Annotated in this window: 212 protein-coding genes, 1 tRNA gene, 1 pseudogene and 1 riboswitch (2 of these 215 only partly in view); of the genes and pseudogenes, 98 read left to right on the top strand and 116 right to left on the bottom strand. The window is 52.7% G+C overall.

Annotation, left to right across the window (positions count from 1 at the left end):
- Together RIC29_08030 and RIC29_08025 are read left to right on the top strand one after the other, a co-directional pair.
- A protein-coding gene (locus RIC29_08030; GenBank protein MEQ8734858.1) for an acyl-CoA dehydrogenase C-terminal domain-containing protein crosses the window boundary here: on the top strand, positions 1-409 show its 3' end. Its footprint begins 1,394 nt before the window's first position; 409 of the gene's 1,803 nt are visible here — the last part of the coding sequence; the start codon falls outside the window, past its left edge; the stop codon is at positions 407-409.
- Positions 410-454: 45 nt separating this feature from the next.
- Entirely contained in the window at positions 455-979 is a 525-nt protein-coding gene (locus RIC29_08025; GenBank protein ID MEQ8734857.1) for an acyl-CoA thioesterase, read from the top strand.
- Positions 980-994: 15 nt separating this feature from the next.
- Here RIC29_08025 and RIC29_08020 read toward each other — a convergent pair whose 3' ends face one another.
- Entirely contained in the window at positions 995-2,962 is a 1,968-nt protein-coding gene (locus RIC29_08020; GenBank protein MEQ8734856.1) for a hypothetical protein, read from the bottom strand.
- Between the two features lie 75 nt (positions 2,963-3,037).
- Positions 3,038-4,636, bottom strand: a complete 1,599-nt coding sequence (locus RIC29_08015; GenBank protein MEQ8734855.1) for a lysine--tRNA ligase — start codon at positions 4,634-4,636, stop codon at positions 3,038-3,040.
- A gap of 203 nt (positions 4,637-4,839) precedes the next feature.
- On the opposite strand from RIC29_08015, the gene RIC29_08010 reads away from it, so the two are divergent.
- Positions 4,840-7,584, top strand: a complete 2,745-nt coding sequence (locus tag RIC29_08010; GenBank protein MEQ8734854.1) for an ATP-dependent DNA helicase — start codon at positions 4,840-4,842, stop codon at positions 7,582-7,584.
- Here RIC29_08010 and RIC29_08005 read toward each other — a convergent pair whose 3' ends face one another.
- The 3 genes from RIC29_08005 to RIC29_07995 all read right to left on the bottom strand — a co-directional run bounded on the left by RIC29_08005 (position 7,585) and on the right by RIC29_07995 (position 10,228).
- Positions 7,585-8,130: a hypothetical protein gene (locus tag RIC29_08005; protein ID MEQ8734853.1), complete on the bottom strand. Its 546-nt coding sequence runs from the start codon at positions 8,128-8,130 to the stop codon at positions 7,585-7,587. It abuts the gene before it with no gap.
- A 106-nt stretch (positions 8,131-8,236) separates the two neighbouring features.
- Positions 8,237-9,895 carry a chaperonin GroEL gene (gene groL, locus RIC29_08000; protein ID MEQ8734852.1) on the bottom strand — a complete coding sequence of 553 codons (1,659 nt, stop codon included), beginning with the start codon at positions 9,893-9,895 and terminating at the stop codon, positions 8,237-8,239.
- A gap of 45 nt (positions 9,896-9,940) precedes the next feature.
- Positions 9,941-10,228, bottom strand: a complete 288-nt coding sequence (locus tag RIC29_07995) for a co-chaperone GroES (protein ID MEQ8734851.1) — start codon at positions 10,226-10,228, stop codon at positions 9,941-9,943.
- A gap of 354 nt (positions 10,229-10,582) precedes the next feature.
- On the opposite strand from RIC29_07995, the gene RIC29_07990 reads away from it, so the two are divergent.
- Positions 10,583-11,932 carry a DUF2254 domain-containing protein gene (locus RIC29_07990; protein ID MEQ8734850.1) on the top strand — a complete coding sequence of 450 codons (1,350 nt, stop codon included), beginning with the start codon at positions 10,583-10,585 and terminating at the stop codon, positions 11,930-11,932.
- A 12-nt stretch (positions 11,933-11,944) separates the two neighbouring features.
- On the opposite strand, the gene RIC29_07985 is transcribed toward RIC29_07990, so the two are convergent.
- Together RIC29_07985 and RIC29_07980 are read right to left on the bottom strand one after the other, a co-directional pair.
- Complete coding sequence (locus RIC29_07985; protein ID MEQ8734849.1) at positions 11,945-12,265, bottom strand: lipid-A-disaccharide synthase N-terminal domain-containing protein; 321 nt, start codon at positions 12,263-12,265, stop codon at positions 11,945-11,947.
- Complete coding sequence (locus tag RIC29_07980; GenBank protein MEQ8734848.1) at positions 12,262-13,044, bottom strand: glycosyltransferase family 2 protein; 783 nt, start codon at positions 13,042-13,044, stop codon at positions 12,262-12,264. Before RIC29_07980 ends, RIC29_07985 begins: the two co-directional genes overlap by 4 nt.
- 167 nt (positions 13,045-13,211) lie before the next feature.
- Here RIC29_07980 and RIC29_07975 point away from each other — a divergent pair, with 167 nt between their 5' ends.
- A complete protein-coding gene (locus RIC29_07975; GenBank protein ID MEQ8734847.1) occupies positions 13,212-14,309 on the top strand; it encodes a COX15/CtaA family protein in 1,098 nt (365 codons plus the stop codon).
- A gap of 42 nt (positions 14,310-14,351) precedes the next feature.
- Complete coding sequence (gene tldD / locus RIC29_07970; GenBank protein MEQ8734846.1) at positions 14,352-15,785, top strand: metalloprotease TldD; 1,434 nt, start codon at positions 14,352-14,354, stop codon at positions 15,783-15,785.
- 5 nt (positions 15,786-15,790) lie between these two features.
- Here tldD and RIC29_07965 read toward each other — a convergent pair whose 3' ends face one another.
- The 5 genes from RIC29_07965 to RIC29_07945 form a co-directional block, all read right to left on the bottom strand.
- Entirely contained in the window at positions 15,791-16,825 is a 1,035-nt protein-coding gene (locus RIC29_07965; GenBank protein ID MEQ8734845.1) for a CpcT/CpeT family chromophore lyase, read from the bottom strand.
- 72 nt (positions 16,826-16,897) lie between these two features.
- On the bottom strand, positions 16,898-18,721 hold the full coding sequence (locus RIC29_07960; GenBank protein ID MEQ8734844.1) for a hypothetical protein: 1,824 nt from the start codon (positions 18,719-18,721) through the stop codon (positions 16,898-16,900).
- A gap of 112 nt (positions 18,722-18,833) precedes the next feature.
- Positions 18,834-19,400 carry a VOC family protein gene (locus RIC29_07955; GenBank protein ID MEQ8734843.1) on the bottom strand — a complete coding sequence of 189 codons (567 nt, stop codon included), beginning with the start codon at positions 19,398-19,400 and terminating at the stop codon, positions 18,834-18,836.
- Between the two features lie 16 nt (positions 19,401-19,416).
- On the bottom strand, positions 19,417-20,244 hold the full coding sequence (locus tag RIC29_07950) for an SDR family NAD(P)-dependent oxidoreductase (protein MEQ8734842.1): 828 nt from the start codon (positions 20,242-20,244) through the stop codon (positions 19,417-19,419).
- A complete protein-coding gene (locus RIC29_07945) occupies positions 20,241-20,918 on the bottom strand; it encodes an SDR family oxidoreductase (GenBank protein ID MEQ8734841.1) in 678 nt (225 codons plus the stop codon). Before RIC29_07945 ends, RIC29_07950 begins: the two co-directional genes overlap by 4 nt.
- Positions 20,919-21,047: 129 nt before the next feature.
- Between RIC29_07945 and RIC29_07940 the strand changes: the two genes are divergently transcribed.
- Genes RIC29_07940 through RIC29_07930 form a run of 3 tightly spaced genes read left to right on the top strand, consistent with a single transcriptional unit; the run spans position 21,048 to position 24,720 of the window.
- Complete coding sequence (locus RIC29_07940) at positions 21,048-21,935, top strand: DUF1838 family protein (GenBank protein ID MEQ8734840.1); 888 nt, start codon at positions 21,048-21,050, stop codon at positions 21,933-21,935.
- Positions 21,932-23,251, top strand: a complete 1,320-nt coding sequence (locus RIC29_07935) for a serine hydrolase domain-containing protein (protein ID MEQ8734839.1) — start codon at positions 21,932-21,934, stop codon at positions 23,249-23,251. Before RIC29_07940 ends, RIC29_07935 begins: the two co-directional genes overlap by 4 nt.
- A 35-nt stretch (positions 23,252-23,286) precedes the next feature.
- Positions 23,287-24,720, top strand: coding sequence for an FAD-dependent oxidoreductase (locus RIC29_07930; GenBank protein MEQ8734838.1), 1,434 nt, complete (start codon positions 23,287-23,289; stop codon positions 24,718-24,720).
- A gap of 24 nt (positions 24,721-24,744) precedes the next feature.
- Here RIC29_07930 and RIC29_07925 read toward each other — a convergent pair whose 3' ends face one another.
- From RIC29_07925 to RIC29_07900, 6 genes are read right to left on the bottom strand one after another with little or no spacing between them, the layout of a single operon-like run.
- Positions 24,745-25,614, bottom strand: coding sequence for a hypothetical protein (locus tag RIC29_07925; GenBank protein MEQ8734837.1), 870 nt, complete (start codon positions 25,612-25,614; stop codon positions 24,745-24,747).
- Positions 25,604-26,809, bottom strand: coding sequence for a serine hydrolase (locus RIC29_07920; GenBank protein ID MEQ8734836.1), 1,206 nt, complete (start codon positions 26,807-26,809; stop codon positions 25,604-25,606). The genes RIC29_07925 and RIC29_07920 overlap by 11 nt, the downstream gene beginning before the upstream one ends.
- Positions 26,806-28,041, bottom strand: coding sequence for a serine hydrolase (locus RIC29_07915; protein ID MEQ8734835.1), 1,236 nt, complete (start codon positions 28,039-28,041; stop codon positions 26,806-26,808). Before RIC29_07915 ends, RIC29_07920 begins: the two co-directional genes overlap by 4 nt.
- A 22-nt stretch (positions 28,042-28,063) precedes the next feature.
- Positions 28,064-29,302, bottom strand: a complete 1,239-nt coding sequence (locus RIC29_07910) for an MFS transporter (GenBank protein MEQ8734834.1) — start codon at positions 29,300-29,302, stop codon at positions 28,064-28,066.
- Positions 29,303-29,308: 6 nt separating this feature from the next.
- On the bottom strand, positions 29,309-30,136 hold the full coding sequence (locus RIC29_07905; protein ID MEQ8734833.1) for an alpha/beta fold hydrolase: 828 nt from the start codon (positions 30,134-30,136) through the stop codon (positions 29,309-29,311).
- Entirely contained in the window at positions 30,136-30,972 is an 837-nt protein-coding gene (locus RIC29_07900; protein MEQ8734832.1) for an alpha/beta fold hydrolase, read from the bottom strand. Before RIC29_07900 ends, RIC29_07905 begins: the two co-directional genes overlap by 1 nt.
- 111 nt (positions 30,973-31,083) lie before the next feature.
- Between RIC29_07900 and RIC29_07895 the strand changes: the two genes are divergently transcribed.
- The 3 genes from RIC29_07895 to RIC29_07885 all read left to right on the top strand — a co-directional run bounded on the left by RIC29_07895 (position 31,084) and on the right by RIC29_07885 (position 35,861).
- Positions 31,084-33,033 (top strand): tetratricopeptide repeat protein, encoded by a 1,950-nt coding sequence (locus RIC29_07895; GenBank protein ID MEQ8734831.1) that lies wholly within the window; start codon positions 31,084-31,086, stop codon positions 33,031-33,033.
- A gap of 24 nt (positions 33,034-33,057) precedes the next feature.
- The gene (locus RIC29_07890; GenBank protein ID MEQ8734830.1) at positions 33,058-34,566 is read left to right on the top strand and encodes an ABC transporter substrate-binding protein; all 1,509 of its coding nucleotides are present in this window, start codon (positions 33,058-33,060) and stop codon (positions 34,564-34,566) included.
- 164 nt (positions 34,567-34,730) lie between these two features.
- On the top strand, positions 34,731-35,861 hold the full coding sequence (locus RIC29_07885) for an aromatic ring-hydroxylating dioxygenase subunit alpha (protein ID MEQ8734829.1): 1,131 nt from the start codon (positions 34,731-34,733) through the stop codon (positions 35,859-35,861).
- Between the two features lie 82 nt (positions 35,862-35,943).
- On the opposite strand, the gene RIC29_07880 is transcribed toward RIC29_07885, so the two are convergent.
- A complete protein-coding gene (locus tag RIC29_07880; protein ID MEQ8734828.1) occupies positions 35,944-36,429 on the bottom strand; it encodes an SgcJ/EcaC family oxidoreductase in 486 nt (161 codons plus the stop codon).
- A gap of 39 nt (positions 36,430-36,468) precedes the next feature.
- Positions 36,469-37,470, bottom strand: a complete 1,002-nt coding sequence (locus tag RIC29_07875) for a LytTR family DNA-binding domain-containing protein (protein MEQ8734827.1) — start codon at positions 37,468-37,470, stop codon at positions 36,469-36,471.
- A gap of 59 nt (positions 37,471-37,529) precedes the next feature.
- On the opposite strand from RIC29_07875, the gene RIC29_07870 reads away from it, so the two are divergent.
- Positions 37,530-38,516 (top strand): DUF1838 family protein, encoded by a 987-nt coding sequence (locus RIC29_07870; protein ID MEQ8734826.1) that lies wholly within the window; start codon positions 37,530-37,532, stop codon positions 38,514-38,516.
- A gap of 24 nt (positions 38,517-38,540) precedes the next feature.
- Here the strand turns inward: RIC29_07870 and RIC29_07865 are convergent, their stop codons facing one another.
- Both RIC29_07865 and RIC29_07860 read right to left on the bottom strand, forming a co-directional pair.
- Positions 38,541-39,272 (bottom strand): SDR family oxidoreductase, encoded by a 732-nt coding sequence (locus tag RIC29_07865; protein ID MEQ8734825.1) that lies wholly within the window; start codon positions 39,270-39,272, stop codon positions 38,541-38,543.
- A 76-nt stretch (positions 39,273-39,348) separates the two neighbouring features.
- The gene (locus RIC29_07860; protein MEQ8734824.1) at positions 39,349-40,164 is read right to left on the bottom strand and encodes an SDR family NAD(P)-dependent oxidoreductase; all 816 of its coding nucleotides are present in this window, start codon (positions 40,162-40,164) and stop codon (positions 39,349-39,351) included.
- A 483-nt stretch (positions 40,165-40,647) separates the two neighbouring features.
- Between RIC29_07860 and rsgA the strand changes: the two genes are divergently transcribed.
- Together rsgA and RIC29_07850 are read left to right on the top strand one after the other, a co-directional pair.
- Complete coding sequence (gene rsgA, locus RIC29_07855) at positions 40,648-41,709, top strand: ribosome small subunit-dependent GTPase A (protein MEQ8734823.1); 1,062 nt, start codon at positions 40,648-40,650, stop codon at positions 41,707-41,709.
- A 194-nt stretch (positions 41,710-41,903) separates the two neighbouring features.
- On the top strand, positions 41,904-43,118 hold the full coding sequence (locus RIC29_07850) for a DnaJ domain-containing protein (GenBank protein MEQ8734822.1): 1,215 nt from the start codon (positions 41,904-41,906) through the stop codon (positions 43,116-43,118).
- Here the strand turns inward: RIC29_07850 and fliJ are convergent.
- The gene (gene fliJ, locus RIC29_07845; protein MEQ8734821.1) at positions 43,115-43,552 is read right to left on the bottom strand and encodes a flagellar export protein FliJ; all 438 of its coding nucleotides are present in this window, start codon (positions 43,550-43,552) and stop codon (positions 43,115-43,117) included. The genes RIC29_07850 and fliJ overlap by 4 nt on opposite strands.
- A gap of 10 nt (positions 43,553-43,562) precedes the next feature.
- Positions 43,563-45,032, bottom strand: a complete 1,470-nt coding sequence (fliI, locus tag RIC29_07840; protein ID MEQ8734820.1) for a flagellar protein export ATPase FliI — start codon at positions 45,030-45,032, stop codon at positions 43,563-43,565.
- A gap of 282 nt (positions 45,033-45,314) precedes the next feature.
- On the opposite strand from fliI, the gene RIC29_07835 reads away from it, so the two are divergent.
- The 4 genes from RIC29_07835 (at position 45,315) to RIC29_07820 (ending at position 48,562) form a co-directional block, all read left to right on the top strand.
- Complete coding sequence (locus RIC29_07835; GenBank protein ID MEQ8734819.1) at positions 45,315-46,031, top strand: response regulator transcription factor; 717 nt, start codon at positions 45,315-45,317, stop codon at positions 46,029-46,031.
- An 86-nt stretch (positions 46,032-46,117) separates the two neighbouring features.
- On the top strand, positions 46,118-46,546 hold the full coding sequence (locus RIC29_07830; GenBank protein MEQ8734818.1) for an SxtJ family membrane protein: 429 nt from the start codon (positions 46,118-46,120) through the stop codon (positions 46,544-46,546).
- Between the two features lie 9 nt (positions 46,547-46,555).
- Complete coding sequence (locus tag RIC29_07825) at positions 46,556-46,705, top strand: DUF5989 family protein (protein ID MEQ8734817.1); 150 nt, start codon at positions 46,556-46,558, stop codon at positions 46,703-46,705.
- Between the two features lie 21 nt (positions 46,706-46,726).
- The gene (locus tag RIC29_07820; GenBank protein ID MEQ8734816.1) at positions 46,727-48,562 is read left to right on the top strand and encodes a carbamoyltransferase; all 1,836 of its coding nucleotides are present in this window, start codon (positions 46,727-46,729) and stop codon (positions 48,560-48,562) included.
- Positions 48,563-48,573: 11 nt separating this feature from the next.
- Here the strand turns inward: RIC29_07820 and RIC29_07815 are convergent, their stop codons facing one another.
- The 3 genes from RIC29_07815 to RIC29_07805 form a co-directional block, all read right to left on the bottom strand.
- Complete coding sequence (locus RIC29_07815) at positions 48,574-49,428, bottom strand: protein-glutamate O-methyltransferase CheR (protein MEQ8734815.1); 855 nt, start codon at positions 49,426-49,428, stop codon at positions 48,574-48,576.
- Positions 49,425-49,793, bottom strand: coding sequence for a response regulator (locus RIC29_07810; protein ID MEQ8734814.1), 369 nt, complete (start codon positions 49,791-49,793; stop codon positions 49,425-49,427). The genes RIC29_07815 and RIC29_07810 overlap by 4 nt, the downstream gene beginning before the upstream one ends.
- A gap of 192 nt (positions 49,794-49,985) precedes the next feature.
- Entirely contained in the window at positions 49,986-50,645 is a 660-nt protein-coding gene (locus RIC29_07805; GenBank protein ID MEQ8734813.1) for a histidine phosphotransferase family protein, read from the bottom strand.
- A 122-nt stretch (positions 50,646-50,767) separates the two neighbouring features.
- On the opposite strand from RIC29_07805, the gene RIC29_07800 reads away from it, so the two are divergent.
- The 4 genes from RIC29_07800 to RIC29_07785 all read left to right on the top strand — a co-directional run bounded on the left by RIC29_07800 (position 50,768) and on the right by RIC29_07785 (position 53,972).
- Positions 50,768-50,956 carry a DUF3553 domain-containing protein gene (locus RIC29_07800; GenBank protein ID MEQ8734812.1) on the top strand — a complete coding sequence of 63 codons (189 nt, stop codon included), beginning with the start codon at positions 50,768-50,770 and terminating at the stop codon, positions 50,954-50,956.
- Positions 50,957-51,065: 109 nt separating this feature from the next.
- Positions 51,066-52,055 carry a GTP 3',8-cyclase MoaA gene (gene moaA, locus RIC29_07795; protein ID MEQ8734811.1) on the top strand — a complete coding sequence of 330 codons (990 nt, stop codon included), beginning with the start codon at positions 51,066-51,068 and terminating at the stop codon, positions 52,053-52,055.
- 70 nt (positions 52,056-52,125) lie between these two features.
- Positions 52,126-52,893, top strand: a complete 768-nt coding sequence (locus tag RIC29_07790) for an NAD kinase (GenBank protein ID MEQ8734810.1) — start codon at positions 52,126-52,128, stop codon at positions 52,891-52,893.
- Positions 52,890-53,972: an AbrB family transcriptional regulator gene (locus RIC29_07785; protein ID MEQ8734809.1), complete on the top strand. Its 1,083-nt coding sequence runs from the start codon at positions 52,890-52,892 to the stop codon at positions 53,970-53,972. Before RIC29_07790 ends, RIC29_07785 begins: the two co-directional genes overlap by 4 nt.
- A gap of 5 nt (positions 53,973-53,977) precedes the next feature.
- On the opposite strand, the gene RIC29_07780 is transcribed toward RIC29_07785, so the two are convergent.
- Entirely contained in the window at positions 53,978-54,844 is an 867-nt protein-coding gene (locus RIC29_07780) for a TIGR01459 family HAD-type hydrolase (protein MEQ8734808.1), read from the bottom strand.
- A complete protein-coding gene (locus tag RIC29_07775) occupies positions 54,841-55,938 on the bottom strand; it encodes a quinone-dependent dihydroorotate dehydrogenase (protein ID MEQ8734807.1) in 1,098 nt (365 codons plus the stop codon). The genes RIC29_07780 and RIC29_07775 overlap by 4 nt, the downstream gene beginning before the upstream one ends.
- A 170-nt stretch (positions 55,939-56,108) precedes the next feature.
- Between RIC29_07775 and RIC29_07770 the strand changes: the two genes are divergently transcribed.
- Complete coding sequence (locus tag RIC29_07770; protein MEQ8734806.1) at positions 56,109-56,534, top strand: MarR family transcriptional regulator; 426 nt, start codon at positions 56,109-56,111, stop codon at positions 56,532-56,534.
- 15 nt (positions 56,535-56,549) lie between these two features.
- Here RIC29_07770 and RIC29_07765 read toward each other — a convergent pair whose 3' ends face one another.
- From RIC29_07765 to RIC29_07750, 4 genes and pseudogenes are all read right to left on the bottom strand, one after another.
- On the bottom strand, positions 56,550-56,945 hold the full coding sequence (locus RIC29_07765; GenBank protein ID MEQ8734805.1) for a response regulator: 396 nt from the start codon (positions 56,943-56,945) through the stop codon (positions 56,550-56,552).
- Positions 56,942-58,840 (bottom strand): PAS domain S-box protein, encoded by a 1,899-nt coding sequence (locus RIC29_07760; GenBank protein MEQ8734804.1) that lies wholly within the window; start codon positions 58,838-58,840, stop codon positions 56,942-56,944. Before RIC29_07760 ends, RIC29_07765 begins: the two co-directional genes overlap by 4 nt.
- Before the next feature lie 57 nt (positions 58,841-58,897).
- On the bottom strand, positions 58,898-59,143 hold the full coding sequence (locus RIC29_07755) for a hypothetical protein (protein ID MEQ8734803.1): 246 nt from the start codon (positions 59,141-59,143) through the stop codon (positions 58,898-58,900).
- Between the two features lie 154 nt (positions 59,144-59,297).
- Positions 59,298-59,866, bottom strand: a pseudogene (locus RIC29_07750) (glycerate-2-kinase family protein).
- Positions 59,867-60,043: 177 nt separating this feature from the next.
- On the opposite strand from RIC29_07750, the gene RIC29_07745 reads away from it, so the two are divergent.
- Together RIC29_07745 and RIC29_07740 are read left to right on the top strand one after the other, a co-directional pair.
- On the top strand, positions 60,044-60,988 hold the full coding sequence (locus RIC29_07745; protein ID MEQ8734802.1) for a radical SAM protein: 945 nt from the start codon (positions 60,044-60,046) through the stop codon (positions 60,986-60,988).
- Positions 60,989-60,992: 4 nt separating this feature from the next.
- Entirely contained in the window at positions 60,993-61,673 is a 681-nt protein-coding gene (locus RIC29_07740; GenBank protein MEQ8734801.1) for a helix-turn-helix domain-containing protein, read from the top strand.
- A gap of 51 nt (positions 61,674-61,724) precedes the next feature.
- On the opposite strand, the gene RIC29_07735 is transcribed toward RIC29_07740, so the two are convergent.
- Genes RIC29_07735 through RIC29_07725 form a run of 3 tightly spaced genes read right to left on the bottom strand, consistent with a single transcriptional unit; the run spans position 61,725 to position 64,317 of the window.
- Positions 61,725-62,084: an STAS/SEC14 domain-containing protein gene (locus RIC29_07735; protein MEQ8734800.1), complete on the bottom strand. Its 360-nt coding sequence runs from the start codon at positions 62,082-62,084 to the stop codon at positions 61,725-61,727.
- Positions 62,085-62,086: 2 nt separating this feature from the next.
- On the bottom strand, positions 62,087-62,887 hold the full coding sequence (locus RIC29_07730; protein ID MEQ8734799.1) for a hypothetical protein: 801 nt from the start codon (positions 62,885-62,887) through the stop codon (positions 62,087-62,089).
- Between the two features lie 53 nt (positions 62,888-62,940).
- Positions 62,941-64,317: a cytosine permease gene (locus RIC29_07725; protein ID MEQ8734798.1), complete on the bottom strand. Its 1,377-nt coding sequence runs from the start codon at positions 64,315-64,317 to the stop codon at positions 62,941-62,943.
- Between the two features lie 126 nt (positions 64,318-64,443).
- On the opposite strand from RIC29_07725, the gene RIC29_07720 reads away from it, so the two are divergent.
- The 3 genes from RIC29_07720 to RIC29_07710 are packed head-to-tail and all read left to right on the top strand — an operon-like array spanning position 64,444 to position 67,199.
- Entirely contained in the window at positions 64,444-65,154 is a 711-nt protein-coding gene (locus RIC29_07720; GenBank protein MEQ8734797.1) for a class I SAM-dependent methyltransferase, read from the top strand.
- A 30-nt stretch (positions 65,155-65,184) separates the two neighbouring features.
- A complete protein-coding gene (locus tag RIC29_07715) occupies positions 65,185-66,027 on the top strand; it encodes a cupin domain-containing protein (protein MEQ8734796.1) in 843 nt (280 codons plus the stop codon).
- A 26-nt stretch (positions 66,028-66,053) separates the two neighbouring features.
- Positions 66,054-67,199, top strand: a complete 1,146-nt coding sequence (locus RIC29_07710; protein MEQ8734795.1) for a methyltransferase domain-containing protein — start codon at positions 66,054-66,056, stop codon at positions 67,197-67,199.
- Positions 67,200-67,204: 5 nt separating this feature from the next.
- Here the strand turns inward: RIC29_07710 and RIC29_07705 are convergent, their stop codons facing one another.
- A complete protein-coding gene (locus RIC29_07705; GenBank protein MEQ8734794.1) occupies positions 67,205-69,679 on the bottom strand; it encodes an ATP-binding protein in 2,475 nt (824 codons plus the stop codon).
- Positions 69,680-69,983: 304 nt separating this feature from the next.
- Here RIC29_07705 and RIC29_07700 point away from each other — a divergent pair, with 304 nt between their 5' ends.
- Complete coding sequence (locus RIC29_07700; GenBank protein MEQ8734793.1) at positions 69,984-71,351, top strand: MFS transporter; 1,368 nt, start codon at positions 69,984-69,986, stop codon at positions 71,349-71,351.
- 6 nt (positions 71,352-71,357) lie between these two features.
- Here the strand turns inward: RIC29_07700 and RIC29_07695 are convergent, their stop codons facing one another.
- Both RIC29_07695 and RIC29_07690 read right to left on the bottom strand, forming a co-directional pair.
- Positions 71,358-71,708: a hypothetical protein gene (locus RIC29_07695; GenBank protein MEQ8734792.1), complete on the bottom strand. Its 351-nt coding sequence runs from the start codon at positions 71,706-71,708 to the stop codon at positions 71,358-71,360.
- Positions 71,709-71,716: 8 nt separating this feature from the next.
- Complete coding sequence (locus tag RIC29_07690) at positions 71,717-72,811, bottom strand: class I SAM-dependent methyltransferase (GenBank protein ID MEQ8734791.1); 1,095 nt, start codon at positions 72,809-72,811, stop codon at positions 71,717-71,719.
- A 153-nt stretch (positions 72,812-72,964) separates the two neighbouring features.
- Here RIC29_07690 and hspQ point away from each other — a divergent pair, with 153 nt between their 5' ends.
- From hspQ to RIC29_07670, 4 genes are all read left to right on the top strand, one after another.
- Complete coding sequence (gene hspQ / locus RIC29_07685; GenBank protein MEQ8734790.1) at positions 72,965-73,315, top strand: heat shock protein HspQ; 351 nt, start codon at positions 72,965-72,967, stop codon at positions 73,313-73,315.
- 197 nt (positions 73,316-73,512) lie between these two features.
- Positions 73,513-73,989 carry a peroxiredoxin gene (locus RIC29_07680; protein MEQ8734789.1) on the top strand — a complete coding sequence of 159 codons (477 nt, stop codon included), beginning with the start codon at positions 73,513-73,515 and terminating at the stop codon, positions 73,987-73,989.
- A 297-nt stretch (positions 73,990-74,286) separates the two neighbouring features.
- The gene (locus RIC29_07675; protein MEQ8734788.1) at positions 74,287-75,447 is read left to right on the top strand and encodes a hypothetical protein; all 1,161 of its coding nucleotides are present in this window, start codon (positions 74,287-74,289) and stop codon (positions 75,445-75,447) included.
- Positions 75,448-75,525: 78 nt separating this feature from the next.
- Entirely contained in the window at positions 75,526-76,440 is a 915-nt protein-coding gene (locus RIC29_07670; protein ID MEQ8734787.1) for a glycosyltransferase, read from the top strand.
- On the opposite strand, the gene RIC29_07665 is transcribed toward RIC29_07670, so the two are convergent.
- From RIC29_07665 to RIC29_07645, 5 genes are read right to left on the bottom strand one after another with little or no spacing between them, the layout of a single operon-like run.
- Positions 76,419-78,917, bottom strand: coding sequence for a hypothetical protein (locus RIC29_07665; protein MEQ8734786.1), 2,499 nt, complete (start codon positions 78,915-78,917; stop codon positions 76,419-76,421). The two genes, RIC29_07670 and RIC29_07665, sit on opposite strands and share 22 nt — an antisense overlap.
- Complete coding sequence (locus RIC29_07660) at positions 78,914-79,900, bottom strand: 2-dehydropantoate 2-reductase (protein MEQ8734785.1); 987 nt, start codon at positions 79,898-79,900, stop codon at positions 78,914-78,916. The genes RIC29_07665 and RIC29_07660 overlap by 4 nt, the downstream gene beginning before the upstream one ends.
- Positions 79,897-81,297 carry an FAD-linked oxidase C-terminal domain-containing protein gene (locus tag RIC29_07655; GenBank protein MEQ8734784.1) on the bottom strand — a complete coding sequence of 467 codons (1,401 nt, stop codon included), beginning with the start codon at positions 81,295-81,297 and terminating at the stop codon, positions 79,897-79,899. Before RIC29_07655 ends, RIC29_07660 begins: the two co-directional genes overlap by 4 nt.
- An 18-nt stretch (positions 81,298-81,315) precedes the next feature.
- Positions 81,316-82,317, bottom strand: coding sequence for a CpcT/CpeT family chromophore lyase (locus RIC29_07650; protein ID MEQ8734783.1), 1,002 nt, complete (start codon positions 82,315-82,317; stop codon positions 81,316-81,318).
- Positions 82,318-82,346: 29 nt separating this feature from the next.
- Positions 82,347-82,838 carry a VOC family protein gene (locus RIC29_07645; GenBank protein MEQ8734782.1) on the bottom strand — a complete coding sequence of 164 codons (492 nt, stop codon included), beginning with the start codon at positions 82,836-82,838 and terminating at the stop codon, positions 82,347-82,349.
- A gap of 89 nt (positions 82,839-82,927) precedes the next feature.
- Here RIC29_07645 and RIC29_07640 point away from each other — a divergent pair, with 89 nt between their 5' ends.
- On the top strand, positions 82,928-83,326 hold the full coding sequence (locus tag RIC29_07640) for an MAPEG family protein (GenBank protein MEQ8734781.1): 399 nt from the start codon (positions 82,928-82,930) through the stop codon (positions 83,324-83,326).
- Between the two features lie 30 nt (positions 83,327-83,356).
- Positions 83,357-84,205: a DUF1838 family protein gene (locus RIC29_07635; GenBank protein ID MEQ8734780.1), complete on the top strand. Its 849-nt coding sequence runs from the start codon at positions 83,357-83,359 to the stop codon at positions 84,203-84,205.
- 3 nt (positions 84,206-84,208) lie between these two features.
- Here the strand turns inward: RIC29_07635 and RIC29_07630 are convergent, their stop codons facing one another.
- The 4 genes from RIC29_07630 to RIC29_07615 all read right to left on the bottom strand — a co-directional run bounded on the left by RIC29_07630 (position 84,209) and on the right by RIC29_07615 (position 88,587).
- Positions 84,209-84,736: a hypothetical protein gene (locus RIC29_07630; GenBank protein ID MEQ8734779.1), complete on the bottom strand. Its 528-nt coding sequence runs from the start codon at positions 84,734-84,736 to the stop codon at positions 84,209-84,211.
- 101 nt (positions 84,737-84,837) lie between these two features.
- Positions 84,838-85,710, bottom strand: coding sequence for a hypothetical protein (locus RIC29_07625; protein ID MEQ8734778.1), 873 nt, complete (start codon positions 85,708-85,710; stop codon positions 84,838-84,840).
- 135 nt (positions 85,711-85,845) lie between these two features.
- The gene (locus RIC29_07620) at positions 85,846-86,991 is read right to left on the bottom strand and encodes a Rieske 2Fe-2S domain-containing protein (GenBank protein ID MEQ8734777.1); all 1,146 of its coding nucleotides are present in this window, start codon (positions 86,989-86,991) and stop codon (positions 85,846-85,848) included.
- Between the two features lie 342 nt (positions 86,992-87,333).
- Entirely contained in the window at positions 87,334-88,587 is a 1,254-nt protein-coding gene (locus RIC29_07615; protein ID MEQ8734776.1) for an MFS transporter, read from the bottom strand.
- A gap of 433 nt (positions 88,588-89,020) precedes the next feature.
- On the opposite strand from RIC29_07615, the gene RIC29_07610 reads away from it, so the two are divergent.
- From RIC29_07610 to RIC29_07595, 4 genes are read left to right on the top strand one after another with little or no spacing between them, the layout of a single operon-like run.
- Complete coding sequence (locus RIC29_07610) at positions 89,021-89,686, top strand: TetR/AcrR family transcriptional regulator (protein MEQ8734775.1); 666 nt, start codon at positions 89,021-89,023, stop codon at positions 89,684-89,686.
- Positions 89,670-90,635 carry an HlyD family efflux transporter periplasmic adaptor subunit gene (locus RIC29_07605; GenBank protein ID MEQ8734774.1) on the top strand — a complete coding sequence of 322 codons (966 nt, stop codon included), beginning with the start codon at positions 89,670-89,672 and terminating at the stop codon, positions 90,633-90,635. The genes RIC29_07610 and RIC29_07605 overlap by 17 nt, the downstream gene beginning before the upstream one ends.
- 10 nt (positions 90,636-90,645) lie before the next feature.
- A complete protein-coding gene (locus RIC29_07600) occupies positions 90,646-91,575 on the top strand; it encodes an ABC transporter ATP-binding protein (protein MEQ8734773.1) in 930 nt (309 codons plus the stop codon).
- A complete protein-coding gene (locus tag RIC29_07595) occupies positions 91,575-92,711 on the top strand; it encodes an ABC transporter permease (GenBank protein MEQ8734772.1) in 1,137 nt (378 codons plus the stop codon). The genes RIC29_07600 and RIC29_07595 overlap by 1 nt, the downstream gene beginning before the upstream one ends.
- A gap of 62 nt (positions 92,712-92,773) precedes the next feature.
- Here RIC29_07595 and RIC29_07590 read toward each other — a convergent pair whose 3' ends face one another.
- Both RIC29_07590 and RIC29_07585 read right to left on the bottom strand, forming a co-directional pair.
- Positions 92,774-93,940, bottom strand: coding sequence for a phytase (locus tag RIC29_07590; GenBank protein ID MEQ8734771.1), 1,167 nt, complete (start codon positions 93,938-93,940; stop codon positions 92,774-92,776).
- Positions 93,941-93,956: 16 nt separating this feature from the next.
- Positions 93,957-94,112: a hypothetical protein gene (locus RIC29_07585; GenBank protein ID MEQ8734770.1), complete on the bottom strand. Its 156-nt coding sequence runs from the start codon at positions 94,110-94,112 to the stop codon at positions 93,957-93,959.
- A gap of 98 nt (positions 94,113-94,210) precedes the next feature.
- On the opposite strand from RIC29_07585, the gene RIC29_07580 reads away from it, so the two are divergent.
- Entirely contained in the window at positions 94,211-97,027 is a 2,817-nt protein-coding gene (locus tag RIC29_07580) for a TonB-dependent receptor (GenBank protein MEQ8734769.1), read from the top strand.
- Positions 97,028-97,372: 345 nt separating this feature from the next.
- Here RIC29_07580 and RIC29_07575 read toward each other — a convergent pair whose 3' ends face one another.
- From RIC29_07575 to RIC29_07545, 7 genes are all read right to left on the bottom strand, one after another.
- Positions 97,373-98,380, bottom strand: a complete 1,008-nt coding sequence (locus RIC29_07575) for a formylglycine-generating enzyme family protein (GenBank protein ID MEQ8734768.1) — start codon at positions 98,378-98,380, stop codon at positions 97,373-97,375.
- Positions 98,381-98,505: 125 nt separating this feature from the next.
- Positions 98,506-99,519 carry a DUF1838 family protein gene (locus RIC29_07570; GenBank protein ID MEQ8734767.1) on the bottom strand — a complete coding sequence of 338 codons (1,014 nt, stop codon included), beginning with the start codon at positions 99,517-99,519 and terminating at the stop codon, positions 98,506-98,508.
- A 51-nt stretch (positions 99,520-99,570) separates the two neighbouring features.
- Positions 99,571-100,593 carry a DUF1838 family protein gene (locus RIC29_07565; GenBank protein ID MEQ8734766.1) on the bottom strand — a complete coding sequence of 341 codons (1,023 nt, stop codon included), beginning with the start codon at positions 100,591-100,593 and terminating at the stop codon, positions 99,571-99,573.
- A 124-nt stretch (positions 100,594-100,717) separates the two neighbouring features.
- Positions 100,718-101,818: a DUF1838 family protein gene (locus RIC29_07560; protein MEQ8734765.1), complete on the bottom strand. Its 1,101-nt coding sequence runs from the start codon at positions 101,816-101,818 to the stop codon at positions 100,718-100,720.
- Between the two features lie 307 nt (positions 101,819-102,125).
- A complete protein-coding gene (locus RIC29_07555) occupies positions 102,126-102,581 on the bottom strand; it encodes a YeeE/YedE family protein (GenBank protein ID MEQ8734764.1) in 456 nt (151 codons plus the stop codon).
- A 1-nt stretch (position 102,582) separates the two neighbouring features.
- Positions 102,583-103,023, bottom strand: coding sequence for a YeeE/YedE family protein (locus tag RIC29_07550; protein ID MEQ8734763.1), 441 nt, complete (start codon positions 103,021-103,023; stop codon positions 102,583-102,585).
- Positions 103,024-103,114: 91 nt separating this feature from the next.
- The gene (locus RIC29_07545; protein ID MEQ8734762.1) at positions 103,115-104,017 is read right to left on the bottom strand and encodes an MBL fold metallo-hydrolase; all 903 of its coding nucleotides are present in this window, start codon (positions 104,015-104,017) and stop codon (positions 103,115-103,117) included.
- A 111-nt stretch (positions 104,018-104,128) separates the two neighbouring features.
- On the opposite strand from RIC29_07545, the gene RIC29_07540 reads away from it, so the two are divergent.
- The 3 genes from RIC29_07540 (at position 104,129) to RIC29_07530 (ending at position 108,147) form a co-directional block, all read left to right on the top strand.
- Positions 104,129-104,515, top strand: a complete 387-nt coding sequence (locus tag RIC29_07540; protein ID MEQ8734761.1) for a DUF1761 domain-containing protein — start codon at positions 104,129-104,131, stop codon at positions 104,513-104,515.
- Between the two features lie 554 nt (positions 104,516-105,069).
- Positions 105,070-106,599 (top strand): ABC transporter substrate-binding protein, encoded by a 1,530-nt coding sequence (locus RIC29_07535; GenBank protein MEQ8734760.1) that lies wholly within the window; start codon positions 105,070-105,072, stop codon positions 106,597-106,599.
- Between the two features lie 27 nt (positions 106,600-106,626).
- Positions 106,627-108,147, top strand: a complete 1,521-nt coding sequence (locus RIC29_07530) for an ABC transporter substrate-binding protein (GenBank protein ID MEQ8734759.1) — start codon at positions 106,627-106,629, stop codon at positions 108,145-108,147.
- Positions 108,148-108,164: 17 nt separating this feature from the next.
- Here the strand turns inward: RIC29_07530 and RIC29_07525 are convergent, their stop codons facing one another.
- The gene (locus tag RIC29_07525) at positions 108,165-108,608 is read right to left on the bottom strand and encodes a GNAT family N-acetyltransferase (GenBank protein MEQ8734758.1); all 444 of its coding nucleotides are present in this window, start codon (positions 108,606-108,608) and stop codon (positions 108,165-108,167) included.
- A 107-nt stretch (positions 108,609-108,715) separates the two neighbouring features.
- Here RIC29_07525 and RIC29_07520 point away from each other — a divergent pair, with 107 nt between their 5' ends.
- Both RIC29_07520 and RIC29_07515 read left to right on the top strand, forming a co-directional pair.
- On the top strand, positions 108,716-109,609 hold the full coding sequence (locus RIC29_07520; GenBank protein MEQ8734757.1) for an MBL fold metallo-hydrolase: 894 nt from the start codon (positions 108,716-108,718) through the stop codon (positions 109,607-109,609).
- 6 nt (positions 109,610-109,615) lie between these two features.
- Positions 109,616-110,047, top strand: coding sequence for a VOC family protein (locus RIC29_07515; protein ID MEQ8734756.1), 432 nt, complete (start codon positions 109,616-109,618; stop codon positions 110,045-110,047).
- On the opposite strand, the gene RIC29_07510 is transcribed toward RIC29_07515, so the two are convergent.
- From RIC29_07510 to RIC29_07500, 3 genes are all read right to left on the bottom strand, one after another.
- Positions 110,044-114,153: a translocation/assembly module TamB domain-containing protein gene (locus RIC29_07510; protein MEQ8734755.1), complete on the bottom strand. Its 4,110-nt coding sequence runs from the start codon at positions 114,151-114,153 to the stop codon at positions 110,044-110,046. The two genes, RIC29_07515 and RIC29_07510, sit on opposite strands and share 4 nt — an antisense overlap.
- 1 nt (position 114,154) lies before the next feature.
- On the bottom strand, positions 114,155-116,050 hold the full coding sequence (locus RIC29_07505; protein MEQ8734754.1) for an autotransporter assembly complex family protein: 1,896 nt from the start codon (positions 116,048-116,050) through the stop codon (positions 114,155-114,157).
- 209 nt (positions 116,051-116,259) lie between these two features.
- Entirely contained in the window at positions 116,260-117,273 is a 1,014-nt protein-coding gene (locus RIC29_07500; protein ID MEQ8734753.1) for a DUF1838 family protein, read from the bottom strand.
- A 183-nt stretch (positions 117,274-117,456) separates the two neighbouring features.
- Between RIC29_07500 and RIC29_07495 the strand changes: the two genes are divergently transcribed.
- Positions 117,457-118,359, top strand: a complete 903-nt coding sequence (locus tag RIC29_07495) for a DUF1838 family protein (GenBank protein ID MEQ8734752.1) — start codon at positions 117,457-117,459, stop codon at positions 118,357-118,359.
- Here RIC29_07495 and RIC29_07490 read toward each other — a convergent pair.
- Genes RIC29_07490 through RIC29_07475 form a run of 4 tightly spaced genes read right to left on the bottom strand, consistent with a single transcriptional unit; the run spans position 118,356 to position 121,459 of the window.
- Positions 118,356-118,937 carry a GNAT family protein gene (locus RIC29_07490; GenBank protein MEQ8734751.1) on the bottom strand — a complete coding sequence of 194 codons (582 nt, stop codon included), beginning with the start codon at positions 118,935-118,937 and terminating at the stop codon, positions 118,356-118,358. The genes RIC29_07495 and RIC29_07490 overlap by 4 nt on opposite strands.
- 2 nt (positions 118,938-118,939) lie before the next feature.
- Positions 118,940-119,278 (bottom strand): chorismate mutase, encoded by a 339-nt coding sequence (locus RIC29_07485; GenBank protein MEQ8734750.1) that lies wholly within the window; start codon positions 119,276-119,278, stop codon positions 118,940-118,942.
- 10 nt (positions 119,279-119,288) lie between these two features.
- Positions 119,289-120,653: a glutamate--cysteine ligase gene (locus RIC29_07480; protein ID MEQ8734749.1), complete on the bottom strand. Its 1,365-nt coding sequence runs from the start codon at positions 120,651-120,653 to the stop codon at positions 119,289-119,291.
- Complete coding sequence (locus RIC29_07475) at positions 120,650-121,459, bottom strand: 16S rRNA (uracil(1498)-N(3))-methyltransferase (GenBank protein ID MEQ8734748.1); 810 nt, start codon at positions 121,457-121,459, stop codon at positions 120,650-120,652. Before RIC29_07475 ends, RIC29_07480 begins: the two co-directional genes overlap by 4 nt.
- An 80-nt stretch (positions 121,460-121,539) precedes the next feature.
- On the opposite strand from RIC29_07475, the gene ubiA reads away from it, so the two are divergent.
- Positions 121,540-122,478, top strand: a complete 939-nt coding sequence (ubiA, locus tag RIC29_07470; GenBank protein ID MEQ8734747.1) for a 4-hydroxybenzoate octaprenyltransferase — start codon at positions 121,540-121,542, stop codon at positions 122,476-122,478.
- Between the two features lie 24 nt (positions 122,479-122,502).
- On the opposite strand, the gene RIC29_07465 is transcribed toward ubiA, so the two are convergent.
- Positions 122,503-124,221, bottom strand: coding sequence for an HD domain-containing phosphohydrolase (locus RIC29_07465; protein MEQ8734746.1), 1,719 nt, complete (start codon positions 124,219-124,221; stop codon positions 122,503-122,505).
- 407 nt (positions 124,222-124,628) lie between these two features.
- Here RIC29_07465 and RIC29_07460 point away from each other — a divergent pair, with 407 nt between their 5' ends.
- Positions 124,629-126,146 (top strand): UbiD family decarboxylase, encoded by a 1,518-nt coding sequence (locus RIC29_07460; protein ID MEQ8734745.1) that lies wholly within the window; start codon positions 124,629-124,631, stop codon positions 126,144-126,146.
- Between the two features lie 14 nt (positions 126,147-126,160).
- Positions 126,161-127,501: a TldD/PmbA family protein gene (locus RIC29_07455; GenBank protein ID MEQ8734744.1), complete on the top strand. Its 1,341-nt coding sequence runs from the start codon at positions 126,161-126,163 to the stop codon at positions 127,499-127,501.
- On the opposite strand, the gene RIC29_07450 is transcribed toward RIC29_07455, so the two are convergent.
- Positions 127,502-130,105: a glycosyltransferase gene (locus tag RIC29_07450; GenBank protein ID MEQ8734743.1), complete on the bottom strand. Its 2,604-nt coding sequence runs from the start codon at positions 130,103-130,105 to the stop codon at positions 127,502-127,504.
- Between the two features lie 259 nt (positions 130,106-130,364).
- On the bottom strand, positions 130,365-131,255 hold the full coding sequence (locus RIC29_07445; protein MEQ8734742.1) for a diacylglycerol kinase family lipid kinase: 891 nt from the start codon (positions 131,253-131,255) through the stop codon (positions 130,365-130,367).
- Positions 131,256-131,441: 186 nt separating this feature from the next.
- Here RIC29_07445 and RIC29_07440 point away from each other — a divergent pair, with 186 nt between their 5' ends.
- A complete protein-coding gene (locus RIC29_07440; protein MEQ8734741.1) occupies positions 131,442-132,296 on the top strand; it encodes a UDP-2,3-diacylglucosamine diphosphatase in 855 nt (284 codons plus the stop codon).
- Positions 132,233-133,297, top strand: a complete 1,065-nt coding sequence (locus tag RIC29_07435) for a glycosyltransferase family 1 protein (GenBank protein MEQ8734740.1) — start codon at positions 132,233-132,235, stop codon at positions 133,295-133,297. Before RIC29_07440 ends, RIC29_07435 begins: the two co-directional genes overlap by 64 nt.
- Before the next feature lie 10 nt (positions 133,298-133,307).
- On the opposite strand, the gene RIC29_07430 is transcribed toward RIC29_07435, so the two are convergent.
- The gene (locus tag RIC29_07430; protein MEQ8734739.1) at positions 133,308-133,685 is read right to left on the bottom strand and encodes a hypothetical protein; all 378 of its coding nucleotides are present in this window, start codon (positions 133,683-133,685) and stop codon (positions 133,308-133,310) included.
- Between the two features lie 121 nt (positions 133,686-133,806).
- Between RIC29_07430 and RIC29_07425 the strand changes: the two genes are divergently transcribed.
- Both RIC29_07425 and lpxK read left to right on the top strand, forming a co-directional pair.
- Positions 133,807-134,544 carry a lysophospholipid acyltransferase family protein gene (locus tag RIC29_07425; GenBank protein MEQ8734738.1) on the top strand — a complete coding sequence of 246 codons (738 nt, stop codon included), beginning with the start codon at positions 133,807-133,809 and terminating at the stop codon, positions 134,542-134,544.
- The gene (lpxK, locus tag RIC29_07420; GenBank protein ID MEQ8734737.1) at positions 134,531-135,505 is read left to right on the top strand and encodes a tetraacyldisaccharide 4'-kinase; all 975 of its coding nucleotides are present in this window, start codon (positions 134,531-134,533) and stop codon (positions 135,503-135,505) included. The genes RIC29_07425 and lpxK overlap by 14 nt, the downstream gene beginning before the upstream one ends.
- On the opposite strand, the gene RIC29_07415 is transcribed toward lpxK, so the two are convergent.
- The 5 genes from RIC29_07415 to RIC29_07395 all read right to left on the bottom strand — a co-directional run bounded on the left by RIC29_07415 (position 135,476) and on the right by RIC29_07395 (position 141,615).
- Positions 135,476-136,309 carry a M23 family metallopeptidase gene (locus RIC29_07415; GenBank protein ID MEQ8734736.1) on the bottom strand — a complete coding sequence of 278 codons (834 nt, stop codon included), beginning with the start codon at positions 136,307-136,309 and terminating at the stop codon, positions 135,476-135,478. The genes lpxK and RIC29_07415 overlap by 30 nt on opposite strands.
- Complete coding sequence (gene xseA, locus RIC29_07410) at positions 136,310-137,827, bottom strand: exodeoxyribonuclease VII large subunit (protein MEQ8734735.1); 1,518 nt, start codon at positions 137,825-137,827, stop codon at positions 136,310-136,312.
- 23 nt (positions 137,828-137,850) lie between these two features.
- The gene (locus RIC29_07405; GenBank protein ID MEQ8734734.1) at positions 137,851-138,300 is read right to left on the bottom strand and encodes a hypothetical protein; all 450 of its coding nucleotides are present in this window, start codon (positions 138,298-138,300) and stop codon (positions 137,851-137,853) included.
- 14 nt (positions 138,301-138,314) lie between these two features.
- Entirely contained in the window at positions 138,315-139,844 is a 1,530-nt protein-coding gene (locus tag RIC29_07400) for an ABC transporter substrate-binding protein (GenBank protein ID MEQ8734733.1), read from the bottom strand.
- 133 nt (positions 139,845-139,977) lie between these two features.
- The gene (locus RIC29_07395) at positions 139,978-141,615 is read right to left on the bottom strand and encodes a class I SAM-dependent methyltransferase (GenBank protein MEQ8734732.1); all 1,638 of its coding nucleotides are present in this window, start codon (positions 141,613-141,615) and stop codon (positions 139,978-139,980) included.
- 166 nt (positions 141,616-141,781) lie between these two features.
- Here RIC29_07395 and purD point away from each other — a divergent pair, with 166 nt between their 5' ends.
- Genes purD through RIC29_07380 form a run of 3 tightly spaced genes read left to right on the top strand, consistent with a single transcriptional unit; the run spans position 141,782 to position 144,160 of the window.
- Positions 141,782-143,071 (top strand): phosphoribosylamine--glycine ligase, encoded by a 1,290-nt coding sequence (gene purD / locus RIC29_07390; protein MEQ8734731.1) that lies wholly within the window; start codon positions 141,782-141,784, stop codon positions 143,069-143,071.
- Positions 143,068-143,436, top strand: a complete 369-nt coding sequence (locus RIC29_07385; GenBank protein ID MEQ8734730.1) for a DUF2817 domain-containing protein — start codon at positions 143,068-143,070, stop codon at positions 143,434-143,436. The genes purD and RIC29_07385 overlap by 4 nt, the downstream gene beginning before the upstream one ends.
- Positions 143,411-144,160 (top strand): DUF2817 domain-containing protein, encoded by a 750-nt coding sequence (locus RIC29_07380; GenBank protein ID MEQ8734729.1) that lies wholly within the window; start codon positions 143,411-143,413, stop codon positions 144,158-144,160. Before RIC29_07385 ends, RIC29_07380 begins: the two co-directional genes overlap by 26 nt.
- Before the next feature lie 4 nt (positions 144,161-144,164).
- Here the strand turns inward: RIC29_07380 and RIC29_07375 are convergent, their stop codons facing one another.
- Together RIC29_07375 and RIC29_07370 are read right to left on the bottom strand one after the other, a co-directional pair.
- A complete protein-coding gene (locus tag RIC29_07375) occupies positions 144,165-144,608 on the bottom strand; it encodes a hypothetical protein (protein ID MEQ8734728.1) in 444 nt (147 codons plus the stop codon).
- A 61-nt stretch (positions 144,609-144,669) separates the two neighbouring features.
- Entirely contained in the window at positions 144,670-145,125 is a 456-nt protein-coding gene (locus tag RIC29_07370) for a nucleoside deaminase (GenBank protein MEQ8734727.1), read from the bottom strand.
- A 136-nt stretch (positions 145,126-145,261) separates the two neighbouring features.
- On the opposite strand from RIC29_07370, the gene RIC29_07365 reads away from it, so the two are divergent.
- The 4 genes from RIC29_07365 to rsmD all read left to right on the top strand — a co-directional run bounded on the left by RIC29_07365 (position 145,262) and on the right by rsmD (position 148,455).
- A complete protein-coding gene (locus RIC29_07365; protein ID MEQ8734726.1) occupies positions 145,262-146,281 on the top strand; it encodes a hypothetical protein in 1,020 nt (339 codons plus the stop codon).
- 64 nt (positions 146,282-146,345) lie between these two features.
- The gene (locus tag RIC29_07360; GenBank protein ID MEQ8734725.1) at positions 146,346-147,056 is read left to right on the top strand and encodes a gamma-glutamyl-gamma-aminobutyrate hydrolase family protein; all 711 of its coding nucleotides are present in this window, start codon (positions 146,346-146,348) and stop codon (positions 147,054-147,056) included.
- Positions 147,053-147,850, top strand: a complete 798-nt coding sequence (locus RIC29_07355; protein MEQ8734724.1) for a pseudouridine synthase — start codon at positions 147,053-147,055, stop codon at positions 147,848-147,850. Before RIC29_07360 ends, RIC29_07355 begins: the two co-directional genes overlap by 4 nt.
- Positions 147,847-148,455, top strand: coding sequence for a 16S rRNA (guanine(966)-N(2))-methyltransferase RsmD (rsmD, locus tag RIC29_07350; protein ID MEQ8734723.1), 609 nt, complete (start codon positions 147,847-147,849; stop codon positions 148,453-148,455). Before RIC29_07355 ends, rsmD begins: the two co-directional genes overlap by 4 nt.
- Positions 148,456-148,656: 201 nt before the next feature.
- Here the strand turns inward: rsmD and RIC29_07345 are convergent, their stop codons facing one another.
- On the bottom strand, positions 148,657-149,148 hold the full coding sequence (locus tag RIC29_07345; GenBank protein ID MEQ8734722.1) for a 6,7-dimethyl-8-ribityllumazine synthase: 492 nt from the start codon (positions 149,146-149,148) through the stop codon (positions 148,657-148,659).
- A 102-nt stretch (positions 149,149-149,250) separates the two neighbouring features.
- Positions 149,251-149,427: riboswitch (FMN riboswitch) on the bottom strand.
- Positions 149,428-149,535: 108 nt separating this feature from the next.
- Positions 149,536-150,138: a VOC family protein gene (locus RIC29_07340; GenBank protein ID MEQ8734721.1), complete on the bottom strand. Its 603-nt coding sequence runs from the start codon at positions 150,136-150,138 to the stop codon at positions 149,536-149,538.
- A 107-nt stretch (positions 150,139-150,245) separates the two neighbouring features.
- Between RIC29_07340 and RIC29_07335 the strand changes: the two genes are divergently transcribed.
- Both RIC29_07335 and RIC29_07330 read left to right on the top strand, forming a co-directional pair.
- Positions 150,246-151,010 (top strand): hypothetical protein, encoded by a 765-nt coding sequence (locus tag RIC29_07335; GenBank protein ID MEQ8734720.1) that lies wholly within the window; start codon positions 150,246-150,248, stop codon positions 151,008-151,010.
- An 8-nt stretch (positions 151,011-151,018) separates the two neighbouring features.
- Positions 151,019-153,163 (top strand): nitrilase-related carbon-nitrogen hydrolase, encoded by a 2,145-nt coding sequence (locus RIC29_07330; GenBank protein ID MEQ8734719.1) that lies wholly within the window; start codon positions 151,019-151,021, stop codon positions 153,161-153,163.
- Positions 153,164-153,366: 203 nt separating this feature from the next.
- Here RIC29_07330 and RIC29_07325 read toward each other — a convergent pair whose 3' ends face one another.
- Positions 153,367-154,635 (bottom strand): class I SAM-dependent methyltransferase, encoded by a 1,269-nt coding sequence (locus RIC29_07325; GenBank protein MEQ8734718.1) that lies wholly within the window; start codon positions 154,633-154,635, stop codon positions 153,367-153,369.
- A 267-nt stretch (positions 154,636-154,902) separates the two neighbouring features.
- Between RIC29_07325 and RIC29_07320 the strand changes: the two genes are divergently transcribed.
- Complete coding sequence (locus tag RIC29_07320; GenBank protein ID MEQ8734717.1) at positions 154,903-155,688, top strand: SDR family oxidoreductase; 786 nt, start codon at positions 154,903-154,905, stop codon at positions 155,686-155,688.
- 72 nt (positions 155,689-155,760) lie between these two features.
- Here RIC29_07320 and RIC29_07315 read toward each other — a convergent pair whose 3' ends face one another.
- The 7 genes from RIC29_07315 to RIC29_07285 form a co-directional block, all read right to left on the bottom strand.
- The gene (locus RIC29_07315) at positions 155,761-156,069 is read right to left on the bottom strand and encodes a DUF1330 domain-containing protein (GenBank protein ID MEQ8734716.1); all 309 of its coding nucleotides are present in this window, start codon (positions 156,067-156,069) and stop codon (positions 155,761-155,763) included.
- 40 nt (positions 156,070-156,109) lie between these two features.
- On the bottom strand, positions 156,110-156,760 hold the full coding sequence (locus RIC29_07310) for a DNA-3-methyladenine glycosylase I (GenBank protein MEQ8734715.1): 651 nt from the start codon (positions 156,758-156,760) through the stop codon (positions 156,110-156,112).
- A 12-nt stretch (positions 156,761-156,772) separates the two neighbouring features.
- Positions 156,773-157,693: a hypothetical protein gene (locus RIC29_07305; protein MEQ8734714.1), complete on the bottom strand. Its 921-nt coding sequence runs from the start codon at positions 157,691-157,693 to the stop codon at positions 156,773-156,775.
- A gap of 72 nt (positions 157,694-157,765) precedes the next feature.
- The gene (mutL, locus tag RIC29_07300) at positions 157,766-159,589 is read right to left on the bottom strand and encodes a DNA mismatch repair endonuclease MutL (protein MEQ8734713.1); all 1,824 of its coding nucleotides are present in this window, start codon (positions 159,587-159,589) and stop codon (positions 157,766-157,768) included.
- A gap of 56 nt (positions 159,590-159,645) precedes the next feature.
- Positions 159,646-161,280, bottom strand: coding sequence for a glucose-6-phosphate isomerase (gene pgi, locus RIC29_07295; protein ID MEQ8734712.1), 1,635 nt, complete (start codon positions 161,278-161,280; stop codon positions 159,646-159,648).
- 112 nt (positions 161,281-161,392) lie between these two features.
- Complete coding sequence (locus RIC29_07290) at positions 161,393-162,754, bottom strand: pitrilysin family protein (GenBank protein ID MEQ8734711.1); 1,362 nt, start codon at positions 162,752-162,754, stop codon at positions 161,393-161,395.
- Positions 162,754-164,133, bottom strand: coding sequence for a pitrilysin family protein (locus RIC29_07285; protein ID MEQ8734710.1), 1,380 nt, complete (start codon positions 164,131-164,133; stop codon positions 162,754-162,756). The genes RIC29_07290 and RIC29_07285 overlap by 1 nt, the downstream gene beginning before the upstream one ends.
- Before the next feature lie 176 nt (positions 164,134-164,309).
- On the opposite strand from RIC29_07285, the gene RIC29_07280 reads away from it, so the two are divergent.
- Both RIC29_07280 and RIC29_07275 read left to right on the top strand, forming a co-directional pair.
- Positions 164,310-166,154: an alpha/beta hydrolase gene (locus RIC29_07280; GenBank protein MEQ8734709.1), complete on the top strand. Its 1,845-nt coding sequence runs from the start codon at positions 164,310-164,312 to the stop codon at positions 166,152-166,154.
- Positions 166,155-166,193: 39 nt separating this feature from the next.
- Positions 166,194-167,201, top strand: coding sequence for a hypothetical protein (locus tag RIC29_07275; protein ID MEQ8734708.1), 1,008 nt, complete (start codon positions 166,194-166,196; stop codon positions 167,199-167,201).
- A gap of 328 nt (positions 167,202-167,529) precedes the next feature.
- Here the strand turns inward: RIC29_07275 and RIC29_07270 are convergent, their stop codons facing one another.
- The 6 genes from RIC29_07270 to RIC29_07245 all read right to left on the bottom strand — a co-directional run bounded on the left by RIC29_07270 (position 167,530) and on the right by RIC29_07245 (position 174,334).
- Complete coding sequence (locus tag RIC29_07270; GenBank protein MEQ8734707.1) at positions 167,530-168,516, bottom strand: hypothetical protein; 987 nt, start codon at positions 168,514-168,516, stop codon at positions 167,530-167,532.
- Between the two features lie 161 nt (positions 168,517-168,677).
- Positions 168,678-169,232 (bottom strand): DUF3035 domain-containing protein, encoded by a 555-nt coding sequence (locus tag RIC29_07265; GenBank protein MEQ8734706.1) that lies wholly within the window; start codon positions 169,230-169,232, stop codon positions 168,678-168,680.
- Between the two features lie 7 nt (positions 169,233-169,239).
- Positions 169,240-169,788, bottom strand: a complete 549-nt coding sequence (lspA, locus tag RIC29_07260) for a signal peptidase II (protein ID MEQ8734705.1) — start codon at positions 169,786-169,788, stop codon at positions 169,240-169,242.
- 20 nt (positions 169,789-169,808) lie between these two features.
- Entirely contained in the window at positions 169,809-172,673 is a 2,865-nt protein-coding gene (ileS, locus tag RIC29_07255; GenBank protein MEQ8734704.1) for an isoleucine--tRNA ligase, read from the bottom strand.
- Positions 172,674-172,872: 199 nt separating this feature from the next.
- On the bottom strand, positions 172,873-173,856 hold the full coding sequence (locus RIC29_07250; GenBank protein ID MEQ8734703.1) for a bifunctional riboflavin kinase/FAD synthetase: 984 nt from the start codon (positions 173,854-173,856) through the stop codon (positions 172,873-172,875).
- 40 nt (positions 173,857-173,896) lie between these two features.
- Entirely contained in the window at positions 173,897-174,334 is a 438-nt protein-coding gene (locus RIC29_07245) for a MaoC family dehydratase (GenBank protein ID MEQ8734702.1), read from the bottom strand.
- A 49-nt stretch (positions 174,335-174,383) separates the two neighbouring features.
- Here RIC29_07245 and RIC29_07240 point away from each other — a divergent pair, with 49 nt between their 5' ends.
- On the top strand, positions 174,384-174,794 hold the full coding sequence (locus RIC29_07240) for a hypothetical protein (protein ID MEQ8734701.1): 411 nt from the start codon (positions 174,384-174,386) through the stop codon (positions 174,792-174,794).
- A 198-nt stretch (positions 174,795-174,992) separates the two neighbouring features.
- Positions 174,993-175,436: a MarR family transcriptional regulator gene (locus tag RIC29_07235; GenBank protein ID MEQ8734700.1), complete on the top strand. Its 444-nt coding sequence runs from the start codon at positions 174,993-174,995 to the stop codon at positions 175,434-175,436.
- Between the two features lie 21 nt (positions 175,437-175,457).
- Here RIC29_07235 and RIC29_07230 read toward each other — a convergent pair whose 3' ends face one another.
- Positions 175,458-176,009, bottom strand: a complete 552-nt coding sequence (locus RIC29_07230; protein ID MEQ8734699.1) for a thermonuclease family protein — start codon at positions 176,007-176,009, stop codon at positions 175,458-175,460.
- A 387-nt stretch (positions 176,010-176,396) separates the two neighbouring features.
- Between RIC29_07230 and RIC29_07225 the strand changes: the two genes are divergently transcribed.
- The 7 genes from RIC29_07225 (at position 176,397) to RIC29_07195 (ending at position 182,003) form a co-directional block, all read left to right on the top strand.
- Positions 176,397-177,209: a DUF3450 domain-containing protein gene (locus tag RIC29_07225; protein MEQ8734698.1), complete on the top strand. Its 813-nt coding sequence runs from the start codon at positions 176,397-176,399 to the stop codon at positions 177,207-177,209.
- Positions 177,206-178,573: a MotA/TolQ/ExbB proton channel family protein gene (locus RIC29_07220; GenBank protein MEQ8734697.1), complete on the top strand. Its 1,368-nt coding sequence runs from the start codon at positions 177,206-177,208 to the stop codon at positions 178,571-178,573. Before RIC29_07225 ends, RIC29_07220 begins: the two co-directional genes overlap by 4 nt.
- Positions 178,574-179,098 (top strand): MotA/TolQ/ExbB proton channel family protein, encoded by a 525-nt coding sequence (locus tag RIC29_07215; GenBank protein MEQ8734696.1) that lies wholly within the window; start codon positions 178,574-178,576, stop codon positions 179,096-179,098.
- A gap of 11 nt (positions 179,099-179,109) precedes the next feature.
- A complete protein-coding gene (locus RIC29_07210) occupies positions 179,110-179,511 on the top strand; it encodes a biopolymer transporter ExbD (GenBank protein MEQ8734695.1) in 402 nt (133 codons plus the stop codon).
- Positions 179,512-179,527: 16 nt separating this feature from the next.
- Entirely contained in the window at positions 179,528-179,932 is a 405-nt protein-coding gene (locus RIC29_07205; GenBank protein MEQ8734694.1) for a biopolymer transporter ExbD, read from the top strand.
- An 85-nt stretch (positions 179,933-180,017) separates the two neighbouring features.
- The gene (locus RIC29_07200; protein MEQ8734693.1) at positions 180,018-180,638 is read left to right on the top strand and encodes an energy transducer TonB; all 621 of its coding nucleotides are present in this window, start codon (positions 180,018-180,020) and stop codon (positions 180,636-180,638) included.
- Positions 180,639-180,692: 54 nt separating this feature from the next.
- A complete protein-coding gene (locus RIC29_07195) occupies positions 180,693-182,003 on the top strand; it encodes a tetratricopeptide repeat protein (protein ID MEQ8734692.1) in 1,311 nt (436 codons plus the stop codon).
- A 71-nt stretch (positions 182,004-182,074) separates the two neighbouring features.
- On the opposite strand, the gene RIC29_07190 is transcribed toward RIC29_07195, so the two are convergent.
- The 6 genes from RIC29_07190 to RIC29_07165 form a co-directional block, all read right to left on the bottom strand.
- The gene (locus tag RIC29_07190; protein ID MEQ8734691.1) at positions 182,075-182,386 is read right to left on the bottom strand and encodes a hypothetical protein; all 312 of its coding nucleotides are present in this window, start codon (positions 182,384-182,386) and stop codon (positions 182,075-182,077) included.
- The gene (locus RIC29_07185) at positions 182,383-184,755 is read right to left on the bottom strand and encodes an FdhF/YdeP family oxidoreductase (protein MEQ8734690.1); all 2,373 of its coding nucleotides are present in this window, start codon (positions 184,753-184,755) and stop codon (positions 182,383-182,385) included. Before RIC29_07185 ends, RIC29_07190 begins: the two co-directional genes overlap by 4 nt.
- 50 nt (positions 184,756-184,805) lie before the next feature.
- On the bottom strand, positions 184,806-186,041 hold the full coding sequence (locus tag RIC29_07180) for an MFS transporter (GenBank protein ID MEQ8734689.1): 1,236 nt from the start codon (positions 186,039-186,041) through the stop codon (positions 184,806-184,808).
- Between the two features lie 79 nt (positions 186,042-186,120).
- Positions 186,121-187,383, bottom strand: coding sequence for an MFS transporter (locus tag RIC29_07175; GenBank protein MEQ8734688.1), 1,263 nt, complete (start codon positions 187,381-187,383; stop codon positions 186,121-186,123).
- A gap of 48 nt (positions 187,384-187,431) precedes the next feature.
- The gene (fghA, locus tag RIC29_07170) at positions 187,432-188,289 is read right to left on the bottom strand and encodes an S-formylglutathione hydrolase (protein MEQ8734687.1); all 858 of its coding nucleotides are present in this window, start codon (positions 188,287-188,289) and stop codon (positions 187,432-187,434) included.
- Between the two features lie 8 nt (positions 188,290-188,297).
- Positions 188,298-189,407, bottom strand: a complete 1,110-nt coding sequence (locus RIC29_07165; protein MEQ8734686.1) for an S-(hydroxymethyl)glutathione dehydrogenase/class III alcohol dehydrogenase — start codon at positions 189,405-189,407, stop codon at positions 188,298-188,300.
- A gap of 190 nt (positions 189,408-189,597) precedes the next feature.
- Here RIC29_07165 and RIC29_07160 point away from each other — a divergent pair, with 190 nt between their 5' ends.
- Positions 189,598-191,283, top strand: a complete 1,686-nt coding sequence (locus tag RIC29_07160; protein ID MEQ8734685.1) for an EAL domain-containing protein — start codon at positions 189,598-189,600, stop codon at positions 191,281-191,283.
- 27 nt (positions 191,284-191,310) lie between these two features.
- The gene (locus RIC29_07155) at positions 191,311-192,150 is read left to right on the top strand and encodes a hypothetical protein (protein ID MEQ8734684.1); all 840 of its coding nucleotides are present in this window, start codon (positions 191,311-191,313) and stop codon (positions 192,148-192,150) included.
- Positions 192,151-192,221: 71 nt separating this feature from the next.
- Here the strand turns inward: RIC29_07155 and phoU are convergent, their stop codons facing one another.
- From phoU to RIC29_07140, 3 genes are all read right to left on the bottom strand, one after another.
- Positions 192,222-192,929: a phosphate signaling complex protein PhoU gene (gene phoU / locus RIC29_07150; GenBank protein MEQ8734683.1), complete on the bottom strand. Its 708-nt coding sequence runs from the start codon at positions 192,927-192,929 to the stop codon at positions 192,222-192,224.
- Positions 192,930-193,048: 119 nt separating this feature from the next.
- The gene (locus tag RIC29_07145; GenBank protein MEQ8734682.1) at positions 193,049-195,277 is read right to left on the bottom strand and encodes a molybdopterin-dependent oxidoreductase; all 2,229 of its coding nucleotides are present in this window, start codon (positions 195,275-195,277) and stop codon (positions 193,049-193,051) included.
- A gap of 19 nt (positions 195,278-195,296) precedes the next feature.
- Complete coding sequence (locus tag RIC29_07140; GenBank protein MEQ8734681.1) at positions 195,297-196,196, bottom strand: alpha/beta hydrolase; 900 nt, start codon at positions 196,194-196,196, stop codon at positions 195,297-195,299.
- Between the two features lie 576 nt (positions 196,197-196,772).
- Between RIC29_07140 and RIC29_07135 the strand changes: the two genes are divergently transcribed.
- The gene (locus RIC29_07135; protein ID MEQ8734680.1) at positions 196,773-197,528 is read left to right on the top strand and encodes a LuxR family transcriptional regulator; all 756 of its coding nucleotides are present in this window, start codon (positions 196,773-196,775) and stop codon (positions 197,526-197,528) included.
- Between the two features lie 60 nt (positions 197,529-197,588).
- On the opposite strand, the gene RIC29_07130 is transcribed toward RIC29_07135, so the two are convergent.
- Positions 197,589-198,947 (bottom strand): cytochrome P450, encoded by a 1,359-nt coding sequence (locus tag RIC29_07130; protein ID MEQ8734679.1) that lies wholly within the window; start codon positions 198,945-198,947, stop codon positions 197,589-197,591.
- Between the two features lie 73 nt (positions 198,948-199,020).
- Positions 199,021-199,665, bottom strand: a complete 645-nt coding sequence (locus RIC29_07125; protein MEQ8734678.1) for an acyl-homoserine-lactone synthase — start codon at positions 199,663-199,665, stop codon at positions 199,021-199,023.
- 272 nt (positions 199,666-199,937) lie between these two features.
- On the opposite strand from RIC29_07125, the gene RIC29_07120 reads away from it, so the two are divergent.
- Together RIC29_07120 and RIC29_07115 are read left to right on the top strand one after the other, a co-directional pair.
- Positions 199,938-200,270, top strand: coding sequence for a hypothetical protein (locus RIC29_07120; protein ID MEQ8734677.1), 333 nt, complete (start codon positions 199,938-199,940; stop codon positions 200,268-200,270).
- A 267-nt stretch (positions 200,271-200,537) separates the two neighbouring features.
- The gene (locus RIC29_07115; protein ID MEQ8734676.1) at positions 200,538-201,797 is read left to right on the top strand and encodes an aminotransferase class III-fold pyridoxal phosphate-dependent enzyme; all 1,260 of its coding nucleotides are present in this window, start codon (positions 200,538-200,540) and stop codon (positions 201,795-201,797) included.
- Between the two features lie 27 nt (positions 201,798-201,824).
- On the opposite strand, the gene RIC29_07110 is transcribed toward RIC29_07115, so the two are convergent.
- Both RIC29_07110 and RIC29_07105 read right to left on the bottom strand, forming a co-directional pair.
- Positions 201,825-202,205, bottom strand: a complete 381-nt coding sequence (locus tag RIC29_07110) for a hypothetical protein (protein MEQ8734675.1) — start codon at positions 202,203-202,205, stop codon at positions 201,825-201,827.
- A 74-nt stretch (positions 202,206-202,279) separates the two neighbouring features.
- Positions 202,280-202,366 (bottom strand) — tRNA-Leu (locus tag RIC29_07105).
- A gap of 136 nt (positions 202,367-202,502) precedes the next feature.
- Here RIC29_07105 and RIC29_07100 point away from each other — a divergent pair.
- From RIC29_07100 to RIC29_07090, 3 genes are read left to right on the top strand one after another with little or no spacing between them, the layout of a single operon-like run.
- Positions 202,503-203,084, top strand: a complete 582-nt coding sequence (locus tag RIC29_07100) for a YqaA family protein (GenBank protein ID MEQ8734674.1) — start codon at positions 202,503-202,505, stop codon at positions 203,082-203,084.
- 8 nt (positions 203,085-203,092) lie between these two features.
- Positions 203,093-203,596 carry a disulfide bond formation protein B gene (locus RIC29_07095; protein ID MEQ8734673.1) on the top strand — a complete coding sequence of 168 codons (504 nt, stop codon included), beginning with the start codon at positions 203,093-203,095 and terminating at the stop codon, positions 203,594-203,596.
- 4 nt (positions 203,597-203,600) lie between these two features.
- Positions 203,601-204,170 carry a demethoxyubiquinone hydroxylase family protein gene (locus tag RIC29_07090; protein ID MEQ8734672.1) on the top strand — a complete coding sequence of 190 codons (570 nt, stop codon included), beginning with the start codon at positions 203,601-203,603 and terminating at the stop codon, positions 204,168-204,170.
- 44 nt (positions 204,171-204,214) lie between these two features.
- Here the strand turns inward: RIC29_07090 and RIC29_07085 are convergent, their stop codons facing one another.
- The 3 genes from RIC29_07085 to RIC29_07075 form a co-directional block, all read right to left on the bottom strand.
- Complete coding sequence (locus tag RIC29_07085; protein MEQ8734671.1) at positions 204,215-204,775, bottom strand: HNH endonuclease; 561 nt, start codon at positions 204,773-204,775, stop codon at positions 204,215-204,217.
- A gap of 166 nt (positions 204,776-204,941) precedes the next feature.
- Positions 204,942-205,847 (bottom strand): site-specific tyrosine recombinase XerD, encoded by a 906-nt coding sequence (locus tag RIC29_07080; GenBank protein ID MEQ8734670.1) that lies wholly within the window; start codon positions 205,845-205,847, stop codon positions 204,942-204,944.
- 37 nt (positions 205,848-205,884) lie between these two features.
- Positions 205,885-207,945 (bottom strand): hypothetical protein, encoded by a 2,061-nt coding sequence (locus RIC29_07075; GenBank protein ID MEQ8734669.1) that lies wholly within the window; start codon positions 207,943-207,945, stop codon positions 205,885-205,887.
- A 397-nt stretch (positions 207,946-208,342) separates the two neighbouring features.
- Here RIC29_07075 and RIC29_07070 point away from each other — a divergent pair, with 397 nt between their 5' ends.
- From RIC29_07070 to RIC29_07050, 5 genes are all read left to right on the top strand, one after another.
- Positions 208,343-208,921, top strand: a complete 579-nt coding sequence (locus RIC29_07070; protein ID MEQ8734668.1) for a shikimate kinase — start codon at positions 208,343-208,345, stop codon at positions 208,919-208,921.
- Positions 208,921-210,033: a 3-dehydroquinate synthase gene (gene aroB, locus RIC29_07065; protein MEQ8734667.1), complete on the top strand. Its 1,113-nt coding sequence runs from the start codon at positions 208,921-208,923 to the stop codon at positions 210,031-210,033. The genes RIC29_07070 and aroB overlap by 1 nt, the downstream gene beginning before the upstream one ends.
- A 33-nt stretch (positions 210,034-210,066) precedes the next feature.
- Positions 210,067-211,398, top strand: coding sequence for an HlyC/CorC family transporter (locus RIC29_07060; protein ID MEQ8734666.1), 1,332 nt, complete (start codon positions 210,067-210,069; stop codon positions 211,396-211,398).
- An 82-nt stretch (positions 211,399-211,480) separates the two neighbouring features.
- Entirely contained in the window at positions 211,481-211,927 is a 447-nt protein-coding gene (locus tag RIC29_07055; GenBank protein MEQ8734665.1) for a CBS domain-containing protein, read from the top strand.
- A gap of 140 nt (positions 211,928-212,067) precedes the next feature.
- Positions 212,068-212,628, top strand: coding sequence for a DUF2889 domain-containing protein (locus RIC29_07050; protein ID MEQ8734664.1), 561 nt, complete (start codon positions 212,068-212,070; stop codon positions 212,626-212,628).
- Between the two features lie 8 nt (positions 212,629-212,636).
- Here RIC29_07050 and RIC29_07045 read toward each other — a convergent pair whose 3' ends face one another.
- Positions 212,637-212,885, bottom strand: coding sequence for a BolA family protein (locus RIC29_07045; GenBank protein ID MEQ8734663.1), 249 nt, complete (start codon positions 212,883-212,885; stop codon positions 212,637-212,639).
- Positions 212,886-213,027: 142 nt separating this feature from the next.
- Between RIC29_07045 and RIC29_07040 the strand changes: the two genes are divergently transcribed.
- From RIC29_07040 to RIC29_07025, 4 genes are all read left to right on the top strand, one after another.
- On the top strand, positions 213,028-213,603 hold the full coding sequence (locus tag RIC29_07040) for a J domain-containing protein (protein MEQ8734662.1): 576 nt from the start codon (positions 213,028-213,030) through the stop codon (positions 213,601-213,603).
- 30 nt (positions 213,604-213,633) lie between these two features.
- Positions 213,634-214,425: an SDR family oxidoreductase gene (locus RIC29_07035; GenBank protein MEQ8734661.1), complete on the top strand. Its 792-nt coding sequence runs from the start codon at positions 213,634-213,636 to the stop codon at positions 214,423-214,425.
- 82 nt (positions 214,426-214,507) lie between these two features.
- Positions 214,508-215,491, top strand: coding sequence for a cobaltochelatase subunit CobS (gene cobS / locus RIC29_07030; protein ID MEQ8734660.1), 984 nt, complete (start codon positions 214,508-214,510; stop codon positions 215,489-215,491).
- A gap of 14 nt (positions 215,492-215,505) precedes the next feature.
- Complete coding sequence (locus RIC29_07025) at positions 215,506-217,482, top strand: cobaltochelatase subunit CobT (GenBank protein ID MEQ8734659.1); 1,977 nt, start codon at positions 215,506-215,508, stop codon at positions 217,480-217,482.
- Between the two features lie 82 nt (positions 217,483-217,564).
- Here RIC29_07025 and rpmB read toward each other — a convergent pair whose 3' ends face one another.
- The 3 genes from rpmB to RIC29_07010 all read right to left on the bottom strand — a co-directional run bounded on the left by rpmB (position 217,565) and on the right by RIC29_07010 (position 219,247).
- Positions 217,565-217,855 carry a 50S ribosomal protein L28 gene (rpmB, locus tag RIC29_07020; protein MEQ8734658.1) on the bottom strand — a complete coding sequence of 97 codons (291 nt, stop codon included), beginning with the start codon at positions 217,853-217,855 and terminating at the stop codon, positions 217,565-217,567.
- Positions 217,856-218,009: 154 nt separating this feature from the next.
- Positions 218,010-218,423 (bottom strand): hypothetical protein, encoded by a 414-nt coding sequence (locus tag RIC29_07015; GenBank protein MEQ8734657.1) that lies wholly within the window; start codon positions 218,421-218,423, stop codon positions 218,010-218,012.
- Between the two features lie 11 nt (positions 218,424-218,434).
- On the bottom strand, positions 218,435-219,247 hold the full coding sequence (locus RIC29_07010; protein MEQ8734656.1) for a hypothetical protein: 813 nt from the start codon (positions 219,245-219,247) through the stop codon (positions 218,435-218,437).
- A 112-nt stretch (positions 219,248-219,359) separates the two neighbouring features.
- Here RIC29_07010 and RIC29_07005 point away from each other — a divergent pair, with 112 nt between their 5' ends.
- Together RIC29_07005 and RIC29_07000 are read left to right on the top strand one after the other, a co-directional pair.
- Positions 219,360-220,232 carry a DUF4743 domain-containing protein gene (locus RIC29_07005; GenBank protein ID MEQ8734655.1) on the top strand — a complete coding sequence of 291 codons (873 nt, stop codon included), beginning with the start codon at positions 219,360-219,362 and terminating at the stop codon, positions 220,230-220,232.
- A gap of 77 nt (positions 220,233-220,309) precedes the next feature.
- Positions 220,310-221,263, top strand: a complete 954-nt coding sequence (locus tag RIC29_07000; GenBank protein MEQ8734654.1) for an acetyl-CoA carboxylase carboxyltransferase subunit alpha — start codon at positions 220,310-220,312, stop codon at positions 221,261-221,263.
- Between the two features lie 24 nt (positions 221,264-221,287).
- Here the strand turns inward: RIC29_07000 and RIC29_06995 are convergent, their stop codons facing one another.
- From RIC29_06995 to gap, 3 genes are read right to left on the bottom strand one after another with little or no spacing between them, the layout of a single operon-like run.
- On the bottom strand, positions 221,288-222,982 hold the full coding sequence (locus RIC29_06995; protein ID MEQ8734653.1) for a tetratricopeptide repeat protein: 1,695 nt from the start codon (positions 222,980-222,982) through the stop codon (positions 221,288-221,290).
- Positions 222,983-223,027: 45 nt separating this feature from the next.
- On the bottom strand, positions 223,028-224,218 hold the full coding sequence (locus RIC29_06990) for a phosphoglycerate kinase (protein MEQ8734652.1): 1,191 nt from the start codon (positions 224,216-224,218) through the stop codon (positions 223,028-223,030).
- Between the two features lie 9 nt (positions 224,219-224,227).
- On the bottom strand, positions 224,228-225,235 hold the full coding sequence (gene gap, locus RIC29_06985) for a type I glyceraldehyde-3-phosphate dehydrogenase (protein MEQ8734651.1): 1,008 nt from the start codon (positions 225,233-225,235) through the stop codon (positions 224,228-224,230).
- A 288-nt stretch (positions 225,236-225,523) separates the two neighbouring features.
- Here gap and RIC29_06980 point away from each other — a divergent pair, with 288 nt between their 5' ends.
- The 4 genes from RIC29_06980 to RIC29_06965 all read left to right on the top strand — a co-directional run.
- Positions 225,524-226,573, top strand: coding sequence for an ABC transporter permease (locus RIC29_06980; GenBank protein ID MEQ8734650.1), 1,050 nt, complete (start codon positions 225,524-225,526; stop codon positions 226,571-226,573).
- A 4-nt stretch (positions 226,574-226,577) separates the two neighbouring features.
- Positions 226,578-227,480 carry an ABC transporter permease gene (locus RIC29_06975; GenBank protein ID MEQ8734649.1) on the top strand — a complete coding sequence of 301 codons (903 nt, stop codon included), beginning with the start codon at positions 226,578-226,580 and terminating at the stop codon, positions 227,478-227,480.
- A gap of 38 nt (positions 227,481-227,518) precedes the next feature.
- Positions 227,519-229,207 carry an ABC transporter ATP-binding protein gene (locus RIC29_06970; GenBank protein ID MEQ8734648.1) on the top strand — a complete coding sequence of 563 codons (1,689 nt, stop codon included), beginning with the start codon at positions 227,519-227,521 and terminating at the stop codon, positions 229,205-229,207.
- A 346-nt stretch (positions 229,208-229,553) separates the two neighbouring features.
- Positions 229,554-230,686, top strand: the 5' end (the start) of a protein-coding gene (locus RIC29_06965) for a TonB-dependent receptor (protein ID MEQ8734647.1). 1,309 nt of this gene lie beyond the right edge of the window; 1,133 of the gene's 2,442 nt are visible here — the first part of the coding sequence; the start codon lies at positions 229,554-229,556; its stop codon lies off the right edge, out of view.

The following is a 230,686-nucleotide window of genomic DNA, read 5'->3' as shown; positions in this document are numbered from 1 at the left end:
GTTTTTCCATCCGGTGCAAGAGTTCATTGAAGAAAATGCCGACGATGCTGACCTGCAACCTCTCATACTTGGACTGGCCAAAGCCTTTGGGCGTTTGCAACAAGCGACCGGTTTGATTGCTCAGAAAGGCTTAAGCAACCCGAATGAAGCGGCGGCAGCGGCGACAGATTATCTAAACCTGTTTGGTCATGTTGCTGTGGCGTTTATGTGGGCGAAATCTGCCAAGCTGGCCTTCAGCAAAAAAGACGATGATCCGACGGGTTTCTATGCAGGAAAGCTCAAGACGGCCCGTTTTTATTACGAACGTGTCCTGCCGGAAACCAGCGGTCTGTTTGCCATGATTATGGCGGGCGGAGAGTCCATCATGGATGTGGAAGAGGATTTGTTTGGGGCGGGTGTTGCAGCCTAAGCCTATTTAAAAATGAATCTTATTTTTCGCCTGTTTTGGATGAGGGTGACAGCACGTTGGCGCAGCACCTGCGCCATGCTTGAGGAGTCTCACTTAAGCTTCCGTGTGCTGCCGACAGACCTCGACGTCAATATGCATCTCACCAATTCCAGATACTTTAGTTTTATGGACCTGAGCCGCGTTGACCACATGATCCGCAATGGGGCCTGGAAACATATTCGCGCGCGCAAACTTATGCCCGTGCTGGCCTCCGGGTCCGTCAGATTCCGGCGACCGGTTCCGCCCTTTACCCTCATTGATGTCACCACCCGTGTGGTCGGCGGTGACGAGAAATGGGTCTACTTGGAACATAAGATTCAAGCCGGTAAAACCGTCTATGCGGTCGCGATTCTCAAAGCGGCGTTTCTAGACGACAAAGGCCGAATCCCCATGCCACACCTGATGGATATATTTGGGCATAGCGGTGAGCTTCCGCCGATGACAGAAGCCCTGACGCACATTCGTGATGCTGACGAGGCCGTGATGGAGATTGCGGCACCGAAAAATTCGCTCACCCACAAAAATGGTTAAAAGTCTCTCGCTCCTTTAGCGCGCTTTGATCGCACAGTTCTTTAGGCTCTCCTCCATCCGTGCTGCAAATCCGGCGTAATCACAAAGACTTGAGTTTTTCAATTTCTCACGCAGACCCGACCGATAAATTTGGAGTCGCCCTTTATCCTTAGACAATTGGACAGCCGACTCAATGTACTCATTCGTCGTTCGCCCAATTAACTCTGGCGTGCCAATGGTCGTCATCAGGCTTGCCCCAACACGCGCTGCATGCCGGTCACCCAATTTTGTAATGAGGGGTACCCCCATCCATAAGGCCTCGCAAGTTGTCGTGGTTCCATTGTAAGGAAAAGGATCCAGTGCGATATCAATTTGATTGTAATGAAGGAGGTGGTCGACCTGGGCATCAACGTAAGGAAGGTATATTATCCGCTCCGTTTTCACTCCCAGATTCTCAAACTTCTGGCTAATCATTGATTGTGTCTCTTCACACATCAGAAGCCGATTTTTGAGAGCCAAGATCGAATGTGGGCTATCCCTTAAAATAGACGACCAAGCTCCAAAAACTTCATCATTCAACTTTGCAGGATGATTAAAGCACCCGAACGTGCAGTAACCGTTGCTTAGTATAGGGGGCTCGATCTCAGGTTTTTGATCGTCAAGAGGCTTAAAAATTAGAAAGCTAGTAGGAAGTCGAACCAAGCTCTCGGGCGCCGCGGGATCGGACGTCGCTATCGGATCTGTAATGTAATCAACAAGTCGATAGTCAACTGCCTTTAACCCCGTTGTATTTGGATAGCCGAGCCAATTTACAATCACCGGAGCCGGTTTCTCACATATCACTCCTATGCGATTCCCACCGGCATGGCCGTCTATATCAACTAGAATATCAAGATCGTCTTCTAAGATAATTTGAGCTGCTTCAGCATCACTTAACAGCGCAATATCTCGCCAGTACTCAGCCAAAGACTTCACGGACTCAGTTATACTGTCTCGTTTCGCGCTAGCGTTATAGCAGTATACTTCAACTTCACTGCTTGAGTGACTTTCAAGAAGCGGTAGGAAAAAGTCCATACAAACATGGTGCCTAAAAGCTGCAGACAGATAGCCAACCCGGATACGTGACGTTTCGTCTCTGCTGCCGCTGCCTGCTAATGACTCTGATGGACGATAGAACCTCTCACCAAATGCGAGATGTTCAGCGGTGACTTCTTCCTGGCTGGCCGTGGGGTGAGCAGTCATGAGCCATAGCAACATAGACCAGTATGCTTTGTTCTCGGGTTCTAGTTCCGTTGCGAACCGAACGCTAGGTAGTCCCTCATCCCATGTCCCTTGTAGGCAATTGATGTACCCAATATTAAAATGAGCCACAGCACAATTTTCATCAATCTCGATGGCTCGCAAGAAGACCGTTTTTGCTGCAGCTAGATGTCCCTGCGATAGCTCTAGAGCTGCCAATCCACACAACGGCTCTGGATCAGAGTCGTCAACTTCAGCTGCCGCTTTGTAGTGTGAATAGGCAAGGTCAAATTCGTAAAGCTGCTGATAAGCATCGCCCAGTCTAAAATGCGCTTGCATATGGTTTTGATCAAGAGCTAGTACCTTCTGTAGCCATCTTACACCCTCTTGCGCGCAGCCGAGCTCGAGGTGAATATTGCCGAGGTTAAATAGGGCGGGAATATAATGTGGGGACGTGGCAACCGCCTTCTCCAAAGCCACCATAGCCCCATCAAAATTCTTCAAGTGACCCCGCACAACCCCCAGATTGCACCATAACTGCGCTGAGTGGGGTAACGTTTGCACCGCCAATTCAAGTAATGGACTAGCGGCCTCAAAGTCTTGCATAGCAAGATGACAGTATCCCATAGGTAAGCTTACAGTTTGCATTCCCACGACATCCGCCACATGCTCATACAACTGTAACGCTGAGATAAAATCTTGCTCAGCCATAAGCTGGCCGGCTTGGGTTAATTTGCTGGCGAGTTGCGGTTTTAAGTCTGTCAAAACAAACCTAGCAAATTAGGGGCACCCATAATCTCCCAGTATTTGAGATTTGTTGCCGTATTGTCGAGTAAAGATTTAATTTGAGCTCAAGTCTTCACCCGCGAGGACACGGTCGATCAAGATCAATGTTTCTTCAACACCATACAATGCGATGAACGAACCCATGCGCGGGCCTTCGTCTTGTCCAAGCAGTATCTGGTACAAGGCTTTGAACCAATCCCGCAGACTTGGGAAAGCCGCTTCGTTGGTTTTGCCAACCTGATAGACCATGTTTTGCAAATCTTCTTGTGACGCCCCTTGCCCCAACTCTTGCAGACCCGTTTTCAAAGCATCCAGCGCACCGCGTTCCACCACAGTTGGCGCGCGGTAGGTTTTTTGGGGCAAGACAAGATCGCGATAATAGGCGATGGCATAAGTTACCAGTTTATCAAGCAGCGGATCTGTTTGTGGGCTGGCATCCGGAGCATACCGGCTGATGTAGTGCCACAGAACAGCAGCATCTTCAGAATGGCAGACGCTGGCTAAGTTTAAGAGAATACCAAAGCTCAAACGGCCTTTTTCCTCAGGGGGGGTACCATTGTGGATATGCCATACCGGGTTGTTGAGTTGATCTTTCAACTCTTGATCCGGGAATGCCTTGAGATGTGAGAGATATTCGTCGACGGATTTTGGAATGGTATCGAAGTAGAGTCTCTTCGCCGTTGTGGGCTTCTGGTACATGAAGTTGGCAAGACTTTCGACGGGGGCGTACTTAAGCCACTCCTCGACCGACAGGCCATTGCCCTTGGACTTCGAAATCTTTTGGCCTTGGTCATCGAGAAACAACTCATAGGTCAAATTTTGTGGCGGCGGGCTGCCCAGGACGCGGCAAATCTTTCCAGACAAACGAACCGAGTCAATCAGGTCTTTGCCTGACATTTCATAGTCAACATCAAGGGCATACCAACGCATGGCCCAATCGCACTTCCATTGCAGCTTGCAGTGGCCGCCCGTTACGGGCACTTCCACTTTGGAGCCATCTTCGTCTTGATAAACGATGGTGCCGGCATCCACATTGCGCTCGATCACCGGCACCTGAAGAACCCGCCCTGTCTTTTTGCACACTGGCAGGAAGGGCGAATAGGTGGCGCGGCGATCAGGACCAAGCGTTGGCAAAACGACGTTGATGACTTTATCGTATTCTTGCAGAACACGAAGAAGCGCGGCATCGAACTCGCCGGACGTATAACTCTCTGTTGCGCTTTTGAACTCGTAGTCAAACCCGAAGGAATCCAGAAAACCTTTGAGGCGATCATTGTTATGATGACCAAAGCTTTCGTGCGTGCCAAAGGGGTCAGGAATACTTGTCAGGGGCTTGCCAAGATGTTCCTCGACCATCTCCTTGTTAGGAATGTTGTCGGGCACTTTACGCAAACCATCCATATCATCAGAGAAGGCGAACAATCGGGTTGGCGTATCAGGCGACAGCACCTGAAAGGCATGTCGCACCATGGTGGTGCGCACGACTTCGGCGAATGTTCCGATATGCGGCAATCCAGACGGGCCATAGCCGGTTTCAAACAGCACGTACCCCTTATCGCCCGCGCCATTCTTCAGCCGTCCTTCAAGAAGGGCTTTGGCTTCTGAGAAGGGCCAGGCTTTGCTGTCGCGGGCTGTGGGAATGACGTTGCTCATGATCTTCGTCCAGGGTTTGAAAGCGGCGCACCCTATGGGCGCGGGATTAGAGGGTCAAGCCCTTGGCATCTCAGCCATCACTGGCTAGTTATATCACTGGATTGACCCGTACACCTGACGGTATACCAGATGATCATCCATAATTCCCGTTCTTGATTGGCTTATGCCCCACCCCTCACTCTTGACCTTTGCCAGACAAAGCCTTGACCGTCGACCGTAAAGTTCTTTTACCTGACGCGCCAGTTCTCGTAACCAGAGCGCGCGACGGCGCGTTGATCTATCCAGATGGCGAGATAAAAGCGTTTTCGGCGGCTAACGCGAAAACCCTTGTGGAACCGCCGGTTATTCAATGCCACAGCCGCGCAACAGCTGCCCGGCTGGGACTCAAACCCGTCCCCGGATTTGATGTGCTGGAGTTGTTTGCGTTTGTGAGACCAGCCGTCACATGCTTACCCACCGTGCGCGGCATCGCAGAAGCAACCGGTGTGACGGTGCCACGGTCCATCGATGAAGATGGCGTTGCCATTATAGAGGCGACCAAAGTTCTCCTGTCGGAGATCACGGCGTGGTCAGATGGTGGCCTGCGTCACGCCAGAGCCATTGCCCATGTGCTTGAGCGCGCGGGCTGGTCCTGGGGCGCGAGTGTGCTGGCGGCAATTGGAGCCGATCCAGAGGGGGGTGGAATTGGCTTATCTTCGCTGCGGGTTTGGACACGGCTGACCCCATTTGAAGACCTCGCCCCACCACCGCCACCCGGCAACGATCCCGTCTCCCGCGAAGAAAGCCTTGAGCGACTGGCTGACGTGCTCGGCGATGATGCTGAGAAAAGAGAGTCTCAAGCCACTTATGCGGACATCATCACGCATGCTTTTAAAGCTAAACCGGCGCCAGATGAGCCAAATCTGGTTTTGGCTGAAGCGGGAACAGGGGTTGGCAAGACCCTTGGGTACCTGGCTCCGGCAAGTGTTTGGGCCGCCAAGAACGATGGGCCGGTTTGGGTCTCGACCTTTACCCGCAATCTGCAACGCCAACTCGATCAAGAACTGGACCGTGTTTACCCTGACCCAGAGACCAAAGCAGCACGGGTCGTCGTTCGTAAAGGGCGGGAAAACTATTTTTGTCTGTTGAATTTTGAAGAAGCTCTGAACCGCTCTGGCACCGATCCAAGCGCTGCAATTCCCCTCGCCCTGATTGCACGCTGGGTTATCGCAACAAAATCAGGTGATATGGTGGGGGGAGACTTCCCCTCCTGGCTGGCGGATCTGTTTGGTACGGGTCGCGTTCTCTCACTCGCAGACCGTCGCGGGGAATGCATTTTTACGGCTTGCCCTCATTACAAAACTTGCTTCGTCGAAAAAACCGTTCGCAAAGCCCGCACCGCAGACATTGTTGTCGCCAATCATGCTTTGGTCATGGTCCAGGCCGCGATGGGAGGGCTGGATGATGGCACGCAACCCACACGTTACGTGTTTGATGAAGGGCATCACTTGTTTGGGGCCGCAGATAGTGCATTTTCTGCACACTTGAGTGCGGCTGAAACGGCAGATTTGCGACGCTGGCTTATTGGCGCAGAAGCCGGTGGACGTCCGACACGGTCTCGCGGTCTGAAACGTCGTATTGATGACTTGCTGTCTGAGTTGGAAACAGAAGGTGATGCCCTGCCAACGGCACTCGACGGTATTTTGCAGGGTGCGCGGTCCCTCCCTGCCCCCGGTTGGCTGACGCGCATAGAGGATGGCGCGCCGCGCGGACCCGCAGAAGAGTTTCTCAGTCTTGTCCGCACCCAGGTTTACACCCGTGACAATCCAGAGTCTCCTTACAGCCTTCAAACAGATGCGGTGGAACCTGTTGATGGTTTACTGGACGCCTCTGCCAAATTGGATGCGGCGCTGTACCGATTGCTAGACCCGCTCAAGCTGATGGTTAAAACGCTAATCGCTCAACTTGACCGGCCAGCGGAAGAACTGGAGACGGCGACCCGGCTTAGAATTGAAGGTCTCTGCCGCAGCTTGGAGCGTCGGGCCGTAATTCCGCTCACAGCCTGGCGTGATATGATCAAAGCGCTCTCAAATGACACGCCAGACGAATTTGTTGACTGGCTGGGTGTCGACCGTATTGATGGTCGCGACATCGACATCGGGCTGCATCGTCACTGGGTCGACCCAACTTTGCCTTTTGCTAGAACGGTGTTGGACCCGGCGCAAGGCGTGGCGATTACCTCAGCCACCCTGCGGGATGGCACCGGAGATGACACGGCGGATTGGGAAAGTGCCGATCAGCAGGTTGGGGCCTTTCATCTGGCAAGCACGCCCGTACGTTCTGCGCTGCCCTCACCGTTTGATTATGAAAACGCGACCCGCGTGTTCATTGTGACTGACGTTCGCAAAGACGCCCTTGTGCAAGTGGCGAACGCTTATCGTGACTTATTTCTGGCTGCAGGCGGCGGCGGCCTTGGGTTATTCACGGCCATTTCCCGACTGCGCGCAACCTTTGACCAGATTGCGCCCGCCTTGGAAGCTGAGGGGCTGCCGCTCTATGCACAACATATCGATGCTTTGCCAGCAGCAACCCTGGTGGATATTTTTCGCGCAGAGGAGCACGCCTGCCTTTTAGGAACCGATGCCATGCGTGACGGCGTTGATGTTCCGGGCAATGCGCTGCGCCTGATGGTGTTTGATCGGGTGCCGTGGCCACGCCCTGATATTCTTCATCGGGCACGACGCAATGCATTTGGCGGACGTGTTTACGATGACAGGATCACACGCCTGCGATTGAAACAAGCCTTTGGACGTCTCATTCGCCGGGAGGGTGATCGCGGTGTCTTCGTGTTGCTCGATTCCATGATGCCATCACGGCTGTTGGGCGCGTTTCCTGAGGGGACACCGGTGCATCGTATTGGCTTGGCCGAAGCCGTTGCTGAAACCAAATTGTTTTTGGCGAACAGCTGATCAGTCGTCTACGCGCGCCGTCATATCGATAAGTTGAGCAACCACGGGCGTTTTACCTAGCGGCGCTTCGTGACGCTCGAGTGCAAGACGTGCGCCTTGTTTATCCGCACAACTGCCGGTCTGACCTTCTGGGGTTTTAAACCCTGAAATATCATCAATGGGAATGCGAATTGGCATAACGGGCCGGTGCTCACCCCAATTGGTTTCCCGCACAGAGTCTATAAATAAAAGGGTCCAGTGGTCGTCAAGGTCACGCCAGGTCAGCTGACCAAAATTATCATAAGAAAACCCAACAAGCGCGTCGACTTCAGCCTGTTTTAACCCGCTGCCAAAAGCGCAGACACGCTCCCACGACCAGGGAGTCAGCAGGCTAGGATCTACGGTTTCAGTGCCCGCCATAAACAGAAAGCGCAAGTTACGATGAAAGGCCAATTCATCACGGGATTCCAAGCCACCGGTGCGCTTGTATAGAAAATAGATGGAGGCTGGCCCCAGCGAGAGCAACAGAATCAACCCAACAACTTTGACAAAAGACTTAGATGGCATAAGCACGCTCCATTTCTACGCTTTGATATAGCTGCTGAACCAACATAGAAAAAGGGCCACGTCGTAAAACGCGGCCCTTTTCCGAAAGTAACTGACGGTGGTGGGATTACATTCCCATTCCCATGCCGCCCATGCCACCCATGTCGCCCATGCCGCCGCCTGGACCCATCGGAGGACCCGACTTCTCAGGAATCTCAGCAACCATGGCTTCCGTGGTGATCAGGAGACCTGCGATGGACGCAGCGTCTTGCAGAGCAATACGCACGACCTTAGTCGGATCGATAATGCCGGCCTTAACCATGTCCACATACTTGCCCGACTGAGCATCAAAGCCCATCGTTGGGGTTTTTGCTTCTTCGACCTTACCGGCAACAACCGCACCATCTTCACCAGCATTTTGTGCAATCTGCTTCAACGGCACACGCAAGGCACGACGAATGATTTCAACACCGACTTTTTGATCATCGTTGTCGACAGAAAGTTTAATGAGTGCACTCGCCGAGCGGAGAAGCGCAACACCGCCACCTGGGACGATACCTTCTTCAACAGCTGCACGCGTAGCATGCAAAGCATCGTCAACGCGGTCTTTCTTCTCTTTCACTTCGACTTCGGTTGCACCGCCAACACGGATAACCGCAACACCACCAGCCAACTTGGCAAGACGCTCTTCGAGCTTCTCACGGTCGTAATCGGATGTTGTGTCTTGGATCTGACGACGGATTTGCTCGCAACGACCGTTGATATCGGCCTTCTTGCCTGCGCCATCGATGATGGTGGTTTCTTCTTTGGTGATTTCGATGTTCTTGGCTTGGCCGAGCATATCGAGTGTGACGTTCTCGAGCTTAATGCCAACATCTTCAGAAATGACCTGACCTTTGGTGAGTACGGCGATGTCTTCCAACATGGCCTTACGGCGATCACCAAAACCAGGTGCCTTAACAGCAGCAACCTTGAGGCCGCCACGCAGGCGGTTAACCACCAGAGTTGCTAAAGCTTCGCCTTCGATGTCTTCGGCAATGATAACCAACGGACGTGAAGACTGAACCACAGCTTCGAGAACTGGCAGAAGAGGCTGCAGGGAAGAGAGCTTTTTCTCGTGGATCAGGACGTATGGGTTTTCATACTCACAGATCATCTTCTCAGAGTTGGTAATGAAGTACGGTGACAAGTAGCCACGATCGAACTGCATGCCTTCAACAACATCGAGTTCCGTGTCCAAGCCTTTGGCTTCTTCAACGGTGATCACACCTTCTTTGCCAACTTTATCCATGGCTTCGGAAATGATTTGGCCGATGTCACTGTCGCCGTTTGAGGAGATCGTGCCGACCTGGGCGATCTCTTGGCTGGTCTTCACTTTCTTGGATTGCTTAGTCAGGTTTTCGGTCACAGCTGCGACAGCTGCGTCGATACCACGCTTCAGATCCATTGGGTTCATGCCTGCTGCAACGGCTTTTACGCCTTCGCGAACGATGGCTTGAGCCAGAACAGTGGCTGTTGTTGTACCGTCACCGGCGAGGTCGTTGGTTTTGGAAGCAACTTCCTTAACCATCTGCGCGCCCATGTTTTCGAACTTATCTTCAAGCTCGATGTCTTTTGCAACGGTTACACCGTCTTTGGTGATGCGAGGTGCACCAAAAGCTTTGTCGAGTACGACATTGCGGCCTTTCGGGCCAAGTGTCACCTTGACCGCGTTGGCCAAGATATCGACACCGCGCAACATACGGTCGCGGGCATCGGTGGAAAATTTGACGTCTTTCGCCATGATAATGCGTTTCCCTTAAATCTGGTGTTGAATCGCCGAGCGATGGACCTATTCGATAATGCCCATGATATCGGATTCTTTCATGATCAACAGGTCATCCCCATCAACCTTGACTTCCGTTCCGGACCATTTTCCGAAAAGAATGCGGTCGCCCTTCTTAACGTCGAGCTTAACCACTTTTCCGTCTTCCCCACGTGCGCCTGCACCAACGGCAATGACTTTGCCTTCCATTGGTTTTTCTTGCGCAGTGTCAGGAATAATAATGCCCCCGGCAGATTTGGTATCTGAGTCGAGGCGCTTGACCAGCACTCGGTCGTGCAGCGGCCGAAATTTCATCTAAAACCTCCTTTTAGGTCTGTGGATTACGTCTTAACTATTTAAAAACAGGGGGTTAGACGATCCACTAGCACTCCCCCCTGATGAGTGCCAAGTAGATAAGATGCTATATGGCACGCGTCAAGGAGAAGCGCGTGAAAAATTTGTTGCTAAAGCAGGTCTCAAGTTAAAAACCCAACACATAGATAGCCCATTTTGCCCGCCAAGCATGGAAATCGCCGGATGATCTGGCACTTAACAACGGGAACCAAGCACCTGGACTCTCGTTTGCGGGAAAAGACAAAAAACAAGGAAGCCCCTGCCAGACTCGCGAGAGGTGACAGTGAGCCCTGTGTCCGGCAACATACAGTTAGAATGATCTCATATTTCAAATACTATTGGTTCCTGCTTCTCTCCAGCTTCTGGTTTAGGCCGAGCCTCATTGCCCTTTCCGCCCTGCCAGCCTCGGTGGCGGCGCTGGCCATAGACCAATCGATGATTATCCCGTGGCTAACAGACAGTGAGTTTCTGTTCAGATCAGGGATTGAGGGGGCCCGCCAGATTCTGACGGCAGTTATTGGGGCTTTAATTACTGTTACCAGCTTGGTGTTCTCGATGACTGTGGTTGCCGTATCAATTACAGCGAGCCAGCTCGGACCACGGATTATTCAGCTTTTCACGAAGGGGCATATTACTCAGATTACGCTGGGGACACTGGTCGGAAACTTGATTTTTGCTTTTGTTGTTTTGCGGGCGATTAGCGGGCCAGTGACGGGTGAAGATTTAGCGCCGGCCTTATCGCTGACGTTGGCAATTCTGGGCACCCTTTTTAACCTGGGCCTCCTCATTTACTTCCTGCACCACATGGCTCAAAAAATTGACGCCGACGCCGTGATCAGCACCGTGAGCGGAGAGCTCTCAGATACCATTCGCAACGCAGTCGAGTCTGGCGTCTCAAAAACCCCAGCGCAAGATTTTGATCAGGCCAGAGAAGAACTTGATCATCTCCCGCATGCCCATATCACACCTCTTTATGCCTCAACCACTGGATACATGGAAATCATTGAAACTGGCGAGCTGTTATCCCTGGCAAAAGACCACAACATTGTTGTTCATGTGACCGAGAAGCCCGGGCGGTTCGTTATTAAAGGAACTCCGGTTGGTAAAATTTATGGGCAAACACCTCTTGAAGACGATTTGGCATCAGACATTTTAAACACCGTTGTTATTGGACAGCAAAGGACCATGGCTCAGGACATCGAATTTTCTATTGCGGCCATGGTCGAGATTGCGCTTCGCGCCCTCTCGCCCGGTTTGAATGATCCATTCACAGCAATAACCTGTATAGACAGGTTGGCTGCAGGAATGGCTGAGCTGATGAGTCACGGTCTACCAAAAGCCGTCGTCAGAGGTGGGGGAGATGAGCTGCGCCTCATCATTGCACCCGCTACATTTCAGGGCGTGTTTGATACCGCATTTAACGGCATACGACAGGACTGCGCTGGCAAGATCTCGATTGTGACCCGAATTCTTGAAGTCCTTACCAATCTCGCCTACCTGGTCGAAAACAACGAGCAACAAGAAGCCGTTTTGTCGCACGCGGACAGAATAATGAACGCTGCAAAAGCGATCTCCTGCGATAACGCGGATCGCGTTGACTTGGATACGCGGATCGCGGCTCTGACCGCTCAGTTAAATGAAAGCGGACGCAAGACAGCTACGTAAATTAGAACCAGATTAACCCTCGCGGTCAGGTCCCATAAGGCCGTGAGCCGCGCGATGATCCCGGTAAATGAAATACAAATTTCGAGAATAAATAATAATGCCGCCGAATTGGGCGATGATAAAAACCGGTTCTTGAATATAGATGGCATAAAAGAATGTGATAATGCCGCCCAACAGACTGAGATACCAAAAGGCTAGCGGTATAACACTCTTGCCCAGTTTCTCGCTGGCCAACCACTGCACCAGGAACCGTGAGCCAAAAATGGCCTGCCCGAAAAGGCCAAGAGCTTTAAAAATATTCATTGTGGCAAACCACGTTACAAACCAGCTCATGACGAGTCCTTTTGTTCGATAATCGTTGGGCGTGTGTGGCGGGCAATAAGCCATGTCACGCCTATCAAGTCGACGATACCAATCGCCAATCGCCGCCATAAACCATACTTTGAAATGCCGTTGAGACGGGAGCGGTGTGTGACAGGCACAGAGATCGCCCGGCCCCCAGCCCGAATGACAAGGGCTGGCAAGAACCGGTGCAATGCATCAAAGCGCGGCAGTGACAAAAACAGCTCGCGGCTAAACAACTTCAAGCCGCATCCACTATCGGGCGTATGGTCTCCTAAAATCCAGCCACGAATATCGTTCGCCAGCCAAGATTGATAGCGACGCGCCAGACTATCGCGCCGCAAGCGCCGATGACCCACATAGATGAATTCGCTAGCAATGTGCGGCTCTGTGGCAATTGTGGATTCACGTGCAGAAATTAATTTTTGAAAATCTACCGGATCGTTCTGGCCATCCCCATCAAGGGTTATGATCCAGTCAGCCTGCGCCCGCAGGATGCCTGTGATGAGAGATTGGCTTTGCCCGGTGGTTTTTATGTGATGGAAGACCCTTAGTGTTGGAACCGATGCTTTCACAGCATCAAGTTCTTCTGCTGTTCCATCGGTAGATCCATCGTCTACGTAGATGATCTCGAACGAAGGCTTGTCACTCAAAGCCGACATCGCCGCGACGATCTCCGATACCAGTGGTTTTATGTTGCCGGCTTCATTCAGAACCGGAACAACGACAGCATAGTCGGGTCGCTTGTGAGATGTTAGTGAGACTGACATGATATCCGTCGGTACAAGTGGGCCACATTATATCGCACTGATACACAGCCCTGATAAACCGTTAAACCCCCTTGCCACAGAAGGTCTTAGCAAACATGACCTTGTTGCCGGGCCTTGGATCGCCTAAATCAACACTTATACCGCCTCTAACTTACTCTGGACCGTAAATGACTGCTTTCTGCCCGACCGACCGAGACGCGCGCCACATTCGGCTTTGGCTGTTGATCTGCGCAGGGATGGTGTTTTTTATGGTTGTGTTGGGTGGGGCCACCCGGCTGACCGAGTCGGGCCTGTCGATGGTCGAATGGAAACCGCTGCATATTTTGCCGCCCCTGAACGAGCAAGAGTGGGCGGAAGAGTTTGAAGCCTATATGCAGTATCCAGAATACCAGAAGGTCAATTCTTGGATGACGGTCGACGACTTTAAAGAGATCTTCTGGCTGGAGTATTCCCACCGTCTCTGGGGCCGTTTGATCGGCTTGGTGTTTGCCCTGCCCTTCTTCTGGTTCGTATTTAAGAAGAAAGCCCGTGGCCACCTCACCCTCAAGTTGACTGGGTTATTGGTCTTAGGCGGTGCGCAAGGTGTGCTTGGCTGGTTTATGGTCGCAAGTGGCCTCGTCGATCGACCCGACGTCAGCCAGTATCGTTTGGCAGCGCATCTTGGGCTCGCGTTCGTGGTTTATGGATTGCTGATCTGGGTGGCGCTTGGAATTAAAAGCGAAGACGAAGCGAAAAAGTTAACACCGCGTATTGTGACAGATGCTGCCACCGCGCGGTTGTCACTTGGTGCAGCTTTAGCGGTTCTCCTTGTTGTCATGTCGGGAGCATTCGTCGCAGGGCTTAATGCCGGACTAATTTACAATACATTTCCGCTTATGGATGGCCAGCTTGTGCCAGACGGCCTTTACGAGATGACGCCGTGGTACGCCAATTGGTTCGAGAACATCATGACGGTTCAGTTTAACCATCGCGTTCTTGCAATTGCGCTTGTCATACTTATCGCCTTTACGTGGTGGCGCCTGATCCGTGACGGGGCACAGGGCTTACAGCGAAAACTGGCCAACGCCTTTCTTGGCATGGCTGTGATCCAAGCCATACTTGGGATTAGCACGCTATTGCTCGTGGTGCCATTGTGGCTGGCATTACTGCATCAAACAGGGGCCTTGATCCTGTTTACATTGGGTGTGACCATTGCCCGCCTCACGCACCCCTCTACTGTGACTTCCGGAACCGTTACTTCCTCGCCAGTATTAGATGCCTCTTAACGCTATACTGACTCAAAGCGAAATAAGGATACCAAATCTCTCATGAGTGATCTTTCCGTTACTGACGATTTGTTTTTTACGCGCACAGGTATTGATAAAAATTCTGTCGAAAAAACTGTGAGCGGCACGCTAAGCGGCTGTGATGATGGCGAGCTTTTCTTCGAGTACAGCCAATCGGAAAGCATGAGCTTTGACGATGGACGTATTCGCTCGGCTGCGTTTGATACTGCGCAAGGTTTTGGATTGCGGGCGCTTGTGGGTGAAACCACAGGCTTTGCCCATTCGACGACCATGACCGAAGCCGCCATTGCGCGGGCCGCTGAAACAGTCGCTGCCGTAAAAGCTGGACATGGCGGCACATTGGCTGACCCGCCAATAGGCACCAATCGCGCGCTCTATACGGATGAAAACCCGCTGCCGCTGATTCCTTATGAAACCAAGGTCAAAACCCTTGAAGCTATTGATACCTACGCGCGCAGCAAGAACACTAAAATCAAACAAGTGTCTGCCTCGTTGTCCGCCTCCTGGCAGGCGGTACAAATTATGCGGGCTGGCGGATTGTCTGTCGGCGATATTCGTCCGCTCGTACGCCTTAATGTCTCCATTGTGGTTGGGGAAGGCGAACGCATGGAAATGGGCTCCTTCGGCACTGGTGGCCGCGTTGGTTATGATCGTTTCTTAGAAGAAAGCACATGGATGGGCGCCGTCGACGAAGCTCTGCGTCAGGCCCTGGTAAACCTGGAAAGCGTAGACTCCCCCGGCGGGGAAATGCCTGTGGTCCTCGGTCCGGGCTGGCCCGGCGTTCTATTACATGAAGCCGTGGGGCATGGTCTTGAAGGGGACTTTAACCGCAAGAAAACATCTGCCTTTTATGACCTGATCGGCAAGCAAGTGGCCGCTAAAGGCGTAACCGTCATCGACGACGGCACCATGCAAGACCGGCGCGGGTCCTTAACAATTGACGATGAAGGCACGCCGACATCGCAAACGACTCTGATCGAAGATGGTATTCTGGTTGGCTTTTTACAGGACCGCCTGAACGCCCGACTTATGGGGGTTCAACCAACCGGGAATGGACGCAGGCAATCACACGCTCACCATCCTATGCCACGCATGACCAACACCTATATGGCCAACGGCGCGCATGATCCGGAAGAGATTATTAAATCCGTCGATAAAGGTCTCTACGCGGTCAACTTTGGCGGTGGCCAAGTGGATATCACGTCCGGCAAGTTCGTGTTCTCCGCGACAGAAGCCTACATGATTGAGAATGGCAAAATTGGTGCGCCGGTTAAAGGCGCAACCCTGATCGGCAACGGCCCTGACTGTCTGACCAAAGTCTCGATGATTGGCAACGACATGATGCTGGACCCCGGCATTGGCACCTGCGGCAAAGACGGCCAAGGCGTGCCGGTGGGGGTTGGACAACCGACACTGAAACTGGACGTGCTGACGGTTGGTGGTACCGCTGTCTAAACCTGTTACTGGCCTGACATTGCAGCCCTAAATCTTGGGTCATCTGGGTTAGCGAGCTTGCATCGCGCACTGGCCCATTCCGTCGTAAAGCCAACGCGGTTGCTAGTCGGCTCTGCCCAGGCGAATCCCAGGACATCTTCGTCTTTATAATTTCCGGGCGCGCCATCGTGCAATGTCAGCCGCATAAGGTCGACATAATTGCGGCCCGAGTTAGACGGCCACAACGAGGTTAGAAACTCAACATGCAGCTTACGCGGTTCGGGCTCAGTCGTTTCAAACGTGAACACATCCCCACGGTTGTGCATAAAAAACGGGTTGAACACCTGCGACGTGCCGTCGGGATAGCGGACTGAGGTAAAGCATTCATATCGCTGCGCCTTGGACATACGAAGATGCGTGCGATCTTCACGCCCGGCAAACAACGTTCCGTCTGCCAGAGTGCCGTTGTCGTAAATCCAGAGCTGATCCGGATTCAAAATCCACTCGGCGTCCCATGTCATTTCCTGGCCGGATCGCTTTGAAATCATTGTGCATTGACCATGATCACCCAAAAGCCCGCGGAGTTGCTGGCCATGACGCCGCCAATTGAATGTACAGTTTCCGCCAAAATCTGGATCTGGCTCAATGCTCGACCACATCTCAGGATGGAGGTGAGCATCAACATAATTCTCGGGGTCTATGATACGTCGTCCTGATATAGCGACGGTGCGTTTTTCTTCATCAATCGAAATCAAGAAAACCTGCTGCTGGCCCGGAAAAATTGTGCCGTCGTCGCCATCCAAACGAATTTGTGTATAGATCACATGCTCACCAAGATGAGGTGCTTCTATTTCCGCGAAGACACGATGATAAATCTCGTGCTCTCCATCGGGCGGTGCGCCGAGTGCTCGCTCCAGATAGACTTGTGGAATAGAAGTATACTCACCAGGAAGCCAAGCCATCAGATCCTCAAGGACCTTAGCCAACTCTGGTTTTGAATTTGTGGCAAAAGCAGGCGCCGCAAACGCCAGCGCTATAACAGCAATGATTACGTTACGCATAACAACCCTCCCCTAATGCTCAAATAAGCCTAAAACGAAGAGGGAGAAAGAGAAAGTCTCAAGTTGGCAAGCCTAAAGACTGGATTGACGGCGTATGTGGCGCACCACCTGCTCTGCTAAGAAGACTCCCATGCGCGGGTCGCCGCTGATCGGCTGCCACATGGCCCAAGTGCCCGTATATTGTGACTGCACAGGCGCGACATCACGCGGTGGACCTTTGGTCGCATCATACCCCAGATGACCATAAGCCGAGAGATCGTAAACCAAATGCGGGTCAGTATCCTGCATCGCTTGATCTATGGGGGTCTGACGTAACGGCGGATAGGGCTGCCCTGTGCCACACCCCCCCATTTCGAAACAACATGGTTCCGTGCGTTCTGCTGTGATCGGTGCGCCAACCGGACGACACATGGTTTCGGCCTGACGGCCCCAGTAATCAGCAAAGGGATGACCGTGATTAGGGTAGCGCGTGAAATCACCCGCTTCAGCAAACAACCATGTTTGCGTACCGATTTCTTTGCCAATTTGATTTGGCACTTCGACCAGGGTCAAAACGGAGTCAATAACCACCTGGGTAAACACAACAACGATATGCTTAGTTCCGCGATTTTTGAGGTACTCAAGACCTTCCCAATAAAAATATTTTTGGTCGCCCGCGGGCGGCATTTTATCGGTTTCATAGAGCCACCGATGTCCAAGATTTTCGGCCCGCATCTCGCGGGAGCGCTCCAGGTTAGATCGAACCCGTCCACCCAGTTTGATATTAGGATTCTCAACCCGCAAGCCCATCCAGGAAGCAATGATGTTCTCCGGATCAATTTCAGGATGGGCGCGTAAAATAGATTTTTTGAGTTGGGCGTTGAGATTAACCGTGTCATTGACTTTAGGGTCATACACTTCATTGCCATCCCGAATAGAATGATTGAGCAGTAAAACAGCCGTGTCTTTCTCAGAAACATTCGGGTTAAACCGCTGTTCAATGCCTTTGAGGTATAGATTTGCAAAGGCCGGGTCCTCGGTGACCGGCGCGGGGCGCCCCTCTAGAGGAACGACGCTATCTTTCTCAGGCGGACCGAGACTGCGTGTCCAGTTTGCAGGCTCAACCGGATAGGAGTCCCGCATTAGATCAGTTGGGTCATTGACCCAGCTCACATTCACATTTGTGTTGTGCTTAGCATTGTGACGAGCAACCACGCCCCGGGTGACGCGCACGACATCGTAGGTTTTCCAGAACCTAACCCCTGCTGTCGTCATATCGATCATAACGATACTCTCAACCCCTTGCGCCAAAAGACGCTCTGCCGGGCCATCCACATTGTAGCGCTGTGAATCACAATCTTTCCACGGACCTCGGTCAGTTGCGCTGCCGCAGTAGGTTAAGCGGGTGCCGCCCTCGACTTGCGGTTCATACAAGTGCCTAGGGTCAGGCAAGTATTTGGTTTGATGAACAGGACCAATCCACTGCGCCTTATCGACAATGAATGTAACACCCAGTTCAGATTCGCGGCGTTTGAGCGCCGTTGCCAGATCGGACATCTGCTGTGAAGCCTGACGTTCACTGGGATCCTCACCGATCCGCGCATCGCCGAACTCATATTTGTCCAATTGTGAGGCGACATTGCTGTAGCTTTGACCGTCGCCAAAAGACGCCACAGTTGGCCACGCCTGCGCGTTCCAAATGACACGCTGATAAATCGCCGAATGTGGGTCGTAGGCAAAAATCTGCATCGAACTGTCCCACAGGGCTTCGATGTCTGTAGACGTTGTTCCGCCGTGCACCACAAACAGCACACCGACTTTACGACTGTCCGCCTGCACCACAGGGGACAGGCACGTCAAAAACGGAAGCACTGCAAAACAGGTCTGGAGCCACTTCTCCACAGCTTGAATACGCACGACCAAATGCTCCTTAACAGAATAATTGTATACAATAATTTATATTAATCGGCATTTAGGTCAAATAATTAGCGATTATCTGCATATTCTGTATACGACTTAGGTCAGGCGCCTATTTAATAACCGCTGTGTTGATCTGAAACACCTCGACAATGTTTCCGTTGGGATCAAACAGCATCATGTTGCGCGACAAGCCTGTACCAGAGGCTTTGATATCAAAAAGAATTTCATGCCCTGCCGCCTTAGCGCGCTTGGCAATTTGATCAATGTTACTGACCCGGTGCGGCAATATGGTCGAGCCTTGACGGCCACGATGGTTTTCAACCTCACCCGCACAAGCCGGATCACCGACGTCAACGATGCCCATGAAGGCGATATTGCCGCCGACCACTTGACCGCCGGGATACACACCAGAGCCACCCATAATGACAAAGCGGACTTTGCCGCCATCTGCGACATCAATGTATTTCTGAATACCAGATCCCTCGAACGTGACATCTTCGATGATCTCTTGGCCCATAACATCACGGTAAAACGTGATCGACTCTTCGACCTTGCACGTTACAGCCACAGAGCGAAGGAGTAAGCTTTGATGATTCATATCTTCTGCACCGGCACTGCCTGAGATCGCCATGCCAATAACAATCAATGCAGCTTTCGAATTGAAGGGCCTGGTCATTTGAATCCTCCCCGGATTACTTCTGTGACTTGATTCCATGATGTTGGAACTCACCGGCCATGCGGCCACCGTCAACGCAAACAGCCGTACCCGTGACGTGGCGTGAAGCATCTGAAAGCAAAAAGGCAACTGCTGTTCCGATATCGCGCGGGTGCCCCAGACGACCGAGTGGTGTTGTATCGATATTGAATTGCACAAATTTTTGCGCGCCTTCTTCTCCAAAGAGAGAAATCGCGCCGGGTGAAGGCTTATCTCCACCTTCAAAGAGAACACCAGGATGAACCGCGTTCACCCGAATACCATACTTCCGTCCTTCGATCGCAGCCGCCCGCGCCAGATGCGTCGTCCCAGCCTTGGCCATACCATAACCGGTAGAATTCGGTGATCCGCGCAACGCATTCAAAGCCGAGATGTTAACGATGGACCCACCAGTATTTTTCATAACGCGGAAGGCGTGTTGGGTGCCAAGAAACATACCATCCACATTGACCGAAAGCAGAAACTCAAGATCGTTTAAGGAGAGTTGATCCATAGGCTTAAGACGGGACACGCCAGAGTTATTAACGAGACCATCAAGCTTGCCATGTTTCTCCATCACGGTATTTATGACTCTCTGCCAATCTTCTTCACTGGTCACATCGTGTGGAAGATATTGAGCGCTGAGCTCTTCGGCCTCTAAGCGCTGGTCTGTCTCTGCCGCGCCCTCAGCATTACGGCCGGAATAAACGACCGTTGCGCCCTGCGCCGCCATGACAAGCGTCGTCCAACGCCCCAGACCAGAGGTGCCGCCGGTGATTAAAATCACCTTACCTGCCAATTGGCTCGAATGAGTCACAGCATTCATGTGGCCAGAAATCCATCATCGACAGGCAAGTCCATACCACTCATGTAGACCGCACCATCGGTTGAGAAAAACAACACAGCATTAGCGATGGCCTCAGGTGGAATAACCTGTGAGTCTGATTTGTAGTTAAGCGACGGCTGGCCATCGACATCGCCAACCAAGACCGAATTAATAACAATGCCGTCTTTCGCTTTCGCGCATTCCAACGCTGCAGACTTTGCCGAAAACAAAATGCCTGCGCTTGCTGTGCATGCTGCAACAGCGCCTTCCTTGGCCGCGCGCGCCACGGCAGGGAGAATGTGGACGATGGCTCCAGTCGAGCCCGTCGAGCGCATCGCAAGCACGCCCCGGTTTTGTGCAAGGAACGCTGGAATGACCATTTCTCGATGGGCTTTTTTAAAATCAGCGTACACAATAGAGTTTATAGATTCAGAAGGCTGACCAACCGTAGGAATAACCAAAACATCTAACCCGCCGAGTTGGTCTATACAGTCACGAAACGCCTGATCCCAGGAGTCCTGATCCCCCGGCGTCACATTCACAACAAGGGCAGCATCGCAGATGCCCGCCGCACACACCTGAGCACCCGCCTGCATCAGCGCCGCAACACACGCCTTGCCTACGGCAGTTTCCGCATTGGCCACAAAGGCCACTTTGTCAGAGAGATCAGTCATCCGAGAACTTTAAGCAGGTCTGCGCCCGGGGGCAATCCGACCGCATGTTGATCACGTCTCCACTAAGCCCCTGGTCAAATCTCCCAAGCTCCCTAAACCTTGGGGCATCACTTTGAAAAGGAATTAGAAATGTCGATTTTGTCTGGACCTATACTGTCGCGGCGGGGATTTAACCTCGGTTTGGGCGGAGTCGCAGCGGCAGCTCTGACAACTGAAAGCCACCAAAGCCGCGCCGCTAGTGTATCTGCTTTGCATGCGAACCCGGCTGATGAGCTGCGAAATTATATGAGAATCCAAGGTGACCTGAGCGGAAAGCCGGCACCGAATGCCTGGCGCGGTTACTACATTGCTGTGCCACCGGATGAGAATCCAAGAATCGTTTTCGATTGCGAAAGTTGTGAAACCAAAAAAGTGATCCAGCTCGACGATGGACGCTATGAGGTGTGGTCAAAGGTCATGACCATCTTTAAAGACCCGGAGACTGGCGAAATTCTGAATGGGAAAATGTTTCGCAATCCATGGACCGGGGAAGAAAACCTTGTCGCTCCCAATATCATCGGATCGCGCAGTTTATACTATGTTGGTGATGACGGACGCGTCACAAGCGCACAATTTGCGCGCGACACCAATGCCGCCAAAGGTGAAAACTGGAGTGCTGAAATTGACCCAAACATGGTCAGCGCGCTGACATTAGATTGGGCAATTATGGGCGATAACGTTCAAATGGTCGGGCAGCGTAAGTATCCAGATGTGCGCCCAATTCCCCTCGCTGAATATGGAACAACCACCGTTCCACTGAAACAATTGCAAGACCGTTCACTTGAGCGCGTCGATTCTATTTTTGGGATTGTGTTCCTTGCCCCGTGGCAAGGCTTTCTAAAAATGGGTGATCGTCCCGGACATTCAGTATGGCACTGCGTCGGCAGCAAGATGAAAAGCTTCGATGACCTCTCATCTGGATATCTTGACCAAGCAGAGCAGTATATTCCTGATGTCTTGGCATGGGGGGACGCATGAGAAGAATTACCTTCTCACTTTTTCTCGCAGGGGTCTTTTTCATGCATACCGGCATCGTAGATGCTGGGGATTTAGACCGAGAAGTTAGTAACGCCTCCAAGTATGGCTTCAACGAGGACCTCTTGGATGTCTTACATCAAGGTATGACACGGCTCGTTGAAGACCAAAAGCGGGTCGGCTTTGTGTATGCTGTCGCGCGTGACGGCAAACTGATTACCCAGCGTGCCGTTGGCTGGCAGGACCGCGAGAACCAAATTCCTATGGCGGATGACACGATCTTTCGTGTCTTCTCTTTAACCAAACCCATCACAACCGTTGCCGCGCTTCGGCTCATGGAGCAAGGACGTATTGATCTCGCCGACCCCATAGAGAAATATATCCCCGTTTTCGCCAATCCCGTTGTACTGACAGGGTTTGCCGAGGATGGCACACCACTCACGGAGCCCGCACAAGACTCCATCCGCCTGATCCACCTCGTCACACACACGGCCGGGCTTGGATACGCCTTTGATTATCCCAAAGCACTCAAAGTCGATCGTGAACAGGTTATGGGTCTGAACGTTCCCATGGTAGATGGATTAAATTACCTGGCTTCAATCCCGCTCTTGTTTCACCCTGGGACAGATTGGGAATATGGCCTGAACATCGATGTGCTTGGTCATGTGATTGAATTGGTGACTGGAAAACCTTTAGAAGCTGCAGTCAAAGATTTGGTGCTCGATCCGCTGGGAATGACAGACACGGGGTTCTTTGTCCCCCCTGAAAAGCGCTCTCGCTTGGTGGAGGGATACGACCTGGGCACAGCCGGAGAGCTATTACGCGGCACTGATAGGCTGCCTAAGTCCGGTGATTACTTAAACGCAGACGCCACCATGTATTCAGGCGGTGGTGGCCTAACCTCCACCGTCAGCGACATGCTGCGGTTTACACAGATGCTGCTGAACAAGGGCACATTAGAGGGTACCCAACTGCTTTCTCCAGCCACAGTAGACATGATGACCAGCCGTCAGATACCTGCTGAAATCGCCCCGATTCGCGACAAATACCCAACCGGATCGGATATGTGGCGTATTTTTTCAGGCTACACTTATGGCTGGGGTCTAAACGTGTTGGATGACCCGACAGCCGCAATGCGCCCAGCCACTGCGGAATCTTTCATGAAGGACGGCCTGGCAGATATCTATTTCCTCGGTGACCGGGACAATCGACTGGCCATGATTATGTTCACTCAGTACCGTATTAATCTAACAGATCAGGTGCCCGAATCCGTTTGGGACACCTTTCAAGCACTGGTCTATCAAGCGCTAAGCGAGTGAGCGGACCACGCACAAACACAACAGGGAGACACACAATGGCAGACCCGTGGGATATCGTTATCGTGGGCGCAGGTACAACCGGCATCCCTGCAGCCATCAAGGCCTCAGAACGCGGTGCAAAAGTATTGGTCGTCGATGTTGCGGATAAGGTGGGCGGGACGCTTCATATGTCTTCGGGCTCCATGAGTGCAGCCGGTTCAAAGCTGCAGAAATCCAAAGGCATAGATGACTCACCACAGAAACATTTTGATGAATCCATCGACATCAACCACGGCACCGGTGAGTATGACAAGATGCGGCTATGGCAGGACAATTCAGGTGAGACGCTGGATTGGTTGATGTCTATTGGCTTGGAATTCCCGGAAAGCAATCCGGTCATTGGCCAGGGCCATGAGCCTTACAAAACAGCGCGACTAACAACACCAGTCAACGCCGGTCGGGCCTATATCGCTGTTCTAGAACCAGCCTTTCAAAACGTAATCGATAACGGCAACGTCGAGCTGCGCCTCAAAACCAAGATGACGGACCTTATTGTTGACGCAGATGGCTCTGTGGGCGGTATCGTCGTTCAAACTGAAAACGGCGACCGTGAAGAGATTCGCGCCTCAACAACTTTGTTGGCTTGCGGTGGCTACGCTAACAACGATGAACTCTGGAAAGAATTCCATGGGCGGCCAAAACGGGTTTACACCTACGAGCACTCTAAAGGTGACGGCATTCAGCAGGCCCGTAAATTAGGCGCTCAAGTACAGCTGGCTGACAATCTCATTATGACCTTCGGTGGCACGATCGACATCGACAACCCCGACGATTACTGGATTCACACGGCCACGGTCCCAATGATGCGGGCGCCTTGGGAAATCATGGTGAACAATACGGGGCGGAGATTCTTCAATGAAGAATCCACAAGCCAGGATTTCCGCGAACGGACCATCATGAATCAACCAGACTGGAGTTGTTGGGTGATTTATGACCAAGGCATTCGGGAACAAGCTCCTCCGCTCTTCATGAAGTGGGATGCCGAGAAGATCGAACGCGCCTTCTCCACTCACCCCGACTTCTGCCGCGCTGACACCATTGAAGGTTTGGCGAAGGAATGCGGCCTGCCCGCAGACAATCTAAAAACAACTGTTGAGCAATTTAATAAAGGTCGCGCGGTAAACTCTGATGCCTGGCGTCGCCAGCACACACCCGCCCCCATTGAAAAAGCGCCGTTCTACGCCATACGCCACTACGCTCTATCAGTGGTCAGTTTTGGCGGCATAGCCTGCGATAACGAACTACGTATTCTGGATGAAAAAGGCAGACCGATTCCAAATCTCTATGCCGGGGGTGAAATGCTGGGCATGGGCATTTGGGGTAATGCTTACCTGGGTGGATCCAGTGTCGGTGGCTGCCTGACCATGGGTCGCTTGCTTGGCGAGAAATTCCTGTCTTGGGAAACCGCCGCAGCTGCAGCTGCAGAGTAACCACTGTCCACGACAGCCCTTTGATTAGGGCTGCCGGCTCGCGGTAAAACGCTCAAAAAATGAAGGCCCCTCGTCCAACTCTGGTGATTGGTCAAACAAAGGTGTGTAAGTGCGTGCGCGCACTAAATAATCAGCGTCGCAGTCTTCAACGCGATCAAGCTTCACCGCATCGTAATGCCAAATGGCATGACCTGGGAGAATACCAAGTTCTTGGTAAGGTGCCCGCGTACCCGAGAAAATGTTCCAGCCTGCCGAACGATAGTGCGCATCTGTTACATCAGGGCTCAGTACTTCTTTCGCGCTGGCAAAGAAGGATACAGATTCTAGAGAGGGTTGGGGAATCATTGGCGGGAAGTTAGACGACCGTTGTATGCGGATGTCATCGCCATCCAAGGTCCAATTCAACTGCAGTTCCTCATCGGGATACAAATCGGGAAAAGCCGTCTTCATACTGCCGTAATAGTGGCCGGTCGGAGTGAACAGCTCGCCTTCTTTGTGACGAATATAACTCGGCGTGAGTTGAACCTCTTTACCGTTGAACGGACTCACAAACGTATCAATAAATTGATCTGTCTCAAGGTCGGTAAAGAACGACAGCACGGAGGGAAAGCGCACCCAACTATGGTCGTCGATCTGTCGCCACCATGCGGACTCGCTATTCCGGAACCCATAAAGCGGCACGATCGCATCCGGCAATACAGCCATAACGATACCGCGTGTTTTTTTGACGACACGTCCGCCATCGGTACGGCCGAGGATTTTGACATACGCCTCATTTTGCTTAGCGGGATCAGTCGGCAAAGCAGACACAGCAAAAGATGGCCTTGGCGACGCAACGAATGCACAGCCTGCGGCAATGACTCCGCGACGTGAGATTATTACATCAGTTTTCATTTGAAACGCCCTCTGCACCAAAGCCCAAATCCCGCAATATGATATTGGGAACAACACCGTCATCCCAGTCGCGGGCCGGCATGCCAGTACGCACAATCACAAGGTCGGCTGACGGAATGATGTAGACACGTTGACCGCCACCGCCATCAAAAAACACCACATCATCGACAGGAAAAGGCTCAGCCTGCTTCATGCCAAAGGGTGTATTGGAGTTGTACATTCGCTCTCCCACATATGGGCTGCCGATCCACAAGTGGAGTCCATACTTTGGATTATTGGCAGATGGTGTGCGCATTTGCTTAACCCAATCTGAAGGAATGATTTGTTGTCCGTCAAAGCGGCCCTCATCCTTCAGAGCTAATCCGATCCGCAACCAGTCACGTGGTCGCGCCTGAAAAAAAGAATAGGCCTTTGGCATACCACCGGAACGGTCCAGCCAAAGCGTTGCATCTTTCGATCCTAAAGGTTGCCAGAGTTTTTCCGACACATAGTCGGCATAGGGTTTTCCGACAGATCGCTCAAGGATCAGCATGAGCAACTGCGAGTTTACGCTGTTGTAAGTAAACTCTGAACCAGGCGCGGCAGTCACACCAAAACGCAAGATCGCCTCTTCCATACTGGGCCCGATGAACAAACGCAGCGCTTTTCCATAAGGATTTTGCATCAACTTGAAACTAAATCTGTAGTGTTCCAACCCACTTGCCATTTGCATCACGTGGCGGACCGTCAGGGTTTGACGATCTGTGCCATCCCATTCCGGCACGTACTTCGTGACCGGATCGTCTAACGACGCAATAAATCCGTCTTCAACAGCAAACCCGACCATTATGCCCGTGACTGATTTGGCCATGGAGTACGTCTCTGTCACATCATCAGGACCAAAGTCTCTCCAGTAGGTTTCGAACTGAATTTGTCCTTTGTGATGAACAAGGAGCGAAAAAGAATCGTGTTGCTCTGCATAGGTGACCAACTCTGCAATAGCTGAGTCGGACAAGGTGCGATCGTCCGGCTGCGCAAATGGAAGTTCTTGCTCAAACTTGCCTTTAACTTTCGCTGTGGGCGCAATCCACTGTGGGTAACTGAGCGCTGTTTGAGAGCCGATGGAAAGAAACCGTGTCCAAAACGTCCAATCCAGGGCGACGCTAACGGCACCGACTCCAAGCAAAGCGATCACGGCAATCAAAACGGTTCTCATTGCGGCAGCTCCGTCTCATCCCGCAATTCTTGCAGACTACGCAAAATCGTGTTGGGAAGAAACGCATTGTCCCATTCAGGCTGCCCCGCAGGCGGACGAAAGCCCGTGCGCACAATCACCAATTCTTCGGACGGAACGATGTAAACCATGCGTCCTTCTGCCCCATCAAACATGAAAATGTCATCCGCCAAGAAGGGCTCTGAGTTGTAAACACCAGGTTTCGGTACTTGGTTAATGGGTGAGTCAGGACGATGGTATAGGCGGCGCTCTGCATATGGCATCCCAAGCCAAACCATTAAACCAAAGTGCGGGTTGTTCGGCGACGGTTCAAGCATCTCTGACAACCAGCCCGTTGGCAGCAATTGCTGCCCGTTCCACATGCCATTGTTCAGAACCAACACACCAAATCGGAGCCACGTTTCCGGCGGCAGCATTAAGCAACAGCCGCCGTGGGGCATACCGCCCTCACGATTGATCCAAATAAAACCGCCCGCAGCTTCTAAGGGTTTCACGAGCGCCTCGGAGAAATACTCAGCATAACGCTTGCCTGTCGCCCCCTGGATAATGTGGGGCATCACATCAGCGGTCGTATCGCTGTAGTCGTAGTCTGTGCCAGGCTCAAATGACATGGGGATTTCTTCGAGCAAAACCTCGTCCCAGTAGGGATCAAGATACCGCCTCGAACTGAGGCCAAATGGAGCAGAGTCCCGAATCCCAAACCAGCGCAACCCACTGGACATCTGCAAGACATTGCGGACGGTGATTTTGCCCTGCTCTTTATCACGCCAAGCCGTAATGTATTTTCCAACCGGATCATCAACTGAGTCGATATAGCCGTCCGCAATGGCTCGGGCGATCAGCAATCCGCCTGCCATTTTGTGCATGCTGCGAGAATTCACGACATCAGACTCATCAAGACCAAGCCAATACTCGGCATGCTGCAAAGCACCGCGATGCCAGATCAGAAGACTCTCTGAGTGATTGGATTCTGCGTAGTTACTCGCAGACGTGATCGCCGCCTGCGGGATGGTACGTTGGTCTTCCGGCGCCACTTCAAAGAACCCTGTGTGTGCGCCAACAATCCTGTCGGTTGGCTGATACCACGTATAGCCGTTCGCTTGGTTCGGTGCGCTGCTGGTGAAATGCCGATAAATCAACACACCATTTGACCAGACAATAGCTACGCTAGACAAAATGATAACGCCCCCTAGCGCAAGCAGTCCTTTTTTCATCTTTAGGATCTCTTTCTGTTAACTAGTCAGTTCGCACTGGAGGTGAACGCCGACGCGCCAGTTCTGTTGAAACCAGGGCAACACCAACACACACAACGCCGCCCCAACACATAGTTTGTAAGGTCACATTCCGGTCTATCAACCAGCCAGTTAACACCATGACAGCGGAGGCAACTGAGACATTCAGAAAAATGTTAAAGGATCTGATCGCGCCCATGTGCTGCGTTCCGTAAAGCTCTGCCCAAACCGTCACAAACACCACCAGACTTAGCCCGAACGTTACCCCTGTCAACGCCATGAGCAAAGGAATGATAAGCTGAGAGTCTAGAAACGCCAGCAGCATGAGCGCTGGAATCAATGGCCAAAGAAAGAAGCCAATGAGACGTTGAGAACCAATACGATCGATCAACGCGCCGCCGGCGAAACCCGCAAGTAGGGAAGCGACCGAGTATACAGCATAGCCACTGGCAAATGCCGTTAAACTCCAGCTCTTCATCTCAACTAAGTACAATTGATGAAACTGGATAGAGAACACAACCGAGGGCACGGCCAGCATAGCCGGTTGCAGCAACCAAAACCGGCTATCTTTAAAAACTTCTGCGAGAGTCCATTGGTAAACCTTAGAACCTGCAGAGCCATCCGCCAGACTCACCAGCTTTGCTTCATAAGCCCGGTGCCGTTTACCATGCCCCCAAAGTTGCAGCATCGTGATAGGAAAAATCACCAACAGCACAACCCAGCCAGTCAAAGACCAAGCGTCCCGCCAGCCAAACGTCAACAGCAACCAAGCACCGACGAGTGGGAAAATCGCGTAACCCAGTGCATAACCTGTGTTGGCAACCGCAGCGGCTTTACCTCGATCATCATCAAAATAACGCGCCATACTGACTTGTGCGCAGACACCCCATAAGCCTTGGGCAGAGAACCTTACAGCCAGCACAGCGAAGAAAAAGGCTGTGACTGTTGTCGCCGCCGCAAACAACCAACACCCAATCGCCACCAATACCGTTGTCGCCGCTGTAAACCATCTGAGATCAACACGATCAAGCAAGCGTCCTGTGCCAAGTAAACCAACGGAGCCGAGAATAGTTGCCGTGCCGTAAAGGGCGGCCAGTTCGCCATGCGTTAAAGAGAGAGCGTTACGAATTTCTGTGTTGTAGAGGGACACGTAAAACGTTTGCCCTAAGGCCACAAATACATTCAGACCGAACCCAAAACTCAAGAAAAGCGGGTTTGCAGCAAGAAAACGAAAATACCCCATAGCCCCTTACAGTGCAGCGTCAAGAAAGCGCCGCACATCTGCTGCAATTTCATTTGGATGACTATCCCAACCTACCGGACCATGAATGTCCATGCGTTCGTAAATGGTAGCCCGCTGCACGAGCGATGCAGCTGTGCGCGTGTTCTCACTTAAAGTGTCGCGCATGATATAGAGAAGCGTTGGTTGCTCCACGCTTTGAAGTGCGGCCTTTGTATCATGCGTAAAGACGGCCTCCGGGCCATACCAAGACAACATGCCAGGCCGCATCCGTTCAGCGAACAAAGCTAGTCGTCGCTCCGGTGACATACCATCATAGCCGTCAATAACCTGCTGTGCGTAGTACCGGCCAACATAATCAGGGTCTGCAAACAATGGGCGCGCACCGCCAAAGACAGAACGATTTTTCTCTATTTCTTCATCGGTCAAGAGCGCAAGACTGCTCAGCACCTGGCGTCTTACTAGGTCTGGCCGGTTGGCAGCCAGCTCCACACAAATTTGAGCACCTGTATGGAACCCCAAAACATCAACCAACCTTCCCTCTCCAAAACCAAGTTCTTCCAAGCCTTTTGCCAGCGCTATCGCATACCCTTCAATGCCGGGAGCAGCGGGCGGCGCATCTGACCCGCCAAACCCCGGGGTGTCTGGGCAGATAACGCGGCGGTCGGTCGCCATAGCAGCCTGAAACGCCTGATATTGTAGTCCAGACACAGGGCTTTGATGAAAACAGATGAGCGGCGTCTTTAACTGTGAGGTTGGGAAAGGCGGTATGGCATCATACACGTGTATCTGACCATAGGGTCCATCCACATACCGGCGCTCAACCTGCACACTCATTACTTATCGAGGAAGTTGCGCAAGACCTCACCAATCTCCGCAGCATGCATATCCCACGCCAGGGCATGGGGAATGTGAGTCATCTCAACGACTGTTGCATCTGGAAGCAGAGCCCCCGCCTGTCGCGTATTCTCTGCGAGCATATCATCGAGCACCAACAACAGGGTTGGCTGTATGACTTTTTGCAATTGACCGTATGCATCGTAACTCATAACAGCCTCTGGCGCGTACCAAGCCTTCATCCCCGAACGCAAACGCTCGGCAAACAATTCAAGGCGACGCTCAGGGTCGAGTTCAACATGCCCCTCCAGAACCGTCTGTTTATAAGAAAGCGCTACAAAATCTGGGTCTGTGAAATACGCTGGAGGTCCGCCAAAACGCTGCATCATCATGGTTTTCTGTTCATCAGAAAACAAGGCAACCGAGGGGAAAGTAATTTTCCGCACCAAGTCTGGCCGAATCACGGCAAGCTCTGTTCCGATAACACTGCCCGTGTGGCCACCGAATACATCAACCGGACCAGCACCACCTTTTCCGTACCCTAGACTATCAAGAACAACCGCCATGGCCTTTGCATAATCACCGACAGTGACAACCCCGGGCGGCGTATCTGAGCCGCCAAAGCCAGGAGTATCCGGGCAATACACAACACGGTCTGTGGCCATTTCATCCTGAAAAGGCCGGTACTGAATACCCGACATAGGACTTTGATGAAAACAAATCAGGGGCGTGTTGAGAGCCTTGTCGGCCAATGGATTTGCTTGTCTGAGATGAACCTGTCCATACGGACCATCGACATACAGCCGTTTCGCTTCAATTGTCATATTACCAGCCATGTACTGTAATGCATTCCCTTATCTTATCACCGAAAACAAGCAGTGCTACATTGGTGAGATAAGTCCTCACGCGAATCGTTACACCCAAGACTCGGATCAACAAACCCTGACATGCCAGAAACGCAGCCCACCGATCTTAAATCAGCCCTGATGCTCGCAAGTTCGCATTTCAACGATGGGCGCTTTTTAGAAGCTCTGACCTTAACTGATCAGGTCTTGAAAAAAGATCCTCATAACGTTACCGCACTTCACGTTAGCGGACTCAGCAAACTGAGTTTAGGGCGTGCAGAAGAAGCGCTAGATCTGCTTGAGGCAGCTGCGGCTGGAAAAAAATCTGATGGTGTGATTGCTAACAGCTTGGCTCAAGCCCGGATGGCTGCTGGGCAGTTTGACGAAGCCGCGCGGGGTTTAGAGAAACTTGCACGAAAAAACAAACTGTCCGCGATCGGATTGAACACATTGGGGGACTGCCGCTTACGCCAAGACATGCCCAACAAGGCCCTGGCGTGTTTTGAAAAAGCCCTCAAACTTGATCCAATACTTGGCGCGGCACGCGTTAATATCGGAGAAGCTCTGAAAAACAGTGGCAACATAGAGGGCGCAATTGAACACTACAGAACGGTGATTAAAACTCACCCGGAGTTGCTTTCTGCCTGGCGTAACCTGGGTTTAGCACTACAGTCCGAGGACCTTATCGAAGACAGTTTTGAGTCTTTGGAGTACTACACCGCACGAAACCCAGCAGACTTAACGACCAGATTATCATTAGGATCAAGCTACTTTAATACCAGTCAGTTTGAAAAAGCATTGGCCATCTTTGATGGCGTTTTAAAGAGTGCGCCAACACATGCGGAGGCCTTGAACAATCGAGGTCTTGCCCTACGTATGCTAGGACGTGAATCTGAAGCCGAAAATGCATTCGGCACTGCACTGGCTAACGATCACAGCCTAGACCCAGCACGCTTCAACTTGGCTCATATGTTAGCCGAAACCAAAGGGCGGCAAGCTGCGTTAAAGATATTGGATGAAGCTGTTGCCTTAGCAGCGGAGAAACCTTCAGCCCCTACAGCCCATGTAAAACGGAGCCAGCCCTTATTAAGTGACGGGCTGATCGCAGAGGGCTGGGCCGATTACAAGTGGCGGTTTCAAGAGCCACCAACTTATGCTGGAAAACGAGAGTATACCCCCCCGATCTGGGACGGAAGCAACCTCTCTGGAAAATCTATACTGATCTGGGGCGAACAAGGACTCGGAGACGAAATTCTATATGCAAGTATGATCAACGACGTGATCGACATAGCACAGTCTGTCGCGATTGAAGTTGAGCCACGGCTCGTTCCTTTGTTTGTGCGCTCGTTCCCACTTGCAAGCGTTTACGCACGTTCAAATCCAGTAGATTCTGCTTTGGTTAATCTTAAGGTTGATTGGCAAACCTCTATTGGTGACCTTTGCGAATTTCTAAGGCCAAATTTTGACGCATTTGAGAATGAACGTCCTTACCTCAAGTTTAATCAGAATCTGAGAGCAGAACTGAGGAACAAATATCAAGACTTAGATCCGACCAGACCACTCATTGGAATTGCCTGGCGCAGTGGCCGTAAATCAGAAGGCCGGGACAAATCAATACCGCTAGAACAATGGCGCGATATTCTGGGGCAGGACGCTGTTTTTATCTCCTTGCAATACGGAGCGCATGACGCTGAAATACAAAAGGCGGTCAATCAGCACAAATCTAAAATCATCTCTGATAGCACTGTTGATTCTTTAGTCGATTTCGACACCTTCGCAGCACAAGTCGGCGCGATGGATTTGGTCATTTCAAATAGCAACACGGCCGCTCATCTAGCAGGTGCACTTGGAGTTCCGACCTGGACAATTTTACCGCGGCGCGGATCACGCAGCCTGTTATGGTATTGGTTTAACGAAGGCACAAAAAGCCCCTGGTACACTTCGATGACACTCTATCGGCAGACGAAGTGGGGCGACTGGAGTGATATTATTGACAACGTTGCGACGGACCTGAAGTCTTTTATCACCGCGCAGCAACACGATAAGATATAGCCTAATGCCTACGGAGCTCTGACAATGAAAATAGCGCGCCGGACACTTTTGAGTTCACTCGCCGCAACAACGATAGCCCCAGCTCACGCACAAGCTAACAATTCAAAAATTCTCAGAATTGGAATCGGCGGGCTTCCTACCGAGAAAGGCAACGCTTTCTCCAACATACAAACCCCTAGCATACTACTCACTGGCGGTGTGTTTGATGGCCTAACCCGCCTCACCAAAGACGGTGAAGTTGAACCCTGGTTAGCGACACAATGGGAATTGCTCGACCCACTGACATGGCGATTCACCCTTCGAAATGACGTTGTGTTCTCAAACGGCGAACCCTTCAATTCAGATGCGGTCGCCTTCACCTGTAACTATCTCGCAGGTTCGGGGCCACAAACCGAAGGGTTAAGACGGGACTTCCACTTCCTGGACAAAGCAATCGCCATTACTCCGACGATTGTTGAAATCAAAACGCTAACCCCCGTACCGATGCTACCCAGATACGCCTCTGTCCTTTTAATCGTCGATCCAAAAGCCTGGCAAGATATGGGGGTAGAGCAGTTTTCCTTAACACCCGTCGGCACTGGCCCTCTCATTGTTGAGGCTTGGGAACCGGGACGCGCGATCACCCATGCCAATCCGTTAAGCTGGCGGCCCATGAAAATTGATGGCGTAGATTTCATCGTCTTGCCCGATGCCTCATCCCGCATTCAAGCGATTCTATCCGGTGGGCTAGATGCCGCCTATCAAACAACACCCGAAGACTTTTCTGTTCTTAAAAGCATTGGGGGCAGTATTGCATCGGTTAAAGACGGAGCAGCGTTTTCAATTATGTTGCAATTTGAAGAGGGCAAAGAAACGCCCCTCAATGATCTACGGGTGCGACAAGCGTTGAATCATGCTGTCGACAAACAAACGATTGTTGATGTTCTGCTCGGCGGATTAACTGTTGTTTCTAGCCAGCCTGCAGTCAGGTCTGCCTACGGGTTTGATCCAAACATAGAGCCTTACGCATATGACCCCGACTTAGCGCGCAACCTGCTCACCGAAGCCGGTTATCCAAACGGCTTTGATATGACCTTACTGACGTCTGGCGGCGGCACCAATGGGGCTCTTATTGTGCAGCGCGTGGCGGACGATTTAAACCGGATCGGCGTGAACGTTGACATTCAACAGAGTCCCGTCATGCGATTCCTAATGGACTTCGTGCGGGGTCGCATTGAAACAGATTCGTTTACGTTGCAGTGGGGATCTTACCCCATACTGGATGCCATCCAGATGACTAACATTCATTCGTGCCGTAAAGCAGATCCTTGGTTTTGTGACCGAAGTATTCAACCCACCATTGAAGCCGCCTGGACTGAAACAGACCCGGACACGGCCCTAGATCTGCGCCAACAAGTGATGCGCCATTACCACACACAGGCGCCAAGCATTTTTCTCCATGAAAATATTGGGTTTGTTGGTTTAAGCCCGAGAACGTACGGATACGATCAGACCTTCGGTTATATTGCTTTCGAAGACATAATCTTAAATTGACATAAAACCCTATCTGTCGTGAGAGTTAGCCAAAAGGCGGTCAGGCCTTTAATCAGCCTTTTGATTGGTTGGCCAGTTCACTAAGACATAAGCTTAATAACGCTTAGATCAAATTAACGCAGTTCTCGGGCTAGGCTAGCGCAAACAAGCTAAAGGGCATACCTATGTTTATGAATTTCTGGTACGTGGCTGACTTGAGCGAAAACGTCAAAGAAGAACCAGTTCACATAAAAATGCTTGGCTTTGATTTCGTCGTTTTCCGTGACTCCGCAGGCCAAGTGCATTGCCTGTCAAACGTATGTGTTCACCGCGGGGCCTCTCTCGCGCATGGCAAAGTTAAAGGGGATGCTATCGAGTGCCCTTATCACGGCTGGCAATTCAAAGGAGCCGATGGTGTTTGCACTAAAATCCCCTCTCTCGGAGCTGATGGAAAAATTCCTGCTCGAGCGAAAGTCGACAGCTACCCCACACAAGAAAAGTACGGCCTTGTTTTCGCATTTCTTGGCGATCTGCCAGAAGCAGAACGCCCCCCGATTATGGATATTCCAGAATTTGACCAAGAAGGTTGGCGCGTCACCACGCAAGTCTATGAGTGGACAGCAAACTATCAACGTGCTGTCGAGAACACCTTGGACCCTGCACATACGGAATTCGTACACCCTTCAATGGGATATCAAGGAGACCGTGACGACTATTATGTCCCAGACCTAAAGCTTATCGAAGAACAGTGGGGATGCGGCACAATGACAGTTTTTGAGTCACCCGACCTCCCAGACTCTAAGATGAAAGGGCTAAAAGGCGAAGGCCAAATGGAAGCTGGAGCCGGCAACCACGGCCCCTCAAGCGCTTGGACAAAACTACACTTCAGCCCATTTGCTTGGGCCCACCAGTATGGCTTCTCTACTCCCGTTGATGAGAAAACGTTGAAGCGCTTCTTCCTTCAGGCGCGAAATTTCAGGACCGATGCTGAAATGGATGAGACGATTAATGAACGCAATTCAGCCGTGATGATGCAGGATAAGGTTGTGATCGAGCGTATTGAACCGTTCTACACACCACAGTCCTCGACAGAAGAAGTTCTGGTTAAAGCTGATAATGTGGTGAACCGCTACCGCGAATTCATTGCCAAATGGGAAAGCCAAGGATGGCGCATTGATACGGCTAAAGTGGACCAGCTGCGTGAGGAAAAAGCATTTGCAATCCCGAGCCCAGCGCGACGCAAGACCAAGGGTTGGACCATTGAAGCGGTACCGACTGTTGCGCCAAAAGCTTCAGCTAAGGCGGCTGCTGAATAACCAACTTTAAAGCACATCACTTTTTCTATTTTACAGCAAAAATTTAAGCCCCTAGACCCATGGCCTGGGGGCTATTTTTCGCCTACTCAGACACCAAAAATTTATCGATAAACCCCTGATGCGGCACATGATCAAAGTCTCTATAAATCTGCCAGCGCCCCTCGTCATTGCGACGCACGAGGATAAAAGCACGTATTGGGACAAACGTCCTGTTACCCGTCTTCATATCCTTAATGTCATGCCAGGACTGCACCATGAGGTGCCCCCGATCGCCGTAGGTTTCCAGATCCACAATCTCAATCGTTAGATTTTTGGAATACTGCTCAACTGTCGTCCGCATGGCGGCTTCGATCGTATCCCGGCCACGCTGAAGCTCTTGCCCTGGATGCGCCATAATGAGGTCAGGATGGAAGAACTCAACCATGGCATCTGCATCTTGCTCTAAAGAAGCGACTCGCAATCCCTCAATCATGCTGCGCACTTCCTGATCTGAGATAGGATCAGCAACAACAGTCTGAGAAATTGAGAACCCAAACAGTATCGTGAGTAAAAACATCTTTATTCGCATCGTGCAGTCTCCTTACGGTGTCAATAAGACTGGTAGCGATTAGTCAGCCACCATCTCGTTGTTAGAAACCCGACCCAAAAACTTGTCCAGTAGACCTGCATCTTTAAGGGCGTAACGGTACGAGCGACTCACAGGCACAGAAAGACCGCTCGTCATTTTAATCTCATAGGACCGCCCAGCACGTCTTATACTTTCTATGGCTACCGTGCTGACCCAAAATGACCGATGCACTTGCAAACCGGGCAGCCCATGGACTTCGTCTATCGCGTCAGAAAACCGGTAGCGGATCAGTTCATTCTTATCTCCTGCAAAAACACGCAAGTAATGGTCTTCTGCCTGCAAGGCTATTATCTCAGCATCCGTCCCCGCAGTTAAACGCTTCATAAACTCTGGAGGATGCACGTTGAGGGGCAAAGGACGCTGATCAGCATTCGTGTTCCTTTGCGTAAACTCAGTGCCGACGGGAATAGGGTCTGGCATTAGTGTCTTTTTCTGACCATGACAGCCGTATCGAGGTAGGTGGAGGGCCTCGTGGAACACATAATTTACGAGCACCCAAATCATAATGGGCACAGTAATGACACCTAAATACGCAAACACAAACTCTTGCCAAATCAAGTCAGGCGGAAAACCAATGTCAGTTCTGATCCCTGGCGATAAATGGCCTGCCATATCACGTATGAAACTGCGCAACGGACGACTGACCGCAACTCCTGCGAGCCCACCAAGAATCAAGATCAACCAAAGCGGTGGAGTCCATGGCCGCATTAAAAAAGCTGTCAGCCGGGATCCCAAATCAAAGGCGACCCAAAGAGCAAAGAAATTCGCAATCCACTCAAAAAGCGAGACCGCAATTGGATACTCAGCCGTATAACCAGCCCGGTACCAGCCCAGAATTGCGCCAATTGAAACCGGCACGAGAACGTAAAATGTTACGATCTGCCGCCCGGACATAAATGGAAAAGCGACATTCCCAAGCGCTTTAAATCTATCTTTTATAGCTGACTGCGCCACAAGACCGATTCCACTGCCGTTATCCACTGGTTTGATCCAAAATACGTTAGTGAAAAGGATTCTTATGGTGTCACGCCAGTGAGTCAATGCGTAGGAAGGTTAGATACCTCGCGGCTACTGAAGACCCACTCGCGACAATGGCGGCCATTTTGCGACGAGTTCCTGGGACTGACGACATTCGCACCTGCGATGTTACTCTCAGGCGTTATAGTCTGACGGAACTCAGCGTTAAGAAGGTCAAAATGAAAACTCCTTTCTCACGGCGGCAAACACTTACAGGGTTTGGACTCATGGGATTTGCAGGATTAACAGCAAATCTCCCAAACACAGCACAAGCAGCCGATCTGCCGGACGTCACATCGCCTTCAGGTAATCTGTGCAATCTTTTGAGAATGTCAGCCAGTCTCGATCCTGAAGATTGCCCCTGGTACTATAACGGCACAATTTTCGCCGTTATCGGAGAAGAAGCCCCTCGCCCCCTTATGACATTTCAGGGCATGGAGATGTATTGGGCCAAAAAGTTAGAAGAAGGGCGGTACTGGTTCACTGGAAATACCGTTTCTTTCATGACTGATGTCGAAACAGGGGGCTGGCTGCGGACCATGAAGAACCCTTATACCGGAAAAACCTTAGAGGTTCCTGCAGCCGTGCAAGGCGGACGACCTGGACGAGGGTTTCTATATACAGTTGATGGTGTCGAACCATCCTGGGCAGCAGATAAAATTGAAGATAAACCACTGAAGTTATGGTGGACTGCCGCCGGAGATTATGTGTGGCTTCACAACGAGACCGTCTATCCACCGGGCTTACCGCCACCACGTAAACAGCGACAAACCAATTTTGCCCGAAGAGACCATTTCATCGACCCAGAAGTGCGAAAAATACCAGCGACTTTTTCTGCGACGTTTTTCTCGCCCTGGCCTGATTGGATGGAGATGGGTGATCAACCCGGGCACGTCATTTGGCATGCCTCTGGTGCCAAACTAAACACGATCAAGGACCTGCCACCAATGTACAAAGCCAGATTGGAGTCTGAGCATCCGGATCGCATGACTGCCAATCCCGACGCCTAAACGCCTTGATTGTCGCAGATTGCTCTAGAACTGATAGCGCTTGCCGTTGTAACGAATGATGGCGCCTGCATCATCAGGTGTTAGCGCAGCGATCACATCAATCATCCCGCTGATAGAAACTTGTGGCGAGATAAATTCGGGCCCAGGGTTTTCAACCTTCTCGACAGCAACTTCCCCTGGTGTAATAAGTGCAACAGTAACACCGTCTTTAAGGACCTCGCGCGCTAGATTATACATGGCTGCATTCATCGCTGCCTTGCTCACTTTGTACCAATACGCTCCATCAAAGTTTCCATACTTAAAACTATGTACGCCCAGCAGCGCCGTAATGGCGACAACCTTCTTCTGCTGACCCGCCTTAATGTTTTCGTAAAACGCCTCTGTAACACGCAGAGGACCAATCGCGTTGACGCTCATAAAGGTATCAACTGTAGTGTAATCTAAGGTCCCGAAGCTCTGCCCCGGACCTTGAAAGTCGCCAGACACCCCCGCGTTATTAATTAAAACATCAATAGGTTGACCCCTATACTTTTTTGCAAGGGTGGCCAGATGGTCACCGTCGGCCACGTCTAAAAGTTCAATTGCAATATTGCTGTGTGCTTTGGCCAAGCGCTGCAAGTCATCGGCCTGCGCAGGCCGCCTGGTTGTCGCGATGACCTGCCACCCTTTCTCAGCATATTGCCTGACAAATTCCAGACCTATCCCGCGGTTAGAGCCGGTCACGAGCACCGTTGGTTGCTGTGCGGCGGCAGACATGCTTTGCGCACCCGAAGCAGTGATCGCAAGAAATAGCGCTGTGCACGCAACTCTAATGAGCTTTAATCTTGCAAATCTAACCATTGGCATAGTCTCCCGGATCGACTGAAATCGGATTGGTATAAAAGCGCTCAATAACCTGTGCCTCGAAGGCTGTTGGGTCATCGTGTATTTGATCACGAATGTCTGTTGCCATCTTAGCCGCAAAAATGGAGGTCTCACCGGCCTCCATTGCATCCAGCACTTCATGGGCATGTTCCATCGGCGAGGTCTTTGGATAATCCCCCTTACCAGCAGAACGCGTATCAACAGCACCTGTAAAAACACCCGCCACCTGGACCGGGTCGCGATGCAGTTCAGCACGCACCCCCGCCGTCATGGCAGCATACGCCGCCTTGGCTATGGAATAACTCATATATTCGGGCAGACAGAACAAAGCCCCAATGGAAATGATATTGATAATGCCACTTTCTGACCCAGACGATTTAGCATTTTCAATGAGTCGCTTCGCATAAAGTCGGCACATCTCAGCCTGGGACCACATATTTGTATCCATCACGCGTTTAGCGTCGTCTAGCTTACTTGCCGAGAGAATGCGTCGCTCTTCCGGCTCGGCGGGATTGCCAGGAATTCCAGCATTGTTGATCAGCAGTGTGACATCCAACGACTGCGTGCTTACCGCAGCTCTAAGACCTGGATTAGTAATATCAAGCCGGAGCGGTGCCACACGCTTAGGATCCAAAGCCTTTAGTCCGTCAAGCGTTTCTGGCCGCCGCGCTGTTGCATAAACCTTAGCAGCGCCGCGTTCTAAAAGTACTTCGACAAACCCTTTGCCAATTCCCTGGTTGGCGCCTGTGACCAGAGCCACGCTGCCAAATACCTTAAAGGCCATATGTGTTCACCTCAGCCATTCTTTGCTTAATAAGCTTACTCCAGAACCGAGCCAAAACCCTAATTAACAGAGATTTCAACTTATAAAACCGGAGCCTATAATCGACCTCAAAGACCAAATTTATAAGACAAAGGTAATGATTGCTGAGCGACAAAGGCGTGAACACCTGTATGTTCAAACTCTTTCTAGAGCACAAATCATACATTACCAGAGCGACGCAGCTTGATTGCATGTGCGTATAAGCCTAAACAGATAGCTCATTTCAAGCGGAGCATTTTGTGCAAGCCATTGTTTCATCCTCCACTGATCGAAACGTCGCAACCAGATCGTCAGCGACACCCCAAACTTAAGGGGCAAGTCTCGATCAGCGCTGCCGTAGGTATGCCGAATCACCGGATTTCCGGGTGTTGGGTCTGCCTGAAGGATTACGCTGCTGTTACACATTTGAATGTGTATACCGCACAAAAATCGAGACATTGAACAATGATGAATCCGACACTGACTGACCTTGGTTGGTCTACCTTCTTCCAATCTCAACTTTCTATCGAAGATATGGAAACCCTTAAGGCTGCGCGCGTGATCGCTGCGCACCGCGGCGCAGTAGATGTGCTCAGCACGGCGGGTGAACTACGCCTCTCTCTACCCAATACAGATATGACAGACGACAACATCCCGACCGTCGGGGATTGGGTGCTTATTAATCTTAACGCTGACAACACGGGTACGCTCGAAAGGCTTCTGATGCGGACCAGTATTTTCAAACGCAAGGCACCTGGACACGACAGGCGCACCCAGTTGATTGCTGCAAACGTTGACACATTGTTCATCGTGTCCTCTTGCAATCAAGACTTCAACACCGCCCGCCTAGAACGTTACCTTGTGTTGGCTGGAGAGGCTGGCGTCACCCCTGTTATTGTATTAACCAAAGCTGACCTCTGTGAAGACGTCAGACCTTACATTGAAGAAGCCTCCAGACTTGGCAGCGTTTCATTCGTTGAAGTGATCGACGCAAGATCTCAAGAGTCTGTCGAAAAACTGAAACCTTGGTGTGTGACCGGCCAGACCATCGCCGTTGTCGGGTCATCCGGCGTAGGCAAATCAACAATATTAAACACACTGTCTGGCGAAACAGTGCAAGCGACACGCAGTATTCGTGATGATGATGCAAAAGGACGACACACCACAACTGGCCGCTCTCTGCACCACCTCCCCTCGGGAGGGTGGGTGCTGGATACGCCAGGCATGCGCGAACTACAACTCGCAGACGTTGAACAGGGCTTGGGGCAGGTCTTCGGAGATATTTTTGATTTTGCCGAGCAGTGCCGGTTCTCTGATTGCTCACATCTTGCTGAACCAGGTTGTGCCGTTAAAGAAGCTGTTAGTCGTGGTGATCTCGATGAACATCGGCTGTTGCGGTTTCAAAAACTTTCGGCGGAAGATGCTCGAAATACAGAAAGCGTTGCGGAGCGCCGTTCCAAAGACAAAAAATTCAGCAAGCTCATAAAGGGCGTAAAGCAGTATCGCAAATTCACTGGAAAAGAATAACATTAACAAAAATACTTGGAGTCGCGCCAATGTGATGATGGCACTGAGGCGTTCTTAACTCTTTCTTTGCATTGCCAAGGCATTTTCGGCACTAATAAAAGGTATCTGAGAAAGTATCTTCTCTCCAAATCTATGGCGTGACTCAGGTGTACGCACGTCCTCTTTCAGACCACTAGACACAGCGGAGCAATGTGGTGGGTGATCTTAGCCACGACCCTAAAGGTTACTACGCAATGCTTGGTGTCTCCGAAAATGCGGACGCGGATAGCATCAAGAGTGCTTACCGTGGCAAAGCAAAACGGTTACATCCAGATATTAATCCCTCGCCTCTTGCTGCCAAACAGTTTCAGCGCCTGACAGAAGCCTACAATGTGCTGTCTGACATTGATAAGCGCGCGGCCTACGATAAAACTCGGTCAACAAAGACGGGACAAACAGATTCTGGCCCAAATTCTAAATCACACGCAAAAGCACAGGCACAAGCTCAGACAAAAACTGAACCCAAGGCCAAGCAAGACACCAAGTCGAAACCTAATCAAAAAGAAACACAGACTAACAATCAAACATCGCACGCTCAGAATTCAACACGCGCATCGTCTAGTCTCAAACCAGAACTGTGCCAATGTGGGAAAGTGACAGCACAGCCGCGTTATGTAGAGTTTGATATGGTGGCGGGACAGGGTCGCTCTGTAAAAAAGAAAACTGTATCTGGTGTGTTTTGTAGAACCTGCGCCGATCGGGCGGCTTTGAAGGCAAGTATTGTGACCTGGTTAACAGGTTGGTGGGCCATTCCAAATGGGCCAAAAGAAACCATCAAGGCCTTATTGAATAATGTTCGAGGTGGTCGCAAACCTGCTGATCGCAATACGCGTTTACTGGTGCATCAGGCGAAAGCCTTCCAAGAACGCGGAGACTTGCCCCTTGCGCGCGGCACCGCCGAACAAGCGCTGACTTATGCCAGCACACCAACACTACGACGAGAGGTGGATACTCTTCTGCTCTCGCTTTCCGCACATAGGGCAAAACAATTAAAGACCCGTTGGGATAAACCGGGGTGGGCTCCAATTGCCCAACTCATGCCACTGATCGTATTTATTGTTTGGCTTAGTGTAACCGCCACAATGAGTGCACCGACATCTCTAACGAATTGGACAAAGGAGGCTGCCGGGCGAATTGGCACATTCATCAGTGGACCTTCGGTGCGCATTGGTGCGAATGTTTCTGTTACAACGGATGCCTTGAACCTTCGAACCGGCCCGGGACAGGATTATCAGGTTCTGATCATACTTGCGAAAGGCACGAACCTGCTCGTGACCGAGGTGAGTCCAGGCGGGTCTTGGGTGCGCGTCGTCGCACCTGACGGAACTGACGGCTTTGTGCCGTTGCGGGCCGTCTCTACAATGCCTTAGAGCACATGCACATTTAGCTCTCGACGATGCAACTCTAGCCCCATTTCATCAAGCTCGATTTGCTCAAGGCGGTTTTCCTCCAGCGCCTCTGCTTCGTCACGCTGCTCTTGTGTGATTTCAAAAGTTTTAAGGCGACGGTAGGCTTCTGACAATTCATCACGAGCCGCTTCTATTTGTTCACGCACCTGGACTAGAACTTGCAGAAACTGCTCGTGCCGCGTTTCCCAATGCTTGAGATAGGGTGCAAATGTAGATCCTTCGAGAAGGCCTGCGCTTGCCATGAAAGATTTCTCGTTTTCTTTCTCTTGGTGCAGCGCATCGATGCCGCTCAGGACAGCCTCTTCCTGACGCAGCAATAAAGCCATGGCTCTCTGACGCTCATCAACTTCAAATTTTCTCAAGCGAATTAACGTTTCAAGATCACTTTGCGGCATTGTGCGCTACCTACTCCGCCGCCTGGGGTGACGTCTTAGAAGCCCCCTTTGCGTTGGATGGATTGTTCAGATCAGGCCCTGGCCCGGTAACAGATATTGGTTTTGGAGCTGAAGCGGGGGGGGCCGCTTTATCAGTTACAGCACCAAGCTCATCTGGCGGTGTCAAAGCTTCCTCAAGAAGGCGATAACACGTCTCAAGGTCGGAGTGATCGTCTTTCGTCTGTCGCATAAAGTCTTCAATACGTGGATAATAGAACATCGCCTCATCAACTTCAGGGTTTGACCCTCGGCGATACGCACCAAGCCGAATCAATTCGGCCATATCCTCATACGCTGAAATATATTTCCGGGCGCGTTTGAGAAGTTCATTTTGATCATCCGTATTGCACCCTGGCATGGTTCTGGAAATCGATCTAAGAACGTCAATGGCCGGGTACCTGCCACGCTCTGCAATGGCCCGGTTCAGCACAATATGGCCATCTAAAATACCACGCACCGCATCTGAAATGGGCTCGTTATGATCATCACCTTCGACGAGAACCGTAAACAATCCAGTGATGTTACCCGTTTTTTTACGGCCCGGCCCCGCGCGCTCGAGCAGTTTTGGAAGCTCAGCAAAAACACTGGGCGTATACCCCTTGGCCGCGGGGGGCTCCCCGGCCGAAAGACTTATTTCGCGCTGGGCCATTGAAAAACGAGTTACGGAGTCCATGAGACAGAGGACGTTCTTACCCTGATCGCGAAAGTATTCCGCGATAGCTAGCGTTACATAAGCAGCTTGACGGCGCATCAAAGGCGGTTCGTCAGATGTCGCGACAACAACGACAGACCGCGCAAGTCCGTCTGGGCCAAGATCGTCTTCAATAAACTCTCTGGCCTCACGACCACGTTCACCAACCAGACCTACAACAGTCACATCAGCGTTGGTATAGCGGGCCATCATGGACAAAACCGTCGATTTGCCAACACCAGAACCCGCGAAAATACCCATACGCTGTCCATGACAACAGGTTGTAAATGTGTTGAGTGACCGAATCCCCATATCGACTTTTGAGCCAATGCGTTTGCGGGTGTGAGCGGGTGGCGGTGAATTCTTAATCGGATAAGGGTTTGCACCTGATGGCAGTGCGCCTTTCTCATCAACGGGGCGCCCCATTGCGTTGATCACACGCCCAAGCCAGGCATCTTCAGGGAAAATTGCAGGCTGGCTCTCACCAATTTCAGCGCGGCACCCTAGACCAACACCTTCAAGAGCTCCAAAAGGCATCAGTAGGGCGCGGTCATCCCGGAAGCCGACAACCTCACAGACAACACGACGATTATCACGCGTGATGATATTGCACCTGTCGCCAACAGATAAGTTGCCCTGAACACCTGAGACTTCGATCAATAGGCCCTGGACTGCGGAGACGCGCCCGAAAACGCGATGCACCGAAAGACGGCCCAAATCGTTGATTAGTGTTGAGATATCTACCGTCACCGCACTCTAAGTCCCATCGCTACTGGCCGTTTTTCGCCATTATCTACCCGTCATAGCATGTGCGAGTCCCCGTCACACAGGCCAAGGCCGCAACCCAACGCTAAGGTCACTATTCAACATACTAAGGAGAGGCTGTTAACGGCGGGTAAAGGGCGCGATGCGCTCCAATCATTTGATTTCGCTACCATATTGCGACTCGGCAGCACTCCTGGCATTACTTGACGCTTCATGATATCTTAACATCCGTTAAGAAGTGGGTGTGAACGGAAGGGGCTAACTGTCATGCGTATTCTTTTGGTCGAGGATGATCCATCGACGGCACAAACCATCGAAACCATGTTGAAGAAAGAAGAGTGGGTCGTTGACACCACTGACATGGGTGAAGATGGCATCGAGATCGGAAAACTCTACGAATATGATTTGGTGATCCTAGATCTGATGCTGCCAGATATGGATGGCCTTGAAGTGCTCCGTCAGTTGCGAAACTCTAAAGTAAACACGCCGGTTCTGATTCTATCTGGTTTGACGGAGCCCTCTAAGAAAGTTCAAGGGTTTGGCATTGGCGCAGATGATTACCTGACCAAGCCTTTCAACCGAGATGAGTTGATGGCTCGTATTCAAGCCATTGTCCGCCGCTCAAAGGGGCATTCACAACCGAAGGTCGAAGTCGGCAAGCTTGCTGTTCACCTAGAAGACCGGACTGCTGCGGTAGAAGGCGAGCCGTTACATCTGACTGGCAAAGAATATGGCATTTTAGAACTCCTAGCTTTGCGCAAAGGAACCACTTTGACCAAGGAGCAGTTCCTCAACCATCTCTATGGTGGCATGGATGAACCGGAGCTTAAGATTATTGATGTTTTTATCTGTAAATTGCGCAAGAAAATCGCCAATGCCACCGGTGGAGAGCATTACATTGAGACAGTCTGGGGGCGCGGGTATGTGCTGCGCGAAAGCATGACCGCCGCAGATCTTCCTCCGGCCAAAGCAGCGGCAGGCTAACGCGCTGAGACAAACACGCACCAACTCCCGCCTTCTGGATCATTTCCTGCTGCGAATTTAGCCTTGGGATGGTATAGCTCCGTCCCATGAGTGCAGATCATCACGAAAATCGTAGGATTGAGACGGATCAGCCGCGTGCGTCCAACAGATCAGTTGGTATGGTGTTGGCTGTGGTTTTTTCCTTAATCGGTTTTTGGCCTCTGATCAACGACTCAGCGGTGCATATCTGGGCCCTGGCCATTGCCGCTGGATTGCTGGTTTTAGCACTGGTGCTGCCCCGCGCCTTAACGCCAGTTGCTTGGGCTTGGCTAGGGCTGGGACATTTACTTCACCTCATTACCAGCCCAATCGTCTTGAGCGCCCTTTATTTCTTTGCCGTAGTTCCAACTGGTATTTATTTAAAAATTACCGGAAAAGACCCGCTGCGTCTAAAGGCAGACCCAGAAGCTGACACCTATTGGATCGACAGAACCCCACCGGGCCCTGATCCTAAATCTTTACATCAACAGTTTTGAGATTGAGTGATGTCTTTTATTTCTGAGTTCTGGCAGTTCTTGAAAGTCCGCAAGAAGTTCTGGCTGTTGCCGATGATCATTATGCTGGTCTTATTCGGCGGTCTGATTGTGCTGGCCCAGGGCAGTGCGGTCGCACCTTTCATTTATACAATCTTTTAAACGGCTGACTGAAAGATCATCGTGCGTATTTTAGGACTCTCCGCCCTTTATCATGATAGTGCAGCTGCACTTCTGATTGACGGTGAACTTGTAGCCGCAGCACAGGAAGAACGCTTTACCCGCATCAAGCACGATGCTGATCTTCCCACACACTCCATTCAATATTGCCTAGACCACGCAGGACTGGAGGCATCTGACCTCAATGCGGTCGCATTCTACGAAAAGCCATTTCTTAAATTCGAGAGATTACTTGAAACTTATGCGGCCTTTGCGCCACGCGGTCTGACCTCGTTTAGACGCGCCATACCAGTGTGGATGAAAGAAAAACTATTCCAAAAAGACAATCTGATCGGCCACCTAAAGTCGTTCGATAAGGATGTGGACTGGGCAAAGAAACTCGTTTTTTCAGAGCACCACCTTAGTCACGCGGCCTCGGCATTTTTTCCGTCACCGTTTGAAAAAGCTGCCGTTCTAACAATGGATGGCGTAGGTGAATGGGCCACCACATCCCTCGCGCTAGGCGACGGCAACAGCCTTGCCATTCATAAAGAGCTCCATTTTCCGCATTCCCTTGGGTTGCTATATTCAGCCTTCACCTACTACACGGGCTTTAAGGTGAACTCAGGTGAGTACAAGGTCATGGGACTGGCCCCTTATGGTCGGCCGCGCTATGCGCAGAAAATTTTAGACCATCTCATCGACCTTAAAGAAGACGGCACCTTCCGCCTGGACATGTCTTACTTTGATTTCGCCACCGGCTTAACAATGACAAATCATCGCTTTGATGAGCTTTTTGAAGGGCCACCGCGCGATCCAGAAAGCAACATTGGCCAACGTGAGATGGATTTAGCGGCCTCCGTTCAAGCTGTTACTGAGCAAGCCGTACTTCGCTTGGCTAGAGGAATAAAAAGGGACACGGGTGCAAGCAATCTTTGCCTGGCTGGCGGGGTCGCTTTGAACTGCGTGGCAAACGGTAAACTGCTGTCGGAAGGCATATTTGAAAAGCTTTGGGTTCAACCAGCCGCAGGTGACGCCGGTGGTGCGGTGGGCGCAGCGATGGTTGCGCATCACCTTCATAATGAAGGGCCGCGCAAAGTTGTGGCGCACGGTGATGGCATGTCCGGAACCTACTTAGGGCCAAGTTACGATCAGGCTGATATCGAAGAGAGATTAACAAAAGCCGGAGCCGTTTTTGAACGGGTAGATGATCAATCTTTGATCGACCAAACAGCAGCAGCATTGGCTGAAAACCAGGGTGTGGGGTGGTTTCAAGGACGGATGGAGTTTGGACCCCGCGCTCTTGGCGCACGATCAATTCTGGGCAATCCAACGGACCCGGAAACACAGCGTACTTTAAATTTGAAAGTAAAATTCCGGGAAAGCTTCAGGCCATTTGCACCCGCAGTCTTGCGGGAAGACGTTGCGGATTGGTTTGAGCTTGATGCAGACAGCCCCTACATGCTGATCGTAGCACCGGTCAACAACGACCACTGCCTGCCCTTGTCACGGCTGGATATGGAGCGACGGGGAACTGATAGAGTAAATGCGCTCAGGTCGACCATACCGGCCGTCACTCATGTGGATTATTCAGCTCGCGTCCAAACAGTGCATCAAGATACAAATCCCCGCTTTCATGCCCTGATCAGTAAATTTAAAGACATCACCGGTATTCCGGTCATCGTCAACACCAGCTTTAATGTGCGCGGCGAACCCATTGTCTGCACGCCGGAAGACGCCTTTAAGTGTTTCATGGCGACAGGGCTTGATTTGCTGATCATTGAGAATTGCATCTTACGCAAAAACGCGCAGAACCCTGACTTAAAAGAAGACTACGTGAGCAACTTTGAACTGGATTAAATCGGCAAGGATTACAACTTGCTTTCCGCGAGAGACCGCACCTTAGGTCGATCAGTTCTATGAATACCGAAAACACCCAGATCTGGCGCGATGGGTTTGAAGCTCTCTGAAACACCAACCGTAGTTTCATTTAGACCCATATATAGCACGCCATCGTCACCAAGAAGTCGAGACACACGACCCAGCACCTTTGCCTTGGTTTCCTGATCAAAGAACATCAAAACATTGCGGCAGAACACGACATCAAATGCACCAAGAGGATAAAGTTCGTCCAATAAATTCCATGTCTTAAATTCAACACCGGACCGCAAAACATCTTTGATACGCCACTGAAACTCACCAACCTTATCGAACCCACTGAGGAGCATCTTGATCGGTAGGCCGCTCTGCGCCTCAAATTGAGAGTACAAACCTTTCTCAGCACGGCTAATAGAGGTCTGTGACAAATCCAGACCGATGATTTGAGGGTCACAACCTGCAACGACTTTTGCTTCTTGCCGGAGCATCAACGCCAGAGAATAAGCCTCCTGCCCTGTTGATACACCACAGCATAAAATTCGAAACGTCTCTTTGTCTTTACGTGCTTTAGCCAAATTAGGAAGTGTTACAGAGCGAAAGTGCTCAAATGGAGACCAGTCCCGAAAAAAAGATGTTTCTGAAGTCATCATCGCATCGACGACTTCACGAATTAGAGAATTTTCACCCTGCCGAAGATAACTGATCAATTCACCCAAACCATTGATACGCCGTCGCCGGATCAATGGCATGAGTCTATTTTCAATTAAGTAGGATTTATCTCGACTTAAAATCAAGCCTGAGCGATCTCGCAGCAAAGATGACACAAAGTCAAAATCTTCAGCGGTCACAGCACAGCACCAATCATTTTCAACTTGGCATACACAATCTCACCGTCAAACGGCTTCATGATATACTCATCGCCACCAGCATCCAGCGCCTGCTGGATATGCTCGACATCATTCTGTGTAGCGCAGAAAACAACTTTAGGTGTGTCACCGCCCGGCATGCTGCGCAGGGCTCTAATAAACTCAATGCCCGACATATTTGGCATATCCCAATCAAGCAGCACAACATCGGGCATATGACTGCGAGACGTTTCCAAAGCCTTATTACCGTCGGCAGCTTCATCTGCTGTAAATCCAAGATCCTCAACAATGCGAGTGGCAACGCGGCGGATCACACGTGAATCATCGACAACGAGGCAACGTTTCATATTGGTGTTACTGAGAAATCGCAGTCCATAAAAAAGCCACGCGTCCCCGTCCCCACTTCAAAGACTATTGGTCTGGTGATTTACAGTAGAAGGTTAACAGGGTGGGATAAAGCCATAGATGGCAAGGCCTTATCGCCTCGATACAATATTTATTAGAAGGTTAGAGAAATCAAAATTAATTTATCGCGTCAGCTAGCCCCAGTTGGCCTTAACAACAACCCCTGTTTCGTCAGCATCCAACGAGAGATGCCCCCCAAGCCTCTCAACAATAAGACGTGTATGATACGCCTGAACCGTATGGGGCGTAATTTCAGGCACTTCTGGAGCATATAAGATATCGTGAACGACATCACGAACCTTTGATATACGGCCCTCAGCCGTGCGGTTTTTCACGGCAAGCTCGACGGAACCGCCTTGACCTTTGCACTCGACGACCAAGGAACGGCAACTGGGCATACACTCAATACCAAAGAGTATGAGATTCGAAATCACTTGTGTGGCTTCGTCGCCTAATTTGGCGACAAAGGGCTGAAACTGACCCTGGTCAGGCCAGGACAGTGTTGGCCCACCAGAAGGCCCTGATGTTGCAATAAGGTAATCTTCAAAAATCCCAGAGAGATCACCCATAGACGCTGCACCACTCCCTGACCACCCAAATGCGAGCCTAAGAAACTTGAGCTTCCGGCCTGCTGCATCGGCGCTCCCAGACAACAACGACAACGTCTCCTCATCAACCAGGGACAAGTCTGATCCAATGAGTTCGACTCCTGCTGACACAGCACCTACTGGACCGGCCAAATCGTGGCAAAGGCGCGTGCACAGCAGGTGTGCAATCTTAAGGTCTTCAATCATCCCCACCCCGGTTTTCAAAAATGCATAATGATTATAGCAATGGGTTGCGTTGTGACCCAACCACCTAGACTATAATTTATCACACTCCAAAGCTCATGCGTTAGTGTGGGGGAGATAGCTTTATGGAACACGATTTCACACCCGGAATGCTGGTGATAAATCCAGCTCAATCAGACTGGGGTATTGGACAGGTACAGTCTGCTGTGGGTACGAAAGTGACTGTAAATTTTGAAAATACGGGAAAAATAACCTTGAACACGGCGGTTGTTGAGCTTGAAGAAGTGGACCTTGAGAATTTGCCTCCCACTTGAGAGTGCGTCCGCTTCTAGCCATATAAGGGAAACAACAGCCTACTGCGCGTATTTACCCAGTTCAAACCAATGATTAACAAAACCACATGCATCGTGATAAAGACATCTCATGATTGATCCATTCGGCCGAACCATAAACTACCTGCGTGTGTCCGTGACAGACCGGTGTGACCTCAGATGCGTTTACTGCATGTCTGAGGACATGGTTTTTCTACCTAAAAAAGACCTCTTGACCCTTGAGGAACTAGACCGCCTGTGCAGCACCTTTGTTGAGCTAGGCGTTCGTAAACTACGACTTACCGGGGGAGAACCTCTCGTCCGACGCAATGTGATGTCATTGATCCAATCTCTCGGTCGACACTTAAAGAGCGGAGACCTGGAAGAACTTACGCTTACGACCAATGGCACCCGTCTCGCAGAGTTCGCTGACCAGTTGGTTGATGCGGGCATGAAGCGCATCAACGTGTCGCTGGATACACTGGATCCGGACCGCTTTAAGAAGGTTACCCGCTGGGGAGATCTCAGCAAAGTGTTAGCCGGACTTGATGCGGCCAAAAAAGCCGGCTTGGCGGTTAAGATTAACACGGTCGCGATGCGTAACTTTAATGATCAAGATATAGATAGAATGGTCGAGTGGTGTGGAGAGCAAGGGTTTGATCTGACCTTCATTGAGACCATGCCCATGGGTGACATCGATGAGGATCGGACAGCCCAATATATGCCACTTAGTCTGGTTCGCGCCAACTTACTAAAATCTTGGACTCTGGATGAAACCGACTATAAAACTGGCGGTCCTGCTCGGTACACGGTTTGTAGAGAGACTGGGCAGCGCGTTGGCTTCATTACACCGATGACGCATAACTTCTGCGAGTCATGCAATCGGGTTCGGCTTACCTGCACTGGAACCTTGTATATGTGTCTGGGCCAGGATGATGCGGCTGATTTGCGCACGCCACTGCGACAGAGTGAAAGCAACGAACCTTTAATAGCCACCATTCATGAGGCTATTGAGCGAAAACCAAAAGGCCATGATTTCATTATAGATCGGCGCCACAATCGCCCTGCGGTTTCTCGGCACATGAGTGTGACTGGCGGTTAGGTTCCGCTCGTGAATCCTAGTATAGTCAAGCTATACCTCCGGCAGAGACCTCTTTATCTTGGATACTTCCATGGCCATTCCAACCATTGCCTTTGTAGCCACAGACAGCGAACCAGCACAGGTTGCCTTGAGCGACCTTGAGAGTCGATATGGACATGTCAGCCCAGAGGATGCCGACATCATCGTCGCCCTCGGTGGAGACGGGTACATGCTGGAAACGCTACACACCTATATGCCTCTAGACAAACCTGTTTTTGGAATGCATCGCGGCACGGTCGGCTTCCTGATGAACGATTACGCAGAAGAAGGTCTTCCCGCCCGCCTTTCAAAAGCGGACAGCGTAAAAATCCACCCCTTAAAAATGACCACGCGCGATAATAAAGGAAAAGAATCCTGGGCACTGGCGATTAACGAAGTGTCTATGCTTCGCGAATCCAGACAAGCGGCAAAACTTCGTATATCCATTAATGGTCGCTGCCGTATGGAAGAATTGGTTTGCGACGGCGCACTGGTATGCACTCCGGCCGGCAGCACAGCATACAACCTTTCCATACATGGCCCTGTGTTACCTCTCGGTGCGAGCTTACTGGCTGTAACCCCCATCAGTGCTTTTCGTCCGCGACGCTGGCGCGGTGCAATTGTCCCTGATAATGCCGTTATTAAGTTTGAGATTCTTGAAGCTGACAAGCGTCCTGTTAGCGCCGTCGCAGACCGGGCCGAGGTCCGTCATGTTGTGGAAGTTACGGTTGAAGAGGACCACAGCAACGCCATCACGATGCTGTTCGATTCCGAACATAACCTTGAAGAACGGATACTCACCGAACAATTCTCGCCGTGATCGACACGCCGACACAAACGCCCAAAGTAAAATTACCAGTCGCAAGTTTGCATAATATAGCTCTGAGCATCACTCTGGGAATTGCGGGCGGTTGGGTTTTCTACAGCCTATCATTACCATTACCCTGGATGCTGGGCGCAATGGCGACAACATCCGTGGCCGCCGTTCTTGGGCTCCCCATGGCAATGTCGAAATACTTGCGACACATTATGATTGCCGTTATCGGTGTGCTACTCGGTAGCGCTTTCACTCCGGCCCTAACAAGTCAGATTCTGCAATGGACCTTAAGCTTAACTGTACTTGCGATATTCCTGCTCATGTTAGCGATTATTATTCCCTGGTGCCTACAACGCGCAGGCTATGACCGCCCAACTGCTTTCTTTTCTGCACTCCCCGCAGGACTTACAGAAATGACCACGGTAGGTTCCGAAAATGGTGGTAACCCTCACATTATTGCGCTCACGCACACCGTCCGCATCTTAATCGTCGCCTTTACTATTCCATTTCTTATGGTGTTATTCGCTGGCTATGAGCGACCCGAAACTCTTATTGTACCAGCATTTGAGATTTCAACCGTGGACATCGCAATGCTCACAGCATGCGCAGTTGTGGGATTATGGCTCGGCATAAGATTTAGATTTCCAGCCGGATCACTGGCCGGACCACTCGCACTCAGCGCAGTGGTTCATGTATCAGGACTAACAGCCTCTTCACCACCTGACAGTTTGGTGGCGATTGCCCAGGTCGTATTGGGGACATCGGTCGGGTCAAGGTTTGCAGGATTAACCATCGCAACCATGAAAAAGACGCTAACCCTGGCAGTAGCCGTTACACTAGGAATGCTTGCCTTGAGCGGCACGGGCGCGGTTCTTCTTGCGCCGGTTCTTGAGATTCATCCGATGGCTTTAATGTTAGCCTTGGCCCCGGGCGGCGTAACCGAAATGAGTTTGATGGCCCTCGCACTAAATCAAGACATTGCGTTCGTCACAACGCATCATCTTGTCCGTATCGGGCTCATTGTCATGATAGCTCCGGCGACATTTGCCGCATTTCAGCGCTTGCACGGCGATAAAAATTAACCGAATTACCAATGAAAGCCTGGAATGATAGCCCAGGGTTTGCGGTCGTGTTCTTCGGCTAATTTTGTAGCTGCCTGTAGTTCAGCCGCTTGACCATAGGCAACACTTAAAGCTTCACCGTGAATACCACCGGTGCACCAGATTGCCTTTAGGCCGGATGCATTTGCACCTGCGACGTCGGTATCAAGGGCATCGCCGATAACACCCACACGCGCCGGATCAGAAATCTCCAAACGTTCAACCGCGAGATGATAGACGGCAGGATCCGGCTTACCACGGTATACTGCACGCCCACCAATGTCCTCGTATCGCCGCGCAATCGCACCCGCGCAAATCACACGACGGCCTTCACGTATGACAACGTCATCCGGGTTAGCACACACCATAGGAAGGTCGCGAGTCAGAGCCTCCTGTAGCACCGCTTCATAATCAGCTAGAGTTTCATCCAATTCGACTGGGCCGGTGTTTAACAAAAATGTGACATCATCAAGGGACTGAATCCGTTCAATACCCGTTTCTTCTAGCACGCTCACATCACGCTCAGGTCCAATGTGGTAGGCGCGCGAACCCAGAGTCGCGAAAAATGGATCTGAGCGCTTTGTTAGTTCCTGCCACGTTGCCTCTCCAGATGAAAAAACATCGCCGTAGAGATCGCGCGCGATACCCATACTGGTCATACCATCAACGAGAAGCCGGCTACGCCGCGGCGCGTTTGATAACAATATGGTTTTTAAGCCGGTTTTCTTGAGGGCTTGAAAGGTCTCCACAACACCAGGATATGCCGTGACGCCGTCATGGATGAGCCCCCAAAGGTCAAGAATGAAGCCATCAAATTCTGCGGTAACTTCGGACAAACCGTTAACAGCTTTCACGTAGATTCTCCTTGGCAGTGATCAGCCCCTACAGCGTCTGACACACTTGCAAACCCGTCCGCATGAAGCAGCTGCCGAAGTTCAGCCTTGAGCTTCCCAACTAGGGCTGGCCCCTCAAACACTAATGCAGAATATAATTGCACCAGACTGGCGCCAGCTTTGATTTTTTCATACGCCTCGGCACCAGTGGATACACCACCGACACCAACCAAAGGAATTTCTCCGCCAGTGCGAGTATAGACCAAACGCAGCATCTCTGTTGACGCAGAAAACAGCGGCTTGCCACTCAGCCCGCCCATTTCTGATCGTGCCTCTGAAACAAGGTTATCAGGTCGCGCAATTGTTGTATTTGAAATAACCAGTCCGCTTAACTTATGGCGTAACGCCAGGTCACAAAGATCATCAATATCTTTATCTTCAAGATCAGGAGCGATCTTGACCAGGATTGTCGGTTTTCGAGACTGGGGGGATTCCTCACAAGCAAACCGAACAGCGTCTACAATGCCGGTTAATTTTTCAGGGTCCTGCAGCGCACGCAGCCCTGGTGTATTTGGTGAAGAGACGTTGATTGTCAGAATATCGGCGACGGACGCCAACGCCCCTGCAAGTTGCGCATAGTCAGACTCAGGATTTTGCGAATCTTTGTTCAGTCCGAGATTTACGGCGATAGGACCTTTGATAATCTCGCCATCTTTGCTTGCTCTGAGAGATGACAAGCGATCTGCTACAATGGTGGCGCCGACACTATTCAAACCCATCCTGTTGATGACAGCCCGGTCTTGAGTGAGGCGGAACAGCCGCGGCTTAGAATTACCCGCTTGAGGTCTTAACGTGACCCCTCCAACTTCAACGGACCCAAAGCCAAGCCGAAACAACGCTGGAATGGCCTCAGCATGCTTATCAAACCCTGCCGCAAGGCCAATCGGATTTCTAAAATTGCGCCCCCACACACGCGTTGCCAAACCATCATCCGAGCCTGAAGCTGGCAAACACCAGTTCGGAGCAGTTTTTAGCCCATGCAAAGCCGCAGCATGCGCCCGTTCTGCGTCGATTCGCCATAAGATTGGCTTGATCCAGGGGTAGAAGTCCGTCATTAGATTAGATGCTCATTAAGCTAAAATACCACGAAGGCTGACCGTTCTTTAACGGAATTGGCCTAGAATCAACAATCATTAGAAAAAGCATTGGTTTTTTGTTCTTTTGCGTGGTGCCATGAGGTTATAATTGGCACGTCCCGTCATGATTTAGCAAAGCGTTTGTTACTGTGCGATCTGATCCCAAACTATCATCCCGCGGTTTAGCCCGCCTGATCGAGCAAGTCGGTAAGGCATGTTATAATCTTGGCTATACGCCTGGGCTAAATCCGGCTCAATGGGCAGCTTTGCGTTATTTTCAAGAAACCACGGTCGATCGCAGAACAGTCACGGGGTTTGCCAATTTTCAAGGCACGACCAAGGGGACGGCATCTCAAACCGTTGCTGCTATGGTTCGCAAAGGATTTTTGGAAAGAGTCGCAGATAAAAATGACCGACGGGTCCATCGGCTTGTGTTGACTGAGGAAGGCGAGAACTTGCTCGCTCAGGACCCCTTGCAAGCACTCGCCTCCGCCGTTGATCAGCTTGAAGAACAAGAGCGATGGGCCTTGGCTGTCAACATGGAAAAAGTCTTGCGGCAAATCATCAAGGCATAAAGACCTAAGACGCGCTTAAACCTGCTCTCCTGGAGCGACGGTTTCCCCCGCCATCACAGCATCAATCGTCTTAAGCAGTTCTTCTTTCTCGAAAGGTTTGTAAACTACAGCTTTTGCACCAAAGGTTGATGCTAATGGTGCGGTATACGTGAGAGGTGCATTTGGTGCACCACCTGAAATCACAACCACCGGCACATCATTACCAGCGCCACGTATTTCTTTCAGGAGAGAGATACCATCCATTTCTGGCATCCAAATGTCGCTCACAACCATATCATAAGAATGCTCTGCTAACTTCGCTAAGGCTTCCTTGCCATTGGCCACATCATCAACATCATGACCGGCACTTGCCAATATCTCACGTACTGACAGACTAACTTCTGGAGAGTCTTCAACTAATAGAATGTTCACCTGGGCGACTCCATATCATTGGTGCTGTCGATAGCCTCAACATACTCTGGAATGTATACCATCGCCGTTGTTCCCTGATCAACTTCGCTCTCAAGCGATACTGCCCCACCCCACCCTAAAACAATGCTGTACACAACCGATAAGCCTAGCCCTGTGCCCTGACCGACCGGTTTAGTTGTAAAAAAAGGCTCGAAAATTCTATGGCGGCTCTGATTATCGATACCGCATCCGGTATCCGAGACCGACAACAGCAGCCATCCATTATGGCGATGAGGAACAGCCGAGGTTATTATTTGCTCTGGTGAGAGCCTCACCAGAGATAGGTCGACCAAACCCTGGCCAGCCATCGCATCAGCGGCATTGCGCACAAGATTGATTACAACTTGCGAAACCTGAGTTGGATTGACCATGGCGCAAGCTTCTTGAACATCGATATTACATTGCAGATCAATTCCGGGAGGTATGCCGCTTCGGGCTAACTTCACAGCATCCTCGACGATAGGTGCGACGGAATGAGAGGCCACCAAAGGCGCATCCTGTCGGGAAAAGGTCAAAATTTGACGGACGACATCTCGCGCTTTGCGACCGCTCCCGGTAATCACTTCAAAATACTTGCGCAGCTTATCTTGGTCAGGAGCACATGCCTCAAACCCCAGGTCAGATAGGGTAATAATCGGCTGCAGGAGGTTATTAATCTCATGGGCAACCCCCCCTGAGAGCTTACCAAGCGCCTCCATTTTCTGGGCGTCCATCATAGCTTCAGTTCTGCGGCGATCATCTGTGATGTCACGCACGATAAGGGTCAGCCCCACGACTGAGGTTCGATCTTGCGCCGTAACAGGGGCCAGTTCAATCTGGCTCAGGAACGGGGTACCACCTTCACCATGAAGCGTTAGCTCGCACGACAACAACAATCGCGACTGAATAGCATCAAGCAAATCTTGAAAGCCCGAGGCGTCAGTTTCAGGTCCCCGCAACACCTCGACAGAACTACCTATGAGATACCCTTCTGAGAAGCCTGTAATCGTCTCTAGCTCAGGATTTACGTAAAAGAACGTGGGCCGTTCTAAATCTGGTGTCAACACCGCCACACCAACCGGCGAAGCCTGCAATGCCTCGGTTAGAATGGTGTTGCGCGCAACAAGATCGCGCAACCTCTCTTCACGGTTTTTAGATTCGGTTACATCCTGCACGGTCCCAAACGAAGCATATGGCTTTCCGTCAGAATCAAATAAAACCCGCCCCTCAACGCTAAGCCACCGGATATCTCCCTCACCTCGAATAATCCGGTACTCAGCTCCAGAGATCTCTTTCCCGACGATGAGGTCATCCATCATATCGCGAACGACGTTCACATCATCAGGGTGCAGAAATTTAATGTAGCTTGGCGACGAAGGATCAATGGATCCTGGTGCGACGCCGTGAATTTCGTACATCTGGTGAGACCAGATCATTTTCCGGGTATCCCAGTATAGCCTGTAGGTCCCCATGCGCGCTATGCGAGTTGCCTCCTCGAGGCGCGCCTCACTCTCTAGCAACTCAAATTCAGCAGCTTTGCGGTCGGTGATATCGATTGCACGTATGACTCTAAAAACTGCCCCGTCAGCGCTGGTCGAGTCAGACGTTGGAAAGACCTGTGCCTCATACCAATATGGCCCATACTGCAACTGAAAGCCGCGTTCAGCTCGCTCCTCACCAATCGAAGTTACGCGTCCTAAAATAGCTGCAAAGACGTCTGTAGGATGCCCGCCGACTAATACTTCCGCCTTCTGCATGAGAAGACTCTCAGCGCGTTGGTTAACATCGATAATATAATTGTCTTTGTCGATTAAGATGACATGCGCAGGAGAGCGATTGACCATCTCAATAGCCATGTCACGCGTCACATGCGACATTGGGCCTACTCGTTGGGTCTTTTTTTCAGACTCTTTGGGCATGGGAAAGTCTCGTTCTCAGCGCGTCAGCCTGACTTTGAACGGCGTCACCAATTTTTCAATTTCTCTGACTTGGGATTGCTTTGCGACAGTCGACTCTTCATCAATAAAAGGATCATCGCCCAACTCATCCTCAAAGATCATACTCTCTAAATAATCTGCAACGCTTGTGAGCTCGACCCGGCGCGTTTTATCGAGTTCAGCAGCCCGACGAACTTCACCCGCTGCCTTCATTACGAGAATTGATGCTTTTTCCTCAGACATGCCGCCTCCCTATGGCGAAAACCGGCCTATTAATACGACCTTTTATTTTAGACCTCTCGCCGACGAGTCATAGTCGATTCCACCACTATCGACAATCTAACCGCACCGGTTGAGCCATATTGGCCTAAACAACACTATTCGATGTATCGCTGATTCATTTCGGTAGCACCAAAAGTGCTCGAAAATCATTCACATTTGTTCCTGTCGGGCCTGAGCCGATCACCGCTGGATCATCGCCAACCACATCTGAGACGAACAAATTGAGCAAGTGTCTTTGCCCAACAGAAACAGCAAGCCGCCCCCCTTTCACAGAAGACAGGTGTTTGCGCACCGTATTAATTTCTTGGATCCACGCACCTGACTGCAAAAGGGTTCGTGAAATACTTTGTTTCTGGGGAAGCGTGAGTCCCTTTGTAGATTGAACCAGCAGCGACGATGCGCCACCAGATCACAAACCTATAATCTGTGTTTCTTTATCAGTTTTATCGATTATTTCTAACACACGCTTGGTAGCAGCGATCCCTCTATCATCAGGGATGGGATGAGATGCTTCACAGACTTCATGGAATGTGTGGGTCTCGCGTATCCATCCCTAATAATCACCAAACCAGTGATAGGGTCGTTCCAGTGATCTTCAATCGCCCGCGCCATAGCCCCGCAGCCTTTCCCAGTCCCAATCACCACAACTGGCCCTCTAGATAATGACGACAGAACTTCAGGCATAAAAACAGCTGGATCGACAGCGGCCAGAGCTTTCCTAAACAATTCTTGCAATAAGATGTGAGGAATAATGGACACCCGCGTTACAATCCCTAGAAAGGGGAATCACGTTTTCTTTACAAAGATAGGATTCGACAGCACTTAAGGTAGCGATTTCACCCACGGAGCATATAATTTTTTATGAAGACTTTAGCACGACTTATGCCTGAGAAGTTTCAGCATGCGACCACGACGGCTGACGGTGCGCACCGTGCACACGTACCGCTCAAAAAACTTGAGACTTTATGGATAAATACCGGAACGCTTTGCAATCTTACCTGCCGGAACTGCTATATAGAATCATCCCCAAAAAATGACCGGCTTGTGTACATAACTAAGGCCGAAGTACTCACCTACCTAGACGAAATAGAACGCCGGACTCTTGGCACGACTGGAATTGGGTTTACCGGCGGCGAGCCTTTCATGAATCCGGACTTTATCGATATGCTGACAGAAACGCTCACGCGCGGTTTTCAATGCATAGTGCTTAGCAACGCGATGAAGCCAATGATGAAATGCGCGACGCAACTGGAAACTATAGGTCGACAGTTTACGAAACTTCTAACCATGCGCATCTCGCTAGATCATCACACTAAAGAAGGCCACGAAGCCGAGAGAGGTGCCCGCAGTTGGCAGTCTGCCTTAGATGGGTTATCCTGGCTAAATGATAAAGGCTTCCGCCTGAATGTTGCCGGTCGCACTTTTATTGAAGAGTCAGAAGACACAGCACGGGCTGGATATGAGGCTTTGTTTTCTCGGCTAGGTCTTAAGATCAACGCTTACAACCCAGCTGAACTAGTACTATTTCCAGAAATGAACGCAACGCTAGACGTCCCCGAAATAACAACGGCATGTTGGGGTATTTTAAACGTCGACCCAAATTCAATAATGTGTGCGACGTCACGAATGGTCGTAAAACGCAAATCAGCTATACAGCCTGTTGTTCTGGCATGTACCTTATTACCCTACGATAGCGCATTCGAACTTGGGCCTACTTTGCAAGATGCGGAAAAAGATATATTTCTGAATCATCCCCACTGCGCGCAGTTTTGCGTTTTGGGTGGCGCATCTTGTTCACAAGGTTAGAAATATGGCTGGCATCACTTCACCTGCAGCATTACATCCACTTTTTAGAGCGCCGCCATTGCTGCTCGACCTTGTACAACAAGGCGAAGCCATATCGCTTGGAGCTCACGAAACACTCTTCCGTGAGGGAGACCCAGTGCAGTATCTATACTGTGTTGCTGAAGGCACTATGGTCCTCAGTCGCTATAGTGTTGCGGGTGAACGGCAAATCATGGCTTTTCTTTTCCCTGGCGACTTCCTTGGAATCACATTCGAAAAAAAATTCGGCCTTGGTGCTGAAACTCTTACTAAATGCAGTTTGCTGCGATTGGACCACGCTATCCTCGAGGACCTCGCCGCAAAGGATCCCGAAGTCTGGCGCGCCGTTAGCGAAGTCACCTGGAGGTTTCTACGCGGTTCAATGGAGTTAACCTTCACCATTGGCCGCAAAAGCGCGGTGGGTCGCATCGCATCGTTTCTACTATATCTTTCCTTCCGACAAGGGGGGTTTTCTGGCCATGTTCCTGAAATCAGCCTGCCAATGGGACGGCAGGACATTGGTGATTTTCTTGGCTTAACCATTGAAACAGTGAGCCGTAGCTTTACGAAACTTAAAGAACAGGGATGCATTGCCCTGCCAAGTACGGACAAAGTCTTATTGCTAGACGTTAAAGCCTTACGCACACGCGCTGATGTTGTCGACTGAGTGCTAGTGCAAAACACCTGTGGAATATTTATCTACCTAAAAAATCTTTCTCTACTCGCAGATCCATAAAAGTGCATCATCCTGGCGACCATCAACAAAGAACTCGTAGGATTGTTCCGGCAAAGAATCTCTGAGCATTAGCGCTAAGCCAGCCCAAGATGGTCCGCCCACAACAGCTGCCTTTTCACATTTCTCTCTATTGGCAGCCAAGATATCGCCGCTATCCCATTTACTGTTTTCGTCCATGTCTTTGAGCACAGATAAATCAGCATAAAAACGAAACGTTTCGTGCGCCCCAAGAACATAACGCATGGCTGGTTCGAATATTTCTGTATAATCCTGCTCTGTCAGAGTTCCTGAGGCTTTGAAACAAATGAGGTTACCATCGCTCTCTTCTAGTATTTCAAGCATCTCTACACCTGCAAGCTAGCGGCCACATAACTGAGCACCAATGGAACAGCAGAGCGTGTGCGAGTCTGTCTGGCCTCCATCACATCTATCTTCGCTGTCACACCTTGCTGAAAGCCCGGTGCAGCCTGCGTTAAAATCTCACCGTTCAAGGCGTAAATTTTAGCACCCTTGTTATCAAGATCGTGCAGATCGATCTTATACGCCGTTAAAGCGTGATCAACTTCCACCTGGAAGGTGTCGCCCAAATCGCCGTGGCAAACGATAAGATCGGGTAAAATATTCGCGCTAGAATAACGAGCAAACTCAGTTAGTTTTCCGCTGGTCGTTGCGCTAATCACACCGAATTCAGTTTGCCATGACACGAGATCAACTTCGTCTAAATACGGCGCAATGACACCCTGTGCCCCAATCAACGTATTCCATGTAAACGGAGTCGATACTTCAGGCGACTCACTTAACACAAGAACGTAGCTTTGATGCTTTTGTAAAAGATTGGTAGTCTGATCCAACGACCTGTTGAAATGTTTTAATCGTTTCTCATCTGCAATGGAAACAATCACTAAGTCTGCATCAACTGTATAGGCTTCAATCAATTCCAGGATTGGCAGAGAGGACGCTGCTAACCCTGAGCCATCAGCAAACGCCGTGACACGAGGTTGCTGGATCTTTAGATCTTGAACAAACGAAGTATCCGCAGTCGGTTTGCGCATTGGCACGAATGCCAACGCGCCACCTGCCGCAACGGCAGACATCATGACGGAACGCCGTGAGACCTCGCACTGCGATAATGTTGGTGACATCATGCCTGACGCCACCTTCTGCGTATTATCATTACAGGACTTGACCATACGTGTGCCTACTCCGCAGGCATTACCTTAGATACCTCAGACGTCACACCCGCATACCCAACCTTAATATTGAGCGCCGATGCCACCGCATAAATAACAGCATACGCAATCATAGACACAACCAGGCCCAGCAATGACGGGATGAAAATCTCAGGTAGGTCCAACACGCCGTACGTCACGCCATAAGCAAAGAATGCGCCGATTGCGTAGGACAGAACAGCCGCCCAATTCCAGGTGTGCAAGCGTTTGAGGTCGTCCGTGTTGTAATGCTTTTTATGGACAATGTAATAGTCCACAACCAACGGCCCAATGAGCGGTGGCACCAAGGCCGCCAGCAGGTTAATCCAGTCTAAAAAGTATTGGTAAAGCCCAAGGCCAAGGATGGTTCCCAGCACACCCCAGATGACAACCATGACTCGTTTCGGGCGCTTAAACACGGCGGACGTTTGGATGACAGGCAGGTAAAGGTTGGCATCACCCGTCGTCCAGAGCGCCAGACTCATACCGATCAATCCAATGCCGCCGATAATCATGCCCTGTTGAAGCAGATAGGTCGTGAAATCGGCAGAACCAGAAACTACCCCCCCCAACGCGCCAACAATTTGCAAAAACCATTGTGCGATAATCATAACAATGAAGGGAATAGCCAGAGCGACCCACGCCTTTTTTGCGAATCGGGTGTACTCGGCCATAACAACAGCGCCCACGATCCACGAGCCGACAACGAGGTTGACGGCCGTCACAAAGGAGATTGGATTCTGTGCAGCCGTATCTTGAGAGAGTGCCAGAAATGCTGCACCGCCACCCGCCTGATCAACATTCAAATAGATAGCGTATAAACCGACAAGAACGAGAATGGCGACTGATGGAACACTAACCTTCTCGATCCCTTTAACGCCATAATATGTTGTGACCGTAAACAGCAGTCCGCCAAAAATCGCGACAGCGTAGAATGTGGGGCTATCAAAGTCTTGCGCCCATGCAAAACCAAAAGCGCCGACAACGATCGCCTGCCAGCCAGTAGTTAACAGAGCTAGAAAAATAACGGGTAAAAAGACGCCGATCCGGCCATAAACAAACTGATACAAAAGGCCCGAATTACAGGCTGTTTTGTATCCTATATAAGCTACCAATCCACCGATCACAAAATTGATCAGGTTGCCGACAAAAGTGGCCGCGATAAGATCTGGCCAAAAGGGCACGCCCGCTCCCAACTGCCCGCCTGTCAGAAGACCTGTAATCAAGAAGCCCCATCCAAACGCCAGGGTTAGCATAGGCAGGGTATCCTGACGCTGATCTGGTCTCAGAGGCGCAAAAGGATTATCTGCTGTTTGTGCTTCAGCGGCCTCATCAAGCGTCCACCACTCTTTTACTTTATCCATCATAGCTTTTTCCCCCTCTCCTATGCTCATATTAGCATGATCATATTAGGCCCCGTCTTACCCTACGAATGCAACAGTTCCGGAGTAATAGTGTCACAGAATGAGCCATCTTCGATAAGTCCCCCCACCATGCCAGAAGCTACAGACAGAGGTATGGTGCCCACTTTAAATAATAAGGGCTTTATGTCGACCTCGCTCGACCCGGTTTCGGCGGCCTTTACAGTGTATGCCGGGAGGGTTAGCGGCTGGTCTTTAGACGTTGGATGTGCTTATGGGGTTGCCTCCTTGGCGGCAATCGACCACGGCGCCAATATCATTGCGTGCGATATGGAACTTGGACATGTGCAGGTTCTGCTATCAAAAGTTCCTACCGACGATCTGAATCGAGCCAAAGGCATTGTGGCACAAATGCCAGAGATTGCGTTTCGGCCACACAGTTTTTCTGCCATTTTATGCTCACGCGCCCTTCATTTTCTTGATGGTGAAGGGGTTACTAAAACAATTAAGGCGATGGCCGAATGGCTAGAACCCGGCGGCAAGGTCTTCTTGATCGCAGACACACCCTATACTGGCTTCTGGGCGCGGGGCGCGAATAAGTATGAAGAACGCAAAGCAGCCGGAGACCCTTGGCCGGGGTTTATTCCCGATGTCACGGTTTACTTACCAGAACAAGCTCGCACAGGTGCAAAAATGCGGCACCTCAACCCGATGGATCCAGAGACACTCGCCCGCGTCTGTAGCGAGGCTGGCCTGACGATCGAGCAAGCTGCGTTCTCGGGGCGCCCCGACCAACCCAATTCAAAAACACACGCTGGCGTGATCGCTGCGAAAGCGGCCTAACGCGCTGATACAGAAGAAGGACACTTACTCATGGCACGCCCACACATTGAGTTTATTCATGCTCAGAACTTGGATTGGCAAACGGGTCTGTTGCCAGCGCCATTCGCAGACATTGAGTGTAAGATGCTGAGCCAGGACGATGAAACGGGCGCCTGCTCGACCATACTCAGGTATCCGAAAGGATGGTCGGCCTCGGATACTCAACACTTTAATGCTGGCCATGAATTCTTGGTTCTAGAAGGATCAATGGATTTAAATGATCAGCATTACCCGTTTGACAGTTACGGTTATCTTCCTGCCGGACTGACTCACGAAAATTGGAAAACTGACGATGGCGCTGTAGTGCTCACCTTCTTTTCCGCCACACTAGTCTCCGCGCCAGGCCCAGGAAACATGACGGAAGACGCTATTCCCTATCTTTATCTGCACGACATGAAATGGACTTCAGCTGATGTGGACCCTGACCTGGACTTCCTCCGGATCGCCCACAAAATTCTTCGTAAAGACGAAACCCTGGGCGAAACAACCATGATTTTAAACTGTGGCGCACAAAGCCACCCCACTGATTGGGCGGAAGCCGCCCTTGCCCATCCGTGTGTTGAAGAAATGTTTTTGCTGTCGGGTGACATTATTGCCGACCGCGGCATCATGAACGCAGGGTCTTATTTTTGGCGGCCCCCTCACATTTGGCACGGCCCCTTCGGCTCTCGGAACGGCAACCTGTGCCTCATTCGGTTCATGGAAGGTAAGCACGTCAACATCTGGGGCGAAGAGAAACTGCCCTTCAGCCTGACACCTGAGTACAGTCCAGACTTGCCCGAGTCCCTCGCCAACTTGAAGGACAAACCATTTTCTCCACCAACACCTTACTAAGTCGCAGTCGGAACGGGTAAAACCTTATGCTGCCGCTTCCAACATATGATTTTTTGCCGACCGGAACTCATGACGAAGAGGCACGAGAAGATTTCTGCCGGGTTCTCGCGGTTAAACTTGCGGCAGATCTTCGACCACGCCTAAAAAAGCTGTTTGAAACAGAAGTCAGACCAGCTTTTCAAGAAGAGTATGGGCATCCCCCTGACTTCAGGGAAATCGCTAGGGAGATGCGCCGGACAACACCTAGCCAACTGTGGTATCGGCTGCGCACCGACAATCAAGACCGTATGTATGCTGTGACCGGCGACATGATTTCACGCCAAGCGAGAGACATATCTACAAAGGTTTTGAAAGCAGCTGGCACCCATGGATCTTTAACCTTAGACTCGAATTTGGAAATGCCGTCCTACCTGACGGCTATGGATATTCACAGGAAACCCGGTGGCTATCATGCGGAGAACTTCAAAGACGATGTATCTCCAGGGGCTCAATATGACCGGACCATCGCCGTGCATAACATGGGAAGCCAAGGAATCAACAATGATGACCCTGGGCAAAGCATTGCACATTGGATCAATACTACTTATCCAAGTTTAAAGCCGAATCGTATTCTGGATTTGGGCTGCACCATCGGCAACAATACACTTCCTTATGCAGAAGTTTTTCCTGAAGCAGATGTGTATGGATTGGATGTGAGCGCTCCTTGCTTGAAGTATGCCCATGCGAGAGCTTGTGCCCTAGGAATTGACGTTCATTTTTGCCAAGCCAATGCCGAGAACACAAAATTTAACAACGAGAGCTTTGACCTTATCGTCTCTCGCATCTTACTACACGAGACCTCTGCAAAAGCTCTGCCGAACATCATAAAAGAGTGTCATAGGTTGTTGAAACCCGGAGGCATGATGATTCACTCAGACGCACCTCAGTTTGAGTCCCTCTCGCCCTACCAAGCTTCGCTCAGAGATTGGGATGCGACGTGCAATAACGAGCCCTTCATGACGACCGTCTACAGCATGTCCTTACAAGACCTTTATTCGAACTGTGGTTTTGACGAGTCATCTTATATCGAGACAACAGTGCCAGGACGATACATCCAATCTCACTTAATTAACCCAAATGCGACACCCGGTTTTGCAGCGACCTACTACTTTACCGGCGCGGTCAAAACCTAATAATATCATTCAGCCGCTTGCTTTAAAGCGCCAACCAACGGCACAAAAACCGTAAACGTCGTTTTACCCTTAAACGACACAACATCGACAGCCCCACCCCACTCACGCACTAAACCCGCCACGACAGACAACCCTAAGCCAGTCCCAACGCCTCGGGGTTTGGTTGTGAAAAACGGATCAAAGATTTTACTCAGAGTTTGCTCATCCAAACCCGGGCCGTTGTCCGCTACAGAGAAAAAGCCATACCGTCCGGGTAAAACCGTCCAGGGATCAGAATCTTTTGAGTACAGTACAGATGTTCCAGTTTCGATTATGACAGTGCCATTTGGCCCTGCGGCATCGACAGCATTCCGAACCAAGTTGAACAACACTTGATGCACACCACCTGCGTTCGCCGATACATTCACTTCCTCATCAAACCAAAATTGATCTAAAATTAACGTGCTCGGCAAAGTTGGCCTCATGAGATCCAAACCGTCTTTTACTGCACTTGATAGCGAAATGGTCTCAACTTTGGCACGCCCCTCTCGCGCAAATGTTAAAATATCTTGGACAATCCGAATTGCCTGCTGTGATGCCATGTATATTTTTCTAAAATATCCTTGTGTTCTCTCAATCTCGGGGGCTTCTGTTTCTCCCATGGCCGAATAAACAACGACAGGCTGGAGAAGATTGTTGATTTCATGGGCGATACCACCTGCCAAGCGATCTAACGCATCGGATTTTTCACGTTCCGCCTGCTGCAATCGCTGTCGTCGCTGCTCCGTTACGTCTGCGCCAGCCCCACGGTAACCAATAAACGTATTCTTTGAGTCATACATCGGGTTAGCGGATATACGGACCCAGCGCGCTTCATCCTGCTTATCCCGCAACGCAATTATCAGATTTCTGAACGGTTCCTGCTGGGCCATAGCCTGTAACATCATTGAACGATCTGTTAGCCCTTCGGTCAGATCAATGTTCTGATCTTTCGTAACGCCAATCTGAATATTGAGCATGGGATTATGGGACCCACTTTCAAAATAAGTAATCACTCCGTTCTCGTCGACTTCCCATATAAAATCGCTCATACATTCCGTGATATCTCGCAACCTAATCTCGTTTTCTCTAACCTTGCGCTCTGTCCGCCTTAAATCTGTGACGTCTTGGGCCACACCAAACGCCTTGATCGCACGCCCGTCTTGATCACGAATGATTCTCCAATCATATGTCATCGTTCTTACCGCACCGTCACATGGACGGCAGATACGTGCTTCAAAATGACCGTCCGCTGGAGGGTTATCAAAAGCACCAACGTTGCGAACAACATCTTCACGGGATTCTTCAACAACGAGATCTAGAAAAGCTGGCCGGCTGGGCGCGAATTCCTCTGGCTCCACACCATGAATGGCATACATATTCTCGCCCCAGATGATTTCAGACGTCAGGATATCACGCTCAAAATGCCCGATCTCTGCCAAGCGCTGTGACTCTTCAAGGCTGCGTTCTTTTAACAATAATGTTCTGCGGTTTTCATCATCGCGTCGGAATTGCAGTGTGAGCCAGAGCGTCAAAGTAAGGATTACAGTTGCTGCACCTGTGGCGGCCAAACCATAGGCAAAGGCGCTCTTGCGCCAAGGCGCTAATACCTCAGCATTAGAAAGGTCAACGGTAAGAACCAAAGGCCATCCGCCAACAGACCTATAGCTCAAGACACGCATGTCACGGTTGAGTTGTGACTGTGCCTGATAGGTTCCAGCGTTAGACTCCGCCAACCGCACTTTAAATAAATTCAGGTCTTTATACGATTTGCCGATAACCGCATCGACAAAGGGATATGCAAACAAAAGCCTGCCATCATCATGGAACAAAGCCACAGAGTTCATTCCAGGCGGCAAAACTTCCTCGAACAAACTCAAGAATGTTTTAAGGGCTATATCAATATAAACGACACCAACAAGGTCACCATTTGCGTCACGTATGGCCTGCGTTAATGGCAAAATCCATTCGCCTTCGACAAAGAAGCTTCGAATTGGGTCTCCCAGGAAAATCCTATCCTCTCCCTTTTGAAGGTGCATCGTATAAGCTGGCCATTCACTGCCATCGAACAACCGCTTTATCACCTGGACAGATTCAGCATCCATACGCACGGCTGTACTCGGAATGCTTCCGTCAGCTTTGATGTAAGAAATGCCATGGAGAAAGTTTAATTCTCTAAGGGTCTCAACCCAAAAGGCAATCGCCGTATCATCCGGGTCGCCATCAGGTTTAAGGTGACCTGCGGTTACGGTCGCAACATGATCTGCGGCAAGTTCAGCTGACCGTAACCCACCGACAATGCTGGCCTCAAGCGTTAGAGAGAGTTGCTGGGTTACGCGCCCTGACCCTTCAAGCGCAGAAGTACGGTCTTTAGCGACCTGCCATACAACACCGAAAACCAGAGTCGAGATTGAAAACAGTGCAATAGCCCAGAGCTTCGCTTGTCCTTTTGAAAGACCCATGATGGCTTTGCTTCTGTATTGTTCAGACGTGACGTTAAGTAACCTTGATACGCCAAAGCTGGCAGCAGCGTGAATAACAGCAACTTTGTCTCATTCCCGCCGTCACCTCAAGTCAATCAGGCATTTTGTCATTTAATCACCTCTTGAAGACTTGGGTTAAGGAGTCGTGCCTAATAAAATGACGGCATGTTTAGATCTGAAATTGAGGCGCTGGGACTCCTAATAAATTGGGGCACTTGTCATCACCAAACTTTCGGTAAACACTGTTGTGTAAGCACAATGTTGCATATTGGGGAAAGCAGCGATGAGCGACACAGTTAATGAGGCACGGACAACGCAGCCGCCGTATCCAAACTCTAAATATGCATGGTACGTCACGTCTTTGATGCTGCTTGCGTATATTCTTTCGTTCATAGACCGTCAGATTATGAGTCTGTTAATCGAGCCGATCAAAGCAGACCTCGAACTCACCGACTTACAGATCGGGCTCATTCTCGGCCCAGCCTTCGCTATCTTTTACGTCACACTTGGCATTCCAATTGGGTGGCTAGCCGACCGCAAAAGCCGGCGCAATATTATAGGTCTCGGCATTACTGTTTGGTGCCTCATGACGGCAGCTTGCGGCCTAGCCAAAAATTTCCCGCAACTCTTTATGGCCCGCATTGGCGTTGGTGCCGGTGAAGCTGTTTTAACGCCAAGCGCACTGTCTCTCATCAGTGATTACTTCCCGCAGAAAAAACGGGCTCGCGCAGTTAGCCTCTACATGTCTGGCATTTCACTAGGGCAAGGACTTGCGAACCTTCTGGGAGGCCCACTGATTGCTTTTCTACTTTCCATACCTCCTCTCGTTTTCCCCATCGTTGGCGAACTACAAGCCTGGCAGACAGCATTTATGATTGTTGGCCTTCCTGGCCTCCTGCTGGCACTCCTCATGCTGACGGTAAAAGAACCTCTGCGGCGCGGCTTAATTGAAATTAAGTCTTCAAGCGCCAGCACAAGCAGAGAAGTGAGTTTTAAAGATGGCATGGCCTTTTTGTTTGTACGCTGGAAAGCTTATGGCAGCCTTTTCTTCGGCATGTCTGTTGTCACATTGGTTGGCTACACAGGGTTTTGGAATGCGCCTCTTTTCGAACGCACCTGGGGATGGGACATCGCTAGAATTGGCATCACACTTGGAACAGCTAGTCTAATATTTGGTCCAATCGGTGCCAATGCGGGGGGATGGCTTGCGGACAAATTGACCAAGATGGGCGGCAAAGATGGCCCCATGCGTGCCATGTTTTATGGCGTAATTCTTACGGTCATAACCAACATTGCTTACCCCCTCATGCCAACAGGGGTTTGGGCAACCGTTGTGTATATTCCTTCCCTTCTTGGTGGGGCCGCCGCATCAGCTTGTGGCGCAGCCGCTGTGGTACATATTGCACCCAACCAGGTGCGCGCGCAGGCAACTGCCATATATTGGTTGATCATCAACGTTGTCGGTCTGATGTTAGGGCCGACATCCGTTGGGCTTATCACCGACCTGTTGGGCGACCCGAGTATGTTAAAATACTCAATGGCCGTTATACCACTTGTCGTCGGTGTGCCAGCGATCCTGCTGATTGCCTGGGGCTTAAAGTATTATGCCGCTGCGGCTGATGAAGCTCAAGAATGGGCTGAAAAAGCCTGATTCGGATCACTCTGGTTGTTTAAAATAATTAACCGCCCCAGGATCGACTTTGGCGACGGTTGTGCGGTCACGCATGATCTCAGACCAAATACGATTTACGAAGGCGTCAAGATCCTTTTGATCAGATTCGCGCTCTTCAATAGTCGGTTCGTGATCTTCTACCGCACAGTCTGATAAAACATCTCGGCGCACCAGTTCACGCTCCATGGCCCGCATCCGCTCGCGCAGAATATAAACCTCTCCCGACAAGGCCGTGATTGCGCCAACCAGATTGTCCACGGGTAAATCATGCACCCAATCTGGCTCTTCACCGGTCACCGGCCCGGTCTTGACCGCTTTATAATTGTTCTTAGTCACTTAATTTTTTACTTTTCAAATTGGTAGAAACGCCACGATATGACCTCTGATTCCTTTTTTGAAGGTGTGGAAGTGTATGGCTTAAAGGGTTCTATGGTTACCTTTTTATAACCAACATCGCGTGCTGCCTTTTCCATATCAAAATCAATCCAGGCCGCCGTGTAGGTCTCGTTGTTGTTCCAAGCATGAGACAACTGAACAGCTTCAAGCATGGGCGAGTCCGCACCCTTACCAAACTCGGGCCCAACAAAAACACCTCCTGGTTTCAGAACGCGATAGGCTTCTTTGAGCGCATTCTTAAGATTCACTGGTGGAATTTCGTGAAACATAAAAAGATGAAAAATACAGTCGAAGGTATCATCTTCAAAATCGAGATGCTCAACATCCTGCTGTGACAGCTTGAATTGGAAGCCGTGTTCTTGTGCCCTTTTATGCGCCAATTTGAGACACGGAGCCGAAAGATCGACACCATAACACTCGGACTCTGGATGAAGTTTTTGCCATTCTATCAGGCCCGCACCGTGGCCCGTGCCCCAATCCAGTACCTTATCAAAGGCACGATCTGGAAACTGACTATAAGACAAGCGATAGATCAGATTCGGATCCATATGCGCTGGATTGGTTGTACGGCGACCAAACTCATAGACCACCCCATCTGTTGTATCTGAGTAAACCCCACCTGTATGCTGATGAAAATCTACGAAACGATAATACTCAGGTAATTCCAAATCATCATTTAGCCGAAGACTTTCTCCGGCACCTTTGGCCGCTTCTTCTAACACTGCGATGATATGCTGACGGTCTTTGTTTACTACGTCGAATATCCCGAAGTCTGGCCGGTGATACTTAAATCTTTGAAAATGCCTAAAACACCAGGAATAAAGCTGGAACTCCAGCAAGTCGTCTAAAACTTGAAAGGCTTCGTCAGCCGTTTTGGGCGCTATATCGCCCTCAATGGCTGCGTCATAGTTTTTGCTCATCTGCCGCACCAGCGGACCATCCATAAAATTACGGGATGATCGCAAAAAGGCATGATAGGCTCGAAAATCGCGACTTTCCGGGATTTCCAAAACATCTGGATCGTTTCTCAAAGACTCAGGCACCGAGTCCTCCTGTTTTCAATTAACGCGGAATAGTTTAGGAGCTTCCTTCCGGTCAGAAAAGGGTCTGGAGCCTTGTTAACAGCTGCGCCATACCCCATTTGGTATGCTGTTAAAACCTTACCGGGCCGGCCCGCGATAGCGAAAGGAACAGACATGTCGATGGCATGGTCTTCACATCAGTCGAGAGAAGCCAAATTTCGCATTGGGCAGGTGGTGCGCCATCGCCTATTCCCGTTTCGGGGCGTTATTTTTGATGTAGACCCGGAGTTTAACAACACCGAGGAGTGGTGGCAGTCTATTCCAGAAAAGGCTCGACCCCGCAAAGACCAGCCGTTTTATCACGTCTTTGCTGAGAACGACTCCTCACACTATGTCGCCTATGTGTCTCAGCAGAACTTGTTGGAGGACGAAACGGGAGACCCGGTCATGCATCCAGATATTCCTGATTACTTCAATGAAGTGGATGACGGTATCTATGTTTTACATGAGACCTATAAGAACTAGATGTTCTGGGCCTTAGACTAGGGAAATATGTGCATCTCTTTTCAATTCCGCGATTGGAAAATGCTCAACCAATGCTTAGGTTAGAGTAATGCGATAGCCTACAACCCATTAATCTTTGAACCCAGCGCAAGGGACGCGCAATATTCGAACCCCATTATTCGAACCCCATTATTCGAACCAACGAGGAGAAAATCAAAATGACAATCAGCAACGGTGACAAGATGCCAAGCGGCAGCTTCAAGGTTATGACCAGCGATGGTGTAAAAGACATGAGTACGGACGACTTGTTTAACGGAAAGAAAGTCGCTCTGTTTTCAGTGCCTGGGGCCTTTACTCCAACCTGCTCCAATCAACACCTGCCCAGCTACTTGAAAAACTATGACGCCATTAAAGCCAAGGGCTTCGACACCATAGCCTGTATGGCCGTGAACGATGCCTTCGTGATGAAGGCTTGGGGCGAAGACCGTGGCGTTGGTGATAAAATCGTGATGCTCGCTGACGGTAACGGAGATTACACTAAGGCTCTCGGCCTAGAGCTCGACGCTTCCGGTTTTGGCCTTGGCACACGCGGCAAGCGTTTTTCTGTTGTCGTCAACAACGGCGTAGCAGAGCAAGTCAACATTGATGAGGGCGGCTACGACCTGACCAGCGCGGAAAAAACCTGCGCGGTCTAGTCACAGCGACCTGAGATATTTTGAAACGGCGGCCTTAGTTAGGCCGCCGTTTTTCGTAAGGTGGCGGACACGAAGGGTAGAGCGTTTTATAGACAGTGCACCTTGGAATAGGGATACTGTGGCTAATAGCTGTACAGATTTCTGCTGGGGAGCGGGACCATTAAATTACTGTTTTATGTCGAGCCGCTGACCGAGCTGGAACAGCCGCTTTTCCATGAAGCTTGGATCAAGTTTTCTGCCAATGTCGCTGGGGCACTCTACAATGGCGGGTTTGTCACCAAGGGTCACCGCCTGCGGATGCTCACCAACACATCATTGGGGAAAGTCGCCCCCACCTATGGGTTCGAAGGTGATCTGCTCACTGAGATTCAGGAACAGGATCTTCTGGATGTTTTTGGCGAGAACTACTTAGCAGCAACGATACGTGGCTATCGAGGCGAACTCACTGAGACGGAACTAGAAAAGGCGGCGGCCGTTCTCCTGAAAGCCCTTGATAAGTTTAAACCTGACGTTGTGATTACATACACAACTGCCCCTTGGCTCCGAACAGCATTTCCCGACGCCCTCATCTTTCATATGGAATACGGGCTCTACTCCAGACCCCCTTTCCCAGAAAGTTTTTACCTCGACCCCCTGGGAAAATTTGGCAACAGCACATTGTCACAGTATGTGGATGACCTCAGAAGCTATCAGGCAAAAGGGAGCGAACGGAATCTGGTTAAGAATTTTAGGAAGCGGTATCTGGATGACATCCTAAAGCCAAACTCACCCTTCAAAGATATGTGTGATGGCCTGCGGAGAAAATTCGAGCATCTGATGCTACTACCCCTTCAATTCAGCGGCCATTATGGGTTTGAGGGCACCAGCACGTACACATCGCAAGATGGCCTCCTGCAAGATGTCATTGAGAATGTTCCCGACAGCACGTGTGTTGTCGCCTTGCCGCATTCGACGGCAATTCACATGACCCGGGAATTTCCAGACCCTAAACTTCTGGAATCGCTCATCGCTGAGAATGAAAACCTATTTATGAATGCTGAAATGAGCCGCATTATCTTCCCGTCACAGTTTATGCTGGCGCATATGGATTCTGTTGCAAGTGTATCCTCCAGCGTCGCGCTGCAAGGGTTGCTCTGGGGTCACACGATCTATGCGGTGGGCAACTCGCATATTAATGCCATCGCTGATTATGAAGGTATTGATGCGCTCCAGCAGCAAGGGCCGCAAGTTGATGATGACCAAAAGGTATCCATGCTAGGGTGGCTTCTGAGCCACTATCACATACCGGGACTTTACTTACATGACCCCGATTGGATTATGGCACACTTGCAGAAATCCCTCGATAAGTGGCGGGATGGTGTACGCGGGCTGGAGTTTTTTGAGCGCATAGATCATCCCGCCGTCATCGAACGGGTTATTCACGAGTCGGGACGGCCTGGAATTCCAATTTACAAGTAATCCCCGCCTTGGCGTGTTACTTAGGGTGGCTTATCTTTTATACAATACTAAGATCAACCAGAGAGCTAGAATTCTCATATGCCTGAACGTCCTCCTGCCCGCATGACGATGGTGACCGTAAATTATAATTACGGCAAGTATCTACGAGAGTGCATGCAATCCATTATCTCCCAGCCCGATTTTGATCGCGTGGATTACGTCGTAATGGATGGCGGCTCAACAGACAATTCAGTAGAGATTATTGAGGAACTCAGTCCTCACCTGCATCATTGGCAGAGCGCACCAGACAAAGGCAATTATGATGCCGTTGCTAATGGCTTTGCAAAATCCGACGCGCCCTATATGGGCTGGCTCAACTCAGATGACATGCTGACACCGTGGGCCTTGAGAACGGTCCTAGAAATATTTGACCAACTTCCTGGGGTCAGATGGATCACATCTCGGTTTCCATTGATTGCGCGCGAAGACGGCACCGTCATCAGCACCGAGATCATGCCAGGCGTTGATGCCTGGGGCTTTGCCCATGGCGAACACATCAAGACCCTCGGTCGCCCTCACAACGGGTGGATCACACAGGATGCTACATTTTGGCGGCGTGATCTCTGGGACGAAGTCGGGGGTAAATTTGACGACTCACTAGAACTCGCATGTGACTTTGAACTTTGGTCGCGGTTTCTGCAGCATGCAGAGTTGTACACGGTGCCAACACCGCTCAGCATTTACAGAGCGCATGGAGACAACAAGGCAATTGCTAATCGACAGGACTATAGCGACGAATGTGTTGAGGTGTTGACTAGATACAACTCTGAATTTCCTGAATGGATTAAAGATCCAGACAACGCGACAATTCTAAGAGCGCGGGCTACTGGAAAGAGATTTAAAGTTATACAGCTCAAAAAATTACAACATAGACTCGACGAATCTCACGTGCCACCCCTGAAGACGATACGCTACAATGAGGCAGAAAAACGCTACTTTGTGCGCGACGAATAAACAGGGTCCAAACGTAAGTACTTAAAGCGTAACAGAAGCTCCAAGCTATGAGGCCAGGGCGGAATTGTAGCGTTAAGGTCGAGCATCATTTTTCCCGCGCTCGGGTCTGAAATAGCAACCTGGCCTGCAATCGCCATAGTTTCATTAAGTTTAATGTTGCGTGTTACATCAAGAACCTTCTGCTCGGCCTCGCCGCGATACAGGACAGCGCATTGATCAATCACGATCGCAGCGGCTGACTCCGGAAATTTAATCTCAATTTCTTGATAGGCGGATGGATTGAAGGGCTTGACCGCAGCTTGAATCTCGCCACGCCCATGCGCAGTTAATGTGACAGGTATTTGGATCGCATTTCGATGATCCAATCCGACACCAATATCCGGTGTTAAGGTCAACGCGCCAATTGCGGTTTTTGCTCCCATATGATCAGCAGCCAGAAAGCCTTTGCTTACGGCTGCGTTCACATCTATGAGATCAGGCGCAACCTCAGAAAGCGCGGCCTGAGGCCAATACACTTCTTCCCGCCCCAAGGAAGCCCATAGAGAGGCATCGCTGTATTCAAGGCGTGTCGCATCCACACGTAGGTCGATCAACGTGCGTTGATCTTTGAGGTCAAAATTCGCTTCGTGTAACCATCCCCCGATGGAAGAAACCTCCTCTGGCGAAGGGTACAACATGGCCTGTTGCACAACATCAGTCGCCGTTTCGAGAAATGCATCAGAGGCGACAGCGTCTCGACCGAGCGTTTCAAAAATAGTGGTTACCCCATCAAGAATTCCCTGCTGCACCATTTCCATTTGTGTGATCTGGTCGGGAGACCTTTGACTCGGCAACAACTCCGGTTGACCATCTTCGCCAAACCCATCCAAGCTGCCCTCTGGACACATACACGCATGCTCCAAAATATCCGGTGTACGCTCCAGCAAGCGAGTCAGCGTAGACTGAAAACCACCACGCCCCGCAAGAGCCCTAAGGTCACTCCCCGCCAGAATATTCTCCCGCCCCTTAGCGTTGATGGCAATGTACAAGCCTGACAACACCTGCGGTTTAGACTCTCTGATGAGGATTTTCTGCAGAACGGTTTGGATGGTGCCCGCATACCCTAAATCGAGCAAAATAACTTCATCACCGTTGGCGGACTCAAATTGCTCTGCAGCATACTTTACAAGGGCTTTACGCCGTAGTGCGCTCGCATCGGCTAATTTTTGCTGTAAAGCCGGCGTACGAGACACAGCTGTTAGAAATGCGTTCATCCCTCCTGGAACGTGAAGGTCAAACGCATTCGGATCTTGAAACACGCCGACAAGATCAGAGCGGGATACTCCCAATTGCGACAACACATCATCTGTTGAAGGACCTGGGCAGTAGGAAACCGCCTGACCAAGCAGAGAGAGATCGTCTGGCCACAAGGCAGCGCGCACAACCGCACGCCGGGACAACCAGAGTTCTCCCACCGTCACTTCACTGCTCAGGCATCGAGACACATGAGAGACCAAACGTGCGAGGAACCGTCCTTCACGCATGATACCAAACACTACCGACTTATTTTGTGCCGCCGTATCTACAACCCATTGCGCATAGGCACAAAAAAGTGGCGCCAACGTCACAGCCCCATACACCCAATAAGACTTGTGATGATCTGGCACATCCTCTGGGGCTCGATAGACAAGGCGCGAACGCAAGCCGGTGAGACCGGCATCGCCCTCTGCACTGAACCAAACCGCATCGCGTTTCACGTTTTCAAGCAGTTCTCTGTGTTGCGCCCGCGGTAGCCCACCCCACTTGTCATAAAAGACATGTGCGATGCCACGCGCAGTGCAGGGCTTCACGTCTGCGTCAACATTGTCCCCAACATGGACCAGTAGCTCTGGAGCAATATCCAAGTCTTTAAGAATAATATCGAACAAGTCCCGCCATTTCGGTCGCCCTTGTTCATTAGAAATATAGACGGTCCCGGGCAGTTTTTCGGGGGGCAAACCGGCACGGGCCAGAAAACCCAGAAGTTCATCGCGTGTGAAATAAGTGTCAGACGTAAACACCACACGGACATCAGAGTCTCGTGCCAAGTCCATTAAAGTGACAATTTCCTGATCCAGAATCATCACGTCCGCCTCGGTGGCCGCTTCAATCATCGCTGCCGCGCTTGCAGCGTCTGGCCTAATCCAAGCGTGATCTGGTAAGGCCGCATAGATATCGGCAAGCAAGACTTCGCGAGAACCTGTTGCCGCCTCTGCTTTGGCCCGCGCAGCCTTTTCTGCGGCGGCACGTAACTCCGAAAACTGAACCACAGATATCCAGGGTGCCAATAAATCTCCGTCTCGCAGCAACTCGCCAACAGAAAGAAAAACGTCAACTGGATTCGGCACACGTCGCCACAACAGCGTGTCAAAGATATCGAGCGAGAGAACTTTGTAGCGCCCCGCTTTCAACTCTGCAGCCAGCGGTTTGAGCCGCTGATCAATGATCGCACCGCTCATGAGGACGCTGCCTGCATCGTTTGTTGGCGCACGCGTAATAAACCATAAACCGTTCGCAGCAGCGGCACTGGCACTTTAACCAGCGACGCCACCTCTATGACCGAGCCAAGGATCCCTTCTAATTCTAAGGGCTTCCCAGCTTCTACATCTTGCAGCATAGACGTTTTAGATGCGTTCAACCTCTGCCCTCGCTTCAGGGTTTCGATCGGATCAGGCCCAGGGTCGAGGCCCAAAGCCTTGATGATGGCACGCCCCTCGTTCATCAAACCCGCCAGCGTCTCAGCAACATAATCATCGCCAATGAGCAAATCCGTCGTGCCCATCGATAAAGCGCTCAACGGATTAAAGCTCATGTTGGCCAGCAGCTTGGTCATCACCTGCTGTTGTATATTCGATGTTGCTTCCGCGTTGTACCCAGAAGCGCGAAAAACATCGGCGACGGCTTCAACGCCTCCAAGCGCACCACTTGGGCGGCCTAAAAAGAGCTGGTTGGAATGATCATGGCTGAGTGATCCGTCCTCGCGCCAAGACACGCCGCAATTGATGACGGCCCCAATGTGCCGCTCGACCTCAAAATGCTCGGACACACAACCTTTGGGATCAACGCTTTCTAAACATGTTCCCGAATACGGCCCCTCACGATCCATAAAGAACCACCAGGGAATGCCATTCATCACCTGCACAACTTGCGTTTTTGGCCCACACAAATTCGATATAGCCGGGGCGACATCGCTCAGACCAGTCTCTTTGACCGTGATGATGACCAAGTCTTGGGGGCCAATATCCGCCGCGTTCGCCGCCGCAAGCGGCGTATGATGAAAGGTCTCGCCTTCATCATGGAGCGTAATGCCATCCCGGTTCATGGCGTCAACGCGACTTGTTCTTACCAAGGCCGACACATCGTATCCGGCGGAGATGAGTTTGACGGCCATCATCCCGCCAATCGCACCCGGGCCAACAATACATATTTTCTGGATGGTCATTCCTCTCGTGGTCCTTGGTCGAAAACCTTTCCAGGATTAAAGAGGTTTTGCGGATCCAGCGCCTGCTTGATACGCGCCATAACATCAACACCTGCCCCGGCTTCTTCAATCAAGAGATCTTTTTTTCCAAGCCCGATGCCATGCTCGCCAGTGCAGGTGCCGCCCATCTTGAGGGCGCGCTCGACCATACGGCGATGAAGATGCTCGGCCTCCTCAATCTGCTCCGGCGCATCCTGGTCCAGGATAAAACACACGTGAAAATTTCCATCGCCGACGTGGCCCAGCAACGGTGCTGGAAGTTCGCTGGCGTCCAAGTCGGCCTTGGTTTCCCGAATACAATCGGCGAGTCGGGAAATCGGCACACAAACATCTGTAACCAGCCCAAGTGAGTCCGGCTTGAGCGCCAACCCGGCGTAATAGGCATTGTGTCGCGCCTGCCACAACTTGGTGCGGTCTTCCGGCTTGTCAGACCATTGAAAAGCGTCGCATCCATGATCGCTCGCTATAGCTTCAACAGTGCCTGCTTGTTCTGCAACGCCAGCGTGAGACCCATGGAACTCGAGGAACAGGGTTGGTGCGACCTCCAACGATAAGCCAGCGTAACGGTTTACTGCATCTATACTGACCTCATCCATCAACTCAATGCGGGCGATTGGTGTGCCAAGCTGGATCACCTCAATGACAGTTTCTACGGCGGCATCAATCGAGGGGAAGCTGACAACCGCAGCTGCGGTCGCCTCAGGGATGCCGTGCAAGCGCAGTGTGATCTCGGTGATAATACCGAGCGTACCCTCGGACCCCGTGAACAACCGCGTAAGATCGTATCCCGCCGCAGACTTGCGCGCACGACCGCCGGTTTTAACAATAGAACCATCGGCCAACACAACTGTCAGCCCTAATACGTTCTCACGCATGGTGCCGTACCGCACCGCATTGGTGCCTGAAGCGCGGGTCGCCACCATGCCGCCCAGGGTGCACTCTGCCCCTGGGTCAATGGGGAAAAACAGGCCGGTATCTCTGAGATGCGCATTGAGATCGCTGCGCATCACCCCGGACTGTATGACGCAATCCATATCTTCAGGATGAACATCGACAATCTGGTTCATGTGCGTCAGGTCAACACACACACCACCTTCGACCGCTTGGACCTGGCCTTCTAATGACGTCCCTGCCCCAAATGGAACGATCGGTGTATTCGTCTCTGCGCACAGTTGCACAACCTCGGCCACTTCTGCCGTCGACTTTGGAAACACCACAAGATCGGGGGCAGCCGAGGGATGCCACGACTCCCCGCGCCCATGGCGCTCCAGAACATCTCTATTGATGCTGCATTGCTCCGGGAAACGCTCCTGAAGTGCCGAGATTATGCGCAATAGGGGGTTGCTACCATCATCCATACGTACCTGCGACAGCCCTTATGGCCGCGGCGCTCCCTGGTCTTTGAGACGGCAGAGCGTATAAAACCATCCCAGATTTAGGCCAAAGCGGTCAGCATCATCAACGGCATAACCATAACCGATAGGAACGTAGTTACCTTTTTCATGAATCCGGAACAACGGAAACTCACGTTCGGAGGGCGATGAAAACTCGCGCGTATGCAATTGAAATTCCAAGGTCCGCCCATCGGGCCACGCGATATCGGTCTGGCCACCCTGGTCATGCACTTCGATCTCGGTCAGAAACTCTGTCTTACGCATGTCACCTTCAAGATTGTAATTCACGGTGCAGACAAACCAGCGCGCTTTGCGCATTTGAACCCAGGCATAGTTCGCGCCTTCTGTCTGATCCCAAGTCACCTCACCGGTCTCACGGCTGATCAGTCGGTCACGAGTCCAGTTGTAGTCGGAACCGAGCACGACTTGGTATTCAAACCATTCTTTATCACCGCAGGAGTCCCGCTTCATGCCGCCATTAAACTGCCCGCCCTCATAGCGCATATAAACTGTGCATGGCTCAGAGAACGCCCGCAGTTCATCAAGTTTAATGTCAGACAAACGCTCAGGGTCAAGGCGTGCCCCAACCATGTGATCATGACCCTCTTTGAACGCATAGAGCTGCACTTTTACGGCCTGCTCCGCCTCGTCGACACTGAGATTATAAATCCGGATCCGTGAAATATTTGCCGGGTCGTTGTTCAGATATTCTTCCACATACAGGACGTTATCGCCCAACTCAGGCATATCCAGCGTGACGTAATGGGAATGGATGCGGAACACTGGTTCGTAAACGTGGACAGAAATACCACCACCGGATTGACGCACGATCTGTTCGTGATTGTCATACTCACCGGGCCACCATTGCATGATTAACCGCAGATGGCCTTCAAGCTCGCCCTTACTAAACGTTTGCGCCTGGGCTGAAGCCGCTGCAAACATCGACATCAGCAGCGATATAGTCGCAATCAAAATCATCCGCATGACCTGACCTCCCTATTGAACTTGTATTTTTAGCCAACCTTGGGCTCGTACCCCATGACACTTACTAACACCCCATCTGGATCATAGAAAATCATCTCTGTGTAGGTGCCGGCTTTCATATAATCGCTGTCTTCTTCTTTGACGTACTTGGTCGGCGGCGTGAGGAACGGATATCCCTTGGCCTCCAGATCCGCATATATCTCATCCGGCTGGTCTGTATTTACGACGATCGCGACCTGCCCCAGGTGAATAACGCCCGGCGGTGGCGGAGACGTTTCCGGCACATCATCGGCCGTGATCTCATATAACCCGATCAGGCCATCTTCGCTGTTGTTGGCTCTGAGATGGCAAATATGCATGGAGCAATCGGTCAGACCGATCATCTTGGCCATCGCCGGGCCAGCGACGTTCTTGTCCTCGGCGACAGAAAACCCCAGGATATCCCGGTATAAACTCAAGGATTTCTCGATATCGCGGCAGAAAATCGTTGTCCGTTTCACGGGACTTGTGCGTTCAGTCATTTTGCTTTCCCCATTGCCGGTGACACAGCCTACTCTCATAATGGCTCTATAATGACAGAGCGGCAGACAAATTACACACGAGGTTTATCATGATACTCGAAGATTATACTTTAACGGCCCTGGCGACGATTGGCGCGCTCTTTGTGTATTTCTATTGCATGATCCAGGTAGGGCGCGCCCGCTTTAAGTATGACGTCAAACCGCCGTCCGTTGATGGACCAGAAGAATTTCAGCGGATCAACCGCGTGCACCAAAACATGCTGGAACAACTGATCATGTTTTTCCCGGCGTTGTGGCTGTTTGCCTTTGCCTGGGGAGATTTAGCAGCGGGCGTGCTCGGCGCTATTTTTGCCATCGGCCGCATCCTCTACGCTCAGGGGTATTACAAAGCGCCAGAAAAACGCAGCGGCGGCTTTGCTGTCTCATCACTGACAACAATCGTGCTTATTCTTGGTGCTCTGGTTGGCACCGTGATGGCCCTTCTATAAACAGCTTTTCGACCTAGAAAGAGCATTTCTATGACGCTTCGACCGCTCACACCCCTGACCCGCCGCACGGCTTTGGCTGGTGGACTGACCAGCATGGGACTTTTGGGGCTTTCATCAGCAAAAGCCTTCGCACAAAGCGAAATCAACAAGAACAAACTCTATGTTCAACTGCGTGGCAACCTGGATGGCAGCGATGGCCTCTGGGCCTACAGCGGGGCGTACTGGGGCAAACCAGAGGGCGAGATTGCCCGCCAACTGTTTAGGGTTGATGGTCTTAGCTTCAACACCATGACCCTGCGCGATAACGGCGGCGTTGACCAAAAGATGATCGAGTGCGGATTTTGGCAAGACCCCAAAACCGGTGAACTGGCCGATAGCTGGGTAAACCCCATGAATGGACTAGCCTGCGAACCAACACATTTTAAGTCCTCGCAAGAGTTATCCTTTGATGCGAACGGTCAATGGGACGTCCCGGTCGACCGCATGGCAAAGATGCGCCACATTGAGGGCGAAATCACAGAGCCCATTATCAATGGACCGGTGATTTGGTCGCAGGAGCGTCTGATCACAAAATCCATTCGGCCAGAACCGAACCCGGCTGCTGACCCTCTGACCTATCAGGGTCCTGTGCAGTCCAGCACTTCCCTCGCGACCTATCGCGCCGAGTTGAACGACCTTGATCAAGATTTCGTGCCCACCTCTTTGCATTATCAATCTATTGGCGGATGGTACCCATGGATGCGCATGGGGCAACGGGCTGGCGTTTGCAGCTTTGAACTGGTCGGTCGCAAATTGGCGAGCACGGCTGAAATTCCGGCGCGTGTGAAAGCATTTTTAGATGATCGTCGCCCGGGCTTTATAGACGACCCGTGGGCGTAAAACCTACTGCGTGGCGAGGGCGGTCACTGCCGCAACGTTCGCCTGATCGGCAAGGCCGGAGACTCTCCCGAGAATCCCTCCGGCCTGATCGGTGACCAACACCAGGGGCTGAGTCTTGGTGTCTTCGCTGATGCGCAGCAGTGGAAAAACTTCGTCTTCCTCCACATAGAGAATGATAACCCGATCGCGCAAAGCCTCATCTTTGTAGATGCCGCGAAAGCCACCGTTGATAAATCCGCGCACCAGCGCGCCGGGATTGGGAATAAGCGGCGTATTATAGACTTGTACGCTGTCTGACTGCTCGCGCAGCGGTGTCAGGGCTGCCTCCCAAGCGTCAACCGGCTCCTGCATATCGCGGCCAAAGGAAATCAAAAGCACATTCCGGGCCGCACTGAAATCTTCAGGCACCGTGATGCGGTCCTTATTGAGGGTACGCGCCTCAAGCGTTGGGAATGTGACGTCCTGCGCCAGTGATGGCACAGCCAAACACCAGACAACCGCGGCCATAACGCCAAAAATTGAATTCCGCATAACGCCTCTTCTCACGGTCGGTTCAGCACAGTTAGGTCATAGACTGCTGATGAAAAAGTGCAAGAAAAAGCACGCGACCAACACTAAAGCGCCTGCTTCGACTAAGCCTTTTCCTCACCACGTTCAGGCGTCAGGTAGATGGCGATTCCGGCAACAATGAAGGCCCCAACAACCAGTCCCATTTCCAGCGCATAGTCAGCTGGCATCAACCAGAATTCTGTCAAGATGCCCCAACGGCTCAACACTTCAACACAAAGCCAGGTGATCACAGTCGTCGGAATGGCGTAACGCACGGCGGGTGCCATGCGGGCATATTTAATCAGTCGCGTATTCAGATAAATCGCCCAGATTAGAAACCCGAAGAACACGGCATAGGTCACAGGGTGATCCGCGCCCAGAATGCGCTCATCATACAAGGTGAGATTGATCACGTAGATAAACCAAATCACAAAAATGGTTTCCAGTGCCGTGATGCGGGCATAGTCCCGGTCTTTACCCGAGCTGGCCTTACCCGGGTTCATATGGGCTTTGCGATGCAGCCATTTGAAAGCCGTGCAGCGGGTTTCGCGGTTGAAGTACAAAAGAACGGTGACCGCGAGCATAATAATACCAGACGCTTGGATCACCTGAAGGCCGGGGCTCATCGCCAAGTCACCTGCGCCAGTATACAGCGGTTGAACATTGAGGAGGTGGGCAAACAGCTCCCAGGAATACTCAAACCAGCCCGTCCAGATGAGAATGGCACCGACAAATCCCAGCCAGGTGGCCGCCGTTTCCTGCTTCTTGAGGCCGATCCAAACCATCACAAACCCGATCAGCCCGCAGAGAAAGCTTGCCGGAAAGGAGGCCTCATCCGCTGAGCCAAAAAGTGGCTTCAGCATGACGAACAGCGTGTGCCCCAGTGGCTGTGCCATCAGGACCGTGATGAAGGCAATCATGCCAACAAATGGTGGACGGTAAAACTTCCCCAGCATGATCCGATATCCTCCCTCAACACTGAGAAGATTAAATCACGCTGGTTTCCAGGGAGTCACGCTTGAAAACAGATAAATGCCCAACAATTAACTGACCCGCCGCAGGTTGGATTACGCTAGAATCGAGAAACCCCACTATTCAGCGGCTTCTGACACAGCCTTCTTGCCCGAGAGCATCGGCACGGTCTGGTGGACCCAGCCCTTGGGATCAGCGGCCCGGGCGTAGGACGGCACCACAAACACTTCGCGTTTGCTGTCGCGCGCTAAGGTCTCGCCATCAATATAGCGGCCCATATCGCGCCACTTGGCGACCATATTGCGAAACGCCAATTCCATGCCATCGGACTCGACCAGCATTTCGCGCGCATTCGACGTCACGGTATGCTGAGGCTTGAGGTGCTTGACGATGTCGTGGTCCTCGGCGACGGCCTCATACAGCCCCTCAAGGCGATCGGCGTCGTGCTCTGGCTCCATCAGGAAGTTGCGGGCCTGAAAGCCGTAGGACATGACGGTGTGCTCATCGACCGGCGTGCGCGCCGAAAACAACACCTGTGTGATTTCGGTGGTCATCTCCTGGTAGAGCATTTCCACCAGGGCGATCATGCTCCACTCAACGGTGACCTTGGTGGTTTTGCGATCCTTGGGCAGCAGATCGGCAATCGCGCCGCGCTTCTGACTGGCGGCGGGGGCGGCCCGCACGCGGGTCACTTTAGCGCCGTATTCCGTCGGCTCGATGGGCACAATGGTGGCCTTCGGGGCAATCCGATTGCCGAAGCGTTTGTGCACAAAGGACGGATGCGAGGTATCCAGAGAATTCTCGCACAGACGTTCCCAGTTGCAATCGGTCCATTCGTAGTTGTAGCGCAGCACCCGCCACTCTGGATTGTCCAGATACGGCTGAAACCAATCGGGAATCTCAGGGCGGTCAGCTTCGGCCTGATCGCCAACAAACACCCAGATCAGGCCGAGGCGTTCTTCGACGGCATAGGCATCAATGCGAGCGCGCTTGGGGATGGTGATGTCCCCCTCCATGGCCGGAATTTTAACGCAGGTGCCCTCGCCATTGAATTCCCAGCCGTGATAGGGACAGGCGATACAGCCGTCTTTGACCTGGCCGCGATGCAGCGCCGCGCCACGATGGCAGCAGACATCAGACATACAATACAGCTTGCCGGTCTCATCACGGTACAACACGAAATCAACGCCCAGCATACGGCTGCGGTAGGGCGTATCGGTGACATCTTCGCTGGTGGCTGCGACATACCAGTTGTTCATCAACATGAGACAAGTCCTCCCCGTATCTTAGAGCCGCCGCACGTCAAGGTGCGTGTAAATGCGACCATTAGAACAAACATCATACTCATATAACAACTTTACGAAAAGCGAATTGCTTTGGATCAATGGACGATGTTGGGGGCGAACCTGGAGTGAAGACCCAGGACAACACAAGGCACTGAAAACAGCTGTTATTGGCGGGTCAAAAAAACCATCCCCGCCCCGACCTTGGAACGAGCCCATGCACGCCCGCCTGTATTGAATGAAATCAAGGACTTAAGGGAGATCGAAACGAGCCCATGTATAATATTATTTCGTGGGGGTAGAGGTGATGCATCAGACGATACATCATGACCGTGAAGTTTCTGGCGTGCTTGATTGTTCAGATGCAGGATTGATGGCCGACGTTGTGTTCGCAATCAGCAGCGATTCGTTAAACGTGGCGCGCGCGTCTTCTGGGGGCCGTGCGTGCATTCGCAAACTGTAAACGGTGAAGACTGCCAGGGCCGCGTGAACAAGCACCGTGAAGCCGAACAGCCCGTTCGGCCCCGCGTAGGTCATAAAACCGGAGGCAACGAAGGGTCCAATCACCGCGCCGACAGCGTAGGCGAGGAGAAGACCGCTGCCCACCTCCACGTAATCTTCCGGCGCCGCAAAGTCATTCGTATGGGCGACTGAGATCGCATAGAGGGGCAAGGCAAAGGCACCGAAGAAAAATGAGAATACGAGTATTCCGCTCTCCCAGGTTTGGCCGAATAGAATCATAAAAATCCCAGATAGAACACCCCCCAGACAGACCCCAAGTATGACCGTGCGGCGGTCGTACGTGTCTGACATTCGGCCAAGCGGCCATTGGCTGAGTGCACCAGCAATAACCGTTACACTCATGAAAATGGCGATATCTGAAATACGCATACCGCTTTGCTGAGCAAAGATCGGACCAAGCGCCCAGAAAGAGCCGTTAGCCAGTCCCACCACCAAACACCCACAAAAACCGACAGGCGATAATTTGAATAAGTGCGGAATGCGGATTTTGGTGCTCTCAATCTGGTTAGGGGCTTGCGCCACACTCATCGCAACCGGCACGGCCGCAATGGAAACAAGAATGGACGCAATCGCAAAGAGCGAGAACGTGGCAGGATCGTAGAGGATGATCATCAATTGTCCCAGCGTGATCACTGACAGATTGATAATGGTGTAAATGGAAAAAATGGTGCCGCGCGTCGTGTTCGTTGAGCGCTCATTTAACCAACTCTCGATGATCACGAACAGCGCTGCGAAACAGAACCCGGTTGCAGCTCTGAGCAACCACCATATAAGAGGATTAGAAACCATGGCGTGGACAAGCGCCGCAGCCGAGACGATTGCGACCATCGCCGTGAACGCCCGAATATGACCGACCCGGTGCACCAAGCGTGGACCAAAAATACACCCAGCGGCGAAGCCGAGATAGTACGACGAGCCCAGAATGCCGATTTCTAGAGTTGAGAACATTTCAATACTAGCGCGAATGGGCAATAGCGTACCGAGAAGACCATTGCCCGTAAGAAGAAAGGCGACGCTCAGAAGCAGGGCCGCGATAGGCGCGAGGGAGGCCGTCATTTTATCAGTATATACCTAATCTCTAATGTGAGCTTACGAAGCTTTAATGCTGCCTCCACCTAGGGTGAATGAGAATACAGTTTTGCGTTGAAGACCATCATGAGAAAGTTGTTGGGAACTTATTCTAATCATTGACTGGATATTCCCGCTTAGTTTTGTCGACCTTCAGCTTCAGCCCCACGGCATGAGGTCACTGCCAAACCCAAAAAAAGTAAGCGGTCCCGCGCTGGTGAGGGCCGCTGTATCATTACCAAATGCCTGAACTGGTAGCTCAGACCTTGAAACCAGCCCATGCACAACATTGTTTCGTGGCTTGGCGCATTCAATCTAGCGACCTCTTTCGCTGACTTATGGAAAGCGTAATGACACCGCGTCTTGCCTATTTGTACCAACCCCTTATATAACTGACTGGTCAGTTATATAAGGGGTTGGTATGCGGGCTCGCACCGAAGAAGCAAAAGATCAACGCCGGGCGGCCTTTCTGAACGCCGCTATGGACGAGTTTTTCGACAAAGGCTTTGCCGCTGCCAGAGTCGATGACATCGCAAAACGCGCGGGTTTTTCGAAGGGCACCTTGTACCTCTATTTCGAGTCCAAAGAGGCGATGTTTAAAGGTCTGGTGGACACAATCGCCGTCCCCAAACTTGAGTACATGGAGGGACTGACCACGTCTGCGCCTTCTGCGCGCATGGCCATTGAAGGCCTCCTGAAATTTGCGCCTGAAATGATTCGGCAGTCGATGCTGCCCCGCGTTGTCAAAGTCATGATCGCGGATGGCAACCGATTTCCTGAAGTCGCAACGACTTACAAAGAGGCTGTTATTGATCGCGGCCTTGCGCTGATTGCCGGACTATTGGAACGTGGTCGACGGGAGGGCGATTTCGCCTTTGAGGACTCTGATTTAACAGCCCGCCTGTTTATCGCCCCTCTGGTGTTTTCGATGTTGTGGCACATCCTGTTTGAGAAAAAACCGGAGGACCATATGGATCTGAACGCCCTGTTCGCCTTGCACGGTGCCCACGTGATACGCGCGTTGGCTCCCCGCCATGAGACACAGCCCTCTCAACATCAGGAGGACCACCATGACGCCGCTTCTTAAGTCACTACCGCTCGCGACTGTTGCAATCGTCGTTCTAAGTCTCCTGAGCGCCTGTGATTCACAGGACGTGAGCGGTTCGTACACTGGCTATGTTGAAGCCGATTATATTTATGTCTCTGCTCCCGCGGCTGGGTGGCTGGAAGACAATGACCTCCGCGAAGGAGAAGACGTTGAACAGGGGCGTATCATGTTCACGCTTGAACAGGGTTTAGAAGTCGCAGCCCTGGCGGAAGCAAAAAGCCGCTACGACCAAGCGGCGGCCCTGGAACGTGACTTGGAAACGGGCGCCCGGGACGCGGAACTGGAGGTCCTCAGGTCTGAATTGCAAGAGGCCCAGGCAAGCCTGACCTTGGCACGTGCGGAACGCAAACGTTGGACGCAGTTGGCTGAACAAGGTGTGGCCCCCCTCTCCCGGAGAGACCAGGTCGTCGCGGACGAGGAAAAAGCACAAGCGCGGGTGCAATCCCTAAAACAGAACATTGATGTTGCACGCCTCGCCGGACGGGACGCGGCACGGGACGCCGCCATTGCAGCACGGGAGGCGGCGGCGGCGGCCATGACCCAGGCGGAGTGGCGCCTGTCTCAACGCAGTGTTACAGCGGGTGTTGCCGGACGCGTCGAAGAGATCTTTCATCGCCCTGGCGAATACGTGACATCGGGGGCACCGGTTGTGGCACTCTTGCCCCCAGACGGTCTCAAGCTGCGCTTTTTTGTACCACAGGCAGACTTAAACTTGGTGGCACCGGGTCAGATGATTGAGGTTTCAAGTGATGGCCTGCCGAACAGGGTCACAGCGCACATTCGTTTCATCGCCACAGAAGCTGAATTTACACCGCCTGTCATTTACAGCGTCGGCGTGCGCGAGAAACTAATGTTCCTGGTCGAAGGCACCTTCGATAGCCGAGTTACCCTGCGCCCCGGACAGCCCGTTGACGTGCATCTGCCATGATCCAGTCACCATGACCGAAACCGCAATTGATGTTCATGGACTCGTCAAGCACTTCGGGACAAAGACCGCCGTGGATGGGGTCGATCTCCAGATGCCCAAAGGACAGGTGTGGGGATTTCTTGGCCCCAACGGGTCAGGCAAGACCACTACAATTCGGATGATTTGTGGTCTGTTAAAACCAAGCAGCGGCACTGGGCAGTGCCTGGGATTGGATATCCTGAAAGACGCCCCTTTGATCCGGCGGATGACCGGGTACATGACCCAAAAATTCTCGTTCTGGACGGACTTAACAATCCGCGAGAATTTGGAATTTGTCGCGCGGCTTTATCATCTGCCGCACCTCAAAACGCAGGTCGATGAAACCATCGAAACCCTTGGGCTGACCAAGCGACAAACGCAATTGGCCGGTGAGTTGTCCGGTGGCTGGAAACAACGCCTGGCCTTGGCCGCTGTGACCATGCATCACCCTCAACTGTTGTTACTGGATGAACCAACCGCGGGTGTCGACCCGAAAGCGCGACGAGAATTCTGGGATGAGATTCACCACCTCTCCAACGCGGGCGTCACTGTTCTGGTCTCTACGCACTACATGGATGAAGCTGAACGTTGCGACCGCATTGTCTATCTGGCCAACGGTAAGATCCTGATCCAGGGTCGGGTCGACGCCATTATTGAACGGTCGGGCTTGGTGACACTCCGTTGCGCCAGCGACGGCGCGCGTGAATTGACCGATGCGATGCTCAAACAGCCTGGCGTCGCCCATGCCGCTTATATGGAATCCGCCTTGCACGTCAGTGGAACCGACCGGGCGTTGCTGGACAAAGCCACCGCCACTGTCGGCGACCCTGGTTTGGTTTGGGAGCCGGTGCGGCCAAAGCTCGAAGACGTTTTCATTGAACTCATGACGCAAGCGGGCGCCGACGTCAGGAGCCACGCCTGATGAGAGGAGCAGAAACCTGGTCGCGAATGACCGCGATTTTCCTCAAAGAGCTCATTCAAATGAGACGGGACCGCTTGACGGCGGCAATGATGCTTGGCGTGCCTTTGATTATGCTCATTCTCTTCGGCTTTGCGATTAACACCGATCCGAAAGGCCTGCCGACAGCGGTGATCAGCGAAGAGCAGAGCCCGATTGTGCGCACCCTGCTGACCGGGCTTGAAACGTCGGGGTACTTCAAGATGGTATCGCATCATAGCGACCCCAGAGTCAGCGCGACGTTGCTGGCCGCCGGTGACGTCGCCTTTGTGATTACGATCCCATCTGGGTTTACCGAACGTCTGGTCCGCGGTGACCGGCCGCAGCTTTTGATTGAGGCGGATGCCAGTGACCCAGCTGCGGCCTCGAATGCATTAAACCGCGCGGAGACAATCATCACGCAAGCGCTCAGACATGACCTAAAGGGGCCGTTAGCCTCTCTGGCTCAGCACCCGTCCCCCGTCGAAATCGTGATCCACCCGCGCTATAATCCGGAAGGTATTACGCAGTATAATATTGTTCCGGGACTGCTGGGCGTCATCATCACGATGACTCTGGTTATGATTACGGGGATGTCGATGACTCGCGAAGTCGAGCGAGGCTCCATGGAAAACCTCATGGCCATGCCCGCGCGGCCGTTCGAGGTCATGATCGGAAAAATCACGCCCTATGTTGGACTGGGCATCATTCAAACCCTTGTGGTGTTGCTGGCGGGACACTATCTGTTCGCTGTACCGTTTATCGGTGGGGCGGCGCCCTTTGTCATTGGCTTGACGATTTTCATCATTGCCAACCTCGCCGTTGGGTTTACGTTTTCGACCATCGCCAAGTCCCAAATGCAGGCCATGCAGTTAACATACTTCTTTTTTCTGCCGTCGTTGTTGCTGTCTGGCTTCATGTTTCCCTTCCGAGGCATGCCGGACTGGGCACAAGCCGTCGGGGAAGTTCTGCCCCTCACCCACTTCCTGCGCGTGATCCGCAGTGTCATGTTGAAAGGGGGTGGCTTTGCCGACGTTCAACAGGAGATATACGCCATGCTCGCGTTTACAGTGGTTGCAGGGGCCGTCGCCATGCTGCGCTACCGGCGCACTTTGGACTAAGCGCTTTCATCGCAGGCCCCCTGCCAAAGCCGCCCGCTGCTCGTTGCCGTTTGGGAAAACGGTTATTCCAGTTTCAAGGCGGCGGCGATATCGGCCCAGGAGACATACTTAAAGTTCTGGTTGGCGTCGGAGCCGTCCGGGTTTTTGTTGTAGCCGTCCTGCACCACCAGCATGCCGGCGGGATAATCCGGCCCCAGCGGCGCGGACACCACATCCAGACCATCGGTTTCCTGCACGCCGTCGATCTTCAGGTCCGTGTTATCAACTATTTGAAACGTGCCGCGATAGGCATGTGGCGCAGCACGGTCGTACACCACATAAGTAAAGTTGCCCTGGCTGGAGGCGATCAAATAACCGGTGTTTAGATCTGATCCAGGCGGCGCGTAAATGGCCAGACCTTCCACATCGGCAGACAGACGCCCGCCGCCTGACGTGCCAAGGCCGGTGGTATCCACAGACACGCGCTCGGTCATGGAATCGCCGGGCTCGGCCCCGTAGCGCCAGATGCCGACCGCTTCTTCGCCCATGAAAATTTCACCTGTGGCGTCATCACCGACACAGCCTTCGGGCTGCGTGCCAATATCCCAACTGCGCTGAATGGTGGCGCGCATTTGACCCAGGCCATTGTCGTACAGTTGCCACTGGCTGACGTCGCCATCTTTGTCGTTGGCATAAACATAAAGCTTGCCGGTGTCGGCACTGCGATACAGGCACAGGCCATAGGGGTCTTCAAAATTCGATGGAATGGGATCGACCATCACGTTGCTCAACTCACCGGAGTCAGGGTCCATTTTATAGACAGCGATGGTTTTGTCAGTGCGGTTGGTGGCGGCGACAATGATGGTCGGCGTGGCGGTTGCGGGATCGCCGTTGTTGATGGTGATGGGATAGTCCGCGCGCAGATCGACGTTATTCATGAAGCCGTCACTGTTCTGGTACACGATCGCACCCGAAAGGTCATAGACCATCAGGCCGTTTTTCTTATCGGTGCCGACGATCAAACTTTTCAACGGTTCAACCGGGTTGACCCAAATGGCCGGGTCATCGGCGGCATCGTCACCACTGGCCACGGGAACCGTTTCGGCTTTGGGCATGACATTGACCGTATCCGGCGCGATGGGGGCTGGGCCGTCTTCTGACTCGCAGGCGGCAAGTGTAATCGCCAGAACCGGCGCAACAATTAAAGCACTTAATGGGGAAGCACTGAACGGAGAGACGCATTTAGACATAGTGAGCAACAACCCTTTAATGATCTGCGAGAGCGAAAATAATCTGCGAGAGCGAAGGTCTTGCGGCCAGTGATGGCAGAGGGCACCCGCGGCGTCCAGCCTTATCGTCATCAAAATCTGCGGCTTTGGCCGACGACATGAAACCGTAACGGATATGACTTTGTTCAGTCATAAATTCGACCTCAAACATTAACGGGAACCCTAATGGACGCGCTGGTATCACGCGCACTGTGTCCACCATTGTGGTTTGACTATTAAGGGGTTTCCTACATGTCGTTTAAGACTTCGTTGCGGGCGTCTGCCGCAGCCATCGCATTGTTTGCTGGTGTTCCATTTGCGGCTGAGGCGGCCACCGTCATCGGGCGGGTGAGTGACACGGCGGGCGTTACGTCATTGTCCGGCGCACGGGTTGAAATTGTTGAGCTCAACCGCCGCACATCAACAGCTCAAAACGGCAGCTACCGCTTTGCGGATGTCGAGCCCGGCACTTACACCTTGCGCATTACTTATATTAATGCGGATGTTCTGGAGCAGCAGCTTGTGGTGAGCGGCGACGGCATCACCACGGCAGACGCCAGCTTAGGCACGGCCATTGAAGAAGTGATCGTCGTCGGCCAGATCGCGAATGTTTCTAACTCCCTGTCGCGGCAGCGTGCGGCTGATACGGTTAAGTCAATCCTGACCCGCGATTCCATCGGCCAGTTCCCGGACCAGAACGTGGCGGAATCCGTGCGCCGAGTGACCGGTGTGAACGTGCTGAATGACCAGGGCGAAGGCCGGTTTATTGCCGTGCGCGGGCTTGACCCTAACCTGAACTCCGCGTCCATCAACGGTGCGCGCGTGCCGGCCCCGGAGAGCGACGTGCGCTCGGTGGCGCTGGACGTGATTCCCTCTGAACTGATTGAGTCCATTGAGATTACCAAAACCCTGACCCCGGACATGGATGCCGACACCATCGGTGCGTCCATTGAAATCAACACCACCAGCGCGTTTGATCGCGAGGGCACCTTTTTCGGCGGCACGCTGGAAGGCTCTTACAACGACCTGAATGATAAGCTGTCGCCCAAAGGCGGCGTCGACTTCAGCCATGCGTTCAGTGAAAAGTTCGGCGTGTCCGGCGGTCTGTCATACTACCGCCGCTCGTTCTCGACCGACAACATCGAGCCGGAAGGCTGGGACACCACTGACGACGGCGTGACCTATGCCGATGAAATTCAATATCGTGACTATGACGTGCGCCGCTCGCGCCTTGGGGCTTCGCTGTCGATGGACCTGCGCCCCAGCGAAAACACTGAGTTGTACGCGCGCGGCCTCTACAGCCGTTTCGGCGATCAGGAATTCCGCGGCCGCCTGATCTTTAAGCTGGACGAAGAGCCCTCAAGCGGCACGGCAACCACCGCGACCTTCCTGTCCGACGATGGCGAAATTGAAATCGAGCGGGACATCAAAGACCGCTTTGAAGTGCAGAAAATTTACTCCCTGGTCACCGGCGGTGAGACGTTCAAAGACGCCTGGACGTTTGAATACTCAGGCTCATACTCCAAGGCCAGCGAACTGGAAAACGGCTCGCTTGATCCCACCACCTATGTGGCTGCGTTTGAAGAACCAGGCCAGCTCGGCGTGACCTTCGATTACTCCGATTACAAACTGCCGTCCTTTAATATCATCGCCGGTCAAGCGGCTTTTGCCGACCCCAACACTTATGAGTTCGATCAGATTGAGCGCACAATCCTGTCCGACTCAACCGACGAGGAATGGGGTGCAAAGCTGGACTTAACGCGTCAATTTGTGCTCGACGATGGCGCCGTGATGGACCTCAAATTCGGCGGCAAGGCGCGCCTGCGTCAAAAGCAGTACGACTTTAATGTGGAATTCCTCAGCGATGGTCCGTTGGAAGACACCACCCTGGCCCAATTTGCCACCTCCGGCACTTACGGCCTGGCGAACATTGCGCCGCAAGTTGATCCGCTCGCCCTGCGTGAGCTGATCAACGGCAACCTGTCGGCGTTTGACAATGACGACATTGACGGCGTGTTCGACTCTGCCACGGCGGACTTTAGTGTCGATGAAGACATCTACGCCGGCTACATCATGGGCCGCTACGACAATGGGTCTTTGAAGGCCATCGGCGGTGTGCGCGTTGAACACACCAAAGATGACATCAACGGCAGCCTTGTTGAGCTGGTGGAAGAAGGCGGCACCCGCAACGGTGTTGAGTTGGATGAGGACACCGTGTTCGTCACGCCAAACACCTTTGACAACAGCTACACCAACTGGCTGCCAAGTGTGAACCTGACCTACGAAACCGAGAATGACGTGCTGCTGCGCGCCGGCCTCTATCGCAGTGTGGTGCGCCCGAACATCGGCCAGATCGCGCCGCGGTTTGTGATTGAGGAAAACGATGACGGCGAACGTGAAGGCGAGTTTGGCGACCCCAACTTACGCCCCTACAAAGCCTGGAACGGCGACGTCAGCGTTGAGTGGTACTTTAACAACGCCGGGGTTTTGCAGGGCGGCCTGTTCTACAAAGACATCAAAGACTTCATCGCCATCACCGAAGTGGACAACCTGACCTTTAACGGCATCTTTGCCGATGAAGCCACCATTCCGGTGAACGGCGAGTCCGCTGAAGTGTTTGGTGCAGAGTTCGGTTATCAGCAGGTCATGGACTTCCTGCCCGGGCCATGGGACGGCGTGCTGGTGGGCTTTAACTACACCTTCACCGACAGCGAAGGAACGGTTGACGGCCGCAAGATTGATCTGCCGGCCAGTTCCAAGCATACCTTCAACACCACATTGGGCTATGAGAAAGGCCCGCTGTCGTTGCGCTTGGCCGGAGCCTACCGTTCAAGCTACCTGGACGAGTTGGCCGGCAGCCCGGATGAAGACCGCTTTGTGAAGAGCCATTTCCAACTGGATGCCAGCGCCAAGTACCGCGTGACCGATCAGTTCCAGGTGTTTGCCGAGTTGATCAACATCACCGACGAACCTTATGTGGCCTTCCAGCGCGGCCCGGTCTCCGACCGCTTGCTGCAGTACGAAGAATACTCGTTCACAGCGAAAGCGGGTGTGCGGTTTACCTACTAAGCGCCGGCGCCCAGGGCATCACCACGATTCGCCACACACGGAGCACGTAACCGTGTTACCGCTGTCGTGATGGACCACCCGCCGGATCGACACGGGAAGGGCCGCCCCCACAAAGGGCGGCCCTTTTGCGAACCTGTACAACATTGATATTGCAAGGAATTTATTTGGGTTTGTTCCCACATCCCCCTTTGCTTCCCCCGGCTCCACCGTGTAGAAAACCTGTAGTTCGCGCGGCGTTTCTTAAGCCCGTTAGCGTCCGCACGAATCAAAAGGGCCGCTCTTTGAGTGGCCCTTTTTAGATGCGAATTGTTATTACTGTTGGTGACGCAGCCGGGTCTCGCGCCCTTAGTTAACGCCTCTGGCAATGCGTAAACCCAAATTAAAGTTGTGCCACTCTTTAGGCGCTTTCTCTGCCGCAGGTCCGCGCAGCTCTGTCGTACCCCCGAAGCGCATGGCCGAACGGCTCGCGCTCACAGGTGCACTTAAACTTCCGCCCCGCACGACATGCACACAGGCGTCGTCTGAGCCCCAAACAGAGCCGTCTTTCGGCGCACCGGCAAAACTCTCATAGTAGCAATCTTCCACCCACTCCCACACGTTGCCATGCATATCGTAGAGGCCAAAAGCGTTTGGCTTGTACGTTCCGACAGGCGCTGACCGCAGGCCATAGCCATCGTCACAGTCAACATACAGCCAAGGGGACCAGCCGTCTTTTGTTGCCATCTCCGCTTTTGCCGTCAGGTCTGGAACATTGCCGTAGTCGCAAAGCTCAACTTCATCATTCCCAAAGGAATACCGCGTGCTGGTGCCCGCGCGCGCCGCATACTCCCATTCGGCTTCGCTTAACAGTCGATAGGGCTTGCCGGTTTTTTTGGTCAGCCAGTCGACAAAATCTTGGGAGTCATTCCAACTGATACAGGCAACGGGGTGATCTTCGCCGACCACATAATTTGGGTCTTCCCAGCTTTTACCTTGCACCGGCTCACCGCCGCGCAGGCCGGTCACAACCACACAATTGTTGTTTCTAACGCCGCGATTGGTTTCTTCGCTAAATTGCCGGTATTGACCAATGGTGATTTCATATTTGGAAACCGCGAAGGCCCTTGAAATCGTGACTTCGCGCTGCGGGCCTTCATTGCTCAGCCGCCCGGCCTCTGACTCTGCGGTCCCCATAATGAACTGCCCGGCGGGCACGACGACCATCTCCGGGCAGGTATCGCAGTCTTGGAAAGACTCACCCGGTGCAGCGGCCTCAACACACGCTGGCCCTGAGATCACCCCCAAGACCAGCGCAACCAGTGCCGCGCCAGACTGTGCGGCCAAAGGAGTCATCACGATTGATCTTAGCTTCATGACGCCGCCCTCCATGACTTTATTTTAACACATGCAGCCTTTTGTTTTTGCGCACGCCACGCCCTGAAATTGCAGCCGTGTTAAGCACGCCCACACTTGGCTGCAATTTCACTATGCGTGCGCTGTTAAACACCTCCCGGTGGGGCGGGTTCTTGCTCGCGGGCGTACCATTCCAGGGAGGACAAAGATGGCTCTTCCCATTCTGTCGGCGCATCTAAGAACTTCGGATAGTTCTTGGCGATATGCTCTATGATCTTCTGATCCGGCATTTCTTCAGGGCTCTTCACATCCGCAAAGTTGCAGTTGTAAAGGCAATGACCTGGGGCCTGCCCCATCAACATCCATGGGAGCCATGGCGTGACCCGCCCCCAAACACCCGTGCTGGGAATCGTGGTCAGGTCAGGGTTCTGCAGATCCGCTTGAGAGAACGAATAGTTAAAGGTTTCTGTCACCCGGTTCATCGGGCCAGAGCTCTCGCGTACCCACTTCTGAGGATCAAGAGCGTTGGGGTAATAAAGATGCACGTGGATTTCCATCATCGCGTGCTGGCCGATTTGCTGCCAGTTGAGAATGAACGGACGTGGCTCACGCTTCTCTGTGTTGAGGCCACCGTATGACGGTGGGTCTGGCCAGACATCTTTGAAGATTGCGTTGAAGGGATCGTTGGCGACCGGCACCACGCGCACCTTTTCTCCGGTGAACGGGTTCTCCATTTCCTCCAGAATCTCACCGGTTTCGAGATCGGTGTAAAACACGATTTCACGTAACACACGCCGATATCCGTACTCATCGCCTTCGTAAGGGAGCAAGCGGTTACAGCCGAGTCCCCGGAAGCCGCAAATGTTTCTGACCGCGCCACCTGGTGCGACCCCCATGACGTAGCCTTCGATCCAACCGAAGTGTGTGGATTCCATATCCAGGTTAGACGTGAGCTTGAGGTAGGCATCAACGTTACCGCGTCCCGTCGTCAGGTCATGGGTTGGGCCACGCAACCAAGAACTGTCGGGACCGGCCGTAGCGGCATTTGCGGCACTCGGCGATATAACGGCATTCAGAGCTGGCAGGCCGGTAAAGGCCATTCCCGCGGCGAGTGCGGATCTGCGGTCCAGCACACTTTCGATGAGTTTTTTCTCAGACATTACAATTGGCCTTTCAAGACTGGCTGTGAATCAAATAGTTCAGGTCAGAGCTTAGACACCGCCTGGGGGTGCGGGAGTTTGCTCTCGGGCATACCATTCCAGAGACGACAGGGAAGGCTCTTCCCACTCGGTCGGGGCGTCCAGGAATTTGGTGTAGTTCTTAGCAATATATTCGATGATGCGCTGGTCTGGCGCTTCCTCGAGCGAGTGCATGCTGGCAGCCATCACGTTGTACAAGCAATGACCGGGGGCTTGGCCCATGAGCATCCACGGTAGCCACGGCGTATGGCGGCCCCAGACGGTGGTGCTGTCGACGGTGGTCAGGTCTGGATTCTGAATATCCTTGAGACTCATGTTCATCACATAGGTTTCTGTCACCTGGTTCATCGGCCCGGCACTTTCGCGCACCCATGTTTTGGGATCGAGCGCATTGGGATAATAGAGGTTGATGTGACGCTCCATCATCAGCCGGTCGCCAAAGGCTTTCCAGTTGAGGATGAATGGCTTCGGCTCCAACTTTTCATCGGTGTTGAGGCCACCAAAGGTCGGCCGGCTCAGTTCAGACTCTCTGATGATGCGGTTAAACGGATCGTTGGCGACGGGCACCACACGCACTTTTTCGCCGGTGAACGGATTTTCCATCTCTTCCAGAATCTCGCCGGTTTCCAGATCAGTGTAAAACACAACCTCACGCAGCAAACGACGATAACCGTGCTCGCCTTCCAGCGGGATCAAGCGCGTCACGCCCAAACCGCGAAAGCCACAGAAGGTGCGGATCGGCCCGCCGGGCGCAACGCCCATGACATGCCCGTCAATCCAACCGTAGTGCGTGGATTTCATATCCAGATTTGAGGTCGCCTTGGCGTAGGCTTCGACGTTGCCATAGGCTGTTGTGAGATCATAGGTCGGCCCCGTAAGCGAGGCACCGCCGGTGGCATCGGTCGCGGCCATGGCTGCGGCGGGAAGGAACCCGGCAGCGAGGCCAGTTGCTAATGCTGCTCGGCGGTCGATTGCGACTTCGATGGGCGCACCTTCGATGGCGGCGGCTTCATTCGGCTGATTTGATTTGGTCATAATATTTCCTCTTCTCACTATGTCACCCTCGGGCTTGTTCCGAGGGTCCAGGACAACAACCACGATTTTCGTTAATGACCCTGGATGCTCGGACTAAATCCGAGCATGACAGTTTGAATTTATCCTAAACACCACCCGGCAACGCAGGTTCCTGCTCGCGGGAGTAACGCTCAATGGAGGAGAGTGATGGTTCTTCCCACACATCCGGCGCTTCTAAATATTTCGGATAATTTTTCGCCGTATATTCAACAATGTCCTGAGGAATATCATCCAGCGAATGACGGCTGCCCATAAAGGTTTGATACACCACATGCCCTGGCGCTTGCCCCATCAGCATCCACGGCAACCAGGGCGTAATGCGCGCCCAGGTGCCGGTGCCGTAAACATGGGTCAATTCTTCGTTCTGCACCTGATCCAGCGAATGCACATGATAGAACAATTCTGACACCCGGTTCATGGGACCGGCACTTTCCCGCACCCATTTTTCGGGATCGAGGGCGTTCTTGTAGTAAAGATGAATGTGGCGCTGGAACAGTAACCACTCGTCCTTGATCTGCCAGTCCAACAGGAACGGCTTGGGTTCGCGCTTCTCTGCATTGAGACCGCCGTAAGATGGGCCGGGCGGCACCACATCGCGGATGATGCCGTTAAAGGGATCATTGGCCACATGCACGACACGGACTTTTTCATCGGTGTAGGGGTTGACCATTTCTTCTAAAATCTCACCGGTGGCGAGGTCGTAGTAGAAGCCCACTTCGCGCAGCAATTTGCGATAGCCGGTGCCTTCTTCATAGGGAATCAGACGCTTGCAACTCATGCCTTTAAAGCCGCAGATGTTTTTGACGGGACCGCCCGGGGCAACCCCCATGACCAAGCCGTCGTACCAGCCATAAGTGGTGGTTTTCATGTCGATGTCGGAATCGATTCGCGCCATGGCGATCATATTGCCTTCGGGCGTGGTGAGATCGAGGTAAGGACCGGTTAGCGACGCGTTCTCAATCCGTTTGTTAAGATCAGGCGTGGCCGCGCTTGCGCCACTTGCCATGCCGAGGCCGGCCATTGCGCCGCCCATGCCGGCTCCAGCTAGGCCCGCTCCCGCCATGCCTGCTCCCAAGGCCTGACGGCGGCTGAGGCTGGTGGCCGGACCGCCGAGACTATCGTAATCCTCGACCACCAAACCGGTGCGGACTTCTATATTGCCGTTTGGCCCCGTTGCATCTGTCATTGCGTGTGCTCCCTCTCAAAGACGCGAATACGCTACCATACGTTGGAGGCGGCACTGAGTCCCCTTAAACGGGCCTCAAAAGATGTTCACCTGTTGATCCAAATATACTGCAAACGCCGGGGCTTGACCCCACCTCACAAGCTAGACTGGAATGATTCTAATATTAATAAATCAAACAAACACGCACATCATCAGAAGGATCAGACTCCATGACCGTCAAATAGGCCGTCAAACAGTCCTTCAAAACCGGCCTGTAAAAAATCCGCTGGATCGGTGACGGCGACCTCGCCGGGATGTTGGACGGACTCTAAGGTCGGCTTTTGGAGTGACGATGATGTGGTTTTTGGACCTTTGGGGAGAACAGTTGATCCGCCAAAAACATGCCGACAATCATCGATAAAACAAGATAGACGACAGGCTCACCGCCAATCAGCAAAGCTGTGAGGGCTGGGCCAGGACAAAAGCCGACCAGCCCCCACCCAACACCAAAGAGGATTGCGCCGGTCACAAGGCGGGAGTCAAAATCCTTTGCGGTCGGGAGTTGGAAGGCATCAGAGAAAATCGGTGACGCGCGCTTGAGAACCAATTGATAGCCAATAAAAGTTGTGACAACGGCCCCACCCAAGACCAAAATCAGGCTGGGGTCCCATGTGCCGAAGACGTCCAGAAAATTGAGTACTTTTGCAGGGTTCACCATCTCTGACAGTGTTAACCCAACCCCAAAAACACTGCCGCAGATCAAAGCTATTACAACGCGTTTCATATCACAGCCCTCCGAGGACATGACGCATCACACTGACCGTCGCCACACCGGCGGCTAAAAAAGTGAAGGTCGCTAAAATTGACCGGCGAGACAAACGCGCCATCCCGCAGACCCCATGTCCGCTGGTGCAGCCTGACCCAATGCGGGTGCCCAGACCGACCAGAAGCCCGGCGGCCATCAACAGTGGCGTCGAAGCCTGAACGGTGACGATCGGCTGACTGCCCGTCACAGCCCACACACCAATGGGAGCGATGAGCAGGCCAAAAACAAAGGCAAGCCGCCAAGCCACATCGTTTTGGCTCGGTTTCAAAACGCCCCCAACGATGCCACTTATGCCAGCAATCCGGCCGAGGAAAAGCATCAGCAAAACAGCCGCAGCGCCAATGAGAATCCCGCCCACAAGCGCACTGACGGGGGTAAATGTTGTGATTGAAGTATGCATCGGTTTTCTCCTTTATCTTGGCAGCGGGCACCTTCGGCTGACAAGGATCAACAAACAGTCAGTCTCTGCCCCTCATTGGGGCCTGCCCAGCCTAAACAGCGTTGAGCGGTATTTTAAGATAAGAGATGCCATTATCTTCTGGAGGCGGCATCGCACCAGCGCGCATGTTGACCTGAACCGACGGCAGCAGCAGCACGGGCATGTCCAAAGTGGCATCGCGTTTTTGACGCATGGCAACAAAGGCTGATTCAGTGCTGCCACTCGGAGCCGCCGCGCCAACATGCACATTGGTGGCTTGTTCTTGCGCCACCGTGGTTTCCCACTGGTAGGTCTCTCGGCCCTCGGGCAAATAGTCATGGCACATAAACAGGCGCGTCTCCGGCGGAAGGGCAAACACTTTCTGAATGGACTGATACAAGGTGGCTGCGTCACCTCCGGGAAAATCACACCGGGCTGTGCCGTAGTCGGGCATGAACAGTGTATCGCCAACAAACGCCGCATCGCCAATCACATAGGTGGAGCAGGCGGGCGTATGACCGGGGGTATGTATCACGCGCCCCGTTAGATTGCCGATTTCAAAGGTATCACCCTCCGCCAACAGCACGTCGAATTGTGAGCCATCGGTTTTAAAACTGTCTTCCACATTGAACAGTTTTTTGAACACCTGTTGGACTTTAGTGATCTGTGATCCGATGGCGGTCTGCCCACCAAGCTTACCTTTTAAATAAGGTGCGGCTGTTACGTGATCCGCATGGACATGGGTTTCTAAAATCCACCGCACGTTCAACCCGTGCTCCTGGATATAAGTGATGATTTTGTCCGCCGAGGTGGTCGAAGTCCGCCCCGACTTGGGGTCATAATCCAGAACTGAGTCGATAATTGCGGCTGCCGAACTGGCGGGATCGCGCACCACATAGCTGATGGTGTTGGTCTCAGAGTCAAAGAAGGCTTTGACGTTTGGGGTTTGTTCCGTCGTGCGATGTTCAGCGGCCATCACCATTCTCCTGTATTAAGCATTCAGACAGTCTAGACAGACAGGTTTTTCCAGCCATGATTAGAGTCAAACAAATAGAACATAACATGAGACAACCAGGAGGAGCCGGTCATGGGTGAAATTGTTTGGGTGAGCCTTCCCCTTTGCGTCATTTTGGCCTTCGGTATTGGCGGACTCTGGTACGGCCCGCTGTTTCAAAAAGCCTGGATGGCCGATACTGGCATGACCGATGACAAACGGGGGCCACCGGTCAAAGTATTCGGCGGAGCGGCTGTTCATGCTCTGATTGGCGCTCTGGCGCTCTCCTTGCTGCTGGATCGCGTCAGTGGGCTTGCGGCCCACCTCAGTGGTGGAGTTATCATTGGTGTTGCCGCCGCCGCAGCGCTCGGCATTAATTATATGTTTGCCGCCCGCCCCCGCCGCCTGCTGTATATCGATGGCGGCTATACCATCGTGCTGTACGGCGCGATGGGCTTGGTGATTGGTCTGGTGAAATAGTTTGGTCAAAAATGTGACTCACTTTTCTGGCCAGTGTCACTGCGGCAATATCACTTTCACTTTTGAAACCGCACACTCCCCAGCGTCACTGCCGTTGAGGCAATGTTCCTGTAGTTTCTGCAAGCGCATTGGTGGACTTTACACATCTGATCCAAAGGGCAAACTCACGGTAACGTTTGCTAATGCGGCAGTGTATAGGTTTGGCCACCAGACGGCAGAGTTTCACTTTTGCCCCGTCTGCGGCTGTATGCCAGTGATCACGGCCGTAATTGATAAAAAGATAAGAGCTGTCTTGAACGCACGCATGATTGAGCGACCAACTATTAATCTTGAAAAAGCAGTACCGTTCGACGTCGATTCCGAATCTGAGGTCGACAGGTTGGCCAGACGAACCGCGAGTTGGATTGGAACGGTTAAGGTAAACCAACTCTAAAAGTGTGACTTTACTGATTAAATGCCGATTTCTGTTAAAAGCCAGGCAAAACAAGCTCGATATATGAACACGGGCAACTCCCCCTTCATTTTGCCGTGTGTTCAGGGCTACGATACAGCCCATGAACATCGCACACCTCCGCCAGACCCTTTTTACCGCTGTTGCTGTGGCTATGGCTGTACCGTTACTCCTGATCACGCCGGGAGCCCAGGCTGAGTCCACGTTCCGCCTCGCCTTGAATGCCGCGCCCCCCACAAAGGGCAACCCCTTCTTCACCACCGGCATCACCCCAACCTTATTCTGGACCGCGATTTACGACCGCCTGACCGATATCGATGAGAATGGTGAGGTGGTGCCCGAGATCGCACTCTCCTGGGAACCGGTTTCCGAAACGGAGTGGCACTTCAAGCTGCGGCCCAACGTGGTGTTCTCTAATGGCGAAAAACTAACGGCCCAGGGCATCAAAACGGTCTTCGATATCGCGCGAGATGATCCCGTCAACGCCCTGTATTGGTTTCGCGAGAGAGTGCGCTATCCGCGCGTTGAAGTCGTCGATGAGCTCACCATCGCCATTCATACCTCAGAGCCAAACATTTTGACGCCGGCCTATTTGTCGGCCTTGCCGATTGCCCCACCCGATCACGTAAAAGAGAACGGCATTGCCGGCTTGATTAATGAACCGATCGGCAGTGGACCTTTTGTGGTGGACCGCTGGGATTCTGACAAGGTGACGTTGCGCGCCAACAGGACCTCATGGCGGGCGCCGCGCGTCGACCGCATGGAAGTCTATTTTGTGCCCGATTCCACAGCGCGCTTGCAGGCCCTCGAAACGGGGCAGGTGGATGTTGCCGTAGCCATCAGCACAGATCAAATAGATATGCTGGACTTGAATGGACATCGCGCCGTGATGCGCAATCCAACGCGCGTGCTGGTGTTCGCTCTGAAATCTAACGACCCAAATTCGCCTTTTTCTGATGTGCGCGTGCGACAGGCGTTTAATTATGCCGTCAATAAAGAGGCGATCACCGCCGTGCTGCTGGCGGGCCTGGTCAAACCTGCAAGCCAGCCTGCTTTACCGTTTTCCGTTGGCTACGACCCTGCGCTGGACCCCTATCCCTACGACCCAGACAAAGCCCGCGCCCTGCTGGCCGAAGCCGGATATGCCGATGGTGTGTCGTTCGTCATTGAATCGCCGTCTGGCACATTACCCAATGACACGGCAATCTTGCAGCAAATTGCCGCAGACGTTTCTGTCGCGGGCATGGACATGGACGTGCGGCTGATTACCTATCCCCAATTGTTGCGACGTACGACTCTGGGCGATTTGGGCGGCGATGGATTTTTGATGGACTTCACCAACCGCTTCGCTGACGCCCTCAAGCCAATGCTCATCACCAACCATGCCTGCACTGGCACGGGTCCGTGGTTCTGCGATCCGGAGATTCAAAAGGTGATTGACCGTGCGGAGCGCACGTTTGATCTGGAAGAACGCACACGCCTGACGCAACAGGTGGTGCGCCACTACCGGAATGTTGCACAATCTCTGTTTCTGTTTCCGATTGCCGGACTGGATGGCGTGCACAAGCGCGTCACCACCTGGCAGCCGCGCAATGACAGATTTATGTATCATCTGATTGAAGTCGCAGACTGAACCTGCCTAAGGCTGTATCATCGCGTTATGAAAACTTATCTTACGCTCGCCCTTTCGGGTGTTGTGCTCGCGCTTGGCGCTGGGCTGACCAGTCCGGCCCAGGCTGAAACGACCTTTAGGATCGCTCTATCTGCCGGGCCACCCAGCCAGGGGAATCCCTATCCGGGCGGCGCAACCACGGCGAATTTTGTCTGGCCGACGATCTATGATTCGCTCACCCGCATTGATAACAACGGCACCGTGCAACCTTGGCTGGCGTTAAGCTGGCAACATGTGACCGACACGGAGTGGCATTTCAAACTGCGTCCAGGCGTCACGTTTTCCAATGGCGAGCCGTTTAATGCGGCGGCCGTAAAAGCCACCTTCGATCGCTTACGCACTGATGATGCGCAAGGCTACCTGTGGAACCGCCAAGCGACTTACTACCCCCGTGTGGACCTCGTGGACGACATGACCGTGGCGATCCACACGGACAAACCAAACGCGATGATGGCCGCCTATCTGACAACACTCTACTTTACCGCACCCGCGCACACGGCAGAGGTTGGGTTTCAGGGCCTGTTCAACGATCCTGTCGGCACCGGCCCCTTTGTGATGGACCGCTGGGGCGCTGACCGGGCCACCTTTAGCGCCAACCCGCAGTCGTGGAATCCGCCGAAAGTCGACCAATTTGAGGCCGTGTTCGTGCCGGATGCCTCGGCCCGGTTACAGGCCCTGGAAACCAATCAGGTTGATGTGGCTGCGGTCATCAGCACGGACCAGATTGGCCTGCTGGAGAGGAACGGACATCGCGCGGTAATGCGCAATCCATCGCGGCTGCTGGTGGTGGCGCTGCAAACCCAGGACCCGGCATTGCCGCTGGCCGACGTGCGTGTGCGGCAGGCCCTGAATTATGCCGTCAACCGCGCGGTGATTACGCAAATTCTGCTTGCGGATTTGGTTCAACCCGCGAGTCAACCGGCTGTACCGATGGGCCTGGGGTACGACCCCACCCTGGAGCCCTACGCGTACGACCCCGATAAAGCACGGCAACTGCTGGCGGACGCCGGGTACCCGGACGGCTTTGCGTTCACGCTGGAAACCGTCGCCGGATTCATGCCCAATGACGCGGCAATTCTGCAGCAGATTGCCAGTGATCTGAAGCGTGTCGGCGTAGACTTGGACATACGGCTGATCACCTATCCGCAGTTGGTGCGCTCGACCCTGGGCGGTGAACTGGGTGGACAAGCCTTACTGGCGGACTTCTTCAATAACTCCGGCGATGCGTTGCGCCCGATGCTGCCGACCACCAATCATGCCTGCGGCGGATTGAAACCCTGGTATTGCGATGCAGAAATTCAAGCGGTGATTGGTGAAGCCGAGGTGACACTCGACCTCGACAAAAGGAAAGCCCTGACACAACAGGTGATCCGCCACTACCGGGACCAAGCCTCAAGTTTGTTCCTATTCCCCGTTGTGGGATTAGATGGTGTGCACAAGCGCGTCACCCATTGGGAACCCTGGAACGACATACTGAACCCGCACTTGATTGATGTAGAGCCGCGGTAAGGTTCCAGTTCACACTTTTAACCTTCAGACATGTAAACATCCTTCCGCTTAATCTCCATGAATTTGGCGGGTGTTTCCAAATCCGTAAACCCAAACGGGCGATACAATTCATGGGCGTCCCGAGTGGCCAACAGCCAGCGGCGGAAGCTCTGATAGTTTGAATATTGCATCACAGTTTCAACCAGCCATTTGCCGAGCCCTTGGTCTCGATAATCTGGCAGTACGAATACATCGCAAAGATAGGCGAAAGTTGCGTTATCTGTCACCACACGGGCAAAACCAATTTGCGCGTCTTCTCTGTAGACCCCAAAACAATCAGACCCCGCTATGGACTGCACCACGACCTCCATTGGAATCCCAACGGCCCAATAGGACTCGTTGAGAAAAGCATGGATAACATTGAGGTCGAGTCTCGACTTCTCGTCATCGACTTCAAATTCCTCTCGTTTATCGAGAATCATCGTTCTATCCTCTCAGCCTGCCGATAAATCAAGATGCCTGGCACCCAGCCACATTATTGGCGATACTCCCCCTTTAGGAATAGCATGCCTATTGAGAAGGAGCCGCTATGAAACCGCAACTGTTTGGCGATGTCCGGGTTGAGAAGATCATCGATATGATCGAACCCTTTGATGCGGCACGGGCGTATCCCAATGAAGATCTGAGCGCTGCGGCTCAGCACAAAAGTTGGCTGGCACCGCACTTCTACGACTTCGACGCGCAAGCCATTATTCTCAGCTTCCACAGCTATGTTATTCGCACGCCCTATCACACCATTCTGGTGGACACCTGTGTGGGCAACCACAAGACCTTCAACGGGATGCTCCAGAACTGGGGCAAACGAGACGGCCCGTTTCTCGACAATTTGGCTGCTGCGGGTGTCAGCCCCCAAGAGGTCGACTATGTGATGTGCACACATCTGCACGCTGATCATGTAGGTTGGAACACCCAACTCAAGGATGGGCGCTGGGTGCCAACCTTTCCGCGGGCTAAATATGTGTTCTCGAAAAACGATCTGGATGCGTCGAGAGAGCGGGCGAAGAACACTCAAACAGCATACATTGCGCCCTCGTTTCAAGAGAGCGTGTTGCCGGTGATTGAAGCCCAGCAGGCCGAAATTATTGATACCGAGTTTGCCTTAGATGACGCATTGACCATCTTACCAACCCATGGCCACACGCCTGGGCATTACTGTGTGCAGATTAATTCAGGCGGGCGCAAAGGCATCCTGACGGGCGATGTGCTGCACAGTGCGGTGGGCATTGCTCATCCGGAATGGTCGACCGCCTTCTGCGAAGACAAAGTGAAATCAAACGCCACGCGCGCGGCCTTGGTGGACAGCCTCACGGATCAAGATGTGACGCTATTACCCGCGCATTTTGCCGGCCCAACCGCCGGGCGGATTGTCTCGCAGATGGGCAGCGACCGCCGCAGATTTAAAATCGCGCCGGAGGCTCTGTGAGCCGGTATGGGACTCAACCTTACCCTTGATCATATCAATATCCGTACGGCAAATTTGGCCAAAATGCTGGGTTTTTACAGCCAGGTGCTAGACCTCAAACCAGGGCCGCGTCCTCATTTCGGCGGCGCTGGCGGCGCATGGCTTTATGCGGAAGAGCGCATCGCGGATAGTTTAGAGGATGTGAAAGCAGACTATCGCGCGGCCTGGGTGCATTTCATTGAAGTGCCTAAGACCCATGGTGACCCGGGCACAGTGCAAATCGAACACTTCGCGTTTACGGCGCAGGGGATGAAAGGGTTTTTGGCCCGCCTTGATGATGTTGAGTGCAACTACACCTTGGCTGAAGTGCCAGAGGTTGGTCTGGTACAGGTCAACTTCCGTGACCCGGACGGCAATCACATCCATGTGGATTTTGCACTCAGCGAAAAGACAACTTAGTAATCTCGGCTCCAACGCAGGCCAATATCCGACCCGGTATCTTGCCGCGTTGTCGAGTTTAGTGACAGGTCATCGGTGAGTTGCCATTCCACAATGAACTGGCTCCCCTGCCCTTCCAGACCCTGCTCAACCCCGACGAAAATGTTTTTCGACAAACGTTCGCCCACAACAAAGGTGCTGCCATCCGCGTCTGAGCCAAAGCGGAAGACATCGAGTCCGACCGTGCGGCGCAGCGTGCCCACAACACCACCACGCCCGACAAGACCAGATAACTCTGCTGCCGCGTTGGCCAGTTGCACCGCTTCCAGTGGCCCCAATTGCCCTGCTGACTTTCCGAAGATGATGCGCGAAAGAATTTCATCCTGAGGCAAGGGCGGGTCTGAGGCCAGGGTTATGGTCGGTGCTGACGCGCGACCACCAACTTCAACTCGGGCTGTGACTCCTCCGGCATTGCGGGCGGCCACCACAGACAGGTCGGGATCTATCTGCCCGCCGCCGGTGAAGGTCACTTGTCCTCGGGTGAGCTCAAAGATCTCACCCAGAAAAGCAAACTCGCCCCGCGAGACGGTCAAATCGCCCGTCAACTCAGGGGTGGATAATGTTCCGCCCACCTTCACATCTGCAGCCCATTCAGAGTCCAAGCCGCGGCCAACCACATCGATGCTGTTGGGCGCAGTCAAAGAAATATCCAGGTCGGTTTCTTTGCCGGGGCGCTGCGCCCGGGCCTGAGCAACAGGTGCACTGGGATCAACCACATCAAGCGTCGGCACAGCTTCAACATAGGTGGCTGCCAAACTGACAGAAGCGGAGTCCACCTGAATGTCACCATGCAAGCGGTCACGGTCGGGGCTGAGGTCATAGGTCAACACGCCGGAGCCTTTGATCCGCACATCATCACGCCGCACGAGCCGTGCGCCCTTAAGCGTGACAGACATACCGCCCGCGAGTTCATTGCCAAACGAACGCTGAAGGTTGCCCTCGCCCGTAACACGACCATCATCGCCATCTGTTCCAGAGAGCGCAAACGCAACATTGGAGGCATCGCTGGCCGACAACTCAACATCAAGATTATGGACCAAGGTGCCGAGGTCTAGATTTTCATAAACACTTTCATTCAACCGGACATAACCAGACACGTTTGGCACGTCGAGTGACCCGGTGAGGGTCAGGTCGACATCTGCCTGACCGGTCAGCCTGTGACTCACGGCAGGCAGAACGGCCCACAGCGGATCTATAGCACCGCTCCATTTCATTTTCAGATCAATGGGCTGATCCAACGGCATGCGGATCTGGCCTTCTGGTAAATTTAACGTCAGCGGAAGGGTTCCAGTGATGCGGGCCGGCACGTCCGATATACCATTGATGGAAGCGTCCAGATTCAACGCCTGACCATCAAGGTCGGCGGTGACGTTTGCCTGAATGCCGGAAAGCCCCGTATCCGGTAATGAGATATCTGACGTGCTTAAGTTTATTTGGCCGGTCGGCGCGGCAAGGTCGCCCTTTAAATTGGCGTCCAATGCAAACTGTCCAGAGATCGACAGATCGGGATCAAGGGTTTGCAGCACTTCAAAGGGTAAACCTTCTCCGGTCAGTGCCGCAGATATGGTGCTGGCCTCACGATCAAGGGTGAGTTGGGCCGTGAGGCGACCACCGTTAGCTTCAAACTCTATGGTCTGAACAGACACACCCGTCGGCGACACATCTACACGGGCCGGGTTGACGAGGTTAAGCGCGCCCCAAGCCTCGGCATATTGGAGCGAGTCAATCAGAACAGAGCGTGTTTCTGTGTTGTTGGTGTCTGTTGTGGTGGTGACGCGCGCCTCTGTTGCGACGGTAAAGCCATCGTCTGGCGTCGTTGCAATAAGGCCCAGCTGCAGATCCGACAATGGACCAGAGACATCCGCCTTTACCGAGGCGATAGATTGGGTACCGACAAAGCCATTGCCGCCAGTCACTCTCAGTGACACTTCAGACTGAGAGGCACGGGACTGAGAGGCACGGGACTGAGAAGTGCTAGATTGAGACGCGCTAGATTCGGGGGTGTTCTTCCAGGTGCCTGCAACCTCAAGGGTGTTGAGTCCTGCAACTGACCCTGCATAGCGAAGATCACGAGACGTGGACTGAAGCTGCACCACCTGCGCCCCGGCTTCCTGTGAAAAACGTACGTCAAGATCGCCCACTCCAGAAAGCTGAAGCCCGGCCAGGGCTGCTGGTAAGGCATAAGAGTCCAAAGCGACCGAGAGGGTACCTTCCACCAACATCTCTTGAAGCGATATGGCAAGATCCGCCGACGCTGACACGCCTGCCCCTGATATTTTTAATGGCGCAACCTTTAACGTCTGATCCTCGTTCAATGTCGCCGTTGCAGAGACGTTCAGCGGCCCTTCGGCCACAGTCATGGTGCCATCCACCGCAACACTTTGCGGCGATTGCGCCAGATCGCTGACAACGGTAAAGCCAACATCTCTGAGGGTTTCGCGCCGGATGGAAACGACATCACTGGTCAACTTAAGATCTACGGTCGGCGCAAAAATTGCGCCCGTTGCAGACCCCGCAAAAGACAGTACGCCCTCAATCTCTTGCGAAAGCGATGAGAGGTTTACCCGCCCTGACTCAAACTCAGCGGCAATCACTTGTGTTGGCAAGGACAGAGTTGCCTTGGCCGACGAGGCTATGTTTTGCCCCTCAACCTTGAAGTCTAAAATGTCGATGCGATCAGACGAGGCCGACACATTTGCGGTGTATTGAATAGGTCCAGCGAGCAATTGGGCCAACGCATCTGACGAGGTGTTGAGAGACTCACTGCGGCCACTGAGCCCCGCCACAACCCGCGACATAGAAGCTTCCGAGATATCAAGCTCAAGGATGCTGACCGAGGCATCTTCGCTCCAACCCGCCAAGCGGCCGATGCCTTGGGCCGAAATTATCGCCTGACCGCTGCCCGACACATCTTCCAGATCAACCGTGCCGGAAGCTTTGATGGTCAGGTCGCCACTTTCGAGTGAGACTTCGGCAACATCGACCAGCAGACCCTCGGCGTTTGTATCCAGAGTGGCCGTGAGAGCGTAAAGCGCATCTGGTTTGATGAGCGGCTCCAGCGCCGGAGCTAATGCCGGAATCAAGGCCAACACATTTCTCGCGCCGCCCGCAACGTCAGCCGAGATAAGGCGTCCATCCCACCCAAGTTCAGCGGTGCCTTCAACCCGCTCAAGCTGCTCCGCACCGATTTGGACCGCTTTGATGTCATAGCCCAGTAGAACTTCAGGCGTATCCACTGTGCCAGAGACCAGAACAGTGAATGTTGCGCTTTCGAACGGCGGTTGGTTGACCCGTTGCAAGAACACACGGTCAACCGCGCCTTCCCCGCGGGCAGAAAGGGCATTGGTGCGGACATTCAGGCGCCCTCTGAGATCAAAGGCAGACTCGCCACTGGTCGCAACCCCACCAAACCCAATAGCGTCTTGGTTTTCGAGGGTCAGGTCAATTTCGACCCGGCCTTCTTGATCAAGGTCCGTGAGTTCCAGGCGCAACGCGGGGCGACGTGCCTCATTGGGCGCTAATCTTCCGGCCAAAGAAACAGAAATGGGGAGGCCGACCACCTCGGGGGCTACGTTTATGCGGTCAACCGTCAGTGACTTAAGTTGAACCCGGATCAACTGATCTGCCAAAGCATCTAAATCAATAACGTCAGACTCCGAGGAGTCACTGCTAGGGAACGCCACGTCCTGAACAGACACCTTGCCCAACACCAGTGAATCTATAACCACTTTCCCAGTGAGCAGCGCCCAAGGCTGCCAAGAGAGTGTCAGTTCATTAATGGTGATCCACGGTGCATCTCGCTGGCGGATTAAAATATCTGTGAGAACAATCACGCTTGGTAAATCACCCGTGATGCCGTCGATTTCCACCTGGATGTCGCGACTTTCATTCACGGTGCCAACTATGGCATCAAGCACCAGGGCCTCACCAAAGGGTGATTTTATAAACAGCCAAGCCGTCGCCACGCCAAGACCAATGAGCACGATCACAAAGCCGATGCTGTATAAAATGCGCCTTAGCCAAGTGGGCAGGCTTGAGGCTTCTACAACTTGGTTTTTAGGCGCCATTTTAAAACGCCTGTCCGAAGCTGATGTAGAACTGGAAGCTTGAATCCACGGCTTTTCTGCGGTTAACGGGGATCGCAACATCCAGCCGGAGCGGACCAACCGGTGTTGCATAACGGACGCCCAGACCAGCGCCCACCCGAAACTTTTCTGACAGTGATGGCGTAACAGAGGGCGAAACGAGGCCGCCATCAACAAACGGAACCACAGACAAGGCATCCGTAACCGGCACGCGCGCCTCAAGCCCGGTTTCAATGACCGAGCGTCCGCCAATTGGATCATTGTCGGCATCTAACGCCCCAAGCAGCTGATAGCCAAAACCGCGCACTGATCCACCACCGCCAGAGTAAAACCTTTTGTTGGCTGGCACATTCTGGGATTGCTCGCCAATCACGCTGCCCACTTTCAAGCGCGCAGCGAGAACCACCGGTCGTACATCATCAGACCAGGGGTAGTAGTAGGTGCCAGTGGCAGACGCACGTGTAAACAGTGCTGTACCACCGAACTCACCCGCATAAGGGGTTACCTCAAACCCCAAACGATAGCCCCGTTTGGGGTCCAGAAGGCTATCGGTCTGGTCTCGGGTGAGACTTAGTGGCAGACCGAGCAAGTATGATTGCTGGGTGCCAAACGCATCGGTCAGTTCAGCGGCTTCAACGGAGACACCAACCCCAGCACGCCAAGACGACCACAGGTCACGGGTGACTCCCGCCTGCACAGTGGCTGAGTATTCTTCGAAAGCGTCGCTGTCTTCATGCAACAAAGACAGTCCCGTTTTCAAAACCTGGTCTGGTCGGCGGAAGGCCGGTTTGGTGAGGCTGGCAGAGGCAAGCTGATTCAACTCCGTTACCTCTGTCAGCAGATCGAGAGTCTCGCCCTGACCAAAAATGTTGCGGTGCTGCCATGTCACACTGCCGCCGAACCCCTCATCCCGCGCGTAGCTTAAAGATGTTCCAATGGTGCGCAACGCGCCCTGCTCCACAGTCACCAAAATATCGAGAGGCTTGCCTGACGTATCGACCGATTGACCGCCTGGCACCGCGCTGGCTGTCACGGGCTCAACTTTAACTGAGGTAAAAAGACGCGTGTCAATCAAGCTTTGACGATAGGCAGCCAATTTTGAAAGATCAAAGGGCACACCCTGAACCCACGGTAGCAACCGCGTCAGATAAATTTCCTCGACCGTTTGAAGGCCCGAAAACACGATGCGTCCAAAGCTATGATATAAACCCGGGTCAATATTGACGAAGACCGCGATGGTGCTCCGACCATGATCAACCTCGGCCCGGCGCGGCAAAATTTTAGCAAACGGGTAGCCTGCGTTGGCAAGCATTTGAATTGCTCTGTGCTCAGCGTCGATAACTTCTGATGCCAAAGCTGGTTGCCCGGCCAGAATATCAAGCGGCAATTGATAGCCTGTATTTTCAACAGAAAGCGGCGTGGTGAGAGACACAACCGGTGGTGCAAAGTTGTAACGCGGCCCTGGCAACACCTGAATGGCGACCTGTGTTTTTGTGGTTGAGGCCCTGGCCACATTGTCATTTTGCACAGCCTCTTGAGTGCCAGGGCGGTTCATGTCCATTGTTACACGGCTACCGTAGTACCCTTGGGATTTCATGATCTCAGTAAATCTCTGAACGTCCGCTCTTATGCGGCGGCGTAGCCCTAAGATACTGGCAGGCGGTGAGTCTTTCAGCCGCAATAGTTGAGATGCCTCTTTAATATCGGCCTCCAACTCTGGAGTAGGAAGACCAGAAAAAGAGACGTCATAGGGAATCTCTGCAGGCATGGCGTTCACCGCCTCTTGAGCCACCGCTGGCACAGAAACAAGAATTACAAACACGCTCACACAGGCCAAAGTGGCCAATGCCATCACGCGATATGTGGATATTCCCTTCATAGGATGGCGGCATAGCATATATTTGAAGCGGAGTTGCCCTAGCATTGGTAAAAAAAAGAGGCGCTCAGAGACGCCTCATTCAATGAAAATGCACCTTTAGCGTAAACGCTAACAGCCCAATAAAGTTTCAATCATATCCATATAATCAACAATTTAGACAAAAAAGAGGCGCTTAAAAGCGCCTCTTTTAAGAAACGGCTAGGAGCGCCTTAAACGCCTCCAGGCTGAACTGGCTCTTGCTCGCGCGCGTAATTTTCCAGGCTGGATAAAGAAGGGCCATAGTCTTCCGGTGGCGGTGTCAGGTACTTCGGATAGTTTTTGGCGGTGTACTCAACGATATCACTGGGAATGTCCTCAAGGCTGTCGTAGCCGCCCATGAAGGTTTGATAGACAACATTGCCAGGCGCTTGGCCCATCAGCATCCACGGCAACCACGGCGTAATGCGTGCCCAAGTGCCGGAATATTCAACTGAGGTGAGCTCCGGGTTCTGCATATCTTCCAACGACATGTTAAAGAAGAACATCTCTGACACGCGATTCATCGGGCCAGCACTTTCCCTAACCCATTTTCCGGGTTCAAGCGCCGACGGATAAAACAGGTGAATATGGCGCTCCATCAACAAACGATTATCGCCCGAGACGTTCCATTCCAGAATAATTGGAATTTGCGGCATCGGCTCTGTCTGCTCATTCAATCCACCGTAGTTGGGCGGTGGCGGATAATACGGCTCGATGGTCTGGTTAAACGGATCGTTGGCCACATGAACGACACGCACTTTTTCATCGGTGTATGGGTTGACCATTTCTTCTAAAATTTCACCGGTTTTGAGGTCGTAGTAATAGCCAACTTCGCGCAACACTTTGCGCCATCCGGGCTTGCCCTCATTCGGAATCAGCTTGGCTGAGCTCATACCTTTAAAGCCGCAGATATTTTTAACCGGACCACCGGGCGCAACGCCCATGACATAGCCATCATACCAGCCGAACTTCGGCACACCGGCATCGGTGTTCCCGTAAATACGGCCACTGGCGATCATGTTGCCTTCTTTGGTGCGGAGATCAAGATATGGCCCGTTGATACGCGCATCATTCCCCATGCCGCCAACTGCCTCAACAGGTGTCGATAGAATACCAGAGGCCGCAGTCGCCATTCCAACGCCAGAAGCAAATTGAAGGGCCTGGCGGCGATTGACGAGCGGCATGCTGATTGCCTTGAGTGTCATGAATGTCTCCCTCTATCGGGTTATGAAGTTTAGTAAATTCTGAGACGCACCCTACGCGCGCCAGGCCACCACTCTAGCGCACAATAGGTCGTCTGCTCAAAGGGTGGACAGAACCTCAGAGTTCGCAGACTGTAGCGCCTGCAACTGATTCTGATACACAAGCCATTTTTTAAAGAGGCCCCGATGTTTCCGTCCCTCAATCGCCCGATCAACAAAACGCTCAGCCGTCGTCGCTTTTTGTCTGCCGCAACTGCCGCAACCGCGGGTGCAGGGCTTGGATCTTCAATGTTGACCCCGTATGCGCTGGCACAGAGCCAGGAGACGGAAGCACCACTGACCGGCCCCTACAACTTCACCAACCCTTATGATTGGCTCGCCGCTTACGCAAAGGTGCGTGGACGCTTAGATGGTCAGGTCGGGCTTTATCATTACGTGGCGCATGTTTATGGCGTGCCTGCAGGTGGTGTCGCTCAACTAATGTTCCGTCGCGAAGGAGTCAGCCAGCACCGCATGACCGTGCGTAAAGACCGCACGTTGGATTTGCAATATGTCGAATGTAACTACACACAGCATCCAGAAACCGGCGCGCTGATTGACGACTTCTACGACAACCCATTGACGGGCGAACTTGTCCCGATCCGTCATCAAGCGCCGGTGCCTGGGCCGCTGGTGCGTATTAATCCCACTGGCGGCTTCACACCCGACATTCAAAGAGAACCACCTGCCGCCTTCGTGAATCCTGTTGGACCGCCCTTATTCGGCGAGGGGCGCGTGTTTTTTAACGATGATATCCTGATGTACACGCCAGGCCCGGAAAACACGCCTGGCCGTCACCTCACCGAACTGATCACATTTTCAGCCGACATCCGTGACGTTCAGAACCCTGAATTAATGAGCGCCAAAAGCTTTGCCTATATCGCCGCGACAACGCCGTGGTCCGGTTGGTTAAATATGGAGGACAGACCGGGTCATATGATGATGCGTTATCTGGCCGAGAAAATCGCCACTGTCGACGAAATACCGTCATGGCTGCGCAAACGAATCGACACAGATCATCCGAAATTTTTTACGGAATCTGGAATTTAAACGTTCTCGCTTTGCGCCTTAGCGGCGAATTCATCTTCAAGAATGGAAAACACATGCGAACTCCACCAACCGCGTGAGGTGAGACGGTGCTCTCGGCGAACGCCCTCGTACGTCATGCCGAAGATGTTTTTCATGATGTGGACTGAAGAGTCATTATCGATGGAACAACTGCATTCAACGCGATGCGCGTTGACTGACTCAAAGGCATACGAGATCAGAGCCCATCCAAGAGAGGTTCCAAGTCCCTGGCCCTGGGCATGAGGTGCAAAGGCACATCCGACAGAGTAATTGCGATGTTCAACTTTGCCATTGCGCTTAAGGCTGGCCATCCCGACAAATTTTTGTGTGCTTTGCTCTTCGATGGCCCACCACATGTCGCCGCTATCCTTGCGCATCGACGCCGATACCGCGTCAGAAACAAAGACATGAGCTTGTGCTGGTCCAAGCGCGCCATCGGCCAAGAACTGCCAGTAGCGTTCGTCTTCAGAGAACTCTGAAAGCGTTTTAGCATCACTGAGACGCAATGATCGTAGCGTGTAGCCCGGAATTTGTATGATGGCTTGGTCCGAGGTCTTCACTCTTAACCTTTACCAGTTCTCTTTTTAATTTGCTCTTCTTCGAGCTGAATGTTGATTTCAATCATGGCCCGGTAAATCGTTTCAACAATTTCTGGGTTGCTGCCGCGCTCTTCAGCAACACGACGCACTTTCTTCACAACATCTTCAATGCGGGATGGAACGCGTGCTGCGTCAACATCGCCTTTGAGTTTAGCGGCCTGCATCACAAAGTGATTACGCTCGACCAACAACGGTACGATTGTTTTGTCCAGGCGGTCGATGTTTTCGCGCACTTCGTCCAGAGACTCACACTCTGGGAATTTTGGGCTCACCGTTTCGGTCTGGTCATTCACATCATTCATAGGGCAACTGCTAATAACTATATTCTGAAAAGACTTTGGTAATGTCGCCGTTCCACTTGGTGTGAAACGCCTCGAGCATTTTCTCTGCGGGGGTTATCCCTGAAGCGGCGATCTCTTGCAAGGGGTTGAGGAACCCGGTTTCATCTTCTCCGGCAGAGTCCAACCGTGCCCGGCGACTGAGGCCCGTGCGAGCAATATCAAGCACCTGCAGTGCGATATCCTGCAGAGACCGGCCTGCAATTTCTGATTTCAAACCCGTTGTCGGGACGATGCGATTAAGCGACTCCCGGTCTTCATCGGACCAGCCTTTGACAAGGTCCCAAGCTGCGTCAAGCGCCTGATCGTCATAGAGCAATCCCATCCAGAACGCTGGCAGGGCACACAAACGCGCCCAAGGGCCAGAGTCTGAGCCACGCATTTCCAAGAACTTTTTCAGGCGGACTTCTGGAAAAACAGTGGAAAGGTGATCTTCCCAGTCGGCGATGGTGGGTGCCTCGCCGGGCAGAGCGGGCAGCGTGCCGTTCATGAAATCGCGGAATGACTGCCCCGCCGCATCGACGTACCCCTTGCGATAGACAAAATACATAGGCGCATCGAGCACGAAATCCACATAACGCTCAAATCCCATGCCGCTTTCAAAGGCGAAGGGCATCATGCCCGTGCGGTCTTTGTCGGTATCATGCCAGATGGCGGCACGTTGGCTGAGCTTGCCGTTGGGCTTGCCTTCTGTAAAAGGAGAGTTGGCCCATAACGCCGTTGCCAACGGTTGCAGCGCAAGAGATACGCGCATCTTTTTGACCATATCGGCTTCAGAGGAATAATCGAGATTGACCTGTACTGTGCAGGTGCGGAGCATCATATCGAGGCCAAGTTTGCCAACTTTTGGCATGTAGTCGCGCATGATTTTATAACGCCCCTTGGGCATCCAATGCACGTCTTCGCGCCGCCAGTTTGGTGTCATACCCAGACCAAGCAAACCGATGCCAAGATCCTCGGCGACTTCTTTGACTTGCTTGCGATGTTCCGTAACCTCGCCGCAGGTTTGATGCACCGTCTCAAGAGGTGCCCCAGAAAGTTCTAACTGACCACCGGGCTCAAGCGACACAGACCCTTTTCCGGGGGCGCTGAGAGCGATGACGCTGTCGCCTTCAAAAACGGGCTCCCAGCCAAACCGCTGCAAGCCTTCCAAAAAAGCCCGCACACCGCGGTCGCCGTCATAGGTCAACGCCTTATAGCTTTCCAAGCAGTACATAAACTTTTCGTGCTCGGTGCCAACGCGCCATTGATCAACGGGTTTGTTGCCAGCCTCAGCATAGGCAACCAGATCAGCCTTACTCGTGATCGGAGCAGACTCTTTAGAGGGAAAAGATGTCATGGTTTAGTCTTAACTGTCCCGGCTTCTGTTTCGTCTTGGTCCTGAAGCGACGGGCTTACAAGACACCAGTCTCCACACAACGCTTGCCAGCAGGTCAGTGCCGCAAAAGCCGCAGTTTCCGCACGAAGAATGCGCGGTCCTAAGGAAACAAGGCTACAAAACGGCAGCGAGCGCATTAGGTCAAGCTCTGTCTCTGAGAATCCCCCTTCCGGACCGATCACAAAACCGGCACCGGCCACGTTTTTGGCCGCAAATGGGGCCATAGCGGCGGCCACTGGTTGACCACTTCCGGTTTCGTCGCAGACAAATATAGGGTGTTCCGCAGGCCAATCCGACAACACCTGCTCCAACGATATCGGCTCCTTGATATCAGGCACCGAAACACGGCGGCATTGCTCGGCAGCCTCTATGGCGATGGATGTCAGACGGTCGCCCCGCACCCGCTCGCTGTTGGTGCGCGCTGTTAACACGGTTTGGATCACAGTTACGCCCAGCTCTGTGACCTTCTGCACAATAAGATCGGTTCCAGTGCGTTTAACGGGGGCAAACAGCAACGTCAGAGACTGACCTGCGGCTTGGGGTCGGGTTTGCTGTACCATGGTAATCGTTGCGGTTTTTTTGCCCAACTGACTGACCTGGCCCTGCCATTCGCCATCTCGACCGTTAAAGAGCAGAACAGCATCTCCCACTGCACGCCGCATAACCTGGGCGACATACCGCGCTTGGTCCTGGCTCAGATCAATCTCAGAGCCAGTTGAAAGATCAGTAGTGACGTATAGACGTAAGGCAGAGGATGAGGCTGGCATATCGGGTGTCCAAATAGAGTCGTAAAGGATTCAATACGGGCATTGTTCTAAAGCGCTGTTCTCCTTAGTTTAGCGATAGCATGTCTGACACCAAACCCGCACCTTCTGAAAACACATACGCCTCCGATATTGCGCCGGACAGCTGGGTGAACCGTTTTACCCCCCGATGGAGCCGCGGTTATCTGAAACTCGCGCGTGTGGACCGACCCATCGGCACCTGGCTGCTCTTGTGGCCGTGTCTGTGGGCTATTCTGCTCGCAGAGTCTTTTACCCGTAAGCCGGTTTCAGCGGAACTCTTTATCCTATTCATCATTGGCGCCATCGTGATGCGCGGGGCAGGCTGCACCTACAACGACATTATTGACCGTGACTTTGATGGCAAGGTGGCGCGGACTGCATCGCGGCCTATTCCCGCAGGCGACGTTACGGTGCGGCAGGCCTGGGGCTTTCTGGCAGTACAGTTGGTCATCGGTTTAGGGGTGCTGCTGCAACTCAACATGATGACCATCGGCCTAGGGTTGGCGTCGTTGGTGTTGGTGCTGACGTATCCGTTCATGAAACGCATCACCTACTGGCCGCAAGCCTGGCTGGGGCTGACCTTTAACTGGGGCGCCTTAATGGGTTGGACAGCTGTGACCGGATCGCTGTCGTGGGCGGCTGCCGCGCTATACGCAGCAGGATTTTCCTGGACGCTGGGATACGACACCATTTATGCCCACCAAGACAAAGACGACGACGCCTTGATCGGCGTGAAATCAACAGCCCGGAGACTGGGGCAAAACACTCTGCCCTTTGTAATTGGTATGTATACGTTAACCATTCTGCTGCTGGCTGTCGCTGTCGGCCTCACCGGATTTTCATGGATCAGCTGTGGACTGCTGTTCGTAACCGCCTGCCATTTCACTTGGCAGGCTGCGACCTTGGATACGGAAGATTCTGCAAATTGTCTGGCACGGTTTAAGTCGAACCGGGACGCCGGGTTCTTTATTGCGCTCGCTATGTGGGCCGCCTCTTTTTAAATTGGCTCACTGCATTCACAGCCTTTACTCAGCAGCTTGTTTGGTCTCGATGTACTGAGAAATATCTACATCATCGATTTGTTCAGGGCGCAGGAACTGCTCGGCGTAATCTCGATAGGCGCCTGAGGTCAGGAACAGTTCAAACAGTTCCGCATCGACGTGTTTGTCTTTTTTCATAAACCACAGAATTTTCACTGCCTCGCTGAGTTTTTTCGCTTTTTTATACGGACGGTCCCCTGCGGTCAGCGCCTCGAAGATATCGGCAATGGCCATGATACGTGCGGGTACGGACATCTGATCTGCGGTCAGTCCTTTTGGATAACCGGTGCCATCCATTTTTTCATGGTGGCCCCCAGCGTACTCGGACACATTCTTGAGGTTTTTCGGGAACGGCAGTTCCTCTAGCATTTCAATGGTCAAGACAATGTGATCATTAATTTTACGGCGTTCATCATCGTTCAGTGTGCCGCGTGAAATCACCAAGTTGCGGACCTCGCCAAGGTCGTATTCGGCTTCTCCATGTTCGGGCAAGTCAGCCAACAGGGTTTCCCAACCTTTGCGCGGCGGCGGTGCGTTTTCCAGCAACTGGCTCTCTGTCCAGGACAGGCCAAGTTGGCGGTCGAAATTGCGATACCATTTCTGAGGCGCGATCTTTTTAACGCGGTCTTGTTTCTCCGGCGGCAGAAATTCGCCGCCAATATTGGTGTCGGCAATGAACTCCCATTGCTCTTCCAGCTCTTTGCAGCGAGCCTTGAATTTTTTCTTTTCTGCTTTTTCGTCAGCACCTTTGGCGACAGCTTTGAGCATTTTGATTTCGGCATCACGGCGCAGCACCTCGAAGCGCATGCGGACTTCGTGAACACGATCATAAATCGTCTGTAACTTTGTGGCTTTATCAACCACGTATTCCGGCGTTGTCACCTTACCTATATCATGCAACCAGGCCGCCACATGAAGTTCGTACCATTGCTGCTCATCAAGCTCGAAGTCTTTAAAGGTGCCTTCTTTATCATCGGCGCATTTTTGAGCCAGCATCTTTGTTAGCTCAGGCACGCGCTGACAGTGGCCGCCGGTGTAAGGCGACTTGGCGTCAATGGCGTGGGCCATAACTTTGATCAAGCTGTCCATCAACGCTTTTTGAGCTTCGATAAGTTGCTGGTTGTCGATGGCGACGGCGGCCTGAGAGGCCAGAGCTTCCACCAACCGCTGCACGTTCGCAGAAAACGAAATGACCTCTTTCTTGTTGTCATCCTGCGCGTTGATCAGTTGCAACACGCCAATGACTTCTTCCGAGTAGTTTTTAAGTGGAATGGTCAGGAACGATTTGGAGCGATAGCCCGTGCCTTCATCAAACTTTTTGGTGCCTGAGAAGTCATAGCCTTCTGCCGTATAAGCATCGTCAATGTTAATGGCTTCGCCACCCAGTGCGGCGGCTGTGGCCACATTGTTATAGTTAGGCGCACCCGTTTCCGGATTGTATAATTGTAGGGGAGGGAATGGAATCGGCACGCCCGTTGTGCCGCCCATGGCGATGTTCAAAGTTTCGTTGCGCACAATCTGGAAGGAGAGTGTTCCACCATCACCGCCAAGATAAAGCGTGCCGCCATCGGCATTGGTCAGATCAACGGCCTCGAGCAAGATACGCTCGGTCAAGCGATCATGGTCGCGCTCGGAGGAGAGCGCAATTCCAAGCTCAATGAGCTGTTCGAACCCTCTTGCAGATTCAGATACTGTTTCAGACACGTCTTGTCTCTACCCCACGTTTACCTATAGGCATTCAAAACATCACCCACAGCCCAGGGAGCCCGTAAGCTCAAATTAGTATGGACTAAACACTATGCCAAGTCATTGCGTCTCAAGAGTTTTCAGTTCTTAACACCTGAAGCCTTAAATTCATTCCATGTCTCGTTATTGATAAGTGACCTTACCCAGATCCTCAGACATAAATCACGTAATAAAAGCCCGTTCATTAAGCAGTTTCTACCCTTGATTGTGCAAATGACCATACAACATACCTAATAACCCTAATTACTAATGGGCAGTCTATGATCGGGACTTGGTTGGGAATCTTGACCTTCCCTGACAGTGACCTATAAGCCGGGGACCTCTTCCTCATTGAATTAGTGCAGAGTCGCACGCAGAGACGCACCATGCCATTTGCTTCCCTTCGCGAGTTTATCGATCGTTTAGAGCGCGATGGCCAATTGGCCCGTGTGTCTGCGCCCGTATCGCCAAAGCTGGAAATGACAGAGATCCAAACCCGCGTCCTGGCCGAAGGTGGTCCTGCGCTGCTGTTTGAAAACGTGGTGCGCGAAGACGGCTCCCCCTATGATATGACGGTGCTCGCCAATCTGTTTGGCACGGTCGAGCGCGTCGCCTGGGGTATGGACCGTACACCGGAGCAATTGCGCGAAGTCGGTGAAACCCTTGCTTTTCTCAAGCAACCAGAGCCGCCGGGCGGCTGGCGCGAAGCTATGAACATGCTGCCGTTGCTTAAGACGGTCATGGCCATGAAGCCAAAAACGGTCTCGAAAGCACCCTGCCAAGACGTGGTGCTGACGGGAGACGATATTGATCTGGGACAGTTGCCCATCCAAAGCTGCTGGCCGGGCGAACCTGCGCCGCTCATCACCTGGCCGTTGGTCGTGACGAAAGGCCCTGGTGGCGACAAACGCGACGTTCCCAATCTTGGTATCTATCGCATGCAGATCACCGGCAAAGACACCACGCTCATGCGGTGGCTAAAACATCGCGGTGGCGCAGCTCAATACGATAGATGGAAAGGCCAGAAACAGGAGCCCCTGCCGGCGGCGGCAGTGATTGGCGCAGACCCAGGCACGTTGTTGGCTGCTGTGACACCCGTGCCAGACACATTGTCAGAGTATCAGTTCGCCGGATTGCTGCGCGGCAAAAAAGTGGAATTGGTGGATTGCAAGACGATTCCCCTTCAAGTGCCAGCTGAAGCCGAGATCGTCCTTGAAGGCCACGTTATGCTGGACGCGCACGGCGACGAAGGTCCCTATGGGGATCACACCGGCTACTATAATTCCATCGAACGTTTTCCGGTGTTCAAAATCTCCGCCATCACCATGCGGAAAAAGCCGATCTACCTGACGACCTACACGGGGCGGCCACCGGATGAACCAAGCGTTCTTGGCGAAGCCTTGAATGAAGTGTTTATCCCATTGCTGATTCAGCAGTTTCCGGAAATTGTCGATTTCTGGTTGCCACCGGAAGGCTGCAGCTATCGCATTGCCGTGGTCAGCATCAAGAAAGCCTACGCCGGTCATGCCAAGCGGGTGATGATGGGGGTTTGGAGTTTCCTGCGACAGTTCGTCTATACCAAGTTTGTGATTGTGGTGGACGACGACATCGACGCACGGGACTGGAAAGATGTGATGTGGGCGATCTCAACCCGCATGGACCCGGCGCGCGATATCACGGTGATTGAAAACACGCCGATTGATTATTTGGACTTTGCCTCACCCGAACCTGGTTTGGGCGGCAAACTGGGCATGGATGCCACCAACAAGATGCCCGGGGAAACCCAGCGCGAGTGGGGCGAAAAAATTAATATGACCGATGACATTGTCGATCTGGTCACGAAAAAGTGGAATGACTACGGCCTGCCGGGTAGCGGCAAGCCGATTTGGAAAAATAAAACGTAAGTTTGGAGAAGCACGTGTCTGACGAGTCCTTGAACCTATTGACTGATCTCATCGCCAAAGCCAAAGCGGCGGGGGCGGACTCTGCGGATGCGATGCTGGCGGATGGCGAGTCCACCTCTGTGACCTATCGCCTTGGCGAATTGGAACAACTGGAACATTCTGAAGGCGGCGATATTGGGCTGCGGGTTCTGGTCGGTAAACAACAGGCCATTGTGTCGTCGTCGGACCGCTCCCCTCAGGCATTAACAGAGCTGGTCGAGCGCGCTGTCGCCATGGCAAAAACTGTCCCGGAAGATGAATTTCTGGGCTTGGCCGACCCTGATCAACTGGCCACGACCTTGCCCGAACTAGATATGTGCGATCCCGACGACATGCCAACGGAGGCCCTGATCGAAGCCGCGCGCAGCTGTGAAGACGCCGCCCGCGCCGTCAAGGGCATAACCAACTCAGAGGGCGCGCAAGCCAGCTGGGGGCGGTCCCGTGTGGCCATTGCCGCCAGCAACGGCTTTCAACGCGCCTATGAAAGCACGGGCGGATCTTTCTCGGCTTCAGTCTTGGCGGGTGATGTGGAAACCGGCATGGAGACCGACTACGACTACACCTCTGCCGTCTATGCAAAGGATTTTCGCTCACCCGAAGACGTTGGCCGGACCGCAGGGGAACGAGCCGTGCGCAAGGTCGGCGCACGGAAAATTAACAGCGGTAAGTTTCCAATTGTCTTTGAGGCCCGCGCGGCCCGCGGCCTGTTGAGTCACTTTTTGGGAGCCATCAATGGCAGCGCCGTCGCCCGCGGCACCACGTTTCTGAAAGACAAAATGGACAGCGCTGTGTTTGGTGACAACATTACTATTGTTGAAGACCCACACCGTGCCAGGGGCTTGCGCTCGAAGCCCTGCGATGCGGAAGGTCTGGCGAACCAGAAACGCAATCTCATTGAGGACGGTGTTCTAACAACTTGGGTGCTAGACCTGCGCTCGGCCCGCAAATTGGGCTTGACTCCAACAGGTCATGCCAGCCGAGGACCATCGTCGAGCCCCTCGCCCGCAGTGACCAACGTCAATCTGGTGCCCGGCCCACAAACGCCGGAAGACCTGATGGCTGATATTGCTCAAGGTCTGTACGTCACCGATGCCTTTGGCCAGGGGGTCAATGGCGTCACTGGCGACTACAGCCGTGGGGTTTCGGGGTTTTGGATTGAAGACGGCAAACTGGCCTATCCGGTGAACGAAATCACCATCGCCAGTAATCTGAAAGAGATGTTCATGGCCATGACCGCCGCCAACGACCTAGATCTGCGTTATGGCGTCGACAGCCCAACAGTGCGCATTGAGGCGATGAGCGTCGCGGGCAGTTGATTAAACTTGCTGGGAAAGCCGACTTTCCTGGTCGAACGGCGTTGGCGCTTTATGGTCTGACAGCCCGCTAAGACCGGCCGTTACGACAGCAAGACCATGCGGCAAACATTGTACGGCAAGCGCAGCAACCCAGACCCGGGCAGCGATATCTCCGTCCTGAGATGTCTTGGCCACAGCAACCACAGCCAAAGCCGATAACAAGAACAAGATGGCTTCCGTCGATACGGACGCCAAGGCTTGCACCATAGCGGCAGAACCCTCTCGCTTGGGGGTTCTCAGAAACGGCTGGGAGGATGTGAACAAGCCGACCCAGACGGCCCGACCGACCGTCCATGATAGCCCCATACCCGTAATCGCAGCGGCAAAGGCAGACCCCACGCCGTGGCCTGTTTTAATGGCATGCAAACATAATGTCTTAAGGCTTTTGGTCAGGAACAGCAGGATAACAATGGAGGAAAGGGCAATCATGGGCACATCAAAGTGTTTCGGTGCCAAGACCATAAGCACCGACCAAATGAGTGCGCCAAAGCCAAACACCAAGGCAAACGCATCAGCAAACCACGGCAGCCAGCCAGCAATAAAATGATATCGCTGAACAAGCGTCAGACTGCTCCGAGGTGAAATCAACATCCGGAAATGGCGTTTAAGGATCTGCATAGCGCCGTAAACCCAACGGTGCCGCTGGCCTTTATATGCGGCAAATGTATCCGGCATGAGGCCGCAACCGAGACTGACGGGCATGTAAACACAGCGGTATCCGGCCTCAAGCAGTTTAAGGCCTAGCTCAGTATCTTCTGTGATACACCATTCACTCCAGCCGCCGACTTCCAGCAGCGCAGAGCGCCGGACCGCTGTCATCGTGCCGTGCTGAATGATGGCATTGTCTTCATTGCGTTCCACCATCCCGACCTGGAAGAACGTTGCATATTCTTCATAGGTCATGGCCTTAAAGAGGCTTTCCCCCGCATCTCGATAATCCTGGGGCGCTTGGACCACGGCAACATTAGGATCAGAAAAACCGGGCACAGCAATATTGAGCCATTGGGGCTCGACCCGGTAGTCGCAATCAATCACGGCGATGATGTCTGCCCTGGCGTCTGTGATCTTTAGCGCGCGGTTTAAAGCACCCGCTTTAAAACCAGTGACGCCATCCATATGAAAGAACCGGAACTTGGAGCCCAGTGACGCACAATATCGCTCAACTGGGCGCCAAAGACTCTCATCTGTGGTGTTATTATCAAGGACGATGACCTCGAAGTTCGGATACTCGAGCGCTGCCAGTTGTTTAAGCGTGCGACGCACAACATCTGCAGGTTCATTATGAGTTGGCACATGGATCGATACGAATGGCGCAAAACCTTTGATCGGCTCTGGTAGTATCAGCCGTTGCCGACGCCACAGACTTGAAACCAACTCCGCCGTTTCCGTGAGAATGAATGCCGCCGCAAAACCGCCAGTGGGCAAAATGATAATGGCCGCAATGACGACTTTAATGTCGGCGTAATCAAGGACAGTCGAGTCTATGATCAGCAAAGTCATCAATACGACGATGCCGATAACCAACCCAAATGTGAGATAGCCCATGAACCGGACGGATGGCAGGCGAGCGAGCAATATGCCACCCAGAAGCGCAAGCGCAATGGCCGAGGCAGCGGCAAAGACAGGCCATTCTGCAAAGGATGTGAGAGCGCCGTTCAGGTCGATCTTGCTGTTTCGTTCCGCGTCAAACAGACCCCAGAACGCGCCAACAGCGCCTTCCGTTTCTATTTTCCAGGGCTGATCAAAGGCTTCAATGATATAGTAATCATAACCGCGGCTGTCGGCATGATCGAGAAAGGTCCGCAAAAATGCAGCCTCTGTCGCAGGTGACGGAACAGACCCGCCACGCATCCGTCCCTCGGAGGGCCAGCCCGTTTCGGCAATGACCAAAGGTTTCGTCGGGAAGGCCTCCCTAATCCGATCGGCCCGGTCTTCGATGTAGTTCAAGGCATCACTTAAGGCGACGCCTTCCCAGTAGGGCAGCAAATGGACCCCGACAAATTCGGACGGTTTAGCGATGCTCGGTTCGTTGAGCCAGACACTCCATACGTCCGCTGTGCCAACTTCGATGTATTCAGGAATCGAGCGATTGACGCGGGCGATATAAGCCGCCAACTTCTCGGCTGGCAAGTCGGCACGCAAGACCACTTCGTTGCCAACAAAAACACGGTCGATCACTTTGGGGTATTTGTTAATCACATCTATGGCGAGCGTGACTTCCCGTTCATTGAGCGTTTCATCCGCACCGAGCCAGATGCCAAGAGAAACAGTCAGCCCCAGTCTTTGTGCTTCAGCAGGGACAACATCAAAACCGCGATCAACGGTATATGTGCGAACGCGTTTGGTATAATGCGACAAGTGTTCGAGATCTTCTCGGATTCGCTGCCGCGGCACGGTATCAAGTTGCGCCTCGGTATAAATCTGGCTCGGGCTGTAAGACACCCCGTCCAGCTTGCCAGACCAGTCTGGGGCCGGCAGTGGACGATCCAAAGCCAGCCAAAACCCCGCGCTGGCGAGAATAACGACAACAAGCGCTAGGACTATTCTGGGCCATGATTTGGTCATTTCAGTACCACACACAAACTGTCTGCCAGCCCCAAGACCGACAGATTTTCTTCTATTTAAGTCAGTGTTAGCGCCGCTTGGGACGGGCTGAGGTTTCGTTATCTCGCCAACCATCGACTGGATTGAGTGCCGCTAAGCCATCGGTGTGGCATAAGGGCTGGGTAGCCGCCGGTTTACATAACTTCCGAGGGCGGACAAATATCAGAATTTACTGTTCCGTAATAGAAAATTAGTAGGGCTTTAGCAGATTTCGCGGGCTTTAAACCGGAAACACAAACCTAACCGGCTCTTCATCAACCCTAATGTCGACCGGTAGGCGTGCCAGAATGTCACCATCGGCCTGAACCGGTGCCCCGGCGCCACCGCGAATCGCGACGTGACGACCTGGCACAATGCGGACGTCAGATAGAGTAGGCAAGCGGCCAAAAATCAACGCCACGCCATACCGCAAGACGTTGAACCAACCGCTGCGCTCGAACAACACAACTTGAAAGTCATCTGCTTCCAAATCCGCCTCTGGCGCTGCCATAAACGGACCACCATAAGAGCGGCCATTACAGACAATGGCCGAAACCGCGTGATATGTCCGGCCATCGATCTGCACGTCACACCCAATAAAGCGATACAGAAAGGCTTGGCGAGTCATCTCCCAAACATAAGCCAACGGACCAATAACTTTTTTGAGAGCAAGCCGCACGCCGTCAACAACTTCTGCATCAAAGCCGGCTCCGGCCATCATCACAAAGCGGTGGCCGTTAGCAGTGCCAACCCGGATAGACCGAATAACTCCGTGGGCGATTGTTTGAGCTACGCGGTCCGTCTTTCGACCCAACCCGACTTCATCAGCCAGCACATTCGCCGTGCCCAGGGGGATCACGGCCAGCGCCACCGACTTCCCGTGAAGACCGTTGACGACCTCGTTGACCGTACCGTCACCGCCTGCGGCAGCGATGATGTCAAAGTCCTCATCCTTCAAAGTCCGCGCAATCTCCTCGGCATGACCCGGCGCGGAGGTCTCCAACACGGTTACCTGACATCCGAGGGATTTAAGTTTACCGGTAACCTGGGTGAGCCGATAGCGTCGGGAGCGACCAGCAGCGGGATTAAAAACAACAGCAACGCGGCGATGGACTGCCCCAGAACATGACATAGCAGATCCCGAAAAAAGGGTGAGTCGCGCACCGCGCATACGCCTACTGTTGTAGTAATAAAGATATATGTTTTCATTTCTATGACAGCTACATGAACAATTAGAGTCAATCGATCTGGGCCACTTTACTTCGGGGCCGCAATGACTCATTGAAGCGCTCATGTACAGAAAACGTACTGAGCGGTCATGAAGACCATTGGGGAAAACCTCAGATTTAGGTCTGTGTTTATATCAGACATTCATCTGGGCACCCGTGGCTGTAAAGCTGATTTCCTCCTCGATTTTCTAAAACATACTGAGTCTGAATTTCTCTATCTGGTTGGCGACATCTTTGATGGCTGGCGTTTGCAACGCACCTGGTTCTGGCCGCAATCTCATAACGATGTTATTCAGAAACTACTGCGCAAAGCGCGTAAAGGCACAAAAGTTTTTTTCGTGCCCGGCAACCATGATGAGTTCGCCAGAGAATATGTGGATAACGAGTTTGGCCGGGTTGATGTCCGCCGCGAAATTATTCACACCGCAGCCAATGGTCGACGCTTCTTGGTGATCCACGGCGACGAATGTGATGGCATTATGCTTTATGCGCGCTGGCTGGCCGTTCTTGGTGACTACGCCTATGTGACAGCGCTCGCGCTCAATCACTGGTTTAACATTGCGCGCCGGAAGCTTGGCTTGCCCTATTGGTCTTTGTCCGCCTACCTCAAACATAAAGTGAAAAACGCTGTTCAGTTCATGAGCAATTACGAAGAAGGCATGGTTGAACTGGCCAAGCGCAAAGGCGCAGAAGGCGTGATTTGCGGCCACATCCACCACGCTGCCATGCGTGAAATCGACGGTATTCTCTACTGCAACGATGGCGACTGGGTCGAAAGCTGCACGGCCCTGGTCGAACACTACGACGGCACCATGGAAATCCTGACCTGGACAGACATGCGCGATCTCACCCCCCTTGAAGCGTACAGTAAGGCAAAAGAATGCGAATTCTCCTCGTCACCGATGCCTGGTTCCCCCAAGTCAATGGCGTCGTCCGAACCTTAAACACGCTCAAGACGCATCTTGATCGCGATGGGCACGACATTGTGTTTATCACGCCAGATCAATTCCGGACCATTCCCTGTCCGACCTATCCGGAAATTCCGCTCGCCCTTTTTCCCGGGTATCGGATGGCGAAAATCATTGAACAGTTTCGGCCCTGTGTCGTGCATGTGGCCACCGAAGGCCCATTGGGCATGGCGGCGCGTTCTTATTGTGTGAAGCGGGACATTCCGTTTACGACAGCATTCCATACTAAGTTTCCTGAATATGTGCATGCCCGGTTTGGCATTCCCATAGCCTGGACCTACAAGCTGATGCGTTGGTTCCATGGTGGGTCTCAAGGCATCATGGTCGCCACCCAGACCATTGAGGACGAACTGATCAAATGGGGCCTGACCAACATCAAGCGCTGGACCCGCGGCGTCGATACAGAGTTGTTCAAACCCCGCAGCAAGGATTTTCTTGACCTGCCACGACCGATTTCATTGTACGTCGGGCGCGTTGCCGTTGAGAAAAACATTGAAGCCTTCCTCAAGTTGGATCTGCCGGGCACCAAGCTGGTGGTCGGCGACGGGCCGCAACTGGCTGACTTAAGCAAATCCTATCCGGATGTGTATTTTGCCGGCGGCAAACAAGGGGAAGATCTGGCCAAACATTTTGCGGCGGCAGATGTGTTCGTTTTCCCAAGCCGTACCGATACGTTTGGATTGGTACTGCTGGAAGCCTTGGCATCCGGAATTCCCGTAGCGGCCTTCCCGGTACCGGGACCGCTGGACGTGATTGGCGATGCCCCCGTGGGCTGCTTGAACGAAGACCTGCAATATGCGGTTCATGAAGCACTCAAGGCTGATCCTCAAACCTGCCGGGATTATGCGCTTGGCTTTTCGTGGGAAACCAGCGTCCAGCAATTCCTGGATAATGTTTATCCGTTCGATGCAGACGATAAGTTTCCCACGGATAAAGCCACCAGCGGCACACCGACGGAACAGACCTCAACGGCTTAGATGATGCCCGTTATTGCGGATTCGGCATCATATCTTTCGCGTCGTCTCTCATTTCGTCTGCGGCATCTTTCATGCTGTCGGCAGCGCCCTCCATTGCCTCAGCCGCGTCGTCAGCCATCTTCTCCATGTTGTTCATGGCATCCTCAGCAGCTTTTCGTGTCGCTTCGCTCATGTCGTCATAAGCATCTTCCATTGCGTCAGAGGCGTCATCCATCGCATCAGATGTCTCATCCGCCATATCATCGACCGCATCTTGCGTTTGTTCGACCGCGTCGTTGATTGTGGCCTCCATACCGTTTTCATCTGTGGCACGAAAATCGAACGCCAAAATGACGAGAAAAATGATGGCCGCGATAACGGCGATGATAATACCCTTGTTACTACCCATTTCTGTTCTCCCCTGTTTAAACTCTGCAAGCGTGATGCAATCACCGATGTCACCAGCACTGGCCATGCCATAGGATAGTCTATAATGACCTAATTAGAGACCTAGATTATAATAAGAGGCAATGCTGAAACGCATGAAGCAAATGCGCAAGGCGATATTCCGCAACGCATTGGTACAAGGCCTTCTCGGCGCTTTGGCCGCAGCATACCTATGGCTGGTGCACGTCACCAGCCGCTGGACCGATGAAGGCCGCGACGCCACTGAGGCGGCCTGGAGCGGCGTAGAACCAGTGATTATCGCATTTTGGCATAACCGGTTGCTCATGATGCCCTACTGCTGGTCCTCCCGCGCGCCCTTTCACATGCTGATCTCGGGGCACGCCGACGGGCGGCTGATTTCTAAAACCACATTATGGTTTGGGATCTCGACCATCACAGGATCGAGTTCAAAAGGCGGCAGCAGCGCCACACGCGCCTTGGTTAAATTACTCAAGACGGGTTATTCGGTCGGCATCACACCGGATGGTCCACGCGGACCGCGCATGCACGCTGGGGATGGCCCCCTCGCCCTGGCAAAACTTTCAGGGGTAAAAATTGTTCCGGCTGCGGTATCGGTCAGTCGCCGTAAAGTTTTGTCCTCCTGGGACCGCCTGATCGTTCCCCTGCCGTTTTCGCGTGGGGCACGCATTTGGGGCACGCCCATTGATGTTCCTAAGGATAGCACGCCTGAAGATTTTATACGCATCCGCCAGGGGCTTGAGGACGCCTTAACTGCCGCGAGCAACAGAGCTGACACGCTGGTTGGGCAAGCGTCTATTCCGCAGGCAAAACTTCCTGGGAACGCAGATGAAAGCCCCTGATTTTTGGAACACCAACGGCCCTCTGACTCGTATGTTGATGCCTTTCGGCAAGCTGTACGCTGCGACAACGGCTTGGCGGATTAAACACACAACACCCGTGCGTGTTGATGTGCCGGTGATCTCGGTTGGCAACCTGACCGTGGGCGGCACTGGCAAAACACCGGTGGTACGTGACCTGGTTCAGCGCTGCAAAGAACGAGGTCAAAACCCGGCTGTTGTCTTGCGTGGCTATGGCGGGCGTCTGACGGGCCCCGTGCGCGTCGACCTGGATGCGCACACAGCGTTAGATGTCGGCGATGAAGCTTTGATCCATGCCCGTGATGGAACGACGTGGGTCGCCCGCAAAAGATCAGACGGCGCGCTTCAAGCCGTGGCAGAGGGCGCAACCGTTATTATACTTGATGATGCCCATCAGCATGCCAGCCTGCACAAGAACTGTGCGCTCGTGGTTGTTGATGGCGCAACAGGGTTTGGAAACCATCATACGCTGCCTGCGGGTCCCTTACGTGAAGACGTTCGCGCTGGTTTAGCTCGGGCCGACCGCATCATCCTGATGGGCCCGGACACGACCGGTCTGCTTGACCGCCTGCCACCCCGGCTTGAGGTGATGAAAGGCCATCTCGACCCCACGGCGGATGCTGTTCAATTACGTGGGCGTAAAGTCGTTGCCTTTGCAGGTTTGGGACGACCCGATAAGTTTTTCAACGCTTTGGTCAGCATCGGGGCAAAAGTCATTGCGGCGCACCCCTTTGACGATCACCATCTGTATCAACAGGCCGACATCCAGCCTATTTTAGATGAAGCTTTTGAGTTAGATGCCTTGCCGGTGACCACCGAAAAAGACGCGATGCGGCTGTCCCCTTACCAGCGCCAGCAGGTCAATGTGTTGCGGGTCGCGGTGCGCTGGGAGCACCCGTCCGCAATCGACTCCTTATTGAAAGAGGTTCTGACCCGCTGGTAACGCAGCCATAACTGTTTGAGGGTCAAGCTTGGCCCCATACCAGGAAATACCAAAATGCAGGTGTGGCCCATTGGTCCGACCGGTCATACCGATGGCCCCGATCACCTCACCCTGGCGTACAGCCTGGCCCTGCTCGACCTTGATGTCGCTCATGTGAATGTAAACTGAGTCCAGGCCAAAGCCGTGATCAATCATAATGGTCTTACCGGTCAGGATCATGCCGTCATGCGTCAGACTAACAACCCCATCAGCCGTCGCACGAATGACCGTGCCTGTGGGGGCCGCGATATCCAATCCCGAGTGCGGCGACCGAGGTTGGCCGTTAAGGATGCGCTGACTGCCAAATACGCCTGTAATACGACCCTCTGCAGGTTGCAAAAATCCAGTCACAAAAAACGGCAGCGGTTCGGTGCGATTGCGGGCGGCAACAATCATGCTGCCTTCTGATTGAATCCGCTTCACCGTCTCCGGATCAGGCGTGACCGTATTTTGAGGTAAACCCTCGACGCGCTCGATTTTCCAGTCCCGTGGCGCGATCTGTAAAGTTTGTTGCACGGTTGTGCCATCTGGATATTGAGCCTTTAACTGAGCCGTGCGCTTGGCATCACGGTCAAACCCAAACACAAACACACCCCGCTCAGACACCGAAACGGCTTGTCCATCAACGGTCAAGCGGGTGTCTGGTGCGACTTGCCCAAAAACCAGGCCGCCTTGTTCCAAACGGCCAGACACTGCAATCTCTTGCGCATAACTCGTGGCAGCACCCAGACTGAACACCGTGATCAGCACATACATCAAACGCATTTACAAAAGACTCCCTTGCCGTTCTGGTGACCCTGACGGTGTTATTTTTGATTTCGGTTTTTTCGGTTTTATCAGCGTCGTGGAAGCCGACGGCTCTGCACCACTGCCCACAGTCACCCCCACTGCACCATCGCGAAAAGCAACACTCCAAGTCGCCCCTGACTCTGCATGTGCAGCATCTGTAATGGGATCACCTGCAGCGTCGGTGACAAGCGCATACCCCCGATCCAACACCCGACGCGGCGAGACCGACTCAAGCCGTGCAACCATGCCGTCAAGCCGTTCGCCAGCACGCTCCGCAGAGCGGCCCAAGGCGACACCAAGCCGTGCCGACCAGTCCTCAAGCAGACCATCATAGCGCGTGACATCTCGATCTAATCCGGTCGTGAGTCTGGCCGTTAAGTCCTTGATCATGCTGTCAAACCGCTTCACATCACGGCTCAAATGGGACGGCTTGAGGCCGGCAGAAGCCACGGATAAATCTTGTGCTTTAGACCCTAACAAACGCGTTGGTCCGGTGCTGAGGCGGCCCGACAGACCATCCAGGTCTTGTTGTTTGCGCTCGACCAAGTCTGTCAGGTTGGGCAGGCCACGACCCAGCCCTTTGACGTTCAAGGTGTTTTCCGACAGCAAGCGGTTCATCGCCTGGGCCAGACGCACGCCATGCTCTTGAACCTGGGACACCAACTCCAGGCGCACAGGAACGGCCATCTCTGCGGCCGCGGTTGGCGTGGGCGCACGACGGTCTGAGGCGAAATCAATCAATGTGGTGTCAGTCTCATGCCCCACCGCTGAAATAAGCGGGATGGCAGATGCCGCAACGGCGCGCACAACGACCTCTTCGTTGAACGCCCACAGATCCTCCAGCGAACCACCGCCACGCGCAACGATCAGCACATCTGGCCTGGGGATGTCACCCCCTTCCGGCAGGGCGTTAAAGCCGGCGATCGCAGCGGCGATTTCTTCGGCCGCGCCGTCACCTTGCACGCGCACCGGCCACACCAGAACGTGGCGCGGAAAGCGATCCTTCACGCGGTGCAGTATGTCGCGAATGACAGCGCCGGTGGGCGACGTGACCACACCAATCACCTGTGGAAGACGCGGGATCGGCACTTTGCGCTCCTCCGCAAACAAACCTTCGGTGGCCAGCGCCTTGCGACGGTCTTCCAACAGCTTGAGCAGCGCACCTTCGCCCGCCAGCTCAAAACTATCGATGATAATTTGATAGGATGAGCGGCCTGGATAGGTCGTGAGTCGACCTGAAGCAATCACTTCCATGCCCTCTTCCGGGCGATGCGACAGCTTGCTCATACTGCCACGCCAAATGATCGCATCAATCACTGCGCTCTCGTCTTTGAGGCGCATATAGCAATGCCCAGACCCAGCCACTTTGGGTTGAGAAATCTCGCCGCGAATACGGACATATCCAAACGCATCCTCAACGGTGCGTTTCAGCGCCGACGAGACTTCCGAGACAGTGAACTCAGGAACGTTCAAGGGGGGTGCCGAAGTGCTCATAAATTGGTGCTGATACCGTTCGCTTACGCTTTGTAAACATAGACTTGGAGACTGGCCGACCGGATACGCCCCTCATCATCGCCACCGTCTAACTCGCGAATATAGGCCTCTACTTTATGGTGATGTTTATTGAGTTGCCGGAGCTTTTCGACCGCATCGTTTCTCAGCGTGCCGATCTGTCCATGTTCTGTCAAAACACGAGCGCTGCCCGTACCGCTGACTCCGCCGCTGATATACTCAATCTCGACTGGCATGCCTTCTGCTGACTTGGCTAAGGCTTCTTGCCGCGATGAATGATCATCATTGAGCTGGGTCTCGCCCACAACTGGCCACACGAGCGCCTCCAGCGGTTCACCATGAGGCGGCGGGACGAGATCGGCCAGTTCATCATCGTCGTCTTTACGACTTTGCAGCCAGATCCTGGCAATAAAAAACAACGCGACAAGGGCAATACCCCAAACAAGGAGACTCATGTCAGCTAATCCTTTTAAGGCACTTGACCGGGCACAATACGATCAAATGAAATCACATTGTTCACCACGGTCAAGCCCGTCACACCAGGGGCCGTTCCCGCAAAACGAGGAGCCTGGTACATATACAATGCCGACCAGTCCTCACGGTAGAACTTCATGATATCACGCCGCAAAGACAGATTCAGCACTGGATCTAATTCAGTTTGTGCCGCCGCGATAAGCGGCATAACAGCCTCGTTGCAGTACCACGGGTTGGCCCACAGACAGGAGTGAGTATCCAGCGCCCGCAGGACATCGGACGTTGGCTCAAAATTAAAATGCAGCGCGAAGGCAGACCCCGTCCACGTTCCTTCGACAACATTGCGGATAAGTTGATTGACCGTGATGGTCCGTATTTCCATCTCAACCCCAATGGCATTGAGATACTGGGCAACAGTGAGATTCACCGCGCTGTCATTGGCGCTGGACCCCGAGACCGCCTCCATCTCAAGTTTAAACCCCTCTTCGTATCCGGCTTCGCGCAGCAAGCGGCGGGCACGATCCGGATCGTAAGGGATCACAGGCAAATCGGCGTTATAGCCATACACCTCTGGTGGTGCTGGTTGCGTGGCCGGAATGGTCGCCCCGTCGAGCAAGGCCGCAATAATAGCGTCACGATCTACCGCAATATTCAGGGCTTCACGCACACGAAGGTCCTTCAGGGCAGGTTGTATCTCTGGAAAAAAGTTGTAGGCCCAGACAGCCGCATCCCTCCACGTGACCTGCGTACCGCCCTGAGCCTGAATGGCTTTTGACTCGTCGGGACCAAGTTGGAGCGCGATGTCAAAACGTCCCGCCTGCACGGATAAAGCACGCGTTGCATTGTCAGGCACCGTCATAATTTCCAGCCGATCCGCGACCGGTGGTCGCCAGCCTTTTTTAAAGGCACGAAAATTAACCCGCTCCGGCCTGACCGCTTCGACAATAAAAGGCCCGGTTGCTATAGGCGCTTCTGAAAACGCTTGCAGACCCACAGCTTGAAAATAGTCCGGCTCAACCATGTAAAGCTGCGGAAAAAACCTCGGCAGCAGCGGCGTTGGCACTGAGGTTTTTATTTCAACCGTGAAGTCGTCAATCGCACGCGCGGACTCAAGAAAGAACATCATGCGGGCGACCACTTCCCGCATCGCCTCATCACCCGACAGAAAATTGATCGCATTAACAACGGCATCCGCCGTGAACGGACGTCCGTTTGAGAACGTGACATCATCCCGCAAATAAAAAACCCACGTCAATGGATCGGTGTTTTCCCAGGATGTTGCCAGGGCAGGCTGGACATTGCCCTTATCATCTATGGCTGTTAGGCCATCGAAAACGGCACTCCAGGTGTACACATAGGGCAACCCGGTGTTTCTATAAGGATTAAACTGACTCGGTGGCAGGCCATTGATCGCCACCCGCAGGTTTGTCTCCGCGCAGACAGACATGACGTTGGAGCTGAATATCGCAACCACCAAAAAAAGAGCTGCGGTTTTGATGAAAGTGGTCAACTGAATGCATCTCATGATGCAACCTTTATCGCACACTCTCACTGCGACGTCAGCGCCCCAACCATTAGCAATCGTGAAATTTCATCAACTGACGTGAAACAGAAACGCGCTAAAGCGGTTTCTGAAATACTAAATCCACAGAAACGCGCTAAAGCGGTTTCTGAACCATGAAATCGTACATCGTAACAAAGGTCTGGGGATTCGCCGCCTCAAATTTATCCCAGGAGTCCAAACTCAGCCCCATCGGATCCGCAGGCGCAAACGCCGTGTATTTGGTCATCAGCGCGCCAGTTGGATCGACAAAGCCGCAGAATTTTAGGTTCAGGCGCTTTATGGCGTCTTTAATTTTAGGAATCGTATAGTCCTGCTCGTGCACATGGAATAACAGATCACGGCACATGGATGTGGAATACATGTCCAGCCGTGAAAAAACATGTTGCAGGTTTTCGCTGGCGTTTCCAGAAAGCAACTGTTGAACCAGATCTTCTCGAGCCTCACGAATGTCTGCACCCGAGGTCAACTGAACTTTATCCCCAAGAGTTTCGCGCACATGCTGGACCGCGGCGCGGCCACGGGTACTGTAGATGCCGAGGCGTATGATCCCGCCTGGGCGACATACATCCACAAGCGCCTGCCAACCGGTCAAAGGATCAGCCATATGAGGCAACACACCCATACAGGAAATGTAGTCAAAAGACGGCTCAAGTTGGGCTAACTCAAGAACATCCCCTTGCACAAAGGTAATATGATCTAAGCCCAACTCTTCTGCGCGCCGCTGGCCAAAGGCCAAGCTGGCCGCGGAGAGGTCCATGGCCAAGAGTTCCCCACTCCGCCACAACAGGCTCTCTTCAATGGCAACCCGGCCTGTGCCGCATCCAGCGATCAGCAAAGAACATTTTTCAGGAGCACCGAATGCCGCCATATCAATGCCACTACATGCGCCTATGAATATCTGAGCGGGGGACACAGCGTCATTATCAATGTGTGCCGTCCACCGCGGATATGGATTTTCTTCGTACTGGGCTTGCACAGACAAAGACACTTTATCTGTGATGTCGGTTATAGGTGGCATTTCACCCTGCAACTCCAACTCGATGCGCGGCTCCGCAATCTGAACACGGAACAAGTCTTCCGTAAGGATATTCAAAGCCAAGGCGTGATTTTCGTCTAGGTTGCCTGCAATTGGTAAACTGCTAAGCGACCGGTACGCGCCGATCATGGCAATAGCAAACAAATCGGGTTCACCCGCAACTTGGTTTAACAGCGACTCTTGTGCCCGCTCGACAAGCCGTGACTCTTCTGGCGTCTCCGGAAAAATATACTCCGTCAGGAAGCTATGGATTGACATGGAAACAGCGGCCTCAAGCGCTTCGTCAAACGGCTGCCAGTTTGGATCAATTACGCACTTTAATAGCCGATGGCGTATGTAAATCAGCAGACGCTCAACCGGCACACTGGGGATGGGCGTGGTGCGCAGTAATGCTTTCATTAAAGGTGTGTTCAGAAAGGCAATCAGCGTCCCGTCTTCGAAATTTCTGTCGAGCAACGCTGTATTGCCCGACAACGCACTTTCCACAAACTCAACAATTCGCGGATTTGAACCGAGCAAGGCCAGCGCAGAAGAAGAAATTTTTAGACTGTCAAAATTACGTTGCAACAATCCGTCGGCCAACTGAACATCTGCATCAGTCGGAATTCGTGTTCCTGGCACCAGCAAAGAGTCGCAGAGCGTATTTAACTGTTCAAAACTTGTCGTCGTGCCTGCCGCTGGGACCATTTCAATCATATCGTTATCCTTGCTTAGCGTTAAAAACTCTGGATAAAGAGTGCCATCGCGTTGCCGTATTGCTTTCAAGCTGAGCACGCTCGCTCTATCGTGCTCAGCACGTTCTATCGTGCTAAAAAGCCTTCGGTAGAGAAAAAATGCAACAGCAAATACCGGAGAGTTTGTCATGAAAGTTTTGGTTGTCGGCAGCGGAGGCCGTGAACACGCCTTATGCTGGGCCATCGCGGCATCCCCCCTGTGTGATCATTTATACTGTGCGCCCGGCAACGCAGGCATTACGCAGGATGCCGAATGCGTACCGATTGGCGCAGAGGACCTTGAGGGACTTGTCGCTTTCGCGCAGGAAAAATCCATCGATTTTGTCGTTGTCGGACCCGAAGCGCCGTTGGTGATGGGGCTCGCCGACCGCTTGCGTGCCGCCGGGATCAAGACCTTTGGCCCGAGCGCTGCGGCTGCCGCCTTGGAAGGCTCAAAAGCGCATATGAAAGACCTGCTCGCCAGCGCAGGTGTCCCCACAGCGGCGTATGGGCGTTTCACAGATATCAATGCCGCGAAAGTCTACATCGCTGAACAGGGTGCCCCGATTGTCGTAAAAACCGATGGTTTGGCCGCCGGGAAAGGCGTGATCCTCTGTGACACGGTTGAAGACGCCTACGCGGCCGTCGATTCAATGATGAGTGATAAAACTTTTGGTGACGCCGGCGATGAGATTGTCATTGAGGAATTTCTTGAGGGCGAGGAAGCTAGTTTCTTTGCTCTGGTGGATGGCACCAACGCCCTACCGCTGATTTCTGCGCAAGACCACAAAGCCGTTGGCGATGGCGATACCGGCCCCAATACGGGGGGCATGGGCGCATACTCGCCCGCCCCCGTGATGACTGACGCCCTAACCGAAGAGGTAATGAACACCATTATTATGCCAACTGTGAAGACCATGGCGGACCAGGGTACACCTTATGTGGGTGTTTTATTTGCAGGACTCATGATTGGCAAAAAGGGCACAAAAATTCTGGAATACAACGTCCGTTTTGGAGACCCGGAGTGCCAGGTGCTGATGCGCCGCTTGAAGTCTGATATTCTCCCCGCTCTGGTTGCCGCCGCCGACGGTCAACTGGATCGTTTTAATCTGCGCTGGCATGACGAGGCAGCGATGGTGGTGGTCATGGCGGCCAACGGCTATCCCGGCAGCTATGAAAAAGGTTCTGTCATCAAAGGCGTTGATAAGGCATCAAGCCAGGACGATGTGGTCGTGTTTCATGCGGGCACCAAAATGGACGGCGATGCCCTGACTGCAACGGGCGGTCGCGTGCTGGGCGTGACAGCTATGGGATCAACGGTCACCGAAGCACAATCCAAAGCCTATGCAGCAGTGGACGCTATCGACTGGCCCGGCGGGTTCTGTCGCCGTGATATCGGCTGGCGTGCCGTGGAACGCGAAAAGAAAGCGTCAACGTGACTGATGCGCTTCATGCGTATTTCGCGCCGACGTATGCTTTGGCGCGGGAGAAGTTTTTAGAGGCCGCAACAACCGCCAAGGCCAAAATCCTAACTCACGCCCACCCGCTGAAAGGGCCATCTGGAGAAGCCCTTGCTTTGGACGTCGCGCGCTTTGGCGCCACTGACGCCGAAAAGGTCTTTGTCACCATGTCAGCGACTCACGGGGGTGAAGGCTTCCTGGGGTCCGCGGCACAGGTGGCATGGCTCGCTGAACAGCGCTACCAAGACCTCCCAGAGGACATCGCCGTGCTTCTTTTGCATGCCGTGAACCCCCACGGCTTTGCCTGGTTTGCGCCGAGTGACCGAAGGCAATATCGACCTTAATCGTAACTTCCTGGACTACACCGAACCTGTTCCAGAAAAACCGGAATACGACAAGCTGCACGGCGCGATTTGCCCAAACGACTGGACCGACGACGCACGAGCAGCGGCTGATACAATTTTGTCCGATTATGCAGAAACGCACGGTCAAAAAGCCTTAAACCGTGTTGTGATGGGTGGACAGTTCAGCCGACCCGACGGCGTGTTCTATGGTGGCACAGCCCCAACATGGTCGCGCACGCGCATCTTAGAGGTTCTGAAGACGCATACGGTCAATGCAGATCATGTGGCCTTGATTGACTTCCATACCGGTCTTGGACCTTCTGGTCATGGCGAATGTTACATCGTCGGCAACGCAGGTGATCCAGGCATTGAGCACGCCCATGATGTCTGGGGAAACGACGGCGTCAGTATTATGGCGTCCGGCGCTGGCCGTCAGGCTCATGACGGCTACAACCTTACCGGCATCGCCCGTGAACTAGCGCCGACATCGTTTTATGGCAACACTTTGGAGTTTGGCACCCACCCGTTGGGCGACATTTATCAGGTCCTGCGGGCCGACAACTGGTTGCACCTTCATGGTGACCTGAACTCTGAGTTTGCCGCCACCGTGAAAGCACAGCTAAAAGAAGCCTTCTGCCCGGACTCGCCGTCATGGCGCGAGGCCGTCTACGAGCGGTCTATGGCCGTGTGGCAACGGGGTCTGGAGGGATTGGCTGGGCTTTAAAACGCTATTTGCAGAGATTGGACAGGTTCTGCGAGGCTTCATCCATCTCCTCATAGCCGCCAGCCAGTTCTACCGCTGAGTAATATCGAGGATCCGTTTGCTCGCCAACGTATTTGAGAATATCCGCTGCGAGTCCGGCTTGGCGTTCACCCTCGAAATCTGACGACGACAAAACACGATCCCAGAGAAAAAACATGATTTGCTCGTGCAGCTTCGGCGCGACGAAACACGCATAACGCGCCGTCGCGTTTGCCCCGATGACAAGGCGCACAGTGATAACCTCATATCGGATACCACGCGCCGTTTGGAACGGCACCATCATCGGATCCAACTGAATATAACGGCCCACGTAGGCGCGCGGACGGAGGTCCTCGTCTTGGGCCAGGGTCGGCTGCATCACTGAAATACAACACAAGCTGCTCAGCGCGATAAGGGCACGTTTGATCATACCGCCATCCTAACGACCCGGTGTTCCGGTGCAAGCGCGACAGCATTTTGGATCGCGGAGGTCACCGGCGATCCTGAAAGAACGTTTTCAGCAAGATCGAAGATTCTGCTTCCCGTATGCCGCCAACGACTTCAGGCCGATGGTGACAGGTAGTTTGGGTGAAAATTTTAGGACCGTGTTCAACACCACCGCCTTTCGGATCATACGCCCCAAATTCGACCCGCCGCAGCCTGGCATGAGAAATGGCGGTGGCGCACATCGCGCACGGTTCAAGGGTCACATAAAGATCAAGGTCCGGCAGGCGCGCCTCACCCCGCGCCTTGGCGGCGGCGCGAATCACCAGCATTTCCGCATGGGCCGTGGGGTCACGATCTGTCTCAACCCTATTGCCAGCGGCGGCGATCACCTGGCCCGAGGTCGAATCGACCAAAACTGCACCCACAGGCACCTCACCAATTTTTGAGGCGTTTTTGGCCTGTTTCAAGGCCAGGGCCATATAATCTTTAGGGCGAGTCATCATAAGCGGACAATCCAGACCCCGCCGGGCAACGTCAAGAACTCTCTCAACAACGGGGCCGAATACGCCGGTAAGGTTCTGGTAACCTTCGGCGCATAGAGTTCAGGTGGGACAAAACTATTGGGACAGTTCTGCCATGATCGACCACGCTGGTAACGTGGTGCGGATCGGCGGCCACGAGGTCGAACGGCGCACCTTAAAAGGCATTCAAACGGCGAGCGCGGAAAGCGGCGTCAGTTTCCACTACCTGTTGGCCAAAGCGGCCCAGGAAAGTGGCTTCGATTCGAGTGCCAAGGCGGCCACCTCCTCGGCCACGGGCTTGTTTCAATTCACCCGCGGCACTTGGCTCGACATGATGCGGAAGCATGGCGGTGAAATTGGCTTTGGTGATTTCGCATCCCAAATCAAAGAAAGTGCGACGGGACGGCTGACGGTATTAAATGAGGCCGCAGAGATGGAAATGCTGGCCTTAAGACGCGATCCGGACGTCGCCTCTCAATTCGCCGCCTTCTTTGCCGGGGACAACGCCAAAACACTCGAAACCGCGTTGGGCCGCGAGGCCAGCCCAGCGGAATTGTACTTCGCCCATTTTCTTGGGGCCTGGGGCGCGACGGCACTGGTTACAACCGCCGAACAAAACCCGACCAAACCAGCGGTCGATGTTTTGCCCGCAGCTGCCCATGCGAACAAAACCGTATTTTTTGAAGACAACGGCCTGGCCCGGACAGCCGCAGGTGTCATCGACTGGTTAAAAAATAAATTCAGCGACCGCCTCAGTGAAACGGCCGATGTGGCCGCCCTGTTTGAGCCTGGGAAACTGGCTGGGCCTTCAACCCCGGACCTGAAACCACAATTCGTTGACCGGCCAAACTCACCGTTCGACATGGGGTATGCCGCGCGCTCGGGGGATGCACACCAAATGGGCGTCTCCATGTATCTCTTGCAAATGCTGGCTGAGATGTTCTCGGCACAGCCAATGCAAATGGTCGACGACCCCTTCGCCATGCAGCCCTCAGGCTTTGGCAAGGACGATTGGGGCAGTGTGCTCAGCCAGGTGTTTGAATCCGATATGTCGGCGTCTGCAGCAACCGCAGAGCGGGCCTACCGGGCCGCAGATGGTGTTCCGGTTGCCCCGCCTAAGCGTCGCAGCATTTAGCACGCCCCTCGCTGACGTGCCCCGCACTTGACCCGGCAACCCGCGACAGCGTAAAGCCCGGAGCATGAAACAGCCTCTTATCGGTATCACGGCAGACCGGGAAGACCCCGGCGGCTATTCCAAGTTTCCCTGGTATGCGCTACGCGTGAACTATTGTTCTGCGGTTACGGCAGCCGGGGGCCTACCGCTCATATTGCCTGCAGATGTCAGACTGGTGGATCAGTATGCTGATCTGATTGACGGCCTGATTGTCTCTGGTGGCGCTTTTGACGTGGACCCAGCGCTATTTGGGGAACAGACCAAACACGACACCGTGGTGCTAAAGGCCGACCGTACGGACTTTGAACTGGGGTTGACCAAACGCTTCCTGGAGCAAGACCGCCCGGTGTTCGGCATTTGCGGCGGGCAGCAACTGTTGGCCGTAGCCTTGGGCGGTACCCTGATTCAGCACCTCCCCGATGAAGTGGAGAACGCGCTGGCCCATGAGCAACCGAACCCCCGCGATGAAGCCGGGCATGAGGTGCGCATTGCGGTCGGGTCGCGGCTCCATGACATCGTGAAGGCCGAGAGCCTGGCGGTGAACAGCGCCCATCATCAGGCGGTAAAAACAGTACCGGAGTCCGTGGTGATCAACGCCTTGGCTTCAGACGGCGTGATTGAGGGCATTGAAGACCCCGCCAAGCGCTGGTGCCTTGGGGTCCAATGGCATCCGGAATTTCACATCTCTGAGGGCGATAAGCGCCTGTACGACTCTTTTATTCAGGCCTGCACATGAACGCACCCAAAGCGACAAAAACCGACGATACAATGCCGGGTGACCGGGTCGCTAAGGTCATTGCCCGCGCGGGCATTTGTTCGCGCCGGGAAGCCGAAGCGCTGATTGAGCAAGGCCGGGTGACCGTCAACGGCGAAACCTTGCAACAGCCAGGTGTTAAAGTGACAGCTGACGACGTGGTGCGGGTGGATGGCGAAAAACTGCCGGCCCTTGATCCGCCGCGCCTGTGGCGCTATCACAAACCAACCGGCTTGGTGACCAGCCACAAAGATGAGCGCGGTCGTGAAACGGTATTTGACTCTCTGCCCGCGCATCTGCCGCGTGTCATTTCCATCGGGCGTCTTGATCTGAACTCGGAAGGCCTGCTGCTGTTGACCAACGACGGCACACTGGCCCGCTCGATGGAGCATCCGTCGCGGGGCTGGACCCGGCGCTACCGGGTGCGCGTCCATGGCGAGGTCAAAGACCGGATGTTTGACCCCCTGGCCGAAGGCGTGACAATTGACGGCATTCACTATGGCCCCGTGCAGGTCAAGCTGGATCGCAAACCCGGCACCAACGCGTGGCTGACGGTCTCCCTTAACGAAGGCAAAAACCGCGAAGTGCGGCGGGTGATGGAGCATGTCGGACTTAAAGTGAGCCGCCTGATGCGCACCGCTTACGGGCCGTTTCAACTGGGGTCGCTGAAACCCGGTGAACTGACAGAAATTCCCGGCAAAGTGCTCAAGGAACAACTGGGCGCAGACGTGCCGGAGATCAAACGGAACACCGGCAAAAATAACGCGCGAAAATGACTGGCGCAAAAAAAGTAGGCAAAGCGGCTAATAAGCCGGTTGGCAAGATCCGCATCACGTCAGGCACTTACAAAAATAGAGTGCTGTTTGTGCCCGAGGGCGACAGCGTGCGCCCGACCTCAGACCGCGCCCGTCAAGCCCTGTTCAACCGCCTTGAGCACAGCTTTAGCAACATCGGGTTTCGCCTGCGAGGCGCACGGGTGATTGACCTCTGCGCTGGCACTGGGGCCTTGGGTCTGGAAGCCCTTAGCCGGGGCGCTGCTCATGTGACCTTTGTTGAATTCACTCCTGCCTCACTGGCTATTCTTAAACGCAACATCGCAACGCTGAAAGTGGATGATAAAGTGAACGTGCTGACGATGGATGCCACGGCTCTGCCCCAGGCGTCGCAGCCTTTCGATCTGGCGTTACTCGACCCGCCCTATGAGCAAAACCTGAGCACACCGGTTGTCGCAAGCCTCATGGCAAAAGGCTGGCTAACAGAGCAGGCCGTAGTGGTGGTAGAGACGGCTTCAAGTGAAACACTTACAGCACCTGAAGGGCTCATAATAGAAGATGTGCGCAGCTATGGACGCGGCGCGTTGACGTACTTGGTGCGGCCTTAAAAAAAGCAGCGCAAAAAGTTATTCGGCTCGTTCCCACCAAACGAGCCCATGCACGGCGTTTTTTACGGGCCTATTTTCAATCAAATCAGCCTCTTCGTTTTGTTTCAAACGAGTAGGCATCAACAGTACCCCGCAACTGGTTGAAGTGCAGACGTTTTTCACGATTTTAGAAAGTCTTCTGGAGACTGCTAACTCGCTCATTCAGGCGACAGCTTTTAAATCCTGCTTCAGTTCGTCGTAGGTTTTCAAAACCGCCAGGCAGGCATCAGCGGCTTCACGCCCTTTGATTTTGAAGTGCTCAAGGAAGAACATCTGATGATCGTCTGACGCGCTGAAGTGATGCGGCGTTAGAACCATGGACAGGATCGGCACGCCGGTGTCCAGTTGGGCTTGCATCAAGCCGCCCAGCACTGCCGTGGCGACAAACTCGTGCCGGTAGATGCCGCCGTCGACGACAAACGCGCAACCGACAATGGCAGCGTAGGTGCCAGAGGTGGCCAGCGTTTTTCCCAGCAGTGGAATTTCCAACGCGCCGGGGACCGTGAAGCGCTGCACCTCGATTGATTGTGAAGCGGCCTGAATATGATCGACAAAGGCGTCATAGCCTTTGTTGAGAATATCTGTATGCCAAGCGGCCTGAATGAATGCGATTTTGGCCGCAGTTATGGTTTTGTGCTGGGGAACCTGATTCATGGTTTGCTCCTTAAGCATTAGAGACCAGAACCAGGGCGTACGAAACGACAGTTGCCACACCCTGACGTCCCCACAGGAACCGCTGGAGTGCCGCATCTCTCTCTTCGTTCTCTTCCATCCGGACTCTCACCGTCGGCTTCGGAGTTACACCGAATCTGCTGACCCCTTTGATCATCCAACTCAAGACGACCGAAGGGCGCTCGCGGGCTTAGGTCTGAGCTCGAAACAGCATTAACCCTTACCGCCGGTGGGGAATTACACCCCGCCCTGAGAACACTTCACACTATGCGAAGTTTGGCGACTTTAGCGAGGGATCAGCGGCGTGTCGATACGCACAAAAACACCTGTCCCATATGCGCGCACCACCCGAAAACCGGCAGGCAAGCCCTACTCCACCACCCCAACATATTCGTACACCACAATCAGATGGCCAGCGGGATCAAGCACGCCCATTTCAAGAATCCCGACGCCATCGGAATTGTTTTTGCTGGTGTCGCGATAGTCGGTCACCGTGTAGCCCTCAGCGATAAGATCGTCGCGCAAGGCCATGAAGCGTTTGGTTTCCACCACCATGGCAGTGAGGCTGGGGGTGCGGGTGATCTCCGCCTCCAGGCCCAGCACTTCGGTTAGGGCAAACCCGCGCTCCTCGACCGAGGTGTGCAGCGTCGCCTGGCGGATGGCCTTGGTGGGGTCGAAGTTAAAGGCGTGATAGGCAAAGTTGGTGTCTGGGTTGATGGCGCTGTCTTCGGCATAGGCGAATGTGAAGCCCAGGTGATCGACATAGAACTTTAGCGCAGCGTCTAAATCAGGCACGACCAGATTGGGTCGTTTGAGGCGCACGTAACGCTCGTCGTCTGACTTGATGTCATTATTGCCGGCGGACTCGCCGAGATGATTGCCGGCGGACTCGCCGAGATGATTATCGGCGAACGACGGTGCGGCCGCAAAAACTGTGATGCTCACGAGAAGCGCAAGGGCGAACCTGATCATGCTGTGTCTCCCATTCCCTGTGCGATTGCAATGTCAGTTGCAGCCTATACCCGTTCGGGGCTTTGCGACTATGGTAGAGTTTCCCAGTCCGCCTTGAGGAGAACATCATGTCCTTTTGCCGCCTTTTCTCCACCCTCCTTGTGGCGCTGAGTTTCAGCGCGTTTTCAGACGCACAAGCAGAAACGGCAAAGACCAAAACCAATTCCAACATTTTGCGGATGGTGACCGGCACCCACAGCTTTTATGAGGAAGATGGCACCACGCTGCGCGGTCAGGAGTTCTTCCGCATGATCGCGCACAGCGACGGCAGCCGCACCATGATGGTGTCGAAAAACATGTTCATCGACGACCGTCAGCACAACATTGTGATGCGGGTGGACCCGGTGTTCCGCCCCATCGAGATGTTTGGCAGCTATTGGTATCCGGAGGGCTTTAAGGGTTCGGTGCGCATCGCCGTGGATGGCGACCTGCTGCACGCAACATCGTTTGGCCCTCTGGGCCGTACAGAACATGAACTGCGCATGCCCGAAGCCTTTGCCATTGTCAGCCATGCAGAAGGGCTGAACGCCTGGAACTCATCGGTCATGGACCCGGACGATGAAGACGCAACAGAGGACAGCGTAACCTTGGACCGTACGGCCTATTTTATCAGTCCGGTGCGAGGCGAGGACGGACCGGTGCTGGGCAGCATTTTACAATCAAAACTGACCCGCATCGGCGAGGAAACCATTACCGTGCCCGCTGGCACCTTTGACACCATTCATTATTCCACCGGCGCGTTAGAGGTATGGGCCATTAAAGGCGACCGCATTCTGGCGAAGCAAACCTTTCGGGATGAGAACTATTTGCTGACCGAATACAACGTGGAGTAAGGGTGGCGATGAGGAACAAGCGGCTGATTCTTACACGGCGGAGCCTGTTGAAAAGCGCGCTGGGTGGCGGCGTGCTGGCACCGAGCTTTTTATCCGTGTTGTCTTCGAGTACGGCTGTGGGGATGTCGCGACGGCCAGGGGACGCAACCGACCGTGCGGCCAATGCCTTGACGGCAACGCTGATCCTGTCGCAGGACCGCTGGTCAACGGATGACCCGGAAGATGCGCTGCGCAACAGCCTCGCCTCAGCAACGGCGCTGACGGATACGAAGACGAGGCCGACACTTATTTTGCTGCCGCACGGCGAAATGGAGTGGGACGATCCCGTTGACGAAGATGATGTGTGGGATGATCTGGCAGAATTGGCCGAAGAGTTCGGCGTTTATCTTGCGGGATCTGCGCCGATGGTCGCTGAGGACTCAGGCCAAACGGAAACCATTGGATTCTTATTTAGTCCAACGGGCGATCTGTTAAGCAGAACCCCTAAGATCACACCAGACTTCAGCTCAGGGTTCACAGACAGCACATCACGGATTGCACAACCGGCATCGTTCACTGTGGTCTTAACCCCCTTTGGCAAGCTCGCCCTGCTGCCGGGTGAAGACATCCTGATGCCTGGCCTGGTCCGTGGCGCGATGCTCAGCGGCGCTGAAATTATTCTTAACCCAACGGTCCGCTCCTTTGTTGGTGGTGCGTCCCAAGCCCAAGATGAACTGCCGACAACAATTGCCTATGAAAACTGGCTTATTGTGGCAACGGCGAGCCCCGCCATGCGCCGCGTTAAGGACGTTACGGTTAAGCTGCCGACGCTCACCGGTCTGTTCGATTGGCAAGGCAACACAGCCCATGCGAGCGCCGATGAAAGCTTTGTTCAGACGGACATCGACATTGATGTGCTGCGGCGGGCGCGGGCGCATATCTCCGTTAATCGCTACGACAATTACCCGCTGATTCTCCGGGATAGTGTGTATGGACCCGTCTATCAGAATATCGCCGAATCACGGGGTGACATCACGCCACCCGAAACCAGAACCGGCTGGCTGGCGGAAGCGGAAAACAGAGTCGCTGCCCAAGCTCTGCGTCAGACTGCGGATGATGAGCTGTTGGATGGCTATTACGCGCTGATGGCGCAACCGGCGAACATCAGTCCACTCCCCAAAGAGGGCCGCCGTGCGGCTTTGATGAAAAACATCACGGACGCCCTGGCCTTGGTCGAGGGGCGTGCGCGGCGGCGGGATTCAAAACTGGTTGTTTTTCCCGAGTTCTGTTTCAGTGGTGCTGGCTACCGCACGGTGCCAGATATTCTATCGGTTGCCATGCAACTGCCTGGCCCTGAGATGGACGTGCTGTCGGAGTTTGCCCAACGCCATAGCATTTACATCGCGGCGCAAGCGTTGGAGATCGATGAAAAATTTCCGGACCGCGTGTTTAACACCGCGTTCCTGATCAATGACTCCGGAGATCTCATCAACAAACACCGCAAGGTGCAATGCGTCGATGTGATTGGCGCACTGCGGGATCACACCCCCGGCAGTGTATTTGAAGCCTATGTAAAAGAATTTGGAATTGAGAGCCTGTTCTCGGTCGCCGATACGCCCTTGGGCAAGATCGGTCATATCATTTGCTTTGAAGTGATCTTCCCAGAGATTTTACGCCTGATGACGCTGAACGGGGCGGAGTTGCTGGTGCAATCCACATCCGAGGGCTGGAGCAACGTGAAACCCATGTGGCATGCCTGCCGCCGCAAGCGCGCCTACGAAAACATGGCGTACCTGGTGATGTCGAACACCGGTTATGATGTGACTAAGCCTAAAGCCTGGATTCCGTATGGGGAATCCCAAGTCATCGATTACCGGGGCAACCTCAGAAACGAAGTTAGTCACAATGGTCCGGACGTGCTGATGGCCTACATCGATATGGCGGCCCTGAGGGCGGCGCGGCGTGATCCCAAAGTGAACATTCCGCTGTGGGACGAACCCGCCGCCTATGCAGACGCCTATAATCAAGGGCACGCTGTTCCGAATGAGCTATGGAACGGCGACCCGTTTGTCTTCCCATATCAAGATGGCGTTGTGCATCGTGAGGTACAAGCGCGGTTCTACGAGCGTGGCATTTACATGCCGCCCTCTGGCGAAGCAAACCTTCCGCGATGAGAACGACCTGCTGACCGATTACACCGTGGAGTGAAGTTAGCCCGCCACCATGATCGACACCCGTAACCCTGGGTCCATCCCCGGGATCGCAATATGCGACCCGAGGACAGGCTCCCTAAACCCGAGGACGACGGGGTGAGTGCATACTATGGTTATTGCTAAACAGGCTTTACCCTGCTCCGCTTAATAAAAGCGGAAAGGAGTTACGCTTTGCGACTGCCGTAGATGTACCAGCCGCCGCGACCGTGCAGCGGGGGCTCCATCTTGCCGTCCCACATGGCGATGCAATCGTCTTTTGGAATCACGGCCATTTCCGGCACAACGCGCTCGAAGGTCTCAACTTCCGGGAACCCGGCTTCGATCATCAACTGTGTGGGATCTTGCGAACGGTAGCGGCGATAGTTGGGCTCGTTGTTATGGTTGGTGTCCCAATCAAACATGAAATTCAGGAACGGCTCGCACGACTTGTGCGGCGGCAGTTCAAGGTTGACCATCAGGCCGCCCGGCTTCAGCACACGCAGCGCTTCCTTGAGAATGCGCTTGGAGGCCGGCACGGCAATTTCGTGGAAGAAGAAACTGGTGACGACGAGGTCAAAGGACTCATCTTCAAAGTCGATCTTCTCTGCATTTTGCTGGCTAAGGTGCATCTTGACACCCATCTGCTCGGCTTTGGCATGGCCATAACGCAAGCTGGGGGCGGCAATATCGATGCCATACAATTCGGTGTCCGGGAACACGGTGCTGTAGGCGATGAGGTTGCTGCCGCCCTGAGTGCCCATATCCAACATGCTCGCCGGTTTAAAATCCGGATAAGCATGTTTGATCCATGCGCCGATGGAATAGCCGACGCTGCCGAAGTCGCGCCCACGGTTGACCATGGGGCCGGGCTTGACGCCGGTGAGAAAGCCCTGGGCCACATCGTCTTCCGTAAACTCAGAATGATAACCGCCGGGAATGAGGTGCACATCCTGCGCCGTGATGTAGCGCGGAATTTCCAAATTGGGGTTGGTGCGTAAGGTGCCGCCGGTAGGGTTTTCGTTGGCGATTTTTTTCACCGCCGCGATCATCTCAGGCAGCTTGCGCTGCACCGCAGACTGCTTGGCCTGGCTCAGCATTTCCTGGGCGTTATAGCGGAAGGAGCTATAAGTGCGATAAAACAGGTTCTTCTTGATCGCCTTGGAAATTTCGTGGCCGGTTTCCGGCGGGCGGCCTTTTTCTTGCTCGAACGCCGGGCGCACGGCAGCTTCATACACATCTTTGACGTCGAAGCGCACGCGCATCAGGGCGTGATTGTGCAGCGTCGCAACATAGCGCGAGCGGGCATACTCGTCGTGGGTTTGCTGAAACAGGTTATCGATGTTGTCCACCGCCGGGGGCGCAGATGTCAGGCTTTTGGTAGCAGACCTTTCTGAGGCGGGACTTTCTGAAGTGGAACTGTGTGAGGCGGAGGTGTTTACTGCAGCATTTTCCATGGCGGCGCGCTCTTCGGTAACATTTAAAGTATGGATGTGGGGCGTTTTTTGGCCAATTCAAGCGCCGCTGTAAAGGATTTTCGGACCGTCCGGCCATCCATCTGCTGGTGGGGCGCTGACTCTGGCCTGGAAGCAAGGCTTACTTGGGTTCACATTGGCGTTCACATTTGGGCTCATAGTGGGACACTGGGGGCTCATACTCGGTCACAAAATGAAGGGCTGTGTCGGCCCTGCCTATCCCCCTCTTACGCATAAGGTTTTTCAGTGATGCCTCAACGCTTCTTTTTAACAGTGATGATTCTTCTTGCCTTTGCAAGTCAACCCTCGACCGCCAGTGCCGAGCGCGTGCTGGTGTTTGGCGGCACCGGCATGATTGGCTATGAGATTGTCAAAGCCCTGAAGGCCCAAGGCAGCGACGTGACCGTTTTGGTGCGACCCACGTCTAAGGTGGAGGACCTGGATAAGATCGGCGTGCCTTATGTGGTGGGCGATGTGCTTGAGCCTGACACCCTGCACACCGTGTTCAAAGAAAACTCATATGACACCGTGATCAGTTCGATTGCGCGCTCCGCGTCCTTCGGGTCAGCCCAAACCGGAGTCACAATTCACAAGACAGGCAACAACAACATCACCGCTGCGGCACTGCTGGGCGGCGCATCGCATGTGATTCTTATGGGCACGGTCGGCGCGGGCGACAGCAGCGCAACGTTGGGCGATCGCCAACGTACCTCGTTCAAACAAATCTACGATGACAAAACAGCGGCGGAAGATTTTCTGCGGGCCAGTGGACTGACCTACACCATTGTTAGAACCGGAATCATTTTAACAGACACGCAGACCGGCACCGTTGAGTTTACCGAAGACCGTGGTGTGCGCCACGGCGCAAATATTTTTGATATCGCCACGCTCACGGCAGGGTGCGTCGGCAATGCAGACTGCGTCGACAAAACGTTTCACACCCACGACCCGGCCCTCCCGCCGATGTCCACCGAGGATATGATGAAAGCCTTTGAAGGTTTGCAGGCGTTTGAAAACCTCAGACGGCCAAAGTGACAATAAGCTAAGTCATGGCTGCAACGCGGGTCTGATCCCGCCGTCACGGGGAACACTTTACAGACAGCCGCCTTAAGGCCGGTCGCGCGGTTCCGGCAGGGTTTCAAGGGCCACCAGACGCGAGTCCGCACTTTTCCAGCGGATTTTGCGCAGCTCGATATATTCGGGCGAGTCATAAAAGGCATTGATGGCAGCCATGTCTGGAAACTCCATCACGACCGTGCGCCGGGGGTGCCAATCGCCCTCCAGCACCTGCACTTCGCCGCCGAGCGCGAGATAGCGTCCACCGAACTTGTTGACGATATCCGGATTGGCCTCGCGGTAAGTTTTATAGGTGTCAGGATCGGTGACATCAATATCAGCAATGAGAATGGCAGGCATGTAAGGAGTCCTTTTGTGTGAAAGGGTAATTCTAAGTGGTTTATGAACAAGGCCGCTTAAACTTAGCACGTTCTTTTTCAACAACCTCCCGCAGGACGCAGCCTTCGATGTGATCGTTGACCATGCCCATGGACTGCATGAACGCATACATGGTGGTGGGGCCAACAAAGCGCCAGCCGCGCTTTTTGAGGTCTTTGCTCAGGGCCGTGCTTTCCGGCGTTTGGGTGATCTTGACCAGGTTCTTCTTGGTGAGTTTTTTAGGCCGGGTTTTGGAGCCCGGTTCATAACGCCAGACGAAAGCGGCGATGGAGCCCGCTTCGTCCACCAGTTCTAACGCCCGCTGTGCATTGTTGATGCTGGCCTCGATTTTGCCACGGTGGCGCACAATGCCCGCGTCTTGCAACAGACGCTCGACATCTTTGTCGCCAAAGTGGGCGACCGTTTTAAAATCAAACCCCTTGAAGGCTGTACGGAAATTCTCGCGCTTGCGCAGGATGGTCAGCCACGACAGACCGGCCTGAAACCCCTCCAGGCACAGCTTTTCAAACAGGCGGATATCGTCATCGACCGGGCGGCCCCATTCCTGGTCGTGATAAATCTCGTAATCCTCATGCCCGGCGCACCAGAAACATTTGGGTTTGTCTTTGAGCTTGCCATGCGCGCCGGTGAACAAACCCTCCGCTAGTTTCACAATATAACCGCCTTAAACATCTTCCAGTCCATCATTTGCGCCGCTGCCTTCACTGGGCAGGTCGCCTTCATCGCTGCCGAAGTTTGGCCGGGTGTCTTCCAGGCCATCCTCGCCATCTTCCTCATCGGGAATGAAACGCTCGTACAGCCGGGTGACGACGGTGTGTTCCACATCCTGGGTGGGATGATCTTCGCCCGCCGGGCCATAGAGCCACTGCCACTCCAGGTTATGCGTGAGGGTTGCCGTAGCCGGGAAGGTCAAGCCGGGAATGAGATTTTTGCGGCTGACAACGCGATCCCGGGCAAGAATAAACCGCTCGGTATCAGTAATGATTGCACCAACGGCCGTCGGGGCATTGGCGATCGCCTGCACATGCGCTTCCATGATTTGCAGGGTGAGTTTGTCTTGATCAAATTCCGTCAGATGGCGGGTGTCTTCCAGATACTTGCAGAAGGGCGGTGCCAGGTGAGTCAAACAGTTGGCCGAGACAATGAGATCGGCATTACGCAGGTGGGGGATGCGGGGCTCGGGCGGCGGAATGGAGCCGCCGGGATAATCGCCTTCCTGCATCATGCCAAAGATGCCGGTGATATCGCCATACAAGAGTTTAACGTTGAAATGCTTTTTGACCTCGGCGCGCACTTGCGGCATGTGGAACATATCAACCAGATAAACACGCTCAAACCGGTCGGCCAGGGAGCGCAAAGGCACATCGAGCAGCAGACCTGAGCCTAAGACGACCACGATTTTATGGCGCGGACATTTGTCGGCGGCTTCAACAATGAAGGTGCGGCTGTTCAGAAGATGCTCGGCCCACGCATGTTCGTTGCGCTTATAGCGGAACTCTTGGTTGATCAAACGTTTGACGTAGCCGTGCTTGCGCACGCGCTCGGGCGCAAACGTCGTCCAATAGCGGAGCAGTTCCGCCAGCATACCTACCTCACCTTTTCATCGACCGTTAAATGCCCATCACCGAAAGCGCATTCACGGCCTGCGTGTTCAGCCTTAACGGCGGCCAAACAGCTTTTCAATATCGGTGAGTTTAAGCGTGACATAGGTCGGACGTCCATGGTTGCACTGCCCGGCGTGAGGCGTGCGCTCCATTTCGCGCAGCAGGGCGTTCATTTCGGGACCGCCAAGGCGGCGACCGGCCCGGATTGAGCCATGGCAGGCCATGGTGCCGCAGACATCGGCCAGTTTGTCTTGCAAGGCCAGGGCTTGGCCCATATCGGCCAATTCGTCGGCCAGATCTTTGATCAGTCCTTGAACATTGGTTTCGCCCAGCAGCGCTGGCACTTCGCGCACCACCACCGAGCCATCACCGAAGGATTCGAGCACCAGGCCAAGCTCGGCCAGTTCCTCAGCCCGGTCGATCAGGCGCTGGGCGGAGGCTTCATCGAGATCAACCACTTCCGGCAGCAACAGCAATTGGCGCGCAATGCCGGTATCGGCGAGCATGGCTTTCATACGCTCGTACACAAGCCTTTCATGGGCAGCATGCTGATCGACGATGACCAGACCATCGGCGGTTTGCGCCACGATATAAGTTTCGTGCACCTGGGCCCGCGCGACGCCAAGCGGGTAATCCTGGGCGGGAGATTCGGCACTGGACTCGTCAGCCGGGTCAAAGGTCGATGCGCTTGGCGCGTCATCATAAGCATAGGCGGGTTGGCCTTCTGCAAAACCAGCCTGTCCCGCTGCTGGCAGCAATGGCGCGTAGCCAGCACGAGCGGCGGTGAACAAAGAAGCGCTGGGGCGATAGGGCTGGCCACGGCCTTCAGGACGCATCGCCCCCAAAGCCTGCTGGCTGACCGTGGTGGAGGCGTGATGCCCGGCATCGGCCAGCGCATGTTTCAACGCGCCGACAATCAAGCCACGCACCCGTCCGGCATCCTGGAAGCGCACCTCGGCTTTGGCCGGATGCACATTGACATCCACCAGCTTGGCGGAGCAATCCAAAAACAACGCCAGATACGGATGGCGGTTGGAGGCCAGAAAATCCTGATAGGCCCCGCGCACCGCGCCCTGCAGCACCCGGTCGCGCACCGGGCGTCCGTTGACAAACATATACTGGGCCATGGCGTTGCCACGGTTGTAGGTGGGCACGCCAGCGTACCCTGTAAGCCGCATACCTTCGCGCTCGGCCTCAACTTTGACGGCGTTGGGCACAAAATCTTTCCCCATGATGGCGCCAAGCCGCGCCAACCGTGCCTCAAACAAATCACCGGATTCAGCGTCCAACGACAGACGACTGCGGCCATCAGCCGTGAGCCTGAATGCCACATGAGGATTGGCCATGGCCAAGCGATCGAGGGTGTCGACCGCATGATTGAGTTCGGTCCGCGCGGCTTTGAGAAACTTGAGGCGCGCGGGTGTGGCATAAAACAGATCACGCACCTCAACGCGCGTGCCTTGTGGATGGGGTGTTGGCACGGGGCCTTCGCGCCGTCCGCCTTCAACCCGGATATACCAGGCACTGCTCGCGTTGCGTGGACGGCTGGTCACGGTCAGGCGGGCAACCGCGCCGATGGACGGCAGCGCTTCGCCGCGAAACCCAAAGAAGCCAATTTCTGTCAGGTCATCATCGGGCAGCTTAGATGTGGCGTGGCGTTCAATGGCCAGACCCAACTCGCGCTCATCCATGCCCCGGCCATCATCCGTAACAACAATCAGCGAGCGTCCGCCATCGTTCATGGTGACGTCGATGTGCGTCGCACCGGCATCAAGCGCGTTCTCGACCAGTTCTTTGACCACCGAGGCAGGGCGCTCGACCACTTCACCGGCGGCGATTTGATTGACCAGATTAGGTGGCAGCACCCGGACAGTCACGCTAGGGGCGGTCACGCCAGGAGCGGTCAGTCCAGGGCCAGTCGGGGTAGGGCCCGTCATGACGGAAGAGTCCGGTTCTGCCCCCTCTGAGCGAGATATGCGCTTAGCAGTCCCGCTGTCGATGAGTCGTGCCCAGCGGCGACATGGCCGGTTTCCAGGCTGGTCATCAGCTTCGAGGCCAGAGCCTTGCCGAATTCCACTCCCCACTGGTCGAAAGGGTTGAGTCCCCATAACGTCCCTTCCACGAATGTCCTATGCTCATATAACGCGATCAGAGCACCAAAGGTTTCGGGGATTAGAGACTCAAGCAGGATGGTGGTGCTGGGGCGATTGCCTGGACACACCTTGTAGGGAACGGCACTTTTGGCAGAATCCCGAGGGATTTCATCCTCCAGAAGCCCCCGCATGAGGGCTTCAGATTGAGCGAAAGCATTGGCGACTAAAATATCACGATGGGGATCGCCCTGCCCGTCTAACGCGACAATAAACTCAACCGGCACAACTTTTGGGGATTGGTGAATCTGCTGCATGAACGAGTGCTGAGACTCCGCCCCTGACCCGCCAAAGACAATCGGCGCGGTGCGGGCAGAGACGGGTTTGCCATCGGCGCGAACGCCCTTGCCGTTACTTTCCATGAGAAGCTGCTGAAAGTGGGCCGGGACCAACCGTAAGCGATGATCGTAGGGCAAAACAGAGAGCGCTGAGGCGGTCCAAAAATCCTGATTCCAGACGCTTACCAACCCCATCAGCACGGGAATATTTTCGGCCAGAGGTGCGGTCTCGAAATGGCGGTCCATCGCATGCGCGCCCGCCAGAATACGCTCGAAGACCTCGGGACCGCAGCCCAGGGCAATCGACAAGCCAATCGCTGACCACAACGAATACCGTCCCCCGACCCAATCCCACAGAGGGAAAACATTGGTTTCAGGAATACCAAAGATCCCGGCAGCGCTGTTGGCTGCTGTCAGCGCAATAAAATGATCAGCCACTGCTGTTTCGCCTAAGGCGGCAACAAGCCAGCGCCGCGCTTCCTGCGCATTGGTCATGGTTTCCAAAGTGGAAAAACTTTTTGAGCAAATGAGAAACAAGGTACGATGCGGGTCCGCGTACGCCAGCACATCCTGCAAGGCTGTGCCATCCACGGTCGCAACAAAATCAACTTTGAGCGGCGACGTGGAATGATCAGACAGGGCTGTGACGGCACACCGCGGCCCGAGGTCTGACCCGCCGATGCCGATGTTGACCACCCGGTCAAAAGCCTGACCGGTATGTCCGGTTCGTGCGCCACTGATCACTTGTTTCACGAAGGCGAGCATCCGGCCACGCGCGTATTTGATTTGCAGCGCGACATCCTCGCCGTTGACGAAATACGCACGGTCGGTGGGATCACGCAGTGCAACATGCAGCGCCGCGCGGTTCTCTGTGGTGTTGACCGGCTGGCCGGCAAACATGGCATTCCGCCGATCAGCCACTTGCATGGTCTCTGCCAAATCGAGCAACAGAGGCAACGTCTCATCGGACAGGCGCTGTTTCGACAGATCAACCGTAAGCCCCGCGTGAGACCAGGAGAATTTATTGAAGCGCTTGGAATCCTGATCAAACAGATTGCGCAGCAACACATTTTCCATGGCTTGGTTATGCTGCGTCAGCACAGCCCAAGCCTTTGTTTTTTTAGGATCAGGTACGGTCATGACGTTTTGGCGGGTCCGTGTGGAAAGCGTGATGATAATAAAGTATCAGCTGAAGTGTATCAGCACGCTCCCACAAATGCGAAATGGACAAAAGGAGCCCCTTGAGACGGGGTTAACCGCCCGCTGCTGCCTCGGCACCCGCATCTAACATAACCGCACCTTCCAAACCTTCAGGCTGCCCAACCACAATGACCGAAAGCTGGTCGGGCTGATACAACTCAGCCGATACCCGGCGCACATCCTCTAACGTGACGCTTTCAATGAAGTCATTACGGCGATCCAGGAAATCCTTACCAAGGTCATCGCGCTGTACGGCCACCAGGATGCTGGCAATGCGGTCGGAAGAGGTGAATCGCAGCGGCCAGGAACCGGTGAGATACTTTTTCGCACCATCCAGCTCTTCTGCCGTGGGGCCGCTGGCCTTAAATTTCTGCCATTCATCGCGAATGACCGCGATGCTCTCGGCCACCGCGTCATTGCGGGTGGCGACGGAGGCCATGATCATGGGGGCGGACTCGTAAGGCACGAGGCTGGTGTTCACGCCATAGGCCAAGCCGCGCTTCTCGCGCACCTCATCCATGAGGCGGGAGGCGAAAGATCCGCCGCCAAGAACGTAATCGGCAATCAAGGCGGCATACCAATCCGGGTCAGTGCGGGCGAGACCAGGCTGCGCCATATAAACGGTGCTTTGGGGCACAGCTTTATCAACCACAACCGTGCCTGCAAATGTGAGCTCCGTTTCTGGCACCCGCCAGTCGGTAGGCAGGCTATCGGGTAAATGACCAAACACCTCGTCCAAGCGTTTGCGTAACTGGCGCGGCGAGATGTCACCCGCCACACCAATGATGAGACGGTCTTTGGCAAACCTTTGCGCGGTGTAAGACTTTAAATCGTCCGCTGTGATCGCCTGCACCGTCTCGGGTGTACCATCAGCGGGACGACCATAGGGGTGATTTGGGAATAGGGATTTAAACAGTGTGTCCCGGGCGATTTGCTGTGGCGACTCTGCCTGGCGCGCGAGACCAACCTGAATCTGCCGACGAATACGTTCGACCGGCTCTTCATCAAACCGGGGCTGGGTGAGCGCCAGGATAAGGAGTTCAAACGCTTTATCCGCATTGGCTTTGATCGTGGTCAGCGAACCCGAGAAGGAATCACTACTGGCGCTGAAGCTCAAACGGATTGCCATGTCTTGCAGTTGGGACTGAAACGCGAAGGAGTCGAGATCCCCAGCCCCTTCATCCAGCAAACCCGCAACCATATTGGACAAGCCAAGTTTATCATCCGGGTCGATGCTGGAACCGCCGCGAAACTCGAAGCTGAAGGCGATCAAAGGATTGCTGGAATCTTCTGCCAGATAGGCTGTCATGCCATCGCGCGTTTTGACTTCTTCAACATCGATGGCAAACGCCGCCGGTGTGAAACTGATCAGCGCAGCAGCAAGTGTTGCAGAGAAACGAGTGAGCGCGTTCATCAGACATCTCCCTTTGGCAGCAAGATGCCGGTGCCAGTGGGCGACTCAGACAACAAGTCTCGGATCGCTTCATTCACCTGCGTGAGCGTGATGTCCGCAACACGCTCTGGCCAGGCTTCAATTTCCTCGAGGGTCAAGCCTACTGCGAGAAGCGAACCAACCGTTTGGGCCGCGCCGGTGGGCGAGTCTTTGGCGTAGATCACTTCGGCCTGAAGACGGGTCTTGGCGCGCTCCACTTCATCTTCTGTAAAACCGTTGGTCACAATATCCGCTAACGCAGCATCAATGGCCGCTTCGAGGTCTGTAACTTCGACCCCGGGGCTTGGTGAGATGGACAATACAAAACGTCCCCAACTCACCATGTCGTCCATGTAGAACGCGCCTGCCGACGCAGCGACAGCCTGGCCCACCACCAGCGACTGATACAAGCGGCTGGTTGAGCCGCCACCGAGAATTTCGCTGGCCACTTGCAGGGCATAGGTTTGCTCTCGGTTCCCCACATTCACGCTGGGTGCAACATAGGTGCGTTGCCAACGCGGTTGACGCACACGCTCATCTTCCATGGTGACGCGCACATCCGCTGATTGCGGCAAGAAGGTCGAGCGCTCACGGCTGGTGACGGAGTCGACGGGTTCGATTTTGCCATAGGTGCGTTCTGCCAAGGGGCGAAGCTCTTTGAGTGTGATATCCCCGGCGACAACAAGAATCGCATTCTTAGGGGCATACCAGCGATGGTAAAAATCAAACGCGTCTTCACGATTGAGCGCTTGGATTTCTTCTTCCCAGCCGATGACCGGCGTACCGTAGCGGTTGGTCACCCACAGGGCCGCATCGAGGCGCTCTGACAAGATGGATGCCGGACGGCTATCCACCCGCATGCGGCGCTCTTCGAGAACCACGTCGCGTTCGACCCGCACATCTTCCTCGCTGAGAATCAGATTGCGCATGCGGTCCGCTTCCAGCTCCATCATCATGGGCAGGCGGTCAACGGCGATGTTTTGGTAGTAGGCCGTATAGTCGTAGGACGTGAAGGCGTTTTGCTGCCCCCCGTTGCGCGCGACCAAATCGGTGATCTCACCCGCGGGGTATGTCGGTGTCCCTTTAAACATCAGATGCTCAAGAAAATGGGCGATACCCGCTTTGCCCGGTTCTTCGTCGGCAGAGCCGACTTTGTACCAGACCATATGGCTGACAATGGGCACCCGGTGATTGGGAATCACCACCACCTGCATGCCGTTCCCGAGCATGAAGGTTTCAGCACCAAACACATCCGCCTGAGCGGGCCGATCAAAGGCCGGGAGAACAAACGCAGCGGCAAAAACAACTGCACTCGCAACCGCACTCGCAACCGAATTGCCAAATACACCGAATAAACGCATGGGCTTTCCTCAAAATATCAATGCCAACATCAATGCCAGAGCCCTCATCAGGGCTTTTCATAAGCTTATGTGGACCTCCGAGACCGGAGGGTCAACCACTGCCAAGATTAACACCCGTTCACATTAACGCGGCAGGCTTGTAGTGTCCCCCAAACGACACAGAAAATGGGGCTTCCATGGACTTACCGGTGTTTAAAACCGTTGGCGAAATATTGGAGTATTGCTGGGCGCGGCGGCGTATCGCCTTGACCTATGCCGTTATTCCCATGGGTCTCACCGTAATCGCGAATCTGGCCGTCTGGTTGATGGGGATTGATCTCACGGTGATCGGCAGTCCGGCCTTTTATGCGCTGAACATCTTTGGCGCGTTGGTTTTCATGCCCTTCACCGTGACCTGGTACCGCATGGTGATTTTGGGCGAGCAAACCCTGAGCCAGCGGCAGCTGTTTTCGTTCACCGGCCTTGAGACCAAATTTTTATTCTGGCAGGTCGTTATTGTTTTGATTGTCTTGTCTGTCGGCGGTGGCGGTGGGTTTCTCATTGGTGCGCTGGTGGAAGCTGCCACCGCTGAGGATGCGGCGATGGCCCAGGCCCTGGCCTCATTGCTGATGGCGGCGTGGGCCGTCGCCATAGTCTCTGCCACCTGCCGTTTGTCTTTGGTGCTGGCCATGGCCGCAACAGACAGACCTGTTTCGCTTGGTGAAGCGTGGAACAGAACCACGGGCCTCGGACTGCGTATGGGGGCGATTTTTATCCTCAGTTTTCTCGCGGCCATTCTCTTGATGATGCCGCTGCAATTGATTGCCCTCGTTTTAGCCTCGGTCTTTAGCGTGGTCTCTGAGGGCGTTGCGGAAAGTGCCGGCGTTGTGTTTGGCACCGTGGCCGGAGCCTTTGGTAGCCTGATGGTCCTACTCTTTCCAACCACACTTTTCGCCTTTGTGTACAATCGCATTGCACAAAGCATGACCGGAACAGGGACTGCGACCAGTGGAGAAGCAGGTGGCAGGACAGGTGATACATCGGGCGGCTTCATCAGCAGCTTGATGGGTGCAGAGGACACCTCAACTGCGCGTGGGTTTGAGGGGCCAGGAAGGAATACGCCTGTTCCAGACACCGCCAATGAACAAACAACGGAGGAAGACGTTGCAGCAACACTGACGCGCCTTTACGCCTTTATGGATGATAAACCCTCAGATACAGCCGAAGACATGCGTGCGCTTGTGGATGGGTTTTTCAGCAGATTTGAAATGCCAAGCGACGCCACCATTGAAGATGTTGATGCGGGCGGCGTGCCAGCGCGCTGGGTCACCGTTGCGGGCACGGACGAGGACCGCGTTGTGTTGCTGCTGCACGGTGGCGGCTTCAGCGCTGGCAGTCTGACCTCACACCAACGCCTTGCCGCTGATCTGAGCATGGCCTGCGGCGCGCGCGTGCTGATGGCTGATTATCGGCTGGCACCGGAAAACCCTTTTCCAGATGGACTGGACGATTGCGTTACCGTTTACCGGTGGCTTTTGAAAGAAGGCTTTAAACCGGGCCGCATTGCCATAGCTGGCGATTCCGCTGGCGGCGGCCTCGCGATCTCGACGGCATTGACGCTGAAAGAACGCAACATTGATCAGCCGGCAGCGCTGGTGGCGCTATCGCCCTGGGTCAACTTGTCCTGCGACGGCGAGACCATGGACAGCAAAGCCAAGGATGATCCCATTACCACACAAGAACGTCTGCTGCGCGCGGCGAAGGATTATTTGAACGGCTACGATCCAAGAGACACCATGATCTCGCCGATCTATGGGGACCTGCGGGGCCTGCCGCCGTTGTTGATTCAAGTGGGAAGCCGCGAGGTTTTACTGGATGACAGTCGCAAGCTTGCGGTGCGCGCCAAAGCCGATGATGTAAAGGTGACATTAGAAGAATGGCCGGGCATGTTTCATGTCTGGCACATGATGGCCGATTGGATCACAGATGGTCGGCGCGCCATTGGTGGCATCGGCACTTTTGTGCGTCGGCATATGGGTTAACGCCGCCAACACCACGATCACTTAAATAGGAGAGTCGAGATGGGAGAAATTGTTGCACCAGAGGGAAGTCCCCTCAGCGTTGCCGTGATCGGCGTTGAAGACATGGAGACCTCTCTGCACTTCTATCGTGATTTAATCGGGCTGACCGCTCATGCGCCTGAGACATGGTCCGGTGATGGATTTGAAGCCCTGTGGCATTTGCCGAGCGGTTCCTCTGCGACGGCAGTGTTCTGCGAGCTCCCCGGATGCCCGGTTGGACGGGTTCTATTGCTCGATTTTGGCGATGTGAAAAAGAAACACATTCGCCCGATCAATGCGCCGCGGGCCATTGGGTTGGTCAACCTCAACTTTTACACAGATGATATTCGGGCTGATACCAAGAAGCTGCAAGCACAAGGGTTTCGGTTTTGGTCGGAGCCCACGTTTTACGAAATGACCGGCGCGCAGGGCGCGCCAACGGAAGTCGTATTTGATGGGCCAGATTCTGTGGCCATCAATCTGGTGGAACTCACTGGTGACGACCCCAACACCCGGGTCGGCCAGATGCGGGCTTATGTTAAAGAGCATGGCCGCACACCCACAGGGTTTACGCCTGTGGTGACAACGTCGCACTGCGCAACCGATATTGATAAGGCGGTCGCGTTTTATGAAAAGGTTTTAAAGAGCGGTGTGCTGATTGATGAAATTCTCGACCGGCCCGAGCAAAATAACTTCCTGAACATTCCGGCAGACGGCCGCACCGCTGTGAAGTTTATGCAAGGCAATCACATGTTCGGCAAAATCGCGTTGTCGATGCCGCTGAATTATGAATGCCACGACCTCACACCCGACGCACACGCCCCGAACACGGGGTACATCGCGCAGATGTTCGAAGTCAAAGACGTGGGCTATGCGCAACGCGCCAGCGCTGACTTGGGTGCAGAAGTCTATGCCCCAATCAGCACTTACAACATTCCCGGTTTAGGCGAGGTCAAAGCCTTTACGGTCAGAAACCCTGGCTCGGGTGCGCTGCAGATGATTTTTGAAAACGATATGCTAGTTTGCTGACACCAGCTTACGAGTGTATAATATTAGGAAGCAATATCTAAGTTTGATAGTCGCCTTACCAAATCAGATAAACTACCAACTCTAACGGTAACCGAATTTGATCCAGAGTTTGAGCTAACTCCTATTGAAGCGCGCCAATTATTCCCATCCGGCGATCCAACCACCGTTGTCGAATAAACTTCTCCAGGACCAGTGGTAGCACTAGGATCGGGTCTGCCTGTATTCATATCAACCTCTGCCATGTTTCTCCCCCAAAACAAGTTGTGTGTCATAGTCGCTCATATCAGTCTTTGTCCATACATAATCATCAATTGCTGTCCACCACCGGCTATTCACCTGGCGAACTTTCACCGGCATTTATCTTAGTATTACGCAGTTTCTCTAGCTCATTAGATTGAGAAAAAAGTGTGTAAAGTGCATCAGCATAAGATCCACCCAACTCTGGACAGTAGACGTCATCAAATGCACTAGCGGAAACGCAATCAATGCATAGGAAGCCCAAAATATGAGGAACATCACGATCATCCGGCACTGTAGAATTAGTATGACTTAGTCCCGGTTTTGGGGGAGGCCAATGCTGGTAGTCTGGTATGTACCTTATCGGCCATACAAGAGTACTCTTGTAGGGAAGGTTCCAATGTCGAACAAAAGAAAAGCCAAGCAAGTTAAATTTATCTGGCTTTCCGTAAATCTCAAAGGAGGTATTCTTGTATTGATCGTCACGCCAAAGTGTCGGCAGGTTGTTTCCCAAGAAATACCTGATACGACCACCAACACCATACCAAATATCATGAAAATCTGTATTTTCGTCTAGTTCATGCACCACACTTAAGTTTGAAATATTTGGCGAAAGTTGATCCCTCGAAACAGTAACGATAGTTAGATCTGACTTAACCTCTTTGATAGACGCTCTGCATCGCCGTCCTGTTAATATCGAAAAGCAAGTTGATACTGAATCTAGTATCTCAATTAAATTTACTTTTAGATCGCACTGCCTACCCAACCTTAGATCACTAAGATAATCTCTAATGACGTGATTAATATAGTGGCAGTGGAATGCCGCTTGCGCATACCTATGAAGCTTTTTATGTTCCTTGATTAAAATATACGCGATCAGAAAAACAATTATCGAAAACAAATAACTGATAAAAATTATGTCTTTTGTGGAATTACTCCACTCATCAACATTCAAAAATACAAGAGTTAGAGCTGATACACTTGCTAGGGTGCCAACTATTGAAAATACATCAACAAACGAAATTCTCGCAAAGCGGGGAAGCCGTTGTTTTAGCTGTTGCCTAGTTATAGACGCCATCAGAACCTTAGTTTGTTTACATTCAAGCCAACAACTTAAGGATGAATATTATCAAAATTTCTTTAGACTATCAACCTTAGACACAAAATATAGCATAAATCTATACGTTCTCTAGCAATAAAGCCCATATCTTGTGATTAGGTATTATTGTCCTAATAGCCCTAAAATATCCCGAGCACAGACGATCCGCCTTTGGAGATCACGGGAACAGGACCTTCATTGGCCGGCTTGCCGAGGGATCGGTTTTCGTTCAAGCGTTTTTGCTCAGCCACAGGATCAATAGGCGTGCCCAATTGGCGATTGTCGCTCCAAAAAACAAGACGGTCGGTGAAGCTGTTGGACTCTTTCGCGAAGGCCGAGGTTTCTCGGTCTAAGGTATCACGGATATTGGGAATGATTTGATCCGCGCCGGCCCCGGCCAACAATTCGACCTCGCCAGGGCTAAAGCCACGCACACGATAACCGTCGAGTCTGTTATTACCAATCAAAGCATTGCGGGCCTGCTCGGAGGTTGTGCCTTCCTGTGGCCGTTCCGAACCAGGGGCGGGGGGTTTCAGGTTAAAGTCCGGCGGCATGACCAGAGGTGCCCGGCGAACAACAGCAAACTCATCCGGCACAGATTTATCAATGCCGAGGGCACGCTTGGTATCGTCGCATCCACTGAGGACCAAGAGCGCAACGGCGGCCAGGGCTGTGTGTTTCAAGATGGCAGTCATAGGGGCCTCATTTTGGGTCAACTTTAGAATCAGAGCCTGTGGTAGCATTCGCGTCAATTGTGGCAGCAGCGTGTTTGCGCTCCATGAACGCGTCAAGCAACCAAAATCCGACACCGACTGTAATGGCTGAATCTGCCAAGTTAAAGGTCGGGAAATGATATCCGGCGGCAAAAACATCCAGGAAATCGGCCACGGCACCATAATTCAGACGGTCTACGATGTTGCCAAAGGCCCCGCCGACGATAAAACCGATGCCCAACTTCATCCAGAGCGTTTGAGCCGTGCGCAACCACCATAGCAAGACCCCGACGATACAGAGCTGCAAGGCAACCAATATAGCGATGGTCGTGGCCGTGCCGGAGTTAAAGAGGCTGAAGCTGATCCCGAAGTTCCAGGCCATCCGCAGTTGGAAGAACGGCAAGACCTCGATCAACTTAGACGTATAGAACGGTGTTTCAGTCACGCCCTCGGGCCGGAACACCAACTCGACCATGATGTACTTCGAAACCTGATCGGCTACAAAAATCAGACCGGCAATGAGAAGGCCAAAACGCATGGTCTGCAATCTACCGTTGATCAGGCTGCTGCTGAAGATTGTGATTCAACGGCGTCCGAGCAGCGTCCACAGACATCAGGGTGAGCATGGGTGCCAACATCCGGCAATACTTTCCAACAGCGGGCGCATTTATCGCCCTCGGCGAGATTGACAACAACACCCACGTCGGGAACATCCTCGAATACAAAATCACCCTCCGACGGCGCGCCCTCGACCAAGGTTATGTTAGAAGTAATGCAGACATCAGCCATATCAAGGCCGGCGCACGCGGCGATAATATCCGCTGGCGCTTTGACATGCGGGTGCGCTTGCAAGCTGGAGCCGATGCGCTTTGCCGCACGCTCTTTCTCAATGGCAGCGGTGACGGCACGGCGCAGGCGACGGACCTTGGCCCATTTTTCGGCCAACGCCTCATCCCGCCAAGAGTCCGGCACATCCGGGAACTGGCGCAAGTGTACAGACCCGTCATCGTCTGGATGACGTGCCAGCCAAGCTTCTTCGGCTGTAAAACAGATGAACGGCGCCAGCCATTTGACCAAGCAGTCATAGAGCGTATCCAGCACCGTGCGGGCGGCGCGACGGCGCAGGCTGTCCGGCGCATCACAATAGACAACGTCTTTGCGCATATCGAAGTAGAAGGCGGATAACTCAACCGCGCAGAAGTGATGTAACTCGTTAAACAGGCCATGGAAGTCGTATGTGGTGCAAGCCTCGCGGATCCGCTTGTCCATCTGCCACAGGCGATGCATCACCCAGCGCTCCAACTCGGGCATGTCAGCCACAGCAACGCGCTCTGTCTCGGTAAAACCGTTGAGGTTGCCCAACAGGTAACGAAACGTGTTGCGCAGACGACGATACAAATCGGACATCTGCTTCAAGATGTTTGGTCCGATGGATAAATCCTGACTGTAGTCGGACGCCACCACCCAGAGTCTTAAGATATCGGCGCCGGATTGTTTGATGACGTTTTCCGGCTCGACTGCGTTGCCCAAAGACTTGGACATCTTATGGCCTTTTTCATCAAGAACCATGCCATGAGTCAGCACGGCTTTGTACGGAGCGTGCCCGCGCGTGCCACAGCTCTCCAGCAAAGAGGTATGGAACCAACCGCGATGTTGATCAGAGCCTTCAAGGTAGAGATCAGCCGGGGATTGAAGATCGTCCCGCGCCTCAAGCACGAAGGCGTGTGTGCAGCCAGAATCAAACCAGACTTCGACCACGTCCTGGACCTGTTCCCACTCGTTGGCCTTGTAGTCGTCGCCAAGGAAGCGGGCCGGGTCTGAAGACAGCCACGTATCCGAGCTTTCTTCTTCAACTGCGGTGGCGATGCGTTCAATCACAGCCGCGTCGCGCAATACTTCGCCGGTTTTTTTGCTGACAAACACAGTGATCGGCACACCCCATTGGCGCTGGCGTGAGACGCACCAATCCGGGCGGCTTTCGACCATGGCATGAATGCGGTTGCGGCCGCGCGCCGGCACCCACTGAGTGTCGTCGATGGCTTTCAGGGCCTTTTCGCGCAGGCCGTTGGTGTCCATGGAGATGAACCACTGGGGGGTGTTGCGGAAAATCAATGGCGCTTTGGAGCGCCATGAGTGTGGATAGCTGTGGTCCAGTTTGCCTTCAGCCAACAACCGCCAGCGGTTTTTAAGCGAGTCCACCACAGCTGGGTTAACCTTGAAGACATGCTGTCCACGAAAGATGGGAACCGTATCGTAATACACACCATCGCCGTTGACGGTGTCCGGGATTTCCAACCCGGCCTCCTGACCCAACAGGAAATCGTCTTCGCCATGGCCCGGCGCAATATGCACGAAGCCGGTGCCTTGCTCGATGGTAACGAACGACCCCTCCAGCAAAGGAACGTCGAATTCGTAGCCGTCTTCATGCAGGCAGTGACGACAAATGGTGCCATCGAAATCGCTGCCTTTAACGCGGGTTTGCACTTCGTGGCCGGTGATACCCGCCTTCTCAAGGGTTTGCTCCAGCAGAGCCTCAGCCACGGCAAAGCGATCACCGACATTGGCCATGGCGCCCTTCTCCACGGCAGAGACTTCGATCACCGTGTACTCAATATCAGCCCCATAGGCGATGGCGCGGTTGCCCGGCAGCGTCCAGGGTGTTGTGGTCCAGATGACGATGTCGTGACCTTCAAGAGCTTCGACAGACGACTGTTTAATCGGGAAACGCACCCACACCGTTGTCGAGGTGTGATCGGCGTATTCGACTTCCGCATCGGCCAAGGCGGTCTTTTCAACCACCGACCACAAGACCGGCTTGGAGCCTTTATACAGCCCGCCGTTCATCACGAATTTACCCAACTCGCGCACGATGGTGGCTTCGGCCAGATTGCTCATGGTGGTATAGGGGTTGTCCCAATCACCGGTGATGCCGAGACGTTTGAATTCTTCTTTCTGAACTTCAACCCACTTGGCGGCAAACTCTCGGCACTCTTGCCGGAATTCAAGCACGGGGACTTCGTCTTTGTTTTTGCCTTTTTTGCGGTAGCCCTCTTCGATTTTCCACTCGATGGGCAAGCCATGACAATCCCAGCCTGGGACATAATTGGCATCAAAGCCCATCATCTGCTGCGCGCGGACGATGACATCTTTAAGAATTTTATTGAGGGCATGGCCGATATGCAGGTGACCGTTGGCGTAGGGCGGGCCATCGTGCAGGACGAACTTTTCGCGGCCCTTGGAGGTTTCGCGCAACCGCCCGTAAAGGTTCATGTCGGCCCAGCGCTCAAGCAGCTTCGGCTCAAGAGTGGGCAAACCGGCTTTCATAGGGAAATCGGTTTTGGGCAGAAATACGGTGGATTTGTAATCGACCGTTTCGCCGGTGTTTCCTGAGGGTGTTTCTGGGGGTAACTTTGAATCTGTCATGATCGCAGAGTCCAACTAAGTATAATATGTTATTGAGAAGAGTAGACGCACAGAATGAGCCGGTCCTGACTTACAAGACCGGGGTAATAATTCGCTCTGCAATCGGCGCAATGAGGTGCGTGCATATCATAGTTGGGGATTTAGCAGGGCGACGGCGGTGAAGCAAGGGAGCGGTTATCGCTGGAGAGGCTAGAAACCCCTATTCGCCTAGGGCAACGTAAGGATGGGGGTTTTCTGGAAACGCACGCTGTTTGAGGATCGCACGCGCTGAAATGCAATCCTGATCCAATTGCGCCTTCAGCGCCTCTAGGCCATCAAACTTCTGCTCTGGACGTATAAATTCGATCAAACCAACTCTGAGGTTGCGGTGATAAAGGTCTTCATCGAAATCAAAGAGATGTACCTCTAGGAGGACATCAGACTTGTTAAACGTCGGGCGTCGGCCAAAGTTAGCGACCGCATCGTACCAAACCGTTTCACCCCCGCGATCGATGCCAGCGCGAACCGCATACACACCTTCGCGGGGATGATGGTGTTCCCCTAAAGGCACATTGGCGGTGGGAAAGCCGAGTTGACGACCGCGTTTATCGCCATGCTGAACGCGGCCCGCGATCTCCCAGTAGCGGCCCAGCAAACGCGCTGCCGCCTGGCACGCCCCTTCCGAAAGAAATTCTCGAATGGCCGTTGAGGACACCTGGGCCGTAGCATCAATGCGAAATTCTTCAACGGCCGTCACCCCAAAACCAGCCAGCTGTCCACGCTGTTTCAGGAAAGCCGCATTGCCGCCGCGCTTGGTGCCGAAGACATAATCATACCCAATAACCACATGAGAGACGTCCAGTCCCTTGATCAGGAATGCGTCCACAAACTCATCTGCAGTGTGGCTGGAGAACGCAGCATCGAACCGCTGCATGTAAAGAAAATCAACGCCCATAATACGCATCTGACGGCATTTGGCACGCAATGGACTGAGGCGGAAAGACGCCTGGTTTGGTTGGAAGAAGGCACGGGGATGTGGCTCAAAGGTCATCACTGCCGAAGCCACGCCCTTCTCGTTGGCAATCGATCGCGCGGTCTTGATCACGGCTTGATGGCCACGATGAAGACCATCAAAGTTACCGAGCGCAACCACGCCGCCTTTTAAGGCTGCGGGCACGTCACGGATGTATCTGATCAGTCGCATGGCGGGGTTCAGGTGCGGGTGCTGCGTGCTTTAGCCTTAGTTATCCCTTTGTGGGAACCATCAACGTGGCTTCGCCAGACAATACGGGTTTGTCATTGACGGTGCACACCGTAGAAAACGTAACAAAATTCTTTTCCGGCACCTTGCCTGTGACGGTAACGGTGGCGGTAACCGTGTCGCCGATTTTGACTGGCGCCTTAAACTTCAAAGATTGATTAACGTAAATCGAACCTGGACCAGGGAGCTTGGTACCAAAAACAGCCGAGATAAAACCAGCCGTCAGCATGCCGTGGGCAATCCGCTCCTTAAACATTGTGGTCGCCGCATAGTCCGCATCTAGATGCACGGGGTTTGTGTCGCCAGAAATCTCAGCATATTTCAGAATATCTGCGTCAGTGACTGTTTTGGAAAACGCAGCAGACATGCCATCGTTCAAATCTTCAAAAAAGTATCCGGTGGTCGAGCCGTCCTGGGCCATGCGAGAATGCCTTTCGAAATGCAAATAAGAATTCATAAGGGTTAAGCGGATGATATTCAGCGGCAAACAATCAGGTCGGCAGGACGCGGTCAAGAGAAACGGTGAGCCAAACGATTGGTCCAACGACGCGTTTAGAAAGAGCATAGTCGCTTTTACGCTCCTGTGCAGCCTGGCAGCATGCACCGCATCCGTCGGCGGATGGCGGCAAGCAAACAAAAACGAGGCTTCTACGCGGGCCGACTATGCCCAATGTAGAAAGCAGGCAGAAGAAACAACGCTGATCCTGCGCCGTGAAGAGCGCCCAGGTTTTGGCACGGAATCTGCGGAACGCCCGGGACCGTTTAATCCACGCGGTGACAACACCATGGCCATCAGTGAGCGATCAGACGCCACCAATTTACAGGACGCCCTGGTTGCCAGTTGCATGAGCCGTAAAGGATACAGCCGCCCTGCGGACTAATCAGAAGCTCCGAACAACTCGCGGCAACTGGGGGATGTTCAACCTGATCTAGCTGAGCTAATACCCATTGCATGCAATGGAGTTCTCAGAATTCCGGGGCATGCGATGGAGTTACAAAACTCCAGAACATGAAATGGAGGCCGACTCGTTTATAGCGGACTTCCAGATACATTTTAACGCCTTTAGGGGGAGCAGACCATGGCCATACGCCGACAAGATGCCTTGGGATATCAAATCGGCCTGCTGAGCCGGCTGTTTGATCGCGTCTTGGAGTCGGAGATGGCCGCTTACAAGGTGCTGCCCGGCCAGTTTCCGGCACTGGTTATGCTGTATCAACAAGATGGCCTCACCCAAGCTGACCTGTGCAAGCGCATTAATGTCGAACAACCCACCATGGCCAACACACTCAATCGCATGGAGCGGGATGGTCTGATACGACGGGAAGCGGATGCCTCAGATAAGCGGCGGGCCAGGATTTACCTGACCGACCGCGCTATAGGGTTTAAGGATGACTTGATGGAAACCGCTCGTCACGTGCCGACACAAGCCCTGGCGGGGCTTTCAGGCGGCGAGCAGGATATGGCCTTTCATCTCATCGGTAAAATGATCGAGAATCTCAAATCCTCTGAAAACCAAGCTTAAATGACGCTTGGGCAGCATAATTTAGTCTGATCGAGGCTGGTAATTGCTGCTCCACAGTCCGCGTTTGGTGGCGCGTGCCTCAACCTCGAAGTCCAGGAACATGCTGGAAACTGCCTTATCCGCGCTTGCCCAGCCCATTTCAACCATAAATTGATTAAGGCTGCGTCCCGACACAAAACAAATCGCTACGAGCCGGCCTTTATTGTCGTTGGAATTGCCCCGACACTCGACTTGCCGCCCTTGCACCGCTTGGAGCAAGGCCGCCGCAGACGCCAGCCCGCAACGCCAGACTTCATCGCCGCCAATCTGACAGTTCTGGTCTAAAGGAGGGGCTTTGACGCCATATAGCCGCACAACCGTGCCATCGACGCAGGTTCCAGAATGACGCCGCCCATTGACCGAGATCACACTGCCATTTTCAACACAAACCGGACCAGAAACGTCGGCTTTGGCCTGCTGGATGCCCCCGAGTCCCGCTATGGAGCCAAACAGGACACCACACACGACCACCATCAGGCCGACAATCCCTCGCTGTAAAAAAGGATTAAACGCGCTAAAAAAATGATTACGCATCGAATATTCACCTAATCAATGTTCACAAGCTGGACGTACATGCTCGATTCACCTGTGAGTGATATGTTTCATCAGCTTATAACACTCCGTCTCCAAGGAACGTTGCAAGCGAATCGTCTTAAAACCATGCAGTCTCATAGGCTCCAAACGACATAATATTTCCTCTTGATTTGGTCTTAAAACTGCAAATTTCGTTCAACGATGTGAAATTAAAGCGATTCGCTTAGCGCATCACGAATAAATGGTTGATTCATATGCGGGCGGTGGTCCATGGATACTGTCGCGCTGATCACGAGGGGATTGTGGTCAGCTTTGTGCGAATCATAACGACCTCTCTACAAAGGGCGAGATTCGGTAAACACTGTTAGGGAAAAGGGGACCGCACACATGCGGAACGCTATCGAAAATTTATTGTCAGCCCGTAACGGGGCTGTTTTGGCCTCCAGCCTCGCGTTGGCACTGGTCTTATCACCAATTACCTTGTCAAACGCCCGCGCTCAGGCTCTGGAATCAAATATCCGGGAAGTCCAAACGGCTCAGGCCGAGGGTGTTACGGCGCAAGAGCGCATCAACACTCTTGATGATGAAACTGCTGATCTCGAATCCGAGTACAAAGCTGTTCTGCAGCAACTGGACACGCTTCGCGTCTACAACAAACAACTCAGCGAGTTGATTGATGCTCAGAACGCCGAAATTATTGTTGTTCAACGTGACATTGACCGCGTAACGACAATTGACCGTGAAGTTGTGCCTTTGATGCTGCGTATGGTTGATGGTTTGGCAGACTTTGTTGAGCTGGATGTCCCCTTCCTTATTGAAGAGCGCCGCAATCGCGTTAAAAACCTGCAAGCACTTATGCAACGCGCCGATGCCAGCCCAGCTGAAAAATTCCGCCGGGTGCTCGAAGCCTATCAGATCGAAAATGAATACGGTCGGACCATTGAAGGCGTTCGCGGCACAGTTAATACAACTGATGGTCGTCAGTTGACGGTTGATTTCCTTCGCGTTGGCCGTGTGGCTTTGTTCTATAAAACATTAGACGATGCCGAGCTTGCCCGCTGGAACCAGAAAAATCGGACATGGGAAGCCATCGACACCAGCTTTATTTCCTCAGTGAAAAAAGCTCTGTCTGTTGCCCGCGAGCAGGCTGCACCTGACCTCCTAATATTGCCGATCGATGCTCCGGAGAATGCACAATGAACCGCTTCACCAAGACTTTAACAGCTGCCGCGGTTATTGCCGCTGGATTGGCCTCAACGGCTCCTCTCACATTTGCTCAAGAATCCGCCCCCGCGCAGTCATTGCAAGAGCTGCTAGGCCGCGTTCAACAGGGTCGGACGACCGATAACCGGGCCAACGAAAACCGGATTAGTGAGTTCCAACAACAAAAAGCTAACCAGCAGCGCCTGCTGAACGAAGCCAAGGCGGCTGTGGTTCGCGAAGAAAACCTGAGTGAACAGCTCGAAGCGAGCTTCCAAGAGAACGAAATTCGTTTGGCTGAACTGGAAGCAGTTCTTGAAGAGCGCCTTGGGGCCTTTGGTGAACTGTTCGGTGTTGTGCGTCAGGTCGCCGGGGATACCCGTGGTCAGCTGCGCCAATCCTTGATCAGCTCGCAATACCCTGGACGTGAAGACGCCATTGATCAATTAGCACAAAGCACAGAACTGCCCCAAATGGAGCAACTCATAACGCTTTGGTCGACATTGACGCAGGAAGCCATCGCACAAGGTCAGGTAGTCCGCTACCAAGCTCCTGTTGTGACGGTGGACGGCAATGAAGAGGTGGATACAGTGGTCCGGATTGGACCATTTACAGCCCTCTCTGACGGAAAGTTCGTCGATTACTTGCCGGAAACGCAGCGTCTCACAGAACTCGCCCGCCAACCCGGTGCTATGTTTGTCAATGCTGGTGAAGACACCTACAACGCTCAATCGGGTGTTGTGACAGCCGCAGTTGACCCCTCACGTGGGGCACTGCTTGGCCTCTTGGTTCAGACACCATCCTTGCAAGAACGCATCGATCAAGGTGGCTTGGTCGGCTACGTGATCATCACGCTGTTGGTTCTAGGCGTTGCCTTGGCTCTGGTACGCATTGTCAGCCTGTCCCTTACAGGGGCAAAGGTGAGCGCGCAGAAGAAGAGTTCTTCTGCCAACACCAACAACCCGCTGGGCCGCATCATGCAGACCTACGAGCAAAACCGTGGGATGGATGTGGAGAACCTACAACTCAAACTCGACGATGCCATTCTTAAGGAATTGCCGAGTCTTGAGCGCGGGCTGTCCACCATTAAGGTGCTGGCTGCCATTTCACCAATGCTTGGCTTGCTCGGGACTGTGACCGGGATGATTGAGACCTTCCAGGCGATTACCCTGTTCGGTACCGGTGACCCGAAGATGATGGCCGGTGGTATCTCTCAGGCGCTGATCACGACCGTTCTTGGTCTGGTTGCCGCCATCCCGCTGATCCTCTTGCATTCCATCGCATCTGGCCGCTCCAAGGCCGTGATTGAAGTGCTTGAAGAGCAAAGCGCGGGAATCATCGCGAGCCACGCCGAGAGGTCCTAAATGGGCGATTTTGACATCTTTAGTCAGATCCAGCAGTTCCTCGAAAAAGGTGGACCGGTCCTAAACGCCATCATGGTCATCACATTCTTTATGTGGGCCCTGATTATGGAGCGGTTCATCTATTTCGCGGTGTTCCACAAGAAGGTCGTCAAAGACGTTGTTGACCAATGGAATGCGCGATCAGACCATAAGTCTTGGTACGCCCATCAGGTGCGTAACCAGTTGATCTCGACAGTACGGGAAAATGCCACCATGGGGCTTGGCTTCATCGCCACCCTGGTGGCCCTGTGCCCCATGTTTGGGTTGCTGGGAACTGTGACAGGCATGGTCGAAGTCTTCGACGTTATGGCAATCACAGGCTCTTCTAATGCTCGGGCCATGGCTGGCGGCGTTTCTAAAGCAACGATTCCGACAATGTCGGGCATGGTCGCCGCCCTGTCTGGTTTGTATTTCAGCTTCCGCCTCGCCCGTCGGGCACAAACGGAAGTGCTTGAGGTGGCTGACCACCTTGAGCTTGATCACTAAGGGAGGCCTTCGTGGCAAAACGGCATAAGGCAGGCTCAGACGAGGCCGAAGTCGATATGACACCCATGTTGGACATTGTGTTCATCATGTTGATCTTCTTCATCGTTACCGCAACCTTCGTCAATGAACGCGGGTTAGACGTTACCCGTCCCGATTCCGACCAACCTCCGCCAGAACAGCAAAATGTGACGATCTTGATTTCGATTTCAGAGACCGGCACAATTTCCATGGAAGGACGTGACATCGATATTCGTGCCGTGCGCGCCAACGTGGAACGACTCATTGCTGAAAACCCTGACAGTTCAGTGGTTGTTCAGGCGGATCCGCAATCGGAAAGCAACTTATTGGTCGGTGTGATGGACCAGGCGCGCCTTGCCGGCGCGGCTGGGGTTTCCATCGCCGAACTTCAATAGAGAACGGAGGAAACCTATGGCATCCCGTCTCGCAGCTAAAGAAAAAGATGAAGCCGCCGTCGATATGACGCCGATGTTGGACATTGTGTTCATCATGTTGATCTTCTTCATTGTTACCGCGACCTTCGTTAAACAAGCTGGCCTTGAAATTACACGCCCAGATGCTGAAACGGCAGAAGATCAACGCCGCGTCAGCATTCTGATCGCCATTGGCCCCGGTGACTCCGTATGGATGGACAACAAAGAAACAGACGTCCTTGCCGTGCGTGCCGGTGTTGAGAAACTTCTGGCCGAAAACCCGCTTGGGTCTGTTGTGATCCAAGCGGACCAAAAATCTAAATCTGGTGTTCTGATGCAAGTCATGGACCAGGTGCGCCAAGCCGGAGCGCCGGCAACAGCGATTTCGACGTCAAAAGAATAAGCCACAAAGTGGTCCGCCAGATCCAAGGATCCATCTCCGGAGACCGTCTTATAAACAACGGTTCTCCAAAGATAGGGAGTAAGCGATGAATTCCAACACTATGCGGATCGGGATGAGCATCCCTTTAGCCGTTATCGTTACCATTGCTCTGTTTTGGTTGATGAATTACCTCATCAATAACGGCATGGACGCCATGACCGAAGAAGTTCAGGGCGCTGCAATTGATTTCACCCGTGTGGAACGTGATGAGACCGTTCAGGCCAAAGACCGCGCCATTCCTGAGCGTCCGGACAAGCCGGATACACCACCGCCACCGCCACCGATGAACCTGGCGAATACGACCGCCCCAGATTCGGGCGGCGTCGGGATCAATGCGCCAGCCCTGGGTCGTGGCCTTAACCTTGATCGCTCAGGTCTTTCCGCTCCAACAGACGGGGATGCCATTCCCCTGGTCCGTGTGCCACCGCAATATCCGCAACGGGCCGCGTCTCGTGGGATTAACGGCTGGGTGCAGTTGGATTTCACCATTACAGAAAGCGGCGGTGTTGAAGACATTGTGGTTATTGCTGCAGAGCCAAGCGGATACTTTGAACGGGCAGCCGAACGCGCCCTCTCGCGCTGGAAATATAAGCCAAAAATCGTCGATGGCCGCCCAGCCCGGCGTTATAATAACCAAGTCGTTATTACGTTTGAGCTAGAACAATAAGCGCCACAAATATGATTCGCGGCGGTTACCGTCGCACAAAGGAGGCTAAGACCAATGAGCATTAAGACCGTTCTCGGAGGAGTTGTCAGCTTTGCCGTCATGTTTGGCGCAAGCGATGCGGACTATCCTAAGCTGGTGTTTACCGGCAACGCCGCTTACGCCCAGGATGAACCGGCTGAGAAGCCAAATACCATCAAAGTTCAATCGATGAAAAAGCCAACCTTCGACCGTCTGACAGCGGCGCAGGAGGCCATTGAGCTTAAGGATTACGCCACCGCTGACATTCAACTTCGTGAAGCCTTGGCTGATGACAAGGCCAACGAATACGAAAAAGCTTCAGTCTGGATGACCTACGCATATCTCTACGCTGAGCAAGAAAATTACCCTGGTGCCATCGACTCGTTCCAGAATGCGATCAACCTCAGCAATCCCAGCGAAGGTATTGGCTTACCGCAAGGCCAGGTGACATCCACCAAGTACAATCTTGGGCAATTATATATGGTCGTCGAACGCTACCAGGACGCCATTCGAATCCTGGAAGAATGGCGCCGCGAAGCAGAAACCGTTAATGCTGCGGCTTTGGTTTTACTTTCAAACGCCTACTTCCAGACCGAGCAATATCGTCAGGCAATCCCCTTGGTGATTGAAGCCATTGATTTGGAGCCGGAACCCCGCGAACAATGGTACCAACTCTTGCTCGCAGCTTACTTTGAGCTTGAAGACTACGTCAGTGGTGCAGACCTGCTTGAAGTGATGGTTGATTTCTTCCCCACCAAGAAGACTTACTTTCTGCAATTGGCCGCACTCTATGGTGAGTTGGGTAAAGATCAAGAGTCCTTTGCGGTTCTGGTTATGGCCGACAAACAGGGTTTCATAACCGAAGAGTCCGAGCTTGTTCGCCTCGCCCGTATGTACATGTTCCACGAGACCCCAATCAAAGCTGCTGAAGTGATGCAACGTGGGTTCTCTGCCGGAACAATTGAACGGAAGCCCGAGAACTTAGAAGTTCTCGCCAATGCTTATTTCAACTCCCGCGAATTCAACAAAGCCATCCCCCCCCTTAAGGAAGCGGCAGACCGGTCTGACGACGGCAAATTGTCTTACCGCCTCGGTCAGGCATATCTTCAGGATGAGCAATGGGCCGACGCTGAAACAGCATTACAGAAGAGCCTCGATAAAAAGGGTCTCAGCGATGATGACGAAGGCATGGTTTGGATGTTGATCGGCATTTCCCAACTGGAACGGGAGCGCTTCGCAGCCGCTAAACGTTCCATGCAGCGCTCTGCCCGCTACAAAAATACAAAGTCAGATTCCGAGAAGTGGATCAAATTCCTCGATCAGAAGATCGCTTCCGCCGCTTCTTAATTGACACGGCATATCTTCAAGAGATGAAACCGCTGTCAGGCAACTGGCGGCGGTTTTTTTATCTCGCCTTTTCAAAAGGCCAAAGCACTCCTTTTCTCAAAGAGGCCCCGTTTAAAATCTTTACCCGCATTGGTGAGATGGACGGTTTTCCTCAAGCTGTCTTCTGTTGCCGCATAAACAGCCACCAGCCCGCCTCCCTCTAACGAGGTAACATGGCGCATCGTAGAGCTTTGCCCCAGTGCCATGCGCGTGGCCAAGGTATGCAGGGAAACACCATCATCAGCACAGACCTGTAAAAACACAGCGCCCTCAATTGCGTTTAGATTTGAATACGCCTCTTGAACGTATTGGAGTGCGGCCAGCACGTCGGCGTTTTGAGTCATAAGGATTTATGAAGGGGCCGAGACGCCTCACCAAGTGTGATTCCTGTCACACGTGGATGCGTTGGGTCATTAGGGGCATCAGCCTGGTGAATAGTGACTGGGATATTCTTACTGGCCGGTGTTCCAGATCTCGCGCCGTGGGCATAGAGCGGGACCAGCACGTTGGTTTCCGGAAAATAAGCCCCGAGACAGCCAGGCGGAATATCATAAGGCACAACTTTCATCTGCCGCAACACACGTGTGCGCGAGTCTGTAACCACCGTGCTGAGGTTAACCCAGTCTGTATCGTTCAGGCCGCAGTCAACCATGTCCGCGGGGTTCATAAAGACAACCTTACGGTGCCCCTTGATACCGCGATAGCGGTCATCCGGACCGTAGATCGTAGTGTTGTACTGGTCATGGGAGCGGAAGGTCATGAGCGAAAACACGCGCTCGGATGTCTGCGCTTGCGCGACCTCGCGCAATGTCTGCTCCGGCAGAGCATGGACAACAAAGTTGGCCTTGCCATTTTGAGTATCCCACTGCCGCGCCTTGGCTGCGTTGCCCAACCAAAAGCCGCCTTCGCGCAGAATTTTTGCGTTGAAGCCCTCAAAATCGGCAAACACCTGTTCGATCTTGTCGCGGATCAACGCATAATCATTGCGAAAATCCTCCCACGTAATACGAGACTTTGGCAAAACGGCACGCGCCAGCTCGGCGACAATCCATGGCTCGGAGCGAAGCTGTTCTGACGCCGGGCGGTTAAAGCCAGCAGAGGAATGGACCATCGACATCGAATCTTCGACCGTCACAGCCTGACGGCCGGTTTTCTGCTGGTCGATCTCGGTGCGCCCAAGCGCTGGAAGAATCAGCGCTTGTTTGCCATGAATAACATGGCTGCGGTTGAGTTTTGTTGAGACGTGAACTGTGAGGTTTAGATTTTTGAGCGCCTGGTAAGTAACATCTGAATCTGGACAGGCCGCTGCAAAATTACCCCCCATGGCCAGCAGCACTTTCGCGCGACCGGCCACCATCGCCTCAAGCGCTTCAACCGTATTGACGCCCGGCGCGCGCGGCGGGTTAAATCCAAAAACCCGCTGCAAGCTATTCAGAAATTCTTCTGTCGGGAGTTCAGTAATACCCATCGTCCGATCGCCCTGGACATTGGAATGACCGCGCACGGGGCAAGGTCCCGCTCCCTTACGACCTATATTGCCACGCAACAGCAGGAGATTACTGACCGCTTGAATGGCCTCGACACCATGAACATGCTGGGTAAGACCCATAGCCCAGGTGCAGATCACGGCATCAGCAGCCATATAAATCTCTGCGGCCTGCTTGATCTCAATCTGACTAACCCCAGACTGCGCAACAATGCGATCCCAAGGCTCGGCTTTCACGTCCTCGATGAGTGCATCGATTCCATCCGTGTGGGTTTCAACAAAGGTCCAATCAATCACGGGCTTCTCACCGTTAGCCCACGCGGCTTCGTCCGCAATTACAATCACTTTCATCATACCCTTAATAAGAGCAAGATCGCCGCCAACTTGAGGCTGAAGATACAAATGCGTGAGGGACGTGCCGCCACCCATCATATCGCGCGGGCTTTTAGGGTTTGCAAACTTCTCCAGTCCGCGCTCGCGCAGCGGGTTGATCGTGACGATCTTTGCCCCACGCTCTGCCGCTTTTTGCAGATCTCCCAGCATCCGAGGATGATTGGTGCCTGGATTCTGGCCAAAGATGAATATGGCGTCAGCGTGCTCCATATCTTCGAGCAGCACGGCCCCTTTGCCAATGCCAATGGTTTCCTTAAGGGCAACACCAGATGCCTCATGGCACATGTTGGAGCAGTCGGGCAGGTTGTTGGTGCCAAAAACGCGGACGAACAACTGCCATAAGAATGCAGCCTCGTTTGAGGTGCGACCTGAAGTGTAAAACAGCGCCTGATTTGGATCGTCAAGCGCCTGAAGTTCTTTGGCAATTAGCGCAAATGCATCGGCCCATGTAACTGGCACATAATGATCCGTCGCTTCGTCATAGCGCATCGGATGCGTAAGGCGGCCCTGGCGCTCAAGAAAGTAACCATCCTGCTCAGCGAGCCAGGACACTGGGTGGTCGGCAAAAAACTCTGGCGTACACCGACGCGATGTTGCTTCCCAGGACACGGCCTTGACGCCGTTTTCACAGAATTCAAAGGATGATGCGTGGCGGGGATCACCCCAAGCGCAGCCCGGACAATCAAAACCATCCGGTTGGTTCACCTGAGTCAGCGCCCGAAGCTGGGTCAGTGGATTCCCGGACTTGAGTAAAGCGGTGGCACTGGAGGCCAACGCAGCCCATCCCCCCGCAGGCCCTGAGAACGGTTTTGGTTTGAAGGACGGCGCTGTCATAGAGTTTATATCTCCACTTAGAGCGTAAACTTGCAATCCAAATCCGACACTTACTCAGCCGCGATAGGTTGCGCCTCTCGTTGAGTAACGATGCGTTTAACTGCAAAAACAGCTAATAAGGCGATAGCCGCCAGCGCAAGCATCAGGTCAATGGCAGGAATGTAGCTTCCGGCGTATACCCGAATGGCACCAATAGCTGATATGCCCGCTGCTGCCGAGATCGTATCAGCCGCAACAAAAATTCCCAGCAGACGACCATAAGTTGGGCCAGTAAATAGTTCGGCTACCATTAACTGAATCATGGTGAACGCCCCAGAGAAACCAATTCCATACACGAGCGCATAAACATAGAGCATATTTATACCTCCGCCTTCGGCGAACCGAAGAATCACTAAGCCCGCAGCAAGATTGAGAATCGCCAGCAACATGATGTTTGATTTGGAGAAATGATCACTCAACCAGCCGAAAATAAATTTACCGATAATTGAGCACCAGAAGAAGATGCTGAAGACTTCGGCCATTTGACCGCCACTCAGCCCCTGCTCTCTAAAGAAGATAGCTTGGTGTTGTAAAACCCCGGAGATGCAAAACCACAGAACACTGGTCGCGATCTGCAGATACCAAAAAATAGGCATGCGCACCGCTTCACCCAATGATGCGCCGCCGGCGATGCCGAGCCTCTTTGTTTCCGCACTTTCGGACTCGGCTACAGACAACCCATCAGGTGTTGTGCCCATATCTTCAGGACGTGCACGCAACGGCCAAAGCACGGGCAAAAACATAAACACAAAAGCAATGGCTGCGAGGATCATGATGGCCTGACGCCAATCACCCATCTCTAAGGAGCCTTTTATAATGAGGGGTAGAACGGCTCCACCAAAGCTGGAGGCCATCAACAAAACACCAACAGCCCGACCGCGGTATTTGGTAAACCAGCGGCTTGTGGTCATCATCGATGGAATCAGACCACACATTGAAAGACCAAAGGCGAACAAAAGGTAGATGAAGGTAAAGTGCCACAAATTATCCATGAAGATAAAAGCCACCAAGCCGAACACCATGATTAAGGCGCCAGCCGCCATGATGGGCCGGGGGGCGTAGCGATCAAGAAGGAAGCCAATGACCAGATTGTAGACTGAGGCAAATAGAAACTTGACGGCTGCGGGACGTGTGACCTGTTCCTCGTTCCAGCCGAACTCATCCATCAATGAAGGATATAATAAGGGCAGGGTAAAATTGGAGATGCCATTAGAAATGGCGTAGATAGAAAACAAGCCTCCGAGCACAAACCACCCGTAAAAAATTCTCATATCAATTCCCCTACTTCACTAACTGGGCTTTACCCTGCCTCTAATCTAGCAGACCTTACGCCACTCGCACTGGCTCTGGTGCGTTAATTGAGCGTTTAATGAGTAATACACAAACGAATGCTGCGACACAGAGAGCAATCATCAGATTGATCGCAGGGAGGTAACTTTCGGATGCAACCCGCATGCGGCCAAGAACGGCTATACCCACTCCACCCGCCAGCGTATCGATAAACACATAAACGCCCAAAATTCTGCCATATGTCGGGCCAGCAAACAGCTCAGCGATCATCAGTTGGATCATGGTAAAAGCCCCAGAAAATCCTATGCCATAAATGACTGCATAGGCATAAATGGACACCATGCTATCACCATCAACCAATCGCAGAACCACCAAACCAACAGTTAAATTAGCTGTTGCCAGCAACATGATGTTGACCTTGGCGAACTTATCACTGAGCCAGCCGAACAGCACTTTGCCGATGACCGACGAAAAGAAAAACACGCTGAACACCTGTGCCAGTTGAGGACCAGGAAGCCCAAGATCACTGCCAAGATAAATCGACTGATGCTGAACCACCCCTGAGATACAAAACCACATCACGGCGGTTGAGAACGCGAGCAGATAAAACATCGGCGTTTTCATCGCGTCGACCAGTTTAATACCAGCCACCACACCTCTGGCCTCAGGTATTTCTGTCACTTCTGACACAGCGCTGATGCCGCCATCGGGGACCGTATTTTTTTCACTTGGGTCATTGCGCAAAATAAAGACGCACGGCAGGACCATCATGACAAAGCCAATTCCGGCCACAGTCAGCAGTGCAATCCGCCAGCCTTGCTCATCAAGAATTGGGCCAATGATGAGAGGGAGGACCGCCCCACCAAAGCTGGAGGCCATGAGCAAAATGCCAACAGCAAGGCCGCGATACTTGCTAAACCAGCGACTGGTGACGACCATGCTGGGCAAAATTCCATTAAGAGCTAATGCAACTGAGAACCCGACATAGATCATCTTCATCTGATCAAGTGTTGTGATGTAGCGATAGGCGATGAGAACGCCAACAAAAATAATGGACCCAATGATCATCATCGGACGCGGCGCAAACCGATCAACGAGATAACCCACGAACAAAGACAAAATGGCTGTGGCAAAGAAGGATAAGGATGCTGGCCCGGTTACTTCTGCTGCATCCCAGCTGAATTCCATAATCAGAGATGGATAAAATAGGGGCAGCGTATTCAACAAAATGCCGTTAGATGCAGCATAAGTGAGGCACAGCCCAGCCAACACAAACCAACCGTAGAAAACGCGACTCATAACCGGGGAATCCTTATTTTGTGATAGCGGGCAGCGGGCAGAAACAAACTACGAAAGGGCAGCTGCATGATGCCGGAGATGATCTTCCATAAAGGTCGAGATGAAGTAATAGCCATGATCATAACCTGCGTGACTGCGCAGAGTCAGGGCCAAGCCAACTGAGGAACAGGCGTTTTCCAATAAATGTGGATGAAGCTGTTGCTCCAGAAACTGGTCGTCCATACCTTGATCAACCAACAACGCTGGTCGTTTATGGGCCTCTTCCTTGGAGAGACCTTCGATGAGCGCTGCCGCATCATAGGACCGCCAAGTTTCTTGCTTAGTACCGAGGTATCCGCTGAACGCTTTTTCGCCCCACGGACAATTGAGCGGAGAGCATATGGGCGCGAACGCAGAAATGCTCTTGTAGAGCGCTGGATTCTTAAGACCAATCGTCAAGGCCCCATGACCGCCCATGGAATGACCGAAAATGCCCTGACGATTCGTATCTGCTGGAAAATGATCGGCGATTAAGCGGCTTAGCTCATGCGTTATATATGAGTACATACGATAATGAGTTGCAAAGGGCGCTTCAGTCGCATTTACATAAAACCCTGCCCCCAAACCGAAATCCCATCCGCCCTCTGGATCATCGGGGACGTTATCACCCCTAGGCGACGTGTCAGGCGCGACCAACATAATACCAAGCTCTGCAGCGACGCGCTGTGCCCCGGCTTTGATCATAAAGGTTTCTTCGGTACAGGTCAGGCCCGCCAGATACGTCAGTACGGGCACCGGACCGGACTTAGCTTGCGGCGGCACAAAGACCGAAAACTTCATACGGCATTGAGTCTCGGCAGAATCATGAGCGTAAAAGCCAACGGTCCCGTCAAAGCAATGATGCTGAGAAAGCGTTTCAAGAGTCATGGTGATGCCTAATCGTACAACACAACGCTACGGATCGACTTGCCTTCATGCATCAAATCGAAAGCATCGTTGATTTTATCGAGCGGCATGGTGTGCGTTATGAGATCATCAATATTGATCTTGCCATTCATGTACCACTCCACAATTTTGGGAACATCGGTTCGGCCACGGGCTCCGCCAAAAGCAGACCCGCGCCACACTCGTCCGGTCACTAGCTGGAAAGGACGAGTTGAGATTTCCTGGCCGGCGCCAGCAACACCAATGATGATGCTTTCCCCCCAACCCTTGTGGCAGCACTCTAGCGCTTGCCGCATAGTCTCGACATTGCCGATACATTCGAAGGAATAATCGGCACCGCCGCCAGTGAGATCCATTATGGCTTCGACGATATTATCAACTTTGGTCGGATTGATAAAATCAGTCATGCCGAATTGTTTAGCCAATGCCACCTTGCTCTCATTGATATCGATGCCGACGATCTTATCTGCCCCCACCATGCGTGCGCCTTGGATAACATTCAGACCAATGCCACCCAAGCCGAACACCACCACGTTTGACCCCGGTTCCACCTTGGCATCGAACGCCACCGCGCCGACGCCCGTTGTCACGCCGCAACCGATGTAGCAAATCTTATCAAATGGAGCGTCTTTGCGGACCTTGGCGACAGCAATTTCCGGCATAACCGCGTAATTGGCGAACGTCGAGCAACCCATGTAATGAAAAACAGGCTCACCATTCAGCGAAAACCGGCTGGTACCATCGGGCATCAGTCCCTGTCCTTGTGTCGCCCGGATCGACTGGCAGAGGTTGGTTTTGGGGTTTAGACAAAAATCACATTCGCGGCACTCAGGCGTGTAGAGGGGGATAACGTGATCACCGGGCACCACCGAAGTTACGCCCACGCCGACTTCAACCACTACGCCCGCGCCTTCATGACCTAGAATGGCCGGAAATATCCCCTCTGGATCATCGCCTGAGAGCGTAAACGCATCCGTATGACAGACGCCTGTGGCCTTAATTTCAACCAGAACTTCACCAGCTTTTGGGCCACCCAACTGTACGGTTTCAACTTGAAGCGGTTTTCCGGCCTCAAAGGCAACAGCAGCTTTAACGTCCATTTTCAGTCCCTATGTAAAAAATTCTGAACGGCACAGTCTGCCGCAGTGAGGCCCATCATGCCCAGGCTGACCGTAGATTGCCAGCTTTGACAGGTGCGAAAATACAGAGTGCTTTAAGCCTCTACCAACCTGCGGTCGACCGGGGTACATTGGGATCGCATTTAGAAATTGATACGTATCCGGGGCGGGAATGCCTGAGACCAAAGCGCTACTTAACGCGATGCTAAGCGCGACCAGCGATGCCATTATGGTGACCGATCGCGACGGCAAAATTGCGCGTGTCAACCAAGCGTTTGAGCGTTTGACAGGTTATTCCGGAAGTGACTTATCTGGCAAAGATGCCCGTGAGTTGTTCAAAGATTTCAATGACGAAGACTTCTGCAACAGTCTTTGGGCCGCTGCAAGCGCAGATACTCAAAACTATGACTCGGTGCGCTCAAAGCATGCAGACGGCAAAGCGCAGCTGCATAGCTTGAGCATGACGCCGATTTTGAATACCGACAACATACCCACCCAATTTCTGGCGGTCATTTTATCTGAAACGTTCCAGTCCGATGCTGAGTCCGGCGGGACACGCCGTGTCGGCTATGACAGCCTGACCAACCTACCGGATCGCAGCCTGCTTTCTGACCGTGTTGATCAAGCCATATTGAATGCACGGCGGACAGACAAATCCATCGCCTTATTGGTCATGGGCATCGACCGTTTCACCTTCATTAATGACGCGCTGGGTTTTACCACCGGCGACACCATGCTGAAGGAAATGGCAGACAGACTGTTAGAAGTCATTCGACAAAGCGACACGGCCGCACGATTAGACGGTGATAAATTTGCAGTTGTCACCCCCATCTCAGCCATTGATGACAGCGTCATCGTTGCCGAAAAGGTGCTACACGCGACGGAGAAAATCTTCAAGGTCGCCGGTGAAGATGTGCGCATCACCATGTCCATTGGAATCAGCATCTGGCCTGCCGATGGCGAAGACTTTGATGTCCTGCTGAAAGACAGCCTCAGCGCCATGCAACATGCCAAAGGGCTTGGCGGCAATCAGTATCAGTTTTTTGCCTCTGACATGAATGCCAAAGCGAAAGCCCGTTTGGATTTGGAAAAGCGTATGCGTGTTGCGCTCGAAAAACAGCATTACGTTCTTTATTATCAACCAAAAGTGGCGCCAGGTACGGACATCGTAAAAGGATGTGAGGCGCTCATACGCTGGCAAGACCCAGAACACGGCATGATAGGCCCCGATAAGTTTATCCCGATCGCTGAAGAAACCGGGCTGATTCAGGAGATTGGTAATTGGGCTTTGCGACGCGCTTGTTTTCAAAATAAAGACTGGCAAGACAAGGGTTATGACCCAGTACGTATGGCCGTTAACGTATCGCCACATCAATTCAAGTCACCAGATATCTACGACAGAATTGTCTCCGCGCTCAATGACTCTGGCCTGCATCCACGATGGTTGGAGCTGGAAATCACTGAGAGCATGTTGATGGACAATGTCGATGCATCTATTGCCAAGATGCAACAGTTACGCGATCTCGGGTGTGGCTTGGCCATCGACGACTTTGGCACGGGATACTCAAGTTTGAGCTACCTGGGACGGTTCCCAATCACAACCCTTAAAATTGACCGGGCGTTTGTCCATGACGTTCAGGAAAATGAGAATACGGCAGAGATTGCCCGCGCTATTATTGGCCTGTCGAAGGGACTGGATCTTGAAGTGGTCGCTGAAGGCGCGGAACTTTTGGAGCATGTCGATTTCTTAAAAGAACATGGCTGTGACATTATTCAAGGATACTTCTATTCTCGGCCAGTGACGGCTTATGAAATGGAAGAAATGCTGCGCCAATCAAGCCTCATGCCCAGCTATTAAGAGCTTGCCACTAAGAGATTAAGCACTATGGCCACTCCTAGCTTACCCGAAATAAAAGAAGGTGATGCGACGGGTCAAACTGCAGCGTTATATGGTGATATCCGCGCGGTCATCGGCGTTCCCATGGTTAATCTGCTGTTCCGGCATATGGCGACTGTACCTGGATGCCTGCATTGGGCATGGTCAACCATTCGCCCCCTGTACATCAATGAAAAAATTCCAAAAGCCGCGACGACCTTAACCAGTCAGGTCTTGCCTGGGCAGAAAGTAGATCTTAGTGGGCCTCTTAAAGAGGCTGCATTGTCTAGCGACGCTATAAAGGCGATTGACCGGGTGCTTGATGCCTATGGGCGCGCGAACCCTATGAACCTCATTGGGTTGAAGATTATCGATCTCGCGCTGGATCAAAGGCCACAAAGCGCGAGCGTTGGCGCTTCAACGGCACTATCGAGCAGAAACTTAAGAGTGGACCACAGCCTTGAGGCACTGCTGCCCATGGCAGACCTGGAAACAGCACCAGAAAATGTACGCGCAGCGCTGCATGAATTAGCGGTACAGATTCATGGTGGTGATACCGGCGTTGTCCCATCGCTTTACCGGCACTTCGGGCAGTGGCCTGAGTTTTTGCAAAGCCTGAAATTAAATCTAGCCCCTATCTTTAAAGGCTCCGACTTCGAGCATGCAGCCCAAGCCATGAAGATTGCCGGAGAGGAACACGCAGAGCGCTTCTATTTTACGCTACCGTTACCAGACCTTGAACCGCCGAGTGTTGAAACTGCCACGGTTCTGAAAGGATTGATTACTCAATTCCCACCAAATATTTGTCGTATGACGGTCTTGGCAACGTTATTGAGGCGTGGTCTGTGAAAAAGCTCTGAAGATAAAGCCGCAAAGATTGAGCGGTTAAAACTTGGATTGCCCGAGACAGCGTAATTTTTTTATATGGGTTGCGTTTCAATCAGAGTGTCAATTTTGGGTCGCTCCCCAGAGCGCCAGTTGCCAGAAAGCTGGAATTCAATGACCTCAGCAATATTTGTTGCGTGGTCTCCGACCCGCTCAAGGTTTTTAGCAATGAACATAAAATGCGCACCGCATTCGATAGATTCTGGGTCTCCACTCATCTCAGAAAATATGTCGCGCATTATACGCGCATAAAAATCATCAATTTCCTGGTCACGGCTCCACACTGACGCCGCTTTCTCTGCATCGCGATTGGCAAACGCGTCTATAGAGTCTCTCAGGCGTTCACAGGCCAATTGAGACAAGCGCACCAAGTCAGGAGGCGGTAAAATACTCGGGTGTTCGGAAAGAATAAGTGTACGCTTGGCAATATTTTTTGAGTAGTCACCGACACGTTCCAGGCTTCCCGACATTTTGACAGTGCCAAATACGTACCGGAGATCGTCCGCCATTGGCTGCCGCAAGGCCAGAAGGCGAAATGCGCTGGCTTCAATGTCACGTTCGTATTGGTCAACTCGGGCATCAGCTTCAATTAACTTTGCTGCGGTCTCAGCATCACGCTTCATAAGCGCGTCAACTGAGAGAGTCAGGTTGGTTTCGCAGAGACCAGCCATCTGAAGAATACTCGTTTCCAAAGAGGAAAGTTCTTCGTCAAAAGATTTAACTGTATGTGCTGTCGCCATCATCGCAATCGTCCAAACGTTTTGTCATGCCATAATATTAGCAGGTTCAGAAAATTTCTCTATTTCTGGTCTACAATTCTTCGTGAAGAATTTATGACTTACGAATACAACTACGCCTTTAATTAAGCACTGGCAATGTCTAAGCCATGCTGAATCACAGGTAAACTGCGGAGTCGCTTGCCCGTGGCCTGATAGATCGCATCTGTAAGCGCTGGCGCAACTGACGGCAACGAAGGCTCGCCCAGTCCTCCAGGCGATGCCGCATCCCATTCGACAATACGCACACGCACTTCAGGAGCTTCGCCCAAACGTAACAAACGAACAGTATCGAAATTGCCATCTTTGGTTCCGCCGTTCTCAATGATGACCTTCCCGAACAACGCAGCAGATAAACCGTCCAGCGCCTGACTCTCAACTTGAGCGGCCACGCCAGCAGGATTCACCACGACGCCGGGATCAATAACGCAGTCAATGCGTTCCACTTTGAACCCACGACTGACACCAGAGGACTTGCCGGACGAAATATGAATTACATGTGCACATAGCGAACCGTGCGACACATTAAGCGCGATGCCTTTGCTCTGCCCAGGCGGTAAAGGATCACTATAACCACTGAATTCTTCAAGAGCGTCTAGCAACGCCATCATGCGCGGATCATCCGCCAACCAGCGCCGACGATATTCAAGCCCGTTTAGACCTGCACGTTCAGCCAACTCATTGATCATCGCCTCCATAAAGAACACGTTTTGACTGTGCCCTACGGAGCGCCAGTACCCGACTGGAATACCGTTATCGATCATGGCATGTCGATAACGTTGGTGATCAAAGGGATAAGGAGTATCCAGAAATCCAGAGAATGCGCCTGGGTCTTTCCCATCTTTGATGAACGCTGGGAAACGGCGCATGCTGATAGACGGGCTTGCACCAATGACATCCAGCCCGATCGGCAAACCGTCTTCACCGAGAGCAAAGCGCATATGGACCTGAGCTGCGGGGCGGTAAAAATCGCGGCGGACATCTTCTTCCCGCGACCAGAGCACCTTAACGGGCCGCCCACCCGCACTTTGGGAGAGACGCACAGCTTGAACGGCGACATCGGATTCTCCACGCCGACCAAAACCACCACCTAGAAATGTGCGATGAACGCGTATTGTCTCTTTATCGACAGCAAGCAATGCGGAGACATCATCAACGATGATCGAGTGCCCCTGACCGGGCAGCCATACATCTACTGCGTCTTCTCGCACCCACGCCGTTGCGTTCATCGGTTCCATGCAGACGTGGGCCAGGTAAGGAGCTTCAAATGTTTGCTCATAAACGGAGTCAGCGTAATTCATCGCCGCTGTGATATCTCCGTCTTCTCGAATCACTGGCGCATCCATCAGGGTTAATCCGGCCTTAAGGTCTAACTCCAAATTAGCCATACCATAGGCCGCGCGCGGGCCGAGATCCCATTCTGGCGTTAGTGCATCCAAGCCTTTTTGTGCTGGCCAGTAGCCCTGCGCCAAGACAGCAACTGCATTATCCAGTTCGACAACCTGCTCAACGCCTGCAACGGCAAGTGCTGGTGCTGGGTCAACAGATATAAGCCGCCCTTCGTAAGACGGACAATGGCGCACAGCAGCGGTTAACAGTCCCGGGAACTGAACGTCAGCTCCAAACCCTGCCGAACCATCCACTTTGGCCGGCGTGTCCAAACGCTTTTGCGAACGCCCGATAATTGACCATTGCGATTTTGGCTTGAGCAAAACATCTTGGGGCGGCGCAAGCTTGGCAGCGGCTTCTGCAAGAGATCCAAAGGTCAGGCGCTGTTCTGAGCTTTGATGAAATACCTGCCCCAACTCTGCGCGGGTCTCTGAGATTGGCACGCCCCATTCGCGAGCAGCCGCGGCCCGAAGCATTTCGCGCGCCGCAGCGCCAATCGCGCGACTGTGATTGAAAGCCCCACGGATAGAGGTAGACCCGCCCGTACTCTCAAGGGGCAGGCTATACCCCCGATTGTAATAAGCTGGACCATTTGGTGCGAACTGCACACGAACATCTTGCCAACTCGCTTCCAGTTCTTCAGCCACAAGCATCGCCACAGCGGTCATAATGCCCTGCCCCATCTCTGCAAGATGAAGATTTACTGTAACGGTATTATCGGGGGCAATTTGCAACCAATACTCAAAAGCCTGCTCTGGGCGGCCTGGCCATTGGGAGAGATCAAAAGACTGCTGCGCCTGTGCACGCGGCAAACCAATTAGGAGCCCGCCTCCCACAAAAGACAAAGCTTTGATGGTCGTGCGACGGGTTGCACCCAGCGCCGAGACTGTCCGCACAGACGGGAGCGATTCAGATGAAGGATTCATAGTCTGTGCTCCTGTGAAATCACGACGATTGAGAGTCCAGAGAACCTACTTTTGCAATGAAACTCTCTATGGCAGCGCGTGAGTCTGGCTCGTCCAGCGTCGGCACATGGCCTCGATTTTTGATGACTTCAAGGCTTAGGTTTGGCAACCGATTCAGCATTTGCTGGGCTGTTGCCTGAGATAACAAATCTGATAATTCGCCGCGCAATAGCAGCGTTGGCGTTTCCTTCAATCCTTCAAAGAGGCTCCACAAATCTAAGGTGGCTGCACTGTCAGCGGCAAATCCCTCCGACAGACGTGGATCATAATCCTGCACAATCAGTCCATCCTGGTTTTTACGGCAGGTTTTTTGTGCATAGCGAACCCAATCCGCATCAGAGAAATCAGGGTAGACAACATCATTTACGGCCTTCAGCTTGCTGGCCGCCTCTTCCCACGTCGACCAGAGGTCTGCCTTGCCAAGATATCCGCCAATACGCGCAAGACCCCTGGGATCAATTACCGGTCCAATGTCATTAAGAATAAGTCCCGCGACCAGTGTTGGATTTGCCTGCACCATTCCGGTTCCAACGATACCGCCCAAAGAGGTGCCGATTAGAAGAACGTGGTCAATTTTTTCTTGAGCCAATAAGGTGAGCATATCAATAACATAGAGGGGCGCTTGATAGTTTGTGGGATCGGGGTCCCACTGAGATTGGCCGCGGCCACGAAAATCGGCGCAATAAACCCGGCGGTCTGCACTTAGATGCTCTGCGATGCTGGTAAAATCACGCGCATTGCGGGACAAACCAGGCATACATAAGACCGGGAGTCCATGATTGGGGCCGCTATACTCCACATAGTGAAGACAAAGGCCATCTTGAGACGTGAAGGTCTTGTGGATGCCGCTGCCGTAATCCTGCTTATCGGGAGGTCTCATGATCATCCTTAAGCCACATACGCCATGTGGTTGTAAACAAACGCACCACCCCGGTAAAGAAATTGCCATCCAACGGCCAAGCCTTCACAACACGCTCATGCCGTGACACTGAATATTTTTATGGGTCAGACTGAAGCCCAAATTGTTATTAGACCTTATCTCAAAACAGAAACACGAGCCCGTTTGCTTGTGATCATGATAGTTGGTATGGCAACTATGGTAGGCACGGCAATACTGAGTGATGTCACTTTCTTGATGGGAATTATTCCCAATCCATTAGGGCAAATTTAACAGCCAAGCCCATCAGCACTCTGGCGGCAATTATGATAGCACTGATGATGATTCCCGAGGACGAGAGCAAAGCAGCAGCCAAAATAGATGAGTATCTGCACTTAATAATTGAATTTCATCAGAGGACGCTGCTTTGCCCCTCGCGGGTTTATCACAGGTGGTACTTTCAAATATCCGAAATCATAGATTGATAGATTGATTGTAAGTCAAAACTGATTTATTTTAGGGCTGAATTGGTATTAGGTTACTCAATAACCACATGACGTGAGTTGGAACACCCACAGAATGATTCGCCTGCAAACATCAGATGCACTAGCTGATCTTGAATTAATTCGAGACAGAAACTCGTTTCACGATGTCCTTAATCGTAGTTGCGATGCTCTAGGCTATAAGTCTTTTGTCTATTTCTCAATGAATACCGAGGTCGTGTTAAACGCCAAGCTAAAAGATACTTTTGCTGACATGATACACGTCACGAATATCGATTCCTCATGGACAGAACATTACATAAAAGAAAATTATGCCTCCAGCGACCCAGTGGTGACAGATGCCTTTAAAGCACGACTGCCAATCGTTTGGGACGAGGGGTACCGCATCAATACGCTCACATGTGATGAAGCGCAAATGATGGCAGATGCCCATGACTTTGGAATAGAACGTGGATTAGCTGTTCCAATACACGGACCAGCAGGCGAACTAGGAATGCTGTGTCTTTATTCTGATATTAAAGGGAGCAAATTTACAGCACATGTGACGGAAACTAAGCATGACCTGCACTTGCTCGCGAATTATGCTCATTCGGTAGCGCAATCTAAATTGCGGACACTTGAGACTCCAAAACCAATCGCCTTAACTGACAGAGAAATCGAAATCCTTCGCTGGACAACAGATGGTAAAACAGCCTGGGAAATTGGGTCCATTCTCTCCATTTCCGAGCGAACGGTAAATTTTCATCTTCAAAATGCAATGGTTAAATTCGGTGTTCACAACAAGACCCACGCCGCCGCTAAGGCAATGAGTTACGGAATGCTATCCTTTTAAGTGACGTGAATTCTTCTGTTCGCGCTAGACTTAATCTTACAATTAGTCAGACATGCCCTGCTAGTGACGTAACCGTGCAGTTATCCGGGCCCTCATATCTTCCTTAGGTCTCAGAGAAATAAAGTTTCCAATATCTGGATTTAGGTCAGACGTTATTTCAACATCAAACTTTCGATAAATCAGTGGAAGAATGAACTGCATTTCCAAATTAGCCAGCCCCGCTCCAAGGCACACCCGGGGGCCCGCTCCATAGGGCAAATAGGCAAACTTTGATCGCCTAGCAATTTTCTCAGGCAAAAAACGGTCAGGATCAAATCGCTCTGGGTCTTCCCACTCGCTGGGCAGTTTGTGCAAAACATATTGGCAAATTAGCACTGTTGTTCCGGCTTTTATCGACTCTCCACCGATAATGTCATCCTCAATTGCCGTTCGAGAGAACCACCAAACTGTAGGACGTAATCGGGCAACTTCCTGAATTACCCGTTTCGTGTATTCCATCTCTTTTAAGTCTGAATTAGACGGCAGTCGCCCTTGTAATGTATTGTCGGCCTCGCTTCGAACACGCTCAAGTACGTGTGGGTTCTCGTACATAAAATAGATCGCCCAAACTAACAGGCTCGCCGTGGTTTCAAACCCAGCGACCATGAGCGTCACTATTTCATCGCGCAAATGATCATCGGTCATGACCTCATCGCCATCACAGGCGACCATTAGTATACTCAGCAAATCATCGGCAACTTCATTTTTATCGACTATACGCCGACGATCAATCATTCCGGCAACAACCTCATGAACCTCAGCAATTGCAGAATTATATGCGCGGTTCTCACGAGTGGGTAGCATTGAAGCTAGAGTGGTAATGTCCCAAACACGTTTTGCTGTAACTTCATTAATCAGTTGCATAGCGCGATATAGACGCAACCCGTCGTCTGCAAGAGAAGAACCAAAGAAAACTTGCATGAGTACGTCGATTGTCAAAGTTGACATATCTTCAGAAAGATTGAACTCTTCCCTATTCTTGGATTTCTCCTCCCACGCTTGCAAATGATCGCCAATTACACGGATAATATGATCCCCAAGGAGTTGCAGGTTTTTCCGCTTAAACGAAGGCTGTATAAGTTTTCTCTGGCGCTCCCATTGCTCATTCTCAGCAATAAAAATGCCTTCTCCAAACAAAGGCTTCATGCGATCCACAAGCGGAGACTTGCGATAATTGCGATGATTCGTTTGCAGTACGTGTTCTACGTGCTGCGGGTGATTAAGCAAGTATGCTGTCGTCATGAAAATCCTAAGTGGCACCAAATCGCCATACTGCTGTGAACATTTCTCAAAAAAGCGCGCCGTGTCCGTGCGCAACAGGGGCAGCACCCCAAGAATTGGATGACCCTTGGGGCCGTCTAACTTCGACCGTCTAAACATCCTCTAAATTTACGCCTCACCTCTATGCCAAATCGTCTCATCAACCACACTAACGTCCCGTGGTCTGCTCAGACTAGGCTGCCAGCTTATGAGTGTCTAAAGCGTGAGATGTGAAATCCGACATCAACTTCTGACCTGTCAACTCTAATCGTTTCATATTCAACTGACTGACATCAGCATATCCAGAAACAGCTTTCGTGACACCAATCTGCAACGGCTCGCCAAATCGTGTTGTTAGAAGCCCGGCTCTTTTGAGAATGCGTTCGAACCGAATATCCGATACAGCAACGATGCGCTCTATGTTACGCCGTGAAGCAAATTTAAAGAGCTCCTCAAGAAGGGTATTCGTAACTGTGCGAATGGTCCCGAGAGAGTCATTTCCTACGACCCGCTTTGATACAGCAAATCGGCTTATCTCCCAGGTGTTTTCAGCTTCCGGGGCAGGCGCGCCATGCAGCAATTCGGGAAAGACATTTTTCAGCATGTAAGGCCCCGTTGTAGGGAGCAACCGCCACGAGCCCATGACTTCGCCCTCTTCTTCACAGACGATATACACAGGATCGAGATCATCAAAGTCATCGCGTTCTTTGCCTGCGATGCAACCGACATCCCAGTTCAAGCGTTCTTTGAACACCTCGTGACGCAGGCGAAACATACCTTCTAACGCCATCGTTGATGTGGACCGTTGATCTGGCATTTCTATTATTGAAGCCTGCATTTTATGTGACCTTGCCCGTATCAGAAGTAGTGGGTTGTATCGGATCACAACTAAGGCAACGGATAACCTGTCAGAACTGACAGGTAGCAACCATTAAAGGGTCGTGCAGACTTGCCTCTCAACTAACGGGTGTGAAGCAACAACCAATCCAGAGGCTAGATGTGGTTTTACGCCGTTAGGTTAAGTCGGAATTGTGCCGCTTAAGAGTGCAATCCGAAGAGTTCCGAATCGGAACTCAGAGGTTCAAAGACTGTAACTTGCGAGGCTGCTCTATGACGCACATCCCCTTATACTGGCCACCAGACCGCCCAGAATTTGGCGCCCCGGTGACTGAAGATCACTCGAAGTTTGAAAAATCAATGGGTACCGCGGTTGACAACCAAACGACCCGGTGCGACTCAGCCTTGAGCGATCTCATCTCCCTCTCCATTGCCCTGAACTATTTCAGTGAGGCTGAGGGCATTGCAAATGGTCAAACGCCTTATAGGCGGATGCGAAAACCAATTTCTGCAGAACGTGCATCGACCCAGCCCTGGCGAACAGCAGTAGATTCTGCCTTGGCAGAGCGATCTTGCGACGGTGACTCCAGCACGCCATCGCGCTAATCGCCCCTGGTTCAGTTAAGGCACAACGCTGCTATCAGTTCTTCCCTTCTCTGCAGTCATTGAGATGATTTCTAAAACATGCCGCATCTTAAACAGCCATACAGAGCCGCTCATTTTGAAGGCCATGCGTTTGCCCCGCAACCGCGCCAGAGGCCGCCAACAGATATGATTAGAGAATCTCTCAATAGCAGATACGATATCGCACTGTCCGAATTAGAAGCACGGACATGCCACTCATGGAAAATGCGCCTTGATTGTTCAAAGGTGATGACCGACGTCGTCACGATCAGTGGTGGTGCATCCCCGCAACCGATTATGCGGTCTGCAGAGGGGTGCAGAATTACGGACATCGACAACAATCAATACATTGATCTTTGCATGGGATTTGGGACTAACCTTCTGGGGCATAAACCGCATATCGTACAGCAGGCACTCATAGCTCAAATTGCCAAAGGCTGGAATTTCGGCTTCAGCAACGAAGGTCAATTGGCCTTAGCGGAACTGATCTGCTCAGCTGGTGCAAGCAATGAACGCGCTTTGCTGTGCGGGTCTGGCGCAGAAGCCACAGCGACAGCAATGCGTGCGGCTCGTGCGTATACAGGTAAAGATGTGATTGGCGTGTTTACTGGTGCCTACCATGGTGGCCATGACCAAAGCCTCATCACTGCGGACAGTGAACACGTCAGCCAGAAAGTACATATAGGTCTTGGCATTCCCTTGGCTTTAGACGAGGTAATAGAGCCCCTCGTTTATGGCAGTTCTTCGGCCTTCCAACGCATTCGCGATTTGCGGCATAGCCTCGCAGCAATCATTGTTGAACCTGTGCAAAGCAGTGAACCAAAGAGCCACGACGGGACATGGCTCCGCGATCTTCAAAGTGTGTGCCATGAATGTGGCGTCTTGGTTATTCTCGACGAAGTGACAACCGGATTTCGCTTGGCGTTTGGTGGCGCACAAGAGCGTTTTAGCCTATCTCCAGATCTCGTAACTTATGGCAAGGTAATGGCCGGTGGGCTGCCCATGGGGTCTGTTGCAGGACGTACAGATATCATGAAGGTATTTGCACCGAAGGATGAATCACCGGCGGTATTTTCAGGGAGTGCGTTTGGCGGGAATGTCATGAGCGTCTCAGCGGCTTTAGCCACCCTGTCATTTCTCCGCGAGCACAAGGATACTCTTTACAATGATCTTGATAGCGCAACAGACAGATTAACAAAAAGCGTTAATGCCCGGTGGGCTGCAGCAAATGCGCCTATCATACTGGAGCAATGCAGCTCCATCTTTAAGCTCGTCTTCAAGACCCCAAAAACATTTGCCTCAAAACATGACTTAGACGATGCCCGACGGGCAGAAGACACTTTTTTTGTTCACTTGTTGGACCGCGGCATCACACTGCATACAAGCCGAACTGGCTACTTATCGACAGCCCACACACACGAGGATGTTGATTTTATTATAGAAGCAATGTCGGGGGCATTTAATGAAAGTGCTGCTGATGGCTGCTTTGCCAATTTACAAACATCTTAATAAAATTCTGTCTTAATTGGATAAAATCTATCGTACCAGCTGCGCGGTCGAAATTGCTTCTGCCAGTGCGTTGCATCGTTCACGCACAGCTTTAAGAGTGGTGCCGTTGTTGGTTGCGGTTAACTGAAGCGCCTCATCATTTATACAAGATCCGTTGTAAATATCTTGCACTGGCCTAATAACCTCCGGCGGGCAGCCCACAACACCCACCTCACGCTGCTCAGTGTGAGTAGGGAGCTCCTGCACAAAGATCGGTGTTTCCCCCACTTTGACAGCCGTCACAAGACCATTCGGTTTAATGACAGATCCGGCTTCATCCAGGAGTGCAATCGTAACACAGGATGCGTGAGCAGTCGGTGAGAGTATGCTCAACATAAAAACAACGGAAAAAATGTTTAGAATGCGCATATTATCAGGAACTCCGCGAAATTGGCACAGCCCCAGGTCGGCATGTATTGCCAAAGTCGCAGGCTGAAGTTCTATGGTGCGGGTGAAGGGAATCGAACCCCCACTCCCGTAAAGGAACCAGATTTTGAGTCTGGCGCGTCTACCAGTTCCGCCACACCCGCACGTAAGAAGAGGTCGTTATAGCGGCGCACTTGCGCCCTCGCAAGCGGCCTGAGCGTTTATGCTGTTTTAGCACTGTATCGACGCCGTTGCTGCCCCCCCCATGACCTGCTAAACCGCAGGATATGGAGCTTTTGCGTGATTCGTAGACTTTATGACTGGACCCTGAGGTTAGCAGGGCGACGCGATGCCATGGCGTTGCTGGCCATCATTGCGTTTCTAGAAAGCTCAATCTTCCCTATACCGCCGGACGTGATGATTCTCCCGATGGTGTTGGCAGCCCCACAAAACGCATGGAAAATAGCAACTATAGCGACTGTCGCCAGCGTGTTAGGTGGCATTGCTGGATACGCCATCGGCCTTTTCATGTTCGACACATTCGGGTTACCCCTTCTTGAAATTTATGGCTACGCGGACAAATTCAGCGAATTTCAGGCGATGTACTCTGACTGGGGCGCATGGATCGTTTTCGGCGCCGGACTGACGCCTTTTCCTTTTAAAGTCATCACAATCGCCAGCGGCGCAGCAGCCCTAGATCCATTGGTATTTATCTTTGCTGCCCTGCTCTCACGCGGTCTACGTTTTTATCTTGAAGCCGCCCTATTGTGGAAATTTGGTCCGTCCATCAGAACCTTTGTAGAAAAACGTCTTGGTTTGGTTGTAACTGTTGCATTTATTCTACTGGTCAGCGGATTTGCTGCCATTCGGTTTATCGGATAGACGCCCTTATGACCTCCCACTTGCTCACCAGCACCCGTATTATGAGTCTTTTAGCGATCTCGGCATTGATGGCATTGACGGCCGCCTGGGTGGCTCAATATGTGTTTGCGTTGTTTCCGTGCGAATTATGTCTGTATCAGCGATTGCCTTACATGGGTGTCGTAGCTTTGGCTGGACTATCTACTTTACCGGTTGTTGATGCTGAATCACGCCGCCTGGCCGCATATATCGCGGCACTTCTTTTCACTGCCACGGCAGCTATCGCCTTTTTCCATGTTGGCGTTGAGCAAGAATGGTGGAACGCCGCCTGCGCGCCTACAGATGCCGCTGCATTCTCTGTTGAAGATATTCGCTCGGCCCTGCAGCAACCCGGGCAACCCGCCTGCAATGACATACCATTCACGCTTTTCGGTATTTCCTTCGCTGGTTACAATGTTGTTGCAGGACTGTTTCTGGCAGGGCTAGCTCTTAAAGCCGCCCGCACATGTAATTATTGGAAAAGCGAAACCTAAAGATATGCCGGACACAAAATCACCCAAGCAGACAGCACAAAATCGGCTTCCGGGCGATCCAGATCGTGCTGAGTTAATCGCACAAATGGTGCGGGTCAACCAAGCAGGCGAGTACGGCGCGAAACGAATCTATGAAGGCCAATTGGCTATTCTTGAAGGCACAGATGCAGAGCCTATCGTGCAGCACATGTTGGACCAAGAATTGCCACACCTGGAGAGGTTTAGCAAAGAACTCACCGCGCGCGGCATAAGACCAACGGCCTTGCAGCCATTGTGGCATGTCGCCGGTTTCGCGTTGGGGGCGGGCACCGCCTTACTAGGACGTGAAGCCGCAATGGCCTGCACCGTTGCAGTAGAAGAGGTTATTGATGAGCATTATGCAGAACAAGCCAACCAGCTAGGTGATGACGACGCTGACCTGAGAAGCGTGATTGAAGAATTTCGTGCTGATGAACAGCATCATCGTGACATCGGTCTCGCTGAAGGTGCTGAACAAGCACCAGCATACCTTGTACTGACTGAGGCGGTTAAAGCAGGGTCAAGATTCGCTATCTGGCTCTCAAAACGGCTCTGAGAAGAGCGCGTTTAGAACAACGACCACATCCTTTGGCCGCAACTCTACCAAGGATCAAGTTCGGAATCCCAATACAGAAAATCCCGCCAACTTTCATGTAAATAATTCGGAGGAAAAGCGCGACCGGTTTCCTGCAACCGGTGCGCAGAGGGCTTTACAGGAACACAACGCAGCGCCATACCTGCTTCGCTTGGCGTCTGGTTCGCCTTTCTTAAGTTACAAGCAGAACATGCGGCAGTAACGTTCTGCCAAGTTGTGCGCCCGCCCCTGGATCTTGGAACCACATGATCAAATGTGAGGTCATTTGCCGAATGTGAGGCACCGCAATACTGACACATAAATTGATCACGAAGAAAAACATTGAAACGTGTGAAAGCGGGAGAGCGATCCGTTGGCGCATAGTTCTTCAGAGAGATAACGCTTGGCAGTTTAAGTTCGAAACTGGGCGAATGAATCACAGTATCATACTCAGACACCACATTCACACGCTCCAGAAATACAGCTTTAATAGACTCCTGCCAGGACCACAGGGACAAAGGAAAATAACTGAGCGGCCGAAAATCAGCGTTCAGAACCAGAGCCGGGCTATTTTGAGCGGCACTTATCACGACAGCAATGTACTCCCCTGCTCAGAAAAGACTGCTTGAAAAATCTAGCCTTTTTTAGGGATGAACGCAAAATCGAGTCTAAGTCTACATTTGTGCTCGTAAATCCGCATCACAGTCTTATGACAGTTTTGCACCACCTGAAGCTGCAAATCAGGGCGTTTCTCTAGGTTGGTAGTGCCATCCCAGACAACGGGTGACTGGTCTGAACCAATTTTCGCAAGCGCTCATCCAGCACATGAGTATAAATCTGGGTTGTCGAGATATCTGCGTGCCCTAACATCTGTTGGAGGCTTCTGAGATCAGCTCCATGCGCCAACAAGTGTGATGCAAAAGAATGGCGCAGTACGTGCGGCGAAACACGTGAAGGAGAGATACCCGCAACAACCGCAAGGTCTTTCAGTGCTTTGGAGACAGCTCCACGATTCATATGGCCCTTGTTCGTTTGCGCAGGAAACAACCACGGGGAGGATTTTTGCGAAACAGGCATGAAGTTCTCTCGGGTCTTAAGATACTCTAATAAAGCCGTTCGTGCAGGCGCGCCAATCGGGACCATACGTTCTTTGCTACCCTTGCCGCGCACGATCAAAACAGGTCGATCACGGGAGACAGCGGCCAGCGGTAACGAGACCAACTCAGTGATGCGAAGACCCGTCGCATACAATAACTCCAGAACGGCTGTCAGCCGCAATGCGCGCGGTGTCGTTTTTTGACGACAAGCATGCAGCAACAAATCGACTTCTTTCTCACCAAGGTATTTCGGTAAACGAGCGCCTTGCTTTGGACTGTCCAAAGCTGATGTTGGATCGTCAGCGCGCACCCCTTCGGCAAATAAGAATTGATAGAACTGCCTCAAACAAGAAAGTTTTCTTGCTGCCGTAGTGGGTCTCAAACCTTGAGATAAGAGACGACTCAAAAAACCGCGCAATTGATCTGCCGATGCTTGAGAAACATCGGCATCAATATCTTCAGCCAAGTTTTCCAAGTCCCGAGCATACGCATCTAAAGTATTAGGAGAGGCTCCCCGCTCGGCCGACATCATATCCAAAAAAGAGTCGACATGACGGTTCACAGTTTGATCGCCCGTTATAGGAACAACACAGAAATTATCACAGACCCCGCGCTAAAGCGGCTTCAACAGCAACTCGACGCGCTTCGTTTTCCAGGCCGATTGTCATTAAAGACGATACCACATGCGACAGCACCACTGGAGAAACACCTTCTGGACCTTCCTCACTCAAGGCAAGCACCGCGAACAAGACAGTCTCACCTATGCGCCCATTCTTTGCCGCCAACGACAAACCATTCCAAATTTGTGGTCTTGGTAACTCTATCGACGAATGCGTACGCCGATCCATCAGGTCAAGCCAGTCCTCACTTGCAACGGGTTCGCCCAAAGCCATAAGCGTGCTGAGAACAAGTGCTTTATCTGCGGCACGCAGACCGGGTGGACGCGAATCCTCCCAGCGCTTGAGACGCAACGGGGTAAATCGGTTTGTTAGTGTGGGCTGCAATTGGCGTTCCGTAGGCCACATTGCCGCAGCAACTTCTGATGCCTCTATGCTTGTACGTGCGTAAAGTTGCGATAGCTCCAGCCACGCCTCACCCGCTTCCATTTCACTCACCGCCAACAATGCGCGTGCGGCATTGCCAGCAAACCAAACCAAATCACCACTCGGCTCAATCGTTTTGAGCAAGGGCGCATATACTGCCCCCATAACACTAACGTTCGGTCCATTCTGCCCTCGATCATTACGGGCAAAATCGATGGCTCTGGAAATGACCTCAGCGCGCGCAGTAAGGATGGTCTGAGATTCAGCCAATTGAAACAACTTAGCGCGATCAACAGGGGTGCTGACAGGAATAGATCTTAGATTTAGATCTTCTTCAGCAGACGACACATCCTCATTACTGGCTGTTGCTGAACTTGCAGGTTGCTCGTTATCTGTATCTTCTTCAACTTCAGACCGGTAAAGCGTGCGCAAAATTTCTGGGTCTAAAGCCCCCAAACCAACAGCACGTTCAGCCGCATCAAGCCGCCGGTCACGCGCTTCGCGCACGCGCTCTGCCAAGCCCTCCTCGTCCAATCCATCATCAGCCACATAAAGAAGTTCAGCGGTCGCAAGCACTTTGAGGAGCGTGGGGTCTCCATTCGTGACCAACTGTGGTGGAAACGGGCGACCGGCGCTACGCAACATAGCCAACTGCAAAGGGGTTAGCCGATCTAAGCCAGCAGGCGTAATAGGGCGATTCCCCGCCATAAGTTCCGACACCCAGAAGAATGCAGGATCATTAACACCTGTCTCCCGAAGCAAATCTATTGTGAGATAGGCGCTCGATACGTTGCCATCTCTGAGCTGACAGAAAGCAAACGTTTTCTGCCAGTAGACATTCTTCGACATCCGAAGATTGGCTTGGACTGCGTCACAGGCGTCGTCAACACGTCCCTCAACCAACGCAAGGTCCGTTGATAGAATCTGCATGCGATCGCCAAAAGAATCTTGCGGTATGACCTCAAGCAGAGCCTGAACAGAGGTCCAATCTCCCATCGCGGCAAGCCGGGCAAGCCTGAGTTCAAGAAGAACGAGGCCAGCATTTGTTTCCTGCGGCTCTGCCAGCGCGGACGTGTCCTCTGGTAAGTTTTCATCCGCATTGAACCCTAATGCACTTGGGACAATAGCCGTCATATCGACGAAAACATCCTGAGTTTTGGTTTCTTCTGGAGGACGCGCGACAGACAGCAGAAGACGTTGCACCAGTTCCCGAGTCACAACCGACGGCGTTTGATCTGGAAGTTTAGGCAGGAGTAGATCAACCAGCTCTTTTGACGTCCCTTCCCATAAGTTCAGAGGGAATCCATCAGAAAATTCATCCAGCACCCCAATAGAGTCTGTACTCACCTCCTCTAGCTGTCGAACGGCAATCTCTCCACCCGACACAGCAGGGGTATCACTATTCCGCGATTCTGATGAGGCTGAATCAGAGAATAGTGATGTTGGTGGCTGCAAAGACTCAGCATCGAGCGTTTGGTCGACCTGGGAGGACTGGGCATAAACCGAGCAGACGCCACTGGCCACAAGAAACCCAGCAACAATAGGAGTTAATGCCCATTGCTTTCTAAATTTTAAACGGTACTGAACGGCAACAAAGCCTCTAGCGGAATCTATCATTTGAAATAATCTTCTCTCGCGGTGCCACGGGCGGAGGCATGTCCCAAGTCGCCAGTGCAATTCCGCCCCCGACAATCAGGAGCAAAACCAAGATAATGAGGATTCTAGAGATAAGCTTCATATCTTCGCTTTAAACCAAATTTGGTGGGGCATTATTATACCTTAAACGCCATGGTTACTGTCAATTATGGCTGTTCAAGGGCGCCTGCTCATTTCGGACAGGGAACCGCAGGAACCAGGACCTTCCTATGGCCGCGACACTACGTCAGAGGTGTGATAATGTCTAGCAAGGAGCAACTCCGCGCTTTAAGTATACATCCGATTTATACGCTCAACGAGTGCAGTTTTGGCCTTTGTAGTATTTTAAATTGTTTATAGCTTCTCACTTCAAATCCACATGACCCGCAATACAGACATATCCAATCAAATCCAACTTCCTGACAAGACCATCGTTCTTGTCGGCCTTATGGGAGCTGGTAAAAGCTGTGTAGGTCGGCGGATTGCTCAACAATTAGACATTCCCTTTCTTGACGCAGATGCAGAGGTTGAGGCCGCAGCCGGATGTTCGATCGTGGATATCTTTGAGCGTTACGGTGAGGACGAGTTTCGCGATGGTGAACGCCGCGTTATAGCCCGCCTACTTGACGGACCGCCCTCAGTGATAGCCACAGGCGGGGGGGCCTTCATCGACCAGCAAACCCGTAAGTTGATTCATGAAAACGGACTATCCGTATGGTTACGAGCCGACCTCGACACACTGGTGGTACGCACAGCAGGGCGCACCCACCGACCTCTTCTAAATTCAGGGGATCAACGAGAAATATTGTCGAATCTGATTGAGCAGCGGTATCCGATTTATGCAGAAGCCGATATTACCGTTGAAACCGGGTCCGACAGTGCAAACGTAACTTGCAATCGCGTCCTTGACGCCATCGAAGCGCATGAAACTGCATTGGCCAAAGCTAAGGCGACGTGATGAGCAAGATGACGACCTTAGACGTCGACCTAGCTGATAGAAGTTACCCCATTCACATTGGATCTGGCCTGATAGATCAAGCTGGAACTTTGCTGTTACCCATTCTCAGAAAGCAGCGCGTTTTTATAATCACAGACAGTAATGTCGGACCGCTCTACCTAAAGCGGCTTCAAGACTCATTGCACACGGCGAACATCGCCAGCGATGCGCTGACGGTTCCGGCTGGAGAGGCCACAAAGAATTTTGATCACCTGCAAAGCGTTGTGGAAGCAATGCTTGCCGCCAAGGTTGAACGCTCAACCACTGTCGTTGCACTGGGCGGCGGTGTCGTTGGTGATCTCGCTGGTTTTGCCGCTTCAATCACTTTACGCGGTATCGACTTCGTGCAGATTCCGACCACACTGCTGGCTCAAGTGGACAGTTCTGTCGGCGGCAAAACAGGCATCAATGCTGCACAGGGAAAAAACCTGGCGGGCAGCTTTCATCAACCTAAAGCGGTGCTGATTGATATCGACGCCCTCAAAACACTTCCAGACCGTGAACGCCGTGCAGGCTATGCGGAAGTTTGCAAATATGGATTGTTGGGCGATGTTGATTTTTGGGCATGGCTAGAAAAAAACGGCGCTCATGTATTGTCTGGACATGGCGAGGTGGTGACCAAAGCCATAGAAACAAGTTGTAAAGCCAAAGCCGCTATTGTAGCGGCCGATGAACGCGAAGGTGGCGTGCGCGCTTTGCTAAACCTGGGACACACCTTTGCGCACGCCTTTGAGGCTGAACTTGGATACTCAGGCGACATATTACACGGCGAAGCCGTGGCCCTGGGTATGGTTTTGGCTTTTGACCTATCTGCAAAGCTTGGGTTGAGCCCAGAGACTGACCTGGAGCGCGTAAAACAGCATTTTAATGAATTAGACCTGCCAACAAAAGCGCCACGCAAAGCTCATGGCCTTTCTGCAGAACTCCTATATTCACATATGACGCAAGACAAGAAAGTTCATGATGGCCGCATCACATTTGTACTGGTGCGCGGCATCGGCCAGGCTTTTCTAACTCAAGACGCCACCAAAGAGGATGTGCTTGCTGTTCTGAACGCCACATTAACTAGCTAACACCCGTTTCGATTATCATGGAGCACACCACTAATGGTGTTTACCGCCTGCTTTGTACTTTTTCTGTTAGTTCTCTCAGCATTCTTTTCTGGGTCTGAAACAGCTTTAACAGCCACCTCGCGTTCGCATATGCATCAGCGAGAAAATGATGGTGATCAGCGGGCGGCGACAGTCAATAGACTTTTGGATCACCGTGAGCGCCTCATCGCGACCATTCTACTGGGCAATAACCTAGTCAATATTTTGGCATCAGCAATGGCCACAAGTCTGATGATTACGATGTTTGGTGAACGCGGCGTTGTGTATGCAACGGCCGTGATGACTCTGCTGGTTCTTATCTTCGCGGAGATATTACCCAAAACCTATGCGCTGATGCACACTCATAAAATGGCTTTGGCGGTTGCCCCCATAATGCGTGTCCTCACGGTTTTATTTCAGCCGATTAACTATGTAATTCAAGGAATTGTTCGTATCGCCTTAACGCTCTTGGGTGCAAGTGGCGCTGGTGCAATGACGGCCCAACAAACACTTTCAGAATTGCGCGGCGCTATCGACTTGCACACTGGCGACGCAGAAATCAAAGAAGAAGTGAAGCATGAACGCGCCATGCTGCGCAGTGTCCTTGACCTCGCCGATGTCGAAGTGGGCGAGATTATGACCCATCGTAAAAACCTAATCACAATTGATGCCAACCTCCCAATGACAGAGGTTCTTGCTCAAATTTCTGCAAGCCCTTACACCCGCATTCCACTGTGGCAAGAAACCACCGAAAATATTGTTGGGGTTCTGCACACCAAATCCGTTCTGCGCGCTGTGCAATCTGCTAAAGGCGAACTCGACACTATAAATGTTCTGTCCATTTGCACGCCACCATGGTTCGTTCCGGAAACCACCAACTTGCTGGACCAACTCAATGCATTCCGCGACCGACGTGAACACTTTGCGATTGTTGTTGACGAATATGGGGACGTGCAAGGCACCGTCACGCTGGAAGATATTTTAGAAGAAATCGTCGGAGACATTGTCGATGAGACCGACGTCTCTGTTGCCGGCGTTCTCGCCGAACGCAATGGTACGTATTTGGTTGAAGGTTCAGTCACCCTGCGCGACCTGAACCGCGAATTTGAATGGTCCCTCCCCGATGAAGAAGCATCTACCATTGCTGGGCTAGTCATGGCCGAGTCTCGATCTATCCCCACACCAGGCCAAGTGTTCATCTTTCATGGATTTCGGTTTGAAATTCTGCGGCGTCAACGCAATCAGATCATCCAATTGCGCGTAACACCGCCAAAATCCGGCGAGGAAGACGAGGACGAAAAAGAGTCTGCAACACTGGAAACGGAACCGACGAAGGGCCTAACTTGACCATTGCGGGCCAATAGCGCGACACTTTGCGGGCAGGATCGTATTCCGGTCTTGACCATAACAAGGGAGAGGGCTTCATACCATGATGCGCAAGATTGTCCCAGATGTGATAAGCGGTCAGACCCTTATCACCGTTAGCCTATCAGATACCGCGCGTGCCATTGCCAACTTGATGCGAGAAAAAAAGATCGCCGCTGTGCTAGTCACAGAAAATGATGCACTGGTCGGCATCATTACAGAGCGTGATATGACGAGCCGTGTTATCGCAGCAGGTCTGGATGCGGAAACGGCCCAGGCCAAAGATATAATGACGTCCAATCCAGATACCTTGCACCCAAATGACAGTGCGTCTCAGGCCATTAAAATGATGATTGAACGGAATTACAGGCATTTGCCCGTTACGGATGGTGACATCCTTGTTGGCATGGTCTCTGTTAGAGATCTTTATGCGATCTATAATTTGGAACTTGAAGAAGATCTTAAAGATCGCAATGCCTTTATTTATGGAGAGAATTACGGCACTGGCTGAGGAAGCACTATTTTCAGTCCTCACTATATTTGCGCTGGTTATGTAAGACCTGCACGGGTGCTATTCGGCTTCGCCACTTTGCGACCCGCTGAGAGTAGGTTAGGACTGTGTATACATAAAAATTCGTAGCTTAGGTCTTCATGCCCCTGCCCACTGCCCCCGAAGAACGAGAACTCCTGCACATTCGCAATATTGAATGCCGTGGTTACCAACGTGCTGACGGCATGCTGGATATTGATGGGTGGATGACAGATATTAAAACTTACAGCTTTCCCAATCATGATCGCGGCGAGATCAAGGCTGGCGAACCTTTGCACAGCATGGGACTGCGGATCACCATTGATGACACCCTAACCATAAGGGATTGCGTGGCTGTAACAGAATTCAGTCCCTTTAATATGTGTGGCAATATCACGCCGAATTTCAAAAAGCTGATTGGTCTGCGCATCACACAAGGGTTAACCAAAAACGTTCAGGAACGATTAGGAGGCACTCACGGCTGCACACATTTGGTTGAACTGATCAAACCCATAGCCACAACCGCGTTCCAAACCTTGGTTGGCAAGCGCATGGGCAAATTGGGTGCGGCATTGAAGTCCGGGGCCCTCAAAAGACCACCCATACTTGACACCTGCCATGCCTGGGCCTCGGACGGTGAAATCGTTAAGCGGGAGTTTCCTGCTCACTTCACTGGCGACTAAACTAGGTCTTACTGCGCGGCTTCATCTGGGGTCATTGTTACCAATGACAAGGCATGCACACGCTCTATCAATTCATCTGCAAGAACCGCATAGACTTTACGTTGCCGAGCTACGCGGCTTTCGCCTATAAAATCTCGAGAGACGATCTTAACGTTAAAATGGGTTTCGCCCCCGCCATCAGGGTGAGCACCTGAGTGGCCAGCATGGCGATGAGAGTCATCTTGAATAACAAGCTCTGATGGATCAAAAGCTGCCATCAGTTTTTGTTCAATACGGTTCCGATATTCGCTCACGAGCCCTACTCCAATTGCAACAGTGATTTGTATCTTTATGCAGCAAGCATAATTCCTCTGAAGAAGCAATATTGTCAGATTTCTAACACCGGCAGATAATTTCTAAATGACAGCGACGCGCAAATCCGATGAGACTTTTCCTGGACCGCAATCTGTGGGCTCAGGTGCTGTTCGACGGTGCCAATGGCGTGGCTGCTCTGGCGTTGGCGAACACCGCGCCCCTACTGATAAGGCTTTATCTGATTATTACGTATTTTGCTTGGACCATGTACGGCTCTACAACGCACAATGGAATTTTCATAAAGGCTTCGGTCCTGACGATATGGAAACCGAATACCGTAGCGCAGCGACGTGGGACAGACCCACTTGGAAAATGGGTGCGCGGCAAGCACCAGGGCGGCCCTGGCAGAACGTCTTTGACCCCTTTGGTCTTTATCGGGATGAATATATCGACAATAAGTCAGAACCCTCAGAGGTCGTACTTCTCTCACACGAAGAAACCCTAGCACGACGCACATTTGGGCTCTCCGGCCCCATGACACTGGAACGTCTGAAAGCCCGTTATAAAGAGTTGGTTAAACGACATCATCCAGATACCAATGGCGGCTCGCGTGATGCGGAAAATAAAATGAAAAAGATCAACGCAGCCTACCAAACTTTGAAGTCTGCACTTAAAGTCTAATCTACACTTTAATCAAATACTGCGGATGTTATGGACCTTCTATTAAAAGATAAAACAGCATTGATCACGGGGGCCAGCCGCGGCCTCGGTGCCGCAACGGCTAATGCGTTAGCCGCAGAAGGCACCAATCTCTTACTAACAGCGCGTGATGAAACGGCGTTAAAATCACAAGCTGAGGCAATCTCAAAAACACATGGTGTGCACGTTGAAATTGCGCCTGTTGATCTGAAACAAAACAGCGCCTGTGGCGATGTGGCAAAAGCGTGCATCGGCGCTTTTGGCCGAATTGATATTTTGGTCAATTCCGTAGGCGCATCACAAGGTGGGCTGTTTTGGGACATTCCAGACGATGTTTGGCGGGACAGCATGGAACTGAAAATGATGGCGACAGTTCGTATGATGCGTGCCGTCATTCCAGCAATGATTAAGAAAAAATATGGCCGGATTGTGAACATCGTCGGCAATACGGGTGTGCAGCCATCACCTCGCCTTTTACCTGGATCCGCCGCCAATGCCGCATTGTTAGCGATCACACGCGGCCTCGGAGAAGAGTTGGCACCCCATAATGTGGTGGTGAACGCCCTGAACCCAGGACCAACGCGCACTGAGCGCTGGACCACTTTAATGGATAACCTCGCCAACAGCAGTGGCCGAACCGTGGCTGAAGTCGAATCGGACTACACGGCTCAAATTCCCATGGACCGCCTGGGCCAACCCGACGAAATTGCCAGACTGGCTGTGTTCCTGGCCTCTGATCGGGCTGCCAATATGACCGGCACCTATTTGACCGCCGATGGCGGTTGGACGAAAGGCATTGCATAATCCTCGGAGATGAAGGGTCACCTGGGCTTTACATAACCACCACGCCTCCGGGTATAAACCGGCATCACATAAGGATTAATCAATGGCAACCGATAGCGAACACACTTCCGGCATTCCCGACACGACCGTCAATGTAAAGAAGATCTTCGGCTTCAACAGTAAGATGACTGTCCCAGCCTTCAGCACACCTGACGAACATGTACCGGAGTTGGACCCAACCTACCGCTTTGATCCGGATACGACACGCGCCATTTTAGCGGGCTTCGCCTACAACAGGCGGGTGATGATTCAAGGGTACCATGGCACCGGAAAATCAACCCATATTGAACAGGTGGCTGCGCGCCTCAATTGGCCCTGCTTGCGTATTAACTTAGACAGCCATATCAGCCGGATTGACCTGGTGGGTAAAGACGCCATTGTGTTACGTGATGGCGTACAGATTACAGAGTTTCGCGAAGGCATCCTGCCCTGGGCGCTCCAAAACCCAGTCGCATTGGTTTTTGATGAATACGATGCAGGACGACCAGACGTGATGTTCGTGATTCAACGCGTGCTGGAAGTTGCTGGTCGACTGACCTTGCTTGACCAAAACAAGGTTATTAAACCTCACCCCTCTTTTCGTCTCTTTTCCACAGCCAACACAGTTGGCCTGGGCGATACGACCGGGCTTTACCACGGCACTCAGCAAATCAATCAAGGGCAGATGGACCGTTGGAATATTGTCTCGACGCTCAACTACTTAGAGCACGACGCGGAGGCGGAGATTGTCTTGGCCAAACTGCCTGCCTACAACAACAAAGAAGGCAAAGAGACATTATCGGCCATGGTACGCGTCGCTGATCTATCGCGCGCAGGGTTTATATCGGGGGATATCTCAACTGTAATGTCACCCCGCACCGTCATTACATGGGCAGAAAACGCCGAGATATTTGACGACGTCGCCTATGCGTTTCGAGTTTCGTTCTTAAACAAGTGCGACGAAACGGAACGTGCGGTGGTTGCTGAATATTTCCAGAGGTGTTTTGGCGAGGAACTGCCGGACTCAGTTGCGACTTCGGTCGCCTGATCTAAAGATTACGCATGCCGCCTTATCCCAAAGCAGACGCGGTTGCCGCACCAACGGTTGGCGGAAGTGCGCTCAAAAAAACCGTGCCGACTGCGTCTAACAAGGAGCTCAGCCGCAACACTGGACGCATGGAAGACCTCAAGACAGTCACGGTTGCTGCTGTTAAGGCACTCTCGGGGCGAGCCGACACCAACGTCTCGTTCACGCCCATCGCAACCAATCAAAAAACAGGCGGTCAGGGTGCAGAAATTCGCCTTCCGCTCCCCCCTGCCAAACTAAACAAAGAAAACGTGATCCGGTTACGCGGCTCGGCCGACGCAAGTGCCATGCGCCTCCGTCATCACAGTGACGCCGTTCATCAACGCCGGATTCCCCATGGTAAAGATGCGATCGATGCCTACAACGCGATGGAACAAGCTCGCGTCGAAGTGCTGGGGTCCAAAGATTACAAAGGCGTCTCCTCTAATCTGGGCAAAGCTCTGGAGCAGCGTCTAGCGCTGGAAGGCTATCAAATGGCCCGCGCGTCTATTCAAATACAGATGCAAGACGCCCTCAAGGTTATGATTCATTCTAAATGCGGTGCCCTTGAACTCGGTGAGGCTGGCAAACATGTACTCACGGTCGCAGAGCGTGAATATGGCGACGCCTTGGCCCCCTATTTAGAGCGACTAACAGACTCATTGCATGATCAAAAGCAGTTCTCAAATATCTTACGAGAAATGATTGAGGTTCTTGATTTAGAAAAAGACGATGGTGGTCGCGACCTAGACGAAGACGAAAGCCCAGACCTGAATGAAGAGTCAGACTCAACATCTGAAGGGGATGAAGGAGAGTCTCAAGGAGAAGAAAAGTCAGAGCCAGATCAAGGCGATGCTGATCCGGAAGCTGGTGACACCGATGAAGATGTTCAGCCCGATGATCAAAGCGAAGAACTAGCCGTCCCCTTTGCGATGGAAAGTGCGGAAGATCCAGGCAATGACGGACAAGAACCAAAACCACAATCCGGTCACAATCGAACCTACGAAGACGAACGCTACAAAATTTACACCTCTGAATTTGATCAAGTTGAAGATGCCTTCAACTTATGTGACCCCGAAGAACTGAATCGTTTGAGGGCACAGCTTGATCGCCAACTCGCACATATGCAGGGCATTGTTTCCCGACTGGCAAACAGGCTTCAACGTAAACTGATGGCGCAGCAGGTCCGCAGTTGGGAATTTGATTTGGAAGAAGGTCTGTTGGATACAAGCCGACTCGCACGCGTTATCACTAACCCCCTGCATTCGCTGACCTTTAAGCGTGAGAAGGAAATGGACTTCCGGGATACAGTGGTCACACTTCTTATTGATAACTCAGGGTCGATGCGCGGGCGTCCCATAACGATAGCAGCCATGAGTGCAGATATCCTTGCTCGCACGCTGGAGCGTTGTGGCGTAAAGGTCGAGATTCTTGGTTTCACCACAAGCCAGTGGAAAGGTGGACAAGCGCGAAAGAATTGGACCGACAGCGGAAAACCGGCGCACCCAGGCCGACTCAACGATTTGCGACATATTATCTATAAATCTGCGGATACGCCTTGGCGGCGTGCGCGAAAAAATCTCGGCCTGATGCTGCGTGAAGGTATTTTAAAAGAGAACATTGATGGCGAAGCTCTGGCGTGGGCCCATAACCGACTGATAGGCCGAACTGAGTCCCGCCGCATCCTCATGGTTGTCTCCGACGGAGCACCTGTCGATGACTCAACGCTCTCTGTTAATCCTGGCAATTATCTTGAGAAACATCTCAGAGACGTCATCAGCTTTATCGAGAACCGCTCACCCGTCCAATTGCTGGCCATTGGCATTGGTCATGATGTCACACGTTACTATCGACGTGCCGTAACCCTGATGGATGTAGACGAGTTAGGCGGAGCCGTTATGTCTCAACTCACGGATTTGTTTGACGAGGACGAGCTTCGCCAAACGCTCGGCTATTCTCAAATGGTCATTTAGATCTCTGACGGATGAACTCATAAACAGACACAAAAAAAGGCCCGCTGAACGGACCTTTTTTAATTCCGAAGCAACCAAACACTTATGCAGCGATTGATTGTGCCTTCTTAACCTGACGCTTCATCTTCACAGCCTCATCGGTTAATTCAACGTCTCTTGATCCAATTAAATAAGCATCCAACCCACCGCGCTTCTCAATGGTGCGCAATGTGCTTGTTGCAACCCGCAGCTTAAAGGACTTGTCCAGCGCTTCGCTCAATAGTGAAACATCCTGCAAGTTCGGCAAGAAACGCCGGCGGGTCTTGTTCATGGCATGGCTGACGTTATTACCCGTCATTACGCCTTTTCCGCTTAAAGAACAGCGTCGTGACATGTCACACTCCTGTGGATAAAACTCAGGCATTTCGAGGCCGAGTTCGAAAATCAAGGCGGGTTTGTAGCCGCACCCCTCAACAACGTCAAGGTCTCACATCCCATTTTTTGCGGCTTTTCCTGGGTTGCAGGTCGTCAAACTGGCCGAATTGCATCTATTGGGGGGTGTTAGGTGTTCCGCCCTTCTCACCACATTCCATCAGGCCACGGACAATAGCTAGTCCAATATATTGTCGCAAAGGATGTGCTAAAGTCTCTCGAATCACGCGGTCTGAGCCCTTCAGACGTAAAGCGCGGTCTATGGCCGCTTTTTTCTCTTTGGATGCTGGCTGCCGGATCAGTTTTTCAGCTGACAGGACCGCATCCGCAATATTCGGTCGTGGTAAAACTGGAGCGGCAGTCAAAACCGCCTTGATTTCGGCAGCTTTTAGATTATCTCTGCGGCGCGCCGCAATCCGAGTTTCAAGCGGATCATGTGCTGATCTAAAGCGCTTAGTCTTTCCGCGCACATCATTAACGGACTTGGTTGTTTTTGGTTTGCCACCAAATAATTTTCTGAAAATCGACATCCACACTGTACTTAAGCGGATTTAGAGTCAGGCTGAAACAGGGTGGGCTGTGGGCCAAGACGATCATCGATTGAATCCAGCGTATTGGAAGTGTTGTTTTCCAACTCACCCGACCCCCCTGAAGTTTGCTGGAAAAATCTGGCCACCTGCGCCATGGGTCCATCTTCAAGCACTTCCTGAATCATCTTTTGTGCATGAGGCAAGCCATCTCTGGCGCGCAGCATCTCAAGGCGTCGCAGAAAAGTGTCCGCAGCCAACCTGGATTGCACGTCATCGTTCAGGGCCATACGAAGCCTCGATTCGAAGTCATCTTCGGCAAGGGAACGATCCAGGAAAGGTCGAATAAGCGCCCACCGGTCACCGGCACCATATCGTGCCCAAGCCATATCTAAGCCATCGGGGTCTAAAACACCCAACCGCTCTGCCACCACGGCGGCATGGGAGGTGATATCATCTAATATCAGAGCAAGACCGTCTTGGGCTGCACTGCGGTGTGACGCAGCCGTTAACTCAAGCAAAGCGCGACCATTAATCTCTGCTTGGTCCTGCCCACGGCGCAACACCACGGCAAAATCGACCAGCCCTTTTTGCAGGTCAGCTAATTCCTGGCGTTGACCAATGACCATCAGAATTAGCCACAACGCAACCGGGGGGCCTGCGCCTGCCGCCAAGGTAGCCGCAAGTGGCCCAGGATCTAAAGAGAGCAAACCATCCCAGCCCAGGCGGTTCAAATACCCGAAACACAGCACCACCCATCCGGTGGTAACGGCCACAGCTAAAACAAAAACAAATAGCCTTAAAGCGGATTTTACTTTGCGTTCCATGGTTGGTCCGAACATACAGAGGTTAGAAGTGGACGCTTTGGACAATTACTATACGGAAGTTGAACGGACTCGGCCATAGAGCCGGTTCTGTAATTAAGGAGTCTCGTCAGACGTGAGTTACTTAGATCGAGTGAAAGCCTGCAACACCTATCGGCTCTCGGGGTTTGTCCCATTTCTCGCCGACGGGCAGTGCGTCGGGTGGGTTAAACACGCTTTTGCCAAGGCCTTGGCGGAATATTCTGACATCTTCGTCGTAACAAACCAGAGCGTGACGATTTCTGAGAAATTGCAATCAATTGAGGATCGCAACGCCGTCATTAATGAGCTGACACAAGACTGGATCGCTGCTGGATGGATATCTAAATTACTTGGCGAGACCTACCCGGTGCGGCGAACGTGGGCGTCTCGCGATCATTTCACAATAGACCGCGCCTTAGTCCCACTGTTCGGAACCCGGGCATATGGCGTGCACCTCAACGGTTATATCAAAAAATCTGAGCAGTTCTATCTTTGGATCGGAACGCGGAACGCTGACAGACATGTCGAACCCAACAAACTCGATAACATGGTAGCAGGCGGCCAGCCTGTTGGGCTGAGTTTGTGGCAAAATCTCATTAAAGAGTGCAACGAAGAAGCCGCTGTGCCCGCAACGCTTGTCTCTGAAGCTATTTCAACAGGAACCGTATCTTACTGCTTTGAGAACCCTCTTGGTCTTAAGGCAGATACCCTATTTTGTTATGATCTGGCTGTGCCAGAGGACTTCACCCCAGAAAACCAGGATGGCGAAATTTCGGGATTTCAGCTAATGCCCATCGAGGAAGCGCTCTCAATTGTCCGTGAGACTACAGATTTCAAATTCAATGTGTCACTGGTGATACTGGATTTTGCCATACGGCACGGCGTAATTTCACCTGACACAGAGCCTGATTATGAAGAAATTCTGGCTGGATTACATTCGGATAGCCCCATATATCATGCCGTATGATATCAAAACGCACGTTGACATCCTGCCCCCGGTTCTCAAGGATGCGCGCCTAAAGCGGCGCAGGCGTGGGAGATACAATGCATTTTTTAGAGTTTGAAAAACCAATCGCCGAGCTTGAAGGCAAGATTGCTGAGTTGCGTCACATGAGTCACGCAGATGGCCTGAACATTGCTGAGGAAGTGTCCCGTCTCCAAACCCGCGTCAACAAAGACCTGGGAACGCTCTATACTAAACTGTCACCCTGGCAGAAAACGCAGGTCGCGAGGCATCCCGAACGACCGCACTGTCAAGATTACATTAATGCTCTGATTTCTGACTTTTTGCCGCTAGCCGGGGATAGAAATTACTCTGAGGATGCCGCCATTATTGGAGGTGTCGGAAGATTTCGGGGCCGCTCCGTCATGGTAATAGGTCAAGAAAAAGGCCGAGATACAGAGACGCGCCTGAAACACAATTTCGGCATGGCCCGGCCTGAGGGGTATCGCAAAGCCCGACGACTGATGGAATTGGCTGACCGGTTTGGCGTGCCCGTTCTGACCTTTATCGACACGGCCGGAGCATACCCAGGTGTTGGGGCAGAAGAACGCGGGCAAGCTGAGGCTATCGCGCGATCCATTGAAACTTGCCTTAATTTGCGAGTTCCACTGATAAGCACCGTTATCGGTGAAGGTGGCTCGGGCGGGGCCATTGCTTTAGCGACTGGCAACATTGTTTTGATGTTAGAGCATTCAATATATTCGGTCATATCACCTGAAGGCTGTGCCTCTATTCTTTGGCGCGATGGAGATCAAGCGAAGTCCGCCGCTGAAGCGCTTAAGTTAACGGCTCAAGACCTCGACCGATTAGGTGTGATTGATGACATCATTAAAGAACCGGTTGGTGGAGCCCATCGCGATACTGATGCAGCCTTCGCCCGCGTAGGCGATACCCTTGAGCGACACCTCAACGCACTTGTAAAGGTGGACGGTGGCCAGCTTCGCGCTCGCCGACGCGATAAATTTCTTGCGATGGGACGCGTGGAGAAAAGGTGATTGCGCTAACTCAAACTACAAATTTTATTTCTGCTCACAAATTTTTTGCCACGCTTTTCGATACACATCTTCGACAGTGCGTGCAAACAAAGCCTCATCCCCCAACGTTGAAGCCAGAATATCTTGCCTCAAGCTAGACCGCAGGAGTTTTCTTCGTTGATGGGCGGATGCCAGTTCAATGGCAACACTCACATATTCATCAGCGCTTTTTGCGATCAATTCCGGATGGCCGATCTGAGTCAACAAACTCGCTCCCACCCGACTGGCCGTGCGATCACCGCATAGCGTCACGACTGGGATTCCCATCCACAGCGCTTCGCATGTTGTGGTCGTCCCGTTATAAGAAGTTGCATCAAGCATCACGTCAATCGCTGCAAAATCTTCAAAGTGCTTGCCGTATTGAGATTGCCATCGCGACAGTTCAAGGCGGCCTTTGCCGATACCTTTACTAGTGAAACGCTGCTGTGTGTATTTATAGACATCAGGGTCATCGAGCCCCCTAGCCTTGAGGCATAATAAACTGTCAGGCACTTTTTTTAGGACATCGACCCAGAGCTCAACGGATGAGTCAGAAAATTTCGCTAAGTTATGGAATGCACCGAATCTTATTGGTCCAGTGCTAATATCATCTGAAGGCTCTGGCGCTTCAATAATAGGCGCATAAGTATGATACCCTTTAGGCAATCGCAAAACTTGCTCGCTGTGTAAATGCTCTGACGTCCTCGGTGGATCAGCAACAGCATCACTCAAACGAATGTCCATAGCGGCTAGACCTGTGGTGCTTGGGTAGCCTAACCATGTCATCTGCAATGGCGCCGGACGCAACCCAAACACCTCAAGCCGGTTGCCATCCGTATGCCCGGAACAATCAACCAGAATATCAATCCCATCAGACTCGATCTGCTCTGCCAGGACACTATCTGACAATTGCGTGCCGTCTCGCCATTGATCGACAGCTTGACGGCATCTGTTAGTAACTTCGTCCTGATTGATAGTATTGCTGTACGCGTACACCTCGACCTGCGCGCGATCGTGGGCACGCATGAGTGGCAATAAAAAGCAAGCACATGAATGTGTGCGAAAATCGCCTGAGAGATAACCGATTTTCAATCTTCGCTTTGGATCAGGGTTTGATATTGTGCGAGCTGGAGCATTTATTTCAGCGCCTGGCCATCGGCAATGGCCGGCAAAAACCTGCTCTGGGGACAAAGACGTCGAGTGCAAAGCCGCCGACAAGGCCAAGCTAGCAATAACGGGATCGGATGGGCTTTCACCCCAAGCCTGTTGCACGAGAGTCTGGGCTTCTTCTACACGCCCCATTACAAGCAGCGTATTTCCTAAATGAGCCTTGGCGCTACTCAAATTGGGCTTTAGCGTTAACGCCTGTGCGTGCTTCTCAGCAGCGTCCGTCAAACGTCCTAGACGAACCAGCGCATTACCCCAATTATCAAGCGCTTCGGCCTGGTTTGGATCAAGCGCAACCGCCCGCTTAAAGAACTCACAAGCTGACTGAGGGTCCCCTTCAGTCAGCGCGCTTTGACCAAGGTTAGCCCATGCTTCTGGCAGCATGGGGTTGGCTTGAAGGGCTTGTTTAAAAGCCTTGCGAGCCTCCTGAAAATTACCAGCCATTGCAAAATCTGTGCCCTGGTCATTCAACTGCTCCGCAAGAGTGCGGTTTGGAAAATGTCGCCGTATTAGGCTTTTTACATGTGCTAACATGTCATCACATTAGTACGTTTGGCGCGTGAAGCGAGCCTAAATGCTCTAGGAAAGAACCTTCACACCCGGCAAATCTTTGCCTTCAAGCCACTCTAAAAAGGCACCGCCAGCTGTCGAAACATAGGTGAACTGATCAGTTACACCTGCACCATTGAGGGCTGCGACTGTGTCGCCTCCCCCTGCGACGGAAACGAGCTTCCCCGCTGATGTTTGAGCTGCCGCAGCTTTTGCAACACGATTAGTCCCCGCATCGAAGGGTTTGGTTTCGAAAGCGCCAAGTGGCCCGTTCCATACGATCGTGGCACAGCCTGTAAGGCGCTGCTCCAGGTCAGCAATGCTATCGGGTCCAATATCAAGAATCATTTTGGTATGAGGTACAGAGTCAATATTACAGATTTGTGTTTCAACACCTTCTTTAAGTCCAGACGCAACCACGGCATCTGTTGGCAATATGATTTCGCAGTTGGCACGCTCCGCTTTGGCGAGAATATCACGAGCGGTATCGGCTAGGTCCGGTTCATGCAGTGAAGCGCCGACCTCAATCCCTTGCGCATGAAGAAACGTATTCGCCATTCCACCGCCGATGATCAGCATGTCGACCTTGTCGACTAGGTTCCCAAGCACAGCGAGTTTGGACGACACTTTGGCACCACCGACGAGAGCTGCGACAGGACGCGCAGGTGTTTCTAAGGCATTGGACAGGGCATCCAACTCAGCCTGCATTTGCAAGCCAGCCGCACTCGGTAGCAGATGCGCCAACTGTTCCGTTGAAGCATGCGCCCTATGTGATGCAGAAAAAGCATCGTTTACATAAAACTCTCCCAACTCAGCAAGATCACGCGCAAAGTCAGGGTCGTTGGCTTCCTCGCCAGGATGGAACCGCAGGTTCTCCAACACAGCGATATCTCCAGACGCGAGGCCGTTGACAACTGATTCCGCTGCAGCACCGACACAATCGTCAGCAAATGTCACCGGCTTTCCCAGCACTTTGGCCAAAGCGCCGGCAACCGCAGCCAATGACATATCTTCGCGACGTTCCCCTTTCGGTCGACCAAAGTGAGACAGAACAATGACCCGAGCCCCGCGGTTGGACAAATCTAGAAGTGTCGGCGCTAAGCGTTCTAGACGAGTCACATCAGTGACGTGACCCTCAGCCATGGGGACATTAAGGTCACCTCGCACCAGAACACGCTGACCGTCGACTTTGAAGTCCTTTAGAGATCGATAAGCTGGCACGGCCTGTTCCTAGATCACCTTACCCATGGCCACAGCTGTATCGAGCATTCTGTTCGAAAAGCCCCATTCGTTATCGTACCACGACAGAACACGAACGAAGTTACCTTCAAGAACCTTCGTCTGAGTAGCATCGAACGTGGAGCTGGCTGGGCTGTGATTGAAATCTATGGACACCAATGGAAGCTCATTTATTATCAAGACCCCCTTAAGAGCTCCATCTGCAGCAGCCTGCATTGCGCCATTTATGTCATCTTCAGTAACAGTTTTGTCGAGGACGCACTTAAGATCAATCATTGAAACATTCGGTGTAGGAACACGAATGGCGGACCCATCCAGCTTACCTTTAAGTTCGGGAAGCACTTCACCGACGGCTCTCGCGGCACCGGTAGAAGTTGGAATCATGCTGACCGAAGCTGCGCGGGCACGACGAAGATCAGAGTGAAGCGTATCGACCGTTCTTTGGTCTCCCGTGAAGGCATGAACTGTCGTCATGTAACCGTGATTCAACCCAAAAGATTGATTAAGAACGTGCGCAACGGGGGCTAGGCAGTTGGTTGTACAGGATGCATTTGAAACAATAAGATGCTCAGAGGACAGCTTGTTATGATTAACACCGTAAACAACCGTCAGGTCCGCACCTTTAGACGGCGCAGAGACCAAAACGCGCTTGGCTCCGGCCTCCAAATGGACCGATGCCTTATCACGATCCGAAAAGATACCTGTGCATTCGGCCACAATATCGACGTCAAGGTCTGCCCAAGGCAGTTTTGATGGATCACGCTCAGCCAAGACTTTGATCTTCCGGTCACCAACGGACATCGAATCGCCAGAAACGGCCACGTTCATGTGCAATGGACCATGCACTGAATCAAATCGCAGCAGATGAGCATTGTCTTCAGGTGAGCCTAGGTCATTAATGGCAACGACTTCTATGTCATCACGTCCAGATTCAGCCAAAGCCCTCAAGACCATGCGGCCAATGCGCCCAAATCCATTCATTGCTATACGAACAGCCATTTTTGATACGTCCTTTACGATCCGAAACCGAGTCGGCTTTGCCTTAGTTTAGCATGATACCGACGTTGCTCGGGGATACACCACCGGCCTTAGAATTCCAAGGGATAGCAATCTTTTCTCGGAGGTATGCTTTCGCTTGCGTTCCCTGCCACGAGACTTATGTTCAGATATCGGTCAAATGTCGGGATTTAGGTCGTTTGGCTAAAAATGTGTCGTATAGAAAGCGCTTCACAACACTTTAATAAAAAAATAATAAGAAAAATATAAACTAGAGAACGCAGGAGAGGCATGAGCTCAACAGCTGAAACCGCCCCTTCGGATAAGCCGTCCGGGGGGACTTTTGAGGCCATTATTGGCCCGTTTGTTCCGATTCTGCATCAACTGATGCGCTTGGCTGTGTTGCTGTTCTCGGTAACAACACTGCTGTTCTTTATGTTGCGCTTGGCAGGAGACCCTGCTCTTGTTTTAGCTGGCAATGATGCCACGCCGGAGCAGCTTGAAGCGATCCGTATTCAATATGGATTGGATAAGCCGCTTGTTGTCCAATACTTCAATTACATGGGTAACCTGCTGCAAGGCGACTTTGGCAAGTCGTTGGCCAGCGGCGAGCCTGCCATGGAAAAAGTACTGACAATGTTGCCCGCCACCTTGTTAATCGCAGGTTTAGCAATGGCTATGTCTATACTGGTTGCGATTCCGCTTGGCGCTTGGCTGGGATTTAAACCTGAACGGGCCGATCGCCGCGGTGTATCTGGCATCATCTTTGTGTTTCAGGGAGTGCCAGGATTTGTGAGCGCCCTCATTTTTATTCAGATTTTTGCGGTGAACCTGAGATGGCTACCATCCCTCGGCATGGAGTGGGGCACGATCATTGAATGGGCGATCACAGAAAGTTTTTCCATCCCCGTACCCGTGCCATCAAAAACTTGGATTTTGCCTGCTGCAAGTCTGGCTTGGTTCCTAATGCCCAGCCTCACCCGCGTGGTAGCAGCGAATACCGCTGAAGCTATGCGCGAGGATTATATCCGCACCGCCCGAGCTGGCGGCGCACCCGCCTCAACATTGCTCTGGCGACATGCCCTACCAAACGCCTTGTTAGGCGCAGCGGCATTAATCGGCACTCAGTTTGCCTTCCTTGTTGGTGGTGCTGTCATCACAGAAACGATTTTCGCCTGGCCAGGTATTGGTTGGCTGCTGATTGAGTCAACGCAGACTTTGGACTTTCCTGTGGTTCAGGCTCTCGCGCTATGCATTGCAACATTGGTGTTTTCTGTAAATGCATTGACGGATCTGAGCTTCCAATTCCTTGACCCCCGTTTACGCACAAAGGGAGGCTGATCAGATGTCAGAAGTTAAAGTCAGCCGCACGGGTGGCCTCATGGGGGCCAATGAAGGGAAGACCTTTGATTGGAACAAATTCAGGCAGGTCGCAAACCCCGAAATCATCATAGCCTTCACACTGTTCACGATTATTGCTGTCCTGGCCATCTTTGGTCAGTTTTTACAAACCCATGATCCGATGCAGGGCGACTTGCTGAAGCGATTCACACCTCCAGGTCAGGAAGGTTACATTTTTGGCAGTGACCACCTAGGGCGCGATTTATGGTCTCGTATGGTGGACGGCTTACAATGGTCAATGGCCTGCGCGCTAACAGCAAACGTGATCAACCTCTTCCTTGGCTCGACACTCGGACTTTTGGCAGCAGAAAAACCTGGCTGGCTTCGTATCATCGTTAACCAACTTGTTTATACGCTGCAATCACTGCCTGGCTTGGTGATTCTGATTTGTGTCGTTGTCGTCGTTGGTCAGGGTTTCTTGACGCTGGTTGTGACACTCGGGCTGTTGTCTTGGGTAGTTTACATGCGCGTTATCTACGCCGAAGCCTCCAGCCTGTTTCAACGTGAATATGTACAAGCCGCACGCTTGGCAGGCGTAAGTCGCTGGGCGATTATGTTTAAGCATGTACTCCCTGGCGTGCGTGCGAGCCTGTTCGTCATTTTTGCCTTCCACTTCGCTGGACTACTTATTGCCGAAAGCGCCTTGTCCTTCCTTGGTTTGGGTGCGCCGTTGGGTGTGCCGACATGGGGCAACATGCTGGCAGAAAGTCGGCAGTATATGATTCGTGCGCCTTGGATGCTGATTGTGCCAGCAGGCGCGATTGTAATGGCCGTTGTTACGATGAACTTGGTTGGCGATGGTATCGCTAGCCTCTCTCGTAAAAAGGGTCGGAGCATCGACGTTTAGGATACCGCCCCTCTTTAAAGTTTTAGACCGGAGCAATTATGGTTAAGCCTGTCGTGCGCATCGAAGATTTGCGCCTCGAGTTTCTAAGCCAAGCAGGGGCCCTTGAGGTCCTTAAAGGAATCTCCCTGACCATCGGCGAAGGAGAGATTGTAGGTGTGGTTGGTGAATCCGGATCAGGTAAATCTGTCACGGCCATGAACCTGTTGCAGCTACTGCCACGCACGAAAATCAACGTTCCAACAGGTAATATTACGGTCCTCGGGCATGAAGTGCGCGAGATGAATGAACAAGAGCTTCAGCAGATACGTGGCGGAGAGATTGGGATGATCTTTCAGGAGCCCATGACCGCTCTGAACCCCGTATTGCGCGTCAAAGATCAAATCAACGATGTCATTCTTCGCCATAAGGATATGTCTGAAGATGAAGCGGAGCAGCTTTCTCTTAAACTTCTCGCTGACACAAAGATCACCGACCCTCAGCGCGTATACGAATCTTTTCCGCACGAGTTATCCGGCGGCATGCGCCAGCGCGTGATGATTGCTATGGCGTTTTCTTGCTCACCTAAACTCATCGTCGCTGACGAACCCACGACGGCTTTGGATGTTACCGTTCAAGCTCAGATATTGGAGTTGTTAAAAGAACGCGCGAGAACCACGGGAACCTCAGTACTTTTGATTACACACGACTTAGCCGTGGTTGCCCAACTCTGCGATCGTGTCTACGTGATGTACAAAGGTAATTTTGTCGAAGAGGGGCTGACGAAAGATGTCATTGGTAACCCTCAACATATTTATACAAAAGCGCTGCTCAATTCATTACCTGAAGGTAAACCGGCTAAAAGCCGCTTAGCGACTGTCGCCGCCGCTATGCTGGAAGGTGGCACTACAAATGTTGATGCTGAACCCGTCAGACAGGTCACGCGCGTTGCGCGCACGGGTAACACGATTCTGCAAATTAAGAATGGAACTGTGCGATATCCGAAGGACTACAACTTCTTTGGTCGGCCTGTAAAATTCCATACGGCTGTTGATCACGTCAGCGTTGAAATCAAAGAAGGTGAAACTTTGGCGCTGGTTGGCGAGTCAGGATGTGGCAAAACATCCTTGGCCAATGCTGTTGTTGGACTGAACAAGCTCGCCGATGGAGAAATCATCTATCGCGGTAAAAACATTAAAGACCACCATATTGAAACACGGCGCGAAATACAGATCGTATTCCAAGACCCACAATCATCTCTGGATCCGCGTTGGCCGGTCTGGAGAATTATGACCGAACCTCTGACCGTCGGGAAATCTCCCAGCAAAGCAGAACTTCGCGAACAGGCCGTCGCCTTGTGTGAAATGGTCGGACTGGAAGCCAGTCAAATCGACCGTTTACCTCACGAGTTTTCAGGTGGCCAGAGACAGCGTATTGCCGTTGGACGCGCACTTTCTGTGCGCCCAAAACTACTTGTGCTCGATGAGCCGACATCCGCGTTGGACGTGTCTGTGCAAGCTCAGATCTTAAACCTACTGCTCGACCTTCAAGACGAGCACGGACTGACATATCTGTTCATCTCACATGATGTTGCCGTTGTGCGACACATCGCAGACCAAGTGGCCGTGATGTACCAAAGTAAAGTTGTCGAATCTGGAGACGCAGAGCAGGTTTTGACGGCCCCAACCCATGAGTACACGAAAACACTTATGGCGGCCGTGCCGAGCTTAGAACGCGCTTTTGTAGCCTAAGCTCCACGTTTCCCGCGCACATTAAACGTGAAACGGTCTGCTGCGCATCCAGCCCCTGCGCATGAGTATAGCTTTTCAGGAAACCATCCTGCATAGATTTTTATGCTAATAATTAAAATAATCATAGATAAATATACCTCTTAAATCGAGCAGCCTGTCACACTATTGCAACAAGTTAGGGGGGAATAAAGAATCCACCATTTCTATGGTTGCAATCAATTAACGAACGGCATTGGATGAGGTGGGGAGATCGTTTACCTGACATCGTTTTCAGCCATAGACCTTAACTATCGACATACGCCTACTGGCTTAGAAGACTGCAACCACCTAGATTGGGGGCCTAACAATGACTTTACGCTCAACACTACTTCAAACTTCTGCCGTGTGTGCTTTAGCACTTAGCATCGCTTTGCCAGCATCCGCGCAGCAACTCGCCATTGAGGAGATCACTGTTACCTCTCGCAAGCGCGCTGAGAATATTCAGGACATTCCATTGTCGATCTCCGCCTTTACGGTTGATCAATTGCGAGAGCAAGGTATCAGCAATATTCACCAACTGGCGGAACAGACCGCTGGCTTTGCCATGGACAAAGGTTTTGGCCGCTTCTTCGACCGACCGGTCATTCGCGGTCAATCCTCAATCCTTGGCAACCAAAACGCGTCGTTCTTTGTTGACGGCGTCTTTGTTGCCAACTCGATTTCATCAACTACTATTGATTCGCTTGAACGGATCGAAGTTGTGCGTGGGCCTCAGGCAGCCTTGTTTGGCCGTGCCACCTTCGCAGGTGCCATTAACTATATTACCAAGCGCCCGACGGAAGAACATGAAGGCCAGTTCAATGGAAAGTATGGCAGCCACGAGGACACTAAAGCCTCCCTATGGATGAGTGGGCCGGTGATCGAAGACAAGCTGTATTACTTCGCCGCAGCGAACTGGGACTACTATGGCGGCGAGTGGAACAACAATCTGGCACCAAATTCAGCAAATAACGCAAAATTTGGCCTGCCATTTTTGCCCGCATTTCAGGTCGCCCCAACCCGCGGTGACACCTCAAAGCTCGGCACAGAAGAAACCCAAGATCTAACTTTCAAGCTACTGGCCAAACCATCGGAGACAGTCGAACTAACGTTTAAGGGATCTTATAGTCAAGTTGACGATAGCCATTACCCAAGAACCCTCGCAGGTCGCGACGAGCACAACTGTCTTAACCCAGTAAGCGCCGGTGGTACGGCCCCTGATACATCAGCAGGATGGATTTGCGGCGAACTCGAAGCCCGTGACCCATCAACCGGGCAACCGCGTCAGGCTGTTTTGAACATCCCGGACTTTGTTGACGGTCTTGTGAATGATTTCGGGACAGTTATTGACCCTGCAAAACCGGGCCTTCAGCGAGAATCCTGGCGTTGGCTTGCACAGGCCGATATTGATATTGGCGATTGGGGTTTAATGACCCGGGCGGCCTACAACAAAGATGATGA

This window comes from Rhodospirillaceae bacterium (genome assembly GCA_040219235.1).
GTDB lineage: Bacteria > Pseudomonadota > Alphaproteobacteria > Rhodospirillales > Rhodospirillaceae > WLXB01.
The sequence above is the reverse complement of the archived record's forward strand: the minus strand, read 5'-3'. Positions and strand labels throughout refer to the sequence as shown.

What these genes read in the sequence shown, in the direction of transcription:
- RIC29_07010 (MEQ8734656.1), bottom strand. Translation starts at nt 219,247, where the DNA reads ATGGAACGCAAAGTAAAATCCGCTTTAAGGCTATTTGTTTTTGTTTTA.
- fghA (MEQ8734687.1), bottom strand. Translation starts at nt 188,289, where the DNA reads ATGACTCTTGAAACGCTTTCTCAGCATCATTGCTTTGACGGGACCGTT.
- RIC29_07505 (MEQ8734754.1), bottom strand. Translation starts at nt 116,050, where the DNA reads ATGAAGGGAATATCCACATATCGCGTGATGGCATTGGCCACTTTGGCC.
- RIC29_07190 (MEQ8734691.1), bottom strand. Translation starts at nt 182,386, where the DNA reads ATGACTCAAAACGCCGACGTGCTGGCCGCACTCCAATACGTTCAAGAG.
- RIC29_07240 (MEQ8734701.1), top strand. Translation starts at nt 174,384, where the DNA reads ATGATATTCAGCGGCAAACAATCAGGTCGGCAGGACGCGGTCAAGAGA.
- RIC29_08015 (MEQ8734855.1), bottom strand. Translation starts at nt 4,636, where the DNA reads ATGAGCAACGTCATTCCCACAGCCCGCGACAGCAAAGCCTGGCCCTTC.
- RIC29_07070 (MEQ8734668.1), top strand. Translation starts at nt 208,343, where the DNA reads ATGACCCGCAATACAGACATATCCAATCAAATCCAACTTCCTGACAAG.
- RIC29_07865 (MEQ8734825.1), bottom strand. Translation starts at nt 39,272, where the DNA reads ATGTCTGCCGCCGCACAGCAACCAACGGTGCTCGTGACCGGCTCTAAC.
- RIC29_07290 (MEQ8734711.1), bottom strand. Translation starts at nt 162,754, where the DNA reads ATGAACGCGCTCACTCGTTTCTCTGCAACACTTGCTGCTGCGCTGATC.
- RIC29_07730 (MEQ8734799.1), bottom strand. Translation starts at nt 62,887, where the DNA reads ATGATGTCACCAACATTATCGCAGTGCGAGGTCTCACGGCGTTCCGTC.
- RIC29_07530 (MEQ8734759.1), top strand. Translation starts at nt 106,627, where the DNA reads ATGAAAACTTATCTTACGCTCGCCCTTTCGGGTGTTGTGCTCGCGCTT.
- rsgA (MEQ8734823.1), top strand. Translation starts at nt 40,648, where the DNA reads ATGATGAATCCGACACTGACTGACCTTGGTTGGTCTACCTTCTTCCAA.
- RIC29_07115 (MEQ8734676.1), top strand. Translation starts at nt 200,538, where the DNA reads ATGACCGACGTCGTCACGATCAGTGGTGGTGCATCCCCGCAACCGATT.
- RIC29_07975 (MEQ8734847.1), top strand. Translation starts at nt 13,212, where the DNA reads ATGACTGCTTTCTGCCCGACCGACCGAGACGCGCGCCACATTCGGCTT.
- RIC29_07870 (MEQ8734826.1), top strand. Translation starts at nt 37,530, where the DNA reads ATGCGTAGGAAGGTTAGATACCTCGCGGCTACTGAAGACCCACTCGCG.
- RIC29_07140 (MEQ8734681.1), bottom strand. Translation starts at nt 196,196, where the DNA reads ATGAGACCTCCCGATAAGCAGGATTACGGCAGCGGCATCCACAAGACC.
- RIC29_07120 (MEQ8734677.1), top strand. Translation starts at nt 199,938, where the DNA reads ATGACGCACATCCCCTTATACTGGCCACCAGACCGCCCAGAATTTGGC.
- RIC29_07980 (MEQ8734848.1), bottom strand. Translation starts at nt 13,044, where the DNA reads ATGTCAGTCTCACTAACATCTCACAAGCGACCCGACTATGCTGTCGTT.
- RIC29_07995 (MEQ8734851.1), bottom strand. Translation starts at nt 10,228, where the DNA reads ATGAAATTTCGGCCGCTGCACGACCGAGTGCTGGTCAAGCGCCTCGAC.
- RIC29_07355 (MEQ8734724.1), top strand. Translation starts at nt 147,053, where the DNA reads ATGAACGCACCCAAAGCGACAAAAACCGACGATACAATGCCGGGTGAC.
- fliJ (MEQ8734821.1), bottom strand. Translation starts at nt 43,552, where the DNA reads ATGCCGCAAAGTGATCTTGAAACGTTAATTCGCTTGAGAAAATTTGAA.
- RIC29_07740 (MEQ8734801.1), top strand. Translation starts at nt 60,993, where the DNA reads ATGGCTGGCATCACTTCACCTGCAGCATTACATCCACTTTTTAGAGCG.
- RIC29_07475 (MEQ8734748.1), bottom strand. Translation starts at nt 121,459, where the DNA reads ATGCCAGCCTCATCCTCTGCCTTACGTCTATACGTCACTACTGATCTT.
- RIC29_07555 (MEQ8734764.1), bottom strand. Translation starts at nt 102,581, where the DNA reads ATGAAACGCGTTGTAATAGCTTTGATCTGCGGCAGTGTTTTTGGGGTT.
- RIC29_07540 (MEQ8734761.1), top strand. Translation starts at nt 104,129, where the DNA reads ATGGGTGAAATTGTTTGGGTGAGCCTTCCCCTTTGCGTCATTTTGGCC.
- RIC29_07600 (MEQ8734773.1), top strand. Translation starts at nt 90,646, where the DNA reads ATGACCGAAACCGCAATTGATGTTCATGGACTCGTCAAGCACTTCGGG.
- RIC29_07090 (MEQ8734672.1), top strand. Translation starts at nt 203,601, where the DNA reads ATGCCGGACACAAAATCACCCAAGCAGACAGCACAAAATCGGCTTCCG.
- RIC29_07905 (MEQ8734833.1), bottom strand. Translation starts at nt 30,136, where the DNA reads ATGAGTGTGCAGGTTGAGCGCCGGTATGTGGATGGACCCTATGGTCAG.
- RIC29_07225 (MEQ8734698.1), top strand. Translation starts at nt 176,397, where the DNA reads ATGCGGAACGCTATCGAAAATTTATTGTCAGCCCGTAACGGGGCTGTT.
- RIC29_07535 (MEQ8734760.1), top strand. Translation starts at nt 105,070, where the DNA reads ATGAACATCGCACACCTCCGCCAGACCCTTTTTACCGCTGTTGCTGTG.
- lspA (MEQ8734705.1), bottom strand. Translation starts at nt 169,788, where the DNA reads ATGCGTTTTGGCCTTCTCATTGCCGGTCTGATTTTTGTAGCCGATCAG.
- RIC29_07060 (MEQ8734666.1), top strand. Translation starts at nt 210,067, where the DNA reads ATGGTGTTTACCGCCTGCTTTGTACTTTTTCTGTTAGTTCTCTCAGCA.
- RIC29_07175 (MEQ8734688.1), bottom strand. Translation starts at nt 187,383, where the DNA reads ATGAGTCGCGTTTTCTACGGTTGGTTTGTGTTGGCTGGGCTGTGCCTC.
- RIC29_07930 (MEQ8734838.1), top strand. Translation starts at nt 23,287, where the DNA reads ATGGCAGACCCGTGGGATATCGTTATCGTGGGCGCAGGTACAACCGGC.
- RIC29_07520 (MEQ8734757.1), top strand. Translation starts at nt 108,716, where the DNA reads ATGAAACCGCAACTGTTTGGCGATGTCCGGGTTGAGAAGATCATCGAT.
- RIC29_07860 (MEQ8734824.1), bottom strand. Translation starts at nt 40,164, where the DNA reads ATGGCCTTTAAGGTATTTGGCAGCGTGGCTCTGGTCACAGGCGCCAAC.
- lpxK (MEQ8734737.1), top strand. Translation starts at nt 134,531, where the DNA reads ATGAAAGCCCCTGATTTTTGGAACACCAACGGCCCTCTGACTCGTATG.
- RIC29_07235 (MEQ8734700.1), top strand. Translation starts at nt 174,993, where the DNA reads ATGGCCATACGCCGACAAGATGCCTTGGGATATCAAATCGGCCTGCTG.
- RIC29_07230 (MEQ8734699.1), bottom strand. Translation starts at nt 176,009, where the DNA reads ATGCGTAATCATTTTTTTAGCGCGTTTAATCCTTTTTTACAGCGAGGG.
- RIC29_07950 (MEQ8734842.1), bottom strand. Translation starts at nt 20,244, where the DNA reads ATGAATGCTGTGACTCATTCGAGCCAATTGGCAGGTAAGGTGATTTTA.
- RIC29_07525 (MEQ8734758.1), bottom strand. Translation starts at nt 108,608, where the DNA reads ATGATTCTCGATAAACGAGAGGAATTTGAAGTCGATGACGAGAAGTCG.
- RIC29_07325 (MEQ8734718.1), bottom strand. Translation starts at nt 154,635, where the DNA reads ATGGAAAATGCTGCAGTAAACACCTCCGCCTCACACAGTTCCACTTCA.
- RIC29_07675 (MEQ8734788.1), top strand. Translation starts at nt 74,287, where the DNA reads ATGCTCACCAACACATCATTGGGGAAAGTCGCCCCCACCTATGGGTTC.
- RIC29_07320 (MEQ8734717.1), top strand. Translation starts at nt 154,903, where the DNA reads ATGCCTCAACGCTTCTTTTTAACAGTGATGATTCTTCTTGCCTTTGCA.
- RIC29_07580 (MEQ8734769.1), top strand. Translation starts at nt 94,211, where the DNA reads ATGTCGTTTAAGACTTCGTTGCGGGCGTCTGCCGCAGCCATCGCATTG.
- RIC29_07720 (MEQ8734797.1), top strand. Translation starts at nt 64,444, where the DNA reads ATGCCAGAAGCTACAGACAGAGGTATGGTGCCCACTTTAAATAATAAG.
- aroB (MEQ8734667.1), top strand. Translation starts at nt 208,921, where the DNA reads ATGAGCAAGATGACGACCTTAGACGTCGACCTAGCTGATAGAAGTTAC.
- RIC29_07075 (MEQ8734669.1), bottom strand. Translation starts at nt 207,945, where the DNA reads ATGATAGATTCCGCTAGAGGCTTTGTTGCCGTTCAGTACCGTTTAAAA.
- rpmB (MEQ8734658.1), bottom strand. Translation starts at nt 217,855, where the DNA reads ATGTCACGACGCTGTTCTTTAAGCGGAAAAGGCGTAATGACGGGTAAT.
- RIC29_07365 (MEQ8734726.1), top strand. Translation starts at nt 145,262, where the DNA reads ATGATCGACCACGCTGGTAACGTGGTGCGGATCGGCGGCCACGAGGTC.
- RIC29_07645 (MEQ8734782.1), bottom strand. Translation starts at nt 82,838, where the DNA reads ATGACTGAACGCACAAGTCCCGTGAAACGGACAACGATTTTCTGCCGC.
- RIC29_07710 (MEQ8734795.1), top strand. Translation starts at nt 66,054, where the DNA reads ATGCTGCCGCTTCCAACATATGATTTTTTGCCGACCGGAACTCATGAC.
- RIC29_07265 (MEQ8734706.1), bottom strand. Translation starts at nt 169,232, where the DNA reads ATGACTGCCATCTTGAAACACACAGCCCTGGCCGCCGTTGCGCTCTTG.
- RIC29_07330 (MEQ8734719.1), top strand. Translation starts at nt 151,019, where the DNA reads ATGAGGAACAAGCGGCTGATTCTTACACGGCGGAGCCTGTTGAAAAGC.
- RIC29_07145 (MEQ8734682.1), bottom strand. Translation starts at nt 195,277, where the DNA reads ATGAATCCTTCATCTGAATCGCTCCCGTCTGTGCGGACAGTCTCGGCG.
- RIC29_07920 (MEQ8734836.1), bottom strand. Translation starts at nt 26,809, where the DNA reads ATGAGAACCGTTTTGATTGCCGTGATCGCTTTGCTTGGAGTCGGTGCC.
- RIC29_07900 (MEQ8734832.1), bottom strand. Translation starts at nt 30,972, where the DNA reads ATGGCTGGTAATATGACAATTGAAGCGAAACGGCTGTATGTCGATGGT.
- RIC29_07220 (MEQ8734697.1), top strand. Translation starts at nt 177,206, where the DNA reads ATGAACCGCTTCACCAAGACTTTAACAGCTGCCGCGGTTATTGCCGCT.
- RIC29_07835 (MEQ8734819.1), top strand. Translation starts at nt 45,315, where the DNA reads ATGCGTATTCTTTTGGTCGAGGATGATCCATCGACGGCACAAACCATC.
- RIC29_07640 (MEQ8734781.1), top strand. Translation starts at nt 82,928, where the DNA reads ATGATACTCGAAGATTATACTTTAACGGCCCTGGCGACGATTGGCGCG.
- purD (MEQ8734731.1), top strand. Translation starts at nt 141,782, where the DNA reads ATGAAAGTTTTGGTTGTCGGCAGCGGAGGCCGTGAACACGCCTTATGC.
- RIC29_07480 (MEQ8734749.1), bottom strand. Translation starts at nt 120,653, where the DNA reads ATGACATCTTTTCCCTCTAAAGAGTCTGCTCCGATCACGAGTAAGGCT.
- RIC29_07610 (MEQ8734775.1), top strand. Translation starts at nt 89,021, where the DNA reads ATGCGGGCTCGCACCGAAGAAGCAAAAGATCAACGCCGGGCGGCCTTT.
- RIC29_07245 (MEQ8734702.1), bottom strand. Translation starts at nt 174,334, where the DNA reads ATGGCCCAGGACGGCTCGACCACCGGATACTTTTTTGAAGATTTGAAC.
- RIC29_07025 (MEQ8734659.1), top strand. Translation starts at nt 215,506, where the DNA reads ATGCCGCCTTATCCCAAAGCAGACGCGGTTGCCGCACCAACGGTTGGC.
- RIC29_07810 (MEQ8734814.1), bottom strand. Translation starts at nt 49,793, where the DNA reads ATGAAACGTTGCCTCGTTGTCGATGATTCACGTGTGATCCGCCGCGTT.
- RIC29_07275 (MEQ8734708.1), top strand. Translation starts at nt 166,194, where the DNA reads ATGGGAGAAATTGTTGCACCAGAGGGAAGTCCCCTCAGCGTTGCCGTG.
- RIC29_07395 (MEQ8734732.1), bottom strand. Translation starts at nt 141,615, where the DNA reads ATGATTGAAATGGTCCCAGCGGCAGGCACGACGACAAGTTTTGAACAG.
- RIC29_07615 (MEQ8734776.1), bottom strand. Translation starts at nt 88,587, where the DNA reads ATGACGGCCTCCCTCGCGCCTATCGCGGCCCTGCTTCTGAGCGTCGCC.
- RIC29_07045 (MEQ8734663.1), bottom strand. Translation starts at nt 212,885, where the DNA reads ATGGCAGCTTTTGATCCATCAGAGCTTGTTATTCAAGATGACTCTCAT.
- RIC29_07725 (MEQ8734798.1), bottom strand. Translation starts at nt 64,317, where the DNA reads ATGATGGATAAAGTAAAAGAGTGGTGGACGCTTGATGAGGCCGCTGAA.
- RIC29_07605 (MEQ8734774.1), top strand. Translation starts at nt 89,670, where the DNA reads ATGACGCCGCTTCTTAAGTCACTACCGCTCGCGACTGTTGCAATCGTC.
- RIC29_07715 (MEQ8734796.1), top strand. Translation starts at nt 65,185, where the DNA reads ATGGCACGCCCACACATTGAGTTTATTCATGCTCAGAACTTGGATTGG.
- RIC29_07755 (MEQ8734803.1), bottom strand. Translation starts at nt 59,143, where the DNA reads ATGTCTGAGGAAAAAGCATCAATTCTCGTAATGAAGGCAGCGGGTGAA.
- RIC29_07205 (MEQ8734694.1), top strand. Translation starts at nt 179,528, where the DNA reads ATGGCATCCCGTCTCGCAGCTAAAGAAAAAGATGAAGCCGCCGTCGAT.
- RIC29_07130 (MEQ8734679.1), bottom strand. Translation starts at nt 198,947, where the DNA reads ATGTTTAGACGGTCGAAGTTAGACGGCCCCAAGGGTCATCCAATTCTT.
- RIC29_07200 (MEQ8734693.1), top strand. Translation starts at nt 180,018, where the DNA reads ATGAATTCCAACACTATGCGGATCGGGATGAGCATCCCTTTAGCCGTT.
- RIC29_07405 (MEQ8734734.1), bottom strand. Translation starts at nt 138,300, where the DNA reads ATGAGTCTCCTTGTTTGGGGTATTGCCCTTGTCGCGTTGTTTTTTATT.
- RIC29_07155 (MEQ8734684.1), top strand. Translation starts at nt 191,311, where the DNA reads ATGGCCACTCCTAGCTTACCCGAAATAAAAGAAGGTGATGCGACGGGT.
- RIC29_07335 (MEQ8734720.1), top strand. Translation starts at nt 150,246, where the DNA reads ATGTCCTTTTGCCGCCTTTTCTCCACCCTCCTTGTGGCGCTGAGTTTC.
- RIC29_07800 (MEQ8734812.1), top strand. Translation starts at nt 50,768, where the DNA reads ATGGAACACGATTTCACACCCGGAATGCTGGTGATAAATCCAGCTCAA.
- RIC29_07985 (MEQ8734849.1), bottom strand. Translation starts at nt 12,265, where the DNA reads ATGAGCTGGTTTGTAACGTGGTTTGCCACAATGAATATTTTTAAAGCT.
- RIC29_07040 (MEQ8734662.1), top strand. Translation starts at nt 213,028, where the DNA reads ATGACAGCGACGCGCAAATCCGATGAGACTTTTCCTGGACCGCAATCT.
- RIC29_07485 (MEQ8734750.1), bottom strand. Translation starts at nt 119,278, where the DNA reads ATGAATGATGTGAATGACCAGACCGAAACGGTGAGCCCAAAATTCCCA.
- RIC29_07585 (MEQ8734770.1), bottom strand. Translation starts at nt 94,112, where the DNA reads ATGACTGAACAAAGTCATATCCGTTACGGTTTCATGTCGTCGGCCAAA.
- RIC29_07280 (MEQ8734709.1), top strand. Translation starts at nt 164,310, where the DNA reads ATGGACTTACCGGTGTTTAAAACCGTTGGCGAAATATTGGAGTATTGC.
- phoU (MEQ8734683.1), bottom strand. Translation starts at nt 192,929, where the DNA reads ATGATGGCGACAGCACATACAGTTAAATCTTTTGACGAAGAACTTTCC.
- RIC29_07215 (MEQ8734696.1), top strand. Translation starts at nt 178,574, where the DNA reads ATGGGCGATTTTGACATCTTTAGTCAGATCCAGCAGTTCCTCGAAAAA.
- RIC29_07775 (MEQ8734807.1), bottom strand. Translation starts at nt 55,938, where the DNA reads ATGACGGACTTCTACCCCTGGATCAAGCCAATCTTATGGCGAATCGAC.
- RIC29_07955 (MEQ8734843.1), bottom strand. Translation starts at nt 19,400, where the DNA reads ATGACCAGGCCCTTCAATTCGAAAGCTGCATTGATTGTTATTGGCATG.
- RIC29_07910 (MEQ8734834.1), bottom strand. Translation starts at nt 29,302, where the DNA reads ATGGGGTATTTTCGTTTTCTTGCTGCAAACCCGCTTTTCTTGAGTTTT.
- RIC29_07700 (MEQ8734793.1), top strand. Translation starts at nt 69,984, where the DNA reads ATGAGCGACACAGTTAATGAGGCACGGACAACGCAGCCGCCGTATCCA.
- RIC29_07360 (MEQ8734725.1), top strand. Translation starts at nt 146,346, where the DNA reads ATGAAACAGCCTCTTATCGGTATCACGGCAGACCGGGAAGACCCCGGC.
- RIC29_07935 (MEQ8734839.1), top strand. Translation starts at nt 21,932, where the DNA reads ATGAGAAGAATTACCTTCTCACTTTTTCTCGCAGGGGTCTTTTTCATG.
- RIC29_07050 (MEQ8734664.1), top strand. Translation starts at nt 212,068, where the DNA reads ATGCCCCTGCCCACTGCCCCCGAAGAACGAGAACTCCTGCACATTCGC.
- RIC29_07545 (MEQ8734762.1), bottom strand. Translation starts at nt 104,017, where the DNA reads ATGGCCGCTGAACATCGCACGACGGAACAAACCCCAAACGTCAAAGCC.
- RIC29_06975 (MEQ8734649.1), top strand. Translation starts at nt 226,578, where the DNA reads ATGTCAGAAGTTAAAGTCAGCCGCACGGGTGGCCTCATGGGGGCCAAT.
- RIC29_07890 (MEQ8734830.1), top strand. Translation starts at nt 33,058, where the DNA reads ATGAAAATAGCGCGCCGGACACTTTTGAGTTCACTCGCCGCAACAACG.
- RIC29_06970 (MEQ8734648.1), top strand. Translation starts at nt 227,519, where the DNA reads ATGGTTAAGCCTGTCGTGCGCATCGAAGATTTGCGCCTCGAGTTTCTA.
- hspQ (MEQ8734790.1), top strand. Translation starts at nt 72,965, where the DNA reads ATGTCGATGGCATGGTCTTCACATCAGTCGAGAGAAGCCAAATTTCGC.
- RIC29_07665 (MEQ8734786.1), bottom strand. Translation starts at nt 78,917, where the DNA reads ATGAGCGGTGCGATCATTGATCAGCGGCTCAAACCGCTGGCTGCAGAG.
- RIC29_07660 (MEQ8734785.1), bottom strand. Translation starts at nt 79,900, where the DNA reads ATGACCATCCAGAAAATATGTATTGTTGGCCCGGGTGCGATTGGCGGG.
- RIC29_07165 (MEQ8734686.1), bottom strand. Translation starts at nt 189,407, where the DNA reads ATGGACGTTAAAGCTGCTGTTGCCTTTGAGGCCGGAAAACCGCTTCAA.
- ileS (MEQ8734704.1), bottom strand. Translation starts at nt 172,673, where the DNA reads ATGACAGATTCAAAGTTACCCCCAGAAACACCCTCAGGAAACACCGGC.
- RIC29_07430 (MEQ8734739.1), bottom strand. Translation starts at nt 133,685, where the DNA reads ATGGGTAGTAACAAGGGTATTATCATCGCCGTTATCGCGGCCATCATT.
- RIC29_07125 (MEQ8734678.1), bottom strand. Translation starts at nt 199,665, where the DNA reads ATGCAGGCTTCAATAATAGAAATGCCAGATCAACGGTCCACATCAACG.
- RIC29_07435 (MEQ8734740.1), top strand. Translation starts at nt 132,233, where the DNA reads ATGCGAATTCTCCTCGTCACCGATGCCTGGTTCCCCCAAGTCAATGGC.
- RIC29_07575 (MEQ8734768.1), bottom strand. Translation starts at nt 98,380, where the DNA reads ATGAAGCTAAGATCAATCGTGATGACTCCTTTGGCCGCACAGTCTGGC.
- RIC29_07635 (MEQ8734780.1), top strand. Translation starts at nt 83,357, where the DNA reads ATGACGCTTCGACCGCTCACACCCCTGACCCGCCGCACGGCTTTGGCT.
- RIC29_07885 (MEQ8734829.1), top strand. Translation starts at nt 34,731, where the DNA reads ATGTTTATGAATTTCTGGTACGTGGCTGACTTGAGCGAAAACGTCAAA.
- RIC29_07825 (MEQ8734817.1), top strand. Translation starts at nt 46,556, where the DNA reads ATGTCTTTTATTTCTGAGTTCTGGCAGTTCTTGAAAGTCCGCAAGAAG.
- RIC29_07625 (MEQ8734778.1), bottom strand. Translation starts at nt 85,710, where the DNA reads ATGCTGGGGAAGTTTTACCGTCCACCATTTGTTGGCATGATTGCCTTC.
- moaA (MEQ8734811.1), top strand. Translation starts at nt 51,066, where the DNA reads ATGATTGATCCATTCGGCCGAACCATAAACTACCTGCGTGTGTCCGTG.
- RIC29_07990 (MEQ8734850.1), top strand. Translation starts at nt 10,583, where the DNA reads ATGATCTCATATTTCAAATACTATTGGTTCCTGCTTCTCTCCAGCTTC.
- RIC29_07495 (MEQ8734752.1), top strand. Translation starts at nt 117,457, where the DNA reads ATGTTTCCGTCCCTCAATCGCCCGATCAACAAAACGCTCAGCCGTCGT.
- RIC29_07550 (MEQ8734763.1), bottom strand. Translation starts at nt 103,023, where the DNA reads ATGCATACTTCAATCACAACATTTACCCCCGTCAGTGCGCTTGTGGGC.
- RIC29_07015 (MEQ8734657.1), bottom strand. Translation starts at nt 218,423, where the DNA reads ATGTCGATTTTCAGAAAATTATTTGGTGGCAAACCAAAAACAACCAAG.
- RIC29_06980 (MEQ8734650.1), top strand. Translation starts at nt 225,524, where the DNA reads ATGAGCTCAACAGCTGAAACCGCCCCTTCGGATAAGCCGTCCGGGGGG.
- RIC29_07450 (MEQ8734743.1), bottom strand. Translation starts at nt 130,105, where the DNA reads ATGACCAAATCATGGCCCAGAATAGTCCTAGCGCTTGTTGTCGTTATT.
- RIC29_07880 (MEQ8734828.1), bottom strand. Translation starts at nt 36,429, where the DNA reads ATGCGAATAAAGATGTTTTTACTCACGATACTGTTTGGGTTCTCAATT.
- RIC29_07745 (MEQ8734802.1), top strand. Translation starts at nt 60,044, where the DNA reads ATGAAGACTTTAGCACGACTTATGCCTGAGAAGTTTCAGCATGCGACC.
- RIC29_07915 (MEQ8734835.1), bottom strand. Translation starts at nt 28,041, where the DNA reads ATGAAAAAAGGACTGCTTGCGCTAGGGGGCGTTATCATTTTGTCTAGC.
- RIC29_07315 (MEQ8734716.1), bottom strand. Translation starts at nt 156,069, where the DNA reads ATGCCTGCCATTCTCATTGCTGATATTGATGTCACCGATCCTGACACC.
- RIC29_07095 (MEQ8734673.1), top strand. Translation starts at nt 203,093, where the DNA reads ATGACCTCCCACTTGCTCACCAGCACCCGTATTATGAGTCTTTTAGCG.
- rsmD (MEQ8734723.1), top strand. Translation starts at nt 147,847, where the DNA reads ATGACTGGCGCAAAAAAAGTAGGCAAAGCGGCTAATAAGCCGGTTGGC.
- RIC29_07055 (MEQ8734665.1), top strand. Translation starts at nt 211,481, where the DNA reads ATGATGCGCAAGATTGTCCCAGATGTGATAAGCGGTCAGACCCTTATC.
- RIC29_07285 (MEQ8734710.1), bottom strand. Translation starts at nt 164,133, where the DNA reads ATGCGTTTATTCGGTGTATTTGGCAATTCGGTTGCGAGTGCGGTTGCG.
- tldD (MEQ8734846.1), top strand. Translation starts at nt 14,352, where the DNA reads ATGAGTGATCTTTCCGTTACTGACGATTTGTTTTTTACGCGCACAGGT.
- RIC29_08005 (MEQ8734853.1), bottom strand. Translation starts at nt 8,130, where the DNA reads ATGCCATCTAAGTCTTTTGTCAAAGTTGTTGGGTTGATTCTGTTGCTC.
- RIC29_07445 (MEQ8734742.1), bottom strand. Translation starts at nt 131,255, where the DNA reads ATGTCATGTTCTGGGGCAGTCCATCGCCGCGTTGCTGTTGTTTTTAAT.
- RIC29_07400 (MEQ8734733.1), bottom strand. Translation starts at nt 139,844, where the DNA reads ATGAGATGCATTCAGTTGACCACTTTCATCAAAACCGCAGCTCTTTTT.
- RIC29_07340 (MEQ8734721.1), bottom strand. Translation starts at nt 150,138, where the DNA reads ATGATCAGGTTCGCCCTTGCGCTTCTCGTGAGCATCACAGTTTTTGCG.
- RIC29_07655 (MEQ8734784.1), bottom strand. Translation starts at nt 81,297, where the DNA reads ATGGATGATGGTAGCAACCCCCTATTGCGCATAATCTCGGCACTTCAG.
- RIC29_07370 (MEQ8734727.1), bottom strand. Translation starts at nt 145,125, where the DNA reads ATGACTCGCCCTAAAGATTATATGGCCCTGGCCTTGAAACAGGCCAAA.
- ubiA (MEQ8734747.1), top strand. Translation starts at nt 121,540, where the DNA reads ATGTCTGACACCAAACCCGCACCTTCTGAAAACACATACGCCTCCGAT.
- RIC29_07270 (MEQ8734707.1), bottom strand. Translation starts at nt 168,516, where the DNA reads ATGGCGTCTATAACTAGGCAACAGCTAAAACAACGGCTTCCCCGCTTT.
- xseA (MEQ8734735.1), bottom strand. Translation starts at nt 137,827, where the DNA reads ATGAGCACTTCGGCACCCCCCTTGAACGTTCCTGAGTTCACTGTCTCG.
- RIC29_07460 (MEQ8734745.1), top strand. Translation starts at nt 124,629, where the DNA reads ATGCCATTTGCTTCCCTTCGCGAGTTTATCGATCGTTTAGAGCGCGAT.
- RIC29_07670 (MEQ8734787.1), top strand. Translation starts at nt 75,526, where the DNA reads ATGCCTGAACGTCCTCCTGCCCGCATGACGATGGTGACCGTAAATTAT.
- RIC29_07425 (MEQ8734738.1), top strand. Translation starts at nt 133,807, where the DNA reads ATGCTGAAACGCATGAAGCAAATGCGCAAGGCGATATTCCGCAACGCA.
- RIC29_07415 (MEQ8734736.1), bottom strand. Translation starts at nt 136,309, where the DNA reads ATGCGTTTGATGTATGTGCTGATCACGGTGTTCAGTCTGGGTGCTGCC.
- RIC29_07250 (MEQ8734703.1), bottom strand. Translation starts at nt 173,856, where the DNA reads ATGCGACTGATCAGATACATCCGTGACGTGCCCGCAGCCTTAAAAGGC.
- RIC29_07000 (MEQ8734654.1), top strand. Translation starts at nt 220,310, where the DNA reads ATGCATTTTTTAGAGTTTGAAAAACCAATCGCCGAGCTTGAAGGCAAG.
- RIC29_07705 (MEQ8734794.1), bottom strand. Translation starts at nt 69,679, where the DNA reads ATGGGTCTTTCAAAAGGACAAGCGAAGCTCTGGGCTATTGCACTGTTT.
- RIC29_07925 (MEQ8734837.1), bottom strand. Translation starts at nt 25,614, where the DNA reads ATGAAAACTGATGTAATAATCTCACGTCGCGGAGTCATTGCCGCAGGC.
- RIC29_07680 (MEQ8734789.1), top strand. Translation starts at nt 73,513, where the DNA reads ATGACAATCAGCAACGGTGACAAGATGCCAAGCGGCAGCTTCAAGGTT.
- RIC29_07560 (MEQ8734765.1), bottom strand. Translation starts at nt 101,818, where the DNA reads ATGACAGATGCAACGGGGCCAAACGGCAATATAGAAGTCCGCACCGGT.
- RIC29_07135 (MEQ8734680.1), top strand. Translation starts at nt 196,773, where the DNA reads ATGATTCGCCTGCAAACATCAGATGCACTAGCTGATCTTGAATTAATT.
- RIC29_07945 (MEQ8734841.1), bottom strand. Translation starts at nt 20,918, where the DNA reads ATGACTGATCTCTCTGACAAAGTGGCCTTTGTGGCCAATGCGGAAACT.
- RIC29_07595 (MEQ8734772.1), top strand. Translation starts at nt 91,575, where the DNA reads ATGAGAGGAGCAGAAACCTGGTCGCGAATGACCGCGATTTTCCTCAAA.
- gap (MEQ8734651.1), bottom strand. Translation starts at nt 225,235, where the DNA reads ATGGCTGTTCGTATAGCAATGAATGGATTTGGGCGCATTGGCCGCATG.
- RIC29_07500 (MEQ8734753.1), bottom strand. Translation starts at nt 117,273, where the DNA reads ATGACACTCAAGGCAATCAGCATGCCGCTCGTCAATCGCCGCCAGGCC.
- RIC29_07510 (MEQ8734755.1), bottom strand. Translation starts at nt 114,153, where the DNA reads ATGGCGCCTAAAAACCAAGTTGTAGAAGCCTCAAGCCTGCCCACTTGG.
- RIC29_07375 (MEQ8734728.1), bottom strand. Translation starts at nt 144,608, where the DNA reads ATGATCAAACGTGCCCTTATCGCGCTGAGCAGCTTGTGTTGTATTTCA.
- RIC29_07830 (MEQ8734818.1), top strand. Translation starts at nt 46,118, where the DNA reads ATGAGTGCAGATCATCACGAAAATCGTAGGATTGAGACGGATCAGCCG.
- RIC29_07565 (MEQ8734766.1), bottom strand. Translation starts at nt 100,593, where the DNA reads ATGACCAAATCAAATCAGCCGAATGAAGCCGCCGCCATCGAAGGTGCG.
- RIC29_07590 (MEQ8734771.1), bottom strand. Translation starts at nt 93,940, where the DNA reads ATGTCTAAATGCGTCTCTCCGTTCAGTGCTTCCCCATTAAGTGCTTTA.
- RIC29_07035 (MEQ8734661.1), top strand. Translation starts at nt 213,634, where the DNA reads ATGGACCTTCTATTAAAAGATAAAACAGCATTGATCACGGGGGCCAGC.
- RIC29_07570 (MEQ8734767.1), bottom strand. Translation starts at nt 99,519, where the DNA reads ATGTCTGAGAAAAAACTCATCGAAAGTGTGCTGGACCGCAGATCCGCA.
- RIC29_07735 (MEQ8734800.1), bottom strand. Translation starts at nt 62,084, where the DNA reads ATGCTTGAAATACTAGAAGAGAGCGATGGTAACCTCATTTGTTTCAAA.
- RIC29_07185 (MEQ8734690.1), bottom strand. Translation starts at nt 184,755, where the DNA reads ATGACAGCGCCGTCCTTCAAACCAAAACCGTTCTCAGGGCCTGCGGGG.
- RIC29_06995 (MEQ8734653.1), bottom strand. Translation starts at nt 222,982, where the DNA reads ATGTTAGCACATGTAAAAAGCCTAATACGGCGACATTTTCCAAACCGC.
- RIC29_07440 (MEQ8734741.1), top strand. Translation starts at nt 131,442, where the DNA reads ATGAAGACCATTGGGGAAAACCTCAGATTTAGGTCTGTGTTTATATCA.
- RIC29_07345 (MEQ8734722.1), bottom strand. Translation starts at nt 149,148, where the DNA reads ATGAATCAGGTTCCCCAGCACAAAACCATAACTGCGGCCAAAATCGCA.
- RIC29_07650 (MEQ8734783.1), bottom strand. Translation starts at nt 82,317, where the DNA reads ATGCGGATGATTTTGATTGCGACTATATCGCTGCTGATGTCGATGTTT.
- RIC29_07195 (MEQ8734692.1), top strand. Translation starts at nt 180,693, where the DNA reads ATGAGCATTAAGACCGTTCTCGGAGGAGTTGTCAGCTTTGCCGTCATG.
- RIC29_07940 (MEQ8734840.1), top strand. Translation starts at nt 21,048, where the DNA reads ATGTCGATTTTGTCTGGACCTATACTGTCGCGGCGGGGATTTAACCTC.
- RIC29_07620 (MEQ8734777.1), bottom strand. Translation starts at nt 86,991, where the DNA reads ATGTTGATGAACAACTGGTATGTCGCAGCCACCAGCGAAGATGTCACC.
- RIC29_07305 (MEQ8734714.1), bottom strand. Translation starts at nt 157,693, where the DNA reads ATGCTGGCGGAACTGCTCCGCTATTGGACGACGTTTGCGCCCGAGCGC.
- cobS (MEQ8734660.1), top strand. Translation starts at nt 214,508, where the DNA reads ATGGCAACCGATAGCGAACACACTTCCGGCATTCCCGACACGACCGTC.
- RIC29_07160 (MEQ8734685.1), top strand. Translation starts at nt 189,598, where the DNA reads ATGCCTGAGACCAAAGCGCTACTTAACGCGATGCTAAGCGCGACCAGC.
- RIC29_07790 (MEQ8734810.1), top strand. Translation starts at nt 52,126, where the DNA reads ATGGCCATTCCAACCATTGCCTTTGTAGCCACAGACAGCGAACCAGCA.
- RIC29_07965 (MEQ8734845.1), bottom strand. Translation starts at nt 16,825, where the DNA reads ATGCGTAACGTAATCATTGCTGTTATAGCGCTGGCGTTTGCGGCGCCT.
- RIC29_07760 (MEQ8734804.1), bottom strand. Translation starts at nt 58,840, where the DNA reads ATGTCGCATGTGACGCGTGACATGGCTATTGAGATGGTCAATCGCTCT.
- RIC29_07515 (MEQ8734756.1), top strand. Translation starts at nt 109,616, where the DNA reads ATGGGACTCAACCTTACCCTTGATCATATCAATATCCGTACGGCAAAT.
- RIC29_07805 (MEQ8734813.1), bottom strand. Translation starts at nt 50,645, where the DNA reads ATGATTGAAGACCTTAAGATTGCACACCTGCTGTGCACGCGCCTTTGC.
- RIC29_07630 (MEQ8734779.1), bottom strand. Translation starts at nt 84,736, where the DNA reads ATGCGGAATTCAATTTTTGGCGTTATGGCCGCGGTTGTCTGGTGTTTG.
- pgi (MEQ8734712.1), bottom strand. Translation starts at nt 161,280, where the DNA reads ATGACCGTACCTGATCCTAAAAAAACAAAGGCTTGGGCTGTGCTGACG.
- RIC29_07895 (MEQ8734831.1), top strand. Translation starts at nt 31,084, where the DNA reads ATGCCAGAAACGCAGCCCACCGATCTTAAATCAGCCCTGATGCTCGCA.
- RIC29_07110 (MEQ8734675.1), bottom strand. Translation starts at nt 202,205, where the DNA reads ATGCGCATTCTAAACATTTTTTCCGTTGTTTTTATGTTGAGCATACTC.